General features: G+C 39.4%; 207 protein-coding genes, 19 tRNA genes, 1 rRNA gene, 8 pseudogenes, 4 riboswitches and 2 other annotated features (2 of these 241 running past the window's edge). Of the genes and pseudogenes, 158 read left to right on the plus strand and 77 right to left on the minus strand.

Translation table 11 applies throughout. The features are described 5' to 3' along the window. The 20 genes from NSS70_RS05290 to NSS70_RS05385 form a co-directional block, all read left to right on the plus strand. Nucleotides 1-509 (plus strand): 23S ribosomal RNA (locus NSS70_RS05290) (it extends 2,424 nt beyond the left edge of the window). 96 nt (nucleotides 510-605) lie between these two features. Then, nucleotides 606-681: transfer RNA gene (locus NSS70_RS05295), tRNA-Val, on the plus strand. Between the two features lie 159 nt (nucleotides 682-840). Beyond that, nucleotides 841-913, plus strand: a tRNA-Thr gene (locus tag NSS70_RS05300). Between the two features lie 317 nt (nucleotides 914-1,230). Further along, nucleotides 1,231-1,306, plus strand: a tRNA-Lys gene (locus NSS70_RS05305). 7 nt (nucleotides 1,307-1,313) lie between these two features. Further along, nucleotides 1,314-1,395 (plus strand) — tRNA-Leu (locus NSS70_RS05310). Between the two features lie 6 nt (nucleotides 1,396-1,401). After that, a tRNA-Gly gene (locus NSS70_RS05315) sits at nucleotides 1,402-1,473 on the plus strand. 7 nt (nucleotides 1,474-1,480) lie between these two features. Beyond that, nucleotides 1,481-1,569, plus strand: a tRNA-Leu gene (locus tag NSS70_RS05320). 5 nt (nucleotides 1,570-1,574) lie between these two features. After that, nucleotides 1,575-1,651, plus strand: a tRNA-Arg gene (locus NSS70_RS05325). Nucleotides 1,652-1,654: 3 nt separating this feature from the next. Beyond that, nucleotides 1,655-1,731 (plus strand) — tRNA-Pro (locus NSS70_RS05330). An 11-nt stretch (nucleotides 1,732-1,742) separates the two neighbouring features. Beyond that, nucleotides 1,743-1,815, plus strand: a tRNA-Ala gene (locus NSS70_RS05335). A gap of 10 nt (nucleotides 1,816-1,825) precedes the next feature. Then, nucleotides 1,826-1,899 (plus strand) — tRNA-Met (locus tag NSS70_RS05340). A gap of 6 nt (nucleotides 1,900-1,905) precedes the next feature. After that, nucleotides 1,906-1,982 (plus strand) — tRNA-Ile (locus tag NSS70_RS05345). A gap of 12 nt (nucleotides 1,983-1,994) precedes the next feature. Further along, nucleotides 1,995-2,084: transfer RNA gene (locus NSS70_RS05350), tRNA-Ser, on the plus strand. Nucleotides 2,085-2,094: 10 nt separating this feature from the next. After that, nucleotides 2,095-2,171, plus strand: a tRNA-Met gene (locus NSS70_RS05355). 2 nt (nucleotides 2,172-2,173) lie between these two features. After that, a tRNA-Asp gene (locus tag NSS70_RS05360) sits at nucleotides 2,174-2,249 on the plus strand. Between the two features lie 110 nt (nucleotides 2,250-2,359). Continuing rightward, nucleotides 2,360-2,432 (plus strand) — tRNA-Phe (locus tag NSS70_RS05365). A gap of 17 nt (nucleotides 2,433-2,449) precedes the next feature. Beyond that, nucleotides 2,450-2,525, plus strand: a tRNA-His gene (locus NSS70_RS05370). A 228-nt stretch (nucleotides 2,526-2,753) separates the two neighbouring features. Then, a tRNA-Gly gene (locus NSS70_RS05375) sits at nucleotides 2,754-2,824 on the plus strand. Nucleotides 2,825-2,830: 6 nt separating this feature from the next. After that, nucleotides 2,831-2,904, plus strand: a tRNA-Ile gene (locus NSS70_RS05380). 99 nt (nucleotides 2,905-3,003) lie between these two features. Continuing rightward, a tRNA-Asn gene (locus NSS70_RS05385) sits at nucleotides 3,004-3,075 on the plus strand. A gap of 60 nt (nucleotides 3,076-3,135) precedes the next feature. On the opposite strand, the gene NSS70_RS05390 is transcribed toward NSS70_RS05385, so the two are convergent. Together NSS70_RS05390 and NSS70_RS05395 are read right to left on the minus strand one after the other, a co-directional pair. Continuing rightward, entirely contained in the window at nucleotides 3,136-3,888 is a 753-nt protein-coding gene (locus tag NSS70_RS05390; RefSeq protein ID WP_339194539.1) for a TraR/DksA C4-type zinc finger protein, read from the minus strand. A 374-nt stretch (nucleotides 3,889-4,262) separates the two neighbouring features. After that, the gene (locus NSS70_RS05395) at nucleotides 4,263-5,204 is read right to left on the minus strand and encodes a 1,4-dihydroxy-2-naphthoate polyprenyltransferase (RefSeq protein ID WP_063386558.1); all 942 of its coding nucleotides are present in this window, start codon (nucleotides 5,202-5,204) and stop codon (nucleotides 4,263-4,265) included. Nucleotides 5,205-5,445: 241 nt separating this feature from the next. Here NSS70_RS05395 and NSS70_RS05400 point away from each other — a divergent pair, with 241 nt between their 5' ends. The 5 genes from NSS70_RS05400 (at nucleotide 5,446) to NSS70_RS05420 (ending at nucleotide 11,758) form a co-directional block, all read left to right on the plus strand. After that, nucleotides 5,446-6,867 carry an isochorismate synthase gene (locus tag NSS70_RS05400; protein WP_340881041.1) on the plus strand — a complete coding sequence of 474 codons (1,422 nt, stop codon included), beginning with the start codon at nucleotides 5,446-5,448 and terminating at the stop codon, nucleotides 6,865-6,867. Beyond that, nucleotides 6,857-8,587 (plus strand): 2-succinyl-5-enolpyruvyl-6-hydroxy-3-cyclohexene-1-carboxylic-acid synthase, encoded by a 1,731-nt coding sequence (gene menD / locus NSS70_RS05405; RefSeq protein WP_144596700.1) that lies wholly within the window; start codon nucleotides 6,857-6,859, stop codon nucleotides 8,585-8,587. The genes NSS70_RS05400 and menD overlap by 11 nt, the downstream gene beginning before the upstream one ends. Beyond that, nucleotides 8,584-9,405, plus strand: coding sequence for a 2-succinyl-6-hydroxy-2,4-cyclohexadiene-1-carboxylate synthase (menH, locus tag NSS70_RS05410; RefSeq protein ID WP_445206406.1), 822 nt, complete (start codon nucleotides 8,584-8,586; stop codon nucleotides 9,403-9,405). Before menD ends, menH begins: the two co-directional genes overlap by 4 nt. Nucleotides 9,406-9,417: 12 nt before the next feature. Beyond that, the gene (menB, locus tag NSS70_RS05415; RefSeq protein ID WP_063386561.1) at nucleotides 9,418-10,236 is read left to right on the plus strand and encodes a 1,4-dihydroxy-2-naphthoyl-CoA synthase; all 819 of its coding nucleotides are present in this window, start codon (nucleotides 9,418-9,420) and stop codon (nucleotides 10,234-10,236) included. Nucleotides 10,237-10,303: 67 nt separating this feature from the next. Beyond that, nucleotides 10,304-11,758 carry an o-succinylbenzoate--CoA ligase gene (locus NSS70_RS05420; protein ID WP_339199041.1) on the plus strand — a complete coding sequence of 485 codons (1,455 nt, stop codon included), beginning with the start codon at nucleotides 10,304-10,306 and terminating at the stop codon, nucleotides 11,756-11,758. A gap of 7 nt (nucleotides 11,759-11,765) precedes the next feature. Here the strand turns inward: NSS70_RS05420 and NSS70_RS05425 are convergent, their stop codons facing one another. Both NSS70_RS05425 and yidD read right to left on the minus strand, forming a co-directional pair. After that, nucleotides 11,766-11,954, minus strand: a complete 189-nt coding sequence (locus tag NSS70_RS05425; protein ID WP_063386563.1) for a hypothetical protein — start codon at nucleotides 11,952-11,954, stop codon at nucleotides 11,766-11,768. A gap of 58 nt (nucleotides 11,955-12,012) precedes the next feature. Then, on the minus strand, nucleotides 12,013-12,246 hold the full coding sequence (yidD, locus tag NSS70_RS05430) for a membrane protein insertion efficiency factor YidD (RefSeq protein ID WP_375338802.1): 234 nt from the start codon (nucleotides 12,244-12,246) through the stop codon (nucleotides 12,013-12,015). A gap of 118 nt (nucleotides 12,247-12,364) precedes the next feature. Here yidD and NSS70_RS05435 point away from each other — a divergent pair, with 118 nt between their 5' ends. The 4 genes from NSS70_RS05435 to ytkD all read left to right on the plus strand — a co-directional run bounded on the left by NSS70_RS05435 (nucleotide 12,365) and on the right by ytkD (nucleotide 14,338). After that, nucleotides 12,365-12,838, plus strand: coding sequence for an S-ribosylhomocysteine lyase (locus tag NSS70_RS05435; protein WP_063386565.1), 474 nt, complete (start codon nucleotides 12,365-12,367; stop codon nucleotides 12,836-12,838). Nucleotides 12,839-12,934: 96 nt separating this feature from the next. After that, nucleotides 12,935-13,378 (plus strand): Dps family protein, encoded by a 444-nt coding sequence (locus NSS70_RS05440; protein ID WP_063386566.1) that lies wholly within the window; start codon nucleotides 12,935-12,937, stop codon nucleotides 13,376-13,378. Nucleotides 13,379-13,472: 94 nt separating this feature from the next. Continuing rightward, a complete protein-coding gene (locus NSS70_RS05445; protein WP_063386567.1) occupies nucleotides 13,473-13,799 on the plus strand; it encodes a hypothetical protein in 327 nt (108 codons plus the stop codon). A 65-nt stretch (nucleotides 13,800-13,864) separates the two neighbouring features. After that, on the plus strand, nucleotides 13,865-14,338 hold the full coding sequence (gene ytkD / locus NSS70_RS05450) for an RNA deprotection pyrophosphohydrolase (RefSeq protein ID WP_094245279.1): 474 nt from the start codon (nucleotides 13,865-13,867) through the stop codon (nucleotides 14,336-14,338). Between the two features lie 161 nt (nucleotides 14,339-14,499). Here the strand turns inward: ytkD and NSS70_RS05455 are convergent, their stop codons facing one another. From NSS70_RS05455 to NSS70_RS05465, 3 genes are read right to left on the minus strand one after another with little or no spacing between them, the layout of a single operon-like run. Next, complete coding sequence (locus NSS70_RS05455) at nucleotides 14,500-15,306, minus strand: ABC transporter permease (protein ID WP_063386569.1); 807 nt, start codon at nucleotides 15,304-15,306, stop codon at nucleotides 14,500-14,502. Continuing rightward, the gene (locus tag NSS70_RS05460; protein WP_066249444.1) at nucleotides 15,284-16,063 is read right to left on the minus strand and encodes an ABC transporter ATP-binding protein; all 780 of its coding nucleotides are present in this window, start codon (nucleotides 16,061-16,063) and stop codon (nucleotides 15,284-15,286) included. The genes NSS70_RS05455 and NSS70_RS05460 overlap by 23 nt, the downstream gene beginning before the upstream one ends. Nucleotides 16,064-16,087: 24 nt before the next feature. Then, on the minus strand, nucleotides 16,088-17,092 hold the full coding sequence (locus tag NSS70_RS05465) for an ABC transporter substrate-binding protein (protein WP_339211088.1): 1,005 nt from the start codon (nucleotides 17,090-17,092) through the stop codon (nucleotides 16,088-16,090). A gap of 119 nt (nucleotides 17,093-17,211) precedes the next feature. Here NSS70_RS05465 and NSS70_RS05470 point away from each other — a divergent pair, with 119 nt between their 5' ends. The 6 genes from NSS70_RS05470 (at nucleotide 17,212) to NSS70_RS05490 (ending at nucleotide 19,526) form a co-directional block, all read left to right on the plus strand. After that, entirely contained in the window at nucleotides 17,212-17,994 is a 783-nt protein-coding gene (locus tag NSS70_RS05470) for an alpha/beta hydrolase family protein (protein ID WP_066249449.1), read from the plus strand. 64 nt (nucleotides 17,995-18,058) lie between these two features. Further along, nucleotides 18,059-18,301: a DUF2584 domain-containing protein gene (locus NSS70_RS05475; protein WP_063386573.1), complete on the plus strand. Its 243-nt coding sequence runs from the start codon at nucleotides 18,059-18,061 to the stop codon at nucleotides 18,299-18,301. Nucleotides 18,302-18,584: 283 nt separating this feature from the next. Next, nucleotides 18,585-18,767 (plus strand): transposase, encoded by a 183-nt coding sequence (locus NSS70_RS20785; RefSeq protein WP_063386574.1) that lies wholly within the window; start codon nucleotides 18,585-18,587, stop codon nucleotides 18,765-18,767. After that, complete coding sequence (locus tag NSS70_RS05480; RefSeq protein ID WP_157727914.1) at nucleotides 18,704-18,859, plus strand: hypothetical protein; 156 nt, start codon at nucleotides 18,704-18,706, stop codon at nucleotides 18,857-18,859. The genes NSS70_RS20785 and NSS70_RS05480 overlap by 64 nt, the downstream gene beginning before the upstream one ends. Nucleotides 18,860-19,144: 285 nt before the next feature. Beyond that, nucleotides 19,145-19,378 carry a DDE-type integrase/transposase/recombinase gene (locus NSS70_RS05485; RefSeq protein ID WP_339199046.1) on the plus strand — a complete coding sequence of 78 codons (234 nt, stop codon included), beginning with the start codon at nucleotides 19,145-19,147 and terminating at the stop codon, nucleotides 19,376-19,378. Beyond that, on the plus strand, nucleotides 19,344-19,526 hold the full coding sequence (locus NSS70_RS05490; RefSeq protein WP_094245283.1) for an IS3 family transposase: 183 nt from the start codon (nucleotides 19,344-19,346) through the stop codon (nucleotides 19,524-19,526). The genes NSS70_RS05485 and NSS70_RS05490 overlap by 35 nt, the downstream gene beginning before the upstream one ends. Before the next feature lie 74 nt (nucleotides 19,527-19,600). Here the strand turns inward: NSS70_RS05490 and pckA are convergent, their stop codons facing one another. Then, nucleotides 19,601-21,190, minus strand: a complete 1,590-nt coding sequence (gene pckA, locus NSS70_RS05495; RefSeq protein ID WP_063386648.1) for a phosphoenolpyruvate carboxykinase (ATP) — start codon at nucleotides 21,188-21,190, stop codon at nucleotides 19,601-19,603. 268 nt (nucleotides 21,191-21,458) lie between these two features. Beyond that, a riboswitch (SAM riboswitch) is annotated at nucleotides 21,459-21,650 on the plus strand. A 205-nt stretch (nucleotides 21,651-21,855) separates the two neighbouring features. Here pckA and metK point away from each other — a divergent pair. Beyond that, complete coding sequence (gene metK / locus NSS70_RS05500) at nucleotides 21,856-23,061, plus strand: methionine adenosyltransferase (RefSeq protein ID WP_340881042.1); 1,206 nt, start codon at nucleotides 21,856-21,858, stop codon at nucleotides 23,059-23,061. Nucleotides 23,062-23,110: 49 nt separating this feature from the next. On the opposite strand, the gene NSS70_RS05505 is transcribed toward metK, so the two are convergent. Both NSS70_RS05505 and NSS70_RS05510 read right to left on the minus strand, forming a co-directional pair. Further along, nucleotides 23,111-23,641: a phosphatase PAP2 family protein gene (locus tag NSS70_RS05505; protein WP_066249451.1), complete on the minus strand. Its 531-nt coding sequence runs from the start codon at nucleotides 23,639-23,641 to the stop codon at nucleotides 23,111-23,113. 172 nt (nucleotides 23,642-23,813) lie between these two features. Next, nucleotides 23,814-24,341 (minus strand): gamma carbonic anhydrase, encoded by a 528-nt coding sequence (locus tag NSS70_RS05510; protein WP_063386577.1) that lies wholly within the window; start codon nucleotides 24,339-24,341, stop codon nucleotides 23,814-23,816. Between the two features lie 68 nt (nucleotides 24,342-24,409). On the opposite strand from NSS70_RS05510, the gene NSS70_RS05515 reads away from it, so the two are divergent. Both NSS70_RS05515 and NSS70_RS05520 read left to right on the plus strand, forming a co-directional pair. Continuing rightward, a complete protein-coding gene (locus NSS70_RS05515; RefSeq protein WP_144596690.1) occupies nucleotides 24,410-25,189 on the plus strand; it encodes an alpha/beta hydrolase in 780 nt (259 codons plus the stop codon). A gap of 36 nt (nucleotides 25,190-25,225) precedes the next feature. Then, nucleotides 25,226-26,305 carry a tetraprenyl-beta-curcumene synthase family protein gene (locus NSS70_RS05520; RefSeq protein WP_063386578.1) on the plus strand — a complete coding sequence of 360 codons (1,080 nt, stop codon included), beginning with the start codon at nucleotides 25,226-25,228 and terminating at the stop codon, nucleotides 26,303-26,305. Nucleotides 26,306-26,965: 660 nt separating this feature from the next. On the opposite strand, the gene NSS70_RS05525 is transcribed toward NSS70_RS05520, so the two are convergent. After that, nucleotides 26,966-27,553 carry a tRNA (mnm(5)s(2)U34)-methyltransferase gene (locus tag NSS70_RS05525; RefSeq protein ID WP_340881043.1) on the minus strand — a complete coding sequence of 196 codons (588 nt, stop codon included), beginning with the start codon at nucleotides 27,551-27,553 and terminating at the stop codon, nucleotides 26,966-26,968. After that, nucleotides 27,550-28,515 (minus strand): TIGR01212 family radical SAM protein, encoded by a 966-nt coding sequence (locus NSS70_RS05530; protein ID WP_066249458.1) that lies wholly within the window; start codon nucleotides 28,513-28,515, stop codon nucleotides 27,550-27,552. The genes NSS70_RS05525 and NSS70_RS05530 overlap by 4 nt, the downstream gene beginning before the upstream one ends. 159 nt (nucleotides 28,516-28,674) lie before the next feature. On the opposite strand from NSS70_RS05530, the gene NSS70_RS05535 reads away from it, so the two are divergent. The 7 genes and pseudogenes from NSS70_RS05535 to NSS70_RS05565 form a co-directional block, all read left to right on the plus strand. Then, nucleotides 28,675-28,938 carry a YtzC family protein gene (locus NSS70_RS05535; RefSeq protein WP_063386581.1) on the plus strand — a complete coding sequence of 88 codons (264 nt, stop codon included), beginning with the start codon at nucleotides 28,675-28,677 and terminating at the stop codon, nucleotides 28,936-28,938. A gap of 440 nt (nucleotides 28,939-29,378) precedes the next feature. Beyond that, nucleotides 29,379-29,768 carry a GntR family transcriptional regulator gene (locus tag NSS70_RS05540; RefSeq protein WP_339199055.1) on the plus strand — a complete coding sequence of 130 codons (390 nt, stop codon included), beginning with the start codon at nucleotides 29,379-29,381 and terminating at the stop codon, nucleotides 29,766-29,768. A gap of 477 nt (nucleotides 29,769-30,245) precedes the next feature. After that, on the plus strand, nucleotides 30,246-31,397 hold the full coding sequence (locus tag NSS70_RS05545) for a diglucosyl diacylglycerol synthase (protein WP_340881045.1): 1,152 nt from the start codon (nucleotides 30,246-30,248) through the stop codon (nucleotides 31,395-31,397). Nucleotides 31,398-31,486: 89 nt separating this feature from the next. After that, nucleotides 31,487-31,707: a binding site (T-box leader), on the plus strand. A 67-nt stretch (nucleotides 31,708-31,774) separates the two neighbouring features. Next, nucleotides 31,775-34,189, plus strand: coding sequence for a leucine--tRNA ligase (leuS, locus tag NSS70_RS05550; RefSeq protein WP_094245290.1), 2,415 nt, complete (start codon nucleotides 31,775-31,777; stop codon nucleotides 34,187-34,189). A gap of 30 nt (nucleotides 34,190-34,219) precedes the next feature. Beyond that, on the plus strand, nucleotides 34,220-34,540 hold the full coding sequence (locus tag NSS70_RS05555) for a rhodanese-like domain-containing protein (RefSeq protein WP_066249464.1): 321 nt from the start codon (nucleotides 34,220-34,222) through the stop codon (nucleotides 34,538-34,540). Nucleotides 34,541-35,380: 840 nt separating this feature from the next. Continuing rightward, complete coding sequence (locus NSS70_RS05560; RefSeq protein ID WP_339229488.1) at nucleotides 35,381-35,566, plus strand: sporulation protein Cse60; 186 nt, start codon at nucleotides 35,381-35,383, stop codon at nucleotides 35,564-35,566. 515 nt (nucleotides 35,567-36,081) lie between these two features. Beyond that, nucleotides 36,082-36,639: pseudogene (locus NSS70_RS05565) on the plus strand (NAD(P)-binding protein); the annotation flags it as partial. 123 nt (nucleotides 36,640-36,762) lie between these two features. On the opposite strand, the gene NSS70_RS05570 reads toward NSS70_RS05565, so the two are convergent. Continuing rightward, nucleotides 36,763-38,046 carry an NAD(P)/FAD-dependent oxidoreductase gene (locus NSS70_RS05570; RefSeq protein ID WP_340881047.1) on the minus strand — a complete coding sequence of 428 codons (1,284 nt, stop codon included), beginning with the start codon at nucleotides 38,044-38,046 and terminating at the stop codon, nucleotides 36,763-36,765. 208 nt (nucleotides 38,047-38,254) lie between these two features. On the opposite strand from NSS70_RS05570, the gene NSS70_RS05575 reads away from it, so the two are divergent. Both NSS70_RS05575 and NSS70_RS05580 read left to right on the plus strand, forming a co-directional pair. Further along, entirely contained in the window at nucleotides 38,255-39,868 is a 1,614-nt protein-coding gene (locus NSS70_RS05575) for a putative polysaccharide biosynthesis protein (RefSeq protein ID WP_066249479.1), read from the plus strand. Nucleotides 39,869-39,873: 5 nt separating this feature from the next. Further along, complete coding sequence (locus NSS70_RS05580) at nucleotides 39,874-40,620, plus strand: pseudouridine synthase (protein ID WP_066249481.1); 747 nt, start codon at nucleotides 39,874-39,876, stop codon at nucleotides 40,618-40,620. 179 nt (nucleotides 40,621-40,799) lie between these two features. Here NSS70_RS05580 and NSS70_RS05585 read toward each other — a convergent pair whose 3' ends face one another. Beyond that, the gene (locus NSS70_RS05585; RefSeq protein WP_063386591.1) at nucleotides 40,800-41,021 is read right to left on the minus strand and encodes a DeoR family transcriptional regulator; all 222 of its coding nucleotides are present in this window, start codon (nucleotides 41,019-41,021) and stop codon (nucleotides 40,800-40,802) included. Between the two features lie 897 nt (nucleotides 41,022-41,918). On the opposite strand from NSS70_RS05585, the gene NSS70_RS05590 reads away from it, so the two are divergent. After that, entirely contained in the window at nucleotides 41,919-42,185 is a 267-nt protein-coding gene (locus NSS70_RS05590; protein WP_066249485.1) for a hypothetical protein, read from the plus strand. Between the two features lie 508 nt (nucleotides 42,186-42,693). Next, on the plus strand, nucleotides 42,694-43,464 hold the full coding sequence (locus NSS70_RS05595) for a trypsin-like serine peptidase (protein WP_340881048.1): 771 nt from the start codon (nucleotides 42,694-42,696) through the stop codon (nucleotides 43,462-43,464). Here NSS70_RS05595 and NSS70_RS05600 read toward each other — a convergent pair. Together NSS70_RS05600 and NSS70_RS05605 are read right to left on the minus strand one after the other, a co-directional pair. Beyond that, the gene (locus tag NSS70_RS05600) at nucleotides 43,427-44,788 is read right to left on the minus strand and encodes an IS4 family transposase (RefSeq protein WP_094245809.1); all 1,362 of its coding nucleotides are present in this window, start codon (nucleotides 44,786-44,788) and stop codon (nucleotides 43,427-43,429) included. The two genes, NSS70_RS05595 and NSS70_RS05600, sit on opposite strands and share 38 nt — an antisense overlap. A gap of 762 nt (nucleotides 44,789-45,550) precedes the next feature. Continuing rightward, entirely contained in the window at nucleotides 45,551-46,852 is a 1,302-nt protein-coding gene (locus NSS70_RS05605; protein WP_063386600.1) for an NCS2 family permease, read from the minus strand. Nucleotides 46,853-47,012: 160 nt separating this feature from the next. Between NSS70_RS05605 and pepV the strand changes: the two genes are divergently transcribed. Beyond that, nucleotides 47,013-48,407, plus strand: coding sequence for a dipeptidase PepV (pepV, locus tag NSS70_RS05610; protein WP_339194605.1), 1,395 nt, complete (start codon nucleotides 47,013-47,015; stop codon nucleotides 48,405-48,407). 7 nt (nucleotides 48,408-48,414) lie between these two features. On the opposite strand, the gene NSS70_RS05615 is transcribed toward pepV, so the two are convergent. The 3 genes from NSS70_RS05615 to cysK form a co-directional block, all read right to left on the minus strand. Then, the gene (locus NSS70_RS05615) at nucleotides 48,415-48,729 is read right to left on the minus strand and encodes a DMT family transporter (RefSeq protein WP_130157144.1); all 315 of its coding nucleotides are present in this window, start codon (nucleotides 48,727-48,729) and stop codon (nucleotides 48,415-48,417) included. Then, nucleotides 48,726-49,064: a DMT family transporter gene (locus tag NSS70_RS05620; RefSeq protein ID WP_339194609.1), complete on the minus strand. Its 339-nt coding sequence runs from the start codon at nucleotides 49,062-49,064 to the stop codon at nucleotides 48,726-48,728. The genes NSS70_RS05615 and NSS70_RS05620 overlap by 4 nt, the downstream gene beginning before the upstream one ends. 57 nt (nucleotides 49,065-49,121) lie before the next feature. Continuing rightward, nucleotides 49,122-49,222, minus strand: a riboswitch (guanidine-I (ykkC/yxkD leader). Between the two features lie 52 nt (nucleotides 49,223-49,274). Then, nucleotides 49,275-50,207: a cysteine synthase A gene (cysK, locus tag NSS70_RS05625; RefSeq protein WP_340881049.1), complete on the minus strand. Its 933-nt coding sequence runs from the start codon at nucleotides 50,205-50,207 to the stop codon at nucleotides 49,275-49,277. 126 nt (nucleotides 50,208-50,333) lie between these two features. Here cysK and thpR point away from each other — a divergent pair, with 126 nt between their 5' ends. The 5 genes from thpR (at nucleotide 50,334) to NSS70_RS05650 (ending at nucleotide 53,768) form a co-directional block, all read left to right on the plus strand. Continuing rightward, entirely contained in the window at nucleotides 50,334-50,888 is a 555-nt protein-coding gene (thpR, locus tag NSS70_RS05630; protein WP_063386605.1) for an RNA 2',3'-cyclic phosphodiesterase, read from the plus strand. 24 nt (nucleotides 50,889-50,912) lie between these two features. Then, nucleotides 50,913-51,290, plus strand: coding sequence for a CidA/LrgA family protein (locus NSS70_RS05635; RefSeq protein ID WP_311067008.1), 378 nt, complete (start codon nucleotides 50,913-50,915; stop codon nucleotides 51,288-51,290). Nucleotides 51,291-51,299: 9 nt separating this feature from the next. Continuing rightward, nucleotides 51,300-51,986 carry an LrgB family protein gene (locus tag NSS70_RS05640; protein WP_340881050.1) on the plus strand — a complete coding sequence of 229 codons (687 nt, stop codon included), beginning with the start codon at nucleotides 51,300-51,302 and terminating at the stop codon, nucleotides 51,984-51,986. A gap of 24 nt (nucleotides 51,987-52,010) precedes the next feature. Continuing rightward, the gene (locus NSS70_RS05645; RefSeq protein ID WP_311067009.1) at nucleotides 52,011-52,775 is read left to right on the plus strand and encodes an NERD domain-containing protein; all 765 of its coding nucleotides are present in this window, start codon (nucleotides 52,011-52,013) and stop codon (nucleotides 52,773-52,775) included. Nucleotides 52,776-52,973: 198 nt separating this feature from the next. Further along, entirely contained in the window at nucleotides 52,974-53,768 is a 795-nt protein-coding gene (locus NSS70_RS05650) for a phosphotransferase family protein (RefSeq protein ID WP_340734404.1), read from the plus strand. Here the strand turns inward: NSS70_RS05650 and NSS70_RS05655 are convergent. Then, nucleotides 53,752-54,030 carry a YtzH-like family protein gene (locus tag NSS70_RS05655; protein WP_063386609.1) on the minus strand — a complete coding sequence of 93 codons (279 nt, stop codon included), beginning with the start codon at nucleotides 54,028-54,030 and terminating at the stop codon, nucleotides 53,752-53,754. The two genes, NSS70_RS05650 and NSS70_RS05655, sit on opposite strands and share 17 nt — an antisense overlap. Nucleotides 54,031-54,148: 118 nt before the next feature. Here NSS70_RS05655 and trmB point away from each other — a divergent pair, with 118 nt between their 5' ends. Further along, nucleotides 54,149-54,790 (plus strand): tRNA (guanosine(46)-N7)-methyltransferase TrmB, encoded by a 642-nt coding sequence (trmB, locus tag NSS70_RS05660; protein ID WP_339194619.1) that lies wholly within the window; start codon nucleotides 54,149-54,151, stop codon nucleotides 54,788-54,790. Between the two features lie 119 nt (nucleotides 54,791-54,909). On the opposite strand, the gene NSS70_RS05665 is transcribed toward trmB, so the two are convergent. Continuing rightward, the gene (locus tag NSS70_RS05665) at nucleotides 54,910-55,692 is read right to left on the minus strand and encodes an arginase family protein (RefSeq protein ID WP_339194622.1); all 783 of its coding nucleotides are present in this window, start codon (nucleotides 55,690-55,692) and stop codon (nucleotides 54,910-54,912) included. A 49-nt stretch (nucleotides 55,693-55,741) separates the two neighbouring features. Continuing rightward, complete coding sequence (locus NSS70_RS05670) at nucleotides 55,742-56,056, minus strand: PepSY domain-containing protein (protein WP_063386612.1); 315 nt, start codon at nucleotides 56,054-56,056, stop codon at nucleotides 55,742-55,744. 145 nt (nucleotides 56,057-56,201) lie between these two features. Here NSS70_RS05670 and NSS70_RS05675 point away from each other — a divergent pair, with 145 nt between their 5' ends. From NSS70_RS05675 to ytpR, 5 genes are all read left to right on the plus strand, one after another. Then, a complete protein-coding gene (locus tag NSS70_RS05675) occupies nucleotides 56,202-57,275 on the plus strand; it encodes a M42 family metallopeptidase (protein WP_063386613.1) in 1,074 nt (357 codons plus the stop codon). A gap of 24 nt (nucleotides 57,276-57,299) precedes the next feature. Then, nucleotides 57,300-57,821 carry a DUF84 family protein gene (locus NSS70_RS05680; protein ID WP_327855821.1) on the plus strand — a complete coding sequence of 174 codons (522 nt, stop codon included), beginning with the start codon at nucleotides 57,300-57,302 and terminating at the stop codon, nucleotides 57,819-57,821. Nucleotides 57,822-57,912: 91 nt separating this feature from the next. Further along, nucleotides 57,913-58,230 (plus strand): thioredoxin family protein, encoded by a 318-nt coding sequence (locus NSS70_RS05685; protein ID WP_063386615.1) that lies wholly within the window; start codon nucleotides 57,913-57,915, stop codon nucleotides 58,228-58,230. 33 nt (nucleotides 58,231-58,263) lie between these two features. Beyond that, nucleotides 58,264-59,082 carry a DUF1444 domain-containing protein gene (locus tag NSS70_RS05690; RefSeq protein WP_063386616.1) on the plus strand — a complete coding sequence of 273 codons (819 nt, stop codon included), beginning with the start codon at nucleotides 58,264-58,266 and terminating at the stop codon, nucleotides 59,080-59,082. Then, nucleotides 59,079-59,684, plus strand: coding sequence for a YtpR family tRNA-binding protein (gene ytpR / locus NSS70_RS05695; RefSeq protein WP_340881051.1), 606 nt, complete (start codon nucleotides 59,079-59,081; stop codon nucleotides 59,682-59,684). Before NSS70_RS05690 ends, ytpR begins: the two co-directional genes overlap by 4 nt. Before the next feature lie 101 nt (nucleotides 59,685-59,785). Here ytpR and NSS70_RS05700 read toward each other — a convergent pair whose 3' ends face one another. Further along, on the minus strand, nucleotides 59,786-61,237 hold the full coding sequence (locus tag NSS70_RS05700; RefSeq protein ID WP_339194629.1) for a YfcC family protein: 1,452 nt from the start codon (nucleotides 61,235-61,237) through the stop codon (nucleotides 59,786-59,788). Nucleotides 61,238-61,655: 418 nt separating this feature from the next. Here NSS70_RS05700 and aceB point away from each other — a divergent pair, with 418 nt between their 5' ends. Both aceB and aceA read left to right on the plus strand, forming a co-directional pair. Then, entirely contained in the window at nucleotides 61,656-63,218 is a 1,563-nt protein-coding gene (aceB, locus tag NSS70_RS05705) for a malate synthase A (protein WP_412674458.1), read from the plus strand. A gap of 29 nt (nucleotides 63,219-63,247) precedes the next feature. Beyond that, the gene (gene aceA / locus NSS70_RS05710) at nucleotides 63,248-64,531 is read left to right on the plus strand and encodes an isocitrate lyase (RefSeq protein ID WP_339194632.1); all 1,284 of its coding nucleotides are present in this window, start codon (nucleotides 63,248-63,250) and stop codon (nucleotides 64,529-64,531) included. A gap of 68 nt (nucleotides 64,532-64,599) precedes the next feature. On the opposite strand, the gene NSS70_RS05715 is transcribed toward aceA, so the two are convergent. After that, the gene (locus NSS70_RS05715; protein WP_063386620.1) at nucleotides 64,600-64,821 is read right to left on the minus strand and encodes an IDEAL domain-containing protein; all 222 of its coding nucleotides are present in this window, start codon (nucleotides 64,819-64,821) and stop codon (nucleotides 64,600-64,602) included. A 190-nt stretch (nucleotides 64,822-65,011) separates the two neighbouring features. Here NSS70_RS05715 and NSS70_RS05720 point away from each other — a divergent pair, with 190 nt between their 5' ends. Further along, nucleotides 65,012-66,385, plus strand: a complete 1,374-nt coding sequence (locus tag NSS70_RS05720) for an IS1380 family transposase (protein ID WP_340882478.1) — start codon at nucleotides 65,012-65,014, stop codon at nucleotides 66,383-66,385. 349 nt (nucleotides 66,386-66,734) lie between these two features. After that, nucleotides 66,735-67,307 (plus strand): competence protein ComK, encoded by a 573-nt coding sequence (locus NSS70_RS05725; RefSeq protein WP_082829581.1) that lies wholly within the window; start codon nucleotides 66,735-66,737, stop codon nucleotides 67,305-67,307. Between the two features lie 181 nt (nucleotides 67,308-67,488). Here the strand turns inward: NSS70_RS05725 and NSS70_RS05730 are convergent, their stop codons facing one another. Then, nucleotides 67,489-67,869 (minus strand): hypothetical protein, encoded by a 381-nt coding sequence (locus NSS70_RS05730; RefSeq protein WP_063386621.1) that lies wholly within the window; start codon nucleotides 67,867-67,869, stop codon nucleotides 67,489-67,491. Between the two features lie 153 nt (nucleotides 67,870-68,022). Between NSS70_RS05730 and NSS70_RS05735 the strand changes: the two genes are divergently transcribed. From NSS70_RS05735 to NSS70_RS05760, 6 genes are all read left to right on the plus strand, one after another. Further along, nucleotides 68,023-68,640 (plus strand): TVP38/TMEM64 family protein, encoded by a 618-nt coding sequence (locus NSS70_RS05735; RefSeq protein WP_327848359.1) that lies wholly within the window; start codon nucleotides 68,023-68,025, stop codon nucleotides 68,638-68,640. 10 nt (nucleotides 68,641-68,650) lie between these two features. Next, entirely contained in the window at nucleotides 68,651-69,157 is a 507-nt protein-coding gene (gene lepB / locus NSS70_RS05740) for a signal peptidase I (RefSeq protein ID WP_063386623.1), read from the plus strand. Nucleotides 69,158-69,315: 158 nt separating this feature from the next. Further along, on the plus strand, nucleotides 69,316-72,819 hold the full coding sequence (gene addB / locus NSS70_RS05745) for a helicase-exonuclease AddAB subunit AddB (RefSeq protein ID WP_340881052.1): 3,504 nt from the start codon (nucleotides 69,316-69,318) through the stop codon (nucleotides 72,817-72,819). Continuing rightward, the gene (gene addA, locus NSS70_RS05750; RefSeq protein WP_340881053.1) at nucleotides 72,809-76,540 is read left to right on the plus strand and encodes a helicase-exonuclease AddAB subunit AddA; all 3,732 of its coding nucleotides are present in this window, start codon (nucleotides 72,809-72,811) and stop codon (nucleotides 76,538-76,540) included. The genes addB and addA overlap by 11 nt, the downstream gene beginning before the upstream one ends. A 29-nt stretch (nucleotides 76,541-76,569) precedes the next feature. Continuing rightward, nucleotides 76,570-77,751 carry an exonuclease SbcCD subunit D gene (locus NSS70_RS05755; RefSeq protein WP_130157162.1) on the plus strand — a complete coding sequence of 394 codons (1,182 nt, stop codon included), beginning with the start codon at nucleotides 76,570-76,572 and terminating at the stop codon, nucleotides 77,749-77,751. Further along, entirely contained in the window at nucleotides 77,748-81,155 is a 3,408-nt protein-coding gene (locus NSS70_RS05760; protein WP_340881054.1) for an SMC family ATPase, read from the plus strand. The genes NSS70_RS05755 and NSS70_RS05760 overlap by 4 nt, the downstream gene beginning before the upstream one ends. A gap of 840 nt (nucleotides 81,156-81,995) precedes the next feature. On the opposite strand, the gene NSS70_RS05765 is transcribed toward NSS70_RS05760, so the two are convergent. From NSS70_RS05765 to NSS70_RS05790, 6 genes are all read right to left on the minus strand, one after another. Further along, complete coding sequence (locus NSS70_RS05765; RefSeq protein WP_063386628.1) at nucleotides 81,996-82,214, minus strand: spore germination protein; 219 nt, start codon at nucleotides 82,212-82,214, stop codon at nucleotides 81,996-81,998. 88 nt (nucleotides 82,215-82,302) lie between these two features. Next, nucleotides 82,303-82,668 carry a spore germination protein GerPE gene (locus NSS70_RS05770; RefSeq protein WP_340881055.1) on the minus strand — a complete coding sequence of 122 codons (366 nt, stop codon included), beginning with the start codon at nucleotides 82,666-82,668 and terminating at the stop codon, nucleotides 82,303-82,305. A 32-nt stretch (nucleotides 82,669-82,700) separates the two neighbouring features. Then, nucleotides 82,701-82,877, minus strand: a complete 177-nt coding sequence (locus NSS70_RS05775; protein WP_340733198.1) for a spore gernimation protein GerPD — start codon at nucleotides 82,875-82,877, stop codon at nucleotides 82,701-82,703. Further along, nucleotides 82,874-83,497, minus strand: coding sequence for a spore germination protein GerPC (locus tag NSS70_RS05780; protein WP_340881056.1), 624 nt, complete (start codon nucleotides 83,495-83,497; stop codon nucleotides 82,874-82,876). The genes NSS70_RS05775 and NSS70_RS05780 overlap by 4 nt, the downstream gene beginning before the upstream one ends. 69 nt (nucleotides 83,498-83,566) lie before the next feature. Continuing rightward, nucleotides 83,567-83,776 carry a spore germination protein GerPB gene (locus tag NSS70_RS05785; RefSeq protein WP_063386632.1) on the minus strand — a complete coding sequence of 70 codons (210 nt, stop codon included), beginning with the start codon at nucleotides 83,774-83,776 and terminating at the stop codon, nucleotides 83,567-83,569. Between the two features lie 11 nt (nucleotides 83,777-83,787). Then, a complete protein-coding gene (locus NSS70_RS05790; RefSeq protein ID WP_063386633.1) occupies nucleotides 83,788-84,009 on the minus strand; it encodes a spore germination protein in 222 nt (73 codons plus the stop codon). Nucleotides 84,010-84,435: 426 nt separating this feature from the next. On the opposite strand from NSS70_RS05790, the gene NSS70_RS05795 reads away from it, so the two are divergent. The 12 genes and pseudogenes from NSS70_RS05795 to NSS70_RS05850 all read left to right on the plus strand — a co-directional run bounded on the left by NSS70_RS05795 (nucleotide 84,436) and on the right by NSS70_RS05850 (nucleotide 93,988). Next, nucleotides 84,436-84,888 carry an RrF2 family transcriptional regulator gene (locus tag NSS70_RS05795; protein WP_340881057.1) on the plus strand — a complete coding sequence of 151 codons (453 nt, stop codon included), beginning with the start codon at nucleotides 84,436-84,438 and terminating at the stop codon, nucleotides 84,886-84,888. Next, the gene (locus tag NSS70_RS05800) at nucleotides 84,869-85,048 is read left to right on the plus strand and encodes a YezD family protein (RefSeq protein WP_094245314.1); all 180 of its coding nucleotides are present in this window, start codon (nucleotides 84,869-84,871) and stop codon (nucleotides 85,046-85,048) included. Before NSS70_RS05795 ends, NSS70_RS05800 begins: the two co-directional genes overlap by 20 nt. Nucleotides 85,049-85,187: 139 nt before the next feature. Beyond that, nucleotides 85,188-86,255, plus strand: coding sequence for a sulfate ABC transporter substrate-binding protein (locus tag NSS70_RS05805; protein WP_311067019.1), 1,068 nt, complete (start codon nucleotides 85,188-85,190; stop codon nucleotides 86,253-86,255). 30 nt (nucleotides 86,256-86,285) lie between these two features. Then, nucleotides 86,286-87,128: a sulfate ABC transporter permease subunit CysT gene (gene cysT, locus NSS70_RS05810; RefSeq protein WP_261308785.1), complete on the plus strand. Its 843-nt coding sequence runs from the start codon at nucleotides 86,286-86,288 to the stop codon at nucleotides 87,126-87,128. Between the two features lie 26 nt (nucleotides 87,129-87,154). After that, nucleotides 87,155-88,009 carry a sulfate ABC transporter permease subunit CysW gene (cysW, locus tag NSS70_RS05815; RefSeq protein WP_063386655.1) on the plus strand — a complete coding sequence of 285 codons (855 nt, stop codon included), beginning with the start codon at nucleotides 87,155-87,157 and terminating at the stop codon, nucleotides 88,007-88,009. Between the two features lie 12 nt (nucleotides 88,010-88,021). Then, entirely contained in the window at nucleotides 88,022-89,092 is a 1,071-nt protein-coding gene (locus tag NSS70_RS05820; RefSeq protein WP_063386638.1) for a sulfate/molybdate ABC transporter ATP-binding protein, read from the plus strand. A 105-nt stretch (nucleotides 89,093-89,197) separates the two neighbouring features. Further along, nucleotides 89,198-89,713: pseudogene (locus tag NSS70_RS05825) on the plus strand (ABC transporter substrate-binding protein); the annotation flags it as partial. Nucleotides 89,714-89,723: 10 nt separating this feature from the next. After that, nucleotides 89,724-90,674, plus strand: coding sequence for an aliphatic sulfonate ABC transporter substrate-binding protein (locus NSS70_RS05830; protein ID WP_340881058.1), 951 nt, complete (start codon nucleotides 89,724-89,726; stop codon nucleotides 90,672-90,674). A gap of 293 nt (nucleotides 90,675-90,967) precedes the next feature. Next, nucleotides 90,968-91,801, plus strand: a complete 834-nt coding sequence (locus tag NSS70_RS05835) for an SPL family radical SAM protein (RefSeq protein WP_339194671.1) — start codon at nucleotides 90,968-90,970, stop codon at nucleotides 91,799-91,801. Further along, nucleotides 91,798-92,571, plus strand: coding sequence for a TatD family hydrolase (locus NSS70_RS05840; RefSeq protein WP_063386643.1), 774 nt, complete (start codon nucleotides 91,798-91,800; stop codon nucleotides 92,569-92,571). The genes NSS70_RS05835 and NSS70_RS05840 overlap by 4 nt, the downstream gene beginning before the upstream one ends. 3 nt (nucleotides 92,572-92,574) lie before the next feature. Then, nucleotides 92,575-93,483, plus strand: a complete 909-nt coding sequence (locus NSS70_RS05845) for a fumarylacetoacetate hydrolase family protein (RefSeq protein WP_063386644.1) — start codon at nucleotides 92,575-92,577, stop codon at nucleotides 93,481-93,483. Between the two features lie 163 nt (nucleotides 93,484-93,646). Continuing rightward, nucleotides 93,647-93,988 carry a YisL family protein gene (locus NSS70_RS05850; protein ID WP_063386645.1) on the plus strand — a complete coding sequence of 114 codons (342 nt, stop codon included), beginning with the start codon at nucleotides 93,647-93,649 and terminating at the stop codon, nucleotides 93,986-93,988. Between the two features lie 1,582 nt (nucleotides 93,989-95,570). On the opposite strand, the gene NSS70_RS05855 is transcribed toward NSS70_RS05850, so the two are convergent. Continuing rightward, nucleotides 95,571-96,944 (minus strand): IS1380-like element ISGsp2 family transposase, encoded by a 1,374-nt coding sequence (locus tag NSS70_RS05855; protein ID WP_339195758.1) that lies wholly within the window; start codon nucleotides 96,942-96,944, stop codon nucleotides 95,571-95,573. A gap of 258 nt (nucleotides 96,945-97,202) precedes the next feature. Here NSS70_RS05855 and NSS70_RS05860 point away from each other — a divergent pair, with 258 nt between their 5' ends. From NSS70_RS05860 to NSS70_RS05870, 3 genes are all read left to right on the plus strand, one after another. Beyond that, nucleotides 97,203-98,372 (plus strand): ISL3 family transposase, encoded by a 1,170-nt coding sequence (locus NSS70_RS05860; RefSeq protein WP_021292746.1) that lies wholly within the window; start codon nucleotides 97,203-97,205, stop codon nucleotides 98,370-98,372. Between the two features lie 130 nt (nucleotides 98,373-98,502). Further along, a complete protein-coding gene (locus tag NSS70_RS05865) occupies nucleotides 98,503-98,928 on the plus strand; it encodes a DUF2712 domain-containing protein (RefSeq protein WP_340881059.1) in 426 nt (141 codons plus the stop codon). A gap of 144 nt (nucleotides 98,929-99,072) precedes the next feature. Then, entirely contained in the window at nucleotides 99,073-99,270 is a 198-nt protein-coding gene (locus tag NSS70_RS05870) for a transposase (protein WP_340881060.1), read from the plus strand. Here NSS70_RS05870 and NSS70_RS05875 read toward each other — a convergent pair. The 3 genes from NSS70_RS05875 to NSS70_RS05885 form a co-directional block, all read right to left on the minus strand. Next, nucleotides 99,226-99,816, minus strand: a complete 591-nt coding sequence (locus NSS70_RS05875) for an MFS transporter (protein WP_340881061.1) — start codon at nucleotides 99,814-99,816, stop codon at nucleotides 99,226-99,228. The two genes, NSS70_RS05870 and NSS70_RS05875, sit on opposite strands and share 45 nt — an antisense overlap. A gap of 76 nt (nucleotides 99,817-99,892) precedes the next feature. Further along, nucleotides 99,893-100,180: an ArsR/SmtB family transcription factor gene (locus NSS70_RS05880; RefSeq protein ID WP_064550387.1), complete on the minus strand. Its 288-nt coding sequence runs from the start codon at nucleotides 100,178-100,180 to the stop codon at nucleotides 99,893-99,895. 550 nt (nucleotides 100,181-100,730) lie between these two features. Then, entirely contained in the window at nucleotides 100,731-101,960 is a 1,230-nt protein-coding gene (locus NSS70_RS05885; RefSeq protein ID WP_340881062.1) for an IS110 family transposase, read from the minus strand. Between the two features lie 432 nt (nucleotides 101,961-102,392). On the opposite strand from NSS70_RS05885, the gene NSS70_RS05890 reads away from it, so the two are divergent. From NSS70_RS05890 to NSS70_RS05915, 6 genes and pseudogenes are all read left to right on the plus strand, one after another. Next, complete coding sequence (locus NSS70_RS05890; RefSeq protein ID WP_340881063.1) at nucleotides 102,393-102,743, plus strand: hypothetical protein; 351 nt, start codon at nucleotides 102,393-102,395, stop codon at nucleotides 102,741-102,743. Between the two features lie 348 nt (nucleotides 102,744-103,091). Continuing rightward, nucleotides 103,092-104,882: an IS1182 family transposase gene (locus tag NSS70_RS05895; RefSeq protein WP_340881064.1), complete on the plus strand. Its 1,791-nt coding sequence runs from the start codon at nucleotides 103,092-103,094 to the stop codon at nucleotides 104,880-104,882. Between the two features lie 10 nt (nucleotides 104,883-104,892). Continuing rightward, the gene (locus NSS70_RS05900) at nucleotides 104,893-105,471 is read left to right on the plus strand and encodes a class I SAM-dependent methyltransferase (protein WP_340881065.1); all 579 of its coding nucleotides are present in this window, start codon (nucleotides 104,893-104,895) and stop codon (nucleotides 105,469-105,471) included. Nucleotides 105,472-105,584: 113 nt separating this feature from the next. Further along, a complete protein-coding gene (locus NSS70_RS05905) occupies nucleotides 105,585-106,766 on the plus strand; it encodes an IS701 family transposase (protein WP_340881066.1) in 1,182 nt (393 codons plus the stop codon). Nucleotides 106,767-107,117: 351 nt separating this feature from the next. After that, nucleotides 107,118-107,333, plus strand: a pseudogene (locus tag NSS70_RS05910) (TetR-like C-terminal domain-containing protein); the annotation flags it as partial. 759 nt (nucleotides 107,334-108,092) lie between these two features. Continuing rightward, a pseudogene (locus NSS70_RS05915) lies at nucleotides 108,093-108,285 on the plus strand (DDE-type integrase/transposase/recombinase); the annotation flags it as partial. Nucleotides 108,286-108,321: 36 nt separating this feature from the next. Here NSS70_RS05915 and NSS70_RS05920 read toward each other — a convergent pair. The 8 genes from NSS70_RS05920 to NSS70_RS05955 all read right to left on the minus strand — a co-directional run bounded on the left by NSS70_RS05920 (nucleotide 108,322) and on the right by NSS70_RS05955 (nucleotide 117,844). After that, nucleotides 108,322-109,236, minus strand: coding sequence for a tyrosine-type recombinase/integrase (locus NSS70_RS05920; RefSeq protein WP_244411284.1), 915 nt, complete (start codon nucleotides 109,234-109,236; stop codon nucleotides 108,322-108,324). A gap of 710 nt (nucleotides 109,237-109,946) precedes the next feature. Beyond that, on the minus strand, nucleotides 109,947-110,786 hold the full coding sequence (locus NSS70_RS05925; RefSeq protein WP_340881067.1) for an MFS transporter: 840 nt from the start codon (nucleotides 110,784-110,786) through the stop codon (nucleotides 109,947-109,949). Then, a complete protein-coding gene (locus NSS70_RS05930; protein WP_340881068.1) occupies nucleotides 110,773-111,624 on the minus strand; it encodes a monodechloroaminopyrrolnitrin synthase PrnB family protein in 852 nt (283 codons plus the stop codon). The genes NSS70_RS05925 and NSS70_RS05930 overlap by 14 nt, the downstream gene beginning before the upstream one ends. A gap of 405 nt (nucleotides 111,625-112,029) precedes the next feature. Continuing rightward, on the minus strand, nucleotides 112,030-112,203 hold the full coding sequence (locus NSS70_RS05935) for a hypothetical protein (protein ID WP_235605543.1): 174 nt from the start codon (nucleotides 112,201-112,203) through the stop codon (nucleotides 112,030-112,032). Between the two features lie 29 nt (nucleotides 112,204-112,232). Beyond that, nucleotides 112,233-112,460, minus strand: a complete 228-nt coding sequence (locus tag NSS70_RS05940) for a hypothetical protein (protein WP_340881070.1) — start codon at nucleotides 112,458-112,460, stop codon at nucleotides 112,233-112,235. A 1,015-nt stretch (nucleotides 112,461-113,475) separates the two neighbouring features. Further along, nucleotides 113,476-114,663, minus strand: coding sequence for a hypothetical protein (locus NSS70_RS05945; protein ID WP_061579151.1), 1,188 nt, complete (start codon nucleotides 114,661-114,663; stop codon nucleotides 113,476-113,478). Between the two features lie 253 nt (nucleotides 114,664-114,916). Continuing rightward, a complete protein-coding gene (locus NSS70_RS05950; protein ID WP_340881071.1) occupies nucleotides 114,917-115,537 on the minus strand; it encodes a response regulator transcription factor in 621 nt (206 codons plus the stop codon). Between the two features lie 105 nt (nucleotides 115,538-115,642). Beyond that, complete coding sequence (locus NSS70_RS05955; RefSeq protein WP_340882479.1) at nucleotides 115,643-117,844, minus strand: anthranilate synthase component I; 2,202 nt, start codon at nucleotides 117,842-117,844, stop codon at nucleotides 115,643-115,645. Between the two features lie 304 nt (nucleotides 117,845-118,148). Here NSS70_RS05955 and NSS70_RS05960 point away from each other — a divergent pair, with 304 nt between their 5' ends. Continuing rightward, nucleotides 118,149-119,555 carry an isochorismate synthase gene (locus NSS70_RS05960; RefSeq protein WP_340881072.1) on the plus strand — a complete coding sequence of 469 codons (1,407 nt, stop codon included), beginning with the start codon at nucleotides 118,149-118,151 and terminating at the stop codon, nucleotides 119,553-119,555. 125 nt (nucleotides 119,556-119,680) lie between these two features. Next, nucleotides 119,681-120,550, plus strand: coding sequence for a DMT family transporter (locus NSS70_RS05965; protein ID WP_340881073.1), 870 nt, complete (start codon nucleotides 119,681-119,683; stop codon nucleotides 120,548-120,550). Nucleotides 120,551-120,879: 329 nt separating this feature from the next. Here the strand turns inward: NSS70_RS05965 and tnpC are convergent, their stop codons facing one another. From tnpC to tnpA, 3 genes are all read right to left on the minus strand, one after another. Further along, nucleotides 120,880-122,457 carry an IS66 family transposase gene (gene tnpC, locus NSS70_RS05970; protein ID WP_094245431.1) on the minus strand — a complete coding sequence of 526 codons (1,578 nt, stop codon included), beginning with the start codon at nucleotides 122,455-122,457 and terminating at the stop codon, nucleotides 120,880-120,882. A 61-nt stretch (nucleotides 122,458-122,518) separates the two neighbouring features. Continuing rightward, a complete protein-coding gene (gene tnpB / locus NSS70_RS05975) occupies nucleotides 122,519-122,875 on the minus strand; it encodes an IS66 family insertion sequence element accessory protein TnpB (RefSeq protein ID WP_003352857.1) in 357 nt (118 codons plus the stop codon). After that, a complete protein-coding gene (gene tnpA / locus NSS70_RS05980) occupies nucleotides 122,869-123,189 on the minus strand; it encodes an IS66 family insertion sequence element accessory protein TnpA (RefSeq protein WP_003352856.1) in 321 nt (106 codons plus the stop codon). The genes tnpB and tnpA overlap by 7 nt, the downstream gene beginning before the upstream one ends. Before the next feature lie 279 nt (nucleotides 123,190-123,468). Here tnpA and NSS70_RS05985 point away from each other — a divergent pair, with 279 nt between their 5' ends. The 3 genes and pseudogenes from NSS70_RS05985 to NSS70_RS05990 form a co-directional block, all read left to right on the plus strand. Further along, complete coding sequence (locus tag NSS70_RS05985) at nucleotides 123,469-124,842, plus strand: IS1380-like element ISGsp2 family transposase (protein ID WP_339195758.1); 1,374 nt, start codon at nucleotides 123,469-123,471, stop codon at nucleotides 124,840-124,842. Between the two features lie 221 nt (nucleotides 124,843-125,063). Beyond that, a complete protein-coding gene (locus tag NSS70_RS20790) occupies nucleotides 125,064-125,738 on the plus strand; it encodes a DUF2705 family protein (RefSeq protein WP_445290597.1) in 675 nt (224 codons plus the stop codon). A gap of 14 nt (nucleotides 125,739-125,752) precedes the next feature. Further along, nucleotides 125,753-126,064 (plus strand): annotated as a pseudogene (locus NSS70_RS05990) (ATP-binding cassette domain-containing protein); the annotation flags it as partial. A 133-nt stretch (nucleotides 126,065-126,197) separates the two neighbouring features. Here the strand turns inward: NSS70_RS05990 and NSS70_RS05995 are convergent. Then, nucleotides 126,198-127,313, minus strand: coding sequence for an IS4 family transposase (locus tag NSS70_RS05995; RefSeq protein ID WP_339193538.1), 1,116 nt, complete (start codon nucleotides 127,311-127,313; stop codon nucleotides 126,198-126,200). Between the two features lie 141 nt (nucleotides 127,314-127,454). On the opposite strand from NSS70_RS05995, the pseudogene NSS70_RS06000 reads away from it, so the two are divergent. The 3 genes and pseudogenes from NSS70_RS06000 to NSS70_RS06010 all read left to right on the plus strand — a co-directional run. Further along, nucleotides 127,455-127,793 (plus strand): annotated as a pseudogene (locus tag NSS70_RS06000) (ATP-binding cassette domain-containing protein); the annotation flags it as partial. Continuing rightward, a complete protein-coding gene (locus NSS70_RS06005) occupies nucleotides 127,786-128,379 on the plus strand; it encodes a hypothetical protein (RefSeq protein WP_340881074.1) in 594 nt (197 codons plus the stop codon). The pseudogene NSS70_RS06000 and the gene NSS70_RS06005, both read left to right, overlap by 8 nt. 118 nt (nucleotides 128,380-128,497) lie before the next feature. Next, nucleotides 128,498-129,859, plus strand: a complete 1,362-nt coding sequence (locus NSS70_RS06010; protein WP_087960047.1) for an IS4 family transposase — start codon at nucleotides 128,498-128,500, stop codon at nucleotides 129,857-129,859. A gap of 441 nt (nucleotides 129,860-130,300) precedes the next feature. Here the strand turns inward: NSS70_RS06010 and NSS70_RS06015 are convergent, their stop codons facing one another. Continuing rightward, nucleotides 130,301-130,834 carry a DUF2777 family protein gene (locus NSS70_RS06015; RefSeq protein ID WP_066250595.1) on the minus strand — a complete coding sequence of 178 codons (534 nt, stop codon included), beginning with the start codon at nucleotides 130,832-130,834 and terminating at the stop codon, nucleotides 130,301-130,303. 137 nt (nucleotides 130,835-130,971) lie between these two features. Between NSS70_RS06015 and asnB the strand changes: the two genes are divergently transcribed. From asnB to NSS70_RS06035, 4 genes are all read left to right on the plus strand, one after another. Continuing rightward, a complete protein-coding gene (asnB, locus tag NSS70_RS06020) occupies nucleotides 130,972-132,816 on the plus strand; it encodes an asparagine synthase (glutamine-hydrolyzing) (RefSeq protein WP_339199108.1) in 1,845 nt (614 codons plus the stop codon). 595 nt (nucleotides 132,817-133,411) lie between these two features. Continuing rightward, complete coding sequence (locus tag NSS70_RS06025) at nucleotides 133,412-133,549, plus strand: hypothetical protein (RefSeq protein WP_340855421.1); 138 nt, start codon at nucleotides 133,412-133,414, stop codon at nucleotides 133,547-133,549. A 66-nt stretch (nucleotides 133,550-133,615) separates the two neighbouring features. Next, on the plus strand, nucleotides 133,616-135,046 hold the full coding sequence (locus tag NSS70_RS06030; protein ID WP_339211142.1) for an alpha-amylase family glycosyl hydrolase: 1,431 nt from the start codon (nucleotides 133,616-133,618) through the stop codon (nucleotides 135,044-135,046). 472 nt (nucleotides 135,047-135,518) lie between these two features. After that, nucleotides 135,519-135,962 (plus strand): DUF1284 domain-containing protein, encoded by a 444-nt coding sequence (locus NSS70_RS06035; RefSeq protein WP_130158619.1) that lies wholly within the window; start codon nucleotides 135,519-135,521, stop codon nucleotides 135,960-135,962. A gap of 1,351 nt (nucleotides 135,963-137,313) precedes the next feature. Here NSS70_RS06035 and NSS70_RS06040 read toward each other — a convergent pair. Further along, nucleotides 137,314-138,369, minus strand: coding sequence for a lactonase family protein (locus tag NSS70_RS06040; RefSeq protein ID WP_066251560.1), 1,056 nt, complete (start codon nucleotides 138,367-138,369; stop codon nucleotides 137,314-137,316). 171 nt (nucleotides 138,370-138,540) lie between these two features. Here NSS70_RS06040 and NSS70_RS06045 point away from each other — a divergent pair, with 171 nt between their 5' ends. The 3 genes from NSS70_RS06045 to NSS70_RS06055 all read left to right on the plus strand — a co-directional run bounded on the left by NSS70_RS06045 (nucleotide 138,541) and on the right by NSS70_RS06055 (nucleotide 146,815). Next, nucleotides 138,541-143,973 (plus strand): lamin tail domain-containing protein, encoded by a 5,433-nt coding sequence (locus tag NSS70_RS06045; protein ID WP_340881075.1) that lies wholly within the window; start codon nucleotides 138,541-138,543, stop codon nucleotides 143,971-143,973. Nucleotides 143,974-144,675: 702 nt separating this feature from the next. Then, nucleotides 144,676-145,473 carry an ATP-binding cassette domain-containing protein gene (locus NSS70_RS06050; RefSeq protein ID WP_066248413.1) on the plus strand — a complete coding sequence of 266 codons (798 nt, stop codon included), beginning with the start codon at nucleotides 144,676-144,678 and terminating at the stop codon, nucleotides 145,471-145,473. Further along, nucleotides 145,421-146,815, plus strand: coding sequence for a hypothetical protein (locus NSS70_RS06055; RefSeq protein ID WP_340881076.1), 1,395 nt, complete (start codon nucleotides 145,421-145,423; stop codon nucleotides 146,813-146,815). Before NSS70_RS06050 ends, NSS70_RS06055 begins: the two co-directional genes overlap by 53 nt. A 905-nt stretch (nucleotides 146,816-147,720) precedes the next feature. Here NSS70_RS06055 and NSS70_RS06060 read toward each other — a convergent pair. Then, complete coding sequence (locus tag NSS70_RS06060) at nucleotides 147,721-148,590, minus strand: SDR family oxidoreductase (protein ID WP_066248403.1); 870 nt, start codon at nucleotides 148,588-148,590, stop codon at nucleotides 147,721-147,723. Between the two features lie 517 nt (nucleotides 148,591-149,107). Between NSS70_RS06060 and NSS70_RS06065 the strand changes: the two genes are divergently transcribed. Further along, a complete protein-coding gene (locus tag NSS70_RS06065; protein ID WP_003352762.1) occupies nucleotides 149,108-150,223 on the plus strand; it encodes an IS4 family transposase in 1,116 nt (371 codons plus the stop codon). A gap of 300 nt (nucleotides 150,224-150,523) precedes the next feature. Beyond that, complete coding sequence (locus tag NSS70_RS06070; RefSeq protein WP_340881077.1) at nucleotides 150,524-150,802, plus strand: GH36 C-terminal domain-containing protein; 279 nt, start codon at nucleotides 150,524-150,526, stop codon at nucleotides 150,800-150,802. 199 nt (nucleotides 150,803-151,001) lie between these two features. On the opposite strand, the gene NSS70_RS06075 is transcribed toward NSS70_RS06070, so the two are convergent. The 4 genes from NSS70_RS06075 to NSS70_RS06090 all read right to left on the minus strand — a co-directional run bounded on the left by NSS70_RS06075 (nucleotide 151,002) and on the right by NSS70_RS06090 (nucleotide 155,602). Further along, on the minus strand, nucleotides 151,002-152,672 hold the full coding sequence (locus NSS70_RS06075) for an ABC transporter ATP-binding protein (protein ID WP_340881078.1): 1,671 nt from the start codon (nucleotides 152,670-152,672) through the stop codon (nucleotides 151,002-151,004). 15 nt (nucleotides 152,673-152,687) lie between these two features. After that, nucleotides 152,688-153,926, minus strand: coding sequence for a radical SAM/SPASM domain-containing protein (locus NSS70_RS06080; protein WP_340881079.1), 1,239 nt, complete (start codon nucleotides 153,924-153,926; stop codon nucleotides 152,688-152,690). A gap of 13 nt (nucleotides 153,927-153,939) precedes the next feature. After that, a complete protein-coding gene (locus NSS70_RS06085) occupies nucleotides 153,940-155,400 on the minus strand; it encodes a radical SAM protein (protein WP_340881080.1) in 1,461 nt (486 codons plus the stop codon). A gap of 73 nt (nucleotides 155,401-155,473) precedes the next feature. Further along, nucleotides 155,474-155,602 carry a huazacin family RiPP peptide gene (locus NSS70_RS06090; protein ID WP_158640141.1) on the minus strand — a complete coding sequence of 43 codons (129 nt, stop codon included), beginning with the start codon at nucleotides 155,600-155,602 and terminating at the stop codon, nucleotides 155,474-155,476. Nucleotides 155,603-155,865: 263 nt separating this feature from the next. Here NSS70_RS06090 and NSS70_RS06095 point away from each other — a divergent pair, with 263 nt between their 5' ends. The 3 genes and pseudogenes from NSS70_RS06095 to NSS70_RS06110 all read left to right on the plus strand — a co-directional run bounded on the left by NSS70_RS06095 (nucleotide 155,866) and on the right by NSS70_RS06110 (nucleotide 158,527). Then, on the plus strand, nucleotides 155,866-157,239 hold the full coding sequence (locus NSS70_RS06095) for an IS1380-like element ISGsp2 family transposase (RefSeq protein WP_339195758.1): 1,374 nt from the start codon (nucleotides 155,866-155,868) through the stop codon (nucleotides 157,237-157,239). Nucleotides 157,240-157,446: 207 nt separating this feature from the next. Then, nucleotides 157,447-157,958: pseudogene (locus NSS70_RS20795) on the plus strand (ATP-binding cassette domain-containing protein); the annotation flags it as partial. 386 nt (nucleotides 157,959-158,344) lie between these two features. Further along, the gene (locus tag NSS70_RS06110; RefSeq protein ID WP_311067031.1) at nucleotides 158,345-158,527 is read left to right on the plus strand and encodes a hypothetical protein; all 183 of its coding nucleotides are present in this window, start codon (nucleotides 158,345-158,347) and stop codon (nucleotides 158,525-158,527) included. Nucleotides 158,528-158,759: 232 nt separating this feature from the next. On the opposite strand, the gene metH is transcribed toward NSS70_RS06110, so the two are convergent. The 8 genes from metH to NSS70_RS06150 all read right to left on the minus strand — a co-directional run bounded on the left by metH (nucleotide 158,760) and on the right by NSS70_RS06150 (nucleotide 168,081). Then, the gene (metH, locus tag NSS70_RS06115) at nucleotides 158,760-162,182 is read right to left on the minus strand and encodes a methionine synthase (RefSeq protein WP_340881084.1); all 3,423 of its coding nucleotides are present in this window, start codon (nucleotides 162,180-162,182) and stop codon (nucleotides 158,760-158,762) included. After that, complete coding sequence (locus NSS70_RS06120; RefSeq protein WP_339199126.1) at nucleotides 162,175-164,034, minus strand: bifunctional homocysteine S-methyltransferase/methylenetetrahydrofolate reductase; 1,860 nt, start codon at nucleotides 164,032-164,034, stop codon at nucleotides 162,175-162,177. Before NSS70_RS06120 ends, metH begins: the two co-directional genes overlap by 8 nt. A 108-nt stretch (nucleotides 164,035-164,142) precedes the next feature. After that, nucleotides 164,143-164,264: riboswitch (SAM riboswitch) on the minus strand. A 102-nt stretch (nucleotides 164,265-164,366) separates the two neighbouring features. Continuing rightward, entirely contained in the window at nucleotides 164,367-164,858 is a 492-nt protein-coding gene (locus NSS70_RS06125; RefSeq protein ID WP_063387028.1) for a YajQ family cyclic di-GMP-binding protein, read from the minus strand. A gap of 161 nt (nucleotides 164,859-165,019) precedes the next feature. Next, nucleotides 165,020-165,298 carry an HPr family phosphocarrier protein gene (locus tag NSS70_RS06130; protein WP_339194709.1) on the minus strand — a complete coding sequence of 93 codons (279 nt, stop codon included), beginning with the start codon at nucleotides 165,296-165,298 and terminating at the stop codon, nucleotides 165,020-165,022. Between the two features lie 343 nt (nucleotides 165,299-165,641). Further along, nucleotides 165,642-165,773, minus strand: coding sequence for a DUF3941 domain-containing protein (locus NSS70_RS06135; RefSeq protein ID WP_082829462.1), 132 nt, complete (start codon nucleotides 165,771-165,773; stop codon nucleotides 165,642-165,644). 31 nt (nucleotides 165,774-165,804) lie between these two features. Further along, nucleotides 165,805-166,683, minus strand: a complete 879-nt coding sequence (locus NSS70_RS06140) for a DegV family protein (RefSeq protein ID WP_063387026.1) — start codon at nucleotides 166,681-166,683, stop codon at nucleotides 165,805-165,807. A 315-nt stretch (nucleotides 166,684-166,998) separates the two neighbouring features. Then, a complete protein-coding gene (locus NSS70_RS06145; RefSeq protein ID WP_063387024.1) occupies nucleotides 166,999-167,139 on the minus strand; it encodes a hypothetical protein in 141 nt (46 codons plus the stop codon). Between the two features lie 132 nt (nucleotides 167,140-167,271). Further along, on the minus strand, nucleotides 167,272-168,081 hold the full coding sequence (locus NSS70_RS06150) for a Cof-type HAD-IIB family hydrolase (RefSeq protein WP_066248385.1): 810 nt from the start codon (nucleotides 168,079-168,081) through the stop codon (nucleotides 167,272-167,274). Between the two features lie 129 nt (nucleotides 168,082-168,210). Here NSS70_RS06150 and NSS70_RS06155 point away from each other — a divergent pair, with 129 nt between their 5' ends. The 11 genes from NSS70_RS06155 to clpB all read left to right on the plus strand — a co-directional run bounded on the left by NSS70_RS06155 (nucleotide 168,211) and on the right by clpB (nucleotide 182,266). Beyond that, nucleotides 168,211-168,960, plus strand: a complete 750-nt coding sequence (locus NSS70_RS06155) for an alpha/beta fold hydrolase (protein ID WP_066248429.1) — start codon at nucleotides 168,211-168,213, stop codon at nucleotides 168,958-168,960. A 66-nt stretch (nucleotides 168,961-169,026) separates the two neighbouring features. Beyond that, nucleotides 169,027-169,335 (plus strand): metal-sulfur cluster assembly factor, encoded by a 309-nt coding sequence (locus NSS70_RS06160; protein ID WP_063387022.1) that lies wholly within the window; start codon nucleotides 169,027-169,029, stop codon nucleotides 169,333-169,335. A 329-nt stretch (nucleotides 169,336-169,664) separates the two neighbouring features. Beyond that, a complete protein-coding gene (gene argC, locus NSS70_RS06165; RefSeq protein ID WP_340881085.1) occupies nucleotides 169,665-170,702 on the plus strand; it encodes an N-acetyl-gamma-glutamyl-phosphate reductase in 1,038 nt (345 codons plus the stop codon). Between the two features lie 18 nt (nucleotides 170,703-170,720). Continuing rightward, a complete protein-coding gene (gene argJ, locus NSS70_RS06170) occupies nucleotides 170,721-171,941 on the plus strand; it encodes a bifunctional ornithine acetyltransferase/N-acetylglutamate synthase (protein WP_063387020.1) in 1,221 nt (406 codons plus the stop codon). After that, a complete protein-coding gene (gene argB / locus NSS70_RS06175) occupies nucleotides 171,904-172,716 on the plus strand; it encodes an acetylglutamate kinase (RefSeq protein WP_232515496.1) in 813 nt (270 codons plus the stop codon). The genes argJ and argB overlap by 38 nt, the downstream gene beginning before the upstream one ends. Beyond that, nucleotides 172,713-173,870 (plus strand): acetylornithine transaminase, encoded by a 1,158-nt coding sequence (locus NSS70_RS06180; protein ID WP_066248379.1) that lies wholly within the window; start codon nucleotides 172,713-172,715, stop codon nucleotides 173,868-173,870. Before argB ends, NSS70_RS06180 begins: the two co-directional genes overlap by 4 nt. 57 nt (nucleotides 173,871-173,927) lie before the next feature. Next, nucleotides 173,928-174,992 (plus strand): carbamoyl phosphate synthase small subunit, encoded by a 1,065-nt coding sequence (locus NSS70_RS06185; RefSeq protein WP_063387018.1) that lies wholly within the window; start codon nucleotides 173,928-173,930, stop codon nucleotides 174,990-174,992. Next, nucleotides 174,985-178,062: a carbamoyl phosphate synthase large subunit gene (locus tag NSS70_RS06190; RefSeq protein WP_340881086.1), complete on the plus strand. Its 3,078-nt coding sequence runs from the start codon at nucleotides 174,985-174,987 to the stop codon at nucleotides 178,060-178,062. Before NSS70_RS06185 ends, NSS70_RS06190 begins: the two co-directional genes overlap by 8 nt. Then, nucleotides 178,059-178,979 carry an ornithine carbamoyltransferase gene (argF, locus tag NSS70_RS06195; protein ID WP_066248375.1) on the plus strand — a complete coding sequence of 307 codons (921 nt, stop codon included), beginning with the start codon at nucleotides 178,059-178,061 and terminating at the stop codon, nucleotides 178,977-178,979. The genes NSS70_RS06190 and argF overlap by 4 nt, the downstream gene beginning before the upstream one ends. Before the next feature lie 358 nt (nucleotides 178,980-179,337). Continuing rightward, the gene (locus NSS70_RS06200; protein ID WP_063387015.1) at nucleotides 179,338-179,517 is read left to right on the plus strand and encodes a YjzC family protein; all 180 of its coding nucleotides are present in this window, start codon (nucleotides 179,338-179,340) and stop codon (nucleotides 179,515-179,517) included. 109 nt (nucleotides 179,518-179,626) lie between these two features. Next, complete coding sequence (gene clpB / locus NSS70_RS06205) at nucleotides 179,627-182,266, plus strand: ATP-dependent chaperone ClpB (RefSeq protein WP_340881088.1); 2,640 nt, start codon at nucleotides 179,627-179,629, stop codon at nucleotides 182,264-182,266. 1,180 nt (nucleotides 182,267-183,446) lie between these two features. Here clpB and NSS70_RS06210 read toward each other — a convergent pair. Next, nucleotides 183,447-183,629, minus strand: coding sequence for a YjzD family protein (locus tag NSS70_RS06210; protein WP_063387013.1), 183 nt, complete (start codon nucleotides 183,627-183,629; stop codon nucleotides 183,447-183,449). Between the two features lie 146 nt (nucleotides 183,630-183,775). On the opposite strand from NSS70_RS06210, the gene NSS70_RS06215 reads away from it, so the two are divergent. From NSS70_RS06215 to NSS70_RS06225, 3 genes are all read left to right on the plus strand, one after another. Further along, entirely contained in the window at nucleotides 183,776-184,513 is a 738-nt protein-coding gene (locus tag NSS70_RS06215) for a hypothetical protein (RefSeq protein WP_311067038.1), read from the plus strand. 139 nt (nucleotides 184,514-184,652) lie between these two features. Continuing rightward, nucleotides 184,653-185,501 (plus strand): hypothetical protein, encoded by an 849-nt coding sequence (locus NSS70_RS06220; RefSeq protein ID WP_327873811.1) that lies wholly within the window; start codon nucleotides 184,653-184,655, stop codon nucleotides 185,499-185,501. A 274-nt stretch (nucleotides 185,502-185,775) separates the two neighbouring features. Beyond that, nucleotides 185,776-186,726 carry a BMP family ABC transporter substrate-binding protein gene (locus tag NSS70_RS06225; RefSeq protein WP_340881090.1) on the plus strand — a complete coding sequence of 317 codons (951 nt, stop codon included), beginning with the start codon at nucleotides 185,776-185,778 and terminating at the stop codon, nucleotides 186,724-186,726. 55 nt (nucleotides 186,727-186,781) lie between these two features. On the opposite strand, the gene NSS70_RS06230 is transcribed toward NSS70_RS06225, so the two are convergent. Then, nucleotides 186,782-187,054 (minus strand): hypothetical protein, encoded by a 273-nt coding sequence (locus tag NSS70_RS06230; RefSeq protein WP_063387009.1) that lies wholly within the window; start codon nucleotides 187,052-187,054, stop codon nucleotides 186,782-186,784. A 213-nt stretch (nucleotides 187,055-187,267) separates the two neighbouring features. On the opposite strand from NSS70_RS06230, the gene NSS70_RS06235 reads away from it, so the two are divergent. From NSS70_RS06235 to NSS70_RS06255, 5 genes are all read left to right on the plus strand, one after another. Next, nucleotides 187,268-188,200: a beta-ketoacyl-ACP synthase III gene (locus tag NSS70_RS06235; protein ID WP_063387008.1), complete on the plus strand. Its 933-nt coding sequence runs from the start codon at nucleotides 187,268-187,270 to the stop codon at nucleotides 188,198-188,200. A gap of 69 nt (nucleotides 188,201-188,269) precedes the next feature. Then, nucleotides 188,270-189,514 carry a beta-ketoacyl-ACP synthase II gene (fabF, locus tag NSS70_RS06240; RefSeq protein ID WP_063387007.1) on the plus strand — a complete coding sequence of 415 codons (1,245 nt, stop codon included), beginning with the start codon at nucleotides 188,270-188,272 and terminating at the stop codon, nucleotides 189,512-189,514. A gap of 770 nt (nucleotides 189,515-190,284) precedes the next feature. After that, nucleotides 190,285-191,064 (plus strand): DUF2268 domain-containing protein, encoded by a 780-nt coding sequence (locus tag NSS70_RS06245; RefSeq protein ID WP_340881091.1) that lies wholly within the window; start codon nucleotides 190,285-190,287, stop codon nucleotides 191,062-191,064. 91 nt (nucleotides 191,065-191,155) lie between these two features. Next, a complete protein-coding gene (locus NSS70_RS06250) occupies nucleotides 191,156-192,802 on the plus strand; it encodes a peptide-binding protein (protein WP_327847688.1) in 1,647 nt (548 codons plus the stop codon). A gap of 136 nt (nucleotides 192,803-192,938) precedes the next feature. Beyond that, a complete protein-coding gene (locus tag NSS70_RS06255) occupies nucleotides 192,939-193,691 on the plus strand; it encodes a YjbA family protein (protein WP_066248356.1) in 753 nt (250 codons plus the stop codon). A gap of 115 nt (nucleotides 193,692-193,806) precedes the next feature. On the opposite strand, the gene trpS is transcribed toward NSS70_RS06255, so the two are convergent. Then, nucleotides 193,807-194,799 carry a tryptophan--tRNA ligase gene (trpS, locus tag NSS70_RS06260; RefSeq protein WP_066248353.1) on the minus strand — a complete coding sequence of 331 codons (993 nt, stop codon included), beginning with the start codon at nucleotides 194,797-194,799 and terminating at the stop codon, nucleotides 193,807-193,809. A 47-nt stretch (nucleotides 194,800-194,846) separates the two neighbouring features. Then, nucleotides 194,847-195,065, minus strand: a binding site (T-box leader). 340 nt (nucleotides 195,066-195,405) lie between these two features. Here trpS and spxA point away from each other — a divergent pair. Beyond that, complete coding sequence (gene spxA / locus NSS70_RS06265; protein WP_063387002.1) at nucleotides 195,406-195,801, plus strand: transcriptional regulator SpxA; 396 nt, start codon at nucleotides 195,406-195,408, stop codon at nucleotides 195,799-195,801. A gap of 50 nt (nucleotides 195,802-195,851) precedes the next feature. On the opposite strand, the gene NSS70_RS06270 is transcribed toward spxA, so the two are convergent. Next, on the minus strand, nucleotides 195,852-196,508 hold the full coding sequence (locus NSS70_RS06270) for a TerC family protein (protein WP_144596613.1): 657 nt from the start codon (nucleotides 196,506-196,508) through the stop codon (nucleotides 195,852-195,854). A 268-nt stretch (nucleotides 196,509-196,776) separates the two neighbouring features. Between NSS70_RS06270 and mecA the strand changes: the two genes are divergently transcribed. From mecA to pepF, 4 genes are all read left to right on the plus strand, one after another. After that, nucleotides 196,777-197,439, plus strand: coding sequence for an adaptor protein MecA (mecA, locus tag NSS70_RS06275; RefSeq protein WP_063387000.1), 663 nt, complete (start codon nucleotides 196,777-196,779; stop codon nucleotides 197,437-197,439). A gap of 118 nt (nucleotides 197,440-197,557) precedes the next feature. Continuing rightward, the gene (cls, locus tag NSS70_RS06280; protein ID WP_339211161.1) at nucleotides 197,558-199,063 is read left to right on the plus strand and encodes a cardiolipin synthase; all 1,506 of its coding nucleotides are present in this window, start codon (nucleotides 197,558-197,560) and stop codon (nucleotides 199,061-199,063) included. Between the two features lie 289 nt (nucleotides 199,064-199,352). Continuing rightward, nucleotides 199,353-200,546 carry a competence protein CoiA gene (locus tag NSS70_RS06285; protein ID WP_339199157.1) on the plus strand — a complete coding sequence of 398 codons (1,194 nt, stop codon included), beginning with the start codon at nucleotides 199,353-199,355 and terminating at the stop codon, nucleotides 200,544-200,546. A gap of 83 nt (nucleotides 200,547-200,629) precedes the next feature. Next, nucleotides 200,630-202,447, plus strand: coding sequence for an oligoendopeptidase F (pepF, locus tag NSS70_RS06290; protein WP_063386997.1), 1,818 nt, complete (start codon nucleotides 200,630-200,632; stop codon nucleotides 202,445-202,447). Nucleotides 202,448-202,617: 170 nt separating this feature from the next. Here the strand turns inward: pepF and NSS70_RS06295 are convergent, their stop codons facing one another. The 5 genes from NSS70_RS06295 to NSS70_RS06315 all read right to left on the minus strand — a co-directional run bounded on the left by NSS70_RS06295 (nucleotide 202,618) and on the right by NSS70_RS06315 (nucleotide 205,936). After that, nucleotides 202,618-202,791, minus strand: a complete 174-nt coding sequence (locus NSS70_RS06295) for a hypothetical protein (RefSeq protein ID WP_162536160.1) — start codon at nucleotides 202,789-202,791, stop codon at nucleotides 202,618-202,620. Nucleotides 202,792-203,161: 370 nt separating this feature from the next. Next, nucleotides 203,162-204,046: a ClpXP adapter SpxH family protein gene (locus NSS70_RS06300; RefSeq protein WP_063387492.1), complete on the minus strand. Its 885-nt coding sequence runs from the start codon at nucleotides 204,044-204,046 to the stop codon at nucleotides 203,162-203,164. Then, nucleotides 204,036-204,446, minus strand: coding sequence for a globin domain-containing protein (locus tag NSS70_RS06305; RefSeq protein WP_339199165.1), 411 nt, complete (start codon nucleotides 204,444-204,446; stop codon nucleotides 204,036-204,038). The genes NSS70_RS06300 and NSS70_RS06305 overlap by 11 nt, the downstream gene beginning before the upstream one ends. A 297-nt stretch (nucleotides 204,447-204,743) precedes the next feature. Further along, a complete protein-coding gene (locus NSS70_RS06310) occupies nucleotides 204,744-205,346 on the minus strand; it encodes a lytic transglycosylase domain-containing protein (protein WP_339199168.1) in 603 nt (200 codons plus the stop codon). Continuing rightward, entirely contained in the window at nucleotides 205,346-205,936 is a 591-nt protein-coding gene (locus NSS70_RS06315; protein ID WP_144596603.1) for a CYTH domain-containing protein, read from the minus strand. The genes NSS70_RS06310 and NSS70_RS06315 overlap by 1 nt, the downstream gene beginning before the upstream one ends. A 112-nt stretch (nucleotides 205,937-206,048) precedes the next feature. Between NSS70_RS06315 and NSS70_RS06320 the strand changes: the two genes are divergently transcribed. The 17 genes from NSS70_RS06320 to NSS70_RS06400 all read left to right on the plus strand — a co-directional run bounded on the left by NSS70_RS06320 (nucleotide 206,049) and on the right by NSS70_RS06400 (nucleotide 221,051). Next, entirely contained in the window at nucleotides 206,049-206,417 is a 369-nt protein-coding gene (locus NSS70_RS06320; protein ID WP_130157355.1) for a UPF0738 family protein, read from the plus strand. 12 nt (nucleotides 206,418-206,429) lie between these two features. Then, complete coding sequence (locus tag NSS70_RS06325; RefSeq protein ID WP_063387496.1) at nucleotides 206,430-207,059, plus strand: GTP pyrophosphokinase; 630 nt, start codon at nucleotides 206,430-206,432, stop codon at nucleotides 207,057-207,059. A 20-nt stretch (nucleotides 207,060-207,079) separates the two neighbouring features. Beyond that, on the plus strand, nucleotides 207,080-207,874 hold the full coding sequence (locus tag NSS70_RS06330; protein WP_066248330.1) for an NAD kinase: 795 nt from the start codon (nucleotides 207,080-207,082) through the stop codon (nucleotides 207,872-207,874). A 15-nt stretch (nucleotides 207,875-207,889) separates the two neighbouring features. Continuing rightward, nucleotides 207,890-208,789 (plus strand): RluA family pseudouridine synthase, encoded by a 900-nt coding sequence (locus NSS70_RS06335; RefSeq protein ID WP_339199174.1) that lies wholly within the window; start codon nucleotides 207,890-207,892, stop codon nucleotides 208,787-208,789. A gap of 104 nt (nucleotides 208,790-208,893) precedes the next feature. Then, nucleotides 208,894-210,258: a magnesium transporter gene (gene mgtE / locus NSS70_RS06340; RefSeq protein ID WP_311067044.1), complete on the plus strand. Its 1,365-nt coding sequence runs from the start codon at nucleotides 208,894-208,896 to the stop codon at nucleotides 210,256-210,258. Nucleotides 210,259-210,283: 25 nt separating this feature from the next. Further along, nucleotides 210,284-212,137, plus strand: a complete 1,854-nt coding sequence (locus NSS70_RS06345) for a monovalent cation:proton antiporter family protein (protein ID WP_311067045.1) — start codon at nucleotides 210,284-210,286, stop codon at nucleotides 212,135-212,137. A 54-nt stretch (nucleotides 212,138-212,191) separates the two neighbouring features. Next, nucleotides 212,192-212,300, plus strand: a riboswitch (TPP riboswitch). 139 nt (nucleotides 212,301-212,439) lie between these two features. Further along, the gene (gene tenI / locus NSS70_RS06350) at nucleotides 212,440-213,039 is read left to right on the plus strand and encodes a thiazole tautomerase TenI (protein ID WP_311067046.1); all 600 of its coding nucleotides are present in this window, start codon (nucleotides 212,440-212,442) and stop codon (nucleotides 213,037-213,039) included. A 1-nt stretch (nucleotide 213,040) separates the two neighbouring features. Further along, nucleotides 213,041-214,153: a glycine oxidase ThiO gene (thiO, locus tag NSS70_RS06355; RefSeq protein WP_339199178.1), complete on the plus strand. Its 1,113-nt coding sequence runs from the start codon at nucleotides 213,041-213,043 to the stop codon at nucleotides 214,151-214,153. Nucleotides 214,154-214,160: 7 nt separating this feature from the next. Then, the gene (gene thiS, locus NSS70_RS06360) at nucleotides 214,161-214,364 is read left to right on the plus strand and encodes a sulfur carrier protein ThiS (RefSeq protein WP_339199181.1); all 204 of its coding nucleotides are present in this window, start codon (nucleotides 214,161-214,163) and stop codon (nucleotides 214,362-214,364) included. 6 nt (nucleotides 214,365-214,370) lie between these two features. Then, on the plus strand, nucleotides 214,371-215,138 hold the full coding sequence (locus NSS70_RS06365; RefSeq protein ID WP_066248317.1) for a thiazole synthase: 768 nt from the start codon (nucleotides 214,371-214,373) through the stop codon (nucleotides 215,136-215,138). Next, on the plus strand, nucleotides 215,135-216,148 hold the full coding sequence (locus NSS70_RS06370; RefSeq protein ID WP_311067326.1) for a ThiF family adenylyltransferase: 1,014 nt from the start codon (nucleotides 215,135-215,137) through the stop codon (nucleotides 216,146-216,148). The genes NSS70_RS06365 and NSS70_RS06370 overlap by 4 nt, the downstream gene beginning before the upstream one ends. Before the next feature lie 14 nt (nucleotides 216,149-216,162). Continuing rightward, nucleotides 216,163-216,975, plus strand: a complete 813-nt coding sequence (gene thiD, locus NSS70_RS06375; protein WP_339199183.1) for a bifunctional hydroxymethylpyrimidine kinase/phosphomethylpyrimidine kinase — start codon at nucleotides 216,163-216,165, stop codon at nucleotides 216,973-216,975. Between the two features lie 98 nt (nucleotides 216,976-217,073). Beyond that, the gene (fabI, locus tag NSS70_RS06380; RefSeq protein ID WP_339199186.1) at nucleotides 217,074-217,850 is read left to right on the plus strand and encodes an enoyl-ACP reductase FabI; all 777 of its coding nucleotides are present in this window, start codon (nucleotides 217,074-217,076) and stop codon (nucleotides 217,848-217,850) included. Nucleotides 217,851-218,129: 279 nt separating this feature from the next. Continuing rightward, a complete protein-coding gene (locus NSS70_RS06385; RefSeq protein ID WP_063387508.1) occupies nucleotides 218,130-218,516 on the plus strand; it encodes a CotO family spore coat protein in 387 nt (128 codons plus the stop codon). A gap of 94 nt (nucleotides 218,517-218,610) precedes the next feature. Continuing rightward, complete coding sequence (locus tag NSS70_RS06390; RefSeq protein ID WP_339199969.1) at nucleotides 218,611-218,952, plus strand: DUF1360 domain-containing protein; 342 nt, start codon at nucleotides 218,611-218,613, stop codon at nucleotides 218,950-218,952. Nucleotides 218,953-219,019: 67 nt separating this feature from the next. Beyond that, a complete protein-coding gene (locus NSS70_RS06395; protein ID WP_339199188.1) occupies nucleotides 219,020-219,751 on the plus strand; it encodes a sugar nucleotidyltransferase in 732 nt (243 codons plus the stop codon). Between the two features lie 4 nt (nucleotides 219,752-219,755). Continuing rightward, nucleotides 219,756-221,051, plus strand: a complete 1,296-nt coding sequence (locus NSS70_RS06400) for a glycosyltransferase family 2 protein (protein ID WP_339211180.1) — start codon at nucleotides 219,756-219,758, stop codon at nucleotides 221,049-221,051. Nucleotides 221,052-221,347: 296 nt separating this feature from the next. Here the strand turns inward: NSS70_RS06400 and NSS70_RS06405 are convergent, their stop codons facing one another. The 3 genes from NSS70_RS06405 to NSS70_RS06415 form a co-directional block, all read right to left on the minus strand. After that, nucleotides 221,348-221,545, minus strand: coding sequence for a hypothetical protein (locus NSS70_RS06405; RefSeq protein ID WP_339199195.1), 198 nt, complete (start codon nucleotides 221,543-221,545; stop codon nucleotides 221,348-221,350). Between the two features lie 27 nt (nucleotides 221,546-221,572). Continuing rightward, the gene (locus NSS70_RS06410; RefSeq protein ID WP_339199198.1) at nucleotides 221,573-221,737 is read right to left on the minus strand and encodes a hypothetical protein; all 165 of its coding nucleotides are present in this window, start codon (nucleotides 221,735-221,737) and stop codon (nucleotides 221,573-221,575) included. A gap of 124 nt (nucleotides 221,738-221,861) precedes the next feature. Further along, nucleotides 221,862-222,941, minus strand: coding sequence for a glycosyltransferase family 4 protein (locus NSS70_RS06415; RefSeq protein ID WP_339199201.1), 1,080 nt, complete (start codon nucleotides 222,939-222,941; stop codon nucleotides 221,862-221,864). Nucleotides 222,942-223,199: 258 nt separating this feature from the next. Here NSS70_RS06415 and NSS70_RS06420 point away from each other — a divergent pair, with 258 nt between their 5' ends. Together NSS70_RS06420 and NSS70_RS06425 are read left to right on the plus strand one after the other, a co-directional pair. Next, nucleotides 223,200-224,204: a mannose-1-phosphate guanylyltransferase gene (locus NSS70_RS06420; protein ID WP_339199971.1), complete on the plus strand. Its 1,005-nt coding sequence runs from the start codon at nucleotides 223,200-223,202 to the stop codon at nucleotides 224,202-224,204. Further along, nucleotides 224,201-225,316 (plus strand): glycosyltransferase family 4 protein, encoded by a 1,116-nt coding sequence (locus NSS70_RS06425; RefSeq protein ID WP_339199204.1) that lies wholly within the window; start codon nucleotides 224,201-224,203, stop codon nucleotides 225,314-225,316. Before NSS70_RS06420 ends, NSS70_RS06425 begins: the two co-directional genes overlap by 4 nt. On the opposite strand, the gene NSS70_RS06430 is transcribed toward NSS70_RS06425, so the two are convergent. The 3 genes and pseudogenes from NSS70_RS06430 to NSS70_RS06440 form a co-directional block, all read right to left on the minus strand. Beyond that, nucleotides 225,310-226,257, minus strand: a complete 948-nt coding sequence (locus NSS70_RS06430) for a GDP-L-fucose synthase family protein (protein WP_327862821.1) — start codon at nucleotides 226,255-226,257, stop codon at nucleotides 225,310-225,312. The two genes, NSS70_RS06425 and NSS70_RS06430, sit on opposite strands and share 7 nt — an antisense overlap. Continuing rightward, on the minus strand, nucleotides 226,254-227,480 hold the full coding sequence (locus NSS70_RS06435; RefSeq protein ID WP_340881094.1) for a glycosyltransferase family 2 protein: 1,227 nt from the start codon (nucleotides 227,478-227,480) through the stop codon (nucleotides 226,254-226,256). Before NSS70_RS06435 ends, NSS70_RS06430 begins: the two co-directional genes overlap by 4 nt. 561 nt (nucleotides 227,481-228,041) lie before the next feature. Then, nucleotides 228,042-228,419: pseudogene (locus NSS70_RS06440) on the minus strand (transposase); the annotation flags it as partial. A 246-nt stretch (nucleotides 228,420-228,665) separates the two neighbouring features. Here NSS70_RS06440 and gmd point away from each other — a divergent pair. The 3 genes in view from gmd to NSS70_RS06455 are tightly spaced (at most 41 nt apart) and all read left to right on the plus strand, a layout consistent with a single transcriptional unit that may run on beyond the window. After that, the gene (gene gmd / locus NSS70_RS06445) at nucleotides 228,666-229,646 is read left to right on the plus strand and encodes a GDP-mannose 4,6-dehydratase (RefSeq protein WP_327862823.1); all 981 of its coding nucleotides are present in this window, start codon (nucleotides 228,666-228,668) and stop codon (nucleotides 229,644-229,646) included. A gap of 5 nt (nucleotides 229,647-229,651) precedes the next feature. Then, nucleotides 229,652-230,290, plus strand: coding sequence for an acetyltransferase (locus NSS70_RS06450; protein WP_339199211.1), 639 nt, complete (start codon nucleotides 229,652-229,654; stop codon nucleotides 230,288-230,290). 41 nt (nucleotides 230,291-230,331) lie between these two features. Further along, nucleotides 230,332-230,686, plus strand: the start of a protein-coding gene (locus NSS70_RS06455) for a DegT/DnrJ/EryC1/StrS family aminotransferase (RefSeq protein WP_327862825.1). Its footprint extends 761 nt past the window's final position; 355 of the gene's 1,116 nt are visible here — the first part of the coding sequence; the start codon lies at nucleotides 230,332-230,334; its stop codon lies off the right edge, out of view.

A 230,686-nucleotide genomic window follows, 5' to 3' on the forward strand; every position in this document is an offset into this window, starting at 1 on the left:
ATCCGGTGGTTCCGCATGGAAGGGCCATCGCTCAACGGATAAAAGCTACCCCGGGGATAACAGGCTGATCTCCCCCAAGAGTCCACATCGACGGGGAGGTTTGGCACCTCGATGTCGGCTCATCGCATCCTGGGGCTGTAGTCGGTCCCAAGGGTTGGGCTGTTCGCCCATTAAAGCGGTACGCGAGCTGGGTTCAGAACGTCGTGAGACAGTTCGGTCCCTATCCGTCGCGGGCGCAGGAAATTTGAGAGGAGCTGTCCTTAGTACGAGAGGACCGGGATGGACGCACCGCTGGTGTACCAGTTGTCCCGCCAGGGGCACCGCTGGGTAGCTATGTGCGGAAGGGATAAGCGCTGAAAGCATCTAAGCGTGAAGCCCCCCTCAAGATGAGATTTCCCATCGCTAAACGCGAGTAAGATCCCTTGAAGATGACGAGGTAGATAGGTCCGAGGTGGAAGCGTGGTGACACGTGGAGCTGACGGATACTAATCGATCGAGGACTTAACCAAGAAAGAGCATCTATTCGTGAAGGAACCGTTATCTAGTTTTGAAAGAATTATGGACTTTTATTTACTTTGCATATGTCCTCTGGTGATTTTTGAATTGGAGGATTAGCTCAGCTGGGAGAGCACTTGCCTTACAAGCAAGGGGTCGGCGGTTCGATCCCGTCATCCTCCACCATACAGTATATCGATTCAGCTCAATTGGCAAAGCACGGTCGAGATATCGTCTTTCATGCTGCTTCATCGTACCAATTGAACTTTTCCTTGGACAAGATTTCTAAGATTGGAACGACGATCAAATGAAGCAAGACTGATTATTGATTGTTGTATTCATCATGCCGGTGTAGCTCAATTGGCAGAGCAACTGAATCGTAATCAGTAGGTTGGGGGTTCGATTCCTCTCGCCGGCATCATTAAAGGTGTTGCATATTGAGCAGGAACTTTTAGATTAGTCATCAGAGCAACGAGCAATGCTTCGACGAACAATCAGAGAGTTGTCCCGACGTATCCAGCGTTTTTGAGAAAACTGGAAGAGGAAGGGGCATATGACCGATTTTTAAGAAAAAATTACTTTATATGAGCCATTAGCTCAGTCGGTAGAGCAACGAGCAAGGCTTCATCGAATAAGCGACGAGTTGTCCCGACGCATCCAACATCCTCGAAAAGACTGGCAGAGGAAGGGACATCTGACAAATGAAAAATGGATTAGGAGAAAAAATTTTTTTATGAGCCATTAGCTCAGTCGGTAGAGCATCTGACTTTTAATCAGAGGGTCGGAGGTTCGAATCCTCCATGGCTCACCATTTTGACGCGGGTGTGGCGGAATTGGCAGACGCACTAGACTTAGGATCTAGCGCCTTACGGCGTGGGGGTTCAAGTCCCTCCACCCGCATAATACGCGGAAGTAGTTCAGTGGTAGAACACCACCTTGCCAAGGTGGGGGTCGCGGGTTCGAATCCCGTCTTCCGCTTTTCTCTGCCGGGGTGGCGGAATTGGCAGACGCACAGGACTTAAAATCCTGCGGTAGGTGACTACCGTACCGGTTCAAGTCCGGTCCTCGGCACCATATTGGCGCCCGTAGCTCAATTGGATAGAGCGTTTGACTACGGATCAAAAGGTTAGGGGTTCGACTCCTCTCGGGCGCGCCATATCGGGAAGTAGCTCAGCTTGGTAGAGCACATGGTTTGGGACCATGGGGTCGCAGGTTCGAATCCTGTCTTCCCGACCAGGGAATTTAAAGGGGCCTTAGCTCAGCTGGGAGAGCGCCTGCTTTGCACGCAGGAGGTCAGCGGTTCGATCCCGCTAGGCTCCATATTTAATTTGGCGGTGTAGCTCAGCTGGCTAGAGCGTACGGTTCATACCCGTGAGGTCGGGGGTTCGATCCCCTCCACCGCCATTTTTCGGACCTTTAGCTCAGCTGGTCAGAGCAGACGGCTCATAACCGTCCGGTCGCAGGTTCGAATCCTGCAAGGTCCACCATCTTTATTATATGGAGGAGTACCCAAGTCTGGCTGAAGGGGTCGGTCTTGAAAACCGAGAGGCGGGTCAAACCGCGCGGGGGTTCGAATCCCTCCTCCTCCGTCATTATTATCGCGGGGTGGAGCAGTCCGGTAGCTCGTCGGGCTCATAACCCGAAGGTCGCAGGTTCAAATCCTGCCCCCGCAACCAATGGTCCCGTAGTGTAGCGGTTAACATGCCTGCCTGTCACGCAGGAGATCGCGGGTTCGATTCCCGTCGGGACCGCCATTAATTATTGATTCAACAGCTGTAGGAGGAATTTTTCAAGTACAGCAGGTTGTGTCAATGAATTCTTTCTTTAATGATGGATTGTACATAACTTTTTATCGGAGTTTTACGGCTCGGTAGCTCAGTCGGTAGAGCAAAGGACTGAAAATCCTTGTGTCGGCGGTTCGATTCCGTCCCGAGCCATTGTTTTATTAATTGCGGCGACTGTGGCGAAGTGGTTAACGCACCAGATTGTGGCTCTGGCATTCGTGGGTTCGATTCCCATCAGTCGCCCCATTTGCCTATAGTAGAGATAGATAATATGGCATTGAAAATAAGTATTTATTTCTATTATCAGCTTATTATGCGGGTGTAGTTTAGTGGTAAAACCTCAGCCACGAGCGACACTTCAATGAATTATCTGCGAGTTACCTCGACGCATTTACATCCTCGAACAATGCTGGAAGAGGAAGAGGCATGGAAAATGCGTGTTTATCATTTAAATAGAAAAATAAATATTTTCGCGCGGGTGTAGTTTAGTGGTAAAACCTCAGCCTTCCAAGCTGATGTCGTGGGTTCGATTCCCATCACCCGCTTAATATGGGCTTGTAGCTCAGCTGGTTAGAGCGCACGCCTGATAAGCGTGAGGTCGGTGGTTCAAGTCCACTCAGGCCCATTGCTATTTTTTAAGCAGCTTAGTTGGGCAATTGACATTGCTGCAATTGTCAGTCAATAGCTGTTCTATTTGGCAAAATGCCTTAAATTTTTTTTATATTCCGCAGTAGCTCAGTGGTAGAGCATTCGGCTGTTAACCGAACGGTCGCAGGTTCGAATCCTGCCTGCGGAGTCATTTCGAAATCAAAAAAAGCGTTGCAGTTTGCAACGCTTTTTTTGTCTTCTTGTAATTTTAATCATTTTTCGTATATGGTTCTTTTTCTGTTAATGGAAGATCTCCCCATAAAACTGTTAAATCCTCTTCATCAAGCATTTTTTCATATCGTTTATGTTCATGTGACGGATAGACGTTTACGTTTTTTCCCTCAATATCTGTATAAATGAAGTTTTCAATATCTTCAATATATCCAATTTCATCATCGGAATTATACATATCTCCGTACGATAACGGTGGAGTTCTTACATCTTGCGGTGTTTCTGACGTTCCGTATTCGATAACATCTTGAAAATAATCATACGGTTCAGTAACAGCGGTATTTTCATGGTCGATTTGAGAGGATCCGTGAAAAGTCGCATCAAGTATTTCTTCCTCTACAGGTCTTTCATGAGAAATCGTTTGAACTAGAGTATGTTCTTTGCATGTTTTGGCTGTCGGTATGGCTTTGAGACGGTCTTCATCAATTTTTTTTCCGCAGACGGAACAAGTACCGTAAGTACCCTCATGAATTCTTTCTAATGCTTCAACGATCTCTTCATATTCTTTTTCTAAATGTTTATTTAATGCTAAATCTTTTTCTCTTTCATACAGTTCGGTCGCATCGTCTCCGGGGTGATTGTCGTAGCTGGAAAGCTCTCCAGTTGATTCATGGTCCAGCCCTTTTTCCAATTGAAAATGATCGTTATTATCCCAACGTTTTTCAATCTCATTTTTCATGAATATTAATTGCTTTTGAAATTCCTTTAATTTTTTTTCGTCCATGTCCATATGAAAGACACCTTCTTTTTTAGAATCTAAAGCTATTTTGGACGAAAAGGAATAAATTATAACTTTAAAATCATGAAAAAAATTCACCTTTGCAGCCATAAATTTCATCATCATTTTAAAACATGTCAGGAAAGGATTGCTGCTTCCACGCCTTTTTTAACGCTATGCTTTGAAGCTGATGGCACTTGAAAGGCTACCACAACATCATTCGGCTGAGAAACAGGCTGGCTATCCGATAAAGAGGCTGTGACCTATCGAGATGTTTTTTCAGGACAAAATATTTGCTCAGCATATTGAAATTGCGAGTGGATGATACAGAACAAATTTCACAGTAAAGCTTAATAAAAAAACACGATAGTAAACATACTATCGTGTTACTGAGATATGATGGTGCTTATGAGCAAACCTGCAGCAAGCAAAAAGCCTAATAAAGTGTTTGTTTGCGATGTTGCTTTCATGGCCGGCATCATTTCAATAGGCTTTGTTTTGCCGACAAATCGCTTCACCGCCTGAATAGCTTTTGGAATGCTAAGAAAAGCTAGAATAGACCACCATGTGGAATAATCAAAAATGATCATAATAAAAATGAGACAGTAAGAAACAATAAACATAATTGCTAAAAATCGAATTGCATTCTGGCGGCCAAGCAAAATTGCTAATGTTTTTCTTCCGTTTTCCTTATCGCCGTCTAAGTCTCTTATGTTATTCGCAAGCATGATGGCGCCGATCGTGATCGCAATCGGGATCGAATGAATGAAAGCTGTTGAAGTTAGATAACCTGTCTGAATAAAAAAGGAAATAAGGATAATAACGACTCCCATAAATAAACCTGAAGCTAGCTCGCCAAACGGCGTGTAAGCGATTGGATATGGACCTCCAGTATATAAGTATCCTACTGCCATACAAATTGAACCGACTAATGCCAACCACCAGCTTGACTGGAGACAGATGTAAATTCCCAATAGGATAGAGACAACAATACATGTGATTGCTAAATTTAAAACGGTTTGGGGCTTGAAGCCATTTCGGACAATTGCTCCTCCAATTCCGACAGATTCTTCTGTATCAAGACCTCGTTTATAATCGAAATATTCATTAAATAAGTTTGTGGCTGTTTGAATTAACAACGAGGCAGTAAGCATCGTAAGAAAAAGTCCAATATGAATGGGTCCTACTTGCAGTGCCAAAAGAGTTCCGACAATCACGGGGACAAATGCTGCAGTTAATGTATGGGGTCTTAAAAGCATCCACCAAGCCCGAAACCCTCGTTCAGCTTTTATAATGGGTACATTATGTGACTCCGTTTTAGGATGCATAATATGTTCTCTCCTTTATTTCATTCTGAAAACGAAAGCTATTCCCCACAACCTAGTCTAGAAAAATGTCGAAAGAGTGTCAATTGTTTTTCATTGGAATAAATGCTCAAGCCCCATCAAAGAGCTGAGGCAGTTTGTTTGCTTGTTGTTTTGCATTGCGTCATTCTATAATATAGTTGACATAAATTTTGAACAGGTGTATCTTAATATAAGCTATTTTTCGGTTATGGAGGGATCATCTTTGGTTTCAATTCCATGTTCAGATACATTGAGGGATAAAGTTGCGAATGCTGTCAATCATGTCAAAAAATATTCCCATCCAATCATTTTAAGTTATGTATTTGAAATCAAGGAGAAAGATCCGCTCCAGATTTTCTCAAGCTTTCAATCGGCTTATGCAGGGAAAAGATTTTATTGGGCGACACCTGATCGTACATTTATCCTTTGTGGAATTGGTGTTGAGCTCGAATTGACGACAGACAAAAAATTTTCCAACCGTTTTTTTGACATTTATTCAAAGTGGAAAGATTGGAAAGAGCATATACAAATTGAAGGCGCCCATCCGATTGGAACGGGTCCGCTTCTTTTTGGGGGTTTTTCTTTTGACCCTTTAAAAAATGCGAATCCTTCAAAATGGAAACCGTTTCATGAAGCACGATTCACTTTACCTTCTTTCATGATTACAAAAATTGGCCGTCACACACTTGCTACTATAAACAGGTTAATTCAATCAACTGATGATATAAATGAAATTATAAATCATTTCAATACATATGAATACACCTTAAAGAAAAAAAATGAAGACACAAATTCTTTTTTGAATTTTACCATCAAAAAAGAAAGTTTGTTTTATAAAAAAGAGTGGATGGCAGCTGTTGAAAAAGCAACAGAACAAATAAAACAAAACCGTTTTGAGAAAGTCGTATTGGCAAGGGAAATGCTGCTGGAGTTTGAGGGATCGATTGATATACATTATGTTTTATCAATGTTAAAAAAACATCAGCCTAATTGTTATTTATTTGTTGTTGAAAATGAAGGAAAAACGTTCGTTGGTGCAACTCCTGAGCGGCTTGTAAGCAAGAGAGACCAAAAGGTCCAGTCTGCATGTGTAGCAGGATCAATTAAAAGAGGAAAAACAGTGGAGGCAGACGAAGAATACGCTCAGATGCTGCTTTCAGATACAAAAAACATTCATGAACATCAAATTGTTGTCAAAGCGATCGAAAAAGTGTTCCGTGAATATTGCCAAGAAGTGCAACTACAAAACAATCCAACGATTTTAAAAACGCCGAATATTCAACATTTGTATACACCTGTTGAAGGAACCGTAAAAAAAGGTTTTACGTTGATTGATTTTGTAGAAAAATTGCATCCGACCCCTGCGCTTGGCGGCTATCCGAAAGATGCTGCTCTAGCATTTATTCGCAATGAAGAACCTTTAGAGAGAGGCTGGTATGCTGCTCCGGTTGGATGGATGGATGATCAGGACAACGGAGAATTTGTCGTTGCGATCCGTTCAGGTCTGCTGGATGAGCAAAAAGCTTATTTGTATGCAGGATGCGGGATTGTTGGAGATTCGAAGCCGGAAGAGGAATACAGGGAGACAGAAATCAAATTTGGACCTATGCAGCATGCATTAGGGGGAAAACTGAATGAAAAATAAAAATCTATCTGACTATGTCATTGCATTTGTAAATGGATTAATTACAAAAGGTATTTCTGAAGTTGTAATTAGCCCAGGTTCACGATCTACCCCGCTTGCGATCACATTTGCAGAGCATCCGAAAATACATACTTATATTAATATTGATGAACGATCTGCAGGTTTTTTTGCTCTTGGATTGGCTAAAAAACAAAGAAAACCAATTGCTTTGCTTTGCACATCAGGAACAGCTGCAGCAAACTATTATCCAGCTATCATAGAAGCCCATTATTCACGCATCCCTCTTGTGATTTTAACGGCTGACAGACCTCATGAGCTGCGGGATATTGGAGCTCCACAAGCAATTGATCAAATTCATCTGTATTCGAACTATGTGAAATGGTTTGTTGATTGCGCTCTTCCTGAAAGCAGTCAAACGATGCTGTTATATATAAAAAATATCGCTCAACGGGCGGTCCAAACTGCAAATGAAAATCCGAAAGGACCAGTCCATATCAACTTACCTTTCCGAGAGCCGCTTTTGCCCGATCTATCGAAAATCCATCAATTGCAGAAGTCTCTTCATATTGAGCCAGTGGTGGAAACAAAAAAGCTGGTTGAACATGAGCAAATTGAACGGATTGTGGATGAAATCGATTCAAGCGAGAAAGGACTTATTGTATGCGGGGAATTACATAACAAAGAGTTTCGTGAACAAGTTTTGGCACTAGCAGAGAAATTGAAATTCCCGATATTAGCGGATCCGTTGTCCAATTTACGCTTTGGCGAACATTCTAAACATTATATTATTGATTGTTATGATTCCATTTTAAAAACGATGGGAAAGAAAGCGTATCTGAAACCTGATGTCGTCCTTCGTTTTGGTGCAATGCCCGTCTCAAAACCGCTGTTTCTATTGTTAAGAGACCATCCTGAAATAAAGCAAATTGTGGTTGATGGTGATGGCGGTTATCGTGATCCTACTTTATCAGCAGAACATGTTCACAGTGATGAAGCCTATTTATGTGAAATGCTGATCAAAAAATGTAAAGATAAACAGGAAACATCCTGGTGTAAAAAATGGAAACAAGTAAACAATCTCTTTCGAGAATATTTGTCAACGCCGGTCATTGAGGAAGATTCTTTATTTGAAGGAACGGTATATGTCGAATTGCAAAAATTGCTCCCGGATCGCTGCAATGTATTTGTAGGAAACAGCATGCCGATTCGAGATGTCGACACGTTTTTCCATAACAGTGATAAAAATATTACGGTTTATGCCAACCGGGGAGCGAATGGAATTGACGGAGTCGTTTCGACAGCCCTTGGGGTTTCTGCAGCTAGTCATGAAAAAACTATTTTAATCATAGGGGATTTATCATTTTATCATGATTTAAATGGACTCCTTGCTGCAAAACAAAATAAATTGAACTTAACTGTTTTATTAATTAATAATAACGGCGGCGGCATTTTTTCATTTTTGCCGCAGGCGGATGAAAAGACGCATTTTGAACAATTGTTTGGCACCCCGACCAATTTAGATTTTCAATATGCAGCCAGCTTATATAGTGCACATTATAAAAAAATTTCCACTTGGGAAGAATTCAGAAGCGAGTTTCAATTCTGCATGAATAGAGATGGATTAAATATTATTGAAATCCCGACCAATCGACATACACGAGTCAACGAACAGAGAAAATGGCTTCGTTCTGTTTCCTGGGAAATAGAAAGGATGTTATGATGGGAAAATTGGCCGTTCGAAATGTGAATTATTGGGCTGAAACGTTTGGAAAGGGGGAGCCACTTGTTCTCCTTCATGGTTTTACAGGAAGCGGAGAAACCTGGGGATTTTTGAAAAATAGTTTAAAAAAATACCAGCTAGTACTTATCGACATCATCGGCCATGGTCAAACAGATTCGCCTGAAAATCCTGAAAGATATCGGATGGAAGAAGCAGTTGAAGATTTAAAAGAAATATTCCTTTCATTCAATATTCGAAAAGCGCATGTGCTCGGGTATTCAATGGGCGGAAGATTGGCATTGAGCTTTGCAATGAGACAGCCGGAATTTGTGAAGACTTTAATATTGGAAAGCAGTTCTCCTGGATTAAAAACTGAAAAGGAACGAGAGACGAGAAGGCTGCAGGACGAACAACTTGCCCAAATGATTTTGGACGAAGGGGTTGCGGCATTTGTCCAACATTGGGAAAATATCCCTTTGTTTTTAACGCAAAAGTCTCTCCCGCCTGCCGTCAAGGACAAAATAAGAAAGGACCGGCTGAAAAATAATGCAATTGGATTGGCAAACAGTTTAAAAGGAATGGGAACTGGCGTTCAACCTTCATGGTGGGGAGCATTAAAAAGTTTCAACATCCCTACATTATTAATTTGCGGTGAAAGGGATCTTAAGTTTTGCAAAATTATGAAAGAAATGAACCAATTGATTCCTTGCTCTGAATTAAAGGTCGTGCCGCAAGCCGGACATGCAGTTCATGTGGAACAGTCAAAATTTTTTGGTAAAATAGTAGATGAGTTTCTCCAACATTTTTCTACATATTAAAGGAGGATAAAAATGGGATTTCCTTGGGTAAAAGAACGAGAATATGATGAAATCATTTATGAAACGTATAATGGGATAGCAAAAATTACGATGAATCGTCCTCATGTACATAATGCATTCACACCAAAAACGGTCGCGGAAATGATCGATGCTTTTTCCTATGCGCGGGACGATGATAAAATTGGTGTAATTATTTTGACAGGTGCTGGTGATAAAGCGTTTTGCTCAGGCGGAGATCAAAAAGTGCGGGGGCATGGCGGATACGTCGGGGATGATAAAATTCCTAGATTAAACGTTTTGGATTTGCAACGGCTTATTCGGGTGATTCCAAAACCGGTTATTGCAATGGTGAACGGATATGCAATTGGAGGAGGACATGTTCTGCATGTCGTGTGTGATTTAACGATCGCATCAGAGAATGCAATTTTCGGACAAACAGGCCCAAAAGTTGGAAGCTTTGATGCGGGATATGGAGTGGGACTGCTTGCCCGGCTTGTTGGTACGAAAAGAGCTCGTGAAATATGGTATTTATGCCGTCAATATAATGCGCAGGAAGCTTATGAGATGGGCTTAGTCAACAAAGTTGTCCCATTAGAGCAGCTTGAAGAGGAAACTGTCAAATGGTGTGAAGAAATTTTGGAAAAAAGTCCAACTGCTATTCGCTTCTTGAAAGCTGCATTTAATGCAGATACAGATGGTCTCGCCGGTCTCCAACAATTTGCGGGGGATGCGACATTATTGTATTATACAACAGATGAAGCGAAAGAAGGACGAGATGCATTTAAAGAGAAAAGAAAACCTGATTTCAAACAATTCCCGCGTTTCCCTTAAAAAGTACAAGCAGCTTGATGGCGATGCATCGAGCTGCTTTATTGTGCAATAATCGAGGTGTTAAGACATGAGTGCAAATCGAAATGAAACACCGAATTGGCTTAAACAGCGAGCTTTTTTGACTCCGGACCGATTGGCTATTCGTTATGAGGGGAAAAATTATTCATTTTTGGACTTGCATCAGCTTGTTGAAAAAAGAGCAAGACAGCTGCATCAAATAGATATCAAGCGTGGAGATACAGTCGGGCTTTTAATGAAAAACAGCTTAGAAATGGTCATTAATATTCATGCTTTAATGTATCTCGGTGCAGTCAATGTTCTTTTGAATACTAGACTAACAGCTGAAGAATTATTATGGCAAATAAATGATGCGAATATAAAATGCGTTATCTGTGATGATGAATTATCGGTTCATTTTCCCGGTAAAAAAGTTATGACATTATCAGAGTTGAAGCTTTGTGATGAAAAGGAAGCAGCATTAGATGACAGCTTTATTTTAGATGACGTGGCAACGATTATGTATACGTCTGGAACAACAGGAAAACCGAAAGGAGTTCAGCAAACATTTGGGAATCATTGGTGGAGTGCGATCGGTTCTGTGCTGAATCTTGGACTGAAGGACGGCGATTGCTGGCTTTTGGCAGTTCCTCTTTTTCATATAAGCGGACTGTCAATTTTGATGCGCAGCGTCATTTATGGAATCGGAATTGTTCTCCATTCTTCATTTTCAGCGAAAGAAGCAAACAGAGCGATCAAAAATGAAGGAGTTACGATTGCTTCCGTCGTTACGGCCATGCTGAATGACATGCTGCAGGAATTAGGAAGTGACACGTATCCGAAATCGTTTCGCTGCATGCTTTTAGGAGGAGGTCCTGCCCCGCGGCCGATTCTTGAACAATGCCGTGAAAAAGAAATTCCCGTTTTTCAAACATATGGGATGACGGAAACGTGTTCGCAAATTGCCACATTAGCCCCTGAATTTTGCTTTTCAAAACTCGGATCTGCGGGAAAACCGTTGTTTCCAGCTCAAATTCGGATCGTAGCAGACGGCAGGGCCTGCTCCCCTAATGAAGAGGGAGAAATTGTAGTAAAAGGACCGAATGTTACACCGGGGTATTTACATCGTCCAGACGCAACAAACGAAGCTATACGTGACGGCTGGTTTTATACTGGAGATTTAGGCTATCTGGATGAAGAAGGATTTTTATATGTATTGGACCGCCGATCCGATTTAATTGTTTCGGGAGGAGAAAACATTTATCCGGCGGAGGTTGAAGCAGTTATTTTGTCGCATCCTTCCGTAAAAGATGTAGGAGTGGTAGGAAAAGAAAATAAAAAATGGGGAAAAGTTCCCCATGCTTTTGTCGTCCGAAGCGAAGAGGTGTCTGAAGAAGAATTAAGGCAATTTTGTTTGAAAAAGCTGGCAAAATACAAAGTTCCAAAAGGATTTACATTTGTTGAATCTCTGCCACGAAATGCATCTAAAAAGCTGCTCAGGAGAAAACTAAAAGAATGGCTGTAGTTTTTGGCTATTCATGATCGACAGTTAAAATATCATATTGGCTAATATGCAATAAGTGGTGGATTTCGTTTGGCAAATGTTCGAACGAGCCGTATTCATAGCTCCACAAATTTAAAAAAGAACAAACAGAAGAATGGAACGTCTCTTCTGTTGCATTATTCACTTCATGTTTAAATTGAGCGATCATATTTTCCATATCTTTTGCTCCCCTTTAGCTTTATTTGATAATTGTAGTATTTTGCATTATTTTTCATTTATTCACTCGTTTTTTTATTTATATCTTTTTCAATTTCCGGGACAGGGTCAAATCCTCCCGGGTGAAACGGGTGGCATTTCAAGATTCGTTTTACTGTCAGAAAGCCGCCTTTGACAGCTCCGAAACGCTTCACTGCTTCAAGCCCGTATTCAGAGCATGTTGGGTAAAAGCGGCACGAAGGCGGCTTTAACGGGGAGATAAAGATTTGATAAAAACGGATAAGGGCGATCATGACAGATTTCACAGCAAGCACCTCTTTTTTCTGGAATCTTGACAACATTTTAACATAAATGTATGTTATAAAATTTTGTGTTAAAATGGAAACTAAGAAAATGTAAGGAGTGATGGGAATGCCTTCAGTGGAGAGTTTTGAACTGGATCATACAAAAGTGCAAGCACCGTATGTCAGACATTGCGGAGTACATAAAGTCGGCACGGATGGAGTAGTTAACAAATTTGATATCCGCTTCTGCCAGCCGAATAAGCAGGCAATGAAACCGGATGCTATTCACACATTGGAGCATCTTCTGGCATTTACAATTCGCAAATATGCGGAAAAATATGATCACTTTGATATCATTGATATTTCTCCAATGGGGTGTCAAACAGGCTTTTATTTAGTCGTTAGCGGGGAACCGACCGTAAAAGAAATCATTGATTTATTGGAAGAGACAATGAAAGATGCTGTAGAGCAGACAGAAGTGCCTGCCGCAAACGAACTGCAATGCGGCCAAGCGAAGCTTCATGATTTAGAAGGCGCCAAAAAGCTCATGGAATATTGGCTAAAGCATAGTAAAGAGGATTTGGAAAAAGTGTTCAGCTAACAGCTACACGCAATGATGCAACTTTTTTTATAGTTTTAAGAGTGCAAAAAAGGGGTACTGTATAACTAAAAGATTAAATAAAAAGGAGATGGGATTATGTCTAAACAAGATTTATTTCAAATCGTAAATAAACAAATTGCGGATTGGACGGTACTTTATGTAAAATTACATAACTTTCATTGGAATGTAAAAGGAGACCAATTTTTCGTTCTCCATGAAAAGTTTGAAGAGCTGTACAATGAAGCTGCTGGTTATATTGACGAATTAGCGGAAAGACTTTTAGCTTTGGGCGCTAAACCTGTTGCTACGATTAGAGAAAGCCTAGAAATCTCCTCTATTAAAGAAGCAGAAGGCGTTGAAACTGCAGAACAAATGGTGCAGGCAGTTGTTGACGACTTTTCCGCCATCATTCAAGATTTGGACAAAGGAATCAAAGTTGCTGAAGAAGTGAATGACGAAGCAACTGGTGACATGCTTCTCGATATTAAAGTGAATCTTGAAAAACATAACTGGATGTTAAAGTCATTCCTTGGAAAATAATTATATCCTTCCTCTTTTGGCTGCGTTAGGCAGCCTTTTTTTATAAATATTTTTCTTTGATAAGGCAATACTTAAAAAGAGGAGGGGGATATAAATGTCCGAAAATCCAAAAAAAACCTATTATATATCAGTAGCTAGCGGTGAGATTTCCCAAAGCAGAGAAGCATCTCCGTGGGATTTTCAAATTTCTGCCAATGATGAGGAAATTACGGAGTTACGGGAGTATTTCGATCAGATTCATTCTACCAGCTGGCAAAATTTCTTCCGGGCGCATGTTCCGTATATACAGTATCATTATGACAAGGAAAATGATGCGATTGATGCTTTAACAAAAAAAGTATATGAATTCATTTATAAGCATGGCGACGAAGAAGCTAGAAAACATATTGCTTCAATGGGTCTTATGCATAATCAAGAATAAGTTATACAATCCTCTTTTCCATATGTTATGATGAAAACAGATAAATGGGAGTAGAGGGATTGATTATGTTTTATTTTAAAGATTTTTACGGCAATGATGTATACCTGTCTTTCCGTCAACATCCTTTTTCTGTTTACCCGAAGCATGTCTGGGTCATCTGCCGATATGAAAACAAATGGCTTTTAACTTTACATGAAGACCGGGGCTACGAGTTTCCAGGAGGAAAAGTCGAGAACGGCGAAAAGCCGGTTGAAGCTGCTGTCCGGGAAGTGAGGGAAGAAACGGGAGGAATTGTCCAAGATATCGTATATATTGGGCAATATAAGGTTATAGGAAAAGAGAAAACGATTGTGAAAAATATTTATTATGCGGAAATTGAGAGGCTCGAAAAACAGAGCACGTATTTTGAAACGTTAGGTCCAGTCCTGCTTGCGGACTTGCCTGAAAAAATTGAGGACGATCATCGCTTTAGCTTTATTATGAAAGATGATGTTCTAAAACGCAGCTTGGACAAAATTTATGCCGATTACATAAAATAGCTTTTAAATTCCTGAAAGTCGGTTTAGAAATTGTTTAAGGGGGTGTCTAATAAGTCGTTTTTACGGCTTATTGACGCCCCCATTAATGTGTTAGAAACGTTGATATATTGGTGTTTATGATTTTTTGTTTTCAATGGCGATTTGACTTTCTTGACAGCCTCTTATTGGCTTTTGATTAATGTTTTTTCAATTAGTTCGACAATTTTGTACATGATCGTTGCAAAGATGGCAATGATAACTAGGCTTAACAGCACAAGGGTAAAATTAAAAACTTGGAACCCGTAAATAATCATATAGCCTAATCCTTTAGCTGAAACGAGAAATTCTCCGACGATCACACCCACCCAAGATAACCCGACATTGACTTTCAAAGTAGAAATAATGGTTGGAAAAGATGACGGCAGGATCGCCTCTCTGAACACGTGCTTTTTGCCTGCCCCAAATGTTTGCAGCACTTTTATATAATTCGGATCCACTTCTTTAAAGGAAGTATAGACTACAATTGTAGTAATAATAACCGAAATGATTGTTCCCATCGCGATAATTGAGGTAAATCCGGGCCCAAGTACAACGATGAAAATCGGCCCAAGAGCTACTTTCGGCATTGCGTTTAAAACCACTAAATACGGATCTAATATTTTAGACAGCCTTGGAAACCACCATAATAGAGCAGCAAGTAATGTCCCGAATAATGTCCCAAAAATAAACCCCAAGACCGTTTCAAAAAGCGTCACGTTCAAATTGGCAAGTAATGTACCGTCCTGCAGTTTTTCAACAAATAAGTGAAAAATTTTTGTCGGCGAACTGAATATGAGCGGGTCTATCCATTTTTGGCTGGATGACACCTCCCATATGAGAAAAAAAGAAATAAAAATTAAGATTTGATAAAAGGTAATCCATTTCTTTTCTTTATGCAATCTTTGCAAATATTGTTTATGGAGGAGATCAATTGTTGTTGTTTGTTTCAAGCTGATCTAACTCCTTCCAGATTAAGTCAAAAAGTGAAGTATACGTTGGATGCTGCCTTGTTTTAAACGGGGATGTATCCCGCAATTCTTTTGGGACAGTAAATATTTTGGCAATTTTGCCAGGCCTTTTGGATAGCAGGACAATCCGATCGCTCATGGCGATTGCTTCCCCAATATCATGCGTGACTAGAATGGCTGTTTTTTTAAAATCCTTTAATGTTTGAAAGACTAAGTCTTCAAGCTTTAATTTCGTTTGATAATCGAGGGCGGAAAAAGGTTCATCCAATAGCAGCATTTTCGGATCTGTAGAAAGAGTGCGGACTAAAGCGGCTCTTTGTCTCATTCCGCCTGATAATTGATTCGGATATAGCTTTTCTACATTTTCGAGACCCATTTGGTGCAGAAGCTGAAATGTCCGCTTTTTCTCATTTTCATTCAGTTTGTTCAATAATTTTAATCCAATTAAAATATTTTCCTCTATCGTTTTCCATGGAAATAAATAATCTTGTTGCAGCATATAACCGACAGACGGTGTTGCGGAAGATATTTGCTTTCCGTTCAAAATAACTTGCCCTTCTGTCGGTTTCATGATACCGGCAATGATGGAAAGCAGCGTTGTTTTGCCGCAGCCGCTAGGACCTAGAAAGGATATAAATTCCCCTTCCTCTACTTCCAAATGGATGTCCTCCAAAGCTGTCGTTGCCGATTTTTTTGTAAAATAAGTATGGCTGACATGATCGATCGTTAAAAATGACAATCTCCTCCCCCCTTGTCGATAAATTTACTCCTTTTGAAACAACATTATATTTGCCACTTCGTTTGCTATGGACGTGTTGACTAATAGTTCATAATCAATTTTCTCCGGCAGTTCTCCTGCTTCTTCCATAATTTTTTGCAAATTGTTCCATTCGTCCTCATCTAACAGCGGGGTTTTTGCATAGGATCCTTGGCTTTTATAACGGTCAATGGAAGATATTAAAATATCGATCGGCGTATCTTTAAATTGCGGCGCTATCGTTTCGGCAATTGTTTCGGCGTCATGTTCTTCCACCCATTTTTGCGCTTTGTAGAGCGCTTTTGTGAATTTTTTCACCGTTTTATCATTTTTCTTAATATAGCTTTCTTTTGCCATAAATGTTGTATAAGGAACTTTGCCCGATTCCTTGCCGAAGGATGCGATAATGTGACCTTTTCCTTCTTTTTCAAAAATACTTGCGGTTGGCTCAAACAGTTGAACATATTCGCCTGTACCGGAAGCAAAAGCATTTGCAATATTCGCAAAGTCGATGTTTTGGATAAGGTTTAAATCTTGATGCGGATCGATGTTATGCTTTTTCAGCACAAATTCCCCTACCATTTGCGGCATGCCGCCTTTACGCTGTCCTAAAAAAGTGCTTCCTTTTAAATCTTCCCATTGAAAATCATCCAACTTGGCTCTGGAGACAAGGAAAGTGCCGTCCGTTTCGGTCAGCTGGGCGAAGTTAATGACTGGGTCATTTGCTTCTTGGGCATATACGTAAATGGACGTTTCCGAACCGACAAGACCGATATCAGCGCCGTTTGATAAAATGGCGGTCATTGTTTTATCTCCGCCCCAAGTAGTTTTTAATTCTACGTCCAGTCCTTCTTCTTTGAAAAATTCTTTTTCAATGGCTACGTACAATGGTGCGTAAAAAACAGAATGAGTGACTTCCGCCAGCCGAATTTTTTCCACTCCTCCGCCGCAGGCTGAAAGAGGTATGATGAAAAGGATCACCAATACGATGGAAGCAAGCCTTTTTTTCATGTGAAATCCTCCCTAATGATGTTCATATTAAAGGAAAAATGTTTAAATATATTTATCTAGGATAAAGTATGAAAAAAAAATATAATGTGTGATTGCCTACCTAAATGGAGGTTGAAAAGATGCTGAGAAACGGAGAAATAGTTGACAAACAAATTTTCCCATCACCGAACCCTTCGATTAAGCTTTCCATCGTGACATATATTTCTGAAGGACTAAAAGTGAAAGGTCTGTTAGCAGAGCCTGTTCAAGAAGGTGTTTATGATGGCTTTTTATATTTGCGCGGAGGGATTAAAAATGTTGGTATGGTCCGGGCAGGAAGAATTATACAATTTGCATCAAAAGGCTTTATCGTGATGGCTCCCTTTTATCGAGGAAATTTAGGAGGAGAAGGGAATGAAGATTTTGCGGGGAATGATCGTTTTGATGCGGTCAATGCATTCTATTTGTTGATGAAACATCCGCAAGTGAATCCGGATCGCATTCACGTTTTTGGCTTTTCAAGGGGAGGAGTCATGGCCTTGCTTACTGGGATTATATGCTCAAATGTTCGATCTGTTGTAAGCTGGGGCGGGGTGTCTGATATGTTTTTAACTTATGAGGAGAGAAAGGACTTAAGAAGGATGATGAAAAGAGTTATTGGAGGGACACCGAAGAAATATCCTGACCGCTATAAATGGCGGACACCGTTGTATTACCTTGAAAAAATGCAAGCACCCGTTTTAATCATTCATGGGGGAAAAGATGAAAACGTGTCAATTGAACATGCATATCGATTGGAAAGAAGGCTGAAAGAATTGGGAAAGCAAGTGGACAGCTGGTATTTCCAACATTTTAGTCATCATTTTCCGCCTCGGCATAACCGGATGGTTTTAGAACGAATGATAAAATGGATGAAAAATTGACCATTATATTTTTCATATGATACATACTAAAAAATGATCGATCAAATGAAAGGGGATTGGAGAAATGGGCATGCCGCTTGAATTAAATACGATGATTATTACAAAAGGGAAGGAAAAGCGGATAGAGGAAAACGTATTTCAGCTTGTCAAAGATGGCTATCGCCTTTATCCTATGAATATTCCTTTGGAAGTTCGAAAAACGTTGATAAGCGATCCTACAGGAACAGCTGAAATTATTAAATTGGAATGGGCTGATAACAAAACCGTGCTTACTTATAATCTCACTTCATTGTACTCAACCAATTAACCGTCACCATATTTCCGTTCATTTGCTGAACGGATTGTGGAAGGAGGAATTTGCTTAATTTTTTCGAGTACGGCTTCCATTTGTCTTATCATAAAAAATCGCGTAACCCCTTTTTCATAAAAGTTCGTTGAAAAAGGGGTTTTCGTCTAAAAATCTGCGTTGCCGATTTGTTTTGCCAAACCACATAAAAATATTAAAAGGCTATCGACAAAGTGATATGCTCCCCTTAAGGTAGACAGATTAAAATATAAAAAATCTGTTTTACCTTAGGGGGAGTTTTTCTATGTATAAGCAATATACAACAGAGCTCAAACTTGAAGTTTTACTTGCATATGAAAACCGAGAATGTACTATTCAAGAGCTTTGTAAAAGGTATCAAATTACTAAATATTCTTTAAGGCAATGGATAAAGACAAACGAGGAAGAAAAAAAGAAGAAGCAGAGTTATCTCCAGAAGAGAAAATGAAACTGGAGATGAAAAAGTTAGAAAGAGAAAATGAGCGCTTACGTGCGGAGAATCTATTTTTAAAAAAGTTAGAGGAAATCGAAAGGAGGTGAAAGTAAACCAAATCCGTTTTGAAGACAAGTATATCGCAATCCGGGAACTTCATGAGAAAGAAAACTAAGCATAATCTTATATGTGAAATCGCCGGTATTTCACGAGCTGCTTACTATAAGTGGTTAAAACGTTTTCCCTCAACATGTTGCAGAAAATATATTGAATCGTGAATTTACAGCGGAAAAGCCAAGTGAAAAATGGGTAGCTGATGTCACAGAATTAAAATAGGTTCATCAAAGAGAGCCTATTTAAGTGCTATTCTTGATCTATATGATGGATCAATTGTGAGCGATGTTTTAGGACATTCCAATCATCATCATCTTGTATTCAAAACGTTGGATCAAGCCACCGTACTTTTAAAAGGAGAGCATCCACTTATTCATAGTGACCGTGGGTTCCAATATACCTCTCATGGTTTTAAACGTAGGATAGACCAAGCAGAGATGACACAAAGTATGTCAATAGTAGGTAGATGTATTGATAATGGGCCAATGGTATCTTTTTGGGGAACGCTTTAAATGCGAGAAGTATTATTTACATAAGTATCAGACATTTAAAGAATTAGCTCTTGCGATGGATGAGTACAACCGCTTTTATCATTATGAAAGGTATCAAAAAAGATTAAGCGGCTTTAGCCCCATGGAATATAGAGCTAAAGCCGCTTAGGTATATTTTTATTATTTCTACAGTCTACTTGACAGGGGACAGTTCAAAGCTGTAGCCGAAAGTAAGTAATTTTTTTATATGATTGGACCGCCAAGTTCTTCAATTTCCTTCGGAACGTTCGAGAATTTTTTGAAGTTCTCTTTGAATGCTTTTGCTAATTCATACGCTTTTTGTTCATAAGCGTTTTTATCACTCCATGTTTTAATAGGCTGTAAAACTTCATCAGGCACTCCTGGAACATGAGCAGGAATCGCCAGCCCGAAAATAGGGTCTTTTACAGTTTCCACCTCATCGAGTTCGCCTTCCAATGCTGCCTGAACCATGGCTCTTGTATAAGCAAGTTTAATTCGTTTTCCTACTCCGTATTCTCCACCGGTCCACCCTGTATTGACTAAAAATACTTTCACATCATGTTCTTCGATTTTTCTTCCGAGCATTTCAGAGTATCTTGTAGCTGGAAGCGGAAGAAATGGTGCGCCAAAGCATGTGGAGAACGTTGTTTTAGGGGAAGTAATACCCCTTTCCGTTCCAGCAAGCTTGCTCGTATAACCGCTTAAGAAATGATACATAGCCTGTTCTTTCGTTAATTTGCTTATTGGCGGTAGAACACCGAACGCATCAGCTGTTAAAAAAATAATTGTGTTAGGGTGACCCGCAATGCTCGGTTTAGCAATATTGTCAATCGCTTCAATTGGATAAGCCGCACGGGTGTTTTCTGTTAATAAGGAGTTGTCATAATCAGGAATTCGTGTCGATTCATCAACCACAACGTTTTCCAAAACGGAACCGAATCGAATCGCGTTATAAATTTGAGGTTCTTTTTCTTCAGACAAACCGATGCATTTTGCATAACAGCCGCCTTCAATATTAAAAATACCAGATGAAGACCAGCCGTGTTCATCATCACCAATTAATCGGCGTTTTGGATCGGCGGAAAGTGTTGTTTTGCCTGTTCCCGATAAACCGAAAAAGAGCGCGACATCGCCTTCTTGACCGACATTGGCGGAGCAGTGCATTGAAAATATATCTCTTTCTGGAAGCAGGAAGTTCATGACGGAAAAGATAGACTTTTTCATCTCGCCTGCATATTCAGTTCCGCCGATCAGGATTATTCTCTTTTCAAAAGAAATAATGATAAATGCTTCTGAGTTCGTTCCATCCACAGCTGGATCTGCTTTAAAGGAAGGAGCGGAAACAATCGTAAACGGATTTTTATGCTCCTTTAAATCGTCTTGGCTTTTCGGACGGATAAACAGTTGGCGAGCAAATAAATTTTGCCACGCCAATTCATTGACCACTTGAATTGGAAGACGATATTTTTTGTCAGCTCCGGCAAATCCGTTAAAAACATAAATTTCATCTCTATTTTTTAAATATTGTATGACTTTTAAGTACAGTTTTTCAAAAACTTCTGATGAAATTGGCTTGTTGACGGGTCCCCAATCAATTAAATGCTTGACAGAATCTTCTTCAACGATGAATTTATCTTCTGGTGACCGGCCGGTATATTTGCCTGTTGTAACCGAAACTGCACCTGTATTTGTTAAAAAACCTTCTTTCCTAGCTAAAACTTTTTCTACAAGTCGTGCGACTGGTAAATTATGATATGCATTTGGTCCGCTGATCAACGAAGCTAATTCATTTGATACATCTACAATATTCATATACATACCATCCTTTTTTTGCATATTTGAAATGGTTTTATAGAAATAGTATAACACATTCGAAAAAATAATCCATCCTATTTATCGATTTTTGAAAATAATGTTTTTACTATATATTTTGCCTTCATTTTTGGGCATCATACGAATCATGATTGATCAGCTGATCCTGAAATAATGGATATCAGATGATTTGGAAAATTACAGAGAAGCTTTATTTATTGTTGACAAGTACTTTTTTGCTCCTGTATGATATACATTTGAACGGATACTCTTATCCCGAGTTGGCGGAGGGACAGGCCCTATGAAGCCCAGCAACCGGCTCGTTGAAAGAAGACAGTAGAATATGGCTTTCAAAATCGCGGTATTCTATGGACATACAACATGATGCGAAAGAATTCCATATTCATAGACGAGCAATGGTGCTAACCTGATGCAAGGTTATATCCTTGAACGATAAGAGTGAAAGGCAATGATGTTTATAACAACCTTTCCTCTGGCAGGGAAGGTTTTTTCTATGTATAAGAGAAATCTCGTTTAGCCAAGTTTTTCTTATCGTACGCAATTTTGATATGTATACAATAGTGGCGAGGGAATGAGTTCCGTGTCAATGTCAAGGAGTGTAGCACTCCATAAACATCATTTTAAGTTTGAGGAGGATGCAGTAAATGACAAAAAAGCGCCGTCTGTTTACATCTGAATCCGTAACGGAAGGGCATCCGGACAAAATTTGCGACCAAATTTCAGATGCGATTTTAGATGCCATTTTAGAAAAAGATCCGAACGCACGTGTAGCTTGCGAAACATCTGTCACAACCGGACTTGTATTAGTCAGTGGAGAAATTACGACAAGCACGTATGTGGATATACCAAAAATTGTGCGAGAAACGGTCAAAGAGATCGGCTATACGAGAGCTAAATACGGTTTTGATGCTGAAACTTGTGCTGTTTTAACATCAATTGATGAGCAATCACCCGATATTGCTGCAGGGGTGGATAAAGCTTTAGAAGCGCGAGAAGGACAAATGACTGATGAAGAAATTGAAGCGATTGGCGCTGGAGATCAAGGGTTAATGTTCGGTTTTGCATGCAATGAAACGAAGGAATTAATGCCTCTCCCGATTTCCATTGCCCATAAGCTTTCACGCCGGCTTACAGAAGTTAGAAAAAGCGAAGAAATTCCTTATTTGCGTCCGGACGGAAAGACGCAAGTTACGGTAGAATATGATGAAAATGAACAGCCGGTTAGAATTGACACAATTGTCATATCGACTCAACACCATCCGGAGGCAACTTTAGAACAAATTAAGCAGGATATTAAAGAAAAAGTAATTGATCTGGTTGTTCCAAAAGAACTGATCGATGAAGAAACAAAATATTTCATCAACCCTACCGGACGTTTCGTTATTGGCGGACCACAAGGAGATGCAGGATTAACGGGACGAAAAATCATTGTCGATACTTACGGAGGCTATGCGCGCCATGGCGGAGGAGCTTTCTCAGGAAAAGATCCGACGAAGGTAGACCGATCTGCAGCTTATGCGGCTCGTTATGTAGCGAAAAATATTGTCGCAGCCGGACTTGCAGACAAATGCGAGGTTCAGCTGGCCTATGCAATTGGTGTAGCGAAACCTGTCTCTATTTCTGTTGATACGTTCGGTACTGGCAAAGTAAGCGAAGATGTTTTAGTTGAATTAATTCGCAATAACTTTGATTTGCGCCCAGCTGGCATTATAAAAATGCTTGACTTGCGCCGCCCGATTTACAAACAGACAGCTGCTTACGGTCATTTCGGACGCAACGATCTAGATTTGCCATGGGAACGCACAGATAAAGCGGAAGCTTTGCGCGAACAAGCTCATCAATATTTGTAAAATAAAAAAGGTGTCCAATGCGATGCATGCATTAGACACCTTTTTGCTTTTACGGTCCGAATGCGACAAAACAGATGGTGCCTGCTGAAGCTCCTAGAACTATTCCCGCCAGCACATCTGAAGGGTAGTGTAGGCCAAGAAAAATTCTTGATAGTGCCACACTGAATGCGAGAGGAAGCAAAATCCATGTTAAGGCTGGAAAAAAGAGCAAAAATGGTGTTGCCACTGAAAATACAGCTGTCGTATGTCCAGAAGGAAATGAATGGTCAGTTAACGGATTTTCTAACACTTTTGTTTCAAATAATGTAAGATAAGGCCGTCTGCGTGGATAAATTCTTTTCACAATGAAAACCGGAATATGACTGAAAAAAAGAGCAGCTGAACTTGCCAAGGCAACAGTTTTTACAGGTTCATTAAAAAATAACATCAGCATTAAACATGTTGCAATTGAAAAAACAGCCCCTCCTAAATGAGTAATATACCGAAAATAAACATTCAGTCCTTTTCGTTCAAAATGCGAATTAATCAGTTTGAACAACTTGCACTCAAATTGGTAAAGCTGATTCAGCAGTCTGCCCATGTTAAAGTTCCTCTTTTCAAAAAGCAAAAATTCTTATAAAAAATTTTCTCTCATATTTATGTAAACTTCAACAAATCTAATAAAAATTTTACAAAATTTTAAAAATACATGAAGCTGCCCGGTAAAGAATGACATTTGAAAGAGAAAGTTTTAAAATGTTTTTATAAGCAATTTATATGTTGTTCATACGAGCAATATTTTTATAATATTGAGCTTTTTCGATATACTCGCGACGGATGCGTTCCATATCTTGAAGATCTTCTTCTGTTAATTCTCTAATCACTTTGGCGGGTCTTCCGAATGCTAAAGTTTTCTCAGGTATCTTTTTGCCTGGCGGGACAAGACTGCCTGCACCGATAAAAGCGCCTTTTCCGATTTCTGCTCCATCCAGAATAATCGAACCCATTCCAATTAGAGCTCCTTTCCGCACAATCGCACTATGGAGCAGAACTTGATGGCCGACGGTTACATCATCTTCAATAATTAACGGTTTATTTGGGCTCTGGTGCAGACAGCATTGGTCTTGAATATTGACCCGATTTCCAATAATAGTTGGGGCGACGTCACCGCGGATAACCGTCTGAAACCAAATGCTTGATTCATCTCCTATTTGAACATCGCCGGTGATTGTGACAAAATCAGCTATATAAGCCGAATCGCTAATTATAGGTTTTTTGTCTTTATATGGATAAATAACCATGGGAACCATCCTTTTCTTTTTTTCATATTATAACAAATTTTCCGTCATGTTCGGAAAGGAGTTAATTTATGTGGAAATGGGTAAGTTCTAGTCCTAAAGCTGCGATTGTCATCATTCATGGAGCTTTAGAACATCATGGACGTTACAAATGGCTGATAAAAAAGTGGCAAACAAACGGGTACCATGTTGTCATGGGGGATTTGCCAGGACAAGGAAATTCATCCTCCAGACGGGGACATGTCCAATCGTTTGATGAATATATTGATGAAGTTGACCGTTGGATCAGGGAGGCTCAATCTTTCCAATTGCCGCTTTTTTTGCTGGGGCATAGCATGGGCGGTTTAATAGCCATACGTACGCTGCAGAGAAATAAAATTCCGTTAAACGGGGTCATTTTATCTTCGCCATGTTTAGGAATTTTGCAAAAACCGAGTAAAGCGCTCGATCTTTTGGCAAAAGGATTAAATATTTTCGCGCCTAGGGTACGCTTTGATTCCGGTTTGACAGTTGAGATGGCAACGAGAAATAAGGAAATTCAAGACATAAACAGAAACGACTCCCTTTACGTAAGAAAAGTTTCTGTGCGCTGGTACAGAGAGCTTCTTCATGCCATTGAACTAGCATTTCAGCAGCTTCCGCAGTTTCCAGATGTCCCTCTTTTCGTCATGCAGGGAGGAGAAGACAAAATTGTTGATAAATCAGCAGTTCAAAAATGGTATAGTCAGTTGAATCTCACGGAAAAGAGCTATAAAGAATGGGAAGGACTATATCACGAAATTTTTAATGAACCGGAAAGAGAACTTGTTTTTCAAGATGCGTTGAGATTTACAGAAAGCCATTTAACATAAACACTGGAATTTTACAATGAAGAGGTGAGTTGATCTTTGAGTATACCTGAACACCCTATCAGCCTTATGTCAAGAGTTTATAGGGAAATTCTTCCGACCGTCCATTATTACTTAGATGGGTGGAAAAAAAAGGCTGAGGAAATACCGAATCCTGAATTGAGAAAGCAGGCGCTTGCAAGCATAAATACGAAGGCATTTCATTGCGAAGGAGGAAGCATTTTAGCGCTTTTGTCGAACTCTCATATAGAGGAATGCATAGAGTTTATCGTTGCTTATCAAACGATTAGCGATTACTTGGATAATTTATGCGACAGAAGCACTTCTTTTGATCCGGAAGATTTCCGCATGCTGCACCAATCAATGAAGGATGCGCTGTCGATTCATGCAGAATTAAAAAATTACTACCAATTTCGTGAGGACCAAGATGACGGCGGATATTTAAAAGAGCTTGTCATGACATGCCAAAGAATGCTGAGCCAATTGGAGAACTATCCGGTTATAGCTGGCTATTTGATGGAGCTTTGCGAATATTATTGTGAACTGCAAGTACATAAGCATGTAATAGAAGAGGAAAGAGTGCCAAGGCTAGTACAGTGGTTCGAACAATATAAATCTTCCCTCCCGGATATGCGGTGGTATGAATTTTCTGCCTGCGCTGGATCGACATTGGGCATTTTTTGTTTAGTCGCCTATGCATTTCAGCCCAGCTTTAACGAAGCGATTGCCAAAAAAATTAAAGATGGTTACTTTCCATATGTGCAAGGGCTTCACATTTTATTGGATTACTTTATTGATCAAGAGGAGGATCAATTGGAGGGCGATTTAAATTTTTGCAGTTTTTATGAAAGCACATCAGAAATGATGGAACGATTAGCTCATTTTGTACATGAAGCGGACAAAAATTTAAAAGGTATTCCGAACGAAAATTTTCATAAATTAATTAACCGCGGATTGCTCGGCATTTATTTATCTGATGACAAAGTATTAGTACATAAAGATTTAGGAAAGCTGGCTAAAAAATTAATAAAAAAAGGAGGAACAACCTCCGTTTTCTTTTATGTGAATGCTAGGGCATATCGAACGTTCCGAAAATGGAATTTGATTAAATCTTCTTGATGGATAAAGCTAGCCGGGATATTATTCCCGGCTATTTTGCTTGTGCGCCCGGCATGGGTGTAATCTATAGGGTGAAAGTCCCGAGCTGCGAAGGCAGAAGTAGCAGTTAGCTTAACGCAAGGGTGTCCGTGGTGACGCGGAATCTGAAGGAAGCGAGCGGCAAACTTTGGGTCTCTCGGAACACGAACTTCATATGAGGCTAGGTATCACTGGGTGAGTTTGCAAGACAAAACAAAGCCCTTTCTGCCGAAGGTGATACAGAGTAAATGAAGCAGATGGATGGAAGGAAAGATTACACTCTTACCCGGGGAGGTCTGGCTGGCACGCCAAGTAACCTTGGTAACCTATCTAGTGATAGATAGCTGAACAGTCAGAAGTCAGCAGAGGTCATAGTATTAGTTGGTCTAGAACAACTAAGAAGGACCGAACAATTAAGAGAGAATAGCCCTTGGCATTCAGTGAGTCATGATGAACACAGAAAACGTAGTACCTCACTTGAGGGAGGAAGCGGTGAATCCCGTGGGAGATCTCTTGGAGGGTGGAGTGACCACTGGCATAAAGAGAACAGCTATTCACGGAAGTTATAAAGACTTGCGTCAATTATCTTAATTGAACCGCCGTATACGGAACCGTACGTACGGTGGTGTGAGAGGACGGGAGTTAATCGCTCCCTCCTACTCGATTTTCGATTGCTACAATAAACGGAGGGGAATTTTTTTGGTTTAAAAACCGGTATTCAAGTACATGAGCAGTATGTTGATCGATTTGTTCGGCAAATTTAAGAAGCTCATCTCTCTCACGTTTTCCTTCCGGATGGCCGTGATAAACGACCAGCACGATCATTCCACCGGGTCTTAATATGGATAAAAGCTGCTTTACTGCTTCAATAGTTGATTCTGGTTTTGTCACAATGTTTTTTTGGCCACCGGGCAAATAACCGAGATTAAACATCGCACCGGCGATATGATTGTGATGTTTTTTCGGAATCGTATTGAAAATGTCATCATGACTGGAATGAAACAAAGTAACACGGTCGATTAAACCGCATTCCTTCAACCGTTTTTCTGTCTCTTCAAGCGCTTGTTTTTGAATATCATATCCAAACACATGACCTTGTTCGCCAACGAGTTGTGCTAAAAAGACGGTATCATGTCCGTTCCCGACTGTTGCATCAATAACGATATCGCCGTTTTGGACAGCGGAAGCCATCAATTTTTTTGCAAATGGAAGAATGCGAATGAGGTTCATTTTGACATCACTCGATCTTTTGTATAATACTTCCCTTGGTAGCTGTTTCGTTTTTCGAGTTCGGCATCAATGGCATTCAGCACTTCCCATTTGTTAACGCTCCACATCGGCCCTATCATTAAATCGATCGGACCGTCGCCTGTAATGCGATGAACGATCATTTCGGGAGGCAGTACCTCTAGCTGATCGCAAACTAATTGTACATATTCATCAAAGGATAAAAAGCGCACCATCCCTTTTTCATATTGCTTAACCATCGGTGTACCTTTTAACAAATGGAGCAGATGAATTTTAATTCCTTGAACATCCAGCTTAGCAACTTCTTTTGCAGTTTCCATCATCATATCGTACGTTTCAAGCGGAAGACCGTTTATGATGTGTGTGCAAACTCGGATTCCGTGCTTTCTGAGCTTGTTAACTCCTTCCACATAACATTCATAATCGTGCGCACGGTTAATTAAATCAGCGGTCCGCTGGTGAACGGTTTGCAATCCTAATTCCACCCAAAGATATGTCCTCTCATTTAATTCCGCCAAATAATCAACAACATCGTCAGGCAAACAGTCAGGCCTTGTAGCAATGGACAAACCGACAACTCCTTCGAGACCTAATACCGTTTCATATTTCTCACGAAGAACTTCCACGGGTGCATGAGTGTTTGTAAATGCCTGAAAGTAAGCAATATACTTTCCGTTTTTCCATTTCTCATGCATTTTGCTTTTAATGTCGTGAAATTGCGTAACAAGATCATCAGCTCTGTTTCCGGCAAAATCGCCCGACCCTGCGGCACTGCAAAACGTACACCCGCCATGTGCTACCGTACCGTCGCGGTTTGGACAGTCAAATCCTCCGTCTAAAGCAACTTTAAACACTTTATCTCCAAATGTATTTCGTAAATGGTAATTCCATGTATGATACCGTTTGTTGTCATTCGTATACGGAAATGGATTGTGGTTCGCCAATTCCTACTCCTCCTGTTTCGATATACTATCAAGACATTTTACCATGATTGCCAAACCAATCTCAAATAAGAATTTACCAGCTTTTTTCATGATGGAGCTTGCAGAAATAGCGAAAAATACAGTTGATGAAGAAAATTCTTCATCAAGGAGGGGATTTGTTTGGCTACTAGACAATCCGTGGAAGAGTGCATTCAACATTGCCAGCAAGCATTGGAATATGCAAATGAGCAATATATTGAAGGGCTGAAACAGGAGCATTACAATGATGAAGAATATACAAATGCACAGCAAAAGCTTCAAGATGCGCTTGCAGAAGTGGAAAAACTCAGTTTAAGCGCAAATGACCAGCAGCGGGAGCAGCTTCACCGCATGCGCCTTCAACTGCAGCACCTTCAAAATGAGATGATTTTGCTCGATCATTAAAATTCCAGGGCAAAGCCTGATTGTAGGCTTGCCCTTTAATTGCAATTATGATTTTTCATTTATTCTTTAGCCGATTTGATCTTATATATAAATTTGCATAGGGAAAGAATGGTTTTTGGAATAAAAACGAAAATATAGAATAAAAATATCTTTCAACAGATTGCGCAATTACCGATATAAAAGCTCGGCTCAATGCGAATGAACGATTACATTTTAAAACAAAATCGGATCAGTTTGTTGAACATCAGTCAAACTTCTAGCAAAAGCTGCTATACGACTATGTACATCATAATTTTTCCCTAAGATCAAGAGCCCCCGAACGAGTGGTTTTTATATGCGGAATCAGAAATGTTGATTGCATCTTTTCTGTATTATGTGTACTATATAATGTAGTACACATAATACAAAAGAGTCCTTTTTGTAAGAAAGAAGGGTATTTGATGTTTGAAATTGACCCGAGAAGTGCCACTCCGATATATGAGCAGATCATAAAAAAAATGAAAGAACTATGTATCAAAGGTGTGTTAAAGCCTGGCGATAAACTGCCCTCTGTAAGAGAGATGTCTTCCATGATTATCGCTAATCCTAACACGGTTTCAAAGGCTTATAAAGAGCTGGAAAGAGAAGGCTTGATTGAAACGCTGAGAGGACGGGGGACATTTGTATCGAAAATGGTGCAGAAAAAGCTGGATGAAGAGAAAATTGAAATAATTAAAGAGGAGCTGCGGCAAATTATGATCGACGCATTTTATGCAGGAATCAGCTTTGAACAAATATACCAATGGATGAAAGACATGAAAAACGAATTTGCCAATGCTTTTCATAAATAAAGTTTAGCAAAGAAAAAGTATTTGAATCTCTGCAGCGTGAGTTTCAGCTTGTTTGGCTAAAACGGTTCAGAAAAGATAAAGGAAAAACTTTGTTCGGAGGGCATATCTTATTCTTCTCGGTGTTATTCATGCAGCTTTGGCTGCCCATTAGCTAGGTAAAAAATCCCGGAAAAACGGCATAAATTCAATTAAACCAATGCGTATCGGTAAGATTCTTGTATGAACCATGCGAGTAAACGGGCAGAATTATTTTTTGTTGGAACCATTAAAAAATCCCAATCCATATATTTGTCATTTTAGCTATTGCAACCAACAAAAAAAACGAAAATTTCCAGTGAAATGTAAATGTAATAAAATAATAAAGGATTCTTAATTTTTTTCTCCTAAAATTATAAAAGGAAATATACATTTAAAGTGAAACTATTTTGATTTTAGTTCGTTCTAATTGTTGAGCTGCTTTAAGTTGAGGTGAATAAAATGTTAAAAGACCCAAAGATATTAATATTAACGGCAAATTACGGAAACGGTCATATCCAAGTTGCTAAAACATTGGAGCAGTCTTTGCATAAGATGGGAATCAACAACGTAAAAGTTTCTGATTTAATTAGCGAGTCTCATCCAATTATGGCGGAAATTACAAGATATTTATATTTGAAAAGTTTTTCCATCGGTAAGCAATTTTATCGGTTATTTTATTATAGTGTGGACAAAATGTCTAACAAACGCATTATGAATTTGTATTTGAAGCTTGGACACCGCAAGTTGAATCAGCTAGTAAGGGAGATAAATCCTGACATCATCATTAATACATTTCCTATTTCCGTTGTGCCTGAATATCGCACGCGGACAGGCGTGTTCATCCCGACATTTAATGTGCTGACCGATTTTTGTCTTCACCGAGTATGGGTTCATAAAAACATTGATAAATATTATGTTTCGTGCGACGATGTGAAGGAAAAACTGACAATGCTCAACATCCATCCAGCGCTTGTCAAAGTAACCGGAATTCCTATTCGGCCGCAGTTTGAAGAAAAAATGGAAACGGTCGATTTATATAAAAAATACAATTTGGATCCGAACAAGAAAACTTTGTTAATTGCTACAGGCGCTCATGGAGTTTTAAAAAATGTAAAAGATTTGTGTGAATCATTTTTTACACGAGATGACATGCAAATAGTCGTTGTATGCGGAAATAACCAATCGCTGAAAGATGAGCTTGAACCGCTTCAGTATATTCACCCGGATCGAATAAAAGTTTTTGGCTATGTCGAAAGAATCGACGAGCTCTTTCGCATTTGTTCCTGCATGATAACAAAGCCTGGAGGGATTACTCTCAGCGAGGCGGCCGCATTAAAAGTTCCGCTTATTCTCTATAAACCTGTTCCGGGGCAGGAAAGGGAGAATGCCGATTTGTTTGCAGCAAAAGGGGCGGCGGTTGTCATCAATAAGCTTGAAAAAGTTCAAGAGACGGTCAATGATTTATTTAACCACCCTGAAAAAATGGAAAAAATGAAAATGAGCATTGCTGAATTATATAGACCAAACGCTGCTGACACGATCTTGCAGGACATTTTAAATGAAGCAGAAATGCTGCTTGATTCAAGCTTGAAAGGGTCTGTCAATTATTAATTATTAGACTGAAATCCAAATTTTTCGACATTGACTTGCATGAACTCATAAAATTCATTAAAATAACAATATGATAAGTGGATGAAAAAGCAAGAACGGTGAAAAGGATCAGTAGTGGATAAAGGCGTCTAGAGAGTTGACGGAAGGTGAAAGTCAATCGTTGTTTATTCACGAACTCCCCTTTGAGTTGCGGGTGTGAAATGTATTCCGGTACAGACTAATGCCCGACGTGTTTCCACGTTACGGAACAGAGTGAGTGCATTTGCGCTAATTTGGGTGGTACCGCGGGAAATTGTCTCTCGTCCCTTCGTCGTGGGGATGGGAGTTTTTTTATTATTTGACGCTTATACATATATATAGCAAAGGAGGATTTTTACATGTCTTACAACCATCGTGAGATTGAGAAAAAATGGCAAGATTATTGGCTAAAAAACAAAACATTTAAAACAGAGGATGATTCCGATAAACCGAAGTTTTATGCATTGGATATGTTTCCGTATCCTTCGGGAGCTGGTCTTCATGTAGGACATCCTGAAGGTTATACAGCAACCGACATTTTGGCGCGAATGAAACGGATGCAAGGATACAATGTTCTCCATCCGATGGGATGGGATGCATTTGGACTTCCGGCTGAGCAATATGCTTTAGATACCGGCAACGATCCTGCGGAATTTACGAAAAAAAATATTGATAATTTTCGCAGACAAATTCAATCACTAGGATTTTCCTATGATTGGGATCGGGAAGTAAATACAACTGATCCGGAATATTACAAATGGACGCAATGGATCTTCTTAAAACTTTATGAAAAAGGACTTGCTTACATTGATGAAGTGCCCGTCAACTGGTGCCCGGCACTCGGAACTGTTCTTGCAAATGAAGAGGTCATCGACGGAAAAAGCGAACGGGGAGGACATCCTGTTGAACGCCGTCCGATGAAACAATGGGTGTTAAAAATCACCGAATATGCTGACAGGCTGCTGGAAGATTTAGAAGAGCTTGATTGGCCGGAAAGCATAAAGGAAATGCAGCGAAATTGGATCGGCCGGTCGGAAGGTGCGGAAGTTCATTTTACAGTCGATGGAACTGATAAAACCTTTACTGTTTTTACTACTCGTCCAGATACGCTTTTCGGTGCTACGTATACAGTGCTTGCGCCTGAACATCCGCTTGTGAAAGAAATTACAACCGAGGAACAAAAAGAAGCGGTGGAAGCCTATTTAGATCAAATTAAAAGTAAAAGTGATCTCGAAAGAACGGACTTGGCGAAGGAAAAAACAGGCGTGTTTACCGGAGCCTATGCTGTAAATCCTGCCAATGGAGAAAGATTGCCGATTTGGATTGCCGATTATGTTTTAATGAGCTATGGTACAGGTGCGATCATGGCCGTGCCTGCCCACGATGAACGGGACTATGAATTTGCGAAAAAATTTGACCTGCCGATTAAAGAGGTTGTCGCTGGAGGAAACATCGAACAAGAAGCTTATACAGGAGACGGCGAGCATGTAAATTCCGACTTTTTGAACGGATTGAATAAAGAAGAAGCAATTGAAGCGATGATCAAATGGCTGGAGGAAAACAAAAAAGGACAAAGAAAAGTGACATACCGTCTCCGAGACTGGTTGTTCAGCCGTCAACGTTATTGGGGTGAACCGATTCCGATCATCCATTGGGAAGACGGCACGATCACAGCTGTTCCTGAAGAGGAGCTGCCGTTAGTGCTTCCGGAAACAGATGAAATTAGACCTTCGGGAACCGGTGAGTCACCTTTAGCGAATATTGAGGATTGGGTGAATGTCGTTGACCCGAAAACAGGCAAAAAAGGGCGGCGCGAAACAAACACAATGCCTCAATGGGCGGGAAGCTGCTGGTACTATTTGCGCTATATTGACCCGCACAATTCAGAACAATTAGCTGATCCTGAAAAATTGAAAAAATGGCTGCCTGTGGACATTTATATCGGCGGGGCTGAGCATGCTGTTTTACACTTGCTGTATGCCCGTTTCTGGCATAAATTTTTATACGATATCGGAGTAGTTCCGACGAAAGAACCGTTCCAAAAATTGTTTAACCAAGGAATGATCCTCGGCGAAAACAATGAAAAGATGAGCAAATCAAAAGGAAATGTCGTCAATCCTGATGAAATCGTTGAAAGCCACGGAGCGGATACTCTCCGTTTATATGAAATGTTCATGGGTCCGCTTGATGCATCCATTGCATGGTCAACAAAAGGACTCGACGGCGCAAGAAGATTTTTAGATCGTGTATGGCGGCTGTTTGTAATGGAAAATGGCGAGTTGAATCCGAAAATCGTCGATGAACCGTCTCAAGAGCTTGAACGCATTTATCACCAAACAGTGAAAAAGGTAACGGAGGATTATGAAAATCTGCATTTTAACACAGCTATTTCGCAACTGATGGTATTTATTAATGAAGCTTATAAAGCGACAATTCTTCCGAAAGAATATATGGAAGGATTTGTAAAGCTTTTATCGCCGGTTGCTCCGCATATTTGCGAAGAGCTTTGGGAAAAACTCGGCCATTCTGAAACGATTGCTTATGAATCGTGGCCGGCATGGGATGAATCAAAGCTTGTCGAAGATGAAGTGGAAATTGTCATTCAAATCAACGGAAAAGTGCGGGCAAAGCTGCTTGTACCAAACGATGCTTCTAAAGAGGAAATGGAAAAAATCGCGATGGATGATGAAAAAATAAAAGAACAGCTTGAAGGCAAAACCGTTCGTAAAGTGATTGCTGTTCCTGGCAAGCTTGTCAACATCGTAGCCAATTAAGCTTGAATATCAATGAAAGGATGGCCATTCATGGTAAAAGAAATCACACCAAATGATCTCAAAACGAAGCTTGAAAACGGCGAAAAATTAGACATTATTGATGTCCGCGAGGAAGAAGAAGTAGAAGAAGGCATGATTCCACAAGCAAAACATATTCCGATGGGAGAAATCCCGGACCGCATTGAAGAATTTGATAAAGAAAAGGAATATATTTTCGTCTGCCGATCAGGAAGAAGAAGTGAAAATGTTTGTTTATATTTACAGGATCTTGGTTTTAATGTCATCAATATGGTTGGCGGAATGCTCGAATGGACAGGGGAAACCAAACCGAAGAGCGAGATAAAAAAATAAGTGGAAAAACCGCGCTTAAGTAGGCGCGGTTTTTTCCTTGTGCGCCCGGCATGGGTGTAATCTATAGGGTGAAAGTCCCGAGCTGCGAAGGCAGAAGTAGCAGTTAGCTTAACGCAAGGGTGTCCGTGGTGACGCGGAATCTGAAGGAAGCGAGCGGCAAACTTCCGGTCTGAGGAACACGAACTTCATATGAGGCTAGGTATCACTGGGTGAGTTTGCAAGACAAAACAAAGCCCTTTCTGCCGAAGGTGATACAGAGTAAATGAAGCAGATGGATGGAAGGAAAGATTACACTCTTACCCGGGGAGGTCTGGCTGGCACGCCAAGTAACCTTGGTAACCTATCTAGTGATAGATAGCTGAACAGTCAGAAGTCAGCAGAGGTCATAGTATTAGTTGGTCTAGAACAACTAAGAAGGACCGAACAATTAAGAGAGAATAGCCCTTGGCATTCAGTGAGTCATGATGAACACAGAAAACGTAGTACCTCACTTGAGGGAGGAAGCGGTGAATCCCGTGGGAGATCTCTTGGAGGGTGGAGTGACCACTGGCATAAAGAGAACAGCTATTCACGGAAGTTATAAAGACTTGCGTCAATTATCTTAATTGAACCGCCGTATACGGAACCGTACGTACGGTGGTGTGAGAGGACGGGAGTTAATCGCTCCCTCCTACTCGATATAAAGGAAGATTAGCGTGGCAAAACAGTAAACCATACCGCATGTAATACCCTCAAAATCCCCATAAAAACTGCCGACATCCCTTTATTAAAAGTGTCATATTTGTACAAGCATAAAAGTATATTGGAAGCAACGAGATAAATAAAGGGAGTGTGAAGAAATTGAGCTATAAAGTCGCCATTTTTGACGAAGAGCATGAAAAAGATTTAGAAGAGGAAGTGAACGCTTTTTTAACTGCGCTTCCAAGTCAAAAATATATCGACATAAAATATCATGTATCGGTAACATGCGATCAAAAAGGTGAACAAATTTACTGTTTTTCAGCGATGATTATTTACAAAGAATAAGAAAACTTTCACATTAATAATGAAAAGTCTATTATATTTAGTAAGAATGTAAACAGAATTAAACGTGAAGCGTTGGTTGATTGTAATTTTAGAGAATCTTCGTCAATGCATCAATGTTCGCATGCGCTCCAAGCAGTTGCTATGCCCAGTGGATCTTGAAAGTTTATAAGCACTGATCCAGATAGGAAACACTTTATAAATTGTACCTGATGTGAGAAAGTCGAATAAAACTGAAATGATCGCCATCGTTTTGCAGGATGGAAGACGGACTAACTCATGAAAAAGCTTTTTAAAGCAAGCTTTAGACCCGTTTGAAAATCCTTGTTTATGGGGAATCTAGGTCTTTTTTTATTGGAAAAAAGATTTCAATGCCGTTCCGAAGCGACCGCACGAAAAAAAGGATGACCAATTTTTTTAAGTTATCCTAGAACCTTTTGAAAGGAAAAAACGCTTCGCATCAACCAGAAATTGTAAGCGCAAGGACAAAAAAGGGTGATCATATGTACTACAGTGCGATGTTGAATATAAAAGGAAAAAAGACAGTTGTTGTCGGCGGAGGGAAGGTAGCGGAAAGAAAAATAAAAGCTTTGCTCGATGCATGTGCTGATATAACGGTTGTCAGTCCCGATCTATCAGATCATCTTCTTCGAATGCATCAAGAAAAAAAAATATCGTGGAAACAAAAAACGTTTGAAAAAGACGATGTAAACGGTGCGTTTCTAGTCATTGCGGCAACGAATGAAAGGGAAGTTAATGAGCAGGTCTACCAGTCATGTGAAGCACATCAGCTGATCAATGTAGTGGATGCACCTGAAAAAAGCAATATCATTATGCCGGCAACATTTAAAAGGGGCGATTTAATCATCAGTGTATCAACGAGCGGGAAAGTTCCGGGGCTCGCCAGAAAATTAAAAAATAATTTGGCAGAGCAGTTTGATGAACATTTTGCTGACTATGTTGAATTTTTAAAGGAAGGTCGAAAACGTGTCTTAGAAGAAATCAACGACCCAGAGCAAAAAAGGATGGTTTTACATCAATTATTAGACAAGAGCTTTTTAGAAGCTTCAAATGAAGAACGGTATAAGCAGCTGGAAATGCTTTTGAATGCGAACAGGTCTAGCGAATAGCTAAACCGGATCGCACATGGCCGTTCAACGGGATAGCGATTTGTGCAAAAAAAGAGGCGCCCCCAAAAGTCAGCTCCCCTGACTTATCGGTTCGCCCTTTTCTACGTAACGGCTTGCGTACAAGCCTGCTAGCCGTCCTGTTACGAGCGCAGCCGTGATGTTGTAGCCGCCCGTGTAGCCGTGAATATCCAATATTTCGCCGCAAAAATAAAGCCCGTTCTTTAGTTTAGAGGCCATCGTCTTTGGATCGATTTCCTTTATAGAAACGCCTCCGCCGGTCACAAACGCTTTTTCGATTGGGAGCGTGCCGTTTGCTTCGAAGCGGAAATCTTTCACTAAGCGGACAAATTGGCGCAGCTTATCTTTTGAAAGCTGGGAATATGTCATCGAATGATCGATTTCGGATTCCTCCAGCAAAAATAGCAAATATCGTTCAGGCAAGAGACCTTTTAATACATTTTTAACAGCCTTTTTCGGTTCGCCTTTCAATTTAAGCAAAATATGCTGAAAAAGATTTTCTTCATTTTCAGTAGGAAAAGCGTCAATTGACAACGTCACCGTTTTTTCTTTTTTCAATTGTTTTACAACAAATTGGCTGCATCTTAGTGCAGCTGGACCTGATACGCCAAAATGGGTAAAAATAAAATCCATTTTGTGCGTAATAATTGGTCTGTCCTTTTGATTCAACACACTTAAAGCCGCATCTCTTAACGACAGGCCTTGCAATTGTTTTGTTCGGATAAACGGTTCATTCGAAGTAATCGGAACTTCAGTTGGAAATAATTCCGTCACAGTATGACCGGCTTTTTTTGCCCACACGTATCCGTCTCCAGTACTTCCGGTATGAGGGACAGATTTTCCTCCTACAGCTACGATAACAGCTTTGGCAGGAATAAAGGTTTTATTTTTTAACCAGATTCCTTTTACTTTGCTTTCACTATATTCGATGTTTTCAACCGGATGATTTGTTTTAATTGTAACGTTCAGCCTTTTCAGTTCGGAAAGTAGCGCATTGACTACGTCTTGAGCTCTGTTTGATACTGGAAACATCCGGCCATGGTCTTCCTCTTTTAAACGAACTCCAAGGTTTTCGAAAAAGCGTATAATGTCTTCATTATTAAATTGCGAAAAAGCGCCATACAAAAATCGTCCGTTGCCGGGAATATTTTTGATAATTTCTTCAATTGACCGGCGATTTGTCACATTGCACCGTCCGCCACCGGAGATCGCCAGCTTTCTTCCTAATTTTTCTCCTTTATCGACTAACAGCACGTTCGCTCCGTTTTCAGCGGCGGCGATGGCGGCCATCAATCCAGATGGTCCCCCTCCAATTACTGCTACATCATAATTCATATTCTCACAACCTTTAAGATGTTGATGTTGCTTGTCCAATTTATTCGTACTTTTAGATTGATCCTAGTTTCGTCTACATCCTAGTCTTATATCATTATAAAAAGATGAATTTTTGAATTCAATGAGTGATGACTATATCTTAGTTCCTAGTGAATGTGGTAAAATGTTATAGTTGAAAATTTTTGTTAGAAACAATGGTGAGCAAAAGATGTCGGATAAATTATTAAGAGGGACGTTTATTTTAACATTAGGTACATATATTTCAAGGATTTTAGGAATGATTTATGTCATTCCGTTTTTCGCGTTGGTTGGAGAAACGGGAAGTGCTTTGTATCAATATGGATATGTTCCGTATACGATTTTTTTAAGCATTGCGACAATGGGATTTCCTATGGCCATTTCAAAATTTGTCGCAAAATATAATTCCATTGGTGATTACGAGACAAGCCGCAGAATGTTTCGATCTGGGATGCTGTTTATGCTTCTTGGAGGAATTTTCACTTGTTTTATTTTATTTGTGACTGCGCCTTTCTTTGCGGAACACCAGCTTGGCCAACAGGAGCTGCAAGGTGTGACAGTTGAGGATGTCACATATGTTATACGAATGGTCAGCCTTGCGCTTATAGTTGTTCCGATCATGAGTTTAATACGAGGTTTTTTTCAAGGGCATCAGTCGATGGGCCCGACGTCCGTTTCCCAAGTAATAGAACAGCTAGTGCGCATCATTTTTTTGCTTGTTTCCAGCTATATCATTTTAAAAGTATTACATGGCGATATCATTACAGCGGTGGGTTATGCGACATTTGCCGCCTTTGTTGGCGCCATCGGCGGGCTGTTCGTCCTTTTTTTGTATTGGATGAAAAGAAAAAATTCCTTATTGGCGATGCAGGAGAACAAAATTGAACCTTCCGGCATTTCCACGAAGCAAATGTTTCTCGAGGTGTTCAGGTATGCCGGTCCGTTTGTATTTGTCGGACTAGCTATTCCTTTATATCAATTTGTCGATTCTTTTACGTTTAATAAAGCTATGATTCAGGCGGGAGAAGGCGAAAGAGCGCAAGAATTATATGCCATGGTCAATTTTTTAGTGAATAAAATTGTCATGATTCCTGTTTCTTTAGCAACTGCTTTTGGCTTAACGCTCGTGCCGGCCATTACAAATGCGTTCACGAATCAAAACTTTCCGTTTGTTAGAAGACAAATTGACCAAGCGTTTCAAACATTAATGTTTCTCGTTCTCCCTGCATCCATTGGGATCATTATTCTTTCCGAACCAATCTACATGTTTTTTTATAATGACAATGAAACAGGTGCGAGCATTTTAGCTGCCTATGCACCGATCGCTTTGCTTTTTTCTTATTTCACTGTTTCAGCCGCCATTTTGCAGGGGATTAATAAACAAAAATTGGCTGTCATCAGCCTTGCATTCGGTCTTCTGCTAAAAATTTGTTTAAACAGCTGGCTTATCACGCAGTTTGGTGCATACGGTTCGATTATGGCAACTGCGATCGGGTTTCTTGGCTCGCTCATATACGGATTAATGATGATTCGCCGTCATACAGGCTACTCGTATAAAAGATTTTGGAAAAGAACAATATTTACGGGAATTTTGGTCATCTGTATGTCAATTGTCGTTGTAGCGTTTTCCTCTCTCTTCACTGTCTTTTTTGATTACCATGCAAGTAAAACAAATGCCGCCATCATGGTTGGAATTGCTGCATTATTAGGAGCAGGCTCGTATTTTTGGCTGGCTAAGCAATCAGGATTCCTAAAAGTTATTTTTGGAACTAGATTTTTAAGTAAGAGGAAGGAAAGGGGGTAGATAATATGCGTATTGATAAACTATTAGCACATGCTGGCTACGGCAGCAGAAAAGAAGTAAAAAAGCTGCTAAAGGAACGGGCCGTTCATGTTAATGGAGAAGTGGTGACGGATCCGAAAACAAATGTCGACCCGAATAAACAAGAAATCATCATTAACGGTGAACAGGTGTTGTACAAAGAACATGTTTATTTCATGATGAACAAGCCAGCTGGTTTTTTATCTGCTACAGAAGACAACGTCCAAAAGACTGTGGTCGATTTGCTTGATCCGGAAGATCTTCGCTATAATCCTTTTCCTGTCGGCAGGCTTGACAAAGATACCGAAGGGCTATTGCTGTTAACATCGGACGGACAGCTTGCCCATCAATTAACATCGCCCAAGAAAAATGTTCCTAAAAAATATTTTGCGGAAGTTATTGGTCTAGTGACAGAGGAAGATGTCGAGCGGTTCAAAGCAGGTGTAAAACTTGATGACGGTTATGTTACAAAGCCTGCCTTGCTTGAAATTATTAAGGCAGACGACATTTCTGAAGTTTTTGTCACCATAACGGAGGGGAAATACCATCAAATTAAGCGGATGTTTTCTGCTGTCGGAAAAAAAGTGAAATATTTAAAACGAATCCAAATGGGAACGCTTGAACTAGATCAAACATTGCAAACAGGGGAATATCGAGAACTGACAAAAGAAGAATTAGAACAACTGCGATCGATTCAAGGGCAGCCGGGCGATTCAGCCGATTTTCCTTTGTAGTTTGAAAAACGTTCAAATTGAACTTCCGTTTTTTAAAAAGGCGGACAAACTGGCGCCGAAAAAGGTGGAAATTGCTTGCAACAGCAGACAAAAAGGGGCTGAGACCAAAAGTTATGTAACTTTTGGATCAGCCCCATATATGTATGTGAACGAATAACCAAATTTTCTTTTTTTAGTAGCTAGGATGACATCTTGACCTTCTTGTTAGTTGTTGCCCATTTTCCTCTTGCAGGACTGTGCACTAAATCGTTATATGCTAACACGTTTAAATCCCTCTGAATCGTTCTGGGGGTAATACCAAATTCATCGACAAGCTCTTGAGTTGTTACTGTACCCCTTTCATGAATGAACATGTAGACGGATTTGATTCGGGTTAGCATACGGTTTGTTGAAGGTTTCAAAAAACCACTCCCTATCATTTAATGCATCGAAATCACAAACCTACATACTCTTCAATGTCCATGCATTAGATGTCAAACTCCTAAAGTGGTACAATTCCATTATACACAATTTACATGTAAACTTTCCAGTGTGTTCATAAAATTCACATAATATTTACAATACTTACCTCTCATAGGCCGATTTAACAGCTTGAACTGACCCCAGTCGAATAGACAAATAGTGAAGTGATGATTCCTTCAACCGGTAAAAAAGGTTCCATTGGTGATTAGATTTTCAAAAATTCACAAATTATCTTTGTCTAAGCAATACAGATGCAAATAAAAAACGTTGTATGAACAAAGGCAAATTTTTGCTGTCAAAATTGATGATCATAAAAAAGATGAAAGGAACTAACCTTACAAATGTTGGAAATCTTATGCATAAAAATACTTCAATGATGATATATTTCTTTTTACTACTTAGATAACATTTACAGTAAGAATACAAATAAAATGTAACATTGTTGTCTAGGAAAAATGTGCGTTTGGCATAGAAGAACGAACACGATAAGCCCTATTAAGATGGTGAAACTTTCTCGAACAATCTCGATACGTGTTACGATATAAGTATAGATTTTTATTGAGATAGGAGGATATGGATAAAGAGATGAATTGGCAGTATTAATGTTGTGCTATTAGAAAAATATTTACATTATTGGTATTATATGTTATAATTTCAGGTAAAAATAATATAGAATTTTTAAAATTTTAAAAAGAAAGGGGGAAGAAAATGAAAATTATGAAATCGAAAGTGTTACTGCAGTAATAAGTCTTAGTATATTAATCTTAGGAATTGGACCAATAGGAGCATCGGCAGCTACTCATAGTAAGACAACTAAAATAGCAACATCTAAAGTAGTGAAAGATTCAGTCGATGAAGAAGCTAAATTAAAAGTTCTTGCATCAATATTAAGAGCAGGTGGATGGGTACTTGAGAAAGCTCTCGCACCTTTAAGCAAATCAGCAGCTAATAAAATAAAAAAATATCGATTAAAAATAGCCGATGGACTGGAAAAAGCAGAAAAAACAACAGAAAGCGGAATATCTAAAGGTCTTCAAAAAGCTGGTATACCAGAAGATGTTGCAGATGATATTGCTAAAATTATCGTTTCATTTCTATTATAAACTTAAGAAATAAGGAGGGAGCAGAACAGTCAACTGTTCTGCTTTTAATTGTTGACATGAAAAAAGATTTTTTTTTAGTTCCTATATTTATAGTAATTGTTTTAATTATCATTATATGTTTCATAATGGGTTTACAGTATGTAGCGAGTATAATTGTTAGTTTCGAGTTTTTAAGTTTTTATGGACCAATATTTTTATCTTTGAATGTACTTGCTGGATTTATCTTACTTATTCCTTTAAGTATCTTATTGGAAACTATTGTTAATTATACGGGGTTTAATAAAATTGGAGGAATTTTCATCGTTCACATAATCGAGTTATCATTATTTATTTTTTATATGAAAATTACAGTACCACGTATGAATATTGTTAAATTCTATTCTGATACAGAGATAATTTTTTATACAATTATGTATTTTGGTTTTTTGGGAATTGGAACAATTGGGAAAATGATAGAAAGAGAAGATAAGCAATCCCAAAATACAAATAAGTGAAAGGAATTTATAAAATGAAAAATAGTCGATGTTTTTTTATTTTAAAATTTACTATTCTATTTATTTTTCTCTTTAATAACAATATTAATGCGGGTGCTAAAGAAGGAAACATTAATACAATCATTACTCCTTTTTCAATTATTGGGAAAGATGAACGATCTGAAGTAGAAAATTCAGAAAAAAAACCCTACTCATCTATTTCTTTCATATACTCTCTTGACTCAATCTGTACAGGAACGATTATTGACGATGATAAGGTTTTGACCGCAGCCCATTGTGTATATAATCCAGACACAAAACAGTTTTATAGAAATAGTACAATATATCCAGGAGTAAATAAGGATGAATTTCCTTTTGAATCTGCAGATTCTATAGAATATATTGTTCCAGAACCATATATTCATTCAGGGAATTCTAAATTTGATTATGCCATTATCAAATTAGATAAACCCATTGGGCAAAACATAGAAAAGTTGGATATTAAAAATATTAAGTATACCAAAGGAAAGCCTATTAAAGTTATTGGCTATCCAGTTGATAAACTGGAGGAAACTGGTACAGTCTCACAATATGAAATGAATGGAAGGGTATTGAGCGAAGATATCTTTAATCTTTATTATGATATAGATACGACATCAGGTCAATCGGGATCTCCGATTTTAAATAGTAAAAATGAAGTTATAGGAATACATATAGGAAGTTACAGAACGAATGGCTTAAATGGAGGAATTAAGGTAAATAAGGTACTCAACTTTCGCAGCTCAATTTTGGTAAATAAGCCTTGATATAATTAGGCAAAACTACAATCCATTTACGTAATTGACTTTCGATGAATTTTTTAATCTTTTGATTTACATTTTGAAGTGCATCTTCAAGAATTTCAATGAGTAGTTGAAGTGCAAAGGCCCAATCTAGTTCATCGATTTCATCACAAAGTTCATAAAAAATGCCGCCTAATGTTCGATAATCTGTACTTACTCGGTTTTGCCAAGACAAAACAATGTACCTTGTAAACACAATAGTGGTATGGCTGATCATGGAATCATAAGATCTTCCTTGGAACTCTTTTTGGAGTTTCAATAAGGATTTGACTGTTTTGAAGAATACTTCAATATCCCAACGTATCCCATAAATACGAATGATTTCTTGATCCGATAAAGTACAGTCTGTACTCAAAATAGCTAGCCACTGTCTCTTTTTATTACGATTACGGACAAATACCACTTTAACAGGTACGCCATTTGCCATCGTTGTGTGAATAGAGCGCAAAATACCCTTTTGATGTTGTGATGGTTTAGCTGTTTGGTATAGTTTTTTTAGGCTCACCCATTCACCGTTCACTTGATATCTTTGTTTTGTATCCTTCACCATTCCAATAACATCCAACCCTTGATCCACAATGGACTTGATCAAAGGCTGTTGGGTAAACCATGTATCCATTAAAACGTATGAGGCATCGATTCCTTGAGAAAGTGCCCGTTTAATCATATTGGGAATAACTTCCGGCGCTTTTTGTAAAGCTTCGACACGCCGCTTATAACCGGATGTACGCTTATCGATTCGGTTATCAATCCCATTGATTTGGGAATTCGTAGAGCTTAATAAAGCAAAATCAATAGGCAAAAATGTAGCACCATCTGACCAGCCGAGTGTAAGCATACGAAATCCTTTGTAATAACGCATTTTTTGAGAAGAATGATCGAAACAGCGAGCAAGCAGTTCAACCTTTTTACTGCGATTTCGTTCATAAGATGAGTCGTCCACGATCAGCACTTTCGGACGGTCGTGTCTCGTTAAACTACTTACCTTCATAATGGTGAAAGTACTCAAAACAAGTAAAAACCTGCGCCAATTGTATTGAGGGTTATTTAAGAAGCGATAAATAGCGTTTTTTTCCGGCAAATCTTTAGCTTTTTTACTTTGAAGAAGTCGAAACAAATTTTTGCCTTCAAAAACTAAACTAAAAACTAGCTGGAATAAATAGGCGCAGGAATAACCGAAACCCTTGTTAATTCCCACTTTCCTTAAATATTTTAAGATTTCAAGTTCATCAAATATAGCTTTTACTTCTTTTGGTAGTTGATTGTTCAGTCTGTTATTCGTTATCATAATAAGAGACACCTCACCTGCTTTTGGTAATGTTTTTTCTGGACAATTAAACTATACCAAAAGTTGAGGTGTTTTTTTTTGCAAATTTTTATGTCAAGAAGTATTCGAAACAACCAACAAACCCATTAACCGTAAGGCTTAGAAATCCAATTTACTGTGAGAAAGTTGAGTAAGGTAATGAAAAATTTTATAAATAAAAATTTAGAAGAAAAATAGGAAGGGAATAAAAAAATTGCAAATAAAGGTACTGTCAAGAATTTTGTGTAACGTTCAATAGAATATCTCAGATTATGCTTTATTCGGTAATAAAGTCATTTATCTCTTCTGATCCCCTTACACACTTACAAATTTATGGACGTTCCTTTTCTTGTTCACCTACACCTCATACCGTTACGATCATGGTGATATTTTAACTGTGGCTACCTAAAAAGTCGTTTGTACGGATTATTGACAATCCTATCGACGTTTATGACTTTTATTTTCAATAATAGGACTTGAATTTCTAGACAGATCCTTATGATGATTAATGCTCCACAAATTTAATAGTTCGTTCCAACTATATAGAGGTGCAGCCTGCGTCCAATCTTAATACATAGAAAGACACTTTAGAATGGATGACATACATAGAAAAACTCCCCTTAAGGCAAAACAAATTGCTCTACCTTAAGGGGTTCATATCAGCTTAGAGAGGCATCTCCAATTTCAAAAGCCCGATATCCATTTTTTATTATTATCGATTTTCCTTTTGGGAAAGCCTCTTAATTAATGACCTCCCAGGAAAAAGAGCTGGATGAAAAATAGTACGGCGAAAATGTACAAAAATGGATGAACCTCTTTCCATTTTCCTTTCATGACTTTCATGAGAGGATAAGAGATAAATCCGAGCGCAATTCCAGTTGCAATACTTGATGTAAGCGGCATGCTTAAAATGACTAAAAAGGCCGGAAATGCTTCATCAATTTCTTTCCAATTAATTTCGGCAATTGAGCCCATCATTAAGCTTCCAACTATAATTAACGCAGGTGCTGTAATCGCTGAAATGCCGGACACAGCAGCAACGATCGGACTGAAAAATGCAGCAACACCAAACAATACGGCAACGGTTAAAGTTGTCAATCCAGTTCTACCGCCAGCAGCTACTCCTGAAGAAGACTCAATGTAAGCACTCGTCGGAGTTGTTCCGAGCATAGCGCCTGCTGTTGCTGCTATTGAGTCAGCTAGAAGGGCTTTGCGTGCGTTCGGCATTTCATCCCCTTTCATTAAACCTGCTTGTTTGGCAACGCCGATCATTGTTCCAGTTGTGTCAAAAATGGTCACTAATAAAAAGGAAAAGACGACTGCAAATAAACCATGTTGAATCACATCCCCAATTGCATCAATCGGGTTGGCGATTATAATGCCTTCCGGCAGTTTTGGAATTGAAACAATTCCTTGGTCAAACGATAATTGTCCGGTAAAAAATGCGATGATACCGGTACAAATCATTCCGATAAAAAGTGCACCATGAACATTCAAGCTCATTAAGATAAGAGTTATAGCAAGGCCGACAAGAGCGAGAACGACGGAAGGAGAATGCAGATCCCCAAGAGTCACTAAATTTTGCGGATGATCGGTGATCAGCCCGGTCAATCTTAGTCCGATAAACGCAATAAATAAACCGATGCCGGCGGTAATTCCATTTTTTAAATTGCTTGGAATGGCTTCGATTATTTGTTTACGAAACGGAGTTAGCGAAAGAATAATAAACAGGATGCCTGCAAGAAATACTGCTGAAAAGGCAATTTCATAATTAACTTTTTCCGCCCCAACAACAGTATAGGCAAAATATGCGTTCATTCCCATACCTGGAGCGATCGCTATCGGATAATTTGCCGAAAGCGCCATCCATAAAGTACCGATGATCGTGGCAACAACTGTCGCTGTAAACACTTGATCAAACGGAACGCCTGCTTCCGATAAGATAATTGGGTTGACAACAACGATATATACCATTGTTAAAAAGGTGGTTAAACCGGCAATAATTTCAGTTTTAACATTTGTTCCGTGTTCTTTTAGTTTAAACATATGATACCTCCAATTAAATACGAACATTTTATAAAAACATATATATAATATTCGTTTTTTGACTTTTTTGCAAGAAGACAACCACATTTTTTTTGCTGAAAAAAAAGAGAATCTTTATGTTACACTTAAATAATAAGAGAAAGAAAGGATCGAACGTATCATGAACTGGATGGATGAAGTGTTAAAAAGAAAAGAAGAAATTATTTTAGAAACACAAAAATTTCTACAAATCAAAAGTGTGCTCGATGAAAAAACAAAACAAATTGGAGCACCGTTTGGCAAAGGAATTAAGCAAGCGTTAGAACATCTTTTGCAAAAAGGGGAAAAAGACGGGTTTCAAGTCAAAAATTTAGACGGATATGCCGGTCATATTGAAATGGGAAAAGGAAAGGAAATCGTCGGCGTCCTCTGCCATGTTGATGTCGTGCCAGAAGGGGACGGCTGGTCATTTGATCCTTACGGCGCAACGATCCATGATGGGAAAATATATGCCCGCGGTGCGTTGGATGATAAAGGGCCGACGATGGCAGTATACTACGCCATGAAAATTGTAAAAGAATTAGGTCTTCCGTTATCTAAGCGGGTGAGAATGATCATTGGCACTGATGAAGAAAGTGACTGGCGCTGTGTCGATCATTACTTTAAGCATGAAGAAATGCCTGACATCGGATTTGCGCCAGATGCTGATTTTCCAATTATTCATGCAGAAAAAGGGATAATCGATGCAGTGTTTTCGGTGAATAGCGTGAATAAACATGCAGCAGGAAAATATGTGTTAAAAAGCTTTTCTTCCGGCAGACGGTTTAACATGGTTCCTGATTTTGCGAAAGCTGTGCTTGGAAATGTCCAAAATTTCTCAGAGGTTGAAAAAAGCTTTAAGCAATTTTTATCAGCATCACAGTTAAAAGGTCGAATGTATCAAAATGAAGAAGGTGCAGTCGCCGAGCTTGAAGGGATATCCGCTCATGCGATGGAGCCTGATAACGGAAAAAATGCCGGGATATATTTGGCGAATTTTTTGTCAGCATTGCCGCTGGATGGCGAAGGAAAAGGCTTTGTTGATTGGATTAATCGTTATTTTTATCAAGATACAAGAGGGAAAAAGCTGGATATCTCAACACAAGATGAAGTAAGCGGTGAGTTAACGGTGAATGTCGGAATTATTCATTACGAAAAGGGGAAAGAGAAAACCGTTAGCATTAATATCCGCTATCCTGTAACAAAAAAAGGGAGCGAGATTAAAGAAAAACTAGAAAAAATAGCTGGTTGCCAGCTTATTCACTTTTCCGATTCAGCTCCCCATTACGTAGAACAAAATCATCCGCTTATTCAAACATTGAAAAAAGTGTATGAAGAGCAAACAGGGCAAAAAGCGGAGCTCATCTCCATCAGCGGCGGCACTTATGCCAGATCTCTCAAGGCAGGAATCGCCTTTGGTCCGTTGTTTCCGGGAAGGGAAGATATCGCTCATCAAAAAGACGAATACATTTATATCGAAGACCTGTTAAAAGCGACAGCCATCTACGCTCAAGCGATTTATGAATTAGCCAAATAAGTGTCCTTTAGTCTACTAGCTTCAGCCCAATAACAGAAACGATAATTAAGGCGATAAATGTTATTCTCCATTTGTCTTTCGGTTCATCGAATACATACATGCCGACGAGCGTGCTGCCGACAGTGCCGATACCTGTCCAGACTGCATAGGCAATGCTCATCGGAATTTCATTCATCGAAAGCGATAAAAAATATAAGCTTAAAATAAATCCGCCAATTAGCATAAAGAAGGATGAGAAGCTTGGCGACGAGTTCACTTTTGTTAATCCTGTTACGCCGATGACTTCGCAGCATCCTGCAATAATTAAAAATATCCAGCTCAAGATTTGTCACCTTCTTTTGCTTCCAATTTGCTTGTTTGATATTTCAGCCCGATGATTCCGCAAATTAGCGACAAAATAAATACCATTTTCATCGGGCTGAAATGGGCGTCGAATAAAATAATCTCACATAAAATTGTTCCTAAAGTGCCGAGTCCGACAAATATTGTATATACTGTTCCTGTCGGCAGTTGTTTAGTTAAATAAAGAAGCAGCAAAAAACTTATGCAAATAGAGATCACGGTTAGCATCCATTCCAAAACATTGTCTGAGTGCTTTAAGCCGATGACCCACGCCACTTCAAAAATCGCCGAAACAACGATTAAAAACCAATTCATAAACAAATTCCCCCTTTCCATCACAATCAAAAAAGCCTGCGAGAAACCATAAGGTCATTCTCCCAGGCTTTTATCCTTCCGTGTACACAGCAATTTGTGCGTTTTCTCTCGGACCAGTCCAAGCGAACGGCACTTGCGGAACCCTAGAAAACTTTACATAATTAGATTCAATTATCTCACAGAAACAGCAAGAAGGCAATTTATAAACGGTTATTCAAATAAGAACAAATCGCTTGATAAATAGCGTTCGCCTGTATCAGCCGTCATGCACACGACAACATCATCAGGAGATAATCTTTTTGCAACTTGAATTGCGGCAAAACATGCAGCACCTGATGAAGGTCCCACTAATATAGCTTCTTCCTTGGCGAGTCTGCGGGTGATTTCGTACGCTTCATCGTCCTTCACTTTGTGTATTTCATCATAAATGTTCGTGTTTAATGTTTTAGGGATAAAGCCAGGACTTGTTCCGACAAGTTTATGCTTGCCAGGACTGCCCCCGGATAAAACAGGTGACCCAGCAGGCTCGACAACGTGAATGGTCATCTCAGGAAAATATTTTTTTAACGTTTCTCCCGTGCCGGTGATTGTTCCTCCTGTTCCAGACGTTGCAACAAAAGCGGAAAGCGGTTTTCCTATTTCTTTCATTGTTTCGACAATTTCTAAAGCTGTTGTTTTCCGGTGGGCATCTGGGTTGGCAGGGTTTTCAAACTGCATCGGTATGAAGCTGTTCGGTATTTCCTTTACCAGTTCTTGCGCCTTTTTAATCGCACCGGGCATTTTCTCGTCCCCAGGCGTTAATACAACTTCAGCTCCGTATGCTTTCAGCAAATTGATCCGTTCTTCTGTCATGGTGTCCGGCATGACAATAATTGCCCGATATCCTTTGGCGGCCGCATTCATGGCGAGCCCAATGCCAGTGTTGCCGCTTGTCGGTTCAATAATTGTAGCTCCCGGTTTTAACAAACCTTGTTTTTCAGCTTCTACGATCATATTATAAGCAGCTCTGTCCTTAACGCTGCGGGTAGGATTAAAATACTCAAGCTTTACATAAATATCTGCGCCGTTTTTCGGGCTAATTCTGTTTAATTTGACTAATGGAGTTTCTCCTATTAAATCAGCGATATTATGAACTACGCGCATTCAAAACACTTCCTTTTGATATAGTCCATCCATATCATATCATAATTTATACGGACAGAAAAACTCGGATATACAAAGAATGCGCAGTTTTTGCTACAATATGTTCGAAAGTGAGGATAGAAAAAAATGCAAAAACATTATTTTCTTGCATTGGATGTTCCGATTGAAACGGCAAAAAGTATTACAAAATGGATATCAGCGAATCAAGATCGGTGGCACTTTTCGCGTTACGTCCATCCTTTTGACTATCATGTAACATTAGTGTTTTTAGGGAATGTTGATGCAAAGAGGCTTGCTTTGCTGTCAGAAAGCTTGCTTGAGCCCTGCCGGAAAATTCCGTCTTTTTCACTTGAACTTTCAGAGGCAGGAATTTTTGGGAAACGGGAACATCCGCGAATTTTATGGGTAGGCGTGAAAGAAAACGAGTTATTATACCAGTTGCGAAATGAAGTTTATAATACGTGCAAAGCTTTCGATTTCTCTTTAGATGAACGTCCGTTTAGACCTCATATTACTGTCGCCAGAAAATGGGAAGGACAGCTTTCATTTTCCTTGGAGGAGAAAAGCGCCCCATATTTGTTAAACGAACATTTTCATGTGGGTTCTGTTACTTTATTCCAAACGAATATTGACCAAACGCCTAAATATGAAGCGATCAAACAAATTCCACTTGGAGGATAATGAGAGGAGTAAGGGGTAAAAAAATTGAAAATATTTAATTTGATATGGCAAATAGGTTTGTTGTATGTCATTTATGTTATTGGCACGTTCCTTCAAAAATTGTTTCATTTAATGATTCCAGGAAGCATTATAGGCATGTTGATTCTTTTCGCTCTTTTGCATTACGAGCCTTTTCAAAATTTAGTGAAAGACGGGTGCTCTTTTTTAGTCAAGCATCTTGCCCTTTTATTTATTCCTGCGACAGTTGGGGTGATGGAATATTTTTCGCTGTTCCAATCAAAAGGTATCTTGACAGTATTCATTGTCATTATTAGCACGGTGCTGGTGATGTCCATTTCATCTTTCGTCAGCCAGATGACCGCTGCCAAAAAAAAAGCAGGCTGCTGGGCAGAATGGGAGTGATCAAAGCTTATGAAAATAATAGTCTCCATCTTAATGATACTTGCTACAGTGCTGATTTATTGGCTAATGGTTAAATTGTACAATAAAATCCATATTCCATTATTAGTTCCGATTGCCACTTCAACATTTGTCATCATTAGTTTATTGATTACATTTCATATTTCGTATCATACGTACATGTATGGAGGAAAATGGATTGATGAGCTTCTAGGCCCTGCCGTAGTCGCGCTGGCATTCCCGCTGTACAAGCATCGATCAACATTGAAAAAGTACGCTGTATCAATTGTTTTGAGCGTTGTCGTCGGCACGATTATCGGGCTGTGTTCAGGAATTATGATGGCTGTTTTATTCGGAATAGATAAGGAACTGATTCTTTCGCTTGCACCCAAATCGGTCACTTCGCCGATAGCTATGGATATCACAGACATAATTGGAGGTAATCCTACCCTTGCTGCAGTTTATGTCATGATAGCAGGAATATTTGGTGCGATGTTTGGACCTTATTTATTGAAATTACTTCGCATAAATCATCCAATTGCTATTGGGATCGGATATGGTACAGCTTCCCACGGAATTGGCACAGCGAGGGCAGCAGAATACGGCAGTCTGGAAGGAGCAATCGGTTCGATTTCGATGACGTTAAGCGCTATATTTGCTTCCATTATCTGCCCGTACGTTGTTCAGCTATTTTTGTAGAGATAAAGAGGAGATGACGCGATCTTGGCTCAGTTGATTAAAATGGAGGATTATATATCAAGGTATGAAATAGATCTAAATCGTTATGCCAATCAATTTATCCGCTTGAAAAAACAACAGTGGGAAGAAATTAAAAAAAGGTTTGAGAGTATCCAATTTGCTCATTCAACCTTAGATAGTGAAAAACAATTGTTTTTAGATCGGATTTTCAACTCCCAGCTTGTATGGGCAAGCTCTACCATTCGGGAAATTTCCCCGATGGATGAAGCTTTTGAAAAGGATTCGCTGCTCAAATATTTTTTGCAGCGGTTTCCTGACACTTATTTTGTCATGTATTATCCGGTTTTTCTTATTAAAAAAGCCTCTGTCCAAGGAGAAATTATCATCATTCGGCCAACAGATGTCGTATGCCTTACCGCATTAGAATATAAAGAAAACAACGTATTAATCGGTACAAAACAGAAATTTTGGCTGAAACGGGACGATCAAGGCGAGAAAAAAATATTATCTCCCATTATCGGATTGGAGCGGACAGCAAATATAGTAAAACAGATTTTATCAAATGCGGAGGTTGACTTTCCAATTCGAAAAATATTATTAAACAGAACGGGATATATACATGCTTCAGAGCTGCCGGCAGATATTGAAATAATTGATGTGAGAAGCTACGACGACTGGTTTCAAAATATGCGGCGCCAGCCTTCTCCTTTTAAAAATATGCAACTAAAAGCTGTAAAGGCTCTTTTAGCATCATGTGCAACAAATGCGGTAAAACGATTTAATGAATGAATTTTTTGAAAATGTTCGATTACATGTTGTTCTTTATGGAAGTATGAGGGTATGTTTTTACTTTTTCTTGACGAAAAAGACTGTTAGAAGATAAAATTTATTATGGATAGCTATTGGAAACATCTCATTCAATTCAATAGCTGTCTTTTTTATTGCGCAGGGTGAATCTACTAACGAAATGTGGGCTTGAAATTGAAGGTGAATTGGTTGGAAGACGTATTAGGTAGCGATTGGGAAATATCTCCGGCAGGAGGAGCGACAGGAGAAGCCTTTTATGCTGAAAAAAATGGAAAAAAACTGTTCCTAAAACGCAATTCTTCGCCGTTTTTAGCTGTTTTGTCAGCGGAAGGAATTGTTCCTAAGCTCGTTTGGACGAAAAGAATGGAAAACGGTGATGTGATTACGGCGCAGCATTGGCTAAACGGGCGCGGTTTAAAACCGAAAGATATGAAAAACGAGCACGTTGCGGAGCTCCTAAAGAAAATCCATCGGTCGTACGAACTACTTGATATGTTAAAACGTTTAGGAAAAGAGCCGCTCTCGCCTGAAACGCTGCTCGAAAATGTAAAAAAAGCAGCGGATTTGGAGCTTTTGGAGCTTCCGGTTATTCGACAAGCACTATGTTATTTGGAACAAAACGTGACAGAGGTGCAGCATAAAGAAGCTGTTGTTTGCCATTGTGATATTCATCATAACAACTGGCTTTTATCTGAGGACAACCAATTGTATTTAATCGATTGGGATGGAGCAATGATTGCCGATCCGGCGATTGATTTAGGAATGCTGTTATATACTTACATTCATGAAAGTGAATGGGATGAATGGCTGAAAAAATACGGAGCTGATTTAACGGACGATTTAAAAGTTCGCATGCATTGGTATATGTTAGCTCAAGTCATTTTGTCCATCTCTTTTTTGAGAAAGAAAAACAATGAAAAAGAAATGGCGGAGCAGCTGGAATTTTTAAATGCTTTGCTTAGGAAAGGGCATTGATATCCTCAAGCCATTGAGTCAACTGCCCTTGATGTGAGGCGATAAAATCGGTTATATCGCTGGAATTTTTCCCGTTTTGGCAATAAGTATATATTGTTTCAAGCGATTGCTTTAACTGATCATTAACTTCAGCATTGGCCATTAATGACCGAATGAGGCGCTCTAATTGCTCATATTCCGCTACTGATCCGCAGCATTCACTTTCATGTTCAGATAAAATATCTTTCAGAAGCATCAGTTGATCACGATAATTCAATTGCATTCATTCTCACCCCATTTCTTTATTGATTAGAATATACATCATTTCGATTTCTATACAATAAAGAGCCGTTCAGTATACGGCTCTTTTGACATAGTAAAAAAATAAACAGAGGTGGAATATGCGTTTAAGAAATAAGCCTTGGGCCGGAGATTTTTTAAGAAATCATCCCCAATTTGTTATACAGCAGCCTTTTGAATGGAAAGGGAAATGGAACGATTTGTTCGGGAATGAGCATCCCGTTCATATAGAAGTCGGCACCGGCAAAGGACAGTTTATTGTCGGTATGGGGAAGCAAAATCCGCATATTAATTATATCGGCATTGAGCTTCAGGAAAGCGTCCTCGTCTCGGCTTTAAAAAAATTAAAAGAAGAGGAACTTCCGAATGTAAAGCTTATGAACATAAATGCGAGCCAGTTAGCTGAAATTTTTGCGAAAGGCGAGGTTGAGCGAATCTATTTAAATTTTTCAGATCCTTGGCCAAAAAAACGCCATGCGAAGCGGCGCTTGACACATCATTCCTTTCTTTCCATTTTTGAGAGCATTTTAGCTGATGAAGGTGAAATTCATTTTAAAACGGATAACCAAAGGCTGTTTGAATATTCGCTTGTCAGTTTTTCCGAATACGGATTTTTATTGAAATGGGTAAGTTTAGATCTTCACCAAAGTGATTTTACAGACAATGTAATGACGGAATACGAAGAGAAATTTTCCAAAAAAGGACAAAAGATTTATAGGGCGGAAGTGAAATTGCGAAAGTGAAAATTCGGTAAAGACAAACATCCCTGCACGATAGTGTGCGGGATGTTTTTTTGATAAAAAATGGAATTTTCGAGGGATGAATCTTCTGCACTCTTCAGTCTTTTACTTAAGCAAAAACTTTAGGGGAATTGATTTGTTTCGTACACGTGAGGATTCCGTAAGCACATTTTTAAAATGTTCAGATTTATCGTTTCATTTTTATTCATCATTCGATCTTCGAGAAAAGAGAAAGCCAGTCTTTTACGCGGCGCCTCGCCGCAAACATCGAGGCCGATCACTTTTTTTTCATTTAATATTGTCCGCAAATAAAAAAGCAATGTCGCAGCACTCATTGTACCTTGGTCCCAGTTTGTCACCGCCTCCCCTTTTTTTAAAACATCTTTGTCGATGCTAATATAAACAAAATCATTTTGTATTTGTTGAATTTGTTGTAAAATATACGGATGATTTTCAGGTGTATACGGGATGACCTTGACTTTTTCTATTTCTTGTTTTTCTGTCCATTTTGGACCGATGATAATGGCTTTTGTTAAAAAAGGATTGTCTTTTAGCGCAAAAGATAACCATGAGCCGCAAGAAATTGGCATGTTCCTCCCGATTGCAGAATCGTCTAAGTCTGTATGATGGTCAAATAGAAGAAGGGTAAACGGAAGTTTTATTTCATTCAACAGGAGATATGTAACATAGTGATAATCGCCGCTGCCGATGAACGTAATTCCTTTTTGCTTGCGGCTCAACAGCTTTCTTTTTATTACTTTTAACGATTGTCCGTCACAAAACAGCCGGGTTCCTTCTAAATCAGTGAAATCAATGCATTCGTGAGAATACGATTGTAATTTTCTTTGATAATGGTATGTTTCATCAAAATGTAAAATCGTCACACCTTTTTTAACAATCCCCATTTTTTTCACTCCCCAAAGAGACAAAGAAATTTGTTTTCTCTGTTTCTTGTTAAGAGGAAAGCTGATTTACATGTAAAATGGTTCCGCTCGATGCATCGACAATAACTTCAAACTGTTCAGTTTTCCCTTTATAAAAACGGCTGATTCCTGCCTCATACACTTTATAAGATATATCATTTTTTTCATAATCTTGCGGGATGGTGTAAATCCAGGATCCGTTGATCGGGCCTTTTTGTTTAAAAGCTTTTTTCACCGATTCAAGTGCTTTTTCCGGCGAAAGAAACGGCTTTTTATATTCGTTTTTTAATACATATCCGACGGCAATCCCTGCTGCGAAGCCGATCAGGAAATTTTTCCATTTCACAATCTTCCCTCCTTAAACAATTTACTATTAGTATAACGCAGTTTTGTTACATTTGTGGAATATACATTCATCATTCGCTAAAATAAGTTTATACATATTTTGTGTACGTGATGGTCTAAATTAAGCTAAAGAAGGGGATATAAACATGAACAACGAAACGTTGGATTTATTTAAAACATTAACAGAGCTGCCGGGTGCATCAGGCAATGAACACGCTGTTCGCTCATTTATGCGCAAAGAGCTAGAAAAATATGCAGATGAGATCGTTCAAGACAAACTCGGCAGCATTTTTGGAGTGAAAAAAGGCAGTGAGGATGGACCAACTATAATGGTTGCAGGCCATATGGACGAGGTAGGCTTTATGGTCACATCTATTACAGAAAATGGAATGATCCGCTTTCAACCGCTGGGAGGATGGTGGAGTCAGGTTTTGCTGGCGCAGCGCGTGCAAATTATAACTGAACGCGGTCCGGTGATCGGCGTGATCGCATCCATCCCTCCGCATTTGCTCAATGAGGAAGTTCGGAAAAAGCCGATGGAGATTAAAAATATGCTGATTGATATCGGCGCTGATAATCGCTCAGATGCGGAAGCCATAGGAATCAAGCCAGGACAGCAAATTGTTCCGGTCTGCCCGTTTACGCCGATGGCTAATTCGAAAAAAATTTTGGCAAAAGCTTGGGACAACAGGTATGGATGCGGGCTGGCCATTGAGCTGTTGAAAGAAGTGAAAGATGAAACATTGCCAAACGTTTTGTATTCTGGAGCGACTGTCCAGGAAGAAGTAGGGTTAAGGGGAGCGCAAACGGCCGCCAATTTGATTAAGCCGGACATCTTTTTTGCATTGGATGCGAGTCCTGCCAACGACATGAGCGGGGACAAAAACGAATTTGGTCAGCTTGGAAAAGGAGTTCTGCTGAGAATTTATGATCGGACAATGGTCACTCATCGGGGAATGCGGGAATTTATTCTTGACACAGCTGAAACAAACAATATTCCATATCAATATTTTACATCCCAAGGCGGAACAGATGCAGGCCGAGTACATATTTCTGGCAGCGGTGTGCCTTCAGCGGTAATCGGAATATGCGCCCGATATATTCATACTCATGCTTCGATGATCCATGTCGATGATTATTTAGCAGCAAAAGAATTGCTTGTGAAGCTCATAAAAGCTTGCGATCGATCCACTGTTGAAAAAATTAAGCAAAACGTTTAACATAAAACATTCCGGAGGGCAAAAATGAATGTCGCAATCGGATCGAAAAACCTGGCGAAAATCAATGCGGTGAAGGAGACCTTTTCTCTTTTGGAAGAGAAGAACATGGAATTCATCTCAGTTGATGTTCCATCCGGGGTTTCAACACAGCCATTTTCCGATGAGGAAACATTGCAGGGGGCATTAAATCGGGCAAAAAATGTCTTTGAAAAAGTTAAACCGGATCTTTCGGTTGGTCTTGAGGGGGGTGTGGATGTTACACCTCGCGGATTGTTTTTATGCAATTGGGGTGCATTAATTGATAAAGATGGAAATGAATATATTGCTGGAGGGGCGAGAATCCCGCTCCCGAATGAATTTCTTGAGCCTTTGAAAAAAGGCTTGGAGCTTGGAGATGTAATGGATGCATATGCGAAAAAAAGAAATGTGAGACATCGAGAAGGAGCAATCGGAATCTTTACAAACGGCTTTATCGACCGGAAAGAAATGTTTGCACATATCATGAAGCTGTTAATAGGACAATATCAATTTTCCAAAAAAAATTAACTTTGATCGGCTCAGGCATGCGAGTTAGTAGCTTTTTTTGCTGAGATTTGTTACGATGCCAATGAAAAAAGATAAAAGGAGACTTTTAGAGATGGAAAACATTCAATCTGTTGATCATTTTTGGGAGCTTACGAAAGGAAAAAATGCTTTATTTGTATTTTCGGCTGATTGGTGTCCAGATTGCGGGTTTATTAAGCCGCATCTTCCTGAATTGGAAAAGGAGAATCCGCAGTTCGCATTTTATTATGTCGATCGGGATGAATATATCGATTTATGCGCAGAATTAAATGTTTTTGGCATCCCAAGCTTTATCGCATTTAACGAGGGAAAAGAGATCGGACGCTTCGTCAGCAAAGATCGGAAAACAAAAGAGGAAGTTCAGCAATTTTTAGATGGCTTAAATCTTTAATATAAAGAAAATAAAAAGGAGATGATCAGCCTTATGAATTCTGAACAAATGGTCGAATTGTTAAAAGAGAAGTTAAATGATTACTCATTTCACTTTTCATTTAATCGAAAAAAGGATACGTTAAGAATCGAAGATCCAGAATTGAAAAAAGGGCTGACACTCTCCTTGCCAGGTATTATTTCAAAATGGAACGAAAAAAAAGAAAAAGCGATTGATGAATTCGTTTATTACATAACCGAGTCTCTCTCAGCTATGAAAAATGAAGGTGCATTAAGCGGCAAGGAAAAACAGATTTATCCTGTCATTCGCTCAACTTCCTTTCCGGTTGAGTCGAATGGCGTTCCTCTTATTTTTGAGGATCATACTGCTGAGACCCGAATTTATTATGCCCTTGATCTCGGAAATTCGTATCGCCTAATTGATGAACAGATGATGAAGAAGGAGAATTGGACGCGCCAGCAATTGAAGGAAATGGCTGCCTTTAATTTGCGTTCATTGCCGACAAAAGTAAAAGAAGATAAGGTCGCAGGCAATGTTTTTTATTTTTTTAATTCAAATGACGGCTACGATGCCAGCAGGATTTTAAATGAGTCAATTTTAAAAGAATATGAATCAAAAGTTCAAGGGGATATGACTGTCAGCGTCCCTCATCAAGACGTGCTGATCATAGGCGACATTCGAAATGAAACGGGTTATGACGTGCTGGCACAGCTGACGATGAGCTTTTTTACAAATGGGAGGGTGCCGATTACGGCTTTATCCTTTATTTATGAAAACAAAAAGCTCGAACCGATCTTTATTTTGGCAAAAAACCGCAGAAAACTGACGAAAGGAGACGATGACAAGCAATGAATGTATTTTACAATAAAGAAGGAATCGGCGATGTACTCATCATCTCTTTAAAAGATATACCGTATGAACAGAAGCGGTTTGAAAGAAAAGGAGATGTTGTAAAAATATTTGATGCTGAAACTAATGAAACAGCAGGCTTCAACATTTTTCAGGCAACTTCTTATTTTTCGCTTGACGGAAACGGCCAATTAGATGTAACGGCAGAAATGGTGGAAAAGACCAATCAAACAATTGCGCAAAACGGTTTTTCAGATAAGCTGGAGGCGGATTTATCACCGAAATTTGTCGTTGGCCATGTATTGGAAAAAGAAAAGCATCCGAACGCTGACAAATTAAGTGTATGCAAAGTCGATGTGGGGGATGAAGTGCTTCAAATTGTTTGCGGGGCACCGAATGTTGCGGCTGGACAAAAAGTTGTTGTTGCAAAGGTAGGAGCGGTTATGCCAAGCGGAATGGTGATAAAAGAAGCTGAACTAAGAGGCATTTCCTCGAGCGGCATGATCTGTTCGGCAAAAGAATTAAACCTGCCCAATGCACCAAAAGAAAAAGGGATTCTTGTATTGGAAGATAGTCGAAAGCCAGGGGAGCCGTTTTTTAAGTAAAAATGCGATAAAATTTCAAAAAAACACGCGGAAAACATTTTGTTTGCCGCGTGTTTTTTATATGATGATTTATTAATTTTTGACTCATTTTAAATCATGATTCAACCGTTCCACTGAATGAAATGAGCGGTGATCAGGAAAATAGCAGATAATCCAAACCAAATTAAAAATAATGGTACATAAAAGCGAACCCATTTTTGCCATGAAACTCCAGCTAGTGCTAGTGCAGCCATAAAATATCCTGAAGTTGGAAATAATATGTTGCCTAGCCCGTCTCCAAATTGGTAGGCCAAAACAGCTGTTTGTCTCGTAACTCCGATTAAATCAGAAAGCGGAGCTAAAATCGGCATAGTAACTAATGCTTGTCCGCTGCCTGACGGAATTAAAAAGCTAAATAGCATTTGGACAATAAACATCCCGATGACACTAAATGTTCCTGGTATTTCGCCTACTATCGTTCCTAGTGTATGGACAATGGTGTCCATTATTTGTCCGTCTTCCATAACTACTGATACTGCTCTGGCAATACCAACAATGATTGCCCCAACTAAAACTTCACGAAAACCGTCATTAAATGCTTCGCAAATATCGTTTAATGTTAATCCAGCGATCAGACCTACAACCACACCCATTATAATGAACAGTCCAGCCATTTCTAACATAAACCAGCCTTGAGTTAAAACACCGTACACTAATAAGACAAAAAAGGATAACAAGGCAAAAGAAGCAGCTTTTTGTTTTTTATTCATTTCATTCCTTTTGGATACAGATTGATTGAAGTACATATTCCTTTTAGCATGATCGTCTTTATATACTAAGCTTGCTTCAGGATTCTTTTTAACTTTTTTAGCATATTGCATAATGTAAATCATTCCTGCTAAAACAAAGACAACGAAAGCCGCTATGCGAAATTCTATACCTGAGTATATTGGAAGTCCTGCAATTTTTTGACCTAAACCAGTATTAATCGGGTTAAGAAAGCCTGTCATAAAACCAGCAGTAGTTGCAACTAAAGCAACCGCCGCCGCCACCATTGAATCAAATCCTAAAGCAATAAATAGGGGGAGAATTACAGGTATATAAACTAAACTAAGTTCTTGCGTTCCAATTAAACTGCATATAATTGCGAATACAGTCATTAAAACTGGAATTAACACAATACCATTGGAAGCAAATGTTTTTGCTAGTTTCTCTACTCCTATTTCTATAAGTCCTGTTTTTCGAATAACGGCAAATGTACCGCCGATGATCAAAGTGAAAAAAACGACATCACTTGCTGCAACTAATCCTTTTGGGACTGCCATCATAAATTCAACAGGACTTACAGGTGCTGCTTCAACAAAATCAAATGAGTTTGGATCAATCGTTGTTCTTCCTTCAGGTCCTGGAATACGTTCATAAACGCCAGCAGGTACAAAATAAGTAGCGGCTGTAGCAAGAATTATTAAAACAAACAATATGACATAAATATGAGGCATTCTTAATTTCTTTTTCTCCAATTGTGGTTTTTGATTAATAAAAGCTGCATTTTTTACACCTTTTTCAGCTTCCATTTTTTATCCCTCCTCCTCTGTTTGTGACACTTTATGTTCATTTTTATAACATAATAATTTGTGGTAGCTATTCTGTCATTGGTTATTTTCACTGAAAATGAACTATTTTTTTGTAAAATCTATTAAATTTTACAATTATTTTAATTTGAAAAACGAAATCATGTTATAAAAAATAACATAAAATTATTTAAGTTTTCAAAAAGTGCTGATTGAGATAGAGGTATGGATCGGATGTACGAGCGAAAAAGGGAAGTTAATAAAAACTTATTGAATGTGATAAGAAAACGAAAACAACGAATTTTCAAAAAAGTCTTCCAATCTGTATTAATCTGTTATATATTAAAAATGTAATTTAAAAACTGTTTTATAACAAGGTAGGTGAGGAAACGTGAAGGCTAGTGCAGCATCTAGGCTGGAAGTGAAGGGAACTCTTCTGCCTTCTTACAGGGAGATTTTAACGAACGAAGCCCTTCAGTTCGTTGAAAAGCTTGAACAAACATTTGGTTCAAGAAGAATCGAGCTGCTTGAACTGAGGAAAGAACGGGAAAGGCGAATTAATGAAGGGGAGAAGCCGTCGTTTTTAAAGGAGACGGAACATATTCGAAAAGGGGACTGGACGATACCGCCTGTTCCAAAAGATTTGCAGGATCGCAGAGTTGAAATTACTGGACCTGTCGACCGGAAAATGATTATCAATGCCTTAAATTCAGGCGCAAAAGTTTTTATGGCGGACTTTGAAGATGCCACATCACCGACTTGGGAAAATATTGTGGAAGGACAAATTCACTTAAGGGATGCGGTCAACAAAACGATTGAATATGTGAATGAAAACGGAAAGGTATATAAGCTGAATGAAGAAACGGCAACGCTGATCGTGCGGCCGAGAGGACTCCATCTAGAAGAAAAACATGTCCTATTGGACGGAAAACGGATTTCAGGCAGTCTGTTTGATTTTGGCCTTTATTTCTTCCACAATGCAAAAGAACTGATCAAAAGAGGAAGCGGACCTTACTTTTATTTGCCGAAGCTGGAAAGCCACTTAGAAGCCAGATGGTGGAACGATGTTTTCTGTTTCGCGCAAGATGAATTGGGGGTAAAGCGGGGGACGATTAAAGCGACCGTTCTGATTGAAACGATATTGGCCGCGTTTGAAATGGACGAAATATTATACGAGCTGAAAGAGCATTCAGCTGGATTGAATTGCGGCAGATGGGATTATATTTTCAGCTATCTGAAAAAATTCCGAAACGATCAAAACGTCATTTTACCTGATCGGGCGCAAGTAACGATGACGGTTCCGTTTATGAGGGCGTATTCTCTGCTCGCGATTAAAACGTGCCATCGCCGGAACGTTCATGCCATTGGAGGAATGGCAGCGCAAATTCCGGTTAAAGATGATCCGGTGAAAAATGAAGAGGCGTTCCAAAAAGTGCGCGCTGATAAAGAGCGGGAAGCGAAAGATGGACACGATGGCACATGGGTGGCACATCCTGCGCTTGTACCGGTTGCCAAAGAAATTTTTGACCAATATATGAAACAACCTAACCAGATTGATAAACAGCTAGATGTTGAGATTTCAGCAGAACAGCTTCTTGAAGTCCCGGAAGGAACAATTACAGAGCAAGGATTAAGAACGAACATTGATGTCGGCATTCGTTATCTTGCATCATGGCTTTCTGGAAGAGGAGCTGCACCTATCCACAATTTGATGGAGGATGCTGCAACGGCAGAAATTTCAAGGGCACAGGTATGGCAATGGATTCGTCATCCAAAGGGGGTGTTGGAGGACGGACGGAAGGTTACAATAGAGCTTTATGAAAAAATTAAGCAGGAAGAGCTGGAAAAAATAAAACAAGAGTTTGGTGAAGAAGCCTATCAAAAAGGGCGTTTTGATGAAGCGGCGAAATTGTTTGATGAGCTTGTGAGAAATGATGAATTCGTAGATTTTCTGACGCTTCCAGGCTATGAAAGATTAAATTAAAAAATATTTCAAAAAAGGGGAGAGAAAAGATGACATTACAAGAAAAAGCGAGACAATTGCAAGAAAGCTGGGAGAAAGATGAACGCTGGAAAGGGATTACACGCCCTTATTCGGCTGAAGATGTGTTGAAGCTTAGAGGTTCCATTGAAATCGAATATACTCTTGCCAGAAGAGGAGCAGAAAAATTTTGGAATTTAATGAAAACTGAGGAATACGTAAATGCCCTCGGAGCTTTGACAGGAAATCAAGCTGTCCAACAAGTAAAAGCCGGATTAAAAGCAATTTACTTAAGCGGCTGGCAAGTGGCAGCAGATGCTAATCTTGCGGGGCAAATGTATCCGGATCAAAGCTTGTATCCTGCTAACAGCGTGCCGCATGTCGTAAAGCGGATTAATCAAGCTTTGCAGCGGGCAGATCAGATCCATCATATGGAAGGGGATCATTCAATTGATTGGTTCGTTCCAATTGTTGCGGATGCTGAAGCTGGATTTGGCGGTCAGTTGAACGTTTTTGAATTGATGAAGGCGATGATTGAAGCAGGAGCAGCTGCTGTTCACTTCGAGGATCAATTGTCTTCTGAGAAAAAATGCGGCCATTTAGGCGGAAAAGTTTTGCTCCCGACACAAACAGCTATTCGCAATTTGATTGCTGCAAGACTGGCTGCTGATGTGATGAATGTTCCGACTGTTATCATTGCTCGTACTGATGCCAATGCGGCTGATTTGATCACAAGCGACATCGATGACAGGGATAAAGAGTTTATTACTGGGGAACGGACACAGGAAGGATTTTTCCGCACTCGCGCTGGTCTTGATCAAGCAATTGCTAGAGGTTTGGCATATGCGCCATACGCAGACATGATTTGGTGTGAAACATCTGAACCTAATTTGGAAGAAGCACGGAAGTTTGCTGAGGCTATTCATAAAGAATTCCCAGGCAAGTTATTGGCATATAACTGCTCACCTTCCTTTAATTGGAAGAAAAAGCTTGATGACGATACTATCGCACGTTTCCAAAAGGAAATTGCTTCTTACGGCTACAAGTTCCAATTCGTTACTTTAGCTGGATTCCATGCATTGAATTACAGCATGTTTGAACTTGCACGCAAGTATAAAGATCATGGAATGGCTGCCTACTCTGAACTTCAGCAAGCCGAATTTAGAAGCGAACAGTATGGTTATACAGCAACACGGCATCAGAGGGAGGTTGGAACTGGTTATTTTGATGAGGTTGCCCAAGTGATTACTGGAGGTACTTCTTCTACAACCGCTTTAAAAGGGTCTACGGAAGCTGAACAATTTACCACAGCTTAATTGACTGGCCATAATCATTACCTTCACATAGATTGAGCCAATCCTCTGGGATTGGCTTTTTTTATCATTTAACGCACCCATTTCGCATATTCTTTGGATAGCTCCATAAATTTTTCTCTATCTTTTCGGTCCAGAGCATCATTAATTTTGTCTTCCAGCATTTTTTTTCGATGATTGAACCATGCTTCGTCCAGAATCATTTGGATGTATACATCCATCATGAAGTTTTCTGGATTTTCCTTCACAGAACGGGTCTTCATCAGTTCGGAATAAGATTTCCGGTTTTCCATAACCCATCACCTCTGATGCCTTTTTTATATTATATGGATTTCGGAAGGAAAAATCAACTTATAATTTGTAATTTTTAGAAAAATTATATTAACACCTGAATCCGTGACAAAACATCTTTACAATGGTCGCAAACCGTTGATACGATAAGGGAAAACGACGTTGACGATTCTTCATCAAGTAGGTGATGTGATGAAAGATTTCCCGATTCGGTTTGTATTGACAGATGAAGCGATTACCCCAAGTGCTGGGCTTGCTCTCGTTGGCTACTTACTCCATCGAACGAAACTGGATAAACGGGTAAACGCACTTCGGCTTCCAACGGTTCGTCGAGAAGTGCACATTTCCCATAGCGATGTCATTCGCTCGATGATTGGCTTGCTTGCCACAGGAAAAACGGATTTCGATCATATCGAAGCGTATCGTCAGGACGATATCTTTTCGGCATCGATGGGGATTCAGCACGTGCCTTCCTCTCCAACCTTGCGACAACGACTCGATCAGCTCGCTTGTCTTCCGATGACCGAAACGATTCTTTGGGAGGAGTCCATACGTCTGTTGATTCAACGACATGCCACTTTGTCCCCTTGTTGGACCAAAGGAAAGACGACATGGCTTCCCCTTGATATAGATGGTTCCCCATTTGACAACTCCGATACGAAAAAAGAAGGAGTCAGTCGAACGTATAAAGGATTTGACGGTTTTACACCGTTGTTTGCGTATGCAGGGAAGGAAGGGTATCTCGTTCATGCCGAGTTGCGTCCAGGGAAACAACATGTGCAAGACAACATGCCCTCGTTTTTAGTCACCGCTATCCGTCGAGCTCGTCAACTGACTTCATCTCGTCTGCTTGTTCGCATGGATGCAGGAAACGATGCAGAAGCGAATGTGCACGTATGCCTAAAGGAAGACGTGGACTTTGTCATCAAGCGAAACTTACGCCGAGAATCGAAAGCGCTTTGGTTCCGGATCGCTTCGCAAAAGGGCAAACGTGTCGATGATGGACAAAGCGAAGGAGTACAAACCTATGAGCTATGCCTTCCACAGAAGGCAGCGATCGATGGAAACACGTATACGTACGTTCAAGTCACCCAAGTGACGGAACGGACGATGGAACGCAATGGACAGCTGATGCTCGTTCCTGATTATGAAGTGGAAAGCTATTGGGTGCGGCTCAAAGGATACGAGCATGTTCGAATGAGCGATGTGCTCGCGTTGTATCATGACCATGCGACATGCGAACAGTTTCATAGCGAACTGAAGAGCGACTTAGATTTAGAGCGGCTTCCATCTGGGAAGATGAAAACGAATGCGCTCGTGTTGGTCATGGGAGCCTTCGTTTACAATCTTCTTCGTCTGATTGGACAAGATCTATTAAGCGATCCGAGACATCCGTTGCACCACAAAGTGAAACGCCGCCGCATCAAGACGATTATTCAGACGGTGATCACGATGGCAGGGCGACTCGTCCGTCGATCACGACAGATCTGGATGAAACTGACGCGAAGGAGTGGCTATAGCGAGCCCCTACTGAACGTCTATCAGAAATGGAGAGAGGTAAGATAACGAACGAATGTTCGGGAACTGATGTCCAACGTCACTCCCTGTGCTTTTTTGTCTATTTTTTTGGTTCGTATACCTAAAAAAGAGATTTGTTCCATTTTCGGAAATAGAGATGACATAGGTCATAAGCATAAAAGGGGTTTTATGGATTATCAATCCATCAAAATTACAACAAAATCAAAGTCGATTTCAATTCATCACGGATTCAGGTTAACAATAACATCTTACCTTGATCTAATGCTTTGTATTTAAAAAATTTTAAAAAAATATAGAAATTTTGGAATTTTTATGATAGATTTGAATCAGTGAAAAAGAACTATTATATAGAAAAAATTAGGAGGTAAGAATTCTAGTGAGTACGAAGCAGTTTGAGGCAGAAAAATGTATTGTAAATGGGGAAACAATGGCAATTTTGCCTTTTAGAAAAGAACATCACTTGTACGCTAAAATTTTGGAAACTAGCGGAGAGCGCATAGTACCTATTCGACCTGTTTATGTTATTGATCAAAGCTGCCGTTATTATGGTTCAAGCTTTAAAGGAAGAGTTGAAGGATCAAAAGGGCTGCTTGGCATAACAAAAAAGCTTCCGATTGTCATTGATCCTGCCAATTCCCTTTATTTTTTTCCTACTCATTCACCCGCAAGGCATCAGTGCGCCTGGTTTTCCCATTCCCACATTTCCCGCTTTATGAAAACAGATTCGAATTGTACGGAAGTCATATTCCGTAACGGTCAGAAAATAGTTGCTGACATATCTCCATCTTCTTTTTCCCATCAATTTTATAAAACGGCACATCTTCGAACGATTATCTCTTCAAGAATTGAGCAGGAGCAGCGCCGCATGAACACAATCCTTTTTCCGAAGGAGCAGCATGCATATATTTATGAACAGCTCGTTCGCGAATTCAGAAAAGAAGATGGATAAGCTTTATCTTCCGGCACGCAAGCTGTCAATTTGCGTGCTTTTTTCCGTGTTAGAAAATGGGGGAGATTTCATTTTTTCTGTTATAAGGGGACAGGCATTCAACGGGCGAAACAAATAGTCCTGTTCCCTCATCTTCTGTAGCGAACGGTTTGGCCGTTGTCTTTCTTTTAAGATAAAAAGTCTAAGAGGTTGGAATGCCAGATTTTTTTTCAGTTTTAAACAAATAATGTTCAATCAGTTCATTTACTTTATTTCGGATTCTTGGATTGAAGTAGCTGTGGTGTTCTTCGTAGCCGTTATAGTAGAAAGTGTACGTTGTGAATGCTTCATCCTGTTTGGCTTTTAAAACTTTCACCTTTTGTCTGCGCAATTCTTTGCGAACCTCTGCCAAATCTTTTTGTACAAGCTTTAACGCCTCTTCAATTAGATGCAAATAAGGATCTTTCAGCTTGAATGGACTTTTTTTTACGACATTCATGTCTTTGTTCAGCACCGTAGCAGTCATCGGTAAGTAGATCGACTGTTCAATCAAATGGCGAATGTCGGTTGGTATTTTCGACATAGGGAATACCTCGCTTCAAAAGGAACGTATGTTCTGTTTTTTATTATAAAACAGGAAAATAAATCATTTCAATTAATTTTTTTCGGCAAAATTTTTCAACTTATGCTCAAAAGGTGTAAAATAAAAGGAGATGTTGAAGTAAGGAGTTAAGATATGGATGTCATTGCATTTTTCGATTCCATTACATTAGAAGATGTTGAACGAATCTTTAAAGAATACCGAGCGCTCGGACCTCTCCCAGGGATTCTGCTTCCGATGCTTGAGGCTTTTTTTCCGTTCTTGCCTCTTATTCTGTTTGTAATTGCGAACGCTAATTCATTCGGACTTTGGTTCGGCTTTTTGTACTCGTGGATCGGTTCATCGGCAGGCGCATTGCTCGTGTTTTTTTTAGTGCGAAAGTTTGGCCGGAAGCGTTTTTTAAATTTTTTAAGCAGACATGAAAAAGTAAGACGAATGATGAACTGGGTCGAACGGCACGGCTTTGCTCCTTTATTTTTAATGCTCTGTTTCCCTTTTACGCCTTCTGCGCTTGTAAATGTAGTAGCCGGCCTTTCCAAAATCAATGTGTGGCAGTTTGCGCTCGCTGTTTTATCAGGGAAGCTCGTGATGATTTTTATGCTTAGCTTATCAGGGTATGATTTACGGGAGCTGATTGAAGAGCCCGCCCGGTTGATCATTGTGTTTGTTGTGATGGCGCTCATGTGGTTTATCGGAAAAAGGATTGAGCAGCGTTTAAATGTTTCGTTAATTAAACGAAAAGATAAAAAGTAGGTGAAGAGCCGTGAGGAAAAAACGAGTTATTGCGGGAATCGTCACTTCAGCTCTTTTATCAACCGTTTTAATTAAAAATATTGCGTTTGCCGCGTACACTGTTGATGGCGTATCGATGCAGCCCACCTTAAAAGAAGGCCATCATTTTTATATAAATAAATTGACGAATCGGTTTAATAAAATTGAACGGTTTGACATTGTCGTGTTTCAGATGCCCGGCGAAAAGCAAGTTTTGGTTAAAAGGGTCATCGGCCTTCCAGGAGAAAAAATTGAATATCGAAACGATAAATTATATGTGAATGGGAAATATGTACCGGAACCATTTTTAAAGAAAAATAAAGAAAAAGTATATGGAAATCCGATCACAGGGAATTTTACATTAAAAGAAATAACTGGAAAAGAAGCGGTGCCGGAAAAATGTATTTTTGTCATTGGCGACAATCGGTTAAACAGCAGGGACAGCCGGCATTTTGGCTTTGTTCATGAAAAAAATGTGATCGGAGAGGTAAAACCGTAAACGATGATTCCTATTAGTTGGAAATTCGGATTGTCCGAATCGATGGATTTTCAAAACCATTTACAGTAAAATAAATGTATTCATAAACACGAAATCAGAATGGGACAAGAAAATTGTCCCATTTTCCGTTTGGATGCCTTCTGAAGGGAGGAGATTTCATGGGTATTAAGTTTTTGGTCGGTTCATCCGGCACAGGAAAAACGACGGCAATCTTAAACGAAATTAGGGAAAAATTAAAAGAAGATCCGTATAATGGAAAACCTATTTTGTTTCTTGTTCCAGATCAAATGACTTTTCAAATGGAATATGAACTGATGAAAACTCCGGAATTAGAAGGAATCATTAGAGCACAAGTATTGAGCTTCAACCGTTTGGCGTGGAGGGTGCTGCAGGAGGAAGGAGGCATCAGCCGTACCTTTATTTCCCAAACAGGCATGAACATGTTTCTTCGAAAAATCATCGAAGAAAAAAAGCACGAATTTAAAGTGTTTTCCAAAGCCAGTGAAAAAAAAGGCTTTATTGAGCATATCGAACAGATGATTACAGAAATGAAAAGATATATCATCAGTCCAGATATGCTGGATGATCAAGTAAAAAAATTAGCGGAAAGCCATGATCATAGAGAGCGGATTCTTTCCGATAAATTGAAAGATTTGGCGGGCATCTATCGTTCCGTGGAAAAATTATTTGCTGATAAATACATAGATTCAGAGGATTATTTGCAGCTTCTTTCAGAGAAGATTTATGAATCAAGCTACATGGACGGAGCGGAAATTTATATCGACGGCTTTCACAATTTTACGCCTCAAGAATTGCAAGTAGTCGAATCGATGATGAAAACAGCTTCTTCTATAACAATTGCTCTCACATTGGATAAACCGCCTGAAGAGGCCGTTGCCGACGAGCTTCATTTATTTTACATGACGGCTGAAACCTTTTCTTTGCTGAAAAAAATGGCTGAACGAAATAATATTTCCATTGATGAAGTAGCATATATGACTGACCGGAAACGTTTTATTGAAGAGCCGTCACTTGTTCATCTAGAAAAAATGTACTCTTCCCATACTCCCGAACCTTTTCACGGAGACAGCGCGATTGTATTTATGCAAGCGGTGAATAGACGCGCCGAAATTGAAGGGATTGCTAGAGAAATTATCCGCCTCGTTCGGGATGAGGGAGTGCGATTTCGGGAGATTGCACTGCTTATTAGAAACATGTCCGATTACAGAGATTTGCTGGAGCAATTGTTTCAAGATTACGAGATTCCTTTTTTTATAGATGAAAAAAGCTCAATGACATATCATCCGCTGATCGAATTTATCCGCTCGAGCTTGGAAGTCATAACCGGAAACTGGCGGTATGAAGCTGTTTTCAGAACGATTAAAACAGAATTTCTTTACCCGCTAGATGCCGATAAAGCCGAAATGAGAAAAGAAATGGATCAATTGGAAAATTATGTGCTTGCCTACGGTATTCAAGGGAAAAAATGGACGGATCAAGCCGGCTGGACGTACAGGAAGTACCATTCATTCTATGGCAACGACAAAAAGACAGATGAAGAAGAGGAAATAGAAAAACGGATCAATCAATTACGGAAGCTGATTGTGGAGCCTCTGCAGGCATTGGAAAATAAGATGAAACGCGCCAAAACCGGCAGGGATATGGCCGAAGCGCTATATATGTATTTAGAACAAACAAAAGTGCCTGATAAGCTGGAGCTTCTTCGTCTAGATGCGGAAAATGGAGGGAACTTGATTGAAGCAAGGGAGCATGATCAAGTTTGGAATGCTGTGATGGAGCTATTGGATGAATTTGTAGAAATTATGGGCGATCAGGAAATTTCCATTCATTTGTTTAGGGAAATGGTCGAAACCGGAATGGAATCGATGAAATTTTCTCTCGTTCCGCCGGCCATTGACCAAGTGATTGTCGCAACACTTGACCGGTCACGTTTATATGGCATTAAGACGGCATTTATTGCAGGAGCAAATGACGGAGTGCTTCCGGCAAAACCGGTGGAAGACGGAGTTTTAACAGATGATGAAAGAGAGCTTCTATATCATAATGGAGTGAAGCTTGCGCCGACAGCTCGAAGAAAATTGCTGGATGAAAATTTTTTGATTTATTTAGCGCTCGCGTCTGCTAAGCAAAAGCTGTATTTATCGTATTCTTTGGCGGATGAAGAAGGAAAAGCGCTCATGCCGTCTATTATTGTCAAACGGTTAAAAGAAATATTTCCAGATGCTAAGGAAATGATCTCTCTTAATGAACCGGAAAGTGAGGAGGCGGAAGAACAGCTTTCTTTTATTGTCAGTCCGAATGTTTCTTTGTCTGTTTTAACTTCAAAATTGCAAAATTGGAAAAAGCAGTATCCTCTCCATGAGCTGTGGTGGGATGTTTACAATTATTTTGTATATGATCAAGAATGGAGCAGCAAAGCGAAAAAGGCGATTGCCAGCCTGTTTTATTCAAATACAGAAAGACCTTTATCCGAAGAGGTAAGCAGAAAATTATATGGACGGAAAATACAAGGAAGCGTTTCAAGGATGGAGCGGTTTCGGGCATGTCCTTTTGCCCACTTTGCTTCTCACGGCTTAAAGTTAAAAGAACGGGAGTATTACAGATTGGAAGCGCCGGATATCGGCCAATTGTTCCATGCGGCATTAAAGCTGATGGCAGACCGGCTTCAAAGCATGAAAGTAGAATGGCGCGAATTAACAAAGGAGAATTGCGAAAGACTTGCTCATGATGCAGTCGAACAGCTGGCGCCGAAGCTGCAAAAAGAAATTTTAATGAGCACAAACCGCCACTATTATATTAAACGCAAGCTTCAAAATATTGTTGCCCGCGCATCAAAGGTTTTAAGCGAACATGCAAAAGCAAGCGGTTTTGTCCCAATTGGTTTAGAAATATCATTTGATGAAAAAAGCAAGCTCCCCCCGTTCCGATTTAAGCTTGAAAACGGATGTACGTTGGAGGTCGTCGGAAGGATAGACCGAGTGGATAAAGCGGAAAGTTCGAAAGGTCTTTTGCTTCGCATCGTCGATTTTAAATCGAGCGACAAAACATTAAATTTGGCAGAAGTGTATTACGGCATTGCGCTGCAGATGCTCACTTACTTGGATGTTGTTATTTCCAATTCTCAATCTTGGCTTGGCGTAGAAGCGACTCCAGCAGGGGTGCTGTATTTCCATATTCATGATCCGTTCATACAGTCCCCAGATTTATTAACGGATGATGAAATAGAAGAAGAAATTTTGAAGAAATTTAAAATGAAAGGCTTGCTGCTTGGAGACGAAGAAACGGTGCGGTTAATGGATCAAAAATTGGAAAGCGGCTATTCCAAAATCGTTCAAGCCGGCATAAAGAAAACCGGGGAATTTTATGCAAATTCTCAAATCGCCAGCGAGGATGAATTTCATGCATTACGCTCGTATATCCGGCGCGAATTTAAGCGGATCGGTACGGAAATAACAGACGGAAATATTTCCATTGCGCCATATAAAATGAAAGAGAAAACGCCTTGCACCTTTTGTTCCTTTAAATCGGTCTGTCAATTTGATGAATCGATTGAAACGAACCGTTTTCGCATATTGAAAAGCTTAAAAGGGGAAGAAGTGCTGCAAAAGGTAAGAGAGAAGGTGGATTCAGATGAAGAATGAGCTGAAAAAGTTAGAAAAAGGCCAATGGACCGATGAACAATGGAAAGCGATTGTTGCCGACGGACAAGATATATTAGTGGCGGCCGCTGCCGGATCAGGGAAAACGGCCGTTCTAGTTGAGCGGATTATTCGCAAGCTGACCGACAATCAGCATCCTGTAGATGTGGACCGGCTGTTAATCGTAACGTTTACAAACGCTGCGGCTGCAGAAATGCGCAGCAGAATTGGCGAAGCGCTGGCAAAGGCTTTGCGAAACCAGCCTTCTTCCCTCCATCTGCGCCGCCAATTAACCCTTTTAAACAAAGCGCAAATATCAACATTGCATTCTTTTTGCCTGCAAGTTGTTCGCAAATTTTATTACAAAATTGATATTGATCCCGGGTTTCGAATAGCGGACGAAACAGAAATGGAACTGTTAATGGAAGATTGCATGGATGAATTGTTAGAAGAAGAATACGGAATGGAGCATAATGAACTATTTTTCGAATTAGTTGACAAATATACAGGCGATCGCTCAGATGATGAAATCAAAAAAATTATTAGATCCATTTATGAATTTGCTAGATCTAATCCATTCCCGGAAAAATGGCTTGATGAAATGGTGCAAATGTATGACATAGAACAAGCTGAATCATACGAGGACTTGCCGTTTTTTCAATATTTACGGAAGGATATAGCGATACAGCTTTCCGGAATAAAGGATTTGTTAGCGAGAGCTCTCGACATTACGAAATTGCCGGGCGGCCCCTCTCCAAGGGCTGAAAATTTACTCGATGACATGAAACAGGTGGAAAACATTATAAACGCTTCATCGTGGCAGGAGCTTGCCGAGCAAATGAGAGCTTTTCAACCGACACGCGCCAAGGCATGCAGGGGAGAAGAATATCGAAAAGAGCTCATTGATGAAGTGACGGAAATGAGAAAGAAAGCGACAAAGGAAATAGAGAAATTAAAAAATGAGCTTTTCTCCAGGGATATTCAAAACCAACTGCTCGATTTGAAAAAAATGAAGCGCACAATGATTTGTTTAGCCGACTTGGTGAAAAAATTTGCTGTCCGGCTGGAAGCAATGAAAAAAGAAAAAGGAATTGTCGATTTTTCGGATCTTGAGCATTATTGTTTACAAATATTAACAGAAAAAGATGAGAAAGGAAATGTTGTTCCGAGTGATGCTGCTTTGTTTTTTAAACGACAATTTCAAGAAGTATTAGTGGATGAATACCAAGATACCAACTTGGTGCAGGAAGCGATTTTAAAGCTGGTGTCAAAAGATCATGAAGCGGAAGGAAATCTATTTATGGTCGGCGATGTAAAACAATCCATTTATCGTTTCCGGCTGGCTGAACCGTTATTGTTTTTGGCGAAATATAAACGGTTTACCTCCAGCGGAACGAATTCCGGCTTGCGCATCGATTTAGCTAAAAATTTCCGCAGCCGAAAAGAAGTTTTGGACGCCACAAATTTTCTTTTCAAACAATTGATGGGAGAGACTGTAGGCGAAGTCGTTTATGATGAGGCAGCAGAATTGAAGCTTGGCGCACGTTATCCAGAGAACAGTAGAATGAATACAGAGCTCCTCCTAATAGACCGCCGGAAGGAGGAATTAGCAGAAAAAGAAGAAATAATGATTGAATTTGATGAAGAAGAATTGGAAACGGTGCAGCTTGAAGCCCGCCTTATGGCGAAAAAAATAAAAGAGCTTATTCAGGAAGGCTTTCCTGTTTACGACCGAAAGCTTGATCGTACGAGACCTGTCACATACAGAGATATTGTGATCCTGCTTCGTTCGATGCCTTGGGCGCCGCAAATCATGGAAGAGTTTAAGCAGCAAGGTATTCCGGTGTATGCGAATTTATCAACAGGATATTTTGAAGCAACAGAAGTGGCCATTATGCTTTCGCTTTTAAAAATTATCGACAATCCTTATCAAGATATTCCGCTCGCTTCTGTGCTGCGTTCGCCAATTGTCGGCTTAAGCGGAAATGAACTTGCCATCATCCGTCTTTATAAGAAAAACGGTGCGTATTTCGATGCACTTGAATCATTTTTGCAGCAAGAAAAAGCCCATCATAGCGAGCTTTATCAGAAAGTAAGCGAATTTGTCAGCCGGCTCAATCAATGGCGGAACTTGGCGAGAAAAAGCTCCGTTTCGAATTTAATTTGGCAATTGTACCGTGATACCCGCTTTTTTGATTTTGCAGGCGGAATGCCCGGCGGAAAGCAGCGGCAGGCCAATTTAAGGGCATTATATGACAGAGCAAGGCAATATGAGGAAACGTCCTTTCGGGGATTGTTCCGATTCCTGAGGTTTATTGAAAGAATGCAGGAACGGGGCGATGATTTAGGAGCAGCAAGAGCTTTAGGAGAACAGGAAGATGTTGTCCGAATTATGACGATTCATTCAAGCAAGGGGCTTGAATTTCCGATTGTTTTCTGTGCAGGTTTATCTAAACGATTTAATATGAAAGATTTGACCAAAAAATATTTGCTCGATAAAGAATTAGGATTTGCCTCGCTGTTTATCGATGAAAAAAAGCGGATTGTGTATCCTACTCTTCCTTATATAGCTGTAAAAAAGAAATTGAGAATGGAAATGCTTTCGGAAGAGCTTAGGGTATTGTATGTGGCTTTGACTAGAGCAAAGGAAAAGCTGTTTTTAATCGGCACAGTGAAAGACGGAGAAAAAAAGTTTAAAGAATGGGAGCAATCATTCACTCACCGCGAATGGCTGCTTCCAGATTACGATCGTTTAAAGGCAGTATGTTATTTAGATTGGATCGGTCCTGCTGTCATCCGTCATAAAGATGCGGCAATTTTACGAGAAGAAGAAAGAGAAGCAGCGGATGAAATCTTCTCTTATCCGGTGAAATTGCAAATTGATGTGATTCCTGAAGAAAAATTAAAAGAGCAAAATGAGCAGGCAGCGGTTATGATGGATGAAAAAATGGACGCTTTGAGAAATTTTGTTCCTGTTCAGTCAACAAGTAGCTTTGCCAACCAAGTGCAAAATCAGTTGTCCTGGATCTATCCTTTTTCAGATGCAGCCTCTCTCCGGTCGAAGCAATCGGTGACGGAAATTAAAAGAAGACTTCAATTTTCAGATGAATACAGCGACATTTCCATAAAGAAGAAAATACAAGGGAATTCCTCGTACAAGCGTCCGAAATTTATGCAGGCAAAATCTCTTACAGCAGCAGAAAAAGGAACGGCCATGCACACAGTGATGCAGCATTTGCCATTGGGTGAAGACTTGACGGAACAAACGATTCGACAAACCGTGCATTCTCTCGTGAAAAAAGAAATATTAACGGAGGAGCAGGTGGAAGCGGTCAATGTAGAAGGAATTGTGCAATTTTTTGAATCACCGCTGGGTAGACGCCTAAAAGGCGCAAAAAAAATTTTTCGCGAGATCCCTTTCAATTTGGCAGTGCCGGCGAACGAAATTTACGAAAAAGGAAGTTCTCTCAATACTGAAACGGTCATCGTTCAAGGTGTGATCGACTGCCTTTTTGAAGATGACGATGGGCTCGTTCTGTTAGATTACAAAACGGATGCGGTAAAGGATCGTTTTCCATCCATTGAAAAGGCAAAACAGGTGCTTGCTTCTCGATATGAAATTCAAATTGACTTGTATGCAAAGGCGGTAGAGTCAATCTTAAAAAGACGAGTCGATGATCGGTATTTATTCTTTTTTGATGCAGGGCTCATCATAAAATTATAGATTTGCAGACTATTTTAGAGGTGAGGCAATTGAGAATCTTGCATACGGCGGATTGGCATCTCGGAAAAACGCTTGAAGGTCGGAGCAGGCTAAAAGAGCAGGCACAGTTTCTTGATGAACTGTATGAAATTGTTGTAAAGGAGAAAATTGATGTCATTTTGATGGCAGGAGACGTTTTTGATACGGTGAATCCTCCGGCAGGAGCAGAAAAGCTGTTTTATGAAAGTATTTCAAGACTTTCTGATAGAGGAAAAAGACGTGTTATCATCATTTCCGGAAATCATGACAGTCCGGAACGATTGCAAGCAGCAGCTCCGCTGGCAAAGGAGCAGGCGATCGAGTTGATCGGCTACCCGAGAGGCGATGTTTTAACGGTTGAAGTTCCGCGGACAAATGAAACAATGAAGCTGGCGGCGCTTGCTTATCCGTCGGAAGCAAGGCTGAATGAACTGCTTTCAAACGAATATGATGAACTCTTATTGAGAGAGCATTACGATGAAAAAATTCGCGGCTTGTTTGCAATGATGAGCAGAGAGTTTGAACCTCATACGGTGAATATTGCCATGAGCCATCTTTATGTAGCCGGAGGCAGCACGACAGATTCGGAGAGACCGATTGAAGTCGGCGGAGCGTATACAGTTCGAGCCACAAGCCTCCCGGAAAAAGCGCAATATGTCGCATTGGGGCATCTTCACCGGCCGCAAAATGTTAAAAAGTCCAATGTGCCGGCAAGATATTCTGGATCGCCGCTTGCCTATAGCTTTTCTGAGGCAGGTTATACGAAGTCTGTCACAGTGATCGATGCAAAACCCGGCGAGAACGCGGTTGTTTCCGAAATTTATTTGTCGAGCGGAAAACCGCTTGTGAAATGGAAAGCAACTGGCGGTCTTCTTCAAGTTCACCAGTGGCTTGAAGAAGGAAGAGACAAAAACGCATGGATTGATCTTGAAATTTTTTTGACCGACAGCCTTTCATTAGAAGAAATTCATCGGTTGAGAAAATGGCACGACGGCTTTATTCACATCCGGCCGATTTTTGAAAAAGAAGCCGAAAAGATCCAACAAGAAAGAAGAGAAAATCTCCCGATTGATGAAATGTTTAAACGTTTTTACAAAAAACAAACTGGCGGCGCCGAGCCGGAGGCAGAGCTCATTGAACTGTTTATGACATTGCTCTCTGAAGACTTAAAAGAGGAAGGAGCACAGTCATGAAGCCGATAAAACTTTCTTTAGCTGGACTGAATAGCTATCGAAAGATGCAGACGGTCGATTTTGAAACACTATGCGACGGCGGTGTCTTCGGAATATTTGGTCCGACTGGCAGCGGAAAATCAACGATATTGGATGCCATTACGTTAGCGCTTTATGGAAAAGTAGAGCGAGCGGCCAATAATACGCAAGGGATAATGAACCATGCGGAAGATCAATTATATGTCAGTTTTACATTTGAGCTTGAAGATGGCCGATCAAAAAAAAGATATACTGTTGAACGAACATTTAAGCGGGTGGATAATGTCAGGATCAACACAAGGCTGTGCCGGCTTCTCGAAATAGGAGAAGAAACGGTCGTTTTGGCAGATAAAACAAATGATGTAAATGACAAGATTTACGAGCTTTTAGGGCTGACGATAGAGGATTTTACCCGCGCTGTTGTTCTTCCGCAAGGGAAGTTTGCTGAATTTCTTTCTTTAAAAGGCTCGGAAAGAAGGAAAATGTTTGAACGATTGTTCAACTTGGAACGATTCGGCGACCAATTAAATAAAAAGCTGAAAAAACGTCTTTTGGAATCAAGACAGCAATTCGCTGAATTGTCAGCGGAACAAGCAGGTCTTGGCGATGCCTCGAAAGAAGCCGTTTTAGAGGCAGAAAAAACGTTTATACGCTGCGATACAGAGCTGAAAGAACGGGAAAAGCAGCTGGATGAGGCAGCAAAGGAATTTGAGCGGATTCAGACAATCTGGAATTTGCAGACGGAAAAAACGACTTATGAGAAAAAACGACAGGAGCTTGAGCAAGAAAAGGAGCGGTTTGAAGAAATCGAAGAAAAGCTGAAAAAAGCGGAGCAAGCGGAGATGCTGAAACCATATGCAGAAGCAGTGCTCGAACATTTAGCGGAAAAGGACCGTTTTGAAAAAGAAACAGAGCATTGGCAGCAGGAAGAGAAAAAGCTAGCAAGCCTTTATAAAGAAAAAAAGGAAGCTTTTGAAGCGATTCGTGCCAAAAAAGCTGTTGAAGAGCCGGAGCTTTTAACAAAACGTGAACGATTGAAACAGCTTATCTCATTGGATGCAGAAATCAAAGAGGATGAAGCATCGTTTGCAAAGCTGAAAGAAGACTATGAAGCATTGAAAACGAGGCTGCATGAAAAACAGCATACAGAGAGAAAGACGAGCGAATTATTAAATAGGGCGTTAGAGAAGCAGCAGGCTTTAAAACAGCAGGCGAAAGAAGAAACAGTTTCAAGAGAATTCCGGGAAAAAATCCAAAAAGCATATCAACAGAAGCTGAAAATCATGCAGCTTATGAAAGACGAATATGAATTAAAAAGCAAAAAGCAAAAGAAAGAAGACCAGCTTAACGAATGGCGGGAAAAGGCTGACGAGTCCGCCCGCAAAAAAAGTGAATTAAACGAACGCCTGGCAGGTAATTTCAATCAATTACAAAAAGTTTATGATCGTTTATGCAGCCAAATGCGGGAGCATGAATTTTTTAAAGAAAAAGTAAAGGATGATTTACAGGCTGCAAAAAGTCAGCTTGAAGAAGAAAGAACAAATCAGACGGCAGCTTTGATTTCCGAGCAGTTGACGGAGGGGGAGCCTTGCCCTGTCTGCGGCTCCACATATCATCCGGCCCCGAACAGACATTTTTCGATTGAACGTTTAAAAAAATTAGAAGAAACAACGCAGCAGCTAGAACGAATTTTCAAAGAATGTGATCAAACCGAACAGCTGTATTCCTCGCTGAAGCAAAAGCTGCAGGAGCTGTCTGAAGATTTACAAGCGGAACAGTCATTCCTTGCCGGAGTGAAAGAAATAGCGTCGGCTAACGAAGAGCCGATCATTACGATGGACGATAAGCCGCATGATCTTTTGGCATATGACAAATTCAAAATCGAATGGAAAGCTTTGAACCAAGATTACTTAGAAATAAAAGACGCAATAAGAAAAACAATAGCAGACATTCGTGAAGTCAACCATATTACAGCACAAATAGAACCGTTGCTGGATGCTGGGGAAAAAGACTTATCCGAAATCATGCTACAATTGCAAAATGTAATAGAGCAGCTGGAAGAAGAAAAAAGAAAGTGGGATATAGAGTTTGCTGATCTCGATATGGATCAAATCGAGATGTATGTAAAGGAAATTAGTAAAAAAGACTCGCTCGTTGAACAGCTGCACGAACGAATTGAAAAAAGCGTCAGCTTTATTCAAGAAAAAGAACAGGAAATCGAGCGGTTAAGGGAAGAAATACTCAATCTTTCCACTCAATTAGCTGCCAAAAAAGGAGAAATGGACAGGCAGGCAGAACTGATAGCCGATAAACAGAAAAGGCTCACAGCGCAATCAGCTGCAAAGGAAAACCTTTTGACAGAACTTAAGAGGATCGATCTTGCCCTTGAACAGCTAAAAAGGGATGAACAAGCAGCTTATGATATTTTCCAAAAAACAGCAAATGAATATCAAAAAGCTGAAAGTCAGCTCCATACCGCCAAACAGCAATTGACAAGCTGTATAAGCAAGCTTGAAAAAGCGGAAAAAAATTGGAACGACCGAAAACAGCAGACTCCTTTTGCAAATGTGCATGAAGTGAGAAATTCCGTTTTGCAGGAAGAAGAAAAACTGGCTATGCAAACGAGTCTGGATCAATATAAAAAAGAAATGGAGCATGTAACATCTGCAATTGAACGTCTGGAAGAAAAATTAGGCGGAGCTATTCTTAAGCAGGAAACATGGGAAGAAACGAAAAAATGCTTAGAAGAAGCTAGAAAGCAAGTAAACGAAGCAATGGAACAAAGAGGCGCGGCGGCAAAGCATTTGCAGCTGTTAAAGGAAAAACATGAACGATATGTGGAAATAGAAAAAGAGAAAGAAGAGTTGCAGCTTCTTCTTAATCGGTTAGAAAAACTTCAAGCCGTCCTGAAAGGGAATAGTTTTGTCGAATACATGGCTGAGGAACAGCTTCAACAAATAAGCTTTGATGCTTCACAGCGGCTTGGGGAATTGACAAGACAAAGATATGCGATTGAAGTCGATTCAGAAGGCGGTTTTATCATGCGTGACGATGCAAATGGCGGAGTAAAACGACCTGTTTCGACATTATCTGGCGGAGAAACATTTTTAACTTCTTTAGCCTTAGCTTTGTCGTTGTCCACCCAAATTCAGCTTCGCGGAAAATATCCGCTTCAGTTTTTTTTCCTTGATGAAGGGTTTGGAACGCTTGATGCAGAGCTTCTCGATACGGTTGTATCGGCTTTGGAAAAGCTGCAATCGCAAAATTTATCCGTTGGCGTAATCAGTCACGTGCAGGAGCTAAGGGAACGATTGCCTAAGCGGCTGATCATTGAGCCAGCTGAACCTTCCGGAAATGGAACGACCGTGCGAATCGAAACGATTTAATTCCATGAAGCAAGGATATTTCTGACCTAGTATGCCGTTAAAAGTTAACAGCAAGTATTACATTCTCTAAAGGATCTTAACCGCTCAACATGACGGGGCTGTCTAATAAGTCGATTTTCCGGCTTATAGACGCCCCGTTAATGTTTTAGAAACGTTGATATATCAATGTTTATGATGTTTCGTTTTCAATGGATTTTGACTTTCTAAGACAACCCATACTAATCTTAGTATGTTTTGATTGCTGTGCTCATCCGTACTTTTTTAACCGTTTTTCATTGTTTTGACAAGATGTATGCTGCTTCAGCATTCTCCAAATAAGCGAAAAAAGCAGGTTCGATGGTGACGCCTGCTGCATCATGCACAAATCGTTTCAGCATTTCCAAATAAGCTTAAAAACAGGAGAACGGTACCATCTGCAATTTACCCCGTTTTGAAATAGGGTGAGTAAAAGTTTACCGTCAAAAAAATAAGACTATGAAAAGGCGAGTCTTATAAAATATCAAATTCCTCTTTTACAACGGGATGAAAATCACTTTACGAAATTAACTGAATTGTATGTTAATGTTGTGAGTGCGAATGCTTTCTAACTGTATAACAGTCCATGAAAAAACTAATGCAGGTTTTCAGCTTCTTTGAACCGATTCATAGTTTCACTCTATTTGTGCATCATGAGGACATCCACATTCCTAAAAAGAGTCTTTTGATCTGAAATGCAAGACAATGCGCTTTTTCTATTGAGCAGGACAACAAATTGAATGTCCTGCTCGCAAATAGTGTTTCTGAATCATAACATAATTCCAATCGTTATTTTTCACTAAGTCTTTTTAACGAACCAGGCGGCTATGCATTTGCCGTCTGGTTTTGATCATTTACGTCCGGATCGATTCCGTTTGTTATGCTGAGACCGTTGTTATTAATATGAAAATCGCCTGTGCAGCTGCTACCAGAGCCGCTGATGGATTTTGATGCTGATTTTGGAGATAAATAAAAGGAATCTCCGAAATTCACAACTCCTCCTGAAACGGAATTAATTTTTATCGGTCCGACAATCGCTGGCATGAGGAACATCCTTTTCCTTGTTGTCTCATAAATCACATGCGTAGAGAAAATCTATTGTTCAGGGATCAATATGTTTGTCCTGTTGAAATTACCGTTGTTTTTCGTCGCCATCAACGTTTTTAGACAATTGTCGAATATGTTTTATTCGTGCTTCCGCGCATATTTCTTCGGCTGATCCAAAGTTCACGATGCTTGAAGATGAGATGCCCAAAATTTTTACGTGATCGACATATATGTTCGGAGAATTGTTTGAATATGCGCTGGAAAATCGTTCGTCAAAGGAAGGCTGGGGAATGGATTCGCGAAAAAGCTGATAGGAGTGAAAGGATCCTTCCTTTGTATTAAATTTTTCATAGTCCCGCTGAACTGCCAGAACATTCGTTTTAGGGGTAATTTTTTTTGCGTCACCGATTTGGAATACGGAACAGATGTCTACTGAGTGTATATACGCCACTCTAATGTTCGAAAACCTTTTTAACAAATACATTAGTCTAATGACAAAGGAACAAATGGACCGATGACCAGTGATTCAGGTGGCGTATCAAAAATGGAAGAAAGAGAGATTTTATCCGTATCCCCTATTAAAAAAACTGATGAACTTGAAACCCCTATGATTCTCACCATGCCCACATGCAAGCCGTTATTGATGACGGTAAAATTCATGAAAATTCGTCGCCTTTCTTTTTATTGGGGAAATGTTTAAAAAAATGATCGATCGATTGATCAATATCTTTTTTTACCTTTTCTTCAATCCATTGTATTTTTTCTTTTATATCTGTTTGCTCATGGAGACGGAGTCTTTGTAGATAATAAGTAATCCTTCCTTCAAGTTGTTTTCTAATGTCTTCTATGATGATAGCTTTATATGTTTCATCTAATTCATATTCATAGTTTTTAGCAAAGTCTTCAATCTTTTTCGGACATTCTTCTTGTAAATAACTATGAATGCTTTCAACGCATTGTTCGAATATTTGCTGTTTTAATTCGCGATGAACATCATCGACGTTTAGTTCTTCATTTTTTACGGAAAATTGTTCAATTGCCTCCTGATCGGCAGGATTTAAACCGATATTCAAGACTCCTTCGAGCGTTTCGATTTTCAATTGGTCAAATTTGTACTCAACTTTTTCAATATTTGTATAAGGTTTGTTTTTGATCTCTTCCATTTGTTCTTCAAGGTAAAGAAACCCTTTTTCCAGATGGTCGATTCTTTTGCTTTGGGAATGGAGATATTGTTCCAATTTTAGGATATATTGCAATAATGATTGCACAGTGTAATTCATGATGTTCTCCCCACCTTTATCAGCATTCGTTACCATATTTATATTCTTTTCTAAATGAAAGGTGAATCGCTATGAAATGCTTGGTGGACGGAGAGGCACAATGACTCCGTTTCCCTGGCCGGATGGAGCGGGAGCCGGTTCAGTAAATTGTCCTGTGTTGTATAAATTCGACAGCGGTTTTATGATTCCGGCGCTGCCGATTTGAAATACGGATGAATTGGCGATCGTTCCGATACGTATAAATTGTATGTGAATCGATTGTTGAATATAAAAATTCATAAAACCACCCTCTAAGCGTTTAACACTTGCGGCTGATCAACGAGATCACTGTCAAACGTATTCGTAATGCTGTTTTGATTAAATACGTAAAGACCGTCGCCTGTATTGAAGGAACCGGCCCCTGCGAATGTTTTCACTTCACTGTATGGTGAAATGTTTACGACGTCTCCGACATGAACGACACTGGCCGTCCCGACGCTATTTACCTTCATAGCACCAACAATTGCAGGCATCGCTTTCCATTCCTTTACCTTAAAAGTTATTTAGCTATTTTTAGTGTATGTTATGTCTTGAAAACTGTGATAAACGTTTAGAGTCGCATTTTTGTATACCTCAATATTTCACAAAATAACTATGCAAAATTCGTGGTGCTTTTAGCACATTTACACAAAAATTTCATAAAATAATCGCATCCGAAAAAATTTTTGCCCGAAGAGCATGGTGACTTTTCTTGTTTTCAAATTGTTTTTCATTTATCAAGGAAAAATAATGGAAAAAAGTACAAAAAAATTATTATTCTTACTTGACATATAGGATTAATACGATTAAAATGTAACTCAATATTATTTTCTTAAACTATCAAAAAGTTTTTGTCGTGAAAATCCCTACCGTTTTAGTCGAGATTAATCTAGTAAACTTTCAGGGGAAGGGGGCATTTGGTGAAGGTTTCAAGCAGAGGTGAATATGCATTACGTGCTTTGCTTGTACTTGGTCAGCAACAGGGAAAAGTCTGTCCGATCAATGAAATCGCCAAACAAACGCTAGTTACGGTCAAATACTTGGAACAAATCTTGCTCCAATTAAGAAAATTGGGGTATGTGCACAGTAAAAGGGGTATACAAGGAGGCTATATGCTCCGTTTATCGCCGACTGACATTAACATAGGGGAGGTTATCCGGCAAATTGAAGGTCCTTTATCTCCAATGGGGTGTGCCAGTACGACGGCTTATGTGCCGTGTCCATTGGAAGATAAGTGTTTATTAAAGCCGCTTTGGACGGTTGTACGTGACATAATTGCCCGCGTTCTTGAACAAACAACTTTAGATGATTTATTGAATAAAAGAATTACAACGGGAATTGGAGGGGAGAGCTTTGTTAAAAACGAAAATTGATCAGGAGTGGATTGAAAGAATTATACGTTCACTAGAAGATTTGGAATACGGATCTGTGCAAATTATTGTACATGACTCAAGAATTACACAAATCGAAAAATTGGAAAAATTCCGTTATCCTTTAGAACGAAAGGATAGCCATAACAAAGGGGCTAAGTGAACATATAAAACAATATCATAAAGAGGTCGTCGATCGGTCCACCGAAGACTCCCTATGTCTTTTCAATATTCCCGGATCGAGGAAGTTTTTTTATTTATAACACCGCCACCGAAACATAGCGGAAAGGGAGATGAATTTTATGAATATTACAAATAAACGCAAGTCAAAAGGACTATTTTTTCTATTATCTGTTATTACAAGTGTAGCTCTTGTTTTAAGTGCTTGTGGTTCAAAAAATGAAAGTGCCAGCTCCAGCTCAGAGGGAGATAAAAAGGCAGTCGAGTTATTAAACGTTTCTTATGACCCTACACGTGAGCTTTACCAAGACTTTAATAAAGCTTTCGCAAGCTATTGGAAAGAAAAAACTGGTCAAGAGGTTACGATAAAGCAATCACATGGCGGATCTGGCAAGCAGGCGCGGTCTGTTATCGATGGTTTGGAGGCAGATGTTGTAACGTTAGCGCTGGCTTATGATATTGACGCCATTGCAGATACTGGATTGATCGAAAAAAATTGGCAACAAAGATTGGATAAAAACAGTTCTCCTTACACGTCCACTATTGTGTTTCTAGTACGCAAAGGAAATCCGAAAGGTATTAAAGATTGGGACGATCTTGTCAGATCTGATGTTTCGATTATAACCCCCAATCCAAAAACATCGGGTGGAGCGCGCTGGAATTATTTAGCTGCATGGGGATACGCATTGAAAAAATATGGCGGCGATGAAGAGAAGGCAAAAGAATTTGTTGCGAAAATATATAAAAATGTTCCAGTATTAGATTCCGGGGCAAGGGGTGCTACAACAACATTTGTCGAAAGAAAAATCGGTGATGTTCTTCTTGCTTGGGAAAATGAAGCTTTTCTAGCCATCAATGAATTAGGAAAGGATCAATTTGAGATTGTTGTACCTTCTGTAAGCATTTTAGCAGAACCTCCTGTTGCTGTTGTAGACAAGGTGGTTGATAAGAAAGGAACGCGCGAAGTAGCTGAAGAGTATTTGAAATATTTGTACACGGAAGAAGGACAGGAATTGGCAGCAAAGCATTATTATCGTCCAACATTGCCAAAAGTCGCTGAAAAATATAAAGATACATTCCCGCAATTGGAACTCTTTACAGTTGACGAACTGTTTGGGGGCTGGAGAGAGGCTCAGAAAAAACATTTTGACGACGGCGGTATTTTCGATCAAATTTATCAGCCGAAATAATGATTTGTTCCGATGAATGGAGGATTGGAAGTGGCCAAAACAAAACAACAGCACAGAAAAGGGGTTATTCCAGGTTGGGGACTCACGATGGGCTTTACGCTAACTTATCTTAGTTTAATAGTGTTGATCCCCTTGTCCGTTATCTTTTTAAAAGCCTCAACACTCAGCTGGGAGCAATTTTGGCAAATCGTCACAACTGACAGGGTGGCAGCCTCGCTTCGTTTATCTTTTGTTTCTTCATTTATTGCCGCTGCCATCAATTTAGTTTTTGGTCTTTTGCTTACTTGGGTGTTAGTGAAATATGATTTTCCAGGGAAAAGAATTATCGACGGATTAATCGATTTGCCGTTTGCTCTCCCAACTGCAGTAGCGGGAATTTCTTTAACAGCTGTTTATGCCCCGACAGGCGTTATTGGACAGTATTTGGACCGCTTCGGTATTGAGGCTGTTTATACCCCGCTCGGTGTCGTAATTGCTTTAACGTTTATCGGATTGCCGTTTGTTGTGCGGTCTATCCAGCCCATTTTGCATGATTTAGATCAGCAGTACGAAGAAGCGGCAGCTGTTTTAGGTGCAAACCGTTGGCAAACGTTTTGGAAAGTGATTTTGCCATCACTTGTTCCTGCGATGTTCACCGGGTTTTCGCTCGCATTTGCGCGGGCGTTAGGCGAATACGGATCAGTCGTTTTCATTTCCGGCAATATGCCAATGAAAACGGAGATCGCCCCTCTTTTGATCGTCACCAAATTGGAACAGTACGATTATGAGGGGGCAACAGCGATTGCCGCTATTGTATTGATTATCTCTTTTTTCCTGCTTTTTCTTATAAATTATTTGCAATGGAGAACGAGTCGAAAATATTTTATTCATTAAGTCACTAAGGAGATGTTATGCCTCAAATGGGTACTAAAACGAAGAAACAGCCTCTTGTCGGTGTTCATACAGAATCTGCGTGGATTCGTTTTATATTGACGGGAACGGCTCTATTATTTGTTGGTTTTTTTCTCATTATCCCGCTAATTACTGTTTTTACAGAAGCTTTGAAAAACGGTTTAGAAGTTTATTTTGCTTCGGTTACAGAACCGGATGCTCAATCAGCGATCCGTCTTACACTTTTGACCGCAGCAATAGTAGTGCCATTAAATTTTATTTTTGGTATTGCTGCTGCATGGTGTATCACAAAGTTTCAGTTTCCCGGGAAAACCTGGCTCATCACGCTTATTGATTTGCCGTTTTCTGTATCGCCCGTTATCGCTGGTTTAAGCTTTGTTTTATTGTTTGGTGCACAAGGTTTGTTGTCGCCGGTTTTAGATTCGCTCGGATTGAAAATAATCTTTGCTGTCCCAGGCATAATTTTGGCTACTTTATTTGTAACTTTTCCGTTTGTAGCCCGCGAGTTAATACCGGTCATGCAGGCAAAGGGGAGTGAACAGGAGGAAGCCGCTTTATCTTTAGGAGCCAGCGGATGGAAAACATTTTTATTCGTGACGCTTCCAAACGTCAAATGGGGAATTTTATACGGCGTCATCCTGTGCAATGCGAGAGCAATGGGTGAATTTGGAGCCGTTTCTGTTGTGTCAGGGCATATACGAGGAATGACAAATACGATCCCGCTCCATGTAGAAATTTTATATAATGAGTACCAATTTACTGCTGCATTCGCAGTCGCTTCCCTTTTAGCTATGTTGGCGATCGTTACATTAATTGTTAAAGGGGTGCTTGAATGGAAGGGTGTAGTTGATGGAAAAGGGTAAGGAGTGTGCATCATGGATATCAATGTGAAGCAAATTTCTAAAAATTATGGCTCATTTCAAGCATTAAAAGAAGTAAATTTAACAATACCGTCAGGGAAGATTACCGCTTTGTTAGGTCCATCCGGTTCAGGGAAAACTACGTTGCTGCGGATGATTGCCGGATTGGAAATGCCTGATAGCGGAAGCATCTATTTTGGCGACCATGATTATACGACAAAAACGGTCCGTGAAAGAAATGTCGGTTTTGTTTTTCAACATTACGCTTTATTTCATCATATGAACGTTTTTGAGAATATTGCATTCGGACTTAAAGTGCGTCCGCGAAAAGACAGACCGTCCAAACAAGACGTCCAACGAAAAGTAAATGAATTGCTTCATTTAGTCCAATTAAATGGTCTTGATCGCCGTTACCCGGCTCAATTATCAGGCGGACAGAGGCAGAGAGTTGCATTAGCTAGAGCGTTAGCAGTGGAGCCGAACGTGCTTCTGCTTGATGAGCCGTTTGGAGCTCTTGATGCAAAAGTGCGTCAAGAATTGCGGAGATGGTTGCGGCAGTTGCATGAACAATTACATGTAACAACTGTTTTTGTTACGCATGACCAAGAAGAGGCCTTAGAGGTTGCTGATCAAGTGGTAATCTTAAATAATGGACAAATTGAGCAAGTCGGAACACCGGATGAAGTATATCAACATCCAAAAACGAAATTCGTGTATCAGTTTCTAGGGCGTGTTAATGTTTTTCATGCTGAAGTGAACGATGGTCGCCTACATATCGGAGAAGCATTATTTGCTGCACCTGATGAAAACATTCAAACGAAAAAAATGATCGGGTATATTCGTCCTCATGAAGTGCGAATAACTCGACATAATGATAATCAAAAATCAATTCAAGTAAAGGTTCGCCGCATCCAATCTTATGGCCCGATTGTCCGTTTGGAATTGGAAAGATTGAAAACGAATGATCTGATCGAAGTGGACTTGAGTGTTGAACAGGCGAATCAACTGAACGTGAAAAATGATGAGATTCTTTATGCTGACTTGGAAAAAATAAAGTTTTTTTCAGATTCTCCATCCGTAGAATGAATAAATAATGTCGCCAAGATCATTATCACTCGAAAAGCCTGCATTTCAAAAAGAATGTAAATAAATTTGACTAATAGTTTTTATAAGGACAAAGGGGGTAGCAAAATGAGGAGAAAAAATCAAAAATCTTTGCTTGCCTTGCTTTTAATCATGATTGTTAGTTTATTTGCTGTTATATCCGGCTGCTCAGGAGAAGAAAAGAATGTGAAAAGCGCCGGTGAATCTCAAGAAACAAAAGATAAAGAGGAAAAGGTAGTTAGAATCGGATATCAAAAATACGGGACATTAAACATCTTAAAGAAACAAGGAACGCTGGATAAAGCGTTAAAAAGTCACGGATATTCTGTCGAATGGATTCAATTTCCGGCAGGTCCGCAGCTTTTGGAAGGATTAAATGTCGGCAGCATTGATATCGGGCATACTGGCGAAGCGCCGCCGATCTTTGCACAAGCGGCAGGCACTGATTTAGTTTATATTGGTCATGAGCCAGAAAGCCCTCTTTCAGAAGCTATTCTTGTTCCAAAAGATTCACCCATCCGCACTGTTCAAGATTTAAAAGGTAAAAAGGTTGCGCTCAACAAAGGCTCAAACGTCCATTACTTGCTCGTAAAAGCTTTTGATTTTCCTTTTAGTGCTTTGGATTTCAGGCTGCGGCAGCAAGGAGGAGGCAAATGAGACTTCCAATGCGGAAAAATCAAATGCCAAAGCGGAAGAGGAGACATTACCAGACGAACTTAGAATTGGCTATCAAAAATCATCTATTTTGCTTTTCTTAAAGGAAAAAGGCAGCTTAGAAAAAATTTTGGCTGAAAAAGGAGTTAAAGTCACATGGCATGAATTTCAATCAGGACCGCCATTATTAGAGGCGTTGAATGCAGGAAAAATTGATGTAGGATATGTAGGCGGAGCACCTGCTGTACTTGCAGGAGCCGTTTCAGATTCTGAATTAGCCTATCTTGCCTATGAACCGGAAGTATATCGGGCGATTGTTGTTCCAAAAGATTCACCTATTCAAAAGATAGAAGATTTAAAAGGGAAGAAGGTTGCTTTTGGTAAAGGATCAAGCGCACATTATTTGCTCCTTACTGCTTTAGAGAGTGTAGGGCTGACTTTGAATGATATTACTCCTGTCTATTTACAGCCTTCAGATGCTAGAGGAGCTTTTGAACGCGGCAATGTGGATGCATGGGTGATTTGGGATCCATATCTTGCGGACGCAGAAGAAAGTGGAGGTGCTAGAATCATTGCCGATGCAAAAGGTCTCCCGCGTCAATATGGATTTATTGTAGGAAGACGCGATTATTTTCAAGAAAATCGTGAACTTCGAAATTTAGTGATCAGTGAACTAGAGAAGGTTCACAAAGAGATTCAAGCAGACAAACAAGGGGCTGCCGAAAACTTTTCACAGAAAACTGGCATTTCGAAAGATGTATGGAAGCAAACTTTGGAAAGAAGAGAATATGGAGTATTTGACATCACACCTGAAGTGGTGGATGCCCAACAGAAGCTTGCAGATACTTTTTTAGAGGCAGGATTGATAAACGAGAAAATAAATGTGCAAGATGCTGTTCTTTCAGATTAACGAAGCAAGAAAGTGGTCATTTCATGCTTTATAAGTTATAATGACCCTGAAACGGAATGTTCAAAAGAAAGATCCATGCGATAACGATTGACAAGCGCAAATAGTTGTCCTTTTACAAATGGAGGTGTTTATCCCTCCATTTGTTTTTGTGGAGAACAGCTGTCCTTATCTTCACGGAAGCGGTAATGGCCGGTTTGCAAGCGGGCTGTCTGTGAACCTTGAGGCCGTTTTTCTTTTCAAAATTTTTTTCATTGAATGAGATAATCTTTTCGCTGCGGGAAAGGATGTAATGAATGGAAATTACCCGTAAAAATCCAAACTCGTTTTTAACGAAAACAAACGGCTATTTGCAAGGGTATTCGTACAGTTTAAATCCGTATGTCGGCTGTTCATACGGCTGCCATTATTGTTATGTACAAAAGCTTCCAGTCGCATTGTTTAAGAAAAAAGAGTGGGGAACATGGGTTGAAATAAAGGATGAAAAGCCAAACCAATTTTTAGGCGAATTGAAGCGGGCCAAGAAGAAAGGGAAAGTGACGATTTTCATGTCATCCTCAACAGACCCTTACCAGCCGCTGGAAGCGAAGGAATTACGAACAAGAAGGCTCCTTGAAGTGATAGCAGAAATGCCTCCGGACTTTTTATTTGTCCAGACGAGAAGCCCGCTTGTCACTAGAGATATTGATATCTTTCAAAAATTGGGGGATCGGGTGCTTGTCAGCATTACCATTGAAACGGACAGAGATGATGTGCGCAAAATTTTTTCTCCAAAGGCGCCGCCGATTCAAGCTAGGATCAATGCGCTTAAAAAACTAAATGAAGAGAACATTCCGTCACAGGCGGCAGTTTCTCCTGTACTGCCTTTTTCTCCGAATTTTACGAATCTATTACGGAATGCGACGAAACGAGTATGTTTAGATGATTTCTTTTTAGGAGATGGAAGCGGCGGAAGACGATCACAGGCGCTCGGTTTGTCAAAGCTTTTTTCGCAAATTGGAGAAGAAGAATGGTTTTCCCCTGAAAACCTCGAATATGTGAAAGACTTATTTTTACATGTGTTTGCGAAAGATCAGCTGTTCATTTCTAGGCAAGGCTTCATTCCGCCCGATGGGAGTCATGAAGAATGATCGATTCTCATATTCATTTGGATCAATACGATCCAAAAACTATTGATGAGCAAATCAAAAAGTGGCAGGAAGCGGGCATTACTCATGTTGTGGCCGTTTCAACCGATTTAACATCCGCCTATAAAACGCTTGAATTGAAGCAAAAACATGAAGATTTTATTATAGCAGCTGCTGGCTTTCACCCTGAACAGGAGATTCTTGAAGAACGGGAGCTTGAAGAGCTTCTATCGCTGATTCGAACAGAGAGGGCGATTTCAGCTGTCGGGGAAATTGGTTTGCCGTATTATGAAAAAGAGCGATTATTTGCAAAGTATTCGGAACAAACTTATATAGATGTCTTGAAGGAATTTTTGAAAATCAGCGTTGAACATTCACTGCCAGTTGCCTTGCATGCAGTTCATGAAGATGCGGAAAAAGTTTTACATCTTTTGCAAAAACATCAAGTGAAAAAAGCGCATTTTCATTGGCTTAAAGCGGCATCATCTGTAGTGAAGGAAATTTGTAAACAACACTATTATATTTCTGTGACTCCGGAAGTTTGCTACCGCCTGCGCGATCAGCAGCTTGCTGAACAAGTTCCGATGGATCAGCTGCTTATTGAGACGGACGGCCCTTGGCGGTATGGGGGAGCGTTTAAAAATGTTGACACAACCCCGTTATTTTTAAAGGAAATTTGCTGCAAATTGGCGAATATTAAAAAGAGGCCGCGTGAAGATATTGTGCGCACAACTGCAAATAATGCGAAAAAACTTTATCTTAATTGGGGGTAGAACATGAAGCTTGTCACTGCAAATATTCACGACAGAACGTTTATCGGACTAATTTTTAACGAAGATTCGGTTATTGATATTCAAAAAGCGGAACTGAAGCTTTATGAATCGGAAATATCGCCTGCATCGCTGCAAGCGTGCATTGAAATGGGTGAAAAATTTGTCCGCCATATTGAAGCATTACAGGAATGGGTTGCGAAGGAAAAAGAAAGGGAGACATATGTCTATCCGCTGTCAGCTGTTAAACTCCAAGCACCGATTCCACGACCGAAGAAAAACATTATGTGCGTCGGTAAAAACTACCGTGACCATGTTGCGGAAATGGGAAGCGAAAGTGATATTCCTTCCGATTTGATTCTGTTTTCCAAACCTTCAACTTCCGTTATTGCTCATGAAGGAGAAATTGATCCTCATCTTTATTTAACCGACGAACTTGATTATGAAGGGGAACTTGCAGTTGTCATTGGGAAAAAAGGAAAACAAATTCGCGAAGAAGAAGCCTATGACTACGTTTTTGGATATACGATCATCAATGATGTCACAGCAAGAGATTTGCAAGCTCGCCACAAACAATATTTTTTAGGAAAAAGCTTGGATACATCATGCCCGATGGGACCGTATATTGTACATAAATCGGCTGTTTCGAATCCACAGCATCTGTCTATCGAGACGAAAGTTAATGGCGAAATTCGGCAGCAAGCCAATACAAATCAAATGATTTTCCCGATTAAACGGATCATTTCCATCATTTCTCAAGGCATGACTCTTGAACCGGGAGATATCATTGCAACAGGTACACCTGCGGGAGTCGGAAAAGGCTTCAATCCGCCGAAATTATTAAAGCCTGGCGACACTGTCGAAATTACGGTAGAAGGAATTGGCACGTTGAGAAATAAAGTCAAGGAAATTTAATAGCGAAAGGACGGGCAAGAGTGAGCCCCTTTAATCTTTCGTTTTAGTGCGTCTTTGTCAATTTAGTGAAATCATTTTATTTATCATAGTAATTGCTATGTTTTTGTATGATCATTTGATATGATGAATGTGGACTTGCAAGTATAGATGGGGGAGGGCATTTATGACACATTTGCATATTACATCATGGGTCATTTTGCTGATTTTGTTTTTCATTGCGTTTGCCAAACCTTCAAAAGGTTTGCATATGGCTGTGCGAATCTTTTATTTAATCGTGTTGGCAACTGGACTTGAATTAATTTTCCGCTATAATGTGTTCAGCATGGCCAACTATGTAGGGGAATATGTCGCTAAAATTTTCCTTGCCATCGTTTTGATCGGGCTTATGGAAATGGTTTTGGGCAAAAAGAAGAGAAACGAATCGTCCAAAGGCATTTGGATCGGCTTTTGGATTGTGCTGATTCTCGTCATTTTGCTTGGATTTAGACTGCCTCTTACTTTTTAAAAAATATGTTGATGCAAAAATATAGGAGCGTATTTCGCAGGGGCTGTCTTAGAAAGTCAAATCGCCATTGAAAACAAAAAATCATAAACACCGATATATATCAACGTTTCTAAAACATTAATGGGGGCGTCAATAAGCCGTAAAAACGACTTATTAGACACCCCCCTATTATTTTTCTTTCTTGAATTTGACAATAAAACCAGCCTTAAAAAAACATCCAAATCCTATAATTATTAGAATTATATGGCCTATATTTCATATCATCAATGGTTAATGAAAATAAAAAAGCTCCAAGCAAAATAAGTGGAATAGCTAATAACCACCTCAAATTATGAAACTCCCCTTATCTCGTTTTTTATTAAGGCTTGAATAATAATTCGATATGAGTTCATTGAAACCTTGCTAATCGACAAAAAGTTGGACGAAATTCCGCGGACGCGGATTGGAAAAAAGTTTCAATGCAGGCGATGCCTTACGTTTACTGCAATGAATTATGGCACTATCGCTTCAATAACTAAAAGATATTGCATTTTCTTTTTCATTATTCCTTCGATAAATAATTAAACGACTCTGGATTAGTTACTTCAATTTCGATATTCATTTTCGCCATCGATAATAATTCGTTGACAAATTTAACGATGTCGATTATACGATCAGGCATATCAAATGCTAAATGCTGTTTCTATCTTAAATTCAGAAACATGGTAAGAACAATCCGGTTTTAAACCTAATAAATCTTCGATAAAAAGATATTCATATTCTAAATATTTTTCATCTATGTCTTGTAATTGAAAAATAACAACTTTAATATGATGAAAATTTGGAATAAAGCTTTCTTCCGTTTCTACTCCTATTCATTCAGGAAAATCTGATAAACGTCTTTCTCTTCTAGTATCTACGATAACTAAGTAACCGAGCGTATCATGGTCCAAGCAATTTATTTCAAAAAATTCAAGCTTATTTGTTCGTAATCACCTTTTGTTTCTTAACAAATTCCACTCAACCTTTTATAGGAAGCATAACTATTTTTATAGTTTAATTGGTAAAACTAATCATACTAATAGAAGACCAAAGTGCTAACCAATTTTGATTTAGGTGCTCTACTTAATGCTTTTCCATAACTTCTATCCGCTACTTCAATTTCCTTTATTGATATGAAGGACATTGAGCATTTGCCGGATTATACAGGCATCAACAAATAAGTTCTCCTGCTTACTTATCAAAAGTAATTAATTTTCTTCATTTTAGGGAATTATCGGACAGCCCCAAACACGGAAAATTAATTTCCGAGAGACTTTTTATTGACAATGAGGTGACTTTTTTGTGTGTATTTATATATTAACTAGAGGACGAATCCCATTGAATTAATATGATTACCTGAATCCGTGATGAATTGAAATCGACTTTGATTTTGTTGTAATTTTGATGGATTGATAATCCATAAACCCCTTTTATGCTTATGACCTATGTCATCTCTATTTCCGAAAATGGAACAAATCTCTGTTTTAGGTATACGAACCAAAAAAATAGACAAAAAAGCCCAGGGAGTGACGTTGGACATCAGTGATCGAACATTCGTTCGTTATCTTACCTCTCTCCATTTCTGATAGACGTTCAGTAGGGGCTCGCTATAGCCACTCCTTCGCGTCAGTTTCATCCAGATCTGTCGTGATCGACGGACGAGTCGCCCTGCCATCGTGATCACCGTCTGAATAATCGTCTTGATGCGGCGGCGTTTCACTTTGTGGTGCAACGGATGTCTCGGATCGCTTAATAGATCTTGTCCAATCAGACGAAGAAGATTGTAAACGAAGGCTCCCATGACCAACACGAGCGCATTCGTTTTCATCTTCCCAGATGGAAGCCGCTCTAAATCTAAGTCGCTCTTCAGTTCGCTATGAAACTGTTCGCATGTCGCATGGTCATGATACAACGCGAGCACATCGCTCATTCGAACATGCTCGTATCCTTTGAGCCGCACCCAATAGCTTTCCACTTCATAATCAGGAACGAGCATCAGCTGTCCATTGCGTTCCATCGTCCGTTCCGTCACTTGGGTGACTTGAACGTACGTATACGTGTTTCCATCGATCGCTGCCTTCTGTGGAAGGCATAGCTCATAGGTTTGTACTCCTTCGCTTTGTCCATCATCGACACGTTTGCCCTTTTGCGAAGCGATCTGGAACCAAAGCGCTTTCGATTCTCGGCGTAAGTTTCGCTTGATGACAAAGTCCACGTCTTCCTTTAGGCATACGTGCACATTCGCTTCTGCATCGTTTCCTGCATCCATGCGAACAAGCAGACGAGATGAAGTCAGTTGACGAGCTCGACGGATAGCGGTGACTAAAAACGAGGGCATGTTGTCTTGCACATGTTGTTTCCCTGGACGCAACTCGGCATGAACGAGATACCCTTCCTTCCCTGCATACGCAAACAACGGTGTAAAACCGTCAAATCCTTTATACGTTCGACTGACTCCTTCTTTTTTCGTATCGGAGTTGTCAAATGGGGAACCATCTATATCAAGGGGAAGCCATGTCGTCTTTCCTTTGGTCCAACAAGGGGACAAAGTGGCATGTCGTTGAATCAACAGACGTATGGACTCCTCCCAAAGAATCGTTTCGGTCATCGGAAGACAAGCGAGCTGATCGAGTCGTTGTCGCAAGGTTGGAGAGGAAGGCACGTGCTGAATCCCCATCGATGCCGAAAAGATATCGTCCTGACGATACGCTTCGATATGATCGAAATCCGTTTTTCCTGTGGCAAGCAAGCCAATCATCGAGCGAATGACATCGCTATGGGAAATGTGCACTTCTCGACGAACCGTTGGAAGCCGAAGTGCGTTTACCCGTTTATCCAGTTTCGTTCGATGGAGTAAGTAGCCAACGAGAGCAAGCCCAGCACTTGGGGTAATCGCTTCATCTGTCAATACAAACCGAATCGGGAAATCTTTCATCACATCACCTACTTGATGAAGAATCGTCAACGTCGTTTTCCCTTATCGTATCAACGGTTTGCGACCATTGTAAAGATGTTTTGTCACGGATTCAGGTGATTATATTTTATGGATTTATATGTTATTTTTTGAAATAAATGGCTCTTCACCACAAAATGTACTTGACAATCAGGTTGTTTTCTGATCAAGGGTACAAAAAATGCGAAATTTCCTGTATGGTAAAGGTGACCAAACCATCAACCATGGAGGAAATTTCGCATGCAATCTCAGTTTATCAAAGATTTGATCACTTTACCAGGCTTTCTTATTCATGGAGAACGAAAAGAGGGAGAACGATGGATTTTTGAACTTTCCCTCCCTCCTCATTGTCCGATCTGCCCGACTTGCTTCGGACGGACAACCAAAATATCATCGAAACGAAAACAATGGATTCATGGCTATACCAATACGGTCGGTTTATTTTGGATTGAACTTCCCATAGAAAGACGGCGTTGCCAAGCCTGTTTTCTGACGTTCACCGTTTCTTATCCGGGACTTCCGTCTCACAGTATCGCGACGGAATCGTTTCAACATTGGGTCGCCCAGTTATGCATCGGAAAAACGATTCAAGAAGTCGCTCGCTTGTTACAACTCGCCTATACGACAGTAGAACGCTGGTTTTATCAATATGCCCCGGCTCTTTTACCAACATCGAATCCTACAGTAGTATGTGTGGATGAATTCGCTTTCCGAAAGGGACATGATTACGGAGTAGCGGTGATGGATACACAGACTCGGAATGTCCTTTCCATTGCTTCTGGAAAAAATGAAGAAGCCATTGTGGAGGCGCTTCAACCCGTCGCCTCCAAAGTGAAGTATGTTGTCAGCGACTTGGCTCCTGCCATGAGAAAAGCCATTGAAAAGGTATGTCCAAAAGCCATCCATGTTCTTGACCACTTCCATGTGATTCAGTTATTCACCGATGCACTGGAACGTTGTCGCAAATACCTTGCCAAAGGCGGAACCAAACATGGAAGCGTTCGCCGCGTGTGCCGATTGTTAAGCCAACGTCCAGAAAAATTAACAGAAGAAGAGAGACAGGAAGTTCGACAATGGTGCCAAGAAAGTGCTTATTTACGTGATGTCTATCAAGCACTTCAACATTTCCGTTACGTATCCAAAAGCCAAACAAGAAAGCAAGCCGAAACTCGTTTGACCCAATGGTTTGACCGGTACCTTTTTAGCGACTGTGCCGCCGTACGCAGTATTGCCAAGGCACTCATCACCCGAAGAGACGCAGTGCTTTCTTGCATCGTTTTTTCTTACTCAAATGGTCCAATGGAAGGAATCAACAACAAAATAAAATTGATCAAAAGGCGAGGATATGGGTATCGAAATATCCAGCGTTTTACTTTGCGTGTCCGTCTAGAGACCTCTATCACATTTTAACGTAAAAATCAAGTACATCTTTTGGTGATGAACCAAATAAATTCTTGTTTTTTGTATTTTTTTGGTATAAAGTATTTTTAAGATATTTACCTGGGATAAATATCGATCAATACTAAGAAAGAGGAGTATTATGAGAAATTTAGCCAAAAAATATTTTAGGTTAGGGATGGCTGCGGTTGTGGGGATTGGAATATTTACTTTTTCCAGTTTTACATTTGCCAGAAACGATAATGTAAGTTTTCATTTTACTCTTAAACCTAAATATAAAAATAGCTATTCTGCTGAAAGATATCGAGAAACTTCTAATCCTAAAAATAAATGGAAAGTAAATCTGGCATATTCATCTGAAGGAAAAGGAACAATTGCAACTTTTTGGTTAGATAAAAGTGGAACAAGAGTTTCAAATATATATGATGTGAAACAAGGAAGTGGCGCCCACTATTATACGGCATATAGCACAGCAAACAAATCTTATGTAAGATTAGGTGCTGAAAACAATAACTATAGTACTAATAACTATACAATAGCTGGTTATTGGGATGAGGAAACTGATTGATATAAAAAAAAAGACCAAAAATGGTTTATAATACCATTTTTGGTCGCTTTTCAATTAATAACTGTCTCATTAGCCCCCTAATGAATTTGGACACTCGATAAGGTGTTTTTTATAATCGAAGTGACCAAATGAAGGGGGCTTTTGATGTACATGAAACGAAGAAAACATTCGAAGGAATTTAAGCTACAAGTGGTGAAAGAAGCATTAGAAGTTGGAAATAAAGCATTGGTAGCTAGAAGATACGAGCTTAGCCCGAATCTTGTGCAAAGATGGGTGAAAGCATATGAAGAAGGAAAACTAGGACAAGAAAAAAGTGATAAGTGGCCTAAATCTAAAAAATAAATAAATTGATACCATCGATACACTTATTCCAATTAAACCAAAAGCCCAATTCCAACGCGAAAACCCCGCAATAAAAGAACCGAGCGGAACGCCAACAACCTGCCCTAGAGAGAAAGCAGCCATGCCATATCCTATTGCCCGTCCACGCATTAGTTGATCTGTCTCATCACTAATATAAGCCCACATGGCGGGTCCAGCCATGGCGCCGCCTAATCCAGCAATTGCTCGTGCAACAATCAAAAACCATACTCCTGTTGAAATGGAAGCTAAAATATTTCCAAAACAGAAAATCACTGCTCCTACAACAATGAACATTTTTCGTCCAACGCGGTCAGACAAAATTCCTAGCCAAGGAGCGAAGAGTGCATAAACCAGGACATAAGAAGTGACTGTGTGTGCGACCATACTCACATCTTCACGAAAATCTTTAGCGATGCTAGGAAGAAGTGGAGAAACTAAAAATGTTTCAGTACCGATAAGGAAAAAAAGAAGATACAACGGTAAAAAAGTTAGCACAGAAATAGCTTCTCTCGCACGTACACTCATTATAAAACCCCTCTCCTATTTGGATTTAAGAGTTTTAAAACTATCTAACTGTTAAGCAAGAATAAGCCATGCTTTTCTATTGAGGAAGAGTGACATGGCATTTAATCATCTCAAAAGCATTTTCAAGTACTTCTGTTCGCAACACTCCATATTTCCAAGAACCGCTTTTTCTTTCCTCAACAATGCCAGCATTAATGAGTATTTTAAGGTGATATGTAACTGTTGGTAAGGATACATTGAGTATCTGCGACAATTCGCTGCAATTCATTTCTTGTTTTCCCAGAAGGTGAATTATTTCTAATCTTTTAGGATCAGAGAGTGCAAAGAAGATTTTTGCTAATTCACCATATGTATGCTTCTCCATTAATTCACCTCCTTCATAAGTATATAAAATAATTGTATCATCTTTTTGAGCTAAATTCACTAACAGAAATATTGGGCTGTTCAACCAATCATACGACGTACTAGACACAAAAGTGAGATCCCTAATAACCTAATAAGCAAATTTATTTACGCGTTTTTAAACCACCTGGAATAAGTCCAAAGACAATATAACTTAATCTTATCAAAAGTCGAATTGCACGTCACCAAATGGAGATGGGTCATGAACTCGCTGCACGGGAGGGCGCCTTTGACCACAGCGCATATTTCTTCAATCTTATTTTTCTTAAAATTATATTAACAATAATTATCACAAAATTTAGAAGGGTTTTTACAATTCGTGTCAAATATGCACAATATAAATAGTATTAAGCAAAGAAAGTCCTGCGGTAATATGTCAAGGTGAAAAATCATAGAAATTGGAAATTCCCTTGTCCGATGATCCGAAAAAAGGCAATACTGAAGAAACCCAGTATTGGTACATGTAATAAACTGGGTCTAAAGGTTGATATTGGTATACCAGATCGATCCTCTTATCGATCTTCCCCCTTTCTTGGCGTGTAGATTTGACCGTTGCGTAGCAGCGCATCGATCACACGCACGAGTTTTCTAGCGGTGAGGACGAGGGCTCGTTTATGTTGGTGTTTGGGCACTTCCTCATACTTCTTCCGGTAGTACGCACGAAACGTCGCATCATGCCGTTGCACCGAGTTGGCAGCCTCCACTAGGTAGTAACGGAGATAGCGATTGCCGGAACGAATGAGGGAGGTGTCCTCGGCTTGAAAACGGCCCGATTGGTGCTTGGACCATGTCAAGCCGGCATATTTTGCCAAGGCGGCCTGGTTGTGAAACCGCTCGATTTGTCCGATTTCGGCCAGGATGCCTGCGGTATAAACCGGTCCGATGCCTGGGATGGTTTGCAGTGTGTTCGGAATGCCTTCAAGATGGCGGGTAATGGCTTTATCGAGCTCTTTGAGCTGCGATTGCAGGCTGCGGATTGATTGAATCGACAGCCCTAACAGCAAGTCGATGGAATCCTCGACACACTTGGACAACCGATACGACGAACGGGCCGCCTTTTGAATCGACTTGGCGATGCATTCCGGATCGGAAAAGCGATTGCGCCCTTTTTGGCGCAGGAAGTCGGCCAACTGCTTGACATCCATTTGGCAGATGTCATCGAGGCTCCACGACTCAAGCAGCAGTTCGAGAATGGCATGTCCGAAGATCGAACTGTCCACCTCTTGGGTAAAGGAACTGCATTTGTAAAACAAGTGCTGGAGAAAATACTGTTTCTCACGGGTTAACTGGTGGACGAGATGATATCGCATGCGTGTCAGTCGCTGAAGCGCGAGAAACTGCTCCTTGAGGACAGCCGTCATCTTCAGACGGCCGAAGCGAAGCCGATCCGCAATGATCCAAGCATCGATGTCATCCGTTTTCTCCAAGTCGACATAGGCTTCTTTAAACTTGCGAATGAGCTTTGGATTGATCGTAAACACCTTGACGTTCCAAGCCTGCAAGGCCTCCTGCTGGTGGAAAAACATAGCTGGATGCCAACTGTAGACCGAGGTGGCTTCCATCCCGATCAGAAATTCGGTTGGCTTTCGCTTGTTAGCCCACAGGAGGATTTGATCCCGAAGGAAGGTGGCGCCCAGAAGATGATTATCCACTTTGAAGCGTGCGCACGTATTTCCTTCATGATCCATAATGCAGGTGGCTAAGTCGCGTGAGCTCACGTCGATCCCGACGTAGAGTTTCATGAGATCACCTCCTATTGTTGTAGGATCGAGGGGTAGGACTCTTCGGGATGCCCCCGGATCGCGCCTGTTGACCAGTCACCCTCGCATATGAGAACTCACGTTGGACCATGGGCTGCCCTGGAAGCTGCTCCTTCCAGCATGGGGAAAACCAACGGGAACAGCCTGCGGGTTAGACGTCCAAACAGGGGCCGAGGAGACAGACTTTACAAGTAGTCAAAGCTACAGGAGTGAGAAGAGTATCCCCGATGATCCTAAGACCATTATCCAGGAACATTGCGAAAAGTCCAACCCCGGTACGCTCAACCCTTTGTGGGAGGGGCGCGCCCCTCCCACAAAGGCAACCACCCAAGATATGCGATTGTCAAGGAGCGTATCGGACTGGAAATTCGATAAAAAAACTTTCTGAAACTTAGTATACGAGGAGATTGTAGCATGAACAAATTAAATCTGTCAGAAACAGAAAGAGCCGCGCTGTGGCAACAACGTTTTTTTGAAGCTCAAGCTGCCATGGAAAAATACTTAGTCTACAAATATGGCTATGAAGATTTATATGATTATATCAAATTCAATTCAGACATTTTTAGTAAACTGCAAAATACAAACAATGGGGCTGAAGATCTTGTACTACGAATAGTAAACAAGCGGAATGCTATCAATCTGATTATCACATTGATAATCAAACTAAAGATTTTTCCTCTATTACCATATTCCGCTGTGGAATTTGGGACTATCGAAAAAAGCCGAGGAAAAAGGTGTAGAATTAACATTGGACAGTCCTTGTAAGTATTGTACTCGCCTTACTTCTTCCCTAATTGAATCAAAAGGCTTTTCAGTACGTTATGAGCTACATGAGATAGGTACACATCGAGGATGTAGATGGGAAATTTTCAAAAGAAAAAATGGGGAGTCGTGATATAATTCTCAGCTTTATCATCAACTGGCACCCAACAATTAGATACTTTTATATCTCTCAAAGTTGTCCCAATTAAGTAATTAGAGGGGGCTGTCCGAAAAGTCGATTGAATCGACCTTGGGCTCAGCCCTTTTTTCTGTTTTTAGGGTACAAAAAAATCGTCCTTTTTTATAGAATGAAATTGACCAAAAAACATTCTACAGAAAGGACGATTTCTTATGAATAATCAAATGACTATTCAAGAAAATTATAACACGCAATTAGAAATGACTCTAGAGGGTATTCAAAAAATAGAGGTTCAAAAGAATAAGAAACGCAAAAAACTAGTTTTCCAACCTTATTGCAATCGTCAAGTCATGAGCATTTTAGATATCGAAATGTATATTCCTGAAAATCATGTCGCCCGTTTAGTGGATGAAATGGTGGAATCGATTCCGGATGAAGTGTTGTATACTCATTATGTTGGTGGGGGTCGTGCACCCTATCACCCTAAAATGTTATTGAAAGTGATTTTATATGCGTACACTCAAAATGTTTATTCAAGTCGGAAAATAGCGCAAATGGTGAAAGAAAATCTTCCGATGATGTGGTTGGCGGGATTGCAAACCCCTGACCATCGCACAATAAATGATTTTCGTAGTGTTCGTATGTCAAACATGATGGATTCTGTATTTGAACAATTTGTCCTTCAACTAGTAGAACAAGGACTTATCGACCTCGACCATATTTTTGTGGATGGTACGAAAATAGAAGCGAATGCCAACAAATATACGTTTGTATGGCGAAAATCCGTAGAAAAATATGATCAGAAACTACGAGCCAAAATTCAATCGTTTCTACAAGAAGCGCACCAAATCGCCTTGGAGGAATTAAAAGAAGAACAATTAGAAGAAGAATTAGAAAAATCATCGGCACAACTTTCTGAGAGAATAGAAGCTTTGGAAAAAGATTATAAACAGGAAGAAGACAAAGAAAGAAAAAAAGAACTTCGCTCTAAAAAATCCCAACTCACCAAACAACTGAAAACGATTCAAACGGATTATCTTCCACGATTACGAAAATACAAAGTACAAAAACAGATTCTAGGTGAACGAAATAGCTACTCGAAAACCGACCATGAGGCCACTTTTATGCGAATGAAAGAGGACCATATGAAAAACGGCCAACTCAAGGCGGGTTATAATGTTCAACTCGCCACACAACATCAATTTATCGTGGGATTTGAAATTTATCAAAATCCAGGAGATACTCGCTGTTTCCAACCATTTATGGAAAAGTTATTGGAATCGATGCCGAAGGAAAAGAAACTCAAGTATGTCATTGCCGATGCAGGATATGCGAGTGAAGAAAACTATTTATATGCGATTGGCGAAGAAAAAGAACCTCGTTTTGAATTATTAGCCCCATACCAAACCTATTTGAAGGAACAAAGTAAAAAGTTTAAAAAGGATTTATCAAAAGTACAAAACTGGAAATACATCGAAGAAGACGATTGCTTTATCTGTCCGAACAATCGGAAAGTCGTATTCAAGTATTATCAAAAAAGAAAAAATGCATCTGGATACATACAAGATTTGAAAGTGTACGAGTGTGAAGATTGTACGGATTGCCCGTTGAAGAATGGGTGTACGAAAGCCAAAGGAAATCGTCGAGTATATTGGAACACGATTTATGAAGAAATGAAAGCGAAAGCCAAAGCAGCTCTTGGTGACGAACAAAAGGCAGCTCTTTATGCGAAGCGTAAAGTGGATGTCGAAAGTGTGTTCGGTAACATCAAGGGCAATTTGCGTTTCACTCGATTTCTGTTACGGGGGCTTCATAAAGTCCGAACAGAATTCGGGATTGTGGCAATGGCCCACAACATACTGAAATGGGCCGCAAATTCCCAAACCAATTTCAAAAATAAGGAAACAGAGCGAATGGAAAAACTCATTGTTTTCTCCATTCGCTCTGTTTTTATGGACTTTTTAGACAAGCCCCTCTCTATCCTATTCAAGGAAAGGAGATAGGTTTCTAATTATGATTAATATTCCAAATATAGATTACGGCGTTCTTTACAATCAGATTTCTAAACTCCGTCAATCTCAAGACATTGATTGGATTATCGGGTTTTTACCTGAAAGGACTTTTGAGAGTATAGCTGATATAGGTTGTGGAAGTGGGCAATTTATTAAATCCATGATGCAAAAAGGGAAAATAAGAAAATTGGCTGTCGGTATTGAAAAAAACCCCTCCATGATTAATATGGCTCAAAAAAACCTATCTAATTATGATAATGTCCATTTTTATTTAACAGATATCCTCTCCAACCCTAAAATCGAAACAAGCTTTGATTTAATTACAATGATGTCAGTATTGCATTGGACATATCCCCGTGAGAATAAAGCTTTTGAATGGATACGTAACCACCTGCAATTCGATGGGGTTTTTTGTTTCACTACCTATCATCCCCTAGATTCTATCAATGGGATTGGCGGAACAGACCATCTTGTTTTAGAAGCATTAACAGAAGTCGGCCTACCTAAGCGATTTCCAGATAAATTTGTCCCAATTGGAACACGCACCCGCAGTATAGATGATATTTATCAATTACTGTAGATGAGCAAATTCACTAACATAAATTTACATCCGAACAAAAAAGGAGACATGAACCCGATTCCTTGATTAGAATAGATGTGTCACCAAACCATTCTCAAGGAGGTTCATGTCTCATGAATAGACTACCACATCACCAAGGAATCGACAAGTTTTTCGCAATGTTGGGGCTGGCCCTTTATTTCTCTAAGCCGGTCATGAAGCATCTCGTTCATATTATCGATGCGCTGACAACGAAAGGATTTGTGGGAACCTTGACCGATCTGCATCATGAGAGCTTTCATCCCAACCATCGAACGACACTGAGCCATTTTTTCACGAAAAGCCCTTGGGATGAAGAAATCTTGCTTCGCAAACTCCAGCAGTGGATGCTTCGTCATGTGGAACGAACGGCCAAGCGAAAGAATCACCCCATTTTTGTTTCGATCGATGATACGATCTGCCGAAAAACGAAGCCTTCGTCACAGGCGAAACACGCTATTGAAGGGTGTAATTGGCATTATTCTCACGCGGACAAAAAGTCGATTTGGGGACACTCTCTCGTCTGGCTCATGGTTCATACGATGACGCAAGCCTTTCCCTTTGCGTTTCGCCTCTACGACAAGGCGGATGGGAAAAGCAAGGGTCAATGGGCCATCGAGATGCTTTCTTCTTTGGATGTGCACGGTTCTGTTTATGTGCTGATGGATTCTTGGTACCCATCGAAAACACTCGTGGAAGCCTGCCTGAAAAAAGGATTCCACGTCATTGCGATGCTCAAGACGAATCGGGTTCTTTATCCAAAAGGCATCGCCATCCAAGCCAAACAGTTTGCCCACTATATCGAACCGAACGACACCCATCTCGTCACGGTGGGAGAAGAGCGTTATCGCGTGTATCGCTACGAGGGAGCGCTGAAAGGTCTCGATGATGCCGTTGTGTTGTTGGCTTGGAAAGCCGATCAGCCGATGACACCTGAACATCTTCACTGCGTCTTGAGCACCGACCGGGAGCTAAGCGATGAAGAGATCTTGCGCTACTATGCCCAGCGTTGGTCGATCGAATGCTTTTTTCGACAAGCGAAAGACCAGCTGAAGCTCGATGGGTACCGCGTTCGTCAACGTCGGGCGGTGAAACGGTATTGGATCTTGGTGCAACTCGCTTATGTGTACAGTATGGTCGAATCCAACAGCGATTTCTCTACCGGGCTTGACTTCCTTCGAAAGAAGAAAGGACATAGCCTCGTGGAGTTTATTTACGATGCAGCGAAACAAGATATTCCCATTGATGTCGTTAAAAAACAGCTTCATGTGGCATAAGGGGTACTCCGTTTGTCTCTTTTTACATGGTAATTATTGTAATGAAAATTGCTCAACTACAGTCAATTAGTTAAAGATAAGTTTCATATAGAAGCAGTTGAAAGCAAAATGGCAACTATGAGAGTAGTATCAGCTGACGAGTATGTTAAATATCACTTAGGTACATTCGGTAATTATTATAAACAAGTTGTTCCTAAACCACTTGAACAACCGTTTTTTGAAGCATTGGGCAAAGTTGCTATGAAGCGAATGAATCATCATGGTTATGTAACCAATATAGAAGTCCGCGTGTGGCGATGTCGAGTGAATTAGGCTATGGAGGATCGGGAACAGTGTATAAGGAGCCTCTTATTTCGTAGTCGATCCCTTAAGTTTTTTATCAAAGAGTTCAAGTATGAGGTAGACATAACAAAGGGAAAAAATTACGGTCTAAGTGAAGATGTTATTGTTCAATTTATTGCAACGGCTTACGTAGGGGGATTGGAATGGTGGTTAACGAATGGAATGCCTTATCCACCTTACGTCATGGCAGAGCAAGTGGGGATTTTGCTAGAGAGGAATCTATAAAGTATGCAAAAACGCTACTGACATAATGTTGTCAGTAGCGTTTCGTCTTGTGCGCCCGGCATGGGTGTAATCTATAGGGTGAAAGTCCCGAGCTGCGAAGGCAGAAGTAGCAGTTAGCTTAACGCAAGGGTGTCCGTGGTGACGCGGAATCTGAAGGAAGCGAGCGGCAAACTTCCGGTCTGAGGAACACGAACTTCATATGAGGCTAGGTATCACTGGGTGAGTTTGCAAGACAAAACAAAGCCCTTTCTGCCGAAGGTGATACAGAGTAAATGAAGCAGATGGATGGAAGGAAAGATTACACTCTTACCCGGGAGGTCTGGCTGGCACGCCAAGTAACCTTGGTAACCTATCTAGTGATAGATAGCTGAACCGTCAGAAGTCAGCAGAGGTCATAGTATTAGTTGGTCTAGAACAACTAAGAAGGACCGAACAATTAAGAGAGAATAGCCCTTGGCATTCAGTGTGTCATGATGAACACAGAAAACGTAGTACCTCACTTGAGGGAGGAAGCGGTGAATCCCGTGGGAGATCTCTTGGAGGGTGGAGTGACCACTGGCATAAAGAGAACAGCTATTCACGGAAGTTATAAAGACTTGCGTCAATTATCTTAATTGAACCGCCGTATACGGAACCGTACGTACGGTGGTGTGAGAGGAGGACGGAGTTAATCGCTCCCTCCTACTCGATTGCAAAATCGTTATCCAAACACCTTCTGAACTGCTTGTTCCGGTTCTGGTGCAAAAATTTCAAGACAATTATCATGCAGCCGATTCGGATGGGAACACTATTGACTTTTTCCTTAGTAAAACGACAAATCAGCCAAGCGCTTCTTGAAAAAAGCCTTGGCTTTTTCACATGTATCCGCTCCGCGTGTCATTGCTGTAGATAATATCCAGTAGCAATGGAAGAGTTAAAGGAAGAAAAAAGGATGCCAGAAAGCATCCAAATTTGATTCATCCGATGACGGATTGGTTCATCCATTCCTTCAGAATTTCGGCAACGCCTCCACGGCATCCGCCAAATCGCTGTAACTGTCTTTCAAGTATCTTGATGTCGTGGCGATATTGCTGTGGCCGGCGAGACGCCGCACTTTTTCGATGTCGTTGTTCGTCGCTTTTAACATCCACTTGCAAAACGTATGGCGAAACATATGGGGCGTCAGTTTTTTATTCGGCAGGCTGTAGCTTTCGATCATGCGCTGGATGCCCCTTACGGAAAACTTCGGCGAGCGCTGGCTGTAAAAGACGTATGGAGACTCGGCGACATGCGGCTTCTTTTTCGCCATTTCCGCGCGAAACTTCAACCAATCCTCCAGCTCAGCCAGCAGGATGTTGGAGATCGGCACCGTTCGCACTTTCATCCCTTTTCCCACAATGCGAATCCGTTTCATTTCTAAATCCAAGTCCGTTAATTTTAAATTGGACAGCTCTTCAACCCGCAATCCCGCATAGGTAAGCAAATACACTACCGCGCGGTCGCGGCGGTACTTTTCCTCCGGATCGACCCCTCTGCTGCGGACTGGTTTTTTCCGCATCCGCTGCAGCAAGTCCTCGAATTCTTCTTCGGTAAGCCACATGATTTTTTCGTGGTCTTCATCAGCCGTTTTCAAATCTTGAATATCCTTCATCGGATTTTGCTCGATGTAATGGCGCTCAACCGCCCACGCATAAAAGCTGCGCAGTGAATTGAGGCGGCGGTTGATCGTGGAGATCGCCAGCGGTTTTCCTTCTGCCGGATTCAACATGTGTTGGATCCATTTGCGGATGTCAGCCGGCGTGACATAATCATCTGGACGGATATGTAAATCATGAAAAAATATGTTTAAATCGTTCGTATAGGAAATAATAGTATTTTTGGAAGCACCTTTTTCTTGCAAGTAAACGACATACTCGTTGAGCATCTTTTTCACCCTTTCACTTATACGGCGAGTTAAAAATGATTTTTTCAAAAATAACGGATATGAAAAATAACATTATATGACGAGTATATCATAAAAAAGAATCAATTGTTAGACATATAACGTAAATTATATGACTAGTTTAATCATATAAAAAAGACGAGAAAAAATCTCGTCTCGTTTTGTTGGGTATTGTTGAATGCAACATATTTTGTCAACCAATTTTGTCGTATCTGTCGGTGCTGTCGCTCCCCTGTATTGTTGAATGCAACATATTTTGTCAACCCTCTACAAATGAGAAAAACCCCTTGTATATCAAGGGGGATGGTTACTTGTTGTTGATTTATAAGTTTTTTCAGAAAAGATCATATTTACATATTTGTGTCGCTGAACATTTCTCTGGTAATACAACGGACTGTAGATTTGTTTGCAATATTAAATATGAAATATGCTAAAAAAAGTAATGATATTGACCAAAACAATCCTTTATAGGTAAATAATCGCATCGCAAGTGCACTTATAAAAGGACCCAAGGCCATACTAAGACCAAAAGTCATGACTGCCAAACGATTCCCAAGGGGAAGCCATAACGGCCGTAAAAGATCATTCAGATAAGCAAGACTTAAGCTAAATAAAGATCCTACTGTTCCCCCAGTTAGGAAAAACATAAGAATGAACAGAAATGATGATGAGGTAGTGTATGGTAACACTCATTAAAGTCCACACCCAACGATGGCACAGAATAAAAGGACGATCCTTCTTCCCCATATATCACTAATATGTCCCAGAGGAATTTGTAACACCAAACTTCCCACAACAAAAGCAGATAGAGCAAGCGACAATATTGAAATATTAATCTGCTCATGATGAGCAAAAATTGGCAAGCCCCCATTGAGAGATGATTCCATAAATCCAAAAACAAAAACCATGAACAGCGCTGGGGACGCGATAAAATACACCATTTTTGAAATTTTAAAACTTCGTTTTCTCCCAACGCTAGGATTCAATGGTCGATAGTTCTGCAATGGGATCATTGCCAGCAAAGAAATTAAAAATCCGCTTGCTGCAATCGCAAATGGTATCCATTCGGCAATCTTGAAGGTATTGATCCACAGCGGACCAATAGCAAATCCTACCCCAGCAAGAAAACCATAAATGGCCATCTGCTTACCACGTTTCTCTGAAGAAGTAATTAATCCAATCCAGGTTTGGGTGCCATAATGTACAGCTCCCAGTGCTAATCCAAATAAAAACCGAAATAACAACCATATGTAGAAACCTTGATACATCAGAAAAAGTAAGATAGAAGTCATTCCAATACCTAAACCAACACAGACTGTATTTTTGAGCCCTAAGTGTTTAACCACTTGTTCCATGAAGAACATTGAAATGAACAAGCCAAGGTATATGATGCTAGTACTAAGACTATTTAATAGAATATTAGTATGTTTAGATTCTAGTGAAGCCAGCAAAGGAATTATAAGACCTTGGCTCATAGTTGTAGTTGCAACACTGAAAACAATCGAAATAAAAATAAATTTATTGTCCTTCATAACGCTTCCTCACACTATCACGTGAACTTTTGACCATATCGATTCGTTCTTGTAGAAATGTATCAAAAGGGAATCCCCCGGTCCCGATTGTAACAGAAGGATCTTGTTTTCGAATGTAACGTGTGACTAATCCTTGATGAACATTACGAAAATTAAGTAGACCTTGATAAATCTCAGCCAATAAAGTTAATTCCTTTGTGGTGTCTCTGATGTTGGCTTTGTAATCCTCTAAGTATCGGTCTTTCAATGAAACAGAGGACATTGCATGATTTATTTTTAATTGATCACCTGGCTCTAAATAAGGAAGTAACTCTTTTACTGTTTCGTAATAAGGCGCGTCAGTACAACCGGAGACCACATCAAGAATAATGATATTAGCTATATGAACACCACTTGGCGCGTTGTATAATTGTCCATCGATCTCAATGGGAAAGAAGTAATTTCGAAAACATGTCATAAAGAAGATAGGATCTACGCGCTTATGAACCGCAGCATTTTCTTCCTTTAGCACCTTAAGACTTGATATTACTGATCTTAATAAATCAAAACGATCTTCCCTATAAGGTTCCTCCTGAAGAAGTAGCATTCTATCAACAGCAGGCTTAATAGCTTCATCAGATTTTTGATGTTGTCGAATAAAGCCCACTTCACTCTGATCTCCTGTAAAAGTTCTAAGGGCATCAGTTGGATTATGAGTGATGTATGATGAGTAGGTATCACGGGGCACTAGACCTGTAGTTGAAGCTAAGAGCTTCAATCGACAGATTATGGGTTCTACAATAGTTTGGGAAATCTCCGTTCTTTTACATGAAACTAAAAAGATCCCTAAATCCCCCATTGCTCATACCCGTACATCGAACGGTTCCTCATATGCAATATGCAATACTAAATCCATTGAAGGCAACAAATTTTTTCCCGATTCAATCAAGGCGGAAAAATTATTATTCATATTGTAATTTGGTAAATCGTAAACCACAAAACGACTGAAATCACCTAAAGGGTATAGAGCATCAATCGTAAAGCCAACTTTAGTTAATATAGTAACCACGTCCCTTCTGAACACTTTTAGTTGGTATATTATAACATTTTTTTCATTAACCAATGTCATGGGATTTGTTACATAAAATTACAATAGAAATTTCTGGTTGTCAATAATCATATAAAAAATTAACAGAAAATTAACTATTTATACCATTTTATAATTACTTTTCAATTTCTTCTTCTTCGAGTGTTTCATTTTCATCTAGAATTTTACTTTTCGCGCAGGCTCATCTTCTTCAAGTATAACAACCATTTTTCTTGCCCGTTCCATAATGTCGATAAACGCCTTATAATCTTCTGGAGTAGTCGCAAACTCTTTCTGTAAAGCCACCTTTCCCAACTGCAGCCTTGTCACCATTTGCTGCAGCTGCTCCATATCTCTTTTAATACACGGTTTTCATCTGCTCACCTGATAATCGAATGCATCCTGTCCGTGGGATTGTAAAATACAATTACGTCCCTCCATATTAATTTGTTTTCAACCGTTTCCTCGTTTCTTTCCTGCCCTTGTTCTACCGATACGATAATTTCCTTTTTCTTTTCCTTCTGATGCCTTTTCGCTAGTTCAATCGCTTCTTTGTATTGTTTCCGAACATATGCATTCCATCGAAATCCGAAGGTGTCGGCGTCCACAGCAGACGGTGTCCTACTTCCTCAGACGCAGCGAGCTAAGTTCCTCCGCGAATATAGTGCAATACGACTTCAGCTAACAGTAAATCCTCGTTTAGCGTTCATGCATCTCGTCGTACGATCTTCATAGTTTCTACCCTCCAACTGCTTTTTCACTAATATGTATGCAGCTAGTAGAAAAATTGTCTTTAACATCAAAGGCGATTCTTATCGCCTACGGGAAAAGAAAAAAACAGGGGCTTATCCCTGCACAGTTATCGAATTAACGCTCATATAGGGAATTTCATTTCGTTGAAATTGGAGAATTTTAAGGTTCTTACGCAATCTTGGTGATAGGGAGAGACCAATTGAGAAAATTAGTGTGTAAATTAGAATTTTTTAGATTCCCATTCTCAATTATCTCGATTTTTCACCAAAAGAACGTAAGAGCCAATTTTAAATCGTTGGTAACTATTCAGCCTTCAACTAGAGAAGGTCTAGAAGGAAGCGTTTAAAACTCCTTATTTTTTGTCCAAACTAGAAGTATCACAATATGGACAGAAGGTGAAAACAATGAAAGAAGAACAAATTTTAGCCGTTTATCATCAGGGACCGCAAGGCAGTGGTACAGTTAGTCAAAACATTATGAAATCAAATTGAACAATTACAGGCATGGGTCGAACAACTCGAAACACGCACGAAAAAAACAGTACTAACAGCCATTTTGCCTCCTTCTTCGGATGCGTTTCGGCCTCGAACCTCCTTACGGAAGAAACGAGAAGAAGATGTGTACATCTTTTGTCTCGTGCACAGCGTCATTTCGACGATTAAAAAACAGAAGAAACGCGTATGGGATATTCTTCAGCAATTATTGGAAGGTCATCTCCATTGTCTACTGTCTTCTTCCACCTAGATAAGACAAGGTGTTTTCAGTAAGAGAAAACGACCTCTTTGTGTTGCCTTCTAGCAAATTAGTAGTAATGAGCTGAATAGTTACTCCTTATCCAGTAACTAATCTTACTATTGAAGGAGAATAAAATTAGTTTTGATATTTCTTGAGATTTTTTAAATACCACTCTGCATTCCGATCCATAAGATTGCCAATATATCCTTTACCAATTGAGACAATATTTTTATACAATTCATCTATAATATTGAAAGCATATGAGCTACCTCTTTGAAACTCAACAAGCTTATGCATAAAATAGGTTCCTGATACGCTATAAGTCCCAACTTTTACATTTTGACATTTATAGTGAAATTTATCTATATTTTTTAAAATATCAGTTATTTTATCAGAAATTCTTTCATTATTTTGTAAATACTTCCTTACAGAATCCGATGTCAAAAAGTCTATAACATTATATTTATTCTTTAAGAAGTTTACCGTACTTTCTATTAAATGCAAATGATCCATCGGTTTAATAATTACTGAGTCTGTTCCCTCATAAATATCCATAAGAATCCGCATCTTCATCTCTGTTAAATTACCGGGCAATATTTTTTGTCCCGTATCCTTTTTGATATCATCCAAGTATGTGTATGCGCTTCTACTTTCAATATTAGATGAAAAAGACTCAATCTTTACAGCATCCAATCCGTTATCTTTAAGTGCTTTTTTAGTTATCCCAACTTCTCCCTCAAGACGTCCCATTGTTAAGATTGCATTAACACCAGCTTTTCCGTACTGAATAGCTACTTCTCTAATCAGTTTTGCAGTGCTATCTCTATCAATGCCACCATTCTGGTCAGGGACACCCCATTTTCCGTCACTATTTACTGCCACTCCAAATGGATCACCAGTAATATGTAGTTTTTCTGTTGGAAATACAGATCTGATCCTACGAATAGCTTCTGCATGATCTAAAAGTAATTGATAAATTGTTTCATCGTTTTCATGAATTTTCTCACTGTTAGTTCTAACTAATAATGGTTCATATCTATAGCCTTCTTGATTTTTTATAAAAGGATTTCCGCCTAATCTGATGACGACTGAATTAATCCCTATTTCTCTCAAATTATGAATATATTTAATAGCATTCTCTATTGACCTTACAGGATAATCCACCATATTCGGTAGCTCCTGAGTTTTATCTCCTTCTAAATAAATGTCAATATCGACTATTTGTGCAAAATAGTCTGATTTAATTTCCACTTCATTTTCATGAATTAATCTTCTTGGAGCACAAATAAAAGATTCTTTGGTTACAGATAGGGTAGATACCATTTTTAATAATCCTCCTTTAAGAATTTTATGAACTTACTTACAATCTACTATATATTTATCAATTTAAAAATCGGTTATTTACCTTTTATTGATAAGTTAAAACCTTTAAAATAATTAGGGGAAAATTACCGATATATATGGTTTTACTTAAATTAAACAAAGCTTTTCACCAAAAAACGTAAGAACCTTTTCTGATTGCCACTAACAAAAAAAAGACAGGATAGTAGCTTATCCTGTCTTTTAAAACAACAATTTAAATTAAATTAAGTTTCTTGGCCTCGCGAATTACACCTACTCTACCTTTAACTGCAAATTTAGAAAAGATATTGGTAATATAATGCTCTACTGTGCTTATTGAGTAGTTTAAAGCCTGTGCAATTTCTTTGTTAGTTTTTTCATCTGCAATCAATTTTATTATTTTTATTTCCGTTTCACTGAAATCTTTATTATCTTTTTGATTTAATAGATTTAAGGTAATATCTTCACTAAATATAACTTGCCCTGCTTCTATCATCTTCAACATATTGACAATATCTAGTGGTTCAGTTCTAACGGAAAATAAACCTGAAACTTGATTTACTAATAATTTTTGAAAGAAAATGCTTTGTATCTCCTCACACATTACAACAATTCTGCTATGAATATCTGCTTTTCGGATGTCTTCGGTTATTTTAGCTACTATTTCTAAATCCACGTTACGTTCAGCAACGATTATAATAATATTAGGATTAAAAGATTTAATTTTTCCGATTATTTCCTTATCATTAGTTAGAATATTAACTTCACATGCGTCAAGTTCCTCTTCTAAAATATATTTTAGACCATAACCAGATAGTGAAAGTTTATCAATAGTAATAACTTGGATTCTATTCATAATATTACCACCTTTTATCCAATAACATTTATTTATATAGAAGTAGGGCTAACATTCTCTTAAACGACAATTAAAACGTTGATGTATGATATACGATTCTTTGCATTATAGCGACTTATTGGTAGGTGGCTTGGCTAAATACTTCATTATATTTTCTATAATTTTAATACCATTATTGTCGTAAGAAGTCATAATCGATTCTGGATGAAATTGAATACCTACTATCGGTTTGGTCTTATGTTTTACTCCCATTACTATGTTATCTTCTGATAAGGCGGTAATTTTCAAGTCATCTGAAACATGACTAGCATAAATAGAATGATATCTTCCTGCTAAAAATGGTGACTTGATCCCTTTAAATGTAATGGTATCATCTTGAACATAAATCTTTGATTTTTTACCATGCATAGGTGGGAATAGGAAGTTTAATTTTCCTCCAAAATACTCTATAATTCCCTGATGTCCCAAGCAAATTCCAAATACAGGTATTTCATTTTCTAAGCAAAGTCTTATTGTTTCCTTTATGTTAAATCGTTCAGGTGTTCCAGGTCCTGGTGATAATATAACAAGGTCAAAATTTGGCTTATCTTTAAGTATTTGTCGAGCAATTTCGGAACGGTAAACTACAACTTTTGCGCCTGTTTGTTTAACGTAATTAGCTAAGTTGTGTACAAAGGAGTCTTCATGATCTACTATAAGAACATTTTTGTTTTCACCAACACTTCGCGGCTTATAACCGGTGTTCTCATTATTGTACTCATAGTTTGATAAAGACTGTACAAGTGCTTTAGCTTTGATAAGAGTTTCTTCCTCCTCCTCTTCAGGAACAGAGTCATATAAAAGAGTTGCCCCCACACGTATCTCTGCCACACCATCTTTTATCCTCATAGTTCGTAATGTTAATCCTGTATTTAAACTACCATCAAAAGCAAACCAACCTACTGCTCCGCCATACCAACCTCTAGGCTTTTCTTCATTTTCCTCAATCCATCTCATTGCTTCTAATTTAGGGGCCCCTGTAACAGTTACAGCCCACATATGAGTAATAAATGCATCGAGGGCATCATACTCTTTCCTTAGTTTTCCTTTAATGTGGTCTACAGTATGGAAAAGATGAGAGTACTTCTCAATTTGTCTTCTCCCCACAACTTCAACCGTTCCAGGTATACATATTCTAGACTTATCATTGCGATCAACATCTGTACACATAGTTAGTTCTGCTTCATCTTTATCTGAGTTTATTAATGATTTAATGTTTTCCGCATCTTCTATAGAATTATTTCCTCTTTTAATAGTTCCAGAGATTGGACAAGTTTCTACAACACCATTTACTACTCTTACATACATTTCAGGAGAACAACCGACTAAAAATTCTTTGCCTAGATTAATAATAAAACCATATGGACTTGGGTTATTAGTTCTGAGTCTTTTAAATACTTCAGATGGCTTAGATAAACATTTCTCATAAATTACTTGAGTAGGTACAACTTCAAATAAGTCTCCCTTTTGAAAGGATATAGAAGCTTTCCTTACTAAGTCAGCATAATAACCTGGTTGGTAAGCAGGAATAGAGATATCATTCTTAGGATTATATGGAAAATCCAACCCATCTCTTTGCAATTCATCTGTTTTTTGATTATTGTATTCAAATTCATAAGATAGCAAGAATGACTTAGCTATTTTATGATCAATTACTACAATTTCATCAGGCATATATAAGTGTAAGTCACTATCGTCTTTATTTCGATGCTTTTTTTGGCTAATATTTTCAAATTGAAAAATTAAGTCATATCCAAAAGCACCATATAACCCTAAAAATTTATCTTCATTATTAGTAAAAAGAGATTTTATTTCTCTTATTAAGTCAAATATAGACGGTTGTTTAGTACGCTCTTCTTCCATGAATATACTTTCTTCTTTATTTATAAGTCCTTCTATAATATGTGAAGATGTTTCAGTAAGAATAATATTTAACTTATTACATAGTTGATCCTTTAGAAAATTCAGTAATATTATCCCACGTTTATTTAAAGCTTCAATTACAAAACTGTTGGATTTTGAACGAATTTCAATTGGAGGATTTATAAAGCCAATGTCCCATCTAGAATATCGACCAGGAAATTCAAAGTTACTTGAAAATAAAGCACCTTTTTTCATATCGATTTGTTGACATATCTGTTCTAACTTTTCGTAATCGATAGGAATTTGCTTTCTTTTCAAGGTAAGTCCTTTAGGGAGTTTAAAAATCTGTGTGTCTGATCCTTCATTAGCGATGTCTGACATCAGTATATTATTTACTTTTTTCACTCTCAACTCTGCTCACCTCTTCTAGACTAAACTAAAACTTAATACTAATAACTGCACTGGAATTAATTTCTAAATATCCTAACTCAAATATATCATATAGAAAAATAAATATCTATTTAAAATTTTAACCCCATTAAAAAATAATGTAAAACCCATATATTTAATTTAGGGAATAACTTATTATTTTATTTGAATTCCCCAAAATTTCAAAAAAATAATACTAAGTATATCAGTTCTGCTTTATTATTATCCCATAAAATGTATTTTCTCCTTTTATCTAATAATTAGGAGGAAGTGAAAACAGATGCTAGATACTCATAACACTAGTATTGTAGACCTTTTCAATGAAAGCAAAAAAAAATCTATAAGAGAAAATAGGGAAATATTACTTTCTTATACTTTTGAAATTCCCGAAATTGATCTTGTAAGTGTCTATAGCAATGCTCACGAATATAAAGGATCTCGCCTTTTCTGGTCTAGTCAAGATGTACAACAAGTTGGGATAGAACGAGCCTATAAATTCATCTTACAACATAATAATTATGCATTTATAGACAAGCAATTATCCAGTTTTAGGGAAAGATCGATAACTAATAACAAGGAATCAGAAACGGGGCCCGTTTTTTTTACCGTTTTTTCCTTTGATGATGTAAAACAGAGTAAACATATATGGGAAGGTATACCTAAATCGCTTTGTGTTTTACCTAAATATCTGTTTACAAAGAAAGGAAAATTTTATTGGGTGACAATAAATTTAATTATTACTCCTTTGACCGATTATAGAGATATCTTATGTAGTATTAAATTTATAAATGAGATAACTACTAAATCTAAATATTTCGTAATGGACAATATAAAAAATAAGGATCTGATAATAGAAGAGATCGGAAAAGAAGAGTGGATTAAATCTGTTGAAGAAGTAATAAAGAATATTAAAACCGGTAAATCCAATAAAGTAGTAATGGCAAGAAGTTTAAAATTGGAAAATAAAAAAGGATTCTGTATTCCTTTAATAATTAATAACCTTATACATAATGAACCACAAACATATATATATGCTCTTGAATATAAAGATATTTGCTTTATAGGAGCTTCACCAGAAAGATTAGTAAAAAAGACAGGAAATTATGTTATGTCTGCATGTGTGGCTGGGGCAGCTAAGAGAGGTAACAATCTTCGCGAAGACATAAGTATTAAAAAGGAATTATTAAATGACAGTAAAAATATAAAAGAACATAAATATGTGGTGGATATGATAAAAAGTAGTTTAGAGCCTTTATTGGAGACTATAGAGATAGCAGAACGACCTCAACTATTGACTAATACTAATCTTGTTCACCTTTATACCCCTATTAAAGGAAAACTAAAGTCTTATATTAGTTTATTAGAGATAGTCGAAATTCTTCATCCTACTCCTGCTTTAAATGGAACACCAACTAATGAAGCTAGAGAATTAATAAGATACTTTGAGAAGATAGATAGAGGTTGGTACGGAGGACCCTTAGGGTGGGTGAACTTAGATAACGACGGTGAGTTTATAGTTGCAATAAGATCCGGATGCTTAAAGAAAAACGAGGGTTATCTATTTGCTGGCTGTGGAATTGTTGACCAATCTAACCCACTAATGGAATATGAAGAGACTAGAATAAAATTTCAACCAATGTTAAACGCAATATCTGGATCTATTACAAAGAATCATACATACAAGTAAAAGATCCATGGGTGTATTCTTAATAATGCTAAATCAAAACCCCGTTTAGATATTCCTTATAATTCTTCTGGTTTTAAATACCATCGACTTATAGATATTGCCAAAATTTGTAAGGAGAAGAGAATATGTATATGTATATATTAATTACGTTTTTGGCAGCTTTTTGTTATTCTTTAATGAGTTTTCTTATTCAGTCAGCTTCAAATTACGTTAATGACTCTACTATAACATTTTTTAGATTTTTTTCAGCGTTAATTATGTTAATCCCTTTTTACTATATAAGTGGTAAACCTACGTTAAGAACCAAAAAGCCTTTAGTTCATTTGCTGAGGGGAATATTTGGTTTTTTGATGTTTACTCTTTACTCTATATCGCTAAAGTATTTACCAGTAGAAAATGCTTTAGCATTAAATTCAACTTATCCCTTTTTTATACCGATAATACTACTTATATTTTTTAAAGAGAAGATTTCCAGAACTATAATAATTGGGACAGTAATTGGTTTTATAGGTGTATATATAATCGCTAATCCTAACACAGATAATTATTTAAGTTGGCCATCTATTTTGGCATTACTTTCAGCAGTTTTTTCAGCAGCCTCAAATGTCACTATTAGGTTTTTAAGACAAACTGAAAGCAGTTTTAGTATAGTGTTTTACTTTTTCCTTTTCTCAACTAGTGTTTCTTTTATTTATTTAATTATAGCTGGATTTAATCCTCTTAATTTTAAGTCAATTTGTTTATTGTTTGGTATAGCATTAACGGGCGTAGCTTCTCAACAATGTATGTCCTATGTATTAAAATTCTTACATCCTAATATAGTTTCTATTCTAATGTATAGTTCAATTGTATTTGGGTTTGTCTTTTCGTGGGCTTTTTTAGGATCAACTCCTGATATTTATCAAATTATAGGAACAATATTTATATTTTTAGGAGGTTTTATAATTATTAAATATAAATCAACAGCACGTGAAAACTTAAAAAAGGTCTCGTAGAAACTTAGGATATATATATTGTTTGTCTCTTAATTTATTATCCGAAACTAAATCGTCGGAAAAGCCATTATTTATTTACTCTATTACGCACATTTTTTGAGCTATCATCAAAAGAACGTAAGCGATTTTCTTAATAGGTAGTTTATTCTTTTTTGAAAAATTAATAATGAACCAGACATGGGGTCCGTTAAAGGATTTGGTGATATATACTAAAATGTTAGAGAAAAAATGGACGGTTGCAGATTTATTAATTACATATTTCAGACAATTGCTCATCGTTGGTAAGCGTAAAATAATCCCCACCTTTTAATGATAGGGATTAAATACTATTATTGTGATAAGTTATTAAAAACCCGACAATTCAAAGGAATTGTTTTGGACCAAGGAAGTAGTTGATCAAGCTCATCCATATTGCTTATATCCATATTGGGAAGCCTTTCAAATAAGTAGCGAAGATAATAAAATGGATTTAATTTATTCTCTTTTGCTGTCTCCACAATACTGTAAATGATTGAGCTGGCCTTAGCTCCTTTCGGAGTATTGCTAAAAATCCAGTTCTTCCTTCCGATCACAAATGGTTTAATGGATCGTTCACTTCGATTATTATCGATTTCTAATCGTCCATCCTCTAAAAATGCCACGAGTTTTTCCCATTGGTTGAGGCAGTATGTAATGGCTTGACCTAATAGACTCTTTGGTAAAACATTGCTTTTCTCTGTTTTTAGCCATGCTGAAAAAGCCTCCAACAATGGTTGGCTGTGTTTAAGTCGTTTTTTATATCGTTCTTCTGGTGTACATTCTTTCAAATCACGCTCGATGGCAAATAGCTGATTACAGAAATTGAGTCCTTCCCGAGCTGTGACTGCTGAATGACGTTTGGATTCAGGAAGTACGTTTAAAGCCTCATCGAACTTTCTGCGGGCATGAGCCCAACATCCAACTAATGTTACGCCGGATACCTTATGGTATCCTGCATATCCATCGACATGCAGGTATCCTTTAAACCCTTTTAGGAATTCTTTGGCATGTTCTCCTGCTCTAGTTTCCTGATAGTCATAAAGGACAAGTGGTGGATCCTCTCTTCCAGTCCGATAAAGCCACATGTAAGATTTCGATGTGCTTGACCTTCCAGGTTCATGTAAAACCTGAACAGTTGTTTCATCCGCATGTAGAATGTCTTTAGAGAGGAGATGCTCTTTCATTCGTTGATAAATTGGCGCAAGCCATTTTTCGGCACCATAAAGCATCCAATTGGCCATGGTTTGCCTGGATAAGATCACACCTAATCGTTTGAACTGTTGTTCTTGGCGATATAGAGGTAGCCCCTCTACATATTTTTGATTCATAATATATGCCATGCTTGACGGTGAAGCTAAACTTTTTGGATACACAGATTTTGGGGCAGGTGCTGTAACGATTGGTGTCTCTATTTCATTACGCTCACAATGACGGCATCCATAGACATATCGAACGTGTTTTAAAACTTTGACTTGAGCCGGAATAATCACTAATTCTTGTCGTACTTCTGTGCTCATTTCGTGTGTTTTTTCACCGCAACACGAACAGACCTGCTCTTCTTCGGGTAAACGATATTCAATCGTTTCCATAGGCAGGTTTTCAAACGTAGCTTGACGTTGACCACGTTTCTTTTTACGACGATATGTAATTGTTTCAACAGTTGGCTCTTCGGCTTTTACATTAGACTCTACCTCTGCTTCATTGAATAAAGGTAGTTCTAATTGATTAGGATTTGTTTTTTCGCTTGAAGAGCCAAATTTTCGTTTTTGACTAAGACGATACTGTTCTTCATACCATTGTAATTTCGCCGTCAATTCAACGATTTGCTGTTGAAGTTTTTCAATTAATTCAAATGGGTTTTGGTTAGGATTCTTTAAATTTTTCATCATGTAGTAATAATTCGACGGTTTTAGCTATTTTCCTCCAAGGTTTTTGTTAAAAGTAAAAAATTCATATAACTGTTCTAGCCTTTACTTCTGGGTGTGCTTTCTTTTGCTCCATTGCAAGACCATCCAATAACCAGCGTAATTGCCGATAACTAATTTGTATCGTTCCAGTGTCATTTTCATTTGGCCATTGAAATTTTCCTTTTTCCAATCGACGATAATAAAGCCAAAAACCATTATAGTCCCAGTGAAGAATTTTTAATTTATCTCGCTTTCGATTACAGAACACAAAATAGCTTGATGAAAAGGGATCTAAATCAAATCCCTCTTTCACCAAAGCAGCTAATCCATCAATGGATTTTCTCAAATCAGTACTTCCTTTTGCCAAGTAAACTCGTTCAGCTCTTGTACCAACTAACATGTTGATTTCAACGTCCTAACCACTTCTGAAAGAAAGGCCGGATCGAAACCAGGTTTTACTTCAATTGAAATCCCACTAATTTCAATCCGTAATGAATTTTCAACTGTTTGTGAATGATCTTCTAGGGTAACGGATGCCCATTTTGTAGACTTTCCTTGATTTTTTATTGGATTTTCAATTTTTCTTAACCAGTATTTAAACTGGTGAATACTCCATTGATTTTCCTTGCACCAGTTTACTTGAGTTTGACCGCTTTTACGATAGTCAGCGATTCGTTGTTCCCAAACCTTTCGTAATTCAGGATTCTTAGGCATAAAAAAACCTCCTTCAATTTCATCTTGAGGAGATTATCTCATGAAATTAGCACACCAAGAAGGTGTGCAAGATTTGACGCTTACCATCGTTGTGTTCTTTTACTTAATTGGCTCCTTTGTGTATAAAAGAAAGGACTTTATTCAATGATCATAAATAAAAAATTTTTCATTTTTGTATTATTACCTGAATCCGTGACAAAACATCTTTACAATGGTCGCAAACCGTTGATACGATAAGGGAAAACGACGTTGACGATTCTTCATCAAGTAGGTGATGTGATGAAAGATTTCCCGATTCGGTTTGTATTGACAGATGAAGCGATTACCCCAAGTGCTGGGCTTGCTCTCGTTGGCTACTTACTCCATCGAACGAAACTGGATAAACGGGTAAACGCACTTCGGCTTCCAACGGTTCGTCGAGAAGTGCACATTTCCCATAGCGATGTCATTCGCTCGATGATTGGCTTGCTTGCCACAGGAAAAACGGATTTCGATCATATCGAAGCGTATCGTCAGGACGATATCTTTTCGGCATCGATGGGGATTCAGCACGTGCCTTCCTCTCCAACCTTGCGACAACGACTCGATCAGCTCGCTTGTCTTCCGATGACCGAAACGATTCTTTGGGAGGAGTCCATACGTCTGTTGATTCAACGACATGCCACTTTGTCCCCTTGTTGGACCAAAGGAAAGACGACATGGCTTCCCCTTGATATAGATGGTTCCCCATTTGACAACTCCGATACGAAAAAAGAAGGAGTCAGTCGAACGTATAAAGGATTTGACGGTTTTACACCGTTGTTTGCGTATGCAGGGAAGGAAGGGTATCTCGTTCATGCCGAGTTGCGTCCAGGGAAACAACATGTGCAAGACAACATGCCCTCGTTTTTAGTCACCGCTATCCGTCGAGCTCGTCAACTGACTTCATCTCGTCTGCTTGTTCGCATGGATGCAGGAAACGATGCAGAAGCGAATGTGCACGTATGCCTAAAGGAAGACGTGGACTTTGTCATCAAGCGAAACTTACGCCGAGAATCGAAAGCGCTTTGGTTCCAGATCGCTTCGCAAAAGGGCAAACGTGTCGATGATGGACAAAGCGAAGGAGTACAAACCTATGAGCTATGCCTTCCACAGAAGGCAGCGATCGATGGAAACACGTATACGTACGTTCAAGTCACCCAAGTGACGGAACGGACGATGGAACGCAATGGACAGCTGATGCTCGTTCCTGATTATGAAGTGGAAAGCTATTGGGTGCGGCTCAAAGGATACGAGCATGTTCGAATGAGCGATGTGCTCGCGTTGTATCATGACCATGCGACATGCGAACAGTTTCATAGCGAACTGAAGAGCGACTTAGATTTAGAGCGGCTTCCATCTGGGAAGATGAAAACGAATGCGCTCGTGTTGGTCATGGGAGCCTTCGTTTACAATCTTCTTCGTCTGATTGGACAAGATCTATTAAGCGATCCGAGACATCCGTTGCACCACAAAGTGAAACGCCGCCGCATCAAGACGATTATTCAGACGGTGATCACGATGGCAGGGCGACTCGTCCGTCGATCACGACAGATCTGGATGAAACTGACGCGAAGGAGTGGCTATAGCGAGCCCCTACTGAACGTCTATCAGAAATGGAGAGAGGTAAGATAACGAACGAATGTTCGATCACTGATGTCCAACGTCACTCCCTGGGCTTTTTTGTCTATTTTTTTGGTTCGTATACCTAAAACAGAGATTTGTTCCATTTTCGGAAATAGAGATGACATAGGTCATAAGCATAAAAGGGGTTTATGGATTATCAATCCATCAAAATTACAACAAAATCAAAGTCGATTTCAATTCATCACGGATTCAGGTTATTAGTTATCCTCATGCAGGAAATTTTGATAAGTGGGTTTGACCTTCTTAACACTAATTTTCCTTTTTTAGATGGTGTTCCTATAACTTCTTCGCAGGCATTAGAGTATAGATATTTACTAAATTGGTATCTCCCAATTATTAGTATGAGTTTTTATTTTTCTGGATATTTTAGCGATTTTACAAGAATCCATGGTATAGCTTTTTTTGTAAGAACCTATTGCAAATCCAAGTGGATAATCAAACAGTATTTGTATATGTTCATCGTTCTTCTGTTTTTTACTATGTTCCAAATAGTTATTTGTACGTTCTTTGAATTAGGTACATCGACGTTTTCTATAACGAATTTTATAAAATCTCTCTCTATCTATTTACTAACCTTACAAACATTATTTAGCATTCAACTTTTGTTGGAACTGTATATAAACCCAAAAATTTCTCATCTGATTATGAATATATATATAGTTGCATCTGTTTTAATGTCAAATCAACTATATGGTTCGTCCAAGCTTTTACAATACTTGTTTTTACCGAATTATGGGATGGGTTTTAAGAACGGACTAAGTCAAATACCTGAGTTTCCAAAACATACAATTGATTATTTTACGGGTTTGCCTATTCTGCTTATAATGCAAATCCCTATCATGTTTCTATCTATTTATAAAATCAAAAAGATGGATTTACTATAAAGTGAGGGTGAAAAATGCTTCAAGTTCAGAATGTAAGTAAAAAAATAAAAAACACATATGTGTTAAAAAATGTTTCTTATACTTTTAAACCGGGACAGGTTTACGGACTCTTTGGTAAAAACGGATCCGGTAAAACCATGTTACTTCGTACTTTAGCTGGATTAGTTATTCCTACTGAAGGTGAGGTTATAATTAATAATCAAGTATTACATAAAGATATATCCTTCCCCCAAAGCGTTGGGATCATTATAGAAAATATGGAGTTATTGCCACAGTATGATGCGTACACAAATCTTTTTATTTTATCAAAAATCATTAGCATTGCATAAATATAGTTAGAATTTTCTGTTAATTAGCTTTTGTGAATTTGTGCCAAAAAGACAAAACCTAAAGAAAGGTGGCACTGCCCATTTGGTAAATATATACAGTTAAACCAGAGCGACAACGACAAAAGGGAGATTATGGACTGGCTCGCCCATCAAATTTTCGCAACCAAACATAAGCTGGTTTCCACAGAGCTCTCTTTAACCAACGAGTAATTCGAAGTAGGGATTTCTTACTTTTCATCTCCAATTGAATGAGAACATGTAAGCAATACGTGATCAGGGCTAAGAAAATTTGATTTTGAATAGCTGTTTCACTCATTCCATAAAAGTGCTTAATTTCTACGTGTTGCTTGAGCCATTTGAAAAAGAGTTCAATAGCCCAGCGAGATCGGTAAATATCACTTATCTCTTCTGGTTTTAAATCAAATCGGTTGGTGATGAAACGAAGTAAGTTCCCTTTTGTGTCCATAACTTCTAGTAGACGAAAGACATTTTCAGTACGATTTTGTGTGGTACCAATGTAGACCATTTTATCGGATAGAACGTGACAATCATCAGGAAGTGAAAATGTATAGACTTCACGAATGACTGCGTTTTTCTTCAGTCTTGAAACGAAGAAATAGCCATCATCTGTCATCCGATCAAAACGTTCATAGTCCACATAACCGCGGTCAAACACATACATGGCTTCTTGATCATCCACTAGGACTTCGAGTTGATTTCGGTCATGTTCTTTTGCTGTCGTAATCACTGCTTTTTCAGGATAGACGGTGTCTTTATCCATGAAAACGAGCCGTAAGTGTAGCTTTACACCAGCTTTTGTTTTACGGAATTTTGCCCATTTATAATGGGTCAAATTCAACGGGAGTGTACTTGAATCAATGATTTTCAGTGGCATATTCTTTCCGTTTTGATAATGGTACCGTTGAATTTTCCAAACAAGATCCAAGAACAAATTTGCAAGAATTAGTGGGTTGATCTGATTGTTTTTTCGGGATAGCTGAGAGGCACTTATCGATTCAAATCCGAGTGCTTTTTGAAGATCTTCGTCTACAAGTGCATCACTCATTTCCTCTAAGCTCTTAAATTCGAGCAGCTGGGCTACCAATAAAAGTTTAATATAGGCTTCTGTTGTCAGCTTTTTTGTGTAATAGTCCTGTTTCAATTCTTTGACTTGTTCGCTAAGTTTTTGAATATTTATGGGTGAAACCCATTTACCAAATGATGAAATTAGTGTATTCTTGTCCATAACAGTTATCCTTTACGATTGGATTTGGACAGGAACCACCTGTACTTCCATTGTAAAGGATTTTTTTGTTTCGAAATCAATAAAAAATTGAACATTCTTAGTATTTTGAATCATCAGATTTAATTACTGCAATGCTAGTGATCAAAAATAAAAAAAGTTGCCACAAAACATGATATTGAAGAAGCTATAAAAAAAGTCGGATTAGATCCATTTTCTAAGCTAAAAGTAAAAAAATATTCTTTAGGAATGAAGCAAAGACTTAATATTGCACAGGCGATATTTGAAAAGCCTGATATTCTCCTTTTGGATGAACCTACCAATGCGCTTGATGATAAAGGAGTAGAATTAATCCAAGACCTGCTTTTAGAAGAAAAGAAAAGAGGAGCGATTATAATAATTGCTAGCCATCTTAAAGAGGATATTGAACCCTTATGTGATTTTAGTTTGAAGATGAATGAGGGGAACTTAGTTTATGAATAAATTTAAATTTACTATTTTCATTTTTATAGTAGTGATATGTTCGTTCATTATCGCTTATCCTTATATTACTGATTTCATAAATCGTTATAAAGAAGTAGAACCAAAGGAAATGACTTTAAAAAGCGGAGAATATATTGTAGGAGAAGATATGAATCAAGGGATTTATGATATAGAAGTAATAAATGGGAAAATTAAATTTATGCAAAAAGAATTATCCGCAAAAGATAAAATATTAGGTGTTGAGTTGACTAATGGAGAACATATTGGGTTAGAAGGAAAAGGGAAAGTGAGACTTTCTCCTGCAAACTTTGAAACAATAAAGATGAGTAAAGCAGGACAATATGAAATTCATCATTCAGGATTTTATAAAATAGGATTACAGTTACCCGAGGGAGAATATATATTAAGTTATGCCGGAAAAACAGAGAAAGAAAAACCATTTGTTCAAATCTTATCATCTAATAGGGAAGTTCTTAATACGTACGATTTCGAAGATAAGAAAAATTATAAAATCGTTCCTAAAAAAGGTGATATATTAGAAACTCAGCTTTCGCAGTCCAAAATCTTGTTTAAATGCTTGATGTAAATGGTTTTGGGAAGTACAAAATTATCATTTGACATTTTTTAAAACATAAAGAAAGACACCTATTCTTTTGGTAAAATATTGGTGACGAAACCAAATCCAAAAGAAAGGTGTCACCACTATGATAACGAATAAAGACTACTTTGCGCAATTACCAAAAGAAATTAAACAAGGATTTTCCGAATTAAATATTGGATATCATTTAAGAAAAGCGAATATTACGAAACTTTCCGGGTATTCTTGTCTTACTGTTTTCAAACTGATTTTTCTTTTAGTCTTCCAATATAAGAACTGGTTTCGTGCTTTTATGAGTAAACGATCTCAGGATCTGCCCGGAAAGGATACAGTCTATCGCTTTTTAAATACACCAACCTATCATTGGAGAAAGTTTCTGCTTTCATTAAGCAGTGAAATGATCCGTCTGCTTCAACCATTAACTTCAAAAGATCGTGTCACAGCTTTTGTGATTGATGATTCTGTCTTTTCAAGAAACCGTAGTAAGTCGGTTGAACTGTTGGCTAAGGTTTTTGATCACTCTACCCATCAGTACTTGAAAGGGTTTCAAATGCTTACCCTTGGCTGGACCGATAGTTTTACTTTTATTCCCGTTGATTTTGCTCTTCTAAGTTCACCGAAAAAGGAAAATCGCCTGCAAGAAATCAATACCAATATTGATAAACGAACATCTGGCTATAAGCGTCGCCAGGAAGCTCTGAAATCAAAACCGGACGTGGCTTCAGCTTTACTTGATCATGCGCTTGAAAAAGGGATTATAGCTGACTATGTTCTCATGGATTCCTGGTTTACACAAGCGCCTTTAATTGAGAAGATTACGAACAAAGGGTTATTTGTCATTGGCTTGGTGAAGCAATTAAAGCAGCGATACGTTTACAATGGTGAACGTTTCACACTGAATCAACTTTACAAATTGGCAAAACCTCACATGGGTAAAAAAGACATTCGCGGATCCGTTTATGCTACTTTAGACAATGGAATTCCAGTAAAAATTCTATTTGTACGAAACCGTAATAAACGGAGCGAATGGCTTGCCATTCTCAGCACAGATACAACATTAGAAAATGAAGAGATCATTCGTATTTACGGCATGCGTTGGGACATTGAAGTCTTCTTCAAATGCAATAAATCCCTTTTAAATTTAGAGAAAGAATTCCAGGGACGTTCCTACGACATGTTAATTAGCCATACAACCATTGTTTTTACACGATATATTCTCATTGCTTGGCAAATGCGAAAAGAGGAGGATCCTAAGACGATTGGCAACCTTTTTTACATCCTTTGCGAAGATGTAAAAGACATAGATTTTATTACTGCCCTTCAATCACTTATTGACCTTTTCCAAACTTTGGCGGAAGCCGAGGTTTCTTTGAACATGGACATCTTTAAAAATCAAATGAATAAATGGTTGGCCACTATACCTAATTATATCAAGCAATGCTTAAATATTTCTGTGTGCGAAAGTTGAGTTAGAAATTAATAAATGTTTATTTTTTGAATCTGATAGCATCGTAATTAATTTAAAACCATTATAAATGAAAATCTTAAATTGTAATAGAGACACACCAACTATAAACTCCTTCTACTGTATTTCGTTTGATGCTAGTCTGTTACTGGCAATGAAGCTCGTATACTATTTCTCTCAGCTTTACATGGAGCAGCGGGTAGGAAAGGCTTGTATACCTGGAAAAACTCTGCAACTTGCCCCTTTTGCCAGAAGCATGCCCGCAGAGGCTTTATGTCAAGCGACAAGATGTATGAAACAAATTATTAAATATCTTTGTTTGTCTTTTCATCCATTTTCAAATGCCAAAAACATCTGCACTCCCCCTATCAATTGCAAAGCTTTCATTACTCCGACTGTCTTAAAAGTACTTTTTAACTAAATCCTTTTTTCCTTGAATTGCAGTTATGAAATAGAGCTGACAAAGCTTCGTTCCCCTGTGCTTACAGTGAATTCAAACAGGTCTTTTTGTTTGTCTCCCCGATGGAAAAAATGCTGAACCGCACAAAGAGAATCCGTATTATCAAATATAAAAACAGAAGCGCCTTTCATCGGTTTGTTTCCATGGTGATACAACAATTGATTGTGGCAGTAGATGATGTCATAAACGGAAAAGGATAAAGCATTTAAATGGTGTACAAACATTATAAAGCTTTCATCATCCAATTCATTTAAAAAACAATGAAATGCATAGGGGAATGTCTTCTTGATTCGAATTTTTCCGCCTGACCGCAAGTATTCTTCCTTATTATGTCCAATATCAACCCATCGGCCGTTTTTCAAAAGTTCAATGTGCTGATCGTTTAAATCATCAAGAGAAATCTGTTCATCATCTTCATCATCGATCAAAATCGGTTTTGCTTGAAGCATTTCAACGGTTGCAGTCCGAAAACTCCTTTTTTGTTTATGGAGAAGGTCATTTTTTACGTCCGAAAACAATATGAACACCTCAATACTTTTTATTGATTGTTTTAGACAAAATGCTTTCTTTTTATACAAATGGGCAGGTAACATTGAACTTTTTTTGCATACAATAGCTACATCTTTCATGTTATAGATAGTGGGGTGATAAGCATATGTGTGGAATTGCTGGCTGGGTAAATTTTCAACAATCACTTTTCCAAAATACTGAAATAATGGAAGACATGATTGATACGTTAAGCAAAAGAGGGCCTGATGATACAAATATTTGGGGAAAGAAGCACGTATTGTTCGGGCATAAAAGACTTGTTGTCATTGACCCGGAATGCGGTCGACAGCCGATGACAAAACAAAAAGAAGATAATTCCTACACGATTTGTTATAACGGCGAGCTATACAATACGGAAGATATTCGCAAAGAATTATTGAAAAAAGGCTATACGTTTCGCGGCCACTCAGATACGGAAGTTCTTTTAGCTTCATACATGGAGTGGAAAGAAGAATGTGTGCACCATTTAAACGGAATTTATGCTTTTGCCGTTTGGGATTCAGCAGATGAAAAATTATTTATAGCACGCGACCGTCTTGGCGTTAAACCGCTCTTTTTTTATGAAAACAACGGTAATTTTCTGTTCGCTTCTGAAATAAAAGCCCTTTTAGCCAACCCTGAAGTCGATGCTTTGCTCGATCAGGAAGGGCTGCAAGAAATTATGGCGCTGGGGCCGTCGAGATCTCCCGGTTCAGGCGTTTTTAAAGGAATCGAAGAGCTTAGACCCGCCCATGCCCTAAGTTTTAATCGAGATGGCTTAAAAATATGGAGGTATTGGAACGTTAAAAGCCATCCGCATGAGGATTCTTTTGAAGAAACGGTCGAAAAAGTGCGTGAATTACTAATAGATGCCGTCACAAGACAGCTTGTCAGCGATGTTCCGCTATGCACGTTTTTATCGGGAGGATTGGATTCGAGCGCCATTACAGCGATTGCCGCCAGGACATTTGAAAAGGAAGGAAAGGGGCATCTTCATACTTATTCAATTGATTACGAAGGGAATTCTGAGTATTTTCAACAAAGCGAGTTTCAGCCGAATGCTGATGCCTACTGGATTCATTTAATGAAGGAATCTTTTCAAACCATTCATCACGAATGTATCATGACACAGGAAGAGCTTGTCTCATATTTGCAGGAAGCAGTTGAAGTCCGTGATCTTCCGGGGATGGCGGACGTCGATTCTTCACTTCTTTGGTTTTGCCGGCAAATTAATAAGGACTTTGTCGTGAGCTTGTCGGGAGAATGTGCGGACGAAATTTTCGGCGGATATCCGTGGTTTTATCGTCCTGAGGAATTGGCAAGAGAAGGATTTCCGTGGATTCGTTCATTAGATGAGCGGATCAAGCTGCTCCGGAACGATTGGCAAAAAAAGCTGAATATAAAAGAATATGCTTTAAGGCAATATGAAAAAACGATTGAAGAAACACCTGTTTTAGATGGAGAACCTGAAACGGAAAGAAAAAGGCGGGAGCTTTTTTACTTAAATATGATATGGTTTATGACAACATTGCTTGACCGAAAGGATCGCATGAGCATGGGGGCATCGCTTGAAGTGCGCGTTCCGTTTGCAGATCACCGGCTTGTCGAATACGTCTGGAATATTCCGTGGGAATGGAAACGATATGGCGATCGGGAAAAAGGCCTATTACGGAAAAGCTTAGAAGATCTTTTGCCGAAGGAGGTTGTCTACAGGAAAAAAAGCCCGTATCCGAAAACACATCATCCGAAATATACGAAGCTTGTAAAAGAACAGCTTGAAAACGTATTGGCCATGAAAGACTCCATATTGCACGAGCTTTTCGATGGGAATGCATTAAATAAATTAGTAGAGACAGACGGTGGATCTTTTCAACGCCCATGGTACGGACAGCTGATGACGGGACCGCAGCTGTTAGCCTATCTTTGGCAAATTCACATTTGGTTTGAAAAGTACCGGATTAATATCATTTGATGAATTTAGGGAAAATGAGGCTGTCTTAGAAAGTCAAATCGCCTTGAAAACAAAAAATCATAAACACCGATATATCAACGTTTCTAACACATTAATAGGGGCGTCAATAAGCCGTAAAAACGACTTATTAGACACCCCCTTGCTTTTTATAATAAAGAAGGACAAACATGTTCAGCATGTTATAATGTTTTTTATAATGAAATTCAAAAATGATCTGCAAGGGGAGCGGGAGGGGAGAGATATATATACATTTTGTAGAAACTGAATGATTCATCGGTAGAAAAAAGATTTTTATGAAAATGATGAACGTTTTCAAAAAATTTTCTAATGTCTAGGAATCAAGCAGGGAGAGAAGCTTACATATGATCCGAATTTGGCCTGGTACGGTTCATGTTGTAAGAGAATAGTTCAAGAAGATCATGAATGAAAAATTAACTGACCTAACTTTTTGAATACGTTGACGAACTGTTTGATCGTGGCGCAATCCAGGCAAAATGATGTAGGTAACGCAATGATTTCAAACATGTAAACTTATTTTTCAGTTAGCATGGAAGGAATAAAGGCTCTTTCAAATGAAACGGGGATAAGCCAGCGAGTGATTCGCGAGGCTTATAAAGAAAAACTCATCGGAAAAGGGGATAAATCCCATCAAACATTACATACATTCGATGAGAAGATTGACAGCAAACCAAAACAGATGCAACACCGCTTGCCGATTTTGCGGAAGAGTTGAAGCGGCGAACTTAGATGAATTGAGCGACAAGCATGGATTTTGCTGACATAAGGAGGATTTTGACGAGTGAAAAAAGGATTGATCTTCATTTTGTGTGTTTCATTGCTTTTTTGTTTTTCAGCGACTGCTAGCGCTGTAAACTTGCAGGATGAGTCAATTTATCACGTAGCAGTTGACCGCTTTTACAATGGAACGACGGCCAATGACGGCGAAAGAAAGGGCGGTCTTGAACATTTTCTTGGGGGTGACTTGCAAGGGGTGATCAAAAAGCTGGATTACATAAAAGGAATGGGCTTTACAATCGTTTCATTATCACCAATATTTCAAAATGAGGCAAACGGCTTTCATGGGAAATGGGTGAAAGACTTTAAAAAAGTGGACGAGCATTTTGGAACAATGCAGGATTTAAAACAGCTGACAAAGGAAGCACATAAACGTGATCTAAAGGTCATGATAGATTTTGTTTTCGAAACAGGACCGAACCACCCTTGGCTGTCTGATCCAGCTAAAAAAGAATGGTTTGTTGAAGGAAGTACGACATTCGATGTTTCTCGCCCCGACGTTCAAGCATTTATAATCGATGTCGCTAAATGGTGGATCAAACAAAGTGATATTGACGGGTATCGGTTGATTGACGCGAATCGAACTGAACCTCAATTTTTAAAAAAAATGGCTGAAGAAGTTAAGTCTGTCAAAAAAGATTTCGTTTTAGTGGCAGATATTGGCGGGGGTGATCCGAATACATATCAAAACAGTGGAATCGATGCCGTGATGAATACCTATTTTGCGAAAAATGCGCAAAAATCATTTTCGAATGTGGATGAACCGCTTTCAGGATTGGACGGGTTTACGCAATCCAATCTGCCTGTCGTTTCGTTTTTAGATGACGAGGATATCGTTCGTTTTACAAGAAAAGCTGTTGAGAATGAAGCGTTTCCAGTGACAAGATTAAAACTTGCCTTGACGTATTTATATACTTTACCGGCTGTTCCATTTGTTTATTACGGGACGGAGATTGCATTGGATGGCGGAAATGGAGCAGTCAATTATCGGATGATGGATTTTCGCACGAGCACCGAAATAGTCGAGTACATAACAAATTTAGCCGACATTCGCAAAATCCTGCCTTCTCTCCGAACAGGGCAATATCATTTGTTGTATGAAAAGGACGGCATGCTCGTTTATCAATTAAAAAGCGGTGATGAAACATCCATTATTGCCATTAACAACACATCGCAAACAAAAAGCGTAACGATCGGATTTCGATATTTGCCGGATAATCACGAATTGAGAGGGTATTTAAAAGGGGGAAGCATAAAAAGTTCAAAGGACGGATACACGATCACTTTGGAGCGGGAAACAGCGGAGATTTTTAAACTGGACGAACAAAAAGGCGCGAGCATCCCTTTTATTTCCATTTTGGTCGGAGTCCCAGTTTTGTTTATCCTTTTCTTATATGCCGCATATAAAAAAGGGAAGGGAAAACAGCCGTCGTAAAATGCAAAATAAAAAGCTGATCCCTTAAAGGTGCAAAAAAAGGACAAACTCGTCTTGATTTGCCATTTTGAAGCTGCTTCTATGTACACATAGGCTTTAAACAGGAATTTTTCAACTGAAAGCTTCGGGGCGGAAAGTTCGCCTATCACATCTTCCTTTTCATATTGAGATGTTGGAAAAGAATCCTAATTCTTCCTTTTTGAACGCAAAAAAGCCCCTTCCTCATATCAAGACGCTGAAAAAGGAGCGACTCCATTTAAAGTGGGTAAAACAATATTGATCAATGGATAACCGATTAGGAAAGAGGGCTTCTTATCAATAGCTTGTGAATTTGGAACAAGCTTTTGCTCGCTTTTTCGTTGTGACGCTTGTATTTTAATTTTAAAGGATGCAATGTTTTTTCACGTTTATGTTGTAGGCTTGTGCTTTTTCTCATAAGATGGGAGTAATAGAAAAAGGGGAGGAGAAATGTATGAAGCCGCTTCGCTTACGGGGGCATCATTTATTATGTGTGCACGGATTTCGCGGAATGGGATATAGTCCATCGTTTGTAGAGAAGATGTGGGAAGTAGTTACAAAAATTCGTGATGAAGAGCAAGACTTTCCCATTCAAGTCGTATCTGCACTTGATGATGCGTGCATGGCATGTCCGCACCATGGAGAATCGACGTGCCAAGCGGATCCGAATTCAAATGAGCATGTGATTTCCATGGATCAAAAAGTAATCCGCCATTTAGGCATTGAAGAAAATGGGATTTACTTAAAATCGGAATTATTGGGGCTCACGGCCCAAAAAGTAGTCCCTGACGACTTAGATTACTTATGTGCGAATTGCTCCTGGCTTCCGCACGGTGTATGCAAAGAAGGCATCGCCAATGTCCGTAACGGGAATATTGCGCAAAAGGAAGCTAAGTAGCTTTTTACAGTTTTCGTCACTGCCAAATCTGTCAGTGTAGCTGATTGCGGCTTTTCAAAATTATTGGTGCATATTGGCGCAATCTTGTTGAAATTTTGTACTCTTTTTCGTCTTCGTCATCTTTTACATAATCCAAGTATTAGCGAAACCATGTTGAGATTTTGCCCCTGTTAAGCAGGAAATAACCTCTTCGTGGAAATAGCCGAGCGACAATTCGGCTATTCTAATTTTAAACACGGAGGCTATACTTCTTCACTATAATACTGCAAGCTTTGTAGAAAGCTGTTTCTGTTTCTTTTCTATAGGAATCATGAATGAAGATGTCATAAAGGTTTGCAACATTTGTTGTCCTATGGATCATAAGCGGTCAGCTTAAAAGAAGGGTGCTTCCATGACGATTTTTCTTTCGAGTTCGGGAATTGGATTAATAAGTTGGAGGAAAACTAGATTGTTTGAAACGCTCTGTATCGGACGACGATAAGATTTGAATTAATAAGTTGGAGGCAAACGGATTGAGCAGCACTTCACCGTTTTTATACTCTTTCACTAGGGATTCGCACTGTGATCGAAGTTGACCAACACCAATAGGCTCCTAAATTAAAAGTCTGATGGAAGGTGCCAGTTTTATAAAAATTTGAAAGGCTCGTCTTGTTTTAAAACAAGATGAGCCTTCTTTGTGCGCCCGGCATGGGTGTAATCTATAGGGTGAAAGTCCCGAGCTGCGAAGGCAGAAGTAGCAGTTAGCTTAACGCAAGGGTGTCCGTGGTGACGCGGAATCTGAAGGAAGCGAGCGGCAAACTTCCGGTCTGAGGAACACGAACTTCATATGAGGCTAGGTATCACTGGGTGAGTTTGCAAGACAAAACAAAGCCCTTTCTGCCGAAGGTGATACAGAGTAAATGAAGCAGATGGATGGAAGGAAAGATTACACTCTTACCCGGGGAGGTCTGGCTGGCACGCCAAGTAACCTTGGTAACCTATCTAGTGATAGATAGCTGAACAGTCAGAAGTCAGCAGAGGTCATAGTATTAGTTGGTCTAGAACAACTAAGAAGGACCGAACAATTAAGAGAGAATAGCCCTTGGCATTCAGTGAGTCATGATGAACACAGAAAACGTAGTACCTCACTTGAGGGAGGAAGCGGTGAATCCCGTGGGAGATCTCTTGGAGGGTGGAGTGACCACTGGCATAAAGAGAACAGCTATTCACGGAAGTTATAAAGACTTGCGTCAATTATCTTAATTGAACCGCCGTATACGGAACCGTACGTACGGTGGTGTGAGAGGACGGGAGTTAATCGCTCCCTCCTACTCGATTCGTAAAGGTGAAAATAGATTGCAAAGACATTTTTTTAGCCTTGATGAAGAAATTTCACGCAAACCGGATCAGGCACGGAAATTTCTGATGGCAAGCGTGTCAATTTGCCGGTTTCAGGATCGCGTTCAAATAAGACGGCGTTGCTTGATTCTTGGTTTGTGGCGATCACAAATCTTTCTGTCGGATCGAGGACAAAGTCTCTAGGCCAATGGCCACCGGTGCTTGTCCATTCAACAAATTCAAGCTTGCCCCCATCATTTTCTACCTTGAAAACAGCAATGCTGTCATGGCCGCGGTTAGCAGCATAAACGAACTTGCCGTCGGAAGAAATGTGAATGGCGCTGCCTTGGCTGTTTTCTGCAAAATCTTCCGGAATTGCTGGGATGTATTGCAGCTCTTGAAAGCTTCCTTCATCTGCATTATAAGAAAGAACGATCACTTCATTGCTTAATTCCGTCATCACGTAAGCGAATTTTCCGTTTGGATGAAAGACGATATGGCGAGGGCCGCTTCCAGGTTTAACAGAAAGGCTGCTCACCTTCTTTAAAACACCTTGATCACAAGAGTAGGTAATAATTTGGTCAATTCCTAAATCAACAGCTACAACATATTTTTCATCTGGTGTAAACCCCGAATAGTGAGCGTGCGGTTTTTCTTGCCTTTCAAGATTAGGGCCTGAACCTGTATGTTCTGCAACGCTTGCCGCTGGATTTGCGCTTTTGTCTTCATTCAGCAAGTAAGCCTCGATCGTTCCGCGATGGTAATTAGCGGTGACGACGAAATGGTTTGCTTTGTTGACGCTGACGTGGCACGGAGAAGGTCCTTCCGTCACTTGTTGGTTGATGCTTTGCAGATCGCCTGTTTGTTCGTCAATGGAAAAAACAGCAAGCCCCCCTGAATTTCCGTCTTTAACAACCGAATATAAATTTTGATTGTCTTTGGAAATCGCGACATATGTCGGATTGTCAAGCTCTGCTGCTACTTTAGCTTCACTAAGCTCTTTTTTCTCAGTGTCCAAAGTAAATTTGTAAATGCCTTTGCTTTCACCTTTCGTATATGTACCGATATAACCGATGAATGGATTTGCCACGAAACATGCTCCTTTCAAATATACTTTTCTAGAATTATATCATGGAAATTCTCCTATTTTTCTATTTTAAAATGAACGAAAATTAGACAAAAATTTACAAATAATTAAAATCAACTAAATATTTCGATATTACAATAATTGAGGTTAGAAAATTTTAGGGAGGAGTTTTATTTGAGAAAAAGAAAGAGACGCTCTATGCTGGCTGGAGCTTCCGCTGTTTTGCTTGTTCTTGTTTCCGTGTTAACACCGATACATACGTATGCAACAGCAACAGTTGCAGGAGACGCCGAGCAGCAGATGGAGGAACAAACGAAATCAACGGATAAACCAAATCAAGAACAACCGCTTCATCAAAATGACAGCGAGCCAAATGTTGAAGAAAACAACTCTCAGCAAAACGAAGTTCAACAGGACAAAAGTGATGAAAGACAGCCTGATGCAGCAAATGAAGAAGTGAAAGAACCTGCAAAAGGAGGGGATCATCCATCTTTTCCGGTTAATGAAAGTGAACAAAAGCAGCAAAAACCAGAACAGCAAGATACTGATACAGTTCCCGAAACTTCAAAACAAGAACCAGAAGCCAATTCATTAACTAAACCCCAGCTTGAACAACAATCGGTTCAGCCATTGGAAATCATCCATCAGCCACCGACAGTCATTCAAAAAGGCCGGCCGCTTAAAATTGATGCGGAAGGAAAAGACCTTGCAGAGTTGACATTGTTTTATCGTACAGCTCCAGGTATGCTTGTGAAAAGCATGAAAATGGAGAAAATAAATGATACAACCTTTACGGCAACTGTACCAGAAAGCGACTTATGGTCTTATACTTTTTCTTATTGGTTTGAAGGGAAAAATGAGACAGAAACAACAAGACTTCCAATAAATTCTTCTGAAACCTTTTCAGTAGCTATTCAACAAGATGCGGAACCGGATTATCAAAAAGTTCCGAAAATCTTAATCACCGAACTGGCTCCAGACACGTCAAATGTCGGAAGTGCTGACGGATATGAATTTATTGAGCTTTACAACAATACCAACAAGCCGATTGAATTGCGAAATTATGAACTTCATTATCAATATCCGGGTACAGCAAAAGCCGATCAAGTTTTTCAATTTTCGGACAATCAAGTAATAGCTCCGCAAAAAACTTTCATTCTCTGGGTGAAAAATAGTTCTAATCAATCTTTAAGATTGGAAGATTTTAATCAATTTTACGGAACGGATTTGAAAGAAAGCGAAGTCCAAGCCTTGCCATTTGAAGGAATGGCTAACAGCGGCATCCGGACATTAGCTGTTTATTCAAAGGATGGTTCATTAGTATCTGCAGCAGCATATAATGATGGAGCTGATGATGTTGAAAGAGATAAAGGGATCATTTATCAATTTACGGAAGAGACGAAAATGAAAAAAATTGGCTTAAGTGAAAAAGCTAATCCAGGTGCATTCATCGAAGGGCAAGTGCCGAAGACACCTGTCGCCATTGAAGAGCCTGATGACAAAGAAGCTCCTGTCATTACACATCAGCCAATAGCAGAATGGGAAAGCGAGGAACCATTAATTGTAAAAGCTACAGTTACTGATAATAAAAAAGTCCGTTATGTCACATTATTTTATAAATTGACGGAAAATGGAGCATACAAATCCCTTCAAATGACTGAAAACGGAAATCAAAATGAATATAGGGCGGCGATTCCCAGTGCAGACATGTGGGGAAGCGAACTCCTATATTACATAGAGGCATCAGATGGAACAAACACGGTCAAAACAGAGGAATACCATGTTCAACTTAAAGCTCCCAATATTGATTATCAAAAAGTCCCAAAACTTCTTATTACTAAAGTAGTTCCGGACAGCGCCAATATAAATGGGTTGGACGGTTATGAATTTGTTGAAATTTATAATAATACTAATCAGACTATTGATTTTAAAGACTATAAAATCCGATATCGATATCCGCAGGAAGGTGCAGAATCCGATCTTATTTGGGGACCTCCTAATGATGATCAATCACTGCAAATTCCTTCAGGTGGGACGCTTGTATTTTGGATCATCAATCAAGGGAATGCATCGTTGGCTGTTGAAGATTTTAATAAACATTATGGTGTTTCGTTAGAAGAGAACAAAAACATTGTGAAAATTTATAATAACGGAATGGCCAACAGTAGTGCGAGATCATTAGTAATTGCCACAAACAGCGGAAAAGAAATTTCCGTTGCTCATTATAATGATCAGGTAAATATTGATGATACTAAAGAGGACAAAGGGATTTTGTACAAATATCCTGCGGATGGAAGCAATATAATGCAAAAAATTAGTGCCGGCGTTGAAGCGGCTACACCCGGATCGGTAAAAGACGGACAAACTCCGAAAGTGAAAGTAACTGTTCCAGCCGATTCAATGGCGCCAACTATTGAAAATTTAACAAATACTGAAAAAGCTATGGAAACGGATAATATTTTCATCAAAGCGGAAGTAAAAGATAATATCGAAGTCAAAACCGTTTCTTTATACTACCGGACAAAACTACAAGAACCATTTAAAAAAGTGAATTTAGAAGAAAACTATAATTCGAGATTATATGAACATACGATTTATTCGCCTGAATTAATTGGGAAAAATATAGTTGAGTATTACTTTGTCGCTGGCGATGGAGTGAATATCAAGGAGTCTCCTAAGTTTACCGTTCAAATTGGAAATGCAAATAAGAAGCAGGGATTGCGGTTAAATGTAGAAAATGGACAAATTGTTTCAAAAGAAACCGTTGTGAAGGCAACAGGCGATCTTACACCTGAGGAGGTTTCCTTATATATTGATGGAGCAAAACAAACAAATACTTTCCGCACGATTGAATCAGACGTTTATTTTGCCTTTGATGTTCGTAAAACGAATCTTTATTTTCAAAACGGTGTGACGATCGGTAATGACATTTTGCGGATTTTCGATGACACCATTAATCAATATACAACAATTACGGTTCCGGTTTCGCCGGAAAGGCTGAAAATCGGGGAAGATTTATCAATTGCGATTAGGGCAGGCACAAAGGTCAGTCCGTTTGATGAAACATCTGAAGAAAACCGTGATGATTTTTATGTGAAAAATGTGCGCTTAGTTTTATCTGACGGCACGACGCTATACAGCAGCGAGCATCAAGATCCCGAACAGGAGATTTCCGTCGGCGACAGTGCCGGATTAAGCCCGGTTGTCGAATTTACGTTCGATATTCCGGATGAAAAATTTACATCCCTCGGCTACTTGTGGAACAGCGTAAATGAAGAAGACGGCGAGCATGAAGTGAAAGCAGTAGATCAAAAAGGGAATGAAGTGACATCGACGGTTATTGTCGATAACTCAAAGCCAATCATCAAACCAACAATTGAGGAAGGAAAAAAATATAAAGGATCTTTCGTGATTGATGCTGAAATTCAAGATAAATGGAGTAAAATTAGATCGATCACTGCCAAATTAGATGATCAATATATCGATCTTCCATTTGCAGCTTCGTCAGCACAGCTTCAATCAGGCAAACATCAACTTGTCATTACAGCTATTGATGAGGCAGGCAATGAAGGAAAAAGCGAAGTCACTTTCTATACAGTGGACGAACATCCGCTCTTTCCTGATTTTTTCGAAACAGATGAGGATGCTTTAAGTGCTAAATTGTCCGTAAGAGTGGCGGATCCGACAATGGACGATCTTGATGTATCTTTCTTTCAAGCTTTTCAGTATAAAGCATCAGATGAAGAACATGTAGATATTTTGCAAAATGCATCTGATACAGAACCGCCTGCTGGATTTCAAGTTGAAGGCGAAAAAGTTCTTTCGAAAGATGAACGCAGGAAGTTGGAAAACGCAGATGGCGAGGCGCTTGCAACAACATCAACTGAGCAGTTTCCGTATCATCGCTTCAACGTTACCGTTGATCAAAAAGTTGATGAAAATGATGAAATAGAACTTATTTGGAACGGTTCTTCATTGCCAGGACGAAAAGTGACGATGTATGCCTGGAACAATATAGAAAATAAATGGAAGGAAGTTGCTTCACAAACTGCCGGTGAAGAAAGATTTCAATTGAAAGGGAGCGTAATTGCGAAAGACTATGTGAAAAACCAAAAGGTGAGCGTGATCGTTCAAGACCAAATCGCGCAAACTATAGATTATGATTATACGTTTGTATGGATGAGCGATACGCAATATTATTCGGAAAGCTATCCACACATTTATCAAAAGCAAGTCGAATGGATTCGAGATCAAAAAGATAATCTCAATATTCAGTATGTATTTCATACAGGTGATCTAGTCGATGAAGCAGATGATCACAATCAATGGGCAGTGGCCGATCAAGCCATGAAAGTGCTAGATGATGCAGGAATCAGATATGGAGTTCTAGCCGGCAATCATGATGTTGGCCATAAAGACGGAAACTACAACAATTATTATCAATATTTCGGCGAAAATCGGTTTGCAGGTCGTGACTATTATGGAGGTTCTTATAAAAATAACCGCGGTCATTATGATTTAATTTCGGCGAACGGTAATGATTATATTATGGTGTATATGGGCTGGGGCGTTTCGGATGAAGATTTGGACTGGGTGAATTCGGTGCTTGAAAAGTATCCCGATCGGAAAGCAATTTTAGCATTCCATGAATATTTACTAGTCAGCGGAAACCGCAGCCCGATTGGAAATCAAATTTTTGAAAAAGTTGTTAAACCAAATAAAAATGTGATGGCGGTATTATGCGGACATTATCATGACAGCGAGACATTAGTCGATGAGATTGATGATAACGGAGATGGAGCTCCTGACCGAAAAGTATATCAAATACTTGCTGATTATCAAGGCGGTCCTGAGGGCGGCCAGGGCTATATCCGTTTGCTGCACTTCAATACAGATACGAATCAAATTTATGTAAAAACATATTCGCCTTATTTAGACGACTACAACTTTTACGATCCGGAACAGTATCCAGGAAAAGATGAATTTATCATTGAAACCGATTTACAACCGCAAGAGAAAAAAGTAGCAACAGATTCTTTTGTTGTCAACGTCTATACCGACAGCTTGATCGGCAAAGTCGAAAACGTTCCGAGTGGCGAAGTGGCCTCTGTCATGTGGCATGATTTAGAGCCAAACCAAGTGTATTATTGGTACACGGAAGCGGAAGATCAATTTGGCGGTAAAACGCGCTCATCGATTTGGTCTTTCCAAACGAAAGAAGGTGAAATTGTTCCAAATCCGGCTGATCCGGGAGAAGGCGGAAATGATCCGGAAAAAGACAACAGGGATAAAGGTGGTCAAGCCGATAAAACACCTTCCGAAAGCGGCGGCCAAGAAAAAGATCAAGATCATTCGGGTAACGAAGATCATCCTGAAAACGAAAATCATAATGGAAACAACGGTAGCGGATCAGGCGGCACAAATAATCCTTCTGGTACGGATGGAACTACGGATGGAACGAAATTTGAACAGGTGAGTGAGAATCAAGCTTCGGCATCACTTCCGGATACAGCAACGTACGTGTATCGCTGGCTGCTGATAGGCATGCTGCTGATAGCAATGGGAATGATGCTGAAGATTCGTCACCGCAAAGCTATTTACAAATAAAATAGGCCAACGGGGCTGTCTAATAAGTCGATTTTCCGGCTTATAGACGCCCCTTTAATGTTTTAGAAACGCTGATATATCAATGTTTATGATGTTTCGTTTTCAATGGATTTTGACTTTCTGGACAGCCCGTTTCTTGGTGCGCCCGACATGGGTGTAATCTCTAGGGTGAAAGTCCCGAGCTGCGAAGGCAGAAGCAGCATTTAGCTTAACGCAAGGGGTGTCCGTGGTGACACGGATTCTGATGGAAGCGGGCGGCAAACTTTGGGTCTCTTGCCTGAATAGTCAGCCGTCCTATGATTTTTTCCATTAAAAAATGACCATTTGAAAACTTCTTCTATATCTATTATGAAAAAACAATTTCTATAAAGTTTGTAAATGATCGGAAATTAAAATTGACAAAAAGAAAAAAGTATTGATAAAATTACCAATGAATTGGAAAATTATATATAATATTCAAAAGAATGAAAGTGAAGTTTAGAGTTTACAAAGAAAATAGATTTTTCCATTATTCATCGGGATAAGCAGTGGTTTTAGCACAAGTATCTTTATACAAAATAAAAGAACTATTTTCAGTTATTGTTGATCGCTGGACAGTGCATTTACGTGAAGAAAAAAGGATAGAAAACATGATCCCGTTTTCTCTCTTTCGATCTATCATAATTGAATGTTTCCAATCAACTGCAAAGCGGGGAATATAGAATGCTGTCATTATATATTCAACACAAGAGACACGGTGATGAATTTGAGCTGAAAAATATAGAAGTGACCATCATGCCTTCTCAAATCACATTATTATTAGGTCATAATGGGGCGGGGAAAACAACCATTATTAAATCACTCTTTGGATTAATGGATTATGTCGGTACTTTATCCGTAAATAACAAAAAGATTGATTTGAATGTTTCTGAAGATGTGGATTATTTGAAGAAAAATGTTTCCTATATTTCAGATGAGATTGCTCTTTTCGATTATTTGACGCCGAAAGAATACTTCTCTTTAATCGAAAACTCATTTAAACATCAGGTAGACCATCAGTTATTAGAAAAGCTTATAAAAATTTTTGAACTTGAAAGGTATCTGCATATACCGATAAGCAATTTATCTCATGGCAATAAGAAAAAAACACAAATTGTTTCACAGCTTTTTAAAGGAAGTGAATTTGTCATCTTTGACGAGCCGACGAACGGGCTGGATCCCGATATGGTCATTATCTTGCGAAAAACTCTTCATTTTTTAAAAACAAAAGGCATCGGAATTCTATTGTCCACCCATCACCTTAGTTTTGGGGAAGAATTGTACGACAAGGTTATTTTGCTTCGAAACGGAAAAGTAAAATTAAATTGTACGCGGGATCAAGTATTTGAGCAGTTTGGCAGAATGTCTTTGGAAGAAATATATGAAGAAGCAAACAAGGATTATTACTTGAAAGCAGAGGAGATTTTAAATGCCCCCGATGTTCGAGATAATAGCGAGGATCGAGATTCCGAAACAGGTTAAAAAAGCAAAAAATATCTTTTTGAACTACCCGACTCATTTATTGGCAGTTGTTTTAGGAGCGATTCTCCTTTATGTCGTATATGCCTTAATTTTATTTCAATATTTGGATTTCATTCCATTGAATAAGACAGACGCTTTTGATTCAATTTTGGTGTTCAGCATCTTATTGGCGTGTTTCCTTATGATATTTTCCAGAGAAAAGTTAAAAAGAAAGGAGTATGCCTTTTTCTTTTTAAACACTTCTATTAATGCGGGTCAATTTGTTGCGGGAAGCTATTTTTTGTTATATGTCTTTTTTAACATCTTCATTTTTTTCGCATTTTTGCCTTTGCTCATTTCTTTTTATATAAAACATATTCAAATACATATCTTTCATATTTTTCTAGTTCTTCTTTTGTTGTTTATTATTTTTTGGTTCATCCTGTTTATTTGGATTTTATCCTCTTTGATTGTCGGAAAATGGCTGGGCAGACATAAAGATGGACTTTATTTCAAATCATTATTATTTATGTCCATCATATGGGGGCTGCATTTTGTTTCTAAACATATGGCGGAGCGTATAGGAAATTTCGGCTTTCTGTTTTGGATCGGTTGTTTGGTCGCTCTTTTAATATTATGGATAGGGATAAAAAATTTATCGGGAAGGTATTTATTTGGTTTATTTCAGCAAAGCCATACAGGTAATTATCCTAAAAAAATAAAAAGCAAGGAATTTAAGCTTAATCATTACGTTATTCATTTTGTATTGGAAGCAATCTATTATTTTCGAAATCGACTTTTTGCGGAAATGGCTCTTATGTTCTCGATTCTCTATGCTCTCACCATAGGGGTTTATATTTTCTCGGATGCAATGACCTTTGCCATTGTATATTCATTTATTATGAATTTAGGTTTAAAAGAACTTATGATTGTTTTGCCTTTATGTATTGGGATGCATTTTAGGCAATATAATCTTTCCATATTTATGATCAATGCACCGGCTTCCGTCTATTTTTTTCCGAGAATATTCATGGCAATAGCAGTAAATTTTATGATTTATTTTTTATTTGTAGTTTTAAATTGTTTTATATTAAATCAAGATTTTCTTCCGCAATTAACCGGAATTTTTTCTATTTTTTTCGTTACAATGCTCTCAACCTTTGCCGGATTTATAGCGAGAATTCATGACGGGAATAAGGCTGTAGCGTTAATTATAATCCTTGTCATTGTGGCAATCATTGATTCTTTTTTACATTATTTCATTTCGCAAAGTTATTATATTGATTTTATATATGTTGCAGGCGGGATTTTTCTATACTTGATTTCTCAAAATATTTTTTTAAAAAGGCCTGTTTTCAAATGATAAAAGTGCTATTAGCAGTCTGGCCTCCAATTTTTCATGAGACGGGATATATCGCAATGAATTATAAAGAGGGGATGAAAAATATTGGACTTCGGCAAATAATCAATTTGAAGTATTTTTATGTAATATATTTCAATTCTGAAATAAATTTGTGCATTTGCGTCAATGGCAGTGTCGATAGTGTGAATAAATGACTGACAGCTTTTTTGTGAAGATGTTATTTTTAACATCGTTATGTAATTTGCTCTTTTTGTCCTCAAATGGCCTGATGAAAAAAATTATAAAATCAATAGAAGAAATGAGGAAGATGTTATGACAACTTTCTTTAGAGCGCTTATGGGCGGAATCAGTTTGGTTTTTCTGTACGCTTTAATAGTTCTAATAACCCCTTTTATTATTCGGTTATCCGGCATCACCCACATTGAATCAAGTCCGAAGATTCTGAACCTTCCCTTATATGTCATCAAAATAGAGGGAAGTAAATTTGTAGCGGAAGCGACCTGGTTAGGCTTAATTCTTTCACTTGTAGCAGGCACGGCTTTTTATTACTTGGTTCATTTCTTTACAAGAAACAGATCCCGTTAATTCATAGAAGGAGCCGCTGAAGAGAGGGGCTTGTAAAAAATTTTGCTTATTTTTCACGACATACCGTCAAGCAAAATATTGAATGCCACGAAATTTTCTTCTTTACTTTGGATTTGAAAGCGATTGATGCAGTCTGTAGAATTTTCCAGAAATTAACAATCCAGTGGAATTCATTTATCAGCACCTGACAGGAGCGAACATGTATCGATGACTTTGTTTAGCATATTGATCTGGCCATGTGGATATTGCTCTCAGATATGCCAGAGCTATTTACAAATAGAAAAGCCCCAAAGTATTGGATTTTGGGGCCTTTTTGCAGATTAACCATTTACGATCGTGCCGCCGTTTACGTGGAGAATTTGCCCTGTCATATAAGTAGAATCGTCACTTGCTAAATATACATAAGCAGGCGCAACTTCCATCGGCTGTCCGGGCCGCTTCATCGCTGTGTTGGAGCCAAAAGAAGCTACTTTTGTACGATCAAAAGTAGAAGGGATGAGCGGTGTCCAAATGGGTCCTGGCGCTACACCGTTGACTCGAATGCCTTTAGGGGCCAATGATAAAGCAAGCGAACGGGTAAATGACGCAATGGCGCCTTTAGTTGCCGAATAATCAATGAGCTGTTCATTTCCATGATAGGCTGTAACAGATGTCGTATTTATGATCGTGCTGCCTGTCTTCATATGGGGAAGAACAGCCTTTGTCATGAAAAAGAACGAAAAAATATTGGTCCGAAACGTTCGTTCAAGCTGTTCTGCTGTAATGAATTCAATTCCTTGCTGCGGATGCTGCTCGGCTGCATTGTTTACTAAAATATCCACTTTTCCAAATTGATCTTTTGCTCCCTTCACCGCTTGCTGGCAAAATGCTTCGTCGCCGAGATCGCCGGCTATTAAATGACATTTGCGCCCGAGCTGTTCAACATACCCTTTTGTTTCCTTTGCATCTTCATGCTCATTTAAGTAAATGATGGCCACATCGGCACCTTCTTTGGCAAACAGCACCGCAACCGCCCTCCCGATGCCGCTGTCGCCGCCGGTAATGACCGCTGTCTTTCCTGCAAGCTTTCCGCTGCCTTGATAAGAAGGATCATCAAAGATTGGTCTTGGATTCATAAACGATTCAATCCCCGGCTGCACATTTTGCTGTTGAGGCGGAAGTGTATTAGGCTGATTTTGCTGCTGAACCATAAAAACCTCCTCCTAAAACAAGTAAGTATATAGTTAGTATGGGAAGTTGGCGGGATAATAAACAAAAATTGATTATCGGTATATTTTTAGAAAAAAATGATTTTTCAAAAAACTATTGATACAATAATCTGTTTTATGGTTATATTTAGGTGTAATAACAGTATTTGGTTATAAAATAAAATGGAGATTATTTGATATGACATTTGGAAAAAGCGAACCGTTAATAACAAAATGGCTTTTGGGTGATGAAATGTTAATAATAAAGTGGCTTAAATGGAAATTAATGATAAGATGGAGAAATAAATCGGAGAATATAAAACTGATTCCTGATAATATTTAGAAGGAAGGACATTATTTTTATTGAGTATCTTAAAAATCACTAGCATTGCAGTAATTAAATCTGATGATTCAAAATACTAAGAATGTTCAATTTTTTATTGATTTCGAAACAAAAAAAACCTTTACAATGGAAGTACAGGTGGTTCCTGCCCAAATCCAATCGTAAAGGATAAGAGTTATGGACAAGAATACACTAATTTCATCATTTGGTAAATGGGTTTCACCCATAAATATTCAAAAACTTAGCGAACAAGTCAAAGAATTGAAACAGGACTATTACACAAAAAAGCTGACAACAGAAGCCTATATTAAACTTTTATTGGTAGCCCAGCTGCTCGAATTTAAGAGCTTAGAGGAAATGAGTGATGCACTTGTAGACGAAGATCTTCAAAAAGCACTCGGATTTGAATCGATAAGTGCCTCTCAGCTATCCCGAAAAAACAATCAGATCCACCCACTAATTCTTGCAAATTTGTTCTTGGATCTTGTTTGGAAAATTCAACGGTACCATTATAAAAACGGAAAGAATATGCCACTGAAAATCATTGATTCAAGTACACTCCCGTTGAATTTGACCCATTATAAATGGGCAAAATTCCGGAAAACAAAAGCTGGTGTAAAGCTACACTTACGGCTCGTTTTCATGGATAAAGACACCGTCTATCCTGAAAAAGCAGTGATTACGACAGCAAAAGAACATGACCGAAATCAACTCGAAGTCCTAGTGGATGATCAAGAAGCCATGTATGTGTTTGACCGCGGTTATGTGGACTATGAACGTTTTGATCGGATGACAGATGATGGCTATTTCTTCGTTTCAAGACTGAAGAAAAACGCAGTCATTCGTGAAGTCTATACATTTTCACTTCCTGATGATTGTCACGTTCTATCCGATAAAATGGTCTACATTGGTACCACACAAAATCGTACTGAAAATGTCTTTCGTCTACTAGAAGTTATGGACACAAAAGGGAACTTACTTCGTTTCATCACCAACCGATTTGATTTAAAACCAGAAGAGATAAGTGATATTTACCGATCTCGCTGGGCTATTGAACTCTTTTTCAAATGGCTCAAGCAACACGTAGAAATTAAGCACTTTTATGGAATGAGTGAAACAGCTATTCAAAATCAAATTTTCTTAGCCCTGATCACGTATTGCTTACATGTTCTCATTCAATTGGAGATGAAAAGTAAGAAATCCCTACTTCGAATTACTCGTTGGTTAAAGAGAGCTCTGTGGAAACCAGCTTATGTTTGGTTGCGAAAATTTGATGGGCGAGCCAGTCCATAATCTCCCTTTTGTCGTTGTCGCTCTGGTTTAACTGTATATATTTACCAAATGGGCAGTGCCACCTTTCTTTAGGTTTTGTCTTTTTGGCACAAATTCACAAAAAATAATTAACAGAAAATTCTAACTATATTTATGCAATGCTAATGCTTAAAAATATACTTATTTTTTCGATGAATCTCATCATTTTATATATTCTTTTTCAACTAATATCGCGAGATTATATCGAATAAAGATCATCGCAAATGGATTCAAAAAGGAACATTTTACCGCTTAATAAGCCCATTTGACGGGGACGGAAATGTGACGGCATGTATGGTTGTTTCAGAAGATCAAAAAGAAGCGTTTGTAGGTTACTACCAAGTGCTGGCAAAACCAAATCACGGATATTCCCGCATTCTGTTAAAAGGGTTAAATGGCGATTTTGAATATGAAATAAAAGGAGTCGAAAACACATTTTTTGGCGATGAACTGATGAACGTCGGCATTCAGCTGACGAACGATATCTTTGATGCCCGCTTCGGGGTCAATGAATCGGGCGATTTTTCTTCAAAACTCTTTAAGCTCAAAGCAAAAGAATGATAGAAACCGGGGCGCCTGCCTCGGTTTTTTCATCAGAGCCTCAAATACTTCCCCTTACACCCAGAAGGAGTGATGGATTTTTCCCGCAGGCTGGGGCATGGATCGGGGAAGAGTCAAATTACCCAAAGTGCACAAAATCCGGGCAATTTGCAAAATGTGAACGGTATTTACGGATTTTAGGTTAAAGTCATGAGTTTTGCTAATTGGCAGCAATTGTTGCTTCGCCTTGTGGATGATCATGTAAGTGAATGATTTTGTTGCATACTGTGTCAAAATCATTGCTATGGTCTATAATGATAAAAATGGAATTTGATGAGCCGCTTTCAATTAATTTCTTTATCTTTTCTTTACCGCTAAAATCCATATGAGAAATTGCTTCATCAAACATAATGATGTTTGCCCCTTTTAAAAGGGCTCTGGCAATAGCAATTCTTTGAATTTGGCCTCCTGATAAATTTTTTCCGTTTTCCCCAACTAATGTATTTTCTTTATCAGGCAAATTTTCTATAATATCATCTAAACCAGTCGTTCTCAGCACTTCCATATAAGTATTCGAATCAACGTTTTCTACACCATATTTAATATTGTTTTCAATTGTATCGTTAAATAAATATATTTTTTGCGATACGATGCCAATGTTTTTCCGAAGCGATTTTTTATCTATGTCATCAATCGGTATTCCATTTATAAGAACTTGTCCTTTTCCTTTTTGCACATTATATAATCCCATTAATATTCTAAGTATTGTTGTTTTGCCGGTTCCATTTTTCCCCTTTATTAAAAGCTTATCAGCAGGGGCTAGCGAAAAACTTACATTATTCAAGATATATGGCTGGTCTTCTTTATACCTAAAAGATACACCTTTAAACTCAATGCTCTTAATATCATTTATTTTGACTTTATTCTGTTCCTCGTCTTCTCCTATTTGTTCAATAAATATATGGAGCCTTTTTAAACTTACTAATGCCGGCTGGATCGTTAGAACAGTAGCCGATATATTTTGAATTGGCGAATACAGTCTGGGAAGATAGTTCATAAATACCATATATCCGCCTATTGTCATACTATTTATTATGACATCTTTTCCACCCATAACGATTAATAAAACAGAAGACAGTGAACCAACCAAAACAATTAATTCCATACCAATTGAATAAAAGATTGATTGTTTAATATTGGCATCCACTAGATCTTTAGCTGCTGAATTGATTTTTTCTGTTTCCTTATCCTCTACCGAGAGATTTTTGACTTCTTCGATACCCTGTACTGACTGCTGTATTTTGTTGTTTAAAACGGCACTTTTTTCAGCTGTTTCAGTAGATATATGAAATATTGAAGACAAGAATTTGTTTGAAATGATGTAATATGCCGGCATTAGCAGACATAAAATTAATGTTAATTTGAAATTGATTGCTGCCAGAATAATAAGGGTAGCAAACAGTTCAAAAAAACTCAGCAAAATTTTAAATGTGTTGGCAGAAAACAATCCCCCTATATTATTTACCTCATTTAATCTTGATGTAATATATCCGCTGGGGTAAAAATTGAAAAACTCCATAGGCAGTTTCAGCAGTCTTGTTGATATATTTTGCCGAAGATTCAACACTATATTCTGGCTTACTTTTGTAAAAACTACATTGGAAAAATAGTTGAGCATACTCTTAATTACATATATTAATGCAAGTATTGCACTGAATAAAAGAACATAGTGATAATCTTTTTTTGCTATTCCAAAATCAAAAATATTCTTAATGATTAATCCTGGAAGTACAGTGATTGCAGAAAGAACAACTAATAAAAGAAAAGCTATAGACAAGCTCTTTTTAAATTCTTTTAAATAGCTAAACAATAATTTTACGCTGTTGTTCATATATATCGCCCCGGTTTAGTTAGTAGAGGTAACCGTTGATTTTTCTATTTTATTGCAATAGACCATTCCATCAATCCTTTTGGATTTAAAATAATCTAGCGCACGGCAATCAAAGCAAAATAAATTTCTCTCACAATTTGAACAATGTTGAATTTTCGTTTTAGACATCTCCCAAAAAATTTTGTATTCTTTTCTGTGGAAAGCTTCCCAAAGTTTCTCTTTTTTTAAATCTCCCAACTCATAATCCCTTATCATCATGCAAGGATAAATTTTGCCGTCAGAGGAAATAAAGATTTGGCCGTATAAACAGTTGTTATATTTTTTTAAATAGGGAACTGAATTCAAATTGATAGGAATTTCTCTATTTTCAGGGTTCATCATTTCAGCTATTCTGCTAATAGAGTAATATTTATTTGTAGGATATATATAGATATTTTGGTAATTTCTCTTTCCAAATTTTGATTGAATCTCTTCAAAAGAAGAATCATCTAAAGAAGAGACTATTATTGAAACAGTATGAGGTATTTTGTGTGTATCAATTATTCTAAAAGTTTCCTGAATACGTTCAAAAGAGCCGTCAACTTGGGTGATTTTTTCATATTGTTTATTTTTGGAACTGAAAATTTGCAAAGCTAATGAAACATTTTGATCTTTTAAGAACAGGCCAATATCGTTATTTATTAAAGTGCCATTTGTAAAAATGGTAACGTTGATTTTGTGTTTAAAAAGATAATTTAGCAGTTCTTTTAATAAATGCCATTTTAAAAATGGTTCTCCTCCTGTTATAAAGCATTCCTGTATCCCTAGTTTTATGCTTTGATCAATTATATCCTTCCACTCATTGAAATTCATCTCTTCTTTGGCCGGCCATTTTTTACATCCGCATGATCTGTAGATTACATTTTCTTCGGTACAAAATAAACACTTTAAATTACACGTCCCGGTTAACTCAATTACCAATCGATTTAGTCTAAAAGGGATTAATTTATCGTATTTTAATGTAGCAATTCTACTTGTTTTTATTTTTTCCAAGTATACACCATCACGATAATAAGCACCTAAATCATGTTCCAATAAATAATTTATTAATTTATCAGGAATGTTTTCTTTATCCTGTTCGTTATTATTTAATGATTCTATAGCTTCGGCATCAGTTTTATTAAATTGAAATTTCTTTCCGCTTATTAAATGATAAAGTACCGCCCCTTCATTTCCCTTCAAAAATATGACTTCCGGATGAAGTTTAAAGTTCATACGTTTCCTCTCCTTATTCTCTAATCTCTTGAAATATTCCCGGATTATTTTCTAAAATAGAGTAGTATGTAGAGAAAGAATTTATAATTCCTTCTCTAAAGTTTTTGCAAAAAGTGTCTTTTAATTGAAATCCTTGTCCGTCAGTTTCAGTTATTACATAGCAAAGGTTGCAAATATTATTTAAATTACAATTTTTGCATCCTGCTAAAGCAGAGAAAAAATTATTCATGTAATTAGCTTGCTTAGTTGGATCCAAGCCGGTTTCTATATTTCCAACAGGATAATGAGGATTAATTTTTTCGCACATATGAAAATTTCCATCACTATCTACAGCCAATTTATGGATTCCCGGCAGGCAAGTACCTCTTAACTCATTATTGCTATAAGCAGTATTCATCATAGGATCGAAGATGATGCTTTTAAGAATTGTTTTAGAAAAGTTAGTTGCTTTCTTTTCAAACTGTTTATCTTTCGCTCTTTCAATGAGTCCTTTGATAAAATCTTTTCTTCTTTCTAAATAGGATTGCTCCAACTGGACACCTTTATAATACTCAGTATTTATATTACTTACCCTGTTTACTCGCTGAATCCGCTTATCCAGTTCAGGATGCTCCATAAAGTATTTATCTAATTTACCAAAATCTGTTAAATTATCATAAGTTATTAATATTCCATAAGGTAGTACCGGTTTATTTAGTCTCACTTTTTCCCGATATATATCATCCATTAAAGCCAGATTTTTAAAAACTCTGTCAAACGTTCCCTTTTCATTGATTGTAACCCGGTTTCTATCATGATTTTCCTTATCACCGTCTAAACTTACAGAAATAGAAAAATTTTTATCAAACATATAATTGATTTTGTCTTCAGTTAATAAATATGCATTGGTTGTTATTGAAAAGAAAATATTGTCAAATACCTTTTTGTAATTATCGTTGGTGTACTCAACAACCTGTTTTATAAGTTTCCAGTTTAGTAAAGGCTCTCCCCCATAAAATCCAATGGATATACTTAAATTGGGGTTGTATTGGATACTTTTAATATTTACATTCATATAGTAATCAATAGCGGATTTTGCGGTTTGAAAATCCATACGTTTATTTGAAAAATTCTTTGAGTAAAAATAATGATCAGAGTAAATACAATATTTGCATCTGAAATTGCAAGCATCGGTAATAATTAAGCATAGATGCGATATTCCCTCTGTCAGTAATTTTTCTTTAATAAATTGTTCAGTGATTTTTGGCAATTGAAAATCTGATTGAAAGAGGTTATATTTTACAATTTTATGAAGCAATTCATTTAGATTATTTTTTTTGAAGTCTTCTTCATGAATGGTGTCACCTATCTTAATTGCCGACAAAAAGTTTTTTTCTGATTTATTTACTGGAATAACTATTCTCGTACTGTTGTCATAACAATAATTACCTTTTTCGGTATCAAATAATAATGGTTCAGTTAAAAATTTAATCATTTCACTTCCTCCTCACTTATTTAAAAGTACCAAGAGCCACAAAAGGCGTCATGGCTCTTGGCCTATTAAGATATTAAGCTTTAAAGAAGCGTGCTTCCCCTGCTGCAAACCCTAATACGTCTGCGATCGGTGAGACTGTGTCAGCTGCACATGCAGCACCGCATGTTGCGATGCATTTCACCTGACAGAATAAGGTTGCCATTGTCATCCTCCTTTCTATTTTAACGTTAACCTTGTTGCAACCATCTTAGGGGAAGAAAGTGAAGAGGCCTCTCTACCAAAAATTATAAATGATGAACTCCATTAATTTACAAAAAAAATTTTACATATTTTTGAATTTTTCCAACTATATGGGAGGCTATTAAAAAGCCTGAATCCGTGACAAAACATCTTTACAATGGTCGCAAACCGTTGATACGATAAGGGAAAACGACGTTGACGATTCTTCATCAAGTAGGTGATGTGATGAAAGATTTCCCGATTCGGTTTGTATTGACAGATGAAGCGATTACCCCAAGTGCTGGGCTTGCTCTCGTTGGCTACTTACTCCATCGAACGAAACTGGATAAACGGGTAAACGCACTTCGGCTTCCAACGGTTCGTCGAGAAGTGCACATTTCCCATAGCGATGTCATTCGCTCGATGATTGGCTTGCTTGCCACAGGAAAAACGGATTTCGATCATATCGAAGCGTATCGTCAGGACGATATCTTTTCGGCATCGATGGGGATTCAGCACGTGCCTTCCTCTCCAACCTTGCGACAACGACTCGATCAGCTCGCTTGTCTTCCGATGACCGAAACGATTCTTTGGGAGGAGTCCATACGTCTGTTGATTCAACGACATGCCACTTTGTCCCCTTGTTGGACCAAAGGAAAGACGACATGGCTTCCCCTTGATATAGATGGTTCCCCATTTGACAACTCCGATACGAAAAAAGAAGGAGTCAGTCGAACGTATAAAGGATTTGACGGTTTTACACCGTTGTTTGCGTATGCAGGGAAGGAAGGGTATCTCGTTCATGCCGAGTTGCGTCCAGGGAAACAACATGTGCAAGACAACATGCCCTCGTTTTTAGTCACCGCTATCCGTCGAGCTCGTCAACTGACTTCATCTCGTCTGCTTGTTCGCATGGATGCAGGAAACGATGCAGAAGCGAATGTGCACGTATGCCTAAAGGAAGACGTGGACTTTGTCATCAAGCGAAACTTACGCCGAGAATCGAAAGCGCTTTGGTTCCAGATCGCTTCGCAAAAGGGCAAACGTGTCGATGATGGACAAAGCGAAGGAGTACAAACCTATGAGCTATGCCTTCCACAGAAGGCAGCGATCGATGGAAACACGTATACGTACGTTCAAGTCACCCAAGTGACGGAACGGACGATGGAACGCAATGGACAGCTGATGCTCGTTCCTGATTATGAAGTGGAAAGCTATTGGGTGCGGCTCAAAGGATACGAGCATGTTCGAATGAGCGATGTGCTCGCGTTGTATCATGACCATGCGACATGCGAACAGTTTCATAGCGAACTGAAGAGCGACTTAGATTTAGAGCGGCTTCCATCTGGGAAGATGAAAACGAATGCGCTCGTGTTGGTCATGGGAGCCTTCGTTTACAATCTTCTTCGTCTGATTGGACAAGATCTATTAAGCGATCCGAGACATCCGTTGCACCACAAAGTGAAACGCCGCCGCATCAAGACGATTATTCAGACGGTGATCACGATGGCAGGGCGACTCGTCCGTCGATCACGACAGATCTGGATGAAACTGACGCGAAGGAGTGGCTATAGCGAGCCCCTACTGAACGTCTATCAGAAATGGAGAGAGGTAAGATAACGAACGAATGTTCGGGCACTGATGTCCAACGTCACTCCCTGTGCTTTTTTGTCTATTTTTTTGGTTCGTATACCTAAAAAAGAGATTTGTTCCATTTTCGGAAATAGAGATGACATAGGTCATAAGCATAAAAGGGGTTTTATGGATTATCAATCCATCAAAATTACAACAAAATCAAAGTCGATTTCAATTCATCACGGATTCAGGAAAAAGGTCAATCTGACAGGGCATGAAAACAAGAAAATGATGGAATGATCCGGCGGAATGAGAAAATGGGTGGGAATCGCACAGCTGTTAATGAGAAAGCCGTCGATCTTAATTTTTGATGAACCGACAGCGGGATTGGACATTGAAGAGCGGATTCGCTTCCGCAATTTGCTAAAAAACCTTGGTTTGGAGCATACCGTCATCATTTCGTCGCATATTGTCGAAGATATTGAGTTTTTATGGACAAAGATCGGTGTTTTAAAAAGCGGAACGTCCTATTCGAAGGAACGCCAGCCGAGCTGAAAGCCCATGCGGAAAGATATGTATGGGAATATCGTGTCTCGCCGAATGAATTGGATACCATCATGGCGGAAAATGAAGTGATTCAGCTTCTCGAAGAGGGAGACGACGTGAATGTACGGGTGTTTGCGAAAAAAGAGGAAGAAGGGGCGAAACAAGTCGCACCAAGACTAATTGATCGGTATTTAGCCGTTGTTAGGGGTGTGAACTAAAATGAGAGATTATTTAGAAAGCATTTATGCACCTTTGTATTTGACCGAAAGACGATGGGGCTCACTTTTTTTGTCCCTGCTGTGATGTTTAGCTTATCTCTGTTGCTTATTCTGTTTGTTCCAAGAGAGGAAGATGATATTCACAGTAATATCATTATTATTCAAGGTGTTTTTATACCATTTACTTGCTGGTGCCTTATGTATCGGCTGAGTGAAATGTATGAAGAAGGGGCGCATGAAACGTTAGTTCCATATTACTAAAAACGGTTTGGGATGGATTTCTTCCAGTACTTGATTGTCAATATATCGGGGTTTTTCATTTATGTACCGCTTTTGTGATGAAATACGGGATGACTTCGTTATCTGGTATTAACGTGATTCATTTTATGATTTTAGTATTATTCTATATGCTTTTTGGCACATCACTTATCGTGCTGATTAAAAACATTGAGATTTCTCTAACGATTATTATGATTTACACGGTTTTAGAAGTGCTTACGTTAGGAGAATTTATCCATGGCCGCACATCTTTCTATTCGATCCGCCTGTTTGGGATCCATTTTTATTGAAAAAATGGTTATTTTGTCGATAACCGTTATCGTGCTAATGTTTATAACAGTTGTTTTCATTCAGCGGGCGGTAGGAAGCCGCAATAGGCTATTTTAATACAATTTATTCAAGCTTATGGTTAGGAAAAGCTTTGAGGCGATTTAATAAAAAATGGATAACGAAGTGCTCGTTTAGCACTTCGTTATCCATATGCATCCGAAAATAGCTTGCCCTTAACGGCGAGACGAAATATTAAAGGACATTAAAATATCGAGCTTCAGGGTGTGAGACGACGAAGGCAGAGACGGATGCTTCCGGTTCCATCATAAAGCCTTCCGTCAGCTGGATGCCGATGTTTTCAGGCTTTAACAGCTTAAACAGCTTCGCTTGATCTTCTAAGTCTGGACAAGCCGGATAGCCAAATGAATAGCGCTGACCTTGGTATTTTGCTGCAAACCGTTCCTGCATTGTGAAGTCAAGCGGATCCGGGAAGCCCCATCGGTCGCGGATCAGCTGGTGCGTCCGCTCTGCAAGACCTTCTGCCAGCTCCAGCGCCAATGCTTGAATCGCATGGCTCCGGAAAAATTCACCGCTTTCTTTAAACTGCATGGCGATGCTGCGAATGTCTTTTCCAGCAGTTACGGCAAACAGGGCGATATAATCATGCGGTGTTTCATCTGACCGTTCGCTTACATAGTCGGCAATGCATAAAAACGGCGGCTTTTCCTGCCGAGGGAATGTAAACGTCTCAATGATTTTATCTTTTGCAGCCGGATCTAAAATGTGAATGGAGTTTCCTTCGCGATAGGCCGGGAAAAATTGATAAATAGCAGATGGACGGAACCAGCCATTTTCTTTCCCTAAACGCAGCAATTCATCTATTTCATTTTTTAGTTCTACCGCTTTTTCCTGTTTTTCCAGAAGCATCTGTTTGACATTGCCTTTTAATCCGAGATGGTGTCCTAAAAGCATTTGCATGTTCACATACGGGACGACTTGGGCAATATCAATGTTTTGAATAATGTGTGGATTGCAGTCAGCTGGATGATATACGGTCGGTTTGGACACAGATGATTTTTTTTCAATGATCATAACAGGTTTGCTGCTTTTCTGTCTATTCTGTTTTTCCTCAACTGCGACCGTTCTTTTCTCAAGGAAAGCATCCGGGTTTTCTCTCAGCTTATTGGCAAGCGACAGCCCGTCCATTGCATCTTTCGCATATAACACAGGACCGTCATATTCCGGTGATATTTTTTGATCGGTAAATTTGCGTGATAATGCAGCACCGCCGACTAAAATCGGAATCGAAATGTTGGCTGTTTTTAAGTCTTGTGCTGTTAACACCATTTGCTGGGCTGATTTGACGAGCAGTCCGGAAAGACCGATAATATCAGGCTTTTCATTATTGACCGCTTCAATCAGCTGCTGCGGCGCAACTTTAATGCCTAAATCAACGACGCGGTAGCCGTTGTTGGAAAGAATAATGTCAACTAAATTTTTGCCGATGTCATGGACGTCGCCCTTGACTGTAGCTAAAATGACTTTTCCTTTGCCGCTGTCATCTTTTTTTTTCATATACGGTTCTAAAAAGGCGACAGATGCTTTCATCACTTCCGCACTTTGAAGCACTTCAGCAACAATCAGCTGATTGTCGTTAAACAGTTCGCCGACAATTTCCATTCCTTTCATTAACGGCCCGTTGATGATATCGAGAGGATCATCATATTTTTCTAGTGCCAGCTGCAAGTCTTCGATTAATCCTTGCTTTGTTCCTTCCACAACGTATTGTGCGAGCCGTTCCTCCAAGGTTAATTCCGTTTTCGGCTTTTTTTCCTCTTTCTTTTTGTCGCGGTAAAAGTTCGTAAATTGTGCGAGCGTCTGATCATTTGTTTCAAATAATAAGTTTTCTGCCAGCTTCCGCTCTTCTTCAGGGATCGAAGCGTACCGCTCTAATTTTTCCGTATTGACGATCGCATAATCGAGCCCTGCCTGTGTGCAATGGTATAAAAAAACGGCGTTTAATATTTCTCTGCCGACCGGCGGAAGCCCGAAGGAAACATTGCTGATCCCGAGAATAGTTAAACATCCGGGAAGATGTTCTTTAATTAAACGGATCCCTTCGATCGTTTCTTGGGCAGATCCGATATATTGCTCATCACCTGTGCCGACAGGGAAGACGAGCGGGTCAAAAATAATGTCGCTTGGACTTATACCGTGTTGATTGACTAAAATGTCATAAGACCGCTTGGCAATCTCCAGCTTTCGCTCCGCAGTCAGAGCCATTCCGTCTTCATCGATTGTTCCGACGACAACAGCCGCACCGAATTGTTTCACAAGCGGGAGAACTTCTTCAAACCGTTCTAAGCCGTCCTCTAAATTGATCGAGTTGATGATCGCTTTCCCTTGTGAGTATTCGAGCGCTTTTCTGATGACATTGGCGTCGGTTGAGTCAATGACAAGCGGCGCTTTTACTTTTTTTACAACCTCGCGGATGAAGTTTTCCATATCTTCAAGCTCGTTTCGGTCCGGATCGGCGAGACAGACATCGATGACGTGGGCGCCGTTTTTCACTTGAGCACGGGCGATTTCCGCTGCTTCTTCAAATTTTCCTTCCGCAATGAGACGCTTGAATTTACGCGAACCGATGACGTTTGTGCGTTCACCGACAAACAGCGGGCGCATTGATTCATCATAGCGAAGGGGCTCAATGCCTGATACCGTATGTTGATTTTGCTTTTTGACGATTTTTCGCGGTTTTAAGCCTTCCATTGCCTCCCTTATTGCGCGAATATGTTCGGGAGTTGTTCCGCAGCAGCCGCCGACCATATTAAGCCAGCCTCTTTCTGCAAACCCTCTGATTTTTTTGGCTAAAGATTCCGGTGATTCGTGGTAGCGTCCTTCTTCATCAGGCAGTCCGGCATTCGGATAACAGCTGACAGCGGTATTGGCGATTTCAGACAATGTGCGGATGTGATCGGTCATGAATTCCGGGCCTGTCGCACAGTTTAAGCCAACGGCAATTGGATTCATATGTTCAGCTGAAATGTAAAACGCTTCAATATCTTGACCGGCAAGAGTTGTTCCCATCGGTTCTATCGTTCCGGACAGAATGATCGGCACTTCTTTCTTGAGCTTTTGAAAAGCTCGTTGAATTCCTAAGTAACCCGCTTTTACATTGAGCATATCTTGGCTTGTCTCAAGCAGAAGTACATCAACGCCCCCCTCTAACAGTCCTTCCGCTTGAACTTGATAAGCTTCTGCCAATTGTTGGAATGTGACGCCGCCTGTAACGGAGAGCGTTTTAGTCGTTGGCCCCATTGATCCTGCCACAAAACGAGGCCAATCCGGTGTTGAATATTTTTCTGCAGCGCGCTTTGCAATCTCAGCTGCTTTTTTATTTATTTCAAAAGCAAGGTGCCCCAAGTTATATTCCTCGAGGACGATGCTTGTACCGCCAAACGTATTTGTCTCGATAATATCAGCGCCTGCTTCAAGGTACGCTTCATGAATACGGACAATCGTTTCAGGGGAAGTGATGTTTAAATATTCGTTGCATCCTTCATATTCTTCACCGCCAAAATCTTTCGCAGATAATTCTGCAGCTTGAATCATTGTTCCCATGGCTCCGTCTAGTATTAAAATTTTTTTCTCAAGCTGTTCCTTTATGTTATACATGGGAAATCTTCCTTTCTCGTTTTGCCTTTTCTTTTTCATGAATGTATTCCGTCAGCTCGACTGTCATCTCATAATGCAAAAACGGAGTGATTAAGTAAATGCCGTTAAACAGGTCAAATGCTGCGTCAATAAGCGATTTTGCAATGGCAAGTCCTTCTCGTTTTCCCTTTTCTTTATCATTGCCTGCTTTTTGCATCTGTTCGCGAATCGAATCAGACAATTTAATGCCTGGCACTTCGTTATGAATAAATTCAGCATTGCGGCTGCTTATTAACGGCATAATCCCGAGATATATCGGAACATTCAGATGTTTTGTTGCTTCATATACTTCTTCGATCAGCTTCTCCGAGTAGAGCGGCTGCGTAATAAAATAATCGGCTCCACAGCTGATTTTTTTCTCAAGTCTCTGAACTGCGCGATCAAGATGTCTTACGTTCGGATTGAAGGCGGCGGCTACAGTAAAGTTTGTTTTTTGACCAAGTGATTTTCCGGAGTATGACAAACCTTCATTAAATTGCTTAATTAAACTGATTAAATCAAACGATGATAAATCATAGACAGAGGTTGCACCCGGAAAATCACCGATTTTGGACGGGTCGCCGGTGACCGCTAAAATATCGTGCAGGCCAAGCGTATGCAGTCCCATTAAATGGGATTGAATGCCGATTAAATTTCTGTCACGACATGTTAAATGAACGAGCGGGCGAAGCTGGAAACGGCTTTTCACAATTTTTGCGCAAGCAACATTGCTGATTCTTGGTGTAGCAAGGGAATTATCCGCAAGCGTAATTGCATCAATCCCCGCTTTTTTCAACGCTTTTGCTCCTGTTAAAAATTTTTCCAAGCCGAGCGTTTTCGGCGGGTCCAATTCTACAATCACTGAGCGTCTGTTTTTTGCAATATCTGGGAGAGGAGTTTCTTGACTTTCTTTCATAGGTAAAACATGAATTGGAACATTTCGTTCTTTTACTTCTTTCTCTGTGACAGGAGGGAGGTTTGATACAGCTTCAGCCATTGCCCGAATATGTTTCGGCGCGGTTCCGCAGCATCCGCCGAGAAGCCGGACACCTTGTTTTCGGAATTGAAGAGCCGCTTCATAAAAATAGTGTTCATCTGATTCATAAACTAATCTTCCGTTTTCATACCTTGGCAGGCTGCCGTTTGGAAAAGCGGATAAAAAGGCATGTTCAAACAGCGGCACTTCTTCCAGAGATTGCAGCATATGATAAGGGCCTAAACGGCAATTGAGGCCGACAATATCTGCACCAAGTTCTTCAAGCATTTTCAAACCGTCTGCCAATCTTGTTCCATTTTGAAAGACGCCTTGTTCGTGCAAAGAAACATTTGTGATAATGGGCAAATCCGTTTCTTTTCTAGCTATTTGCAAAACGGTTTTCAGTTCTTCCAAGTCGTAATAGGTTTCTAAAATAATGCCATCTACGTTTTCGGATAAAAGGACATGAAGCTGCTCACGAAAATTTTCGGCAATGTCAGATAGCGTGAAGGCGCTTTTTTGAAACGAACGGATGCCGCCGATTGTTCCGATGACATACCCTTTGTTTTCCGCTTTTTGTAACGCCCTCTTTGCAAGTTCAACCCCTTTTTGGTTGATGATCTTTATATCATCTTCCAGCCCATATCTGGCAAGCTTTATGCGATTGGCGCCGTATGTATTTGTTTGAATAACAGTTGCGCCTGCGTCTAAATAGGCTGAATGAATCCGTTCTATTTCTTCCGGTTTTGAAACGTTTAGCTCATCAAAGCATCTGTCTATTCCGAATGAGTATAGTAGAGTCCCCATTGCTCCGTCGGCAATTAATATATGATTCTGTAAATCTTGTAAAAGCCCCATAAAAAGTCCTCCAATCAAATGAAATAGGCGCCTGCAAGGAGGCGAACACCTATATAAAAAAGAAAAGCCTTCTAAGAAGAAGACTTTTTCTTGAACATTTTCCCCTTCTTCTTATCTTCCGAGCGCAAATTTACGCATCGCTGGATTTAGCACCTTGGTACCCAAAGTTTTTGGGTAATCCGGTTGCTGAAGGTTCATCGGGCCAGTCCCTCCGCTTCTCTTGATAAGAACGCTTTACCGTATGAAATTTTAAAACAACGGATTAATCCTAATTTAACGAATTTTATCAAAATAATCAATATAAAATTTCAATTTTGTGAACAGGGCAAATGCTAGCGAAAATTAATAAATTGTACGTCGATCGGCAAGTCGGCGCTTTTCACAGCTGCAATCACTTTTTGCAAATCGTCCTTGCTTTTGCCGCTTACCCGGACTTGGTCGTCTTGAATTTGGCTTTTTACTTTTAGCCCGGTATTTTTGATCAGCGCATTGATCTTTTTCCCGTTTTCTTTGTCAATTCCGTTGACAAGTTTGGCTCTTTGTCTGACAGTGCCTCCTGAAGCCTTTTCGATTTTCCCGTACTGAATATTCTTGGTTGCGACACCGCGTTTAATCATTTTGCTTACTAATACATCTTTTAGTTGATTCAGCTTATATTCATCGTCAGAGATTAGCACAAGCTCATCTTTTTCTAGGGATATATCGCTTTTAGATCCTTTGAAATCATATCTGTTTACAATTTCTTTTTTCGCCATTTGAATGGAATTGTTCACTTCGGCAATATCCACTTTTGAGACGATGTCAAATGAATTCTCCTTAGCCAACTTTTTACCTCCAATAACGTTATTTACATTCATTATAGTGAATGTCGTTCAGTTGAACAACTCTTTTAGGGGTTCCTCGCAAATTAAATGAAAAAACCGTTACTTAAAGCAACGGTAAGGAAAATAATAGCTGGCAGAAGTTTAAGTGCGCTTAAATAAAATTATGCTAAAGATGTCGCTTTGGAACATTTAGGGGAAAGAAAGTTTTGTAAGTTTTTTACTGCTTCGAGCGAATCTTCTCCTTCAGCGCTGATGACTACATGACCTTCTAAAAAGGCGGAAAAACCGAGCATGCTTAAAACGCTTTTCGCATTTAATTGGAGCTTTTTTGTTTGGAATAAAATGTAGCTGTTAAATTTAATCGCTTCATGGACAAGGGAAATGACATATTCCGGCTCCATCTCTTTTGTAAGATACACGGAAATTTCATGTTTCTTCATTGTGCCACCTCTTGTATACTTATTTTACAATATCTTACATTAATAAAGGATAGATTCCCACATGTTTGTCATTTCCTCTTACATATAAAAAAATGACCTCCGCTTTCGAATATGGAAACGTTCTGGATTTCTCTGTTTTTTAATGAAATGAATGGTCTAATCAAATTGAAAGTTATTGCCCCGCCCCATGTTTTATTAGACAAAAATGAAAACAAAAGCTAGAGAAAAGATGCATACTGTAAGATAAGAAAGCGTCTTTTTCTTTCAGAACGTCCGGATAGAAGAGGTGGAAGACTCGCCTTTAGAGATATTTCAAAAAAAGAAAAAGCCCGACAGGCGGGCATTATAAATGATCCGTTTTCTTTGAGTATTGCCGTTTTCCAAGCTCTCGATTTTTTTCCTTCAATAGATTTTTTTCGTGTCGTTTTGCATTGTTGTCTACAGCTTTTTTATCATTATCGCTTGTTTTGGACATTCAGGAAGCTCCTTTCCATACTGTTATATACTTATGATTTCCATGAAGCTTCTTGAATATGTTTATTTAGAAAAAATACAGCAAGGGTGCCGGGGCCAGAGTGTGCACCAATGACAGCACCGATCGTATGGATGATAATTTCTTTTGGATGAAACGTTTCTTCAATTAATTGTTTTAATTCGAGAGCTGCTTCTTCATCATCACCATGGCTGATGGCGATTGTCTGTTCACTCAATCCGTCTCCACGCTCTTCCATCAGCTCAAGAATTCTCCGGTAAAGCTTCTTTTTCCCGCGGATTTTTTCCAGCGGGATCAGCTTTCCTTCTTCGACATGCAAAAGCGGCTTGATATTAAGCAGTCCGCCAACAAACGCAGATGTTTTGCTGATTCTCCCGCCGCGAGCCAAATATTCCAGGCGATCAACTGTAAAAATGTGCTCCATATGACTGCAATACTCTTTTACTGCATTTGCCATTTGTTCTAAATCAAGTCCTTGTTTTGCTAATTGAATGGTGTAGCGGACAGCAAGTCCATACCCAAGTGAAGCACATTTCGAATCGATAATTTGCAGTTTCCAATTCGGATATTTTTCAAGCAATTGCTGCTGAACCATAACGGCAGTTTGATATGTACCGGACAATTCGGAAGAAAAGGCAATATACAGCGCCGGCTGATTGTCTTTCGCCAGCTTTTCAAATTGATTGGTGATTGTTTCCGGTGATGCTTGTGATGTTTTAGCAACGTTTCCAGCTCTCATATAGTCGTAAACTTCTTTTGGTTTGATTGTCAATTGATCCTCATAGTCCTTCTCGCCAAGGTGGACACGAAGAGGGATGAAAGAAACGCCTTGATCGTTTAAAAAAGAGACAGGCAGATCACAAGCACTATCAGCGATAATGTGAATATTCATTAATCACACCTACTTTTTTTCATTTACATATAGTCTATCTTGATCACAAATAGAAAACAATACAATTTGTGCAAACTGAAAATTTAAAAAAGAAGGACAAAAAAAGAAAAAATGGACGAAACAAGAGGAGCTCGTTTCGTCCATTTCATATTTATTCCTTGTTCAAAATGTGCCGTACAATCGGCATTCTGGATGGTGTTATGCCTGCTCGATTTTTTCTCGATGCAGATGCTGTACAAAGATTGGTCTGTTCAAATTCGATCTGTTCATTATAAAATCAGCCCTTAAAAGGATTCGAAAATGAACGGAAGGGCATTATCCTTCGAAGCTTGCTTCGTTATTGACTCTTGCTTCTGATTCGGCAAACGTCATACGGTATGGAAACTTTTCATCATGTTTTTTGACAGCACCTTTTCCTTGCTCAATGAATCGTTTCGATTTATTCCGTTTGCCCAAGTTGGAATCCCCCTTTTGATCATTGACGAAATGAGTTCGTCAATTATAGGGTATCCCTTTTTAAACATCTAAATCCTTGTCAATTGTTGTGAGGTGTAAAAAGATAATCGAACTTTTGGACTTTTGCAAAGATTAAAGGGACAGCAATTCCTTTAAAAATTTTGCAACTCCGTCTTCTTCATTTGTCAGCGTAATTTCATCAGCAATCTCTTTGAGCGGCTCAATTCCGTTTCCCATTGCAACGCCTAATCCCGCATATTCGATCATTTCCAAATCATTGTCTTCGTCGCCAAAAGCGATAATTTGCTCTCGAGGGATATTGTAAAATTCGGCGATTTTTTGCAATCCGACTGCTTTATTAATGCCTGCTCGGATAATTTCAATAACATGCCACGGGTGAGCCCAGCTTCTGTGGTCTACAACTTCCGCATGAACTTCATTTAAATAATGGCGAATCCGCTTGACATTTTCTTCGTCTGAATGGATTAACATGCTTGTGACATCGCGATTTAAAACAGCTTTTAAGTTGCCGATTTCAATTTTCGGATTTCCTATACTGAAAATATCCAACCATTGTTCATTATGGTAATGAAAATAAACATGATCAAGCACTTCTGCTAAAATGTTATGGACTTGATGCTGTTCGGCGATTTCTACAATCTCTTTTACAACAGATACATCAAGGGTTGTATGATGAAATCCCCAGGATTCATCCAGCGGATGATGGACAAAGGCTCCGTTAAAATTGACAATCGGGGTTTTTAAATTTAATTCTTCGTAATACATTTTGCTCGAGCGGAACGGCCTTCCTGTTGAAATGCATATGATATGCCCTTCTTCTTGTGCTTTTTGCAAAACATTTTTTGTAAAAGGAGAAATCGTTTTGTCATCTTTCAGCAATGTGCCGTCTAAATCCAATGCGATTAAATGTTTTTTGGCCATAATCTCTCCTCATTTTTTGTTTTTATTTAGTGTATCTTTTTTCCATCTTTTTTGTCCACATGTTAAACTAATTTTAGCAAAAAAATAATGAAAGGAGCATCCTAATTGAAGGTCATTGTTGAGCATACGATGGCGGACAATATCCCTGTACTGCATGTATGCAAAGAAGATTTTATAAAAGATGAGCTGCCACTTGTTGTGTTTATCCATGGATTTACGAGCGCAAAAGAGCATAATTTGCACATTGCCTATCTTTTGGCGGAAAAAGGTTTACGAGTAGTATTGCCTGATGCGAAATTTCACGGAGAGAGGGATGAGAATCTTTCAGAGGCTGACTTAAATTTAAATTTTTGGAATATTGTTATCAGTTCTGTTAAAGAGCTCGAAAAAATAAAAAATTATTTTTTTGAAAAAGAATTGATTGACGGGAAAAATATAGGGGTAGCGGGAACTTCCATGGGCGGTGTTGCTACACTTGGAGCGCTCACTCAATATCCGTGGATCAAAGCTGCTGTCAGTTTAATGGGCAGCCCAAATTATCAGGAATTTTTCAAATATCTTGTGGACTCCTATCAAAAAGCAGGCTATACCTTTCCGTTGTCTGAAGAAGAAATTCAGCAGCAATTCGATGCGTTGTATGAGTATGATTTATCCGTACATAAAGAAGCGTTATGCAACCGCCCCCTTTTGTTTTGGCACGGGATGAAGGATCAAGTTGTACCATTCGCTCCTACTTATCAATTTTATGAAGAGATAAAGCCGTTGTATGCTGACAATCCGGAACATTTGGCATTTATTGCGGAAAAGGATGCAGGGCATAAGGTGTCTCGAAAAGGGGTGCTAGAAACGGTTGAATGGTTTGTACGGCATTTGAGGTAGAAAATTTTTAATGTGACATTAACTTCGATATAATGTAATTAACGAATATAAGAGGAGTGGATCGAAATGGATGAAGCGCTGAAGGAAAATATAATGGGTGCTCTTGAACAAGTTATTGACCCAGAACTCGGCATTGACATTGTCAATTTAGGATTAATATATGATTTGGAACTGAACGATGAAGGAGTCCTCAAAGTAACTATGACATTGACGGCAATGGGATGCCCCCTTGCTGGAACAATTGTTCAACAAGTAAAAGCTGCGCTTGACGGAATTCCAGAAATCAAAGATGTCGATGTCAACATCGTTTGGAATCCACCTTGGACGAAGGACCGCATGTCCAGATACGCAAAAATTGCCTTGGGTATTCAATAAAAACTTATGCAGACTGGCGGAAAAGGCCAGTCTTTTTTATTATGCAAATGTTTTATCAATTTGGCTGCAAGTGTCATTATGTTTTTATTTTCGTCTTTATTGCTTCTTTTGTTTATCTCTCACCATAATGGAGCTTTTATCCCGAAACATAATTTGCATTTTTTCTTCAGCATGGCATATCCGGATAATTTGCAAGGGATTCCCTGCTCTCTACTACATTAAGAATCCTTGTTTTTGAACAGAAAAATTATAAATATACAATTGATTTTATTTTTATACAGTATTATAATGGTAACTAATTTAACGGAATGAATTGAAGGTGATTGAGGTTGAATATAGGAATTATCGGGGCAACAGGATATGGCGGTGTGGAACTTTATCGAATTTTAGCCAATCATCGGTATGTCGAAAACATTCATTTATATACATCTTCAGCAGAAAAAAAGAGCTATATTGACGAATATCCGCATTTATCCCATATAAAAGAAAATGAACTAAAACCGCTAGAGCCGGATCAAATAAAAGAAGAAAATGATGTTGTTTTTCTTGCGACGCCGTCGGGGATATCGGCTTCACTGACGCCGGAATTGCTTGACGATCAATTGAAAATCATCGACTTATCAGGCGATTTAAGGTTAAAAAACAGTAATGATTATGAAAAATGGTATAAAAAAGCACCAGCGCCTGAAATGCTTTTGCAGGAAGCGGTATACGGCTTGACAGAGCTGTATCGTGAGGATATTAAGAACGCTAAAATTTTGGCGAATCCTGGATGCTATCCAACTGCAACCTTGCTTGGCCTAGCACCGCTTGTGCGGGAAAAAATCGTCAAAGAGAACTCGATCATTGTTGATGCAAAATCGGGTGTTTCAGGTGCAGGTCGAAACGCGTCACTTGCTACAAGCTTTGTTGAAATACAAGATAATTTCAAAATTTATAAAGTACATCAGCATCAGCACATACCGGAAATTGAACAGGAGCTTCATAAGTGGGACGAGAAAGTCGGCTTCATTTCGTTCAGCACCCACTTAGTGCCGATGACAAGAGGGATTATGGCGACAATGTATATTGAATTATTAGAAGAATGGAATACTTCAAAATTAGTAGATTTATATGAATCGTTTTATAAACATTCACCATTTGTGAGAGTGCGTACAAACGGAACGTTCCCAAGCACAAAGGAAGTGTACGGCTCGAATTATTGCGATATCGGTCTTGCATTTGATCAAAGAACAAGTCGGTTGACAGTCGTATCTGTCATTGACAATTTGATGAAAGGCGCTGCAGGGCAGGCAGTGCAAAATTTCAACATTATGTCAGGATTCCAAGAAAATGAAGGACTAAACTTTTTGCCAGTATATCCATAACATCAAGGAGGACTTCTAGTGACAACCAAAATAAGAAAAATAGACAACGGTTCAATTACAACACCGAAAGGCTTTTATGCAGGCGGCTATGAAGCGCACATCCGCTACACTCATAAAAAAGACATCGGCATCATTTATAGTGACGTTTCAGCAACAGCTGCAGCTGTTTACACACAAAACGTTGTGCAAGCTGCCCCAATTTTTGTGACAAAAGAGAGCATTGCAAAGGAAAACAAAATTCAAGCGGTGATTGTCAACAGCGGCAACGCCAATGCCTGTACAGGCGAAAAAGGTTTAAGCGATGCATACGCAATGCGGAAATGGACGGCTGAAAAGCTTGGAATTGCAGATCATCTTGTGGCTGTCGCTTCAACAGGAGTAATTGGCGAATATTTAAACATGGAAAAAGTCCAAGAGGGGATCAACAATATTGAATATGAACGTTCATCAGCAGGAGCCAAAAGCTTTGCCGAGGCTATTTTGACAACAGATACGTGTGAAAAGACTGCCTGCTATCAATTTGAAATCGAGGGAAAACAGGTGACCATCGGCGGAGCAGCAAAAGGATCGGGGATGATTCATCCCAACATGGCGACAATGCTCGGGTTTTTGACGACAGATGCGAATATCGATGAAAAATCGCTGCAGCAAGCTTTCCGGGAAGTTATCGATGAAACGTTTAATCAAATAACCGTTGACGGCGATACATCAACAAATGATATGGTGCTTGTTTTAGCAAACGGAAAAGCTGAACACTCAATGCTGACGGAAGAGCATCCAGATTGGCCTGTTTTTAAAGAGGCGTTGAGAAAAGTAAGCGAAGATTTAGCAAAGCAAATTGCCAGAGACGGTGAAGGTGCGACAAAATTGATTGAAGTTTCTGTTAATGGGGCTAAATCAAAGCAGGAAGCGAACATCATTGCCAAGACGATTGTCGGATCCTCCCTCGTCAAAACTGCAATATATGGAAAAGATGCGAACTGGGGAAGAATCTTGTGCGCCGCCGGCTACAGCGGAGCGGAATTCGATCCGAATCAAATGGAAGTGTATCTCGGCCATATCTTATTATTTAAAAACGGATTGCCAGTTTCATTTTCGGAACAAGAAGCGATCCAATATTTGGATCAGGAAATCGTAGAAATCAAGGTAATGTTAAATAATGGTGAAGCACAAGGAAAAGCATGGGGATGTGATTTAACATATGAGTATGTCAAAATCAATGCAAGTTACCGGACATGATAAACCGATTGTTGTCATTAAGCTTGGCGGCAGCATGCTGGAACAGCTGTCAGAAAGCTTTTTAGACAGCATAAAAGAACTGTTAACTACGAAACGGGTCATTATCGTCCACGGTGGAGGACCGGACATTAACAATATGTTGACAAAATTAAATGTAAAAAGCGAGTTTTACAACGGCATGCGTAAAACGACAAAAGAAGTGCTTGAAATTGCAGAAATGGTTCTTTCAGGAAAAATTAACAAACAGCTTACGGCTCTGTTGACACAAAAAAATGTGAAAGCGATCGGCCTTTCAGGCACTGATGGTCAGCTAATTGTCTCGTCATTTTTAGATGAAGAAAATCTTGGCTTTGTCGGCAAAGTCGAGCAGATTAATGATGAACTATTGCGTTCGCTGCTAATTCTTGACTATGTTCCAGTCATTGCCCCGATCGGCATAACGGCGAATGGGCAAAAATTAAATATCAACGCAGATCTGGCTGCTAGTGCAATTGCTGAAAAAATAAATGCGGAACAGCTGCTGTTTGTGACAAATGTTCCGGGAATTTTACATGACGGCAAGCTTATTGAAGAAGCGACGGAAACGATGATCGAAAAACTCATTGAACAGAAGGTTATTTACGGCGGGATGATTCCGAAAGTACAGGCGGCTTTAGATGCGCTTTCTGATCAGCTTGAGCATGTGATGATTGTGAGCGGCAACGACCGTATTTTTAAGGAAGGGAAAATGATCGGGACGAAAATTACGAAAAAACGAGAGGTCGTGGTCAAATGAGTTATTTATTTCCAACCTATGCGAAGTGGGATGTGGCGATTGAAAAAGCAGAAGGAAGCTATGCATATGATGCAAACGGAAAAAAATATTTAGATTTTATTTCCGGAATTGCTGTATGCAACCTGGGTCATTGTCCGAAGCAAGTGGCGGATGCCATCACTGAACAGCTGCAAAAGGTATGGCATACTTCTAATCTTTTTCATATCCCCCTTCAAGAAGAGGTTGCCAAGCAATTGGTGGAGCATTCAAGCGGAGATGCCGTATTTTTTGCGAACAGCGGTGCCGAAGCGAATGAAGCCGCCATTAAACTGGCTAGAAAACATACCGGCAAACATAAAATCATTACATTTTACCAGTCTTTTCACGGCAGAACATTTGCGACTATGACGGCTACTGCTCAAGAAAAAGTACATAAAGGGTTCGGTCCTCTCATTCCTACGTTCGAATATCTTCCTTACAATGATGCAGCTGCGGTGAAAAACATTCATGATGAGGATATAGCTGCTTTTATGCTGGAAGTGGTTCAGGGCGAGGGAGGAGTTATTCCTGCAACGAAGGAATTTTTACAGGCGGTAGAAGAAAAGTGCAGCGAGATCGGCGCATTATTCATCGTCGATGAGGTGCAAACTGGAATCGGACGCACCGGAAAAGCATTCGGCTACCAGCATTACGGCATTTCTCCGGATATTATCACTGTCGCCAAAGGATTGGGAAGCGGATTTCCTGTCGGAGCCATGATCGGAAAACAAGAATTGATCGAAAGTTTTTCACCGGGAACACACGGTTCAACGTTCGGCGGGAATTATTTGGCTATGGCAGCTGCGAAAGCGACTTTGGAAACTGTTTTTCAGCCAAGCTTTTTGCAAAGCGTTCAGGAAAAAGGTCAGCGGCTGTTCGAAGGTCTATCAGAACTCTTGAGAGATGTGCCTACTGTAAAAAAAGTGCGGGGTAAAGGATTGCTGCTTGGAATTGAGCTGGATATTGAGGTCAATAAAGTGCTTGCTTCTTTAAGAGAAGAAGGACTTCTAGCACTTTCAGCTGGATCCAATGTGTTACGGCTTCTTCCTCCGCTCACTGTTTCGAATGAAGAAATTGATTTAGGACTGGGCATTATTGCTTCTGTTTTGAAAAAAGAAAAGATCTTCTCTTCCTAAAAGAGAAGAATTTTCTTGCAAATTGTTGTATAAATATACATCAAAGAGGTGTTCAATATGCAAGGTTATCTTGTATTAGAAGATGGAACAGTTTTTGAAGGCAAGATGGATGAAATCGTGTCTCCTGTTAAAGGGGAACTCGTTTTTTATACAGGAATGACAGGATATCAAGAGGTGTTGACAGATCCTTCCTACAAAGATCAAATCGTCGTTTTTACGTATCCGCTTATTGGCAATTACGGTATCAATGATCAAGATTTTGAAAGCAAAAAGCCGCAGGTGAAAGGGGTCATCCTTTTTCAGCTGACTGAACACTATTCCCATTATAAAGCGAACCGTTCATTAAAAGACTATTTACAAAAATGGAATATTCCTTATTTAACAAATGTTGACACGAGAGCTGTTGTCAAACAAATCCGATCAAAAGGGACATTGCATGCGGTCATTTCAAAAGACAAACAATACGACTCTCAGGATAAGCTCTCCGATTTTCCGATTCGCGACGTTTCTGCAAGCGAAATCGAAACGTTTGGCAATGGTGCGACACACATTGCGTTAATTGATTTTGGATTTAAAAAATCGATTTTGAATTCTTTGCTGAAAAGAGGCTGTAAAGTTTCAGTCGTTCCGTTTCATCAAATGGAAAAAGTGTTTGAAATCAAGCCGCATGGCATCGTGCTGTCGAACGGACCGGGCGATCCAAAGCAAATGAAAAATTATTTTTCTACATTAAACCAATTGATGAAGCAATATCCGACGCTCGGGATTTGTTTAGGGAATCAGCTGATTGCCCTGTCGTTTGGCGGGAATACAACAAAGCTCAGATTCGGGCACCGCGGAGCAAACCATCCGGTAATTGATCAAAAAACAGGAAACGTATTTATTACATCACAAAACCACAGCTATGTGGTGGATAAAAAAAGCTTGGAAAAAACACCTCTTAAATTGCGATATACAAATGTCAATGACGGCTCAGTTGAAGGGCTTGAGCATGAAAAATTGAAAGTCATGTCTGTTCAATTTCATCCGGAAGCCCATCCAGGACCGGAAGATGCTAGTTTTATTTTTGATGAATTTTTAGACACATATGTAGCAGCAGGGAGAGAAAAAGTCTATGCCTAAAGATACATCATTAAACAAAATACTAGTGATCGGTTCAGGTCCGATCATTATCGGCCAAGCGGCGGAATTTGACTATTCTGGGACACAGGGATGCTTGGCGTTAAAAGAAGAAGGATTTGAAGTTGTACTTGTTAACAACAATCCTGCAACGATTATGACCGATACGAAAATTGCCGATGCGGTCTATTCAGAGCCGCTTACGGTGGAAAGCATTGAAAAAATAATTGCAAAAGAACGTCCAGACGGCCTTTTGGCAACATTGGGGGGGCAGACGGCTTTAAATCTAGCTGTGGAGCTTGATCAGGCAGGGATTTTGCAAAAATACGGCTTGAAACTGCTCGGAACCTCGATCGAATCGATTCAAAAAGGGGAGGACCGGGAGCTATTTCGAAAGCTGATGATTGATTTGAACGAGCCGATCCCGGAAAGCAAAATTGTGGAGGATGTTCCGTCCGCCCTTCAATTTGCTGATGAAATTGGTTTTCCGATTATCATTCGTCCGGCTTATACGCTTGGCGGCAAAGGCGGAGGCATCGCCTACAACCGAGAAGAGTTTATTTCCATTGTCACAAATGGACTTAAAATGAGCCCAATCAATCAAGTGCTTGTGGAAAGAAGCATTGCCGGATTTAAGGAAATCGAATATGAAGTGATGCGCGATGCAAAAGGTACTTGTATTACCGTCTGCAATATGGAAAACATTGATCCAGTCGGAATTCATACCGGGGATTCGATCGTTGTTGCCCCATCTCAAACATTAACAGATGAAGAATATCAAATGCTCCGGCAGGCGGCTTTGAAAATCATCGATGCATTAAAGGTGGTCGGGGGCTGCAACATTCAGTTTGCACTTGACCCTGAAAGCAAGCAATATTACGTGATTGAGGTCAACCCTAGGGTAAGTCGCTCTTCCGCACTTGCTTCGAAAGCGACCGGTTATCCAATTGCCAGAATGGCTGCAAAGCTAGCTGTTGGCTACTCATTAGCGGAGCTGAAGAACCCGTTAACGATGTCGACATATGCCAGCTTTGAACCTGCACTTGACTATGTAGTTGTCAAATTTCCGCGCTGGCCGTTTGATAAATTTACAAAAGCAGATCGAAAGCTTGGAACAAAGATGAAAGCAACCGGCGAAGTGATGGCGATCGAACGGACGATGGAAGCCGCTCTGCAAAAAGCTACGGAATCGTTGGAATTAAATAATATCGGCATTTATTTGCCTAAGCTTGTGAAAGAAGATACGTCAGCTCTTATTAACCGCCTCCAGCATGCAGATGATGAACGCTTTTTCATCTTAATGGAGCTGTTAAGAAGAGGAGTTTCTATAGATGAGCTTCACAGCCAGACAAAAATTGACTATTATTTCTTGCATGTTTTCAACCATCTAATTGAACTTGAAGGAAAAGCGAAAAAAGAAAAGCTGTCTCCAAGCCTTTTAAAAGAACTGAAATTTTTCGGTTTTTCCGACCGTTCGATTTCATATTGGCAAAAGACAGAAGAAAAAGAAATCCGAAAGCTCCGTAAAGAGTGGGGGATTAAAGCCATATTCAAAATGGTTGATACATGTGCCGCAGAATTTGAAGCGAGAACAAATTATTTCTATTCTACGTACGTTTTCGGTGAAAACGAAGCTGTCTCCACAAGCGGAAAGAAGAAGGCGCTTGTCATTGGTTCCGGCCCGATTCGCATCGGACAGGGAGTTGAGTTTGACTACAGTGCTGTTCACTGCATTCAAACATTGCAAAAGCTTGGATATGACGCGATCATGATCAACAATAATCCTGAAACGGTCAGCACTGATTATGAAACAGCGGATCGATTATATTTTGAGCCGTTAACAGTCGAGCATATATTAAATGTTGTTGAAAATGAAAACATTGACGTAACGCTCGTCCAATTTGGCGGCCAGACGGCGATCAACTTAGCGGAGAAGCTTGAAAAAGCAGGCGTGAAGCTGCTTGGTACAACTTCTGAGCTTCTGGACATATTGGAGGATCGAGAAAGATTTTATCAGCTATTAGACGAAACGAATATCCCGCACATTCAAGGAGCAATGGCACATACAAAAGAGGAGGCGATATCGGAAGCGAAAAAGCTGCGGTATCCGATCCTGTTAAGACCTTCATATGTTATTGGCGGAAAAGGCATGGTGAAGGTAAAAAATCAAGAAGAGCTGCTTTCGTTAGTGGAGCAGACGGACGAAAATCATTTTCCTCTTCTTTTAGATGAATTCCTTTTTGGTCAGGAAGCGGAGGTTGATTTAATAGCTGACGGGAAAAATGTGTTTATTCCGGGATTTATGGAGCATATCGAGCCCGCTGGTGTTCATTCTGGCGATAGTTATGCGATTTTTCCAGCTGTGTCGTTGTCAAAAGAAATAAAAGAAAAAATGACCGACTATGCGGAAAGAATGGTTCAACATTTGCAATATAAAGGCATTATGAACATTCAATTTTTAATTGATGGTCAGGACGTTTATGTGCTGGAAGTGAATCCGCGTGCGAGCCGGACTGTGCCGATCGTCAGCAAAGTTGCCGGAGTGCCGTTAGTAGATCTTGCGACAACCATTTTAACCGGAAAAATGTTAACTGACTTACATCCTCAAATAGCAGCCCATGAATATGTGGCTATTAAATATCCGGTATTTTCAACGCACGCCCATTCAGATGTCGATATGAAACTAGGTCCGGAAATGAAATCGACGGGCGAAGGAATGTGTGTCGGCAAATCTGTGGAGGAAGCGATGCGGAAGGTATTCGATCATTTATTTCCAATTCATTCGGACGGTATTTTTGTGGATGGAGATAAGAAAGATGATGTACTCGATTATATAAAACCGGTAACGGATAATTTTGAAAGTTGGCTTGAGAAAAAAGAAGCGGTGCTTTATTATAATCCGGAAGAAAACGATCAGGCAAAGGCAAGACGACAAAAAGCGCTTGAACGAGGAATTATGGTATTGACGGAAGAAGCATCATTTCAGGCATTTTTAAGTGCACTAACAGTTAGCAAATACACGCCTATTTCTTTACATGAACTGTCAGAAAAAGGAGTCGAAATGAGTTTATGAGCACACTTAAAGGTCGTAACGTTTTAAAGCTGCTTGATTTTACATCAGAAGAAATTCAATATTTGCTCGAGGAAGCATTGAAATTAAAGCAAAATCCGCTATCAAACGTCCTTCATGGGAAAACGCTGGCGATGATTTTCGAAAAATCATCCACTCGAACTCGTGTCTCCTTTGAAGTAGGAATGCTGCAATTAGGGGGACATGCGCTTGCCCTTTCTTCAAAAGAGCTTCAGCTCGGGCGCGGTGAGACAATCGCTGATACAGCGAGAGTATTGTCGCGATATGTGGATGCCATTCTTCTCCGCACAACTGACCACAATCGGGTCAAAGAGCTTGCCGAATATGCAACTGTCCCTGTCATCAATGGTTTGTGCGACTTGTACCATCCTTGCCAAGCGTTAGCTGATTTATTGACAATTTATGAGCTGAAAGGCAAATTTTCAGGCGTAAAAGTCGTTTATGTTGGCGACGGCAACAATGTAGCCCACTCCCTTATGGTTGGCTGCGCAAAAGTTGGCGCTCATTTTACGATCGCAGCCCCAGAAGGCTATGAGCCAAATGAAAGCATTTTGAAACAGGCGAAAGAAATTGCTGGCGAAACGGGCGGGAAAGTCGAATTAATTCATAATCCAGACGAAGCGGTTCAGGATGCTGATATTATTTATACGGACGTTTGGGTCAGCATGGGACAGGAAGAAGAAACAGAAGCAAGAATGAAAGCATTTAAACCGTTTCAAGTAAATCAATCCTTGCTGGCAAAAGCAAAACGAGATGCAAGCTTCCTTCACTGCCTGCCGGCTGCGCGCGGTTTGGAAGTGACAGATGAAGTGATGGACGGAAGCCAATCAGCGGTATTTTTGCAGGCCGAAAACCGCCTTCATGCGCAAAAAGCAATTTTAAAAGAAATTATGGCTTAACAAGATCTTTCGTTGATAAAGCAGGATGATCTCCTGCTTTTTTCTTTTGAAACCGGGGCGAAAGGTTTTACTCTACTGCATATATATCCAGACAAAAAAGAACGACAGGTGAGACAATTTTGGGAATAATTGTAAATAATGATTCTCGCAGAAACAGTAAAAAGAGCTTTTGATCCAGCATTCGGTGCTTGAACGCTTAAACGATTTTTTCAAAAGGATGCCATATGCAGTGAGTTCGATTTTGGGCGTTGAGTAAAGTTTCGAAGTACATCACATAATGAAAATTATCAAAGGTGTTTCTGTCTATACATGAAAAATCTTCTGATAGCCAACAATAATGTCCAAGGAGGGATGATTCATGGGTCAAAATCGTCAATTCAGGCCTGGTCAAAAAGCACCTAACAACGGAATTTACATCGAAGTCGGCGAGACCGGATCGATGGTGGTCGATCCCAAAAAGGTTGAACTCAAAGCAGGAGATCGATTCCCCGAAACATCCAACCATAATCGGGTTTGGACCTATAAGCGCAAGCCGTAATATTTCGAACAACGCTAAGCCATTCGGAAAACGAATGGCTTTACTTGATTTATAAAGAAGTTATAATAAAATTAAAGGTCAAAAAAAGTCAAAATAGGGGCGTTTCGGTATGGATGTAAATCAATTCACGGAGAAGCTGCAAAAAGGTCTGGTAGAAGCTCAAAAAATCGCAAAAGAACATGAACATCAAGAAGTGGATGAATTTCATATTTTACTTGCTTTTCTGCGGCAGTCTGACGGGATTTTTCCAAGAATTTTAGAAAAGCTTAAATGTCCTGTACAACAAATTGAGTCAGCGATCAACGAGTATTTACAAAAAAAGCCGAAAATATCTGTTCACGGAAACGGTGAGGTAAGTATTTATATTTCCCGTACTCTTTCAGAAGCTTTTGCAAAAGCGGACGAAATAAGGAAAGATTTTCAAGATGATTATTTATCAGTTGAACATATTATATTGGCATTTACCGAATCGAGCTCAAAAGAAGTGAGAGAGCTTTTTCAGCAATATCACTTAACAAAAGCTGCCATATTGAAAGTGTTAAAGGAAATAAGGGGGAATGCTCGGGTGACATCACCTAATCCAGAAAGCACTTATGAAGTATTGGAGAAATACGGCCGTGATTTAGTTAAAGAGGTGAAAGAAGGAAAAATTGACCCTGTCATTGGCCGTGATCAAGAAATTCGGCGCGTGATCCGAATTTTATCAAGAAAAACGAAAAACAACCCGGTGTTAATCGGTGAACCAGGGGTTGGAAAAACAGCGATCGTGGAAGGATTAGCCCATCGGATTGTACGAAAAGATGTACCGGAGGGATTAAAAGATAAAACAATATTTGCTTTAGATATGAGCTCGCTCATTGCGGGAGCCAAGTTTCGCGGAGAATTTGAAGAAAGATTAAAAGCTGTTTTGCAAGAAATTAAAAAGAGCGATGGACGGATTATTTTATTTATTGATGAATTGCACACAATAGTCGGGGCCGGCAAAACAGAAGGAGCGATGGATGCCGGCAACATGTTAAAGCCGATGCTTGCGAGAGGTGAGCTGCACTGCATAGGAGCAACGACACTTGATGAACATCGCAAGTATATTGAAAAAGATCCGGCGCTTGAGCGGCGTTTTCAACAGGTGCTTGTGAGCGAACCGTCTGTGGAAGACACGATTTCTATTTTACGAGGACTAAAAGAACGGTTTGAAATCCATCATGGAGTCAAAATTCATGATTCGGCGATTGTAGCTGCGAGTGAGCTCTCGCACCGCTATATTACAGAACGCTTCCTGCCTGATAAAGCGATTGATTTAATCGATGAAGCATGCGCGATGATCCGCACGGAAATAGATTCAATGCCGACAGAACTTGATGAAGTGACGAGAAGGATTATGCAGCTTGAAATTGAAGAGGCTGCATTGAAAAAAGAAACGGATGACATCAGCCGAATCAGATTGGAAGAGTTGCAAAAGGAACTTGCAAATTTAAAAGAGAAAGCAAATGAAATGAAGGCGAAATGGCAGCTTGAAGTCGAAGGTATTCAACAGCTTAGAAGCTTGAGGGAAGAGCTGGAAAAAGCACGCAGAGATTTAGCTGATGCTGAAAATGAATACGATTTAAACAAAGCGGCTGAGCTGCGCCATGGAAAAATTCCGGCGCTGGAAAAACAAATCAAACAGCTGGAAGAAGAAATGAAGCAGAAAGAGGAAAACAAGATGCTTCGCGAGGAAGTAACAGAAGAGGAAATTGCCGGTATTGTGTCAAGATGGACTGGCATTCCGGTAGCAAAGCTTGTACAAGGGGAAAGAGAAAAGCTTCTGAAGCTTGAACAAATATTAAAAGAAAGGGTCATCGGGCAAGACGATGCAGTTGAATTAGTATCGGATGCAGTTTTGCGTGCGCGGGCAGGCATAAAAGATCCGAACAGGCCGATCGGCTCCTTCCTCTTTTTAGGTCCGACAGGGGTCGGGAAAACGGAGCTGGCGAAAGCATTGGCAGAAGCGCTTTTTGACAGCGAGGACGAAATAGTCCGCATTGATATGTCGGAGTATATGGAAAAACATTCTGTCTCAAGGCTGATCGGCGCACCTCCGGGTTATGTCGGATATGAAGAAGGAGGACAGCTGACGGAAAAAGTTCGGAGACATCCGTACTCGGTTATATTACTGGACGAAATCGAAAAGGCTCACCCAGAAGTGTTTAACATATTGCTGCAAATGCTTGATGACGGCAGGGTGACCGATTCGAAAGGAAGAACAGTTGATTTTAAAAATACAGTGATCATTATGACATCCAACATCGGTTCTCAGCATTTGCTCTCCGGTTTAAATGATGAGGGGGAAATAACAGACGAAGCGAAAAAGAAAGTTCTTGATGAGCTCTCCATGCATTTCCGGCCAGAATTTTTAAACCGGATTGATGACACGATCCTGTTCAAGCCTTTAACAATGAACGAAGTAAAAGGAATAGTAGAAAAACTTTTAAAAGAGCTTCAAGCGCGCCTATCCCATAAACAACTTACACTAAAGATTACAGATGAAGCGAAGGAATTCATTGCAAAAAGAGGATTTGATCCTGTATTTGGCGCACGGCCGCTGAAACGGTTTATTCAAAAGCATGTAGAGACAAAACTTGCGAAAGCGGTTATTGCTGGAACCGTTCATGATCGTGACCAAGTTCTGTTAGGGGTAGAAAATGAAGAAATTGTTATAAAAACGGATTTGCATGCTCATGAGAAGAGCGGAGCAGCAAAATTAGAATAGCTATAAATGGATATTAAAACCCTTCTCAATCGAGGAGGGTTCTTTTTTTGTGCGCCCGGCATGGGTGTAATCTATAGGGTGAAAGTCCCGAGCTGCGAAGGCAGAAGTAGCAGTTAGCTTAACGCAAGGGTGTCCGTGGTGACGCGGAATCTGAAGGAAGCGAGCGGCAAACTTCCGGTCTGAGGAACACGAACTTCATATGAGGCTAGGTATCACTGGGTGAGTTTGCAAGACAAAACAAAGCCCTTTCTGCCGAAGGTGATACAGAGTAAATGAAGCAGATGGATGGAAGGAAAGATTACACTCTTACCCGGGGAGGTCTGGCTGGCACGCCAAGTAACCTTGGTAACCTATCTAGTGATAGATAGCTGAACAGTCAGAAGTCAGCAGAGGTCATAGTATTAGTTGGTCTAGAACAACTAAGAAGGACCGAACAATTAAGAGAGAATAGCCCTTGGCATTCAGTGAGTCATGATGAACACAGAAAACGTAGTACCTCACTTGAGGGAGGAAGCGGTGAATCCCGTGGGAGATCTCTTGGAGGGTGGAGTGACCACTGGCATAAAGAGAACAGCTATTCACGGAAGTTATAAAGACTTGCGTCAATTATCTTAATTGAACCGCCGTATACGGAACCGTACGTACGGTGGTGTGAGAGGACGGGAGTTAATCGCTCCCTCCTACTCGATTGTGCGGACCATGTAGACATAGGAAACTGTGTCCTGGTGGCGGGGAATCTGATTCGGAGACTAAAAACAGGGCGAGATTCCTATCAGGCTAGTTTCATGGGGAGATTGCACAGCTAAGCAAGCCTGATTCTGCCTAAAAGACTAGAAAACTATAATTGGAAAAGTGTAGTGATTTATAAGTTTTTCCGCCAATCTTAGTTGTGCTGACGTATACGTAACAGCTTCATGTAAATTTGCTAGGCTGAAATCTTAATTATACTGACGTATATGTTAACTGGTAAGGGTCTGTCCAAAGACAAATCTCCATTGAAAACAAAAAATCACAGGGGATGTCTTAAGCCCAAAAATGACTTATTAGACTATCCCCTTTTTTTGAATTTGTCTATATTATGGCGTAACAAGTGAGGCTTCGCCGATAGCAGCAGGCATCTAATCGCTGATTTTCGTTTTAAATAAAAAGAAATTGGCAATTCGCCAATTTCGACAAATTCTTAATGCTCTTCTGAAGGTTCAGCCGGAATTAACTCCCCAATTATAAAGAGAAGTACGGTAAAAACAACAGAGATTATAATTGCTGTTGAAAAATGGAATGCAGAGCCTGTCATGGAAGAAACAACATAGCTGGCCATGTTGACAAGCAAAAACGTCCAAAAAAATGTTGCGAAATATCTCATTATCTTCACCTCGTTTATTCCTGTCTTTACTTATATTATCATACAACATTTTTCATGAAAACGGTTGTTTCGCGATTTTTTTGCGAGCCTTTTTGACATTTCGTACATACATTATAAAAGGTCATCGATGGAAAGGTGGTGGGCAAATGGAAGGTGTTTCGGAAAGATTTTTTCAAATTGAAAACGAGTGGAATGTCATTCATCTTCCGGAAAAGCCGAACGGATTCGGCATCTTGATCATTGGCGATCGAACCCATTTTGTTGAAAATGGTTCAAGCTACTGGTTGGAGCATTACGGGCGGCGTCAGCTGATCAATACGTTAAAAAGCTGCGGATATACATTGTTTCATTCCAATCTTTACGGACGCCATTGGGGCAGCTCTCACGCCGTTTTGTTGGCAAAACAGCTTTATCATCTTGTCATGAAACAAGAAATTTTAAATAAAAAAATCCATATACTGTCTGAAGGTATAGGAGCACTCGTTGCGCTGCAGTTGATGGAAGAGATGCCAAATTCCATCCGTTCATCGGTGATGATCAATCCTTGTTTGGACATAAAAGCCCAAATAGCGGAAGAGAAAAAGAATAAATTTTTTTACAAACAAATGATAAAAGAACTATCAAAAGCTTACCAATTAGATGAAAAAGCTGTCACCCATTATCCCTTTGTCCGTATACAAGACTTTGTATCAAAAATACCTGTAGGCATCTGGCAGAAAATGAACGGGGGAAGCTATTCCTATAAAATTCATGGAAAAAAATATGAGGAATGGAGAAAGCAGCTGAAAGCTCCAATTCAATTCACATTTTATTTCCAGGAAAATATAAATCGGATCCATGATATGATAAGAAGTTTTTACAAAGAGCATGAAAGAATCTTATAGAAAAGGAATTGAGGACTGGGCGAAAATGCTCAATAAGTGAGCAGGCTGCCCCCTTTTTGTTTGAAAAGGGCATTGGACTAATCTCTTCTTTTTTCGCATACGATACAATAATAGTTTTTTCATAAAGGAGGTTTTCAAAATGTCAACTGCCTTAAAGCAGTGTAAACATATTTTAATTGTTGGGGTTCATCAATTTGAAGGCTTTCATATATGTTCAAAACTGGTAGAGGAAGGATTACTAGTCGATGGAGTGGTAATCGTTCCTAAAAATCCGTTGCAAAAAAAAATATGCGAAGAAGAAATGATGTGGCTCGGGCGGAACGCACATTTTCATTTATTGGAAGAAGACAGCTGGATAGAGGATGCTTCCAAAAAGCAATATGATTTGATTTATTATTGTCAAACAGATCATCAACCGATAGACGATGAAGCTGAAAAACACCGATTGGAAAAAACGGTCGAAATCGCATCCCTCAAGCAGACTCCGATTATTTTTATATTTTCTCTTGAAGGAGAAAATCCGCAGGAAGATAGGGATGAAGAAATTGACAGCTGGATGCAGCAAATAGGACAAAAATGGACTTTCCCTTATTTATTTGTTTATCTTCCAACCGTTTTCGGACCTTGGCAGCCGCTAGGCCATTGGATTTCGAACAGTTTGTTGGAATGTACAGGCATCAGCCGTTCCAAGACGAATGCGAATGAAAAAATTGTCATTCGCGACATTCTTCATATTGATGAAATAGTTCCGGTGTTAACAGAATTTGACGAAGATTTGTTTGCGAAAAAAACAATTTACTTGATTTCCGACGACAAAGAGCGCATCAAGAAGGTGATGAGCTTTTTTGACATTTTTCATTACATTTACAAGCCTATATCGAAAAGCGAACATCATTTAGTTGTTCCAAAGACGGTCGAAAACATTGAAAAGAGTTTGCAAGAATTAAAAGATTTTTTCCTGCACAATACACGCAGACTTTATACCTAAATATAAAATTTCTTTACTTCATTGACGGCGTATAGCAAAATAAAAGAGGAATGAAGTGAAACGTGAAAATTTTAGTACTAAATATACATCGTGTTAAAGAGGAAGCTTCCTAGAGAAACGCCTCATAAGCTATATTTCGTGACAATCAAATTGACCGTAAATTCAAAAGATCGTTTTGAACTTAGCTGAGATCGATATGTAATCATTTCGATTATTGAGAAACCTCACCATTTCAATGATGATGCAGTTCACTGGTTTAAAGGAGTTGCTTGGTATGTATAAAAAAATGTTTGTGATCATTTTTATTTTATTATTTCTCGTTGGCTGCGGACAAGCATCAGAAAAAGGAAAACTGAAAAAGGTGGGTTTGCTCGTTCCTGAAACGATTAATGATCAAGTTTGGGGGACAAAAGGGTATAAAGGGCTGTTAAAAATTCAGTCTGAGCTGAATGTAGATGTTTTTTATAAAGAAGGAATGAATTCCGAAGCGGCGGTGAGGGAGGCGGTCGAAGAATTTCACGGAAAGGGAGTTAATTTAATTATCGGGCACGGTCACGAATATGAGGGTTTTTTTAGAGATTTGCTGGATCTATATCCAGATATTCATTTCGTTTTTTTTAATGGTGATGCAAAAGGCCCGAATGCCACAAGTTTAAATTTTGAGGCGCATGCCATGGGCTTTTTCGCAGGAATGGTGGCAGCACATATGACAAAAACAAACGAAATCGGAATTATTGCCGCTTTTGAGTGGCAGCCTGAAGTGGAGGGGTTTTATCAAGGGGCGCAATTTGAAAATCCAAACGTAACCATTCACATTGAATATGTCCAAGGGTTTGATCATATTGACTTGGCGCTTGAGAAGCTCGATAAGCTTGTCGCAGAAAATGTAGATGTTGTTTATCCGGCAGGCGACAGATACAACGTGCCAGTGATCGAAAAAGTGAAGGAAAAAGGAATATATTCAATTGGCTTTGTTTCAGATCAAAGTGATTTGAGCGAACAAATGGTTTTAACAAGCACAGTACAGCATGTGGATGAGTTGTATTTATTAGTCGCAAAAAAATTTATAAAAGGCGAACTGGAAAGCGGGAATTTATATTTTGATTTTCAAGATGGTGTGATTGATTTAGGGAAGTTCAGCCCTCTAGTAGATAAAGAATTTAAAAATAAAGTTTTAAAATATGTGGAAGAATATAAGAAAACAGGGAAATTGCCTAACGAATAATGCTATGGTGAGATAAATAAAATAAAAATTTTGGGGGATGGTTGAATTCATCCCCTTAATTTTTAAATAGTTTTTTAATTTGATTGACGAACGGCTTTATTTCTTTAATAATTGGCTTCAGCTCAGATAATTTTGTCACAATATCATCGACTTGCTCAAAAATTTTTTGATAGTCTGATTGCTCGTTTTGCTCGTTTTTTTCGGAAGTTTTTTCAGAATGAACCGGAAGCTGCCGGCCGAACATAAATTGGGTAAAAAAATCGGGTTCTGGTGCTTCTGCTTTCTCTTTTTCATCTTCCTGCCGCTCGTTTACGTTTTCATCACTCATTCCCGTTTCACCTTCCGTTCTTTTTTCCTTTTCATCCTATTTTATGAAACAAAACTGAGTAAGGAATAGACGATTAGCTCAATCTATCAGTCAAAAACAAGAAAACCTGTAGTTAACTGTTATGAAGCATATTGCTATAAGTAGAAAAATAATATAAAATTAGTACCAAGTCATAACATTTGATAATAATTTTTTGTGAAGGAGATGTTCTTGATGAGAGCTGGGATCATCGGGATAGGCCGTTATATACCGGAAAAAGTTGTGACTAACTATGATTTAGAAAAAATCATGGATACGTCTGATGAATGGATTCGAACAAGAACCGGCATTGAAGAGCGGAGAATTGCTTCAGATGATATGAAAACATCGGATTTGGGCGCAAGAGCGGCATTAGAGGCCATTGAAGATGCAAAAATTTCCCCGGAAGAAATCGATATGATTATAGTTGCGACCGCAACACCTGATCAATCCTTTCCGTCAGTTGCCTGTGTTCTGCAGGAAAGACTTGGTGCAAAACGGGCTGCTGCTTTGGACATAAGCGCCGCATGTTCAGGTTTTATTTATGCGATGGCAACGGCAGAGCAGTTTATACAAACAGGAGCTTATAAAAAAATTCTTGTCGTTGGAGCCGAAAAGCTTTCGAAAATTACGGATTGGAATGACCGTTCAACAGGTGTTTTATTTGGGGATGGTGCCGGGGCGGTTGTTTTAGGAGAGGTAAGTGATGACAGAGGGATTCTCTCATTTGAGCTAGGAGCGGACGGAAGCGGCGGCAAGCATTTATATGAAAAAGGCCATATTGTGATGAACGGGCGTGAAGTATTTAAATTTGCTGTGCGGCAGATGGGAGAATCAAGCATTAATGTACTGGAAAAAGCGGGATTAACGAAAGAAGATGTTGACTTTCTCATTCCGCATCAAGCAAATATCCGCATTATGGAAGCCGCCAGACAACGGCTTGAATTGCCGGAGGAGAAAATGTCCAAGACGATTCACAAGTACGGGAATACTTCCGCAGCATCAATACCAATTTCTTTATACGAAGAAGTAAAAGCTGGTAAAATAAAAGATGGTGATCTTATTGTGATGGTCGGCTTCGGCGGAGGTTTAACATGGGGAGCCATTGCATTAAGATGGGGACAGTAAAATCAATCAATCAAAAATAAAAATGCTTTTTTTCCGTCATACAAACCGAAAAAGGCGAGGTGTAATGATATGGAAAAACGTAGAGTAGTTGTAACAGGCATCGGTGCCGTGACACCGATTGGATTGGATGCGAAAACAAGCTGGGAAAATGCTTTGAAAGGTGTATCAGGCATTGGAGAATTGACGAGAGTCGATAAAGACATATTTCCTGTCAAAGTTTCCGCCGAAATAAACGATTTTAAACCTGAAGATTTTATGGATCGGAAAGAAGCGAGGAAAATGGATCGCTTCACACAATTTGCATTAGCCGCCTCGTTGATGGCGCTTGAAGATTCAGGTTTAAAAATAAATAATGAAAACCGTGAACGGGTAGGTGTTTGGATCGGTTCAGGCATAGGCGGAATGGAGACGTATGAACAGCAATTCGAAACTTTTCTGGAAAAAGGTCCGAGACGTGTAAGTCCTTTCTTTGTTCCGATGATGATTCCTGATATGGCAGCCGGACAGGTGTCCATAGCGATCGGCGCGAAAGGTCCAAATTCATGTACAGTCACTGCCTGTGCAACAGGATCAAATTCAATCGGCGATGCCTTTAAAGTAATTCAACGTGGCGATGCCGATGTGATGATTACGGGCGGAACAGAAGCGCCGCTGACCAAGATGGCTTTTGCAGGTTTCAGTGCAGCAAAAGCGTTGTCGACAAATCCTGATCCGAAAACTGCTAGCCGTCCTTTTGACAAAAACCGCGATGGCTTTGTCATGGGAGAAGGTGCAGGAATACTTGTTCTTGAAGAGCTGGAACATGCTTTAAAACGAGGAGCAAACATTTATGCAGAAATCGTCGGCTATGGATCAACAGGCGATGCCTATCACATTACACAACCGGCTCCTGGCGGAGAAGGCGGAGCACGTGCAATGAAAATGGCAATTCAAGATGCAGGCTTAAAACCGGAAGATATCGATTATATTAATGCCCATGGAACAAGTACCGAATATAATGATAAATTTGAAACATCGGCGATTAAAGAAGTTTTTGGCAGCCATGCTTATCAATTAACCGTCAGCTCGACAAAATCGATGACAGGTCATCTCCTTGGAGCAGCAGGAGGAGTTGAAGCCATTTTCACCATTTTAGCAGTGAAAGAAAATATAATTCCTCCGACAATTAATTATGAAACACCTGATCCTGACTGTGACTTGGATTATGCTGTTAATCAGGCTAAACAAAAAACAGTTCGGGCGGCGCTCAGCAATTCCCTTGGTTTCGGAGGACATAACGCCACGCTCGTTTTCAAGAAATTTGAAGAAGCCTGATGTCAACATATAGGAAATTAAGGATTATATGAAACCGTTATTGCCTAAACAGGCAGTAGCGGTTTTTCTTGTGCGCCCGGCATGGGTGTAATCTATAGGGTGAAAGTCCCGAGCTGCGAAGGCAGAAGTAGCAGTTAGCTAACGCAAGGGTGTCCGTGGTGACGCGGAATCTGAAGGAAGCGAGCGGCAAACTTCCGGTCTGAGGAACACGAACTTCATATGAGGCTAGGTATCACTGGGTGAGTTTGCAAGACAAAACAAAGCCCTTTCTGCCGAAGGTGATACAGAGTAAATGAAGCAGATGGATGGAAGGAAAGATTACACTCTTACCCGGGGAGGTCTGGCTGGCACGCCAAGTAACCTTGGTAACCTATCTAGTGATAGATAGCTGAACAGTCAGAAGTCAGCAGAGGTCATAGTATTAGTTGGTCTAGAACAACTAAGAAGGACCGAACAATTAAGAGAGAATAGCCCTTGGCATTCAGTGAGTCATGATGAACACAGAAAACGTAGTACCTCACTTGAGGGAGGAAGCGGTGAATCCCGTGGGAGATCTCTTGGAGGGTGGAGTGACCACTGGCATAAAGAGAACAGCTATTCACGGAAGTTATAAAGACTTGCGTCAATTATCTTAATTGAACCGCCGTATACGGAACCGTACGTACGGTGGTGTGAGAGGACGGGAGTTAATCGCTCCCTCCTACTCGATTTAAAAAAATTCAAACATCTTTCTTTTCTAATGAATAGTGTAGAAAAGGAGGTGCGAAGATTTGGGAGTTATTGACACAAAAAACTGGTTGAAGGAAAGCCGGAATCCAATCGAGCTTTGTGAAAAGCTAGAGAAATATTTTCACCATTTACAAGCGGATGAAATCCATCACTACCTGTCACAATACGGCATGCTTCGAACTGGCTATGAACATTGGCTTGTTAAGGCTGATGATTCGAATATTTGGACAAAAGCAAATAACATTTTTTTGAAGTTAAAGAAAAGATGGAACGGTCCAGATGTCCCTATTTTTATTTTTCCTGTTGAAGAGCGAAAAAGTTTTTTTGGGAGAGATTTTAAAGGTCGTTCGGGGTTGTCTTTTCAGGATAAAATGTTTTTATTTTTATCGCCGGATGTAAAAAATGATGAGCTCATTGCGCTATTGATTCACGAATATCATCATATTTGCAGGCTTAGGAAAAATCCGAAGCACGAAAAAGACTATACGCTTCTTGATGCGATTATTTTGGAAGGTTTGGCGGAGCATACGGTTTACAGAACGATAGGTGAGCAGCATGTAAAAAATTGGGTGAAAAAATATTCGAAGAGACAACTATACAGCTGGTGGAAAAATTTAATTGTTCCGAATCAAGACATAAAATGGGACCATCCGTTATTCGATCAGCTTTTGTTCGGAAAAGGCTTTTATCCGACCATGCTTGGATATGCAATTGGATATGATATCGTACAAACGTTTTATAAACAAAAACCGTTTTCAACAAAAGAAAGCTTTTATTTGCCTGCCGAACAATTCGTGGAAAGCTATGAAACAAAGGAATAGGCTCCTTTGTTTCTATATTTATTAATAATTTGGACAGACTGTGAATATGAATAAAAAATAGAACGAAACTTCCAATGATGGGGGAATGGATTTGGCACGATTAAAACGACCATGGCTGTATATATCGATTCTCTTGTTTTTATTGCTTCTACATGGCTGCTCAAGTCTGGATTATAATAGAAAGCCGCAACCAACGGTTAAGGAGATAAAGGAGGAAGAGCTCGATCCGCTGATTGTTCCGGAAACATTTATAATCGGTTCAACTGAATCGCCGCAGCTTTTTAATCCTTTGTATTCTCTAGATGAATCAAGCTCGCAGTTAGAAGGGATGCTTTTTGATGGACTGGTGACAGTTGATGAGCAGCTGCGGCCGAAACCGCATCTGGCTGAAAAGATTCAGCAATCAGAGAATGGACTTGAATATACGGTCACTATTCGGCGCGGGGTCAAATTTCATGACGGAAAAGAATTAACGGCGGATGATGTTGTTTTTACTTACAGCATTCCTTTAAGCCCTGATTATAATGGCGAAAGAAGTTCAGACTTTGAAATGATTGAAAGCATTGAAAAGCTTGATAAGTATACAGTGAAATTCCGTTTAAGAGAAAAAGACGCCTCCTTTCTTCCAGTCACATTATCATACGGCATATTGCCGAAGCATTTGTTGAAAAATGTACAGGTTGCAAAATTAAAGGAGCATAAGTTTAATACATCACAGCCTGTGGGCACTGGGCCTTTTCGGTTCGTAAAATGGGAAAAGAATGGATTCGTAGAGCTGGCCGCAAATGAACATTATTTTTTAGGGAAGCCTCGAATCAAATCAATCAAGTATAAAATTGTTCATAATCAGGAAGCTCTTTACGAACAGCTGAAAAATGGCGAGGTTCATTACGCCCCTGAAATAGAACTAACCAACGTAAAAAAAATAAAAAGGTTAAGAGGATTGGACGTTCAATCGAACATTTCCCATTCTTATGTGTTTATCGGCTGGAATGAAAAAAACGAACTTTTTCAAGATAAAAAAGTAAGGCAAGCCTTGACGATGGCGATCAACCGCAAAGCTATCGTTCGCAAGATTTTGCACAGACAAGGAAAGGAAGCACATATTCCAGAAACGCCTATTGCTTCTATTTTTACCGACGAAATTCAAACATTAAAGTATAACCGGAGAGAAGCAAAAAAGCTGCTGAAAGAAGCGGGATGGGAAGATACGGACAGGGACGGCATACTGGATCGAGAAGGAAAAGATTTCTCGTTTACGTTAAAAACGAACAAAGGAAATGTTGTTCGCGAAAAAGTTGCGTTGCTCGTGCAAAAACAATTGAAAGAGATCGGAATTGACGTGAAAACGGAGTTTTGGGAATGGGAAGATTTAATTAAGCAAATTTCACCGCCGAATTGGGATTACGATGCGTTGATTTTAGAATGGTCGTTATCTAAATTTCCGAATCATTTTGATATTTTCCATTCCAGTCAGAGAGAATATGGATTGAACTTTGTTTGGTGGGAAAACGAACAGGCCGACCTGCTGTTGTCTAAATCTAGAAAAATAATGGACGAAAGCGAACGAAAACAAATTTACAAGGAGATATTTCAAATTATCGAGGATGAACAGCCATATACAGTTTTATACTATCCGAAGGAATTTCGGGCGTTGCCTGAACGATTAAACGGCTATATTTTTCATCCGAAAAATTACTTTTATAAAGTGCATGAATGGTCCTTTTCTGAAAGCTGACAGGCCTGAAATCCGCATTGATCAAAAGTGGAATACGTAATGAAGAAAAGTTTTTTGGGCAATGAAAAATTTGGAATAAAAACCTTCTCCACTGACCATAATGATGACAAACAGTCTTGTAGTAAGGGGGCTAATTATGCTGAATTTGTACGATGTTTGGGTAAACTGGTTTGAAGGAGAAGAAAATGGTTATAATGTTTGTCATTTTCATGAATGGAGAAAGGATGATAAGGTTGAACTGTTAGACCAAGTACCGCTGATTAAAGTGAGTAAAGAACTTTATGATTATATTGAAAATGACTTAAAAGAACTGCCTGAAAAACTTTTAAAGGATGTTTACCAGAAGGCATATGCCCGGAAAAACCATGAGAGAATTCAGCTAGATTATTGCTTTGTTGTTTCGGATGGCAACGGCATTTTAGCAGTAGATACGATCGGATATACGACGCCAATTCGCAAAAGCCGGCTTATCCCAAGACAAGAGCAGCTTGTATATGACATGGTGAAGGATTTAGAGCCGGAATCATACGAGTTCTCACAAACAAATGACAAAGACAAAAAAGATTATCATCTTTTATCCCTTGCACCTGAATATATGCACGGATTAACCCGCAAAGAAAGACAGCTGAAACAGCTTTTGTTTATGGCTCTTGATCAATTGCAATCGACAAAAAATACGGCGGAAATGAAATATTGGTATACGGAATGGAATCCGTACATGTATGGTCAAATTCAATCACTCGGTTTTGAGGAAATTTGGACTATGCTTTATGAGGAAGCGATTGTCGGATGGTCTCAAAAGCATGAACAATTATGCGAACGATTAATAAAAGGGCAGCCTTTCTTTGAAAAGCTTTGGGAAATGGAGCAAGAACCGAAAGTAAATTAAGGAAGAGGGCACTATATCAGCCGCCCTCTTTTTATCGAACAATATTTTTTTAAGCTAGTATATTTGTTTTGTTTAATCAGCTCCATCATCAATCGTCATTCGTTCGCTAGCGCTTTTATTTTCGTTTTTTTCTTCCCAATCCCATTGCATTCTCCATTTTTTTCAACATTTTGGATGCTACTTTGTTTGCTTCCTCCCGGCCTCTGTCTAAAATGTCATCAAGTTCATCAGAATCAATGAGCTCATAATATTTTTCCTGAATCGGCTTTAAAGTGTTAATGACGACTTCTGCCAAATCCGCTTTAAATTCACCATAGCCTTTTCCTTCGTATTTTGTTTCCAGCTCGGCAATTGACACGCCAGCTAAAATTGAATAAATAGATAAAAGGTTGGAGATGCCAGGTTTGTTCTCTTTATCATAACGAACCACCCCGTCTGAATCAGTCACAGCGCTTTTAATTTTCTTTTCAATTTTTTTTGGATCATCGAGAAGGGAAATAAACGATTTTTCATTCGCATCGGATTTGCTCATTTTTTTCGTCGGATCTTGAAGCGACATAATCCGAGCACCGACTTTTGGAATGCGGACTTCTGGAATTTTAAAAATGTCTGCATATTTTTTGTTGAATCTTTCGGCTAAATCCCTTGTCAATTCCAAATGTTGTTTTTGATCCTCGCCGACTGGAACAAGGTCCGTGTTGTACAAAAGAATATCGGCGGCCATTAAAGGCGGATAAGTTAACAGTCCTGCTGAAACAGCTTCTTTCCCTTTAGATTTATCTTTAAATTGTGTCATTCTTTCAAGCTCGCCAATATAAGAAACGCATTGAAGCATCCATCCTGCCTGCGCGTGAGCGGGCACCTCCGATTGAATGAATAGGGTGGATTTTTCCGGATCGATGCCGACTGCTAAATATAATGCAGCAAGGCTCTTAATGTTTTTTCTTAATTGAAGTCTGTCTTGCGGAACAGTTATAGCATGCTGATCGACAATGCAAAAATAGCATTTATATTCATGCTGGAGCTCTACAAATTGTCTCATTGCTCCGATATAGTTTCCGAGTGTTAACGTGCCGCTAGGCTGAATTCCTGAAAAGATCGTTTTCATGTGCAAACTCCTCCTGATTTTTATATATAAAAAAGCCCATCCGTCCGTATAGGGACGAATGGACCGCGGTGCCACCCTAATTATTTCACAAACTTTCATGTGAAATCACTTTTCGTCTTTTAACGCAAGACAAAAACGCCGCAGCTTACTGATTTCAGCTGAGAGCTCAAAAGTCCATTTCCATACCGGACAGTGTTTGTTTCCACCAGCCACAAACTCTCTGAAAACTGTTTTCGGCATGTACTTCTCTTTCTCATCGCCTATGTATTCATTTACAGATGATTATAAAAAAATTGTGTATTCTTTGCAACTTCTCAGCGTCTTTCTGAAAAAATTTCTTTTTCATGTTTGATCGAACCAAAAAAGGGGAAAAGAAGAGTAGAGAAAGAAAAGAGGTGTTAATTGAGAAAATGGCCTTGAAAATGATCATCATTCACCGGTTGTAACATTTTTGTTATAATTTGAGAAATAAAAACATATAGGCGAAGTCGCTTTTTTATAGTATAATAATCAATACAAATTACTTTTTTAAATTTATTTTAATGTGAGATTGGCATAGTTTTTATATATACACCTATATTTTTCACGAAAAGGAGAGTGATTGGCATGGTAATATTGTATACATCTCCGAGCTGCACATCTTGTAGAAAAGCAAAATCTTGGTTAGAAAAGCATCAAATTGAATATAGAGAGCGGAACATTTTTTCCGAGCCGTTAACGATCGAAGAAATTAAAGAAATTCTTCGTATGACAGAAGACGGAACAGATGAAATTATTTCCACTCGTTCAAAGGTTTTTCAAAAATTGAAGGTTGATGTTGAATCGCTTCCTTTGCAGGAGCTGTATGATATTATCCGGAAAAACCCTGGAATTTTGCGCCGCCCGATTTTGATAGATGAAAAACGTCTTCAAGTCGGTTATAACGAGGATGAAATACGACGCTTTCTGCCAAGAAAAATTCGCACCTACCAGCTGAGAGAAGCTCAGAGAATGGCAAATTAAAAGGGAATGATGCCTTCCGTACGCAAAGCAAAATAGATTGCGGAAGGCTGTTATTTTTTTGTTATGTTGTAAAAAAGGGCAAAGAAAAGGATGAGACAAGCTGTGAAATAAGGGAGAGTTTGTGCAACAGCTTCAGTTTTCAACAGAGGGGTCATTTTTTCATCCGTTGCCATCATTTTACCTGCTGTATAAGCTAATATTCCTCCGCCCCCGTAAATGAGCAAAGGAAATCGGGACATGCCAGACATGATGAATCTGCTTCCCCAAATAATGATCGGAATGGATATAAGAAGACCTGTTATGACAAGAAAGATATTTCCTCCAGCTGCTCCAGCAACCGCAATGACATTGTCAAATCCCATAAAAAGGTCAGCCAAAACAATCGTTTGGATGGCTTTCCACAATGAGCGGTGGCTTTTCACGGAAGTATGCTCACCTTCATTTCCTGTCAATAATAAAAAGGCAATATACATTAAAAATAATCCGCCAAAAAACTGTAAAAAAGGAATGTTCAATAAATGGACAGCCAGTACCGTTAACAAAATTCGGCTGAGTATCGCGAGCATTGTTCCAAATAAAATTCCTTTCCTCCGCTGATTTTCCGGCAAATTGCGGCATGCCAGCGCAATGACAATGGCATTATCTCCTCCTAATATGAGGTCAATGCCAATGATAAGGAATAAAGATGTGAAAAATTGTTCATCCATCAGTCAACCTCTTTTCAAATTATGGCTCGTACAATATATATGAAAAACGAAATATTTTATGCTTAATAGGTAAATAACGGTTTTTTTCAAAATCAAGGCTTTTTTTATTTCTTTATGAAGTGATTTATCATACAATAGAATTAGAATTGAACAACTTGGTGCTCGCGATGAAAATTTGGAAATTTTTTAAATTAGGAAAGAAAAGTGCAACGAATTCGGGGGTTTATTGTCCCTTCCAAAAATTTAAAAAGAAGGGAAGGTTGTTCAAATGGAAATCGAACGCATTAATGAAAACACAGTAAAATTTTATATTTCATATGTTGACATAGAAGAACGAGGATTTGACCGAGAAGAAATCTGGTATAACAGAGAAAGAAGCGAAGAGCTGTTTTGGGAAATGATGGATGAAATTAATGATGAAGAAGACTTTCCGCTTGAAGGTCCGTTATGGATTCAAGTTCATGCCAATGACAAAGGGCTTGAAGTCATTGTCACAAAAGCACAGCTGTCAAAAGACGGACAAAAGCTGGAGCTTCCGGTAGTCGATGAAAAATTAAGAGAAATCCCGGTTGATGAGAATATAGAATCTTTGTTGGACAAACATTTTAATATGTCTGAACGATCTTCCTCAGATGAGAAAGATGAAACGGCGCAATTGCAATTTGTCATAAAGTTTCAGGACTTTGAAGACGTTATTTCGTTAGCATCCCATCGTTTGGACGGATTTTTGAATAGCTTATATGTATTTGAACAAAAATATTATTTATTCGTTGAATTTTCGGATAAAGACGATGAACAAATTGAAAATTTGCTCAGCATTATGCTTGAATACGGTCAGGAATCAAGGATGACAATTCACCGTCTTGAAGAATACGGAAAGCTGATTATGAAGGACAATGCCTTGGAACAAATCGAAACGCACTTTTCTTAAATTGCCGATTTCATGTTCGAAATCGGTCTTTTTTACTTAAGGAACGCTTAATATCTCAGATCAAATGAGATATGTCCAAATCGAGAGATAAGAAATATCGATTGCCTGGAGGAAGCTTATGAGAAAATTTCTGCAAGTAATCGTTTTTGCCATTGGTCTAGCTATCATCTTGTATTTAACTAAGAACATCTGGGAGGAATGGTTTTTAGGAGCCGTTTCCATTTTGTTCACGTTATCCATCATTTTTATCGGATTTGTTATTTTCTTGGAAAACCGCCACCCAACTCAAACGCTTACTTGGCTTGTTGTTTTAGGAGGATTTCCATTAATAGGCTTCTTCTTTTATATATTTTTTGGAAGAAATGTCCGGAAGCATCGTCTATTTAAGAAAAAAGCTTTAATAGATGAGCAAGCTTATGCTCAATTTGAATTTCATACATATGAAGATAAAATTAAATTCATGAGAAATCACCAGCGCCTATTATTTAAGCTTGCCCATAAGCTTGGCCGCAGTCCGATTTCTTTTCGGACAAATACAAAGGTGCTGACGAACGGCATTGAAACATTTGACCATATTTTTCGAGAGCTTCAAAAGGCGGAAGATCATATTCATCTTGAATACTATATTGTTCGGCATGATGTAATTGGGCAAAAATTAAAAAAGCTGTTGATCGAAAAAGCGAAAAACGGTGTAGAGGTTCGATTTTTATACGATGCAGTCGGCAGCTGGAAGCTGTCCAAAAAATACAGGAAGGAGCTCCTCGATGCCGGGGTGGAAATGGTTCCATTTTTACCTGTAAAGCTTCCGTTTTTGTCTAACAATATTAACTTTCGCAATCATCGTAAAATTATTGTGATTGACGGAAAAGTCGGCTTTGTCGGAGGTTTAAATATAGGAGATGAATATTTGGGAAGAAATCCGTATTTCGGCTTTTGGCGGGATACGCATATGATGCTCGAAGGGGAAGGAGTACGGACGCTCAATCTTATTTTTTTACAGGATTGGTATTATATGACTGGGCAGAAGCTACTTACCGATCGATATTTGCTGCCTCATTTTCAAATGGACGATAAAGAAGGAGGCGTTCAGCTAATCGCCGGCGGTCCTGATAATAAGTGGGAGGTCATTAAAAGCTTGTTCTTTTCGATGATCGTTTCCGCAAAAAATTCGATATGGATCGCCTCTCCGTATTTTATTCCTGACGAGGATATAAAATCCGCTTTAAAGATTGCTGCGCTGAGCGGCATTGACGTTCGTCTCCTCGTTCCGAAAAGGCCTGACAAACGGATTGTATTTTATGCGTCGCGATCTTATTTTCCGGAGCTTTTAGAAGCCGGGGTTAAAGTGTACGAATATGAAAAAGGGTTTATGCACAGCAAAATCATTATTGTTGATGGCGAACTGGCATCGATCGGTACGGCGAATATGGATATGAGAAGTTTTCATTTGAATTTTGAAGTAAATGCTTTTTTATACCGAACGGACAGCATTGAAACGCTTGTAGAGGATTATATTCGAGACATTGAAAATTCAAGTGTCATCGACCTTGAACAATTCAAAAAACGCCCGCTATATATAAAGCTGTTTGAATCAACGTCGCGGCTTTTGTCTCCTTTATTATAAAACACCGTTTTTGATACAGCGGTGTTTTTTTTAGGATAAAGCTCTATTTGAGCGGATTTCACAACACCACGGGTGAATTGCCGACCGTCACGATGTAAAATGGCGAACCTTTATTGAAACGAATGAAGCAACATCTAACTTCCGCCTCTTTAGCGGCAAGCATGCGTTTTTGAAAAAAGTATATTTTTACATGAAGTGTTTCTGGCATCTTTTAAAACTTATGAAAAACGCTGCTTTTGAAAGGATTTTTTTCCCTTTTGTCGAATGTTTCTATTTGTGAAAGGAAGTGATGATTTATATGCTTGTTGCCCTTTTGCGAAACGGCGAAAAAGTAAATGTCGCCGCCCCGTACTGGTCGACAGAAAGGCTTCTAAAACTGAAAGAAGAGCAATCCTTTTTTTGTCCGGCTTGCAAGGAGCCGGTAAAATTAAAAATTGGCAAAATCAAAATTCCTCATTTTGCCCACTTAACGGCCTCTTGTCGGGCTGATTCGGAAGCGGAAAGCACGTACCATTTGAACGGAAAAAAGCAATTGTATGTTTGGTTGAAAAGGCAGCGGTTAGCTGCGGAAGTGGAAAAATTTATACCTTCTATTGCACAACGAGCGGATCTGTTTGTATCTTTTCAGCATAAACGGTATGCGATTGAATACCAATGCTCTAATATTCCCCCTGATCAGGTGATAAAACGGACAAATGGCTACAAAAAAGAACGAATTAAACCGATTTGGATATTAGGCTGGAAACAAATGAAGCAAGTCGGTGAACATCAATATCGACTGACTCCTTTTCTGTGTCAGTTTCTTCATTCCCCGCAAAACGATCATCCTTTTATCATCAATTATTGCTCAGATAAGAAAACCTTCATCTTTTTTTCCCATCTGATTCCGTTTTCTAAACAGAATATTTTTGCCGCATCTGCTATGATCTCCCCAGAGTCGTTTTTCTTTCGAGATTGTTTGCAAGGAAAGAGCCTGGCGGCAAACGGTTTATGGAAGCATTGGCTGAAGAAAATAAGTCAATATCGCTTAAAGCCGCTGTTTCAAAAGACGAACGAAGAGCGAAAGCTGCAAAAAAAGGTTTACGAAACAGTTGGCTTATCTTTATCGCAGCTGCCAGTTGAAGTTTTTATCCCTTTAAAAAGCGGTTATATGGTTGATGAGGCGGTCTATATTTGGCAATGCTCAGTTTTATTATTTATTGAAACATTACGCGCCGATGAAGTATTTCACGCAGAAAAGCTAGTTTGGCACCTTAAGAAAATAGGGATGAAAGAAAGAAGCTGTAGCGTAAAAACGGATTTAAAAAAGCCGATTATAGAATATTTAACGACTCTTTCCCATTTAAAATTTTTGCAGCCAATCGGTCCATATTCGTTTCGAAAAACATCATCTCCTTTTCATTTGGAGGCGATGGAAAAGCGTGAACAACGTCTTGGACATTATTTGGACAAGGAAGGTATGTTTTTTTCTGCTGTAGAATAATATAAGCATAGTGATTTATTGCGTTTTGAAAAAAATTTCAATATGATGGAAACAGACTGATTTTTTTAAAGGGGGAATCGAGAATGGGCAATGAAACAGCTGTCAAAAGGCTGCCAAAACGGGAAGAAATCCCTGTTGAGTATACTTGGCGGCTAGAAGATATTTTTGCTTCTGATGATGAATGGGAAAAAGAATTTGAAGAAGTAAAGCAGCTAATTCCAAAAATCGGTGAATATAGAGGAAAATTAGGTCAATCCTCCGATCTGTTATATGAGGCGCTCTCTTATCAAGATTCCGTGATGGAGAGGCTTGGAAAGCTTTATACATATGCCCATATGCGCTACGATCAAGATACAACTAATTCTTTTTATCAAGGATTGAATGACCGGGCAGCAAATCTTTATACACAAGCTTCCAGCCTCTCATCCTATATCGTTCCGGAAATACTATCCATTGAAGAAGAAAAGCTTCAGCAATTTTTGAAAGAAAATGATCAATTGAAGCTTTATGCACATGCCTTGGACGAAATCAACCGGCAAAGACCGCACGTGCTCGATGCGGAGCAAGAGGCTATTTTAGCTCAAGCTGCGGAAGCCCTGAGCACTGCCTCCAATACGTTTGGAAAATTAAATAATGCGGACTTGGAATTTCCAGCAATTAAGGATGAAAATGGAGAAGAAGTGGAAATCACTCACGGCCGTTATATCCAGTTTTTGGAGAGTGAAAATAGACGAGTCCGTCGCGATGCGTTCCAAGCATTATACGCAACATATGGAAAATTTAAAAATACGTTTGCCAGCACATTAAGCGGAGCTGTTAAGAAAAATAATTTTTATGCGAAGGTGCGGAAATATGAGAATGCTCGCCAGGCTGCACTAAGCGCCAACAACATTCCCGAGGAAGTCTACGACAATTTAGTAAAAACGATCAATGAACATTTGCCGCTGCTCCATCGTTATGTCGATTTGCGGAAAAAAGCGCTGAAGCTTGATGAACTTCATATGTATGATCTTTATACGCCGCTTGTACAAAACGTCGATATGAAAATCACGTATGAAGAAGCGAAAGACATCGTATTGAAGGGGCTTGCTCCATTAGGTGAAGAATATGTCGGCATTTTACAAGAAGGCTTTGAAAACAGATGGATTGACGTTAAGGAGAATAAAGGGAAACGAAGCGGAGCTTACTCCTCTGGCGCCTATGGAACAAATCCATATATTTTGCTGAATTGGCAAGATAATGTGAACAATTTATTCACACTTGTTCACGAGCTTGGCCATTCGGTGCACAGCTACTATACAAGAAAAACACAGCCGTATCCGTACGGAGATTATTCTATTTTTGTCGCGGAAGTGGCTTCTACATGCAATGAAAACTTGTTAAATGAATATTTGCTCAACACGATCGATGATGAAAAGAAACGTTTATACTTGCTGAATCATTTCCTTGAGGGGTTTAGAGGAACGGTATTCCGGCAAACGATGTTTGCTGAGTTTGAACATTATATCCATTTGAAGGCGCAAAACGGAGAGCCGCTCACACCGGAATTTTTGACGCAAACGTATTATGAGTTAAACAAAAAATATTTTGGTGACAACATTGTGGTCGATGAAGAAATTGGCTTAGAATGGGCAAGAATTCCGCATTTTTATTACAATTTTTACGTTTATCAATACGCAACAGGCTTTAGTGCTGCAAGCGCCTTGAGCAAGCAGATTTTATCGGAAGGAGAAACTGCCGTTGAAAGGTACATTAATTTCTTGAAAGCGGGAAGCTCTGATTATCCGATTAATGTGCTGAAAAAAGCAGGGGTCGATATGACATCAACCAAGCCGATTGAAGATGCATGCAAAGTATTTGAAGAAAAGCTGACGGAGATGGAGGAGCTGCTGTTAAAGTAAAGTGAAAGAAAACAGGAGCATCATCTGAATCCAAAAAATTAGTGGCATGAGTTCGATCTGGAACTGGACTCATGCCTTTTTTGTTTCCGGTCATATAAAAACTGCACCTCCAATTGTCAGTTGTATCTACTAATTGAGATGCAGTTCATCATCCCGTCCTCTTTTTTATCTTAAAATCCGCGGAACGTTTTTCGATGGTTAAACAGAAGAAACGATATGAAAAGAGAAATAAAAAGCAGGGGGGCAGAAACGAAAATCGGTGCGAGATTCATCAATCCTAACAGATTATAAAAAAAAGCGAAGATGACGAGCAGCAGGCTGATTATGAGCCAAAATGTTTTCACGATTTTTCCCTCCTACACATGTTCTAAAACGAGGAAAAAGATTTTGTATATTGTATGCAGCTTGCCCGTTCTTCATGTTTTGTGACAAATTTGTGAATTGTTGTTTTCCCCTCTTGCAAACTGAAAAAGGAATTTGTTATATTAAAAACGTGAAATTGATCACAAACAAACATTTACCCCTTTGTTTGACCGTGAAAAATTTCTCCCATCCCCTTTGTTGTCATAAGACAAAAAGAAACCACAAACGTTTGTTTGTGGTTTCTTTTTTTAATTGTTTAATAAAGATAAAGCGCTTACATTTTTGATTAAAAACGTTCCCCATCAGCATAGAAGCCGATGGGGAACGTTTCGTTGAATTAAAACCCTCATCTCACTGCCCGATATAGCGCCAAAATGTTCCATATTTTACAGGCACCCGCTCAACTTGTTGCTTTAAAAGCAGTCTTTTCATTTCACGTTCCGTTTCTTCATCAGTCATGTTATACACAACAGAAATCTCTTTTGTTGCGACAAATTTATAATGCTTTAAAAAAATCTCTATTGGCGGCACTTGAGACGGCTTCGGTTTATCTCCGACAAGCTCGCAAAGAATATCAACATATGTTTCATAAGGATATAATCCGGTAATTTTTAATCCTTCCTTCTCTTCACGGCAATGAAAAAAGACAAGGGAAGGAATTTCATGCACGTCCATTTCTTCTGTAATTTTATAATCGCATTGAAGTGCTTTTCTTGCACTTTCGGAATATAAGTCCCTCTCAAATTCATTGACATCAAGGCCGACATTTTTAGCAATTTGTATGAGAACGTTTTGATCAGAGACATTTTGCTTTTCTAAAAAAACAACTTCCTGTAAGTGCCGCAAGAAACGGATGCCCGCTTTTCTCCCTTGAAGCTCCGCTGCTTTTAAAGCAAGGGAAGCTCTGTAGGGTGATGATATAGGGTTTTCAAGCCAAAGGTTGCCGTCACATGACATGCCGGTTCTGCTCGCTATCTTCTCCCATGATTGGGCAATTGTTTTCGGTTTCCGCCGTTTTGTTAAGTTTAAATTAGCAAGCTTTCCGCAAACAATATGGCGCAATGAGAAAAGCCTGCCGTATTCGATTTGCAGTTTTTTGATAAACGGTTCAAGCGCCCAGCATTCAGGGCATAGCGGATCAATAAACATATAAATCTCGATCGGCTTTTTAGGATGGCTGTGACAATGAGAAAAGAAGTGAGCAGCATTCACTTCGTCTTTTTTGTCAGGTTTCAACTGAATACTCCTCCTGATCTTCGTCTTTCGAATTAATCATGTGATGGGCGGTCACCACAAGCCGATCGTAGAAAAACTCTCGTATTTCCCCGTCAAGTCCGACCTCGTCCATTGCTTTTCGCATACATGAGAGCCATGCTTCTGCTCTCCTCGGCGTAATCGGGAATGGAAGATGGCGGGCTCTGAGCATCGGATGTCCGTGTTCTTTTGTGTAAAGTGGCGGACCACCTAAAAACTGTGTCATAAATTGTTTCTGCTTTCTGGCAGTTTCCGTTAAATCCTCCGGGAAAATAGGTTTTAAAAGAGGATGTTTTTTAACAATTTTATAAAAAGCATCGATTAGAGCGTGAAGTTTCTTTTCTCCAATCGCGTCATATGGAGTTAAGGGTGGTTTTGTCATGGTGATAGCTCCTTTGGAATCATTCGTTAATAATGATGTTACATTTATTTTATCAACATAACTTATTTATCTCAAACGAATCGCTTTGAAGGAGTTGGCTGAGGCAATGCAAACAAAAGGATAAATAGCGAAAGCGGGAGCTATTTCCGCAAATATGTTGTGCTTGCTGTGAAATGAACATAGAAGGACTTGCGGCTTGAAGCGCAGCTATCGAAGATTAGCCGAAATCGATTGGATAACAAATATTTCCAACTACTTTTAATGAAAAAGAAAAAGGTGCTGTTTGTTTGCACCTTTTTACGCAAAATATTTTTGAGTAATTTTATTTACATAGTTTTGCGTTTCTTTAAATGGCGGGATGCCTCCATATTTGTCGACATTTCCCGGACCGGCGTTGTATGCAGCCAGCGCCAATTTTACATTACCGTTATATCGGTTTAAAAGCTGTTTTAAATATTTTGTGCCGCCCTCGATATTTTGCACAGGATCAAACGGATTTTTTACACCGAGCGCTTTTGCTGTAGAAGGCATGAGCTGCATATAGCCGGCAGCTCCTTTAGGACTGACGGCATTTGCCTTGAAGCTTGACTCCTGTTGAATCACAGCTCTGATTAATTTGGCATCGACGCCGTATTTTTGAGCCATCTGCTGAATGATTTCATTTAGATCAGCGGAAACCTGTTTCTGTTCATTTGTTTTTTTGGCAGATTGGGAGGAAGACAGTGAAATATTCTCTTTGGCCGTTTCAGATTGTACATCTTGTTCGATGAAGGCATTTAAAACATCCTGAAAGTTCAGCGAAATTGCTGCATCTTTTGTTTGCGGCCCATCGGATTGGCCTGACAAAAGACGAAGGACTTCAAGCTCAAACAGAACATTGAAATTATAGTTTGTATTCATCACAAATTCTCCTTTGAAAATTTTGCGGAATAAAACCGCTTTATTTTATTTTCTGTTTGACGGATCGGGATGTTGTGTTTGTTTAAAATCTCCAAAAATTGCTGCTTTCCTTCCTTTTCATCCTCTGCCTCAAATTCGATTTCAAAATCCTCTCTATTTTCATATCGGCTATGATCGAGAACAATTTCACCATTTTTATATTTTTTTGTTGCCCGGCTTGTAATGAGCGAACCGAAACAAAGAAGGCTTTCGGGCTTGATTTCAAGCTGTTTGATTTTTTCGACCACTGATCCCTCCTTCGGAAAGACCGACTCATGAATGGCTGAAACTGCTTCTTGATCGGTTAAAAACTGGTGTGTTTCCAGCAATCCGACATGATAAGGCTCCTTTAATGTCAAAACATATTGATCCTTCTTTTTGCGAATTCTTAAAGCGGCGCCATGATTTTTCAACGCAAAACATTTTGTGTCAAAATAATAGTTTTCCTGTTCGGCAAAATCTTTTTCGGTCAATTGAAAAAAATCAGCTAAGCGGTGGAATTCTTCTTTTGTAAGCAGGTTTTTAAATTCTATCTCAAGCTCTTGAACCATCGGGCATTCCTCTCTATGATTAATATCAAAATAAGGTAATGTTGTTATTAATATGATACAATAAAATATACACGAGATGAACTTGAAATGTTTGATTGGAAGGGTGAACAGCATGAAAAAAAGAATTAAAGTGCTGGCGGTTAGCAAAACGGAAGGCAAATTGCTGCTCGAAACGGAGCATGTCCATGATGCAGGGAATCTCGCAGCAAAAGGACAGATGCTGGTAGATTCAGACCAATTTTCTTTTATATACATATTGGATAATGGCGAAGACTTTCTTTACATAGATTTATCATCGGATATTTGGCCTCATTTAAAAGAAGCCAAAAATGAAGAGCTTCCTGTTTATGCTAAAGTGGGAGAAAAAGAAATTTTGCTTACCCAATTTCACGAGGAGCTCGAGTTTTTGCTTGAAAATATAAAGGGAAACGCAAATTACGGCGAGGAGATGGAAAAAATGGTCGAAAGCGTGTTTTATTAGGAGGGGGGCTTTATGAACTACAAGGAATGGGAGCAATTTTTAGCGCCTTATAAGCAGGCAGTGGAAGAATTAAAGGTCAAATTAAAAGGGATTCGTTCCCAATTTGAACTAAGAGGAGAACATTCTCCAATTGAGTTCGTGACAGGCAGGGTAAAACCTGTGCCGAGCATTTTAGATAAAGCGAAGCGAAAACAAATTCCACTTGATAAAATAGAAGAAGAAATGCAGGACATTGCCGGTCTCCGAATGATGTGCCAATTTGTCGGCGACATTCAATTGGTTGTTCAAATGCTAAGAGATCGGCATGATTTGGAAATCGTGGAGGAAAGAGACTACATAACCCGAAATAAAGAAAGCGGCTACCGCTCTTACCATGTTGTGGCCCGCTACCCGGTTCAATCGTTCGAAGGATTGAAAAAGGTTTTGGTTGAAATTCAAATTCGTACGCTTGCCATGAATTTTTGGGCGACGATTGAGCATTCTTTAAATTACAAATATAGCGGGAACATACCTGAACAGATTAAAATCCGCTTGCAGCGCGCAGCTGAAGCAGCTTACCGGCTGGACGAGGAAATGTCGCAAATACGGGGAGAAATTCAAGAAGCGCACGCGATATTTTCACGCAAAACAGAAACAACATAAAAAAGGAGAATGATACTTAAATGAGGTTTTCGATCACATCAAAAGGTGATGAAACATCTAATGCTTTGGCGCAAAAAATCAGAACCTATTTGCTCGATTTCGAGTTTCAATATGATGAAGATCAGCCGGATATCGTGATTTCCGTCGGGGGAGACGGAACATTGCTTTATGCATTTCATCGATATAATAAACGATTGGATAAAACAGCGTTTATAGGAGTTCATACGGGGCATTTAGGATTTTATGCCGACTGGCTCCCGAATGAAATTGAAAAAATGGTGATTGCAATTGCTAAAACACCGTTTCAGATCGTTGAATATCCATTGCTTGAAGTGGTGGTCCGGCATAATGGCGGGAGTGAAGCCTCCTACCTTGCGCTAAATGAATGCACAGTGAAAAGCATTGAAGGGACTCTCGTCATGAATATAGAAATTAAAGGGCTTCTCTTTGAAACATTTCGAGGAGATGGGTTGTGTATTTCAACACCGACAGGAAGCACCGCCTACAATAAAGCGCTTGGCGGTGCTCTCATTCATCCTTCACTGCGGGCTATTCAATTAACAGAAATGGCTTCCATAAACAACAGGGTGTTCCGGACAATCGGCTCGCCGTTAATTTTGCCTGACCACCATACGTGTATGCTAAAGCCTGTCAATGATGTTGATTTTCAAATTACAATCGATCATTTAACACTTCTTCACAAAAACGTCAGGTCCATCCAATGCCGGGTCGCACAGGAAAAGGTAAGGTTTGCGAGATTTCGGCCTTTCCCATTTTGGAAGCGGGTCCGGGACTCGTTTATTGGCGACAGATAAAGGAAAGAGAAAAACATGGGGACATTTCAGCTTCATTGGGACATCAAAAAAGAACATCATGGCTGGCTGCTTAGAGAATTTTTGCGGGAGCATCATATTTCTAAATCCGCTTTAACAGATATTAAATTTAACGGTGGAAAAATTGTCGTTAACGGGAACGAAAAAAATGTCCGATACGTCTTACAAGAAGGCGATCAAGTAACCGTCCATTTTCCGGAAGAAAAGAGAAGCCAGTCGCTCATTCCAGAGAACATACCATTGAACATTGTTTATGAAGACGATTATTGCCTTATTGTAAATAAACCGGCGTTTTTGTCCACCATTCCGTCTAGAGAGCATCCGTCAGGAAGTCTTGCGAACGGGCTTTTACACTATTATGATCAACAGCGGCAAAATCTTACGGTGCATATCGTCAATCGGCTTGACCGGGATACATCCGGGCTGCTTCTTGTAGCCAAACATCGCTACAGCCATTTTCTTTTTTCAAAGGAACAGCAAAAAGGAGCGGTAAAACGGACATACATCGCAATTGTCCATGGAAGGATCAGCGAAGACGAAGGCACCATCGATGCGCCAATTGCAAGAAAGGACGATAGCATCATCGAGAGAACTGTCAGGGAGGATGGGAAAAAAGCTATTACGCATTTTCGGGTCATAAGCCGCTTTTCTGACAAAACGGTTGTTGAGGTAAAGCCTGTAACTGGTAGAACTCATCAAATTCGTCTACATATGTCCTATATAGGTCATCCGCTTTTAGGAGATTCGCTTTATGGTGGACAAAAAGAAGAAATTGACCGCCATGCCCTCCACAGTCAGTCGCTGTCCTTCTATCATCCCGTTTTGCATAAAAATTTGACGTATACTTGCAAGCTTCCTCCTGATATGGAAAAAATAATTAAGCATGCGCGCCTGTAAGTGCATGCTTTTGTTATGAAAAAATGTACGACAAAATCAGATAGATTTGTTAATATAGTAAAACACAAAACTTTTCGATATTTTTCCGGAAAGGAGGAGATTTTATGCAGCCTAAAACAGATGCACCGGAATACAGACAGTTGATGATTGACAAGCTGAGAGAGAACAATGTAGAGGAATTCCGTTCGCTGTTTTTTGAGCTACATCCATATGATCAGGCAAAATTTTTTCTAAAACTTGACCAGCCGGATAGAATGCTTTTATATCAAATTCTATCTCCGGAAGAAATGGCGAATGTTTTTGAAAATATAAGGGATGATAAAAACCGCTACAAATCGCTGCTTGAGGAAATGCATCCGGCATTTGCCGCCAAAATGATGGAATACATGTACGCCGATGATGCGGCAGATGTATTAAGTGAGCTGACAAAAGAGAAAATTTCCAGCTATTTAACCATCATGGACGCTCAAACTGCCAAAAGCATAAGCGAACTTCTTGATTATGAACAATTTACCGCAGGAAGTATTATGACAACCGAGTTCGTTGCCATTAATGCCAATTATACGGTGCAGTCAACGATGGACTTGCTGCGGAAAGAAGCTCCTGATGCGGAAACAATATATTATTTATATGTGATTGACGAAGAGAAACATCTTGTTGGCGTCCTGTCGTTAAGAGATTTAATTGTTCATGAAGACGATACTTTGATTGCTGACATTATGAAAAAGAAAGTCTACTCGGTATCTGTGGCGGATGATCAGGAAGAAGTAGCAAGAAAGATGAAGGACTACAATTTTTTGGCTCTTCCGGTTGTTGATTTTCAACATCGTCTTGTTGGAATTATAACTGTTGATGATATTATTGATGTGCTGGACGAAGAGGCTTCTGACGATTATTCGAAACTGGCCGCTGTCTCGGATGTAGATTCATATGATCCGAATGCTGTTTCTGCTGCCAAAAAAAGATTGCCATGGCTTATTATTCTCCTATTTTTAGGAATGTTCACCGCCGGCCTAATCGGCCAGTTTGAAGAAACGTTGAACAAAGTGGCAACTTTAGCGCTCTTTATACCATTAATTGCAGGGATGGCTGGAAATACAGGAACACAAGCTCTCGCTGTTGCCGTAAGAAGAATTGCAACAGGCGAAGGCACTTCCGAACGCGTGTGGAAAATTATTCTCAAAGAAGCTGGAACCGGCTTGATTACCGGAACAGTATGCGGAATTGTTGTTGCACTGACAATTTTTATTTGGAAGCAGAAATTTTTCTTAGGACTGCTAGTGGGTCTTTCCATATTGTCAACGCTGACTGTTGCGACAATTGCCGGGGCGTTTGTTCCTCTTGTCATGCACAGGCTTCGTATTGACCCGGCTGTGGCCTCCGGTCCATTTATTACAACGATTAATGATATGATCAGCATTTTGATTTATTTTGGCATGGCGACACTATTTATGAACTATTTGCTCTAACAAAATTAGCTAAAGGAGGCGCAATATGGAATCACATGCAGTAACCTCTCTTGTCATCGTGTTGGTAGGCGCTTTTTTAACCCCGATTTTGCTGCATCGGTTCAAACTGGCATTCATTCCTGTCGTCGTTGCGGAAATTATTGTCGGATTAATCATCGGGAAAACGGGATTTAATTTAGTGCAAGAAGATGTATGGCTGTCAACTCTCTCAACGCTGGGATTTATATTTCTCATGTTTTTAAGCGGGCTTGAGATTGATTTCACCATTTTCTCCAAAGAGAAGAAAAAAGAAGAAAAGCTGTCCAACGGAAAAAAAGCTCCTCATACTTTTTTGGTTGCGTCAATTGTTTTTCTTGGCATTTTCGTTGTTTCATTACTTTTATCGTATTTGTTAATGTGGATGGGATTTATCCGCAATGCCTTTTTCATGACGTTAGTGATTTCAACGATTTCTTTAGGAGTAGTAGTGCCGACGCTGAAAGACGAGCAAATTATGAAAACAACCATCGGCCAAATTATTTTGCTGGTGGCTGTCATAGCCGACCTTGTCACCATGATTTTGCTGGCGGTTTTTGTCTCCTTAAACAGCGAAGGAGAAAGCAATACGTGGCTTCTGCTTCTTTTGTTTGCAGCAGGCGTACTGCTTTACTTCATTGGCAAAAGGTTTAAAAGTCGATCCTTTATTAAATCGATGTCAAAAGGAACGGTTCAAATTGGAACAAGGGCGGTTTTTACGTTAATTCTCGCACTTGTAGGTTTATCGGAAACGCTTGGGGCAGAAAATATTTTAGGCGCCTTCCTTGCGGGAGTTTTAGTCTCGCTTTTATCGCCTAATTCAGACTTGGTGCAAAAGCTAGATTCGTTTGGCTACGGTTTTTTAATCCCGATCTTTTTTGTCATGATAGGGGTGGAATTGGATTTATGGGAATTGATCAAAGATCCGAACCTTCTTTTGTTAATTCCTTTGTTATTTCTCGCCCTCTTGATCTCAAAGTTTATTCCCGTTTTTGTGCTGAGAAAATGGTATGATACGAATACAACGATTGCGGCGGCGTTCTTGTTGACTGCTACTTTATCATTAGTTATTGCGGCAGCTGAAATTGGACAGCGAATCGAACTGATTGATAAGCAAATGGCTGACGCACTAATAGTAGTTGCCGTGTTAACAAGCATTATCACGCCGATAGGATTTAAAAAATTATTCCCTAAAAAAATGGCGGTGCAGCCTAAAAAGAAAATTGCTTTTATTGGTGCAAATCAAATGACCCTTCCAGTCACAAGAGAATTGGACAAAAATTTGTATGAAGCAACCGTATATCATACACAGCAAGACAAAATTGAAAACGGGACTGCTCAATCGGTGTTTAAAATTGAAGAATTGAAAGACTATTCGATAGAATCATTGAATGAACACCACATAATGGAAGCTGATATAGTAATAGTGGCTACTGGGGATGAAGAAAGAAATGCGGAAATTGCGACATATGCAAAAGAATGCGGCGTAGAACAGGTCATCGCCTCAATTTCTTCCCCGGAGTTGGATCAAGCATTAAAAGAAAAGGGGATCAGCGTATTTTCCGTCATGCTGTCAACAAAAACGCTGCTCAGGGCTTTGATCGAATCGCCTGGCGTTATGCGGATCTTAACAAACCAAGACAACTCTCTTTATCAAATTAATATGAATAACCGAAAATATGATGGAATGAAGCTTCGATACTTTCCGTTTACAGGAGATTGTATCTTTGTCCGGATTTTTCGAGGTGAAGATTCCATTGTGCCTCACGGCGATACCGAATTGAAAAAAGGGGACCGCTTGATTGTAACGGGTTCCCGCAAATATGTAAATGAGTTAAAAGATGAGCTGGAATTTAGCAAATAATATTTGCAAACAAAACAAATTGTGATAGCATGAAATTAGTATGAAAATTTAATAAGCATCCACTAGGGGAGCCTTTGGAAAGGCTGAGATTAAAGTGTTGACTTTAAGACCCTTTGAACCTGATCTGGATGATGCCAGCGTAGGGAAGTGGGAATTTGAAACATATGTCTGATATTCCATTACCACTTTCCAGCAAGGAAGGTGGTTTTTTATTGTTTCCAGTCTCACCACTGGACAGCTGCTTTCCAGTTTTGAACCTTGAAAGACGAGTGTGAGCGTCTTTCTCATGAAAGGAATGTACAATGTTGGAACTTCATGCCGTAACAGACGGAACAAAACCGGTCAACGAGCTAATACGCATAATTTTGTCCATATCAGATCATGTTGATTACGTTCATATACGAGAAAAAAATAAAAGACCATGTGAGATCATTCATCTTGTAGAACAGCTTTTGGCAAACGGGATAAGGAGAGAACAGCTTGTTATCAACGATCGGCTCGATGTTGCGCTCCTAACAGGCGTTCAAAATGTTCATCTTCCGGGAACCGGCCTGCCGGTAAAAAAAGTGAAAAGCGCTTTTCCGCAAATAAAAGCCGGTGTCAGCGTCCATTCATTAGATGAAGCGGTAAAAGCAGAAAAAGACGGAGCAGACTATTGTTTTTTCGGAAACGTTTTTGAAACGAACAGTAAAAAAGGACTTCCGGCAAAGGGAACAGATTTGCTTAGGAAAATCGTTGGACACGTCAATATTCCTATTATCGCCATCGGTGGGATCACGCCTGATAATATGCAAAAGGTTTTAGAAAAAAAAGCAAGCGGTATTGCCGTTATGTCCTATATCTTTTCTTCGAAAGATCCAGAGAGCGCTGCCAAACTTTTCAGGAAAGGGGAAGCTTTTTAAAATGAACGTTTTTGATGTTGGAATCATCGGGGGAGGGGTCATCGGCCAAGGGATCGCCTATGAGCTATCAAAAGCAGGGCTGAAGACCGCCGTGTTTGAAAGCGGCGAAATCGGAGGTAAAGCGACATCCGCTGCAGCAGGAATGCTGGGTGCCCATTCTGAAAATGAAAAAAGAGACATATTTTTTGAGCTATGCTTAGAGAGCCGAAATTTATATCCGAGCCTTGCAAAAGAATTATTGGAGCAATCTGGTGTGGATATTGAGCTTGTGCAGGAAGGCATGTATCGGCTTGCATTTACTGAGGAAGAAGGCCGCTTTCTGCAATCGCTCGCAGATGAGAATGAACTAGAATGGCATTCAAGGGAAAACGTACTGGCAAATGAGCCACATGTTTCTGAAGACATTGCGGGAGCTCTTTGGCTTAAACATGACGGCCAAGTGAAAGGTTCATCTGTTTGCTGCGCATATGCGAAAGGCGCTAGAAAATATGGTGCATCCATTTTTGAACAATGTCCTGTTTTCGATGTGATTAAAGAGGGAAAAGCATACAAGCTTGTCACTTCCCAAGGAGTTTTTATATGTGGAAAAGTCGTCGTTTCAAGCGGAGTTTGGAGTGGCTTTTTCTTAGAAAAGTTGGGGTTGAAAAATCCAATGAAGCCCGTTAAAGGAGAATGCTTAGCCGTAAAACCGAAAAAACTAGTGATCAACAAAACAGTGTTTTACGAGCACTGTTATATCGTACCGAAAAAAGACGGCACCGTTATTATTGGAGCAACTTCTTATGAAAACGACTGGGATACGAATCCAACAGTCAAAGGAGTATCCGAATTAATGATCAAGGTTCAGAAAATGATGCCAGAAATCGGGTCTGAACCGGTCGTTAGTGCTTGGTCGTCGCTCAGGCCGCAAACAGCTGACGGCTGGCCGTATTTTGCCGAGCACCCGGAGCATGAGGGAATCTTTTTTGCGACCGGTCATTATCGAAACGGCATTCTTCTAGCGCCGATTACAAGCTTGATCGTAAAAGACATGATTTTGAAAACGAATCAATATGAGCGTTATGTTCATAGCTTTTCTTTAAACCGATTGCTTTCTGATGCGAAAGGGAGGTGATGAAACGGTGAAACTTCGCATCAACGGCCAGCAGATGGAAGTGGAGAATAGTGTTCGAAGCATTGAAGATTTGCTGAACTTTTTTCAATTACAGGAAAGAATTGTTGTCGTTGAACGAAATGGTGAAATTGTTTCAAAAGAACAATACAGCTTCCAGACATTACATGATGGTGATCAAATTGAAATTGTCCATTTTGTTGGAGGGGGATGATGATTCATGTTAAAAATAGGAGATAAAACATTTCAGTCGAGATTAATGTTAGGAACTGGAAAATATCCGTCTTTTGAGATACAAAAAGAAGCGGTGGAGGCCTCAGGTGCTGAAATTTTGACATTTGCCGTCAGAAGAATGAATATTTACGAGCCTTCTCAGCCAAATTTTTTAGAAATGTTGGATTTATCGAAATATACGCTTCTGCCGAACACGGCCGGGGCAAAAACTGCGGAGGAAGCAGTCAGAATCGCTAAACTTGCTAAAGCATCAGGATTATGTGATATGATTAAGGTGGAAGTAATTGGAGATGATAAAACGCTTCTCCCTGATCCGATTGAAACATTGAAGGCATCAGAGATGTTATTGGATGAAGGGTTTATTGTTCTTCCATACACTTCAGACGATGTTGTTCTGGCGAAGAAGCTTGAAGAATTAGGGGTTCATGCCATCATGCCGGGAGCATCTCCGATCGGATCAGGCCAAGGAATTGTCAATCCTCTCAATCTATCATTTATTATTGAGCAAGCCAATATTCCAGTCATTGTTGATGCCGGAATCGGTTCGCCGGCAGATTGCGCACTCGCCATGGAGATGGGAGCAGATGGAATCTTATTAAATACAGCTGTTTCCGGTGCAAAAGATCCTGTGAAAATGGCGAAGGCAATGAAACTGGCGATTGAAGCAGGAAGACTTGGATATGAAGCAGGACGCATTCCGAAAAAACGGTATGCACAAGCAAGCAGTCCAACGGAAGGAATGTTAACGACATAATGGAACGATATTCTCGCCAAATCTTGTTTTCTCCTATTGGAGAAGAGGGACAAAAAAAATTGCTGAAAAGCCATGTGCTCATTGTTGGAGCTGGGGCACTCGGCTGCGCAAGCGCTGAAATGTTAGCCCGTGCTGGAATCGGTAAAATAACCATCATTGACCGTGATTATGTCGATTGGAGCAATCTCGGGCGTCAACAGCTGTATACAGAAGAGGATGCGAAACAAAAGCTGCCAAAAGCGGTTGCTGCCAAAAAACATTTGCAGGAAATCAATTCGAACATTTCGATTGAAGCGATTGTGGGCGATTTCTCAATTGATTTTATAGAACATGTAAAGGATGTCGATCTTATCATCGATGGGACTGACAATTTTGAAACGAGATTTTTCATCAATGATTTAGCGATGAAGCACGAAATACCTTGGATCTATGGGGCAGTAGTGAGAAGTTATGGAATGACCGTTTCCATCGTTCCGAAACAAACACCATGCCTCCATTGTATGCTCCAAGCGATTCCGTCTGACGGAATGACGTGCGATACAGTTGGCGTGATCAGCCCGGCGGTGCAAATCGTCGCCTCTTATCAAACAGCAGAGGCACTGAAATATTTAGTCAGCGGAGAGGTGTCCAAGCAGTTAGTTTCATTTGATGTTTGGACAAGGGAGCATTCTGCAGTAGACATGACCAAGTTAAAAAAGGCCGACTGCCCATCGTGCGGACATCACCCGACATATCCATATTTGTCGGTTGAAAATGGATTAAAAACAGCGGTTTTGTGCGGAAGGAATACCGTACAAATACGTCCGCAGCAAAAACAGAAGATTTCGCTATCAGAAATTACCAATCGTTTGCGTCCGATCGTGAAAGACTTAAAGGGAAATGCTTATTTAATATCCTTTCAGGCGGATGATTTCCGCGTCGTGCTTTTTCAAGACGGAAGAGCATTAATTCACGGCACTAAGGAAGAAGAGAAAGCAAAAGCTATTTATCAACGTTACTTCGGAGCTTAAATGGAGGTGTGTTTATGACCATCGGAAAAGCGTTGACGATTGCCGGGTCCGATTCAGGGGGAGGCGCGGGAATTCAGGCAGATTTGAAAACTTTTCAAGAGTTGGATGTATACGGAATGAGCGTAATCACGGCCGTTACATCTCAAAACACATTAGGTGTTCATGGTGTCTACCCTGTTCCGGCTGAAGGGGTGATCAGTCAGCTTGATGCAATTGCTGAAGATTTATCGCCAGATGCGGTCAAAACAGGAATGCTTTTTAATCAAGAAATCATCCAAATCGTCTCAAATAAAGTTCAAAAGCATGGATGGGAAAAAATTGTCGTTGATCCAGTAATGATTGCAAAAGGCGGACATCCATTACTTGAAGAGTCTGCCATCAACGCGCTCATCAACGACTTAATTCCGATTTCGTTTATTGTGACGCCGAACATCCCGGAAGCGGAAGCGATCACGGGCATCGAGATAAAATCGTTTGATGATCGGAAAGAAGCTGCGAAAAAAATTTGCCAAATGGGAGCAAAGCATGTGATCATAAAGGGAGGACATCAGCCGTCGGGCGGCGAAATCATTGATTTGTTGTTTGACGGGCATGATTTTTATGAATTTAAAGGCAACTATGTCAACACAAAGCACACGCACGGAACAGGCTGCACTTTTTCTGCTGCGCTGACAGCTGAGCTCGCCAAAGGAAAAGAAGTCATTGAAGCCGTAAAAACTGCAAAAGAGTTCATCCATCTTGCTGTAGAAAATGCTCTAGGCATCGGAGGCGGCCACGGTCCGACCAATCATTGGGCATATAAAAGAAATTTAGCTGCTTCTAAATAACATAAGCCGGACATATATGTTCTGGCTTTTTTCTCTTTTGTCCTTTATAATTATGATCAGGTATTAATAACTTGTAATAATGTTTAGGAGGATTTTCCATGAAATTGAATTTGGAAGGCCGAAACATTGTGGTCATGGGTGTTGCTAACAAGCGAAGCATTGCTTGGGGAATTGCCCGCTCTTTGCATGAAGCGGGAGCAAGATTGATCTTTACATATGTGGGCGAAAGAATGGAAAAATCGGTTCGAGAGCTCGTAGATTCGTTAGGACGGGAAGATTATCTCGTGTTGCCTTGTGATGTAACGAAGGATGAAGAAATCGAGCAGTGCTTTGAAAAAATTAAAAACGAAGTTGGTGTGATTCACGGTATCGCTCATTGTATCGCCTTTGCGAATAAGGAAGAGCTGAGCGGTGAATATTTGAACACAACAAGAGACGGCTTCCTGTTGGCCCACAACATCAGTTCTTATTCTTTAACGGCGGTTGCGAAAACAGCCCGTCCTTTGATGACAGAAGGCGGAAGCATTGTTACATTAACTTACTTGGGCGGTGAGCGAGTCGTTCAAAACTACAACGTAATGGGAGTTGCGAAAGCGTCATTGGATGCTAGCGTGAAATATTTGGCGAACGATCTAGGTAAAGAAAATATTCGCGTCAATGCCATTTCCGCTGGTCCGATTCGTACGCTTTCGGCAAAAGGTATCAGTGATTTTAATTCAATTCTGAAGGAAATAGAAGAACGTGCTCCGCTGCGCCGAACCACAACACAAGAAGAAGTTGGAGACACGGCGTTGTTCCTGTTCAGCGATCTTTCCCGCGGCATAACAGGTGAAACGATTCATGTTGATTCAGGTTTTCATATTTTAGGTTATTAAGTTAGCTAAAAAAGATTAATCTGTGTGCGTGGCTCGCACAAGATTAATCTTTTTTTATGGCAGGATAAAATGAAATTTTGCTGTCAGCTTCAAGGTGCCACTATTTCAAGCCGTGAAGCTTGGATTTATTGTTGATGTTCTGTTACGACTTTTTGTGTCAATGTGCAGCGATTTTCAAATGCTCTTTTGTCATAAGAAAAAGTTAGATTTCCGTCATGATTTCATTCTATCTTGTCATAAAATAATGAGAGAAATCATATTAGAGGGTGGCGATCAAACTTGATTAAAAAAGAAAAATTAGAACCTTTGATGTATATTGTCCAGCCGAATATAAAAAAACCTGAAGTGACCATGCAGTCGACGTTATTAAAAAAAATTGCAAATAATTCTAAGCAAGCGGTAAAGAGTACATGGACGAAAGAAGAGATTTATAAAAGAAGAAGAGAATTGGCAAATATGACGGTTCATGAAAAGATTGATTTCTTTTCAAGTCTTCCGGAGCATGTGTATAAAAACGTATGTGAAATTAAAACAGTAGAGAAAACATACAAAGGAATTATTTTGTCAAAGGAAAACGATGTCGTTCAAATCCGTACATTTGATCAAAATGAACCTTTGAAAATAAAATCGAAAAGTATTTTAGACATAAAAGTGTTAGGGAATTAAAATGGAGAACTCGGTTATGCCGGGTTTTTTAATTTTATTTGAACGCTTTAAATATTCAAAACATATGTTGGTGAAGGAAAGGAGAATTGATTCCATGGAGTGGTATTGGTTTTCATTTGTTCTCACTGCATTGGCATCTTTTCGATTAACGAGAATTATAGTGTTTGATAAAATCGCTTCATTTTTGCGGGCTCCTTTTTTAACAATTGTGGAGGAAAAAGGGGAGACAGGAGAAACCGTTTCTTTTTTCAGACCGAAAGGAAAAGGACTTCGATTGTGGATCGGTGAGCTTTTAAGCTGTTATTGGTGCACAGGAATATGGTGTGCCGCCATTTTATTTTTTGGAAATGAATATTTATACGCCATTTTCCATCCAATTACGGTCATATTAGCGATCTCAGGTTTGGCTGGAATTATTGAACATTTGCTTGATTAGCGCCATTTGAAATGAACTGTTTACCGGAATATCTCCGGGAATTGCATCGTAAAGGAAGTGAAAGGTTTTGAAAGGCGTCATTTTGGCAGGAGGAAAAGGGACGAGATTGAAACCATTTACGAATGTAATCAATAAACATTTACTTCCGGTTGGAAAATTCCCAATGATATGCTGGCCGATTTCAAGGTTGAAAGAAGCAGGAATTAAAGATATTTTAATTGTTACTAATGAAGAACATCTACCACAGTTTTTCAAAATTATTGGAAATGGAGAAAGTTTAAATGTAAATATCCAATATACGATTCAAAAGGAGCCAAATGGAATTGGAGATGGTGTTAGAAAGGCTGAATTTTTTACGAATGGCGATCCATTTGTGCTTTTGCTGGGGGATAACATTTTTGAAATGAATTTAAGCTCATTTTTGAAATCTTTTGAAAAGAGCGGGAATGAAGCTCATCTCTTTTTAAAAGAAGTGGATGAGCCGTCGAGATATGGCGTTGCTTTTTTGGATAAAGAAAAAAAGGAAATCACGGATTTAGTCGAAAAACCGACCTGCAGCAAGTCCAATTTATGCATTACAGGCATTTACTTGTATAAACCGGTTGTTTTTCACGTGCTCAACGAGATCAAGCCGTCTTTAAGAGGAGAATATGAAATTACAGATGTAAACCGAAAATTTTTGGAAAAAGGAACGATCGGTTTTTCCTATGTGGAAGGGTTTTGGTCAGATGCTGGCACGTATGAATCATGGGTGGATGCCAATCTATTTGCTTTTCATCAAATAAATAGCAAGGTGTGAGATGATGAAGCCGAAGGTTTCCATCATTTTAACGAGCTATAACAAGCCGGATACGGTTCATCTAGCGATTGAAAGCGTGCTTGCCCAAAAATATGACAATTGGGAGCTATTGATCATGGACGATCATTCCAATGATAAGACAAAAAGAATTATAAAAGGCTTTTTGCAAGATTCACGAATTCAATATTTTGACAGCGGCATTCGAGATGAGGATCGACATAAAACAACACGTTACGCAACATTGATTAATGAGGCGTTGGAAAAAGTATCCGGCGACTACATTTCTTATTTAACAGATGACGACATATATTTGCCGGAACGGCTTTCTGAAATGACAACTATTTTAAATAACAGTCCATCTTATGGTGTTGTCTATTCAAAACAGCTTGTCCGAAAAATTGATCAAAGCGGAAGAACCGTGTATGAAAAAGTGCGGGAAACAAACGGGATATTAACAAAACCTCAAAATCTTGTTGATCATTGTTCGGTGATGCATCGAGCTTCACTGTTGCCGCTCATACTGGCGAAATACGGTTCATATTGGGACGATTCGCCTGAATATTGGCATAACGGTGATGCTGCTTTTTGGGCCCGTTTGGCAGAATGGTCACCATTTTATCCTATTCCAAAAGTTTTGGATATATGTTTAAAAACACCTGATTCATTTCAAGAATTGAACGCATTCATGCCGAAAGAATTGCCGACTGGGCTGGTTGTCCTCTCAACAAATGAAAACACATTTTTAATTGACGGAAACATAAGGCGGAAAATCGATGAGGCAGCCTTTCGAATGTTAAAATATGATCGAAAACAGCTGGTAAAAGTACATGATCCATTGCTTTATCAATATCGTGAAGGGGCCCCTATTGAAAAATCTGTTTTTTCCAATGCCAAATTGTTTCCAAATTATCGTTTCATTAAATGTGGGAAAAGTATTTTTTATACAGAAGGGGGATGCGCCAGGCCGATTGAGTCGGCCGATGCTTTGCGGAGATTAAAGGCAGACTTAAAAGATTTCATTCTTGTAGCGCCTGACATGTTGGAAGATTTTCAAATTGGCAAGCCTATTTCGAGAACATTTGATCAAAAAAACCCGATTCCGGAAGGAAAATTGTTTTTGTATAAACGGCATTTTTTTATTAGTGGAAATGGTGAACTTAAACCAATGGAAGCAAAGGTCCTCCGTAAATTAAAATACGACAAATCGCTTGCCATTCCATTAAGCAAATATGAATTTGCTTCATTTCCCAAAGGCGAATCATTAAAATGGGAAGTTGTCCGCTGGAAAGATAAGAATTGAGAAGCAATTTGAACTAAAATGTTTATAGTTTCAAACATTAAAAAGAGGGGCTGTCCAGAAAGTCAAAATCCATTGAAAACGACATAAGCATTGATATATCAACGTTTCTAAAACATTAAAGGGGCGTCTATAAGCCGGAAAATCGACTTATTATTAGACAGCCCCTGTGTTTAATTTTAAGGAAAAATATTTCGGCATTCTTTATCCAAAAATTGTGGAAGAAACCGGAATTTTTGACAGGATCAGCTCGTTTTTTTCCGGTTTCTTACACCTGAAAGACTTGGTCAGCGCCTTTCTTATAGATGCATGCTTTCAATTGCAGCAATGGTGTATGGATTTCGGCATTCTCTAAGCGCTTCTCTACACTCGCGCCGTTCGCTTCGACAGATGCTTAATGGTTCCCTGCATTGGCGCAGTTCGTTTCTGATCTCCCTTAACGTTGCTCTTTCCTGCCGTAATTCATTTCGGCATTGAATCAGTTCAGGACTCGGCAATTCTTTCACCCTCCTATTTAAAATAGTTTACATTTCTTCTCTGCATTCTCGTAATTCTTCTCTGCACTGTGCTAATTCTTCTCTACAATCGATTAGCTTTTGCCGGCATTCAAGTAGTTTATTTCTTGTTTGCTGCTGCGATAAACGTGTTTGTTCTAATTTTTCCCGGCACTCTTCTACAGTTTGTGGCAAAGCATACCCCTCCTATTTATAAAATTAGGAAGTGCGCTCAGATGGAACTTCCTAATACTATACGTATATTCAAAGTCGATCAAAAAGTATAGTCATTTATAATTATTAATTAATTTTCACAAGCCTATTCTTTTTGTTTATACCCAAGATGTTTAAGCATTTTGATAAAAGATTCACCATATTTTTCAAGTGAAAATTCGTGTTGAATTAAATTCAGACCGTTTTGAACCAATTTTGAACGGAGAGGTGCATTAGTTAACATATCCTTTGCTTCTAAAACCGCTTTTTGAAGGCGATTTTTTGGGATGATTTTTCCTGTCCGATTATGAATGACAAAGCTTTTCACTCCGTCTGAATCTGTACATAGAACGGGACATTGGCAGCTCATCGCTTCCAACGGAGCATATCCGAATCCTTCTAACAGCGATGTTGAGCAAAAAAAGCCTCCTGATTTTGCGATTTTAGAGTAATAGATTGGCATTTCACCATGGGGGATATTTGCGAACATTTTTACATGCTCTGTTAGCTCGAGACGTTTCAGCCACCTTGCGAACTGTTTTCTTTGTTCATCCATGCTTAAAGTGGGGTCCTCAAACATCCATAATTCAATGTCAAATTGTTGATTTAACAAATGTCTCCCAAGGCGGAGAAAAAGTTTCCAATTTTTGTTCTCCTCTATTCTGCCTACCCACCCTATAATCCTTTTTTGAGGAGCTTCCACTTCTTTTTTGGAGAATAACTTCGTATCGATGCCGTTATGAAAGCTATAAAGCTGTTTATCCGGAAAAGCTTTCTTTATTTTTGTAATTAAGTGGGATGTGTTGGGGGATAAAATGGCAGCGGCATGTTCTTCAACGAACGGTTTAGCTTTTTTTAACAGTTGATCGATTTCTGTTCCAAACCCTTGAATGTCATATACGATCTTGCCGTTAAAGCCTAGTTTTCTAATTTTTGACAAAAAAAGGTAGTCTGCACAAACAAAAATCAAGTCGTATTTTTCTATTTCAAATATCCGCTTAATCTCTTGTTCATCATTGGTGACAAACGCTGTCATTCCGCTTGCCTCTATATTTTTCCATCCGGAACCTTTTGTTAAATATAATGCATGGCTTTCGACCCCGTATTTTTTTAAAGCGGCAAAACGTTGACGATTCAACGTTTCGACGCCGCTTCCCGCAATATAAAAAGTAAACAATATTTTCATGCGAGATACGCCCTTTCTATTTCATAAAATTCTTAAAAAAAGAAAATGTAAATATTTAAAAATCCGCTGTTCTCCATCGCCAATGTCTGTTCTTATATATAATTTTATGAAAAACGGCATGATACTTGCTCTATCACTTTAAGGATTCCTTCTTTCAGCGCCTAAATCTGTTTATTCAAGGCGGTTTATTCAAACAAAAATCTATGCCTTGCGTAAAATACTGTGAAACTCGAAACGAGGTGTTGCTTTTTGAAAGTCGTGATAATGGCTGGAGGACAAGGTACAAGATTTTGGCCTTGGAGTACAAAGGAAAAACCTAAGCAATTTCTTCCGCTCACCAAACAGGATGAAACGATGCTAGAGCAAACATATAAACGTTTTTCCGGGCAGATGCCGGTTGAAAATATATATATTATTACTACAGCACAATATAAAAATTTGATAAAAGATCAATTGGGCATCTCTGATGAACAGATCCTCATCGAACCCGCCCAAAGAGATACTGGACCATGCATGGCTTTTTGCGCTCGAACATTTTTAAAAAAACAGGATGATGAAGTATTTGCTGCTGTACCTGCAGATCACTATATTCCAGATGCTAATGAGCTGTTAAAGGCTTTGAAAGCTGCCGAAAAAATAGCTTGCAGGTCTAATACGATCGTGACGCTTGGCATAAAACCGGATAGGCCGGAAACGGGTTATGGCTACATTCAATGCGTGAAGAAAGAGGATTCGGTATTCAGGGCGAAAGCATTTATTGAAAAACCTTCCTACGCTCTGGCAAAAACGTTGTATCAAATGGATCATGTTTTTTGGAACAGCGGCATTTTTATTTGGAAACCATCGACCATTGCGTACTATATGGAAAAGTTTCAACCTGAATTGTGGGAGCCGTTTACGAAAGACGATGAGCATGTCCAAAAAGTGTATAAGTCCTTGCCGAAAATTTCAGTTGATTATGCCATTTTAGAGAAAGCGGACAACATTTACACAATTTCTGTTGACTTACAGTGGAATGATGTAGGGAAATGGAGTTCATTGGAACATTTTTACTCCTCATCAGAGGAAGAAAACATTTTGATAGGGCAAGTCACAGCCAGTGATGTAAAAAATTGTCTTGTAAAAGTCGATCAAAAGCATGCGTTATTGATTGGAATTCAAGATTTGATTGTCGCTTCAACAAAAGATGGTCTCTTAATTTGTCATAAATCAAAAGAACATGAAATCAAAAGGTTGTTAAAGGAACGAGATGACGGAACATGAAAATTGCGGTAAACATGATTCAATTTTGGTCAGGAAAAATGGGCGGGATGGAGCAGTTTGCTGCCAATTTAATAGAGGGAATGTCTAGAACATCTGAGCATGAATTTTATCTATTTCTGAACGAATTTCAAATGCATTTGTTCAACATCGAAGGATGTAATGTAAAAAAATTGAGCGTTTCCATGAACAATTCTACGGAAAAACAGTTGAAGACTTGGATTGATCAATTAAACATTGATGTTTTATTGTGCCCATTGTTTACAAGGTTTCCAAAAGTTGTTCACATTCCGGTTTGTGTTTTAATTCCCGATGTTCAGCATGAATATTTTCCGGAGTTTTTTCAACAAAGTGAAAGGGAAAAACGCAATCGCGATATAAAAGATGCCCTCGAACATGCCGACCGCATTATAACGATTTCAGATTTTTCTAAACGGACAATAATCGAAAAATTCGAAGTAAATAAAAAAGAAATAGATGTCATTTATGGAGATGCTCCGAAAGAGTTTCAGCAGCCTATCAGGAAACAAAAAATCGAACGCATCAAAAAAAAATATCAGCTTCCGGTTGAATTCGGTCTATATCCAGCCAATTTCTGGCCTCATAAAAACCATCTGAATCTGCTGAAGGCGTTATCCGTTGCAAAAAAATACCACAACTATTCAATATCCATTGTTTTTACAGGTTATGAAAAAGCTGATCTTCAACAGTTTGACAAAATCCAAAGTCTCGTTCAAAAGCTGCAATTAGACGAACAAATCTCCTTTTTAGGATATGTGCCGAAAAAAGATATACCGTATATGTATCATCTCGCTAGTTTCCTCATCTATCCTTCTCTTTTTGAAGGATTTGGCATTCCGTTAGTTGAAGCGATGAAAACCGGTACCCCCATCGCCGCAGCAAACGCCGGGAGCATACCGGAAATCGTCCAATCAGCGGGACTTTTGTTCAATCCGTATGATCCGAACGATATAGCAGATAAACTCGTGAAAATAATGGATGTAAAGATAAGAAAAAAGGTGATTGCGAAAGGAAAAGTCCGCTCAAAAAATTTTTCATGGGATAAAAGCGGTCAAAAATTGCTTGAAATCTTTCATCAAATAAAAAATCATTGATTGGTGAAGTCCCTATGTTTTCGGTACCATTCAATCGTTTGCTGCAAACCTGTTTTTAAATCGGTTTTGGCTGAAAAGCCAAATTTTTCTTTTGCCAAACGGATATCCAACTTCCTGCGGGGCTGTCCGTCCGGTTTCGTTTCATCCCATAAGATGTCTCCTTCAAACTCCGTCAACTCTTTAATTAAATGAGCGAGCGCTTTAATAGATATTTCTTTCCCTGTTCCGATATTGACAGGCAGTCCCTCGTCATAAAGTTCCGTCGCCAATACAATTGCACATGCAGCATCTTTCACATAAAGAAATTCTCTCGTTGCATGGCCGGAGCCCCATAAAACAATGTGTTCGCTTCCTAGTTCTTTTGCATCCAAACATTTGCGGATGATTGCGGGAATGACGTGGGATGTTTCTAAATCGAAATTGTCCCATGGACCGTATAAATTGACAGGGATTAAAAAGATGGAATTAAAACCAAATTGCTTTCGGTAACTTTGAGCTTGTACAAGCAGTGCTTTCTTCGCTATGCCGTAAGGTGCATTTGTCTCTTCAGGATAGCCGTTCCATAAGTCTTTTTCTTGAAAGGGAACGGGTGCAAGCCTAGGATAAGAACAGACTGTGCCGACAGTGACAAACTTTTTTACGCCGAACCTTCTTGCTTGTTCCATTAATTGAACACCCATAATTAAATTGTCATAAAAAAACGTTGCCGGTTTTTTTTGATTGGCTCCAATGCCGCCGACAACAGCTGCTAAATGAATGACAATGTCTGTTTTGAAATCTTTGAACATATTGATAATGTCGCTTTCTTTTCGTAAATCGTAGTCGCGGCTTCTTGGAATAAAGATATTTTGGCATCCTCGTTCTTTCAGGCAGCTGACAACATGTTTTCCAAGAAAACCAGATCCTCCAGTCACAATGATCTTTAATTCTTTTATGTTCATGTATTTTCATCCTTTTCTTGAAAGTGTGCATCAGGAAAATGTTGATGAACCCACTTCGTTATTTCACGAGCTCCTTTTTCAAAATTTTGGTAAAATTCCCATTCCTTTTTGGATAGAGGAAGGAGATGGTCCAGCCGAAAAATTGTTTCTCCTGCGTAATACTGGTCATGAGGCCGTTTCAATTTCACTTCAATTATCTCCCTGTTTTTTATGAAAAGAGGAATCACAAGTTCAAAAGATCCTTTTCGAATAGTTGAATGATAAACCGTTTTTCCATTGTGGACAATCTCAATGCGGCATGTGCGAAATTTTTTTAATTCACCTTTAAATAAAATGGCTTGAACAGGCTCTGAAGGATTGGAATTGATCGTCGCGGAAAAACTTGGAAGGTAATCTACCTTCTTTGACAAATGTACTTTTGAACTTTTTCCAAGCAGCGAATATTTTTTAAATAAATACAGAAATTGGTAAGACCCTTTGTGCCGGAAATGGTTGAGAAAAAAAAGAATCCATTGTTTGGACACTGCCCCAAAATGCTGTTTGAGCGTTTCGATAATTTCAGGAAAGCCGGCATCAAACAGTTTCGCACCTGTTTTGCTGTTTGCATAAAATCGGGTGTTTGCTAAATATTTATTTAGAAACCCAAACGTTTCTTTCCTTTTTGCCATTCGAATCCATAAATCGTAATCCATGCAAAAATCAAGATGTTCATTGACCCCGCCGGCACGATCGAAAGCTGTTTTTTTGATAAATGCTGCCGGCTGGCATATGAAACAAGAATGAAATAATTGATTCATAGTAAAAGGACGAACAGGATAGGAGCGGATGATTTCGTTTTTTTCATTTATAATAAACGCTTTTCCATACACAACTGTCCACTCTGGATGTTGCTCAAATGCTTTCACTGCGTTTGAAACAGCATTCTGGCAATACGTGTCATCGGAGTTCAGCCAGCCGATGATGTCCCCTTTAGCCAAATTCAGCCCTTTATTGATTGCCTCTGACTGTCCATTATCCGGCTCAGAAATATACCGAAATCGCAAGTCTGTTTGGCGGTATTTTTCTAAAATGTCAAGAGTTCCATCCGTTGAACCGCCATCAATGACAATGTGTTCCAATGAGAAATAATCTTGAGACAGCACGCTTTGTATTGTGTCTTCGATAAAATGAGCTTGATTGAGAGATGGAGTGATAATGGTAACATGGGGAACTGTTTGCATCATGTACCTCCTCAAAAAAATTTAAGATCATAAAAAGCCTATCTATATATATGGGTGAACTTCTTCATATGTGAGAGATGGAAATATGGTCAAGTCCAAATTATTGTGTAAATTCCCCTTTGATGTTTTTTGCAAAATAAAAGTGCAGAGAATTGCAAAATCCTTATGCAGTGATATGCAATGGGGCTTTACATGGAGGAGGAGCCATGATAACCTTTTTTGGTTTTGCCAAAACTGTTGAAGCTGGCGCTTGGCTAAAGAATCATGGCTACAGAGGATCCATGTCAAGCCCTTGATGGATAGATCACATATATGTATATTTATTCAAAATTTTGATAAAGATATACTGCAACACTCTGTATTTTTTTTTCTTGCAGAAAACACCTTTGATAGAAAACATGGACCTGATGGCTTGACGTATAGAAGGTAAGTCCGGCAAGTCTCCCAGCCGGTCGCCTTCCCGGACAAACAATCATGTTGTCAAGGAACAGACGTGCCAAGGAGTTTTGCGGCATATCTCGCTTCGCTCCGATATTCCATGTTCTCCTTGACACAGCGAAGGGGTTATCCTACTCTCTTGATCGCCGAAGCCTTCTGATTCACCGATCGAGCTTCTTGCTCTTTCATTTTCCGCCACTGCCAATATTCGGACATATCCAAGTATTTACGTCCGGACATCCATTTTTCGTCAATTTCGATCAACACGGCACCAACGAGGAGGTACACCGATTCCCAGTTCGGAAAGATGCGAATCACCCGTTCTCTACGGCGGATTTCTTCGTTCAGCCGTTCTACCCAGTTGGTCGTGCGCAGGTGCCGCCGCTAATGGTCCAGTTAGTCCAATGCAGCTGTGGCGTCTTCAAATCCTTCTTCGAGGATCTGCATGGCTTTTGGCACTTTTTCCTCCCATTTGGCCAGCACTTGTTCCAATAGCAGCCATGCCCCGTGCAAAAGTTCATCATTTCCAGTAATATGATTTTGAGCCATTGTTGTATTCCTCCTTATGTGTAGTGTTTTGTCCACAGTTTATTCTACCAAAGGGGAAACAACATGGCTCTTTTTCTATTTCCTTTTTACACAATTATATGGACATAACTGAAAATAGGCTGATCATTTATACGCTTTTCTTTTTAAAACATATATTGTTAGCACGTAGAAATGGCTTTTGATATGGATGGGGATGATAACTTGAAAAAAGCGTTGATTACCGGTATAACTGGGCAGGACGGATCTTATTTAGCCGAGTTTTTGCTGAAGAAAGGATATAAAGTATATGGATTAAAAAGGAGAAGTGCAACGCCAAATCACCAAAATATTGAACATATCGAAAAAGAAATTGACATGATTCCCGGTGATGTACAAGACTTATATTCTCTTATTCATGCAATGAAGATTGCCCGGCCTGATGAAGTCTACAATTTAGCTGCTCAATCATTTGTCGGCGATTCATGGCACCAGCCGTTTTTTACAGGCAGTGTGACTGCACTGGGTGTCGTCAACATGCTTGAAGCTGTAAGGAACGTAAACCCAAACGCAAAATTTTATCAAGCCTCAAGCAGCGAAATGTATGGGAAAGTGGCTGAAGTACCGCAAACGGAAACAACCCCTTTTTATCCAAGGAGTCCTTATGCTGCTGCAAAAGCATACGGTCATTGGATTACTGTTAATTATCGGGAAAGCTATTCTCTTTTTGCCTGTTCAGGCATTTTATTTAATCACGAGTCGCCAAGGAGAGGCCTTGAATTTGTTACACGAAAAATATCAGATGGGGTGGCGAAAATTAAACTGGGCTTGGAAAAAGAACTAAGGCTTGGGAATTTGGAGTCCAAAAGGGACTGGGGATTTGCCGGTGACTATGTGGAAGCAATGTGGCTGATGCTTCAGCAGGAAAAACCTGATGACTATGTCATCGCCACCGGAGAAACCCATACAGTAAAAGAATTTGTCAATATTGCTTTCAATCATGTCGGTCTTGATTGGCGAGAATTTGTCATCCAAGATCCAAAATTTTTCCGGCCTGCTGAAGTCGATTTGCTGCTTGGCGATGCGACAAAAGCGAAGAAAAAGCTCAACTGGAAACCGAGAGTATCTTTTGAAGAGCTGGTAAAAATGATGGTTGACTATGATTTAGAAAAATATTCATCACAGTTAAAAAAAGTTAATAGGTGAAGTCCATGAAAACAAAAATCGTGATCATTGGTGCCGGAGGTCATGCGAAGGTCATTATTGATATGCTAAAAAGCAGCAGCCAATTTGAGATAGCCGGCTGCACAGCCCCATCGAAAACAGAGTCCAACGTGCAAGGAGTGCCCGTAATAGGTGATGACAGCATCCTTCCCGGACTCCTTAAAAAAGGCATCCAGAATGCGTTTGTTGCCATCGGAGACAATAAAAAGAGGAGAGAAGCATTCGAACAGCTATCCTTATTAGGATTTCAGCACCTGAATGTCATCAGCCCGTTTTCTTATATAGCTCCGACTGTCAAGATGGGCAAAGGGGTTGCGGTAATGCCTGGGGCGGTGATAAATGCAGATGCAGTTATTGGTGATAATGCCATTATCAATACTGGTGCAACAGTTGATCACGATGCTGTCATCGAAAGCCACACCCATATAGCACCTGGATCGAATGTTGCTGGAAATGTACATGTTGGAGAAGGGGCGTTCATCGGAACTGGAAGCAAAGTGATTCCAAATGTGAAAATTGGAAGATGGTCGGTTATTGGAGCCGGAGCTGTGGTCATTCGGCAAATACCTGATTATAAAAAGGCTGCCGGCGTACCGGCAAGGATATTCAAAGAAAACAAGCCTTGACACAAAAATCAGGGATGAATGAATGTAGAAAGGTGAACAACATGAGCAATCGTTATAACATTTCGTTAGCACACCCGCTTTTGAACGGGAATGAAAAAAAATACGTATTGGACTGCCTTGAATCAACATGGATTTCTTCGGTTGGAAAATATGTCGATGAATTTGAAAAGAAATTCGCTGAATTTTGCGGAACAAAATACGCCATCACATGTGCCAACGGGACTGTTGCCCTGCACCTTGCTTTACTGGCATGCGGCATAAAACCAGGAGATGAGGTGATTGTTCCGACATTAACGTATATCGCATCAGCCAATGCTGTTTCATATTGCGGAGCCTCCCCTGTATTCGTTGACAGCGAGGAGAAAACATGGAATATCGATCCGGAAAAAATGGAAG

The organism is Aeribacillus sp. FSL K6-2848 (assembly GCF_038004325.1).
GTDB classification, from domain to species: domain Bacteria; phylum Bacillota; class Bacilli; order Bacillales; family Aeribacillaceae; genus Aeribacillus; species Aeribacillus composti.

Coding starts and splice junctions, on each gene's coding strand:
- mecA (WP_063387000.1), top strand. CDS start 196,777: ATGGAAATCGAACGCATTAATGAAAACACAGTAAAATTTTATATTTCA.
- metH (WP_340881084.1), bottom strand. CDS start 162,182: ATGTATAACATAAAGGAACAGCTTGAGAAAAAAATTTTAATACTAGAC.
- NSS70_RS05680 (WP_327855821.1), top strand. CDS start 57,300: ATGAATGTCGCAATCGGATCGAAAAACCTGGCGAAAATCAATGCGGTG.
- NSS70_RS06220 (WP_327873811.1), top strand. CDS start 184,653: ATGTCAACTGCCTTAAAGCAGTGTAAACATATTTTAATTGTTGGGGTT.
- menD (WP_144596700.1), top strand. CDS start 6,857: ATGAAAAATAAAAATCTATCTGACTATGTCATTGCATTTGTAAATGGA.
- NSS70_RS06010 (WP_087960047.1), top strand. CDS start 128,498: ATGATAACGAATAAAGACTACTTTGCGCAATTACCAAAAGAAATTAAA.
- NSS70_RS05950 (WP_340881071.1), bottom strand. CDS start 115,537: ATGAATAGAATCCAAGTTATTACTATTGATAAACTTTCACTATCTGGT.
- NSS70_RS06210 (WP_063387013.1), bottom strand. CDS start 183,629: ATGAGATATTTCGCAACATTTTTTTGGACGTTTTTGCTTGTCAACATG.
- NSS70_RS06315 (WP_144596603.1), bottom strand. CDS start 205,936: ATGGTTCAAGAGCTTGAGATAGAATTTAAAAACCTGCTTACAAAAGAA.
- clpB (WP_340881088.1), top strand. CDS start 179,627: ATGGATGTAAATCAATTCACGGAGAAGCTGCAAAAAGGTCTGGTAGAA.
- NSS70_RS05715 (WP_063386620.1), bottom strand. CDS start 64,821: ATGGAAAACCGGAAATCTTATTCCGAACTGATGAAGACCCGTTCTGTG.
- thiD (WP_339199183.1), top strand. CDS start 216,163: ATGACCATCGGAAAAGCGTTGACGATTGCCGGGTCCGATTCAGGGGGA.
- pepV (WP_339194605.1), top strand. CDS start 47,013: ATGAACTGGATGGATGAAGTGTTAAAAAGAAAAGAAGAAATTATTTTA.
- NSS70_RS05845 (WP_063386644.1), top strand. CDS start 92,575: ATGAAGCTTGTCACTGCAAATATTCACGACAGAACGTTTATCGGACTA.
- NSS70_RS05850 (WP_063386645.1), top strand. CDS start 93,647: ATGACACATTTGCATATTACATCATGGGTCATTTTGCTGATTTTGTTT.
- NSS70_RS05640 (WP_340881050.1), top strand. CDS start 51,300: ATGAAAATAATAGTCTCCATCTTAATGATACTTGCTACAGTGCTGATT.
- asnB (WP_339199108.1), top strand. CDS start 130,972: ATGTGTGGAATTGCTGGCTGGGTAAATTTTCAACAATCACTTTTCCAA.
- NSS70_RS05720 (WP_340882478.1), top strand. CDS start 65,012: ATGAAAGATTTCCCGATTCGGTTTGTATTGACAGATGAAGCGATTACC.
- NSS70_RS05575 (WP_066249479.1), top strand. CDS start 38,255: ATGTCGGATAAATTATTAAGAGGGACGTTTATTTTAACATTAGGTACA.
- NSS70_RS06285 (WP_339199157.1), top strand. CDS start 199,353: ATGATTTATATGCTTGTTGCCCTTTTGCGAAACGGCGAAAAAGTAAAT.
- NSS70_RS06065 (WP_003352762.1), top strand. CDS start 149,108: ATGGACAAGAATACACTAATTTCATCATTTGGTAAATGGGTTTCACCC.
- NSS70_RS06225 (WP_340881090.1), top strand. CDS start 185,776: ATGTATAAAAAAATGTTTGTGATCATTTTTATTTTATTATTTCTCGTT.
- NSS70_RS05435 (WP_063386565.1), top strand. CDS start 12,365: ATGCCTTCAGTGGAGAGTTTTGAACTGGATCATACAAAAGTGCAAGCA.
- NSS70_RS05935 (WP_235605543.1), bottom strand. CDS start 112,203: ATGGAGCAGCTGCAGCAAATGGTGACAAGGCTGCAGTTGGGAAAGGTG.
- NSS70_RS05760 (WP_340881054.1), top strand. CDS start 77,748: ATGAAGCCGATAAAACTTTCTTTAGCTGGACTGAATAGCTATCGAAAG.
- NSS70_RS06080 (WP_340881079.1), bottom strand. CDS start 153,926: ATGAACTTTAAACTTCATCCGGAAGTCATATTTTTGAAGGGAAATGAA.
- NSS70_RS05465 (WP_339211088.1), bottom strand. CDS start 17,092: ATGAAAAAAAGGCTTGCTTCCATCGTATTGGTGATCCTTTTCATCATA.
- NSS70_RS05805 (WP_311067019.1), top strand. CDS start 85,188: ATGAATATTACAAATAAACGCAAGTCAAAAGGACTATTTTTTCTATTA.
- NSS70_RS05835 (WP_339194671.1), top strand. CDS start 90,968: ATGGAAATTACCCGTAAAAATCCAAACTCGTTTTTAACGAAAACAAAC.
- NSS70_RS06075 (WP_340881078.1), bottom strand. CDS start 152,672: ATGAACAACAGCGTAAAATTATTGTTTAGCTATTTAAAAGAATTTAAA.
- NSS70_RS05420 (WP_339199041.1), top strand. CDS start 10,304: ATGAGTGCAAATCGAAATGAAACACCGAATTGGCTTAAACAGCGAGCT.
- NSS70_RS05690 (WP_063386616.1), top strand. CDS start 58,264: ATGAATTCTGAACAAATGGTCGAATTGTTAAAAGAGAAGTTAAATGAT.
- NSS70_RS06160 (WP_063387022.1), top strand. CDS start 169,027: ATGGATGAAGCGCTGAAGGAAAATATAATGGGTGCTCTTGAACAAGTT.
- NSS70_RS05785 (WP_063386632.1), bottom strand. CDS start 83,776: ATGAATTTTTATATTCAACAATCGATTCACATACAATTTATACGTATC.
- ytpR (WP_340881051.1), top strand. CDS start 59,079: ATGAATGTATTTTACAATAAAGAAGGAATCGGCGATGTACTCATCATC.
- NSS70_RS05920 (WP_244411284.1), bottom strand. CDS start 109,236: ATGCTCAACGAGTATGTCGTTTACTTGCAAGAAAAAGGTGCTTCCAAA.
- NSS70_RS20785 (WP_063386574.1), top strand. CDS start 18,585: ATGTATAAGCAATATACAACAGAGCTCAAACTTGAAGTTTTACTTGCA.
- NSS70_RS06090 (WP_158640141.1), bottom strand. CDS start 155,602: ATGGCAACCTTATTCTGTCAGGTGAAATGCATCGCAACATGCGGTGCT.
- NSS70_RS06425 (WP_339199204.1), top strand. CDS start 224,201: ATGAAAATTGCGGTAAACATGATTCAATTTTGGTCAGGAAAAATGGGC.
- NSS70_RS06055 (WP_340881076.1), top strand. CDS start 145,421: ATGCCCCCGATGTTCGAGATAATAGCGAGGATCGAGATTCCGAAACAG.
- NSS70_RS05880 (WP_064550387.1), bottom strand. CDS start 100,180: ATGGAGAAGCATACATATGGTGAATTAGCAAAAATCTTCTTTGCACTC.
- NSS70_RS05470 (WP_066249449.1), top strand. CDS start 17,212: ATGCTGAGAAACGGAGAAATAGTTGACAAACAAATTTTCCCATCACCG.
- fabI (WP_339199186.1), top strand. CDS start 217,074: ATGAAATTGAATTTGGAAGGCCGAAACATTGTGGTCATGGGTGTTGCT.
- NSS70_RS05620 (WP_339194609.1), bottom strand. CDS start 49,064: ATGAATTGGTTTTTAATCGTTGTTTCGGCGATTTTTGAAGTGGCGTGG.
- addB (WP_340881052.1), top strand. CDS start 69,316: ATGGGTATTAAGTTTTTGGTCGGTTCATCCGGCACAGGAAAAACGACG.
- NSS70_RS06255 (WP_066248356.1), top strand. CDS start 192,939: ATGCTGAATTTGTACGATGTTTGGGTAAACTGGTTTGAAGGAGAAGAA.
- NSS70_RS05905 (WP_340881066.1), top strand. CDS start 105,585: ATGAATAGACTACCACATCACCAAGGAATCGACAAGTTTTTCGCAATG.
- NSS70_RS05775 (WP_340733198.1), bottom strand. CDS start 82,877: ATGAATTTTACCGTCATCAATAACGGCTTGCATGTGGGCATGGTGAGA.
- NSS70_RS05820 (WP_063386638.1), top strand. CDS start 88,022: ATGGATATCAATGTGAAGCAAATTTCTAAAAATTATGGCTCATTTCAA.
- NSS70_RS06335 (WP_339199174.1), top strand. CDS start 207,890: ATGGGGACATTTCAGCTTCATTGGGACATCAAAAAAGAACATCATGGC.
- NSS70_RS06200 (WP_063387015.1), top strand. CDS start 179,338: ATGGGTCAAAATCGTCAATTCAGGCCTGGTCAAAAAGCACCTAACAAC.
- NSS70_RS06085 (WP_340881080.1), bottom strand. CDS start 155,400: ATGATTAAATTTTTAACTGAACCATTATTATTTGATACCGAAAAAGGT.
- NSS70_RS06390 (WP_339199969.1), top strand. CDS start 218,611: ATGGAGTGGTATTGGTTTTCATTTGTTCTCACTGCATTGGCATCTTTT.
- pckA (WP_063386648.1), bottom strand. CDS start 21,190: ATGAATATTGTAGATGTATCAAATGAATTAGCTTCGTTGATCAGCGGA.
- NSS70_RS05525 (WP_340881043.1), bottom strand. CDS start 27,553: ATGAACCTCATTCGCATTCTTCCATTTGCAAAAAAATTGATGGCTTCC.
- NSS70_RS05700 (WP_339194629.1), bottom strand. CDS start 61,237: ATGGAAGCTGAAAAAGGTGTAAAAAATGCAGCTTTTATTAATCAAAAA.
- NSS70_RS05780 (WP_340881056.1), bottom strand. CDS start 83,497: ATGAATTACACTGTGCAATCATTATTGCAATATATCCTAAAATTGGAA.
- NSS70_RS05480 (WP_157727914.1), top strand. CDS start 18,704: ATGGATAAAGACAAACGAGGAAGAAAAAAAGAAGAAGCAGAGTTATCT.
- NSS70_RS05505 (WP_066249451.1), bottom strand. CDS start 23,641: ATGGGCAGACTGCTGAATCAGCTTTACCAATTTGAGTGCAAGTTGTTC.
- cysW (WP_063386655.1), top strand. CDS start 87,155: ATGGGTACTAAAACGAAGAAACAGCCTCTTGTCGGTGTTCATACAGAA.
- NSS70_RS05965 (WP_340881073.1), top strand. CDS start 119,681: ATGTATATGTATATATTAATTACGTTTTTGGCAGCTTTTTGTTATTCT.
- trmB (WP_339194619.1), top strand. CDS start 54,149: ATGCGTTTAAGAAATAAGCCTTGGGCCGGAGATTTTTTAAGAAATCAT.
- NSS70_RS05685 (WP_063386615.1), top strand. CDS start 57,913: ATGGAAAACATTCAATCTGTTGATCATTTTTGGGAGCTTACGAAAGGA.
- leuS (WP_094245290.1), top strand. CDS start 31,775: ATGTCTTACAACCATCGTGAGATTGAGAAAAAATGGCAAGATTATTGG.
- yidD (WP_375338802.1), bottom strand. CDS start 12,246: ATGATCGCCCTTATCCGTTTTTATCAAATCTTTATCTCCCCGTTAAAG.
- NSS70_RS05605 (WP_063386600.1), bottom strand. CDS start 46,852: ATGTTTAAACTAAAAGAACACGGAACAAATGTTAAAACTGAAATTATT.
- NSS70_RS06270 (WP_144596613.1), bottom strand. CDS start 196,508: ATGGATGAACAATTTTTCACATCTTTATTCCTTATCATTGGCATTGAC.
- NSS70_RS05655 (WP_063386609.1), bottom strand. CDS start 54,030: ATGCAATTGAATTATCGTGATCAACTGATGCTTCTGAAAGATATTTTA.
- NSS70_RS06150 (WP_066248385.1), bottom strand. CDS start 168,081: ATGGCCAAAAAACATTTAATCGCATTGGATTTAGACGGCACATTGCTG.
- cysK (WP_340881049.1), bottom strand. CDS start 50,207: ATGCGCGTAGTTCATAATATCGCTGATTTAATAGGAGAAACTCCATTA.
- NSS70_RS05945 (WP_061579151.1), bottom strand. CDS start 114,663: ATGGTATCTACCCTATCTGTAACCAAAGAATCTTTTATTTGTGCTCCA.
- tnpA (WP_003352856.1), bottom strand. CDS start 123,189: ATGCCTAAGAATCCTGAATTACGAAAGGTTTGGGAACAACGAATCGCT.
- NSS70_RS05570 (WP_340881047.1), bottom strand. CDS start 38,046: ATGAATTATGATGTAGCAGTAATTGGAGGGGGACCATCTGGATTGATG.
- NSS70_RS06330 (WP_066248330.1), top strand. CDS start 207,080: ATGAGGTTTTCGATCACATCAAAAGGTGATGAAACATCTAATGCTTTG.
- NSS70_RS05390 (WP_339194539.1), bottom strand. CDS start 3,888: ATGGACATGGACGAAAAAAAATTAAAGGAATTTCAAAAGCAATTAATA.
- NSS70_RS06400 (WP_339211180.1), top strand. CDS start 219,756: ATGAAGCCGAAGGTTTCCATCATTTTAACGAGCTATAACAAGCCGGAT.
- NSS70_RS05865 (WP_340881059.1), top strand. CDS start 98,503: ATGAGAAATTTAGCCAAAAAATATTTTAGGTTAGGGATGGCTGCGGTT.
- NSS70_RS06130 (WP_339194709.1), bottom strand. CDS start 165,298: ATGAAGAAACATGAAATTTCCGTGTATCTTACAAAAGAGATGGAGCCG.
- NSS70_RS05765 (WP_063386628.1), bottom strand. CDS start 82,214: ATGCCAGCGATTGTCGGACCGATAAAAATTAATTCCGTTTCAGGAGGA.
- NSS70_RS06185 (WP_063387018.1), top strand. CDS start 173,928: ATGCAAGGTTATCTTGTATTAGAAGATGGAACAGTTTTTGAAGGCAAG.
- NSS70_RS05930 (WP_340881068.1), bottom strand. CDS start 111,624: ATGGGGGATTTAGGGATCTTTTTAGTTTCATGTAAAAGAACGGAGATT.
- argF (WP_066248375.1), top strand. CDS start 178,059: ATGAGCACACTTAAAGGTCGTAACGTTTTAAAGCTGCTTGATTTTACA.
- NSS70_RS06155 (WP_066248429.1), top strand. CDS start 168,211: ATGGCGGACAATATCCCTGTACTGCATGTATGCAAAGAAGATTTTATA.
- NSS70_RS05730 (WP_063386621.1), bottom strand. CDS start 67,869: ATGTCGAAAATACCAACCGACATTCGCCATTTGATTGAACAGTCGATC.
- menH (WP_445206406.1), top strand. CDS start 8,584: ATGATGGGAAAATTGGCCGTTCGAAATGTGAATTATTGGGCTGAAACG.
- NSS70_RS05395 (WP_063386558.1), bottom strand. CDS start 5,204: ATGCATCCTAAAACGGAGTCACATAATGTACCCATTATAAAAGCTGAA.
- NSS70_RS06180 (WP_066248379.1), top strand. CDS start 172,713: ATGAGTTATTTATTTCCAACCTATGCGAAGTGGGATGTGGCGATTGAA.
- thpR (WP_063386605.1), top strand. CDS start 50,334: ATGCAAAAACATTATTTTCTTGCATTGGATGTTCCGATTGAAACGGCA.
- NSS70_RS06190 (WP_340881086.1), top strand. CDS start 174,985: ATGCCTAAAGATACATCATTAAACAAAATACTAGTGATCGGTTCAGGT.
- NSS70_RS05425 (WP_063386563.1), bottom strand. CDS start 11,954: ATGGAAAATATGATCGCTCAATTTAAACATGAAGTGAATAATGCAACA.
- metK (WP_340881042.1), top strand. CDS start 21,856: ATGACAAAAAAGCGCCGTCTGTTTACATCTGAATCCGTAACGGAAGGG.
- NSS70_RS05475 (WP_063386573.1), top strand. CDS start 18,059: ATGGGCATGCCGCTTGAATTAAATACGATGATTATTACAAAAGGGAAG.
- mgtE (WP_311067044.1), top strand. CDS start 208,894: ATGCAGCCTAAAACAGATGCACCGGAATACAGACAGTTGATGATTGAC.
- NSS70_RS05860 (WP_021292746.1), top strand. CDS start 97,203: ATGCAATCTCAGTTTATCAAAGATTTGATCACTTTACCAGGCTTTCTT.
- NSS70_RS06450 (WP_339199211.1), top strand. CDS start 229,652: ATGAAAACAAAAATCGTGATCATTGGTGCCGGAGGTCATGCGAAGGTC.
- NSS70_RS05890 (WP_340881063.1), top strand. CDS start 102,393: ATGAACAAATTAAATCTGTCAGAAACAGAAAGAGCCGCGCTGTGGCAA.
- tenI (WP_311067046.1), top strand. CDS start 212,440: ATGTTGGAACTTCATGCCGTAACAGACGGAACAAAACCGGTCAACGAG.
- NSS70_RS06305 (WP_339199165.1), bottom strand. CDS start 204,446: ATGACAAAACCACCCTTAACTCCATATGACGCGATTGGAGAAAAGAAA.
- cls (WP_339211161.1), top strand. CDS start 197,558: ATGAGAAAATTTCTGCAAGTAATCGTTTTTGCCATTGGTCTAGCTATC.
- NSS70_RS05925 (WP_340881067.1), bottom strand. CDS start 110,786: ATGAAGGACAATAAATTTATTTTTATTTCGATTGTTTTCAGTGTTGCA.
- NSS70_RS06235 (WP_063387008.1), top strand. CDS start 187,268: ATGAGAGCTGGGATCATCGGGATAGGCCGTTATATACCGGAAAAAGTT.
- NSS70_RS06060 (WP_066248403.1), bottom strand. CDS start 148,590: ATGGTTCAGCAGCAAAATCAGCCTAATACACTTCCGCCTCAACAGCAA.
- fabF (WP_063387007.1), top strand. CDS start 188,270: ATGGAAAAACGTAGAGTAGTTGTAACAGGCATCGGTGCCGTGACACCG.
- thiO (WP_339199178.1), top strand. CDS start 213,041: ATGAACGTTTTTGATGTTGGAATCATCGGGGGAGGGGTCATCGGCCAA.
- NSS70_RS05875 (WP_340881061.1), bottom strand. CDS start 99,816: ATGAGTGTACGTGCGAGAGAAGCTATTTCTGTGCTAACTTTTTTACCG.
- NSS70_RS20790 (WP_445290597.1), top strand. CDS start 125,064: ATGCAGGAAATTTTGATAAGTGGGTTTGACCTTCTTAACACTAATTTT.
- NSS70_RS06230 (WP_063387009.1), bottom strand. CDS start 187,054: ATGAGTGATGAAAACGTAAACGAGCGGCAGGAAGATGAAAAAGAGAAA.
- NSS70_RS05855 (WP_339195758.1), bottom strand. CDS start 96,944: ATGAAAGATTTCCCGATTCGGTTTGTATTGACAGATGAAGCGATTACC.
- NSS70_RS06415 (WP_339199201.1), bottom strand. CDS start 222,941: ATGAAAATATTGTTTACTTTTTATATTGCGGGAAGCGGCGTCGAAACG.
- NSS70_RS06135 (WP_082829462.1), bottom strand. CDS start 165,773: ATGTCCAAAACAAGCGATAATGATAAAAAAGCTGTAGACAACAATGCA.
- NSS70_RS06005 (WP_340881074.1), top strand. CDS start 127,786: ATGAATAAATTTAAATTTACTATTTTCATTTTTATAGTAGTGATATGT.
- NSS70_RS05445 (WP_063386567.1), top strand. CDS start 13,473: ATGTCCGAAAATCCAAAAAAAACCTATTATATATCAGTAGCTAGCGGT.
- tnpB (WP_003352857.1), bottom strand. CDS start 122,875: ATGTTAGTTGGTACAAGAGCTGAACGAGTTTACTTGGCAAAAGGAAGT.
- tnpC (WP_094245431.1), bottom strand. CDS start 122,457: ATGATGAAAAATTTAAAGAATCCTAACCAAAACCCATTTGAATTAATT.
- NSS70_RS05895 (WP_340881064.1), top strand. CDS start 103,092: ATGAATAATCAAATGACTATTCAAGAAAATTATAACACGCAATTAGAA.
- NSS70_RS06050 (WP_066248413.1), top strand. CDS start 144,676: ATGCTGTCATTATATATTCAACACAAGAGACACGGTGATGAATTTGAG.
- NSS70_RS05515 (WP_144596690.1), top strand. CDS start 24,410: ATGTGGAAATGGGTAAGTTCTAGTCCTAAAGCTGCGATTGTCATCATT.
- NSS70_RS05960 (WP_340881072.1), top strand. CDS start 118,149: ATGCTAGATACTCATAACACTAGTATTGTAGACCTTTTCAATGAAAGC.
- NSS70_RS05510 (WP_063386577.1), bottom strand. CDS start 24,341: ATGGTTATTTATCCATATAAAGACAAAAAACCTATAATTAGCGATTCG.
- NSS70_RS06140 (WP_063387026.1), bottom strand. CDS start 166,683: ATGAATATTCACATTATCGCTGATAGTGCTTGTGATCTGCCTGTCTCT.
- NSS70_RS06215 (WP_311067038.1), top strand. CDS start 183,776: ATGGAAGGTGTTTCGGAAAGATTTTTTCAAATTGAAAACGAGTGGAAT.
- NSS70_RS05735 (WP_327848359.1), top strand. CDS start 68,023: ATGGATGTCATTGCATTTTTCGATTCCATTACATTAGAAGATGTTGAA.
- pepF (WP_063386997.1), top strand. CDS start 200,630: ATGGGCAATGAAACAGCTGTCAAAAGGCTGCCAAAACGGGAAGAAATC.
- trpS (WP_066248353.1), bottom strand. CDS start 194,799: ATGAAAACGATCTTTTCAGGAATTCAGCCTAGCGGCACGTTAACACTC.
- NSS70_RS05490 (WP_094245283.1), top strand. CDS start 19,344: ATGGGCCAATGGTATCTTTTTGGGGAACGCTTTAAATGCGAGAAGTAT.
- NSS70_RS05900 (WP_340881065.1), top strand. CDS start 104,893: ATGATTAATATTCCAAATATAGATTACGGCGTTCTTTACAATCAGATT.
- NSS70_RS05595 (WP_340881048.1), top strand. CDS start 42,694: ATGAAAAATAGTCGATGTTTTTTTATTTTAAAATTTACTATTCTATTT.
- NSS70_RS05555 (WP_066249464.1), top strand. CDS start 34,220: ATGGTAAAAGAAATCACACCAAATGATCTCAAAACGAAGCTTGAAAAC.
- NSS70_RS06435 (WP_340881094.1), bottom strand. CDS start 227,480: ATGATGCAAACAGTTCCCCATGTTACCATTATCACTCCATCTCTCAAT.
- NSS70_RS05675 (WP_063386613.1), top strand. CDS start 56,202: ATGAACAACGAAACGTTGGATTTATTTAAAACATTAACAGAGCTGCCG.
- NSS70_RS05440 (WP_063386566.1), top strand. CDS start 12,935: ATGTCTAAACAAGATTTATTTCAAATCGTAAATAAACAAATTGCGGAT.
- addA (WP_340881053.1), top strand. CDS start 72,809: ATGAAGAATGAGCTGAAAAAGTTAGAAAAAGGCCAATGGACCGATGAA.
- NSS70_RS06430 (WP_327862821.1), bottom strand. CDS start 226,257: ATGAACATAAAAGAATTAAAGATCATTGTGACTGGAGGATCTGGTTTT.
- NSS70_RS05885 (WP_340881062.1), bottom strand. CDS start 101,960: ATGAAACTCTACGTCGGGATCGACGTGAGCTCACGCGACTTAGCCACC.
- NSS70_RS05580 (WP_066249481.1), top strand. CDS start 39,874: ATGCGTATTGATAAACTATTAGCACATGCTGGCTACGGCAGCAGAAAA.
- NSS70_RS05995 (WP_339193538.1), bottom strand. CDS start 127,313: ATGGACAAGAATACACTAATTTCATCATTTGGTAAATGGGTTTCACCC.
- NSS70_RS06365 (WP_066248317.1), top strand. CDS start 214,371: ATGTTAAAAATAGGAGATAAAACATTTCAGTCGAGATTAATGTTAGGA.
- NSS70_RS05545 (WP_340881045.1), top strand. CDS start 30,246: ATGTTAAAAGACCCAAAGATATTAATATTAACGGCAAATTACGGAAAC.
- NSS70_RS05870 (WP_340881060.1), top strand. CDS start 99,073: ATGTACATGAAACGAAGAAAACATTCGAAGGAATTTAAGCTACAAGTG.
- NSS70_RS05540 (WP_339199055.1), top strand. CDS start 29,379: ATGTTTGAAATTGACCCGAGAAGTGCCACTCCGATATATGAGCAGATC.
- argB (WP_232515496.1), top strand. CDS start 171,904: ATGAGTATGTCAAAATCAATGCAAGTTACCGGACATGATAAACCGATT.
- aceA (WP_339194632.1), top strand. CDS start 63,248: ATGACATTACAAGAAAAAGCGAGACAATTGCAAGAAAGCTGGGAGAAA.
- NSS70_RS06095 (WP_339195758.1), top strand. CDS start 155,866: ATGAAAGATTTCCCGATTCGGTTTGTATTGACAGATGAAGCGATTACC.
- NSS70_RS05840 (WP_063386643.1), top strand. CDS start 91,798: ATGATCGATTCTCATATTCATTTGGATCAATACGATCCAAAAACTATT.
- NSS70_RS05790 (WP_063386633.1), bottom strand. CDS start 84,009: ATGCCTGCAATTGTTGGTGCTATGAAGGTAAATAGCGTCGGGACGGCC.
- NSS70_RS06310 (WP_339199168.1), bottom strand. CDS start 205,346: ATGAATACAAACTATAATTTCAATGTTCTGTTTGAGCTTGAAGTCCTT.
- ytkD (WP_094245279.1), top strand. CDS start 13,865: ATGTTTTATTTTAAAGATTTTTACGGCAATGATGTATACCTGTCTTTC.
- menB (WP_063386561.1), top strand. CDS start 9,418: ATGGGATTTCCTTGGGTAAAAGAACGAGAATATGATGAAATCATTTAT.
- NSS70_RS06325 (WP_063387496.1), top strand. CDS start 206,430: ATGAACTACAAGGAATGGGAGCAATTTTTAGCGCCTTATAAGCAGGCA.
- spxA (WP_063387002.1), top strand. CDS start 195,406: ATGGTAATATTGTATACATCTCCGAGCTGCACATCTTGTAGAAAAGCA.
- NSS70_RS06035 (WP_130158619.1), top strand. CDS start 135,519: ATGAAGCCGCTTCGCTTACGGGGGCATCATTTATTATGTGTGCACGGA.
- NSS70_RS06320 (WP_130157355.1), top strand. CDS start 206,049: ATGAAAAAAAGAATTAAAGTGCTGGCGGTTAGCAAAACGGAAGGCAAA.
- NSS70_RS06110 (WP_311067031.1), top strand. CDS start 158,345: ATGATTTTAGTATTATTCTATATGCTTTTTGGCACATCACTTATCGTG.
- NSS70_RS05985 (WP_339195758.1), top strand. CDS start 123,469: ATGAAAGATTTCCCGATTCGGTTTGTATTGACAGATGAAGCGATTACC.
- NSS70_RS06120 (WP_339199126.1), bottom strand. CDS start 164,034: ATGGGGCTTTTACAAGATTTACAGAATCATATATTAATTGCCGACGGA.
- NSS70_RS06345 (WP_311067045.1), top strand. CDS start 210,284: ATGGAATCACATGCAGTAACCTCTCTTGTCATCGTGTTGGTAGGCGCT.
- NSS70_RS05600 (WP_094245809.1), bottom strand. CDS start 44,788: ATGATAACGAATAACAGACTGAACAATCAACTACCAAAAGAAGTAAAA.
- NSS70_RS05665 (WP_339194622.1), bottom strand. CDS start 55,692: ATGGGGATTGTTAAAAAAGGTGTGACGATTTTACATTTTGATGAAACA.